The organism is Mycobacterium sp. URHB0021, assembly GCF_054057895.1.
In genome coordinates this window covers 2,965,281-3,195,966 of sequence record NZ_JBSRZT010000002.1, presented here as the reverse complement: position 1 = coordinate 3,195,966, position 230,686 = coordinate 2,965,281, and the positions used below count along the sequence as shown (strand labels likewise).

At 64.9% G+C, this 230,686-nt stretch carries 184 protein-coding genes, 3 tRNA genes, 31 pseudogenes and 1 other annotated feature (1 of these 219 running past the window's edge); of the genes and pseudogenes, 103 read left to right on the top strand and 115 right to left on the bottom strand.

Annotation, left to right across the window (positions count from 1 at the left end; all coding sequences use genetic code 11):
* The 8 genes and pseudogenes from ACVWWN_RS17900 to ACVWWN_RS17865 all read right to left on the bottom strand — a co-directional run.
* A protein-coding gene (locus ACVWWN_RS17900; RefSeq protein ID WP_457145055.1) for a hypothetical protein crosses the window boundary here: on the bottom strand, positions 1-128 show its start. 145 nt of this gene lie to the left of the window's left edge; 128 of the gene's 273 nt are visible here — the first part of the coding sequence; it begins with the start codon at positions 126-128; its stop codon lies off the left edge, out of view.
* A 519-nt stretch (positions 129-647) separates the two neighbouring features.
* Positions 648-944 (bottom strand): hypothetical protein, encoded by a 297-nt coding sequence (locus tag ACVWWN_RS17895; RefSeq protein ID WP_457145054.1) that lies wholly within the window; start codon positions 942-944, stop codon positions 648-650.
* A 30-nt stretch (positions 945-974) separates the two neighbouring features.
* Positions 975-1,823, bottom strand: coding sequence for a DegV family protein (locus ACVWWN_RS17890; protein WP_457145053.1), 849 nt, complete (start codon positions 1,821-1,823; stop codon positions 975-977).
* 92 nt (positions 1,824-1,915) lie between these two features.
* Positions 1,916-2,656 (bottom strand): annotated as a pseudogene (gene octT, locus ACVWWN_RS17885) (diglucosylglycerate octanoyltransferase); the annotation flags it as partial.
* Complete coding sequence (gene gpgP / locus ACVWWN_RS17880; protein ID WP_457145052.1) at positions 2,646-3,314, bottom strand: glucosyl-3-phosphoglycerate phosphatase; 669 nt, start codon at positions 3,312-3,314, stop codon at positions 2,646-2,648. The pseudogene octT and the gene gpgP, both read right to left, overlap by 11 nt.
* Entirely contained in the window at positions 3,311-3,688 is a 378-nt protein-coding gene (rsfS, locus tag ACVWWN_RS17875; protein WP_457145051.1) for a ribosome silencing factor, read from the bottom strand. Before rsfS ends, gpgP begins: the two co-directional genes overlap by 4 nt.
* Positions 3,685-4,326: a nicotinate-nucleotide adenylyltransferase gene (gene nadD / locus ACVWWN_RS17870; RefSeq protein WP_457145050.1), complete on the bottom strand. Its 642-nt coding sequence runs from the start codon at positions 4,324-4,326 to the stop codon at positions 3,685-3,687. Before nadD ends, rsfS begins: the two co-directional genes overlap by 4 nt.
* 33 nt (positions 4,327-4,359) lie before the next feature.
* The gene (locus ACVWWN_RS17865) at positions 4,360-5,091 is read right to left on the bottom strand and encodes a GntR family transcriptional regulator (RefSeq protein WP_457145049.1); all 732 of its coding nucleotides are present in this window, start codon (positions 5,089-5,091) and stop codon (positions 4,360-4,362) included.
* 113 nt (positions 5,092-5,204) lie between these two features.
* On the opposite strand from ACVWWN_RS17865, the gene ACVWWN_RS17860 reads away from it, so the two are divergent.
* Genes ACVWWN_RS17860 through ACVWWN_RS17845 form a run of 4 tightly spaced genes read left to right on the top strand, consistent with a single transcriptional unit; the run spans position 5,205 to position 10,827 of the window.
* Positions 5,205-6,740, top strand: a complete 1,536-nt coding sequence (locus ACVWWN_RS17860) for an amino acid permease (RefSeq protein WP_457145048.1) — start codon at positions 5,205-5,207, stop codon at positions 6,738-6,740.
* A gap of 12 nt (positions 6,741-6,752) precedes the next feature.
* Positions 6,753-8,192 carry an FGGY family carbohydrate kinase gene (locus ACVWWN_RS17855; RefSeq protein WP_457145047.1) on the top strand — a complete coding sequence of 480 codons (1,440 nt, stop codon included), beginning with the start codon at positions 6,753-6,755 and terminating at the stop codon, positions 8,190-8,192.
* On the top strand, positions 8,189-9,577 hold the full coding sequence (locus ACVWWN_RS17850) for an FAD-dependent oxidoreductase (RefSeq protein WP_457145046.1): 1,389 nt from the start codon (positions 8,189-8,191) through the stop codon (positions 9,575-9,577). The genes ACVWWN_RS17855 and ACVWWN_RS17850 overlap by 4 nt, the downstream gene beginning before the upstream one ends.
* Positions 9,574-10,827, top strand: coding sequence for an NAD(P)/FAD-dependent oxidoreductase (locus ACVWWN_RS17845; RefSeq protein WP_457145045.1), 1,254 nt, complete (start codon positions 9,574-9,576; stop codon positions 10,825-10,827). Before ACVWWN_RS17850 ends, ACVWWN_RS17845 begins: the two co-directional genes overlap by 4 nt.
* Before the next feature lie 73 nt (positions 10,828-10,900).
* Here the strand turns inward: ACVWWN_RS17845 and ACVWWN_RS17840 are convergent, their stop codons facing one another.
* From ACVWWN_RS17840 to ACVWWN_RS17830, 3 genes are read right to left on the bottom strand one after another with little or no spacing between them, the layout of a single operon-like run.
* Positions 10,901-12,343 carry a vWA domain-containing protein gene (locus tag ACVWWN_RS17840; RefSeq protein ID WP_457145044.1) on the bottom strand — a complete coding sequence of 481 codons (1,443 nt, stop codon included), beginning with the start codon at positions 12,341-12,343 and terminating at the stop codon, positions 10,901-10,903.
* Positions 12,343-13,218, bottom strand: a complete 876-nt coding sequence (locus tag ACVWWN_RS17835) for an AAA family ATPase (protein ID WP_457145043.1) — start codon at positions 13,216-13,218, stop codon at positions 12,343-12,345. Before ACVWWN_RS17835 ends, ACVWWN_RS17840 begins: the two co-directional genes overlap by 1 nt.
* A gap of 15 nt (positions 13,219-13,233) precedes the next feature.
* Positions 13,234-14,481, bottom strand: a complete 1,248-nt coding sequence (locus tag ACVWWN_RS17830; RefSeq protein ID WP_457145042.1) for a glutamate-5-semialdehyde dehydrogenase — start codon at positions 14,479-14,481, stop codon at positions 13,234-13,236.
* Between the two features lie 126 nt (positions 14,482-14,607).
* Between ACVWWN_RS17830 and ACVWWN_RS17825 the strand changes: the two genes are divergently transcribed.
* Both ACVWWN_RS17825 and ACVWWN_RS17820 read left to right on the top strand, forming a co-directional pair.
* Positions 14,608-15,501 carry a ribokinase gene (locus tag ACVWWN_RS17825; RefSeq protein WP_457145041.1) on the top strand — a complete coding sequence of 298 codons (894 nt, stop codon included), beginning with the start codon at positions 14,608-14,610 and terminating at the stop codon, positions 15,499-15,501.
* A gap of 31 nt (positions 15,502-15,532) precedes the next feature.
* A pseudogene (locus tag ACVWWN_RS17820) lies at positions 15,533-16,169 on the top strand (enoyl-CoA hydratase/isomerase family protein); the annotation flags it as partial.
* Positions 16,170-16,205: 36 nt separating this feature from the next.
* On the opposite strand, the gene ACVWWN_RS17815 reads toward ACVWWN_RS17820, so the two are convergent.
* Positions 16,206-17,009, bottom strand: a complete 804-nt coding sequence (locus ACVWWN_RS17815; protein WP_457145040.1) for a GntR family transcriptional regulator — start codon at positions 17,007-17,009, stop codon at positions 16,206-16,208.
* A 183-nt stretch (positions 17,010-17,192) separates the two neighbouring features.
* On the opposite strand from ACVWWN_RS17815, the gene ACVWWN_RS17810 reads away from it, so the two are divergent.
* Both ACVWWN_RS17810 and ACVWWN_RS17805 read left to right on the top strand, forming a co-directional pair.
* Positions 17,193-17,741, top strand: coding sequence for a YbhB/YbcL family Raf kinase inhibitor-like protein (locus tag ACVWWN_RS17810; protein WP_457145039.1), 549 nt, complete (start codon positions 17,193-17,195; stop codon positions 17,739-17,741).
* A gap of 37 nt (positions 17,742-17,778) precedes the next feature.
* Positions 17,779-17,982 (top strand): hypothetical protein, encoded by a 204-nt coding sequence (locus ACVWWN_RS17805; protein WP_457145038.1) that lies wholly within the window; start codon positions 17,779-17,781, stop codon positions 17,980-17,982.
* Between the two features lie 3 nt (positions 17,983-17,985).
* On the opposite strand, the gene ACVWWN_RS17800 is transcribed toward ACVWWN_RS17805, so the two are convergent.
* On the bottom strand, positions 17,986-20,028 hold the full coding sequence (locus ACVWWN_RS17800) for an NAD(+) synthase (RefSeq protein ID WP_457145037.1): 2,043 nt from the start codon (positions 20,026-20,028) through the stop codon (positions 17,986-17,988).
* A 42-nt stretch (positions 20,029-20,070) separates the two neighbouring features.
* Between ACVWWN_RS17800 and ACVWWN_RS17795 the strand changes: the two genes are divergently transcribed.
* The 3 genes and pseudogenes from ACVWWN_RS17795 to ACVWWN_RS17785 all read left to right on the top strand — a co-directional run bounded on the left by ACVWWN_RS17795 (position 20,071) and on the right by ACVWWN_RS17785 (position 22,159).
* Positions 20,071-20,610 carry a cysteine hydrolase family protein gene (locus ACVWWN_RS17795; RefSeq protein ID WP_457145036.1) on the top strand — a complete coding sequence of 180 codons (540 nt, stop codon included), beginning with the start codon at positions 20,071-20,073 and terminating at the stop codon, positions 20,608-20,610.
* A 130-nt stretch (positions 20,611-20,740) separates the two neighbouring features.
* Positions 20,741-21,199, top strand: a pseudogene (locus ACVWWN_RS17790) (Hsp20/alpha crystallin family protein); the annotation flags it as partial.
* 123 nt (positions 21,200-21,322) lie between these two features.
* A complete protein-coding gene (locus tag ACVWWN_RS17785) occupies positions 21,323-22,159 on the top strand; it encodes an NAD-dependent protein deacetylase (RefSeq protein ID WP_457145035.1) in 837 nt (278 codons plus the stop codon).
* A 10-nt stretch (positions 22,160-22,169) separates the two neighbouring features.
* Here ACVWWN_RS17785 and proB read toward each other — a convergent pair whose 3' ends face one another.
* From proB to ACVWWN_RS17725, 12 genes and pseudogenes are all read right to left on the bottom strand, one after another.
* On the bottom strand, positions 22,170-23,270 hold the full coding sequence (gene proB, locus ACVWWN_RS17780; protein WP_457145034.1) for a glutamate 5-kinase: 1,101 nt from the start codon (positions 23,268-23,270) through the stop codon (positions 22,170-22,172).
* The gene (gene obgE, locus ACVWWN_RS17775) at positions 23,267-24,712 is read right to left on the bottom strand and encodes a GTPase ObgE (protein WP_457145033.1); all 1,446 of its coding nucleotides are present in this window, start codon (positions 24,710-24,712) and stop codon (positions 23,267-23,269) included. Before obgE ends, proB begins: the two co-directional genes overlap by 4 nt.
* Positions 24,713-24,786: 74 nt before the next feature.
* The gene (gene rpmA, locus ACVWWN_RS17770; RefSeq protein ID WP_457145032.1) at positions 24,787-25,053 is read right to left on the bottom strand and encodes a 50S ribosomal protein L27; all 267 of its coding nucleotides are present in this window, start codon (positions 25,051-25,053) and stop codon (positions 24,787-24,789) included.
* An 11-nt stretch (positions 25,054-25,064) separates the two neighbouring features.
* Positions 25,065-25,388 (bottom strand): 50S ribosomal protein L21, encoded by a 324-nt coding sequence (gene rplU / locus ACVWWN_RS17765; RefSeq protein ID WP_457145031.1) that lies wholly within the window; start codon positions 25,386-25,388, stop codon positions 25,065-25,067.
* Between the two features lie 174 nt (positions 25,389-25,562).
* Positions 25,563-28,562, bottom strand: a complete 3,000-nt coding sequence (locus ACVWWN_RS17760) for an Rne/Rng family ribonuclease (protein ID WP_457145030.1) — start codon at positions 28,560-28,562, stop codon at positions 25,563-25,565.
* A 308-nt stretch (positions 28,563-28,870) separates the two neighbouring features.
* Positions 28,871-29,281 (bottom strand): nucleoside-diphosphate kinase, encoded by a 411-nt coding sequence (gene ndk / locus ACVWWN_RS17755; protein WP_457145029.1) that lies wholly within the window; start codon positions 29,279-29,281, stop codon positions 28,871-28,873.
* Between the two features lie 10 nt (positions 29,282-29,291).
* On the bottom strand, positions 29,292-29,630 hold the full coding sequence (locus ACVWWN_RS17750) for a DUF4233 domain-containing protein (protein WP_457149172.1): 339 nt from the start codon (positions 29,628-29,630) through the stop codon (positions 29,292-29,294).
* Positions 29,631-29,713: 83 nt separating this feature from the next.
* Entirely contained in the window at positions 29,714-31,144 is a 1,431-nt protein-coding gene (gene folC, locus ACVWWN_RS17745) for a bifunctional tetrahydrofolate synthase/dihydrofolate synthase (protein WP_457145028.1), read from the bottom strand.
* Positions 31,145-31,172: 28 nt separating this feature from the next.
* Complete coding sequence (locus ACVWWN_RS17740) at positions 31,173-33,824, bottom strand: valine--tRNA ligase (protein WP_457145027.1); 2,652 nt, start codon at positions 33,822-33,824, stop codon at positions 31,173-31,175.
* 42 nt (positions 33,825-33,866) lie between these two features.
* Positions 33,867-34,484 (bottom strand): DUF937 domain-containing protein, encoded by a 618-nt coding sequence (locus ACVWWN_RS17735; RefSeq protein ID WP_457145026.1) that lies wholly within the window; start codon positions 34,482-34,484, stop codon positions 33,867-33,869.
* Positions 34,485-34,586: 102 nt separating this feature from the next.
* Positions 34,587-35,629 (bottom strand): annotated as a pseudogene (locus ACVWWN_RS17730) (enoyl-ACP reductase).
* 12 nt (positions 35,630-35,641) lie between these two features.
* Positions 35,642-37,645, bottom strand: a pseudogene (locus ACVWWN_RS17725) (prolyl oligopeptidase family serine peptidase); the annotation flags it as partial.
* A gap of 94 nt (positions 37,646-37,739) precedes the next feature.
* Here ACVWWN_RS17725 and ACVWWN_RS17720 point away from each other — a divergent pair.
* The 4 genes from ACVWWN_RS17720 to ACVWWN_RS17705 all read left to right on the top strand — a co-directional run bounded on the left by ACVWWN_RS17720 (position 37,740) and on the right by ACVWWN_RS17705 (position 40,691).
* Positions 37,740-38,129 carry a winged helix-turn-helix transcriptional regulator gene (locus ACVWWN_RS17720; RefSeq protein WP_457145025.1) on the top strand — a complete coding sequence of 130 codons (390 nt, stop codon included), beginning with the start codon at positions 37,740-37,742 and terminating at the stop codon, positions 38,127-38,129.
* Positions 38,126-38,656 (top strand): PaaI family thioesterase, encoded by a 531-nt coding sequence (locus tag ACVWWN_RS17715; protein WP_457145024.1) that lies wholly within the window; start codon positions 38,126-38,128, stop codon positions 38,654-38,656. Before ACVWWN_RS17720 ends, ACVWWN_RS17715 begins: the two co-directional genes overlap by 4 nt.
* A gap of 31 nt (positions 38,657-38,687) precedes the next feature.
* Positions 38,688-39,821 carry an FAD-dependent oxidoreductase gene (locus ACVWWN_RS17710; protein WP_457145023.1) on the top strand — a complete coding sequence of 378 codons (1,134 nt, stop codon included), beginning with the start codon at positions 38,688-38,690 and terminating at the stop codon, positions 39,819-39,821.
* A gap of 135 nt (positions 39,822-39,956) precedes the next feature.
* Positions 39,957-40,691: a plasmid pRiA4b ORF-3 family protein gene (locus ACVWWN_RS17705; RefSeq protein WP_457145022.1), complete on the top strand. Its 735-nt coding sequence runs from the start codon at positions 39,957-39,959 to the stop codon at positions 40,689-40,691.
* Here ACVWWN_RS17705 and ACVWWN_RS17700 read toward each other — a convergent pair.
* The 3 genes and pseudogenes from ACVWWN_RS17700 to ACVWWN_RS17690 form a co-directional block, all read right to left on the bottom strand.
* Positions 40,681-42,017: pseudogene (locus tag ACVWWN_RS17700) on the bottom strand (ISL3 family transposase). The gene ACVWWN_RS17705 and the pseudogene ACVWWN_RS17700 overlap by 11 nt on opposite strands.
* Before the next feature lie 86 nt (positions 42,018-42,103).
* Positions 42,104-42,676: a hypothetical protein gene (locus ACVWWN_RS17695; protein WP_457145021.1), complete on the bottom strand. Its 573-nt coding sequence runs from the start codon at positions 42,674-42,676 to the stop codon at positions 42,104-42,106.
* A gap of 26 nt (positions 42,677-42,702) precedes the next feature.
* Positions 42,703-43,593, bottom strand: coding sequence for a LysR family transcriptional regulator (locus tag ACVWWN_RS17690; RefSeq protein ID WP_457145020.1), 891 nt, complete (start codon positions 43,591-43,593; stop codon positions 42,703-42,705).
* A 431-nt stretch (positions 43,594-44,024) separates the two neighbouring features.
* On the opposite strand from ACVWWN_RS17690, the gene ACVWWN_RS17685 reads away from it, so the two are divergent.
* Complete coding sequence (locus tag ACVWWN_RS17685; protein ID WP_457145019.1) at positions 44,025-44,480, top strand: cupin domain-containing protein; 456 nt, start codon at positions 44,025-44,027, stop codon at positions 44,478-44,480.
* A 222-nt stretch (positions 44,481-44,702) separates the two neighbouring features.
* Here the strand turns inward: ACVWWN_RS17685 and ACVWWN_RS17680 are convergent.
* The 6 genes and pseudogenes from ACVWWN_RS17680 to ACVWWN_RS17655 all read right to left on the bottom strand — a co-directional run.
* Positions 44,703-44,957 (bottom strand): annotated as a pseudogene (locus tag ACVWWN_RS17680) (transglycosylase family protein); the annotation flags it as partial.
* Between the two features lie 294 nt (positions 44,958-45,251).
* Positions 45,252-45,485 (bottom strand): annotated as a pseudogene (locus ACVWWN_RS17675) (transglycosylase family protein); the annotation flags it as partial.
* Between the two features lie 1,134 nt (positions 45,486-46,619).
* Positions 46,620-47,213: a molybdenum cofactor guanylyltransferase gene (gene mobA / locus ACVWWN_RS17670; protein WP_457145018.1), complete on the bottom strand. Its 594-nt coding sequence runs from the start codon at positions 47,211-47,213 to the stop codon at positions 46,620-46,622.
* Between the two features lie 10 nt (positions 47,214-47,223).
* Positions 47,224-48,309 (bottom strand): 2-oxoacid:ferredoxin oxidoreductase subunit beta, encoded by a 1,086-nt coding sequence (locus tag ACVWWN_RS17665; RefSeq protein WP_457145017.1) that lies wholly within the window; start codon positions 48,307-48,309, stop codon positions 47,224-47,226.
* The gene (locus ACVWWN_RS17660) at positions 48,306-50,306 is read right to left on the bottom strand and encodes a 2-oxoacid:acceptor oxidoreductase subunit alpha (RefSeq protein ID WP_457145016.1); all 2,001 of its coding nucleotides are present in this window, start codon (positions 50,304-50,306) and stop codon (positions 48,306-48,308) included. Before ACVWWN_RS17660 ends, ACVWWN_RS17665 begins: the two co-directional genes overlap by 4 nt.
* Positions 50,307-50,603: 297 nt before the next feature.
* Positions 50,604-51,608, bottom strand: a complete 1,005-nt coding sequence (locus ACVWWN_RS17655; RefSeq protein WP_457145015.1) for a LacI family DNA-binding transcriptional regulator — start codon at positions 51,606-51,608, stop codon at positions 50,604-50,606.
* An 82-nt stretch (positions 51,609-51,690) separates the two neighbouring features.
* On the opposite strand from ACVWWN_RS17655, the gene ACVWWN_RS17650 reads away from it, so the two are divergent.
* The 5 genes from ACVWWN_RS17650 to ACVWWN_RS17630 are packed head-to-tail and all read left to right on the top strand — an operon-like array spanning position 51,691 to position 55,996.
* Positions 51,691-52,854 carry a phytanoyl-CoA dioxygenase family protein gene (locus ACVWWN_RS17650; protein WP_457145014.1) on the top strand — a complete coding sequence of 388 codons (1,164 nt, stop codon included), beginning with the start codon at positions 51,691-51,693 and terminating at the stop codon, positions 52,852-52,854.
* Positions 52,851-53,858, top strand: coding sequence for a Gfo/Idh/MocA family protein (locus tag ACVWWN_RS17645; protein WP_457145013.1), 1,008 nt, complete (start codon positions 52,851-52,853; stop codon positions 53,856-53,858). Before ACVWWN_RS17650 ends, ACVWWN_RS17645 begins: the two co-directional genes overlap by 4 nt.
* Positions 53,855-54,727 carry a sugar phosphate isomerase/epimerase family protein gene (locus tag ACVWWN_RS17640; protein WP_457145012.1) on the top strand — a complete coding sequence of 291 codons (873 nt, stop codon included), beginning with the start codon at positions 53,855-53,857 and terminating at the stop codon, positions 54,725-54,727. The genes ACVWWN_RS17645 and ACVWWN_RS17640 overlap by 4 nt, the downstream gene beginning before the upstream one ends.
* Positions 54,724-55,686: a Gfo/Idh/MocA family protein gene (locus ACVWWN_RS17635; protein ID WP_457145011.1), complete on the top strand. Its 963-nt coding sequence runs from the start codon at positions 54,724-54,726 to the stop codon at positions 55,684-55,686. Before ACVWWN_RS17640 ends, ACVWWN_RS17635 begins: the two co-directional genes overlap by 4 nt.
* A 55-nt stretch (positions 55,687-55,741) precedes the next feature.
* On the top strand, positions 55,742-55,996 hold the full coding sequence (locus tag ACVWWN_RS17630) for a hypothetical protein (RefSeq protein ID WP_457145010.1): 255 nt from the start codon (positions 55,742-55,744) through the stop codon (positions 55,994-55,996).
* Positions 55,997-56,288: 292 nt separating this feature from the next.
* Here ACVWWN_RS17630 and ACVWWN_RS17625 read toward each other — a convergent pair whose 3' ends face one another.
* The 4 genes from ACVWWN_RS17625 to ACVWWN_RS17610 form a co-directional block, all read right to left on the bottom strand.
* Positions 56,289-56,453 (bottom strand): hypothetical protein, encoded by a 165-nt coding sequence (locus ACVWWN_RS17625; RefSeq protein WP_457145009.1) that lies wholly within the window; start codon positions 56,451-56,453, stop codon positions 56,289-56,291.
* 100 nt (positions 56,454-56,553) lie between these two features.
* The gene (locus tag ACVWWN_RS17620; protein ID WP_457145008.1) at positions 56,554-57,381 is read right to left on the bottom strand and encodes an ATP-binding cassette domain-containing protein; all 828 of its coding nucleotides are present in this window, start codon (positions 57,379-57,381) and stop codon (positions 56,554-56,556) included.
* Between the two features lie 3 nt (positions 57,382-57,384).
* Positions 57,385-58,443, bottom strand: coding sequence for an ABC transporter permease (locus tag ACVWWN_RS17615; protein WP_457145007.1), 1,059 nt, complete (start codon positions 58,441-58,443; stop codon positions 57,385-57,387).
* 20 nt (positions 58,444-58,463) lie between these two features.
* Positions 58,464-59,453 carry a substrate-binding domain-containing protein gene (locus ACVWWN_RS17610; protein WP_457145006.1) on the bottom strand — a complete coding sequence of 330 codons (990 nt, stop codon included), beginning with the start codon at positions 59,451-59,453 and terminating at the stop codon, positions 58,464-58,466.
* 187 nt (positions 59,454-59,640) lie between these two features.
* Here ACVWWN_RS17610 and ACVWWN_RS17605 point away from each other — a divergent pair, with 187 nt between their 5' ends.
* Positions 59,641-60,384, top strand: coding sequence for a TIM barrel protein (locus ACVWWN_RS17605; protein WP_457149171.1), 744 nt, complete (start codon positions 59,641-59,643; stop codon positions 60,382-60,384).
* Positions 60,385-60,551: 167 nt separating this feature from the next.
* Here ACVWWN_RS17605 and ACVWWN_RS17600 read toward each other — a convergent pair whose 3' ends face one another.
* Complete coding sequence (locus ACVWWN_RS17600; RefSeq protein WP_457145005.1) at positions 60,552-61,283, bottom strand: GntR family transcriptional regulator; 732 nt, start codon at positions 61,281-61,283, stop codon at positions 60,552-60,554.
* A 155-nt stretch (positions 61,284-61,438) separates the two neighbouring features.
* Here ACVWWN_RS17600 and iolC point away from each other — a divergent pair, with 155 nt between their 5' ends.
* From iolC to ACVWWN_RS17555, 9 genes are read left to right on the top strand one after another with little or no spacing between them, the layout of a single operon-like run.
* Positions 61,439-62,410, top strand: coding sequence for a 5-dehydro-2-deoxygluconokinase (iolC, locus tag ACVWWN_RS17595; protein WP_457145004.1), 972 nt, complete (start codon positions 61,439-61,441; stop codon positions 62,408-62,410).
* Positions 62,403-63,284, top strand: coding sequence for a Cgl0159 family (beta/alpha)8-fold protein (locus tag ACVWWN_RS17590; RefSeq protein ID WP_457145003.1), 882 nt, complete (start codon positions 62,403-62,405; stop codon positions 63,282-63,284). The genes iolC and ACVWWN_RS17590 overlap by 8 nt, the downstream gene beginning before the upstream one ends.
* Before the next feature lie 2 nt (positions 63,285-63,286).
* The gene (gene iolB / locus ACVWWN_RS17585) at positions 63,287-64,183 is read left to right on the top strand and encodes a 5-deoxy-glucuronate isomerase (RefSeq protein ID WP_457145002.1); all 897 of its coding nucleotides are present in this window, start codon (positions 63,287-63,289) and stop codon (positions 64,181-64,183) included.
* A gap of 2 nt (positions 64,184-64,185) precedes the next feature.
* Positions 64,186-66,135, top strand: a complete 1,950-nt coding sequence (gene iolD / locus ACVWWN_RS17580; RefSeq protein ID WP_457145001.1) for a 3D-(3,5/4)-trihydroxycyclohexane-1,2-dione acylhydrolase (decyclizing) — start codon at positions 64,186-64,188, stop codon at positions 66,133-66,135.
* A gap of 16 nt (positions 66,136-66,151) precedes the next feature.
* The gene (locus tag ACVWWN_RS17575; RefSeq protein WP_457145000.1) at positions 66,152-67,072 is read left to right on the top strand and encodes a sugar phosphate isomerase/epimerase family protein; all 921 of its coding nucleotides are present in this window, start codon (positions 66,152-66,154) and stop codon (positions 67,070-67,072) included.
* Positions 67,073-67,079: 7 nt separating this feature from the next.
* Positions 67,080-68,099: a Gfo/Idh/MocA family protein gene (locus ACVWWN_RS17570; protein WP_457144999.1), complete on the top strand. Its 1,020-nt coding sequence runs from the start codon at positions 67,080-67,082 to the stop codon at positions 68,097-68,099.
* A 2-nt stretch (positions 68,100-68,101) separates the two neighbouring features.
* Complete coding sequence (locus tag ACVWWN_RS17565; protein ID WP_457144998.1) at positions 68,102-68,977, top strand: sugar phosphate isomerase/epimerase family protein; 876 nt, start codon at positions 68,102-68,104, stop codon at positions 68,975-68,977.
* 7 nt (positions 68,978-68,984) lie between these two features.
* On the top strand, positions 68,985-70,484 hold the full coding sequence (locus ACVWWN_RS17560) for a CoA-acylating methylmalonate-semialdehyde dehydrogenase (protein ID WP_457144997.1): 1,500 nt from the start codon (positions 68,985-68,987) through the stop codon (positions 70,482-70,484).
* A gap of 20 nt (positions 70,485-70,504) precedes the next feature.
* A complete protein-coding gene (locus tag ACVWWN_RS17555; protein WP_457144996.1) occupies positions 70,505-71,437 on the top strand; it encodes a sugar phosphate isomerase/epimerase family protein in 933 nt (310 codons plus the stop codon).
* Here ACVWWN_RS17555 and ACVWWN_RS17550 read toward each other — a convergent pair.
* The gene (locus ACVWWN_RS17550; RefSeq protein WP_457144995.1) at positions 71,434-72,453 is read right to left on the bottom strand and encodes a LacI family DNA-binding transcriptional regulator; all 1,020 of its coding nucleotides are present in this window, start codon (positions 72,451-72,453) and stop codon (positions 71,434-71,436) included. The genes ACVWWN_RS17555 and ACVWWN_RS17550 overlap by 4 nt on opposite strands.
* Before the next feature lie 114 nt (positions 72,454-72,567).
* On the opposite strand from ACVWWN_RS17550, the gene ACVWWN_RS17545 reads away from it, so the two are divergent.
* From ACVWWN_RS17545 to ACVWWN_RS17530, 4 genes are read left to right on the top strand one after another with little or no spacing between them, the layout of a single operon-like run.
* Entirely contained in the window at positions 72,568-73,746 is a 1,179-nt protein-coding gene (locus ACVWWN_RS17545) for a Gfo/Idh/MocA family protein (protein WP_457144994.1), read from the top strand.
* Complete coding sequence (locus ACVWWN_RS17540) at positions 73,739-74,758, top strand: Gfo/Idh/MocA family protein (RefSeq protein ID WP_457144993.1); 1,020 nt, start codon at positions 73,739-73,741, stop codon at positions 74,756-74,758. The genes ACVWWN_RS17545 and ACVWWN_RS17540 overlap by 8 nt, the downstream gene beginning before the upstream one ends.
* A 53-nt stretch (positions 74,759-74,811) precedes the next feature.
* The gene (locus tag ACVWWN_RS17535; protein WP_457144992.1) at positions 74,812-75,951 is read left to right on the top strand and encodes a Gfo/Idh/MocA family protein; all 1,140 of its coding nucleotides are present in this window, start codon (positions 74,812-74,814) and stop codon (positions 75,949-75,951) included.
* A 17-nt stretch (positions 75,952-75,968) separates the two neighbouring features.
* Positions 75,969-77,042, top strand: a complete 1,074-nt coding sequence (locus ACVWWN_RS17530) for a YncE family protein (RefSeq protein ID WP_457144991.1) — start codon at positions 75,969-75,971, stop codon at positions 77,040-77,042.
* 95 nt (positions 77,043-77,137) lie between these two features.
* On the opposite strand, the pseudogene ACVWWN_RS17525 reads toward ACVWWN_RS17530, so the two are convergent.
* A pseudogene (locus tag ACVWWN_RS17525) lies at positions 77,138-79,313 on the bottom strand (glutamine synthetase III family protein).
* 237 nt (positions 79,314-79,550) lie between these two features.
* Between ACVWWN_RS17525 and fdhD the strand changes: the two are divergent.
* The 4 genes from fdhD (at position 79,551) to ACVWWN_RS17505 (ending at position 83,859) form a co-directional block, all read left to right on the top strand.
* Positions 79,551-80,390 (top strand): formate dehydrogenase accessory sulfurtransferase FdhD, encoded by an 840-nt coding sequence (gene fdhD, locus ACVWWN_RS17520; protein ID WP_457144990.1) that lies wholly within the window; start codon positions 79,551-79,553, stop codon positions 80,388-80,390.
* Positions 80,391-80,471: 81 nt separating this feature from the next.
* Complete coding sequence (locus ACVWWN_RS17515; RefSeq protein WP_457144989.1) at positions 80,472-81,779, top strand: nucleotide disphospho-sugar-binding domain-containing protein; 1,308 nt, start codon at positions 80,472-80,474, stop codon at positions 81,777-81,779.
* A gap of 139 nt (positions 81,780-81,918) precedes the next feature.
* Entirely contained in the window at positions 81,919-82,347 is a 429-nt protein-coding gene (locus ACVWWN_RS17510) for a hypothetical protein (protein ID WP_457144988.1), read from the top strand.
* A gap of 246 nt (positions 82,348-82,593) precedes the next feature.
* A complete protein-coding gene (locus ACVWWN_RS17505) occupies positions 82,594-83,859 on the top strand; it encodes a fatty acid desaturase family protein (RefSeq protein ID WP_457144987.1) in 1,266 nt (421 codons plus the stop codon).
* Between the two features lie 26 nt (positions 83,860-83,885).
* Here the strand turns inward: ACVWWN_RS17505 and clpX are convergent, their stop codons facing one another.
* On the bottom strand, positions 83,886-85,166 hold the full coding sequence (gene clpX, locus ACVWWN_RS17500) for an ATP-dependent Clp protease ATP-binding subunit ClpX (protein WP_457144986.1): 1,281 nt from the start codon (positions 85,164-85,166) through the stop codon (positions 83,886-83,888).
* 301 nt (positions 85,167-85,467) lie between these two features.
* Here clpX and ACVWWN_RS17495 point away from each other — a divergent pair.
* Positions 85,468-85,732: pseudogene (locus tag ACVWWN_RS17495) on the top strand (homocysteine S-methyltransferase family protein); the annotation flags it as partial.
* A gap of 121 nt (positions 85,733-85,853) precedes the next feature.
* Here the strand turns inward: ACVWWN_RS17495 and ACVWWN_RS17490 are convergent.
* From ACVWWN_RS17490 to ACVWWN_RS17475, 4 genes are all read right to left on the bottom strand, one after another.
* Positions 85,854-86,501 (bottom strand): ATP-dependent Clp protease proteolytic subunit, encoded by a 648-nt coding sequence (locus ACVWWN_RS17490; RefSeq protein WP_457144985.1) that lies wholly within the window; start codon positions 86,499-86,501, stop codon positions 85,854-85,856.
* Positions 86,498-87,082 (bottom strand): ATP-dependent Clp protease proteolytic subunit, encoded by a 585-nt coding sequence (locus tag ACVWWN_RS17485; RefSeq protein ID WP_457149170.1) that lies wholly within the window; start codon positions 87,080-87,082, stop codon positions 86,498-86,500. The genes ACVWWN_RS17490 and ACVWWN_RS17485 overlap by 4 nt, the downstream gene beginning before the upstream one ends.
* Positions 87,083-87,188: 106 nt before the next feature.
* Positions 87,189-88,682, bottom strand: a complete 1,494-nt coding sequence (gene tig, locus ACVWWN_RS17480) for a trigger factor (RefSeq protein WP_457144984.1) — start codon at positions 88,680-88,682, stop codon at positions 87,189-87,191.
* A 42-nt stretch (positions 88,683-88,724) separates the two neighbouring features.
* Positions 88,725-88,798 (bottom strand) — tRNA-Pro (locus tag ACVWWN_RS17475).
* A 149-nt stretch (positions 88,799-88,947) separates the two neighbouring features.
* On the opposite strand from ACVWWN_RS17475, the gene ACVWWN_RS17470 reads away from it, so the two are divergent.
* The 4 genes from ACVWWN_RS17470 to ACVWWN_RS17455 all read left to right on the top strand — a co-directional run bounded on the left by ACVWWN_RS17470 (position 88,948) and on the right by ACVWWN_RS17455 (position 91,970).
* A tRNA-Gly gene (locus ACVWWN_RS17470) sits at positions 88,948-89,021 on the top strand.
* Positions 89,022-89,257: 236 nt separating this feature from the next.
* A complete protein-coding gene (locus ACVWWN_RS17465) occupies positions 89,258-89,566 on the top strand; it encodes a hypothetical protein (RefSeq protein WP_457144983.1) in 309 nt (102 codons plus the stop codon).
* A gap of 355 nt (positions 89,567-89,921) precedes the next feature.
* Entirely contained in the window at positions 89,922-91,097 is a 1,176-nt protein-coding gene (locus tag ACVWWN_RS17460) for a serine hydrolase domain-containing protein (RefSeq protein WP_457144982.1), read from the top strand.
* 45 nt (positions 91,098-91,142) lie between these two features.
* Complete coding sequence (locus ACVWWN_RS17455) at positions 91,143-91,970, top strand: DUF1542 domain-containing protein (protein WP_457144981.1); 828 nt, start codon at positions 91,143-91,145, stop codon at positions 91,968-91,970.
* Here the strand turns inward: ACVWWN_RS17455 and ACVWWN_RS17450 are convergent.
* The 4 genes and pseudogenes from ACVWWN_RS17450 to ACVWWN_RS17435 form a co-directional block, all read right to left on the bottom strand.
* Positions 91,967-92,947: pseudogene (locus ACVWWN_RS17450) on the bottom strand (cation:proton antiporter domain-containing protein). The gene ACVWWN_RS17455 and the pseudogene ACVWWN_RS17450 overlap by 4 nt on opposite strands.
* A 22-nt stretch (positions 92,948-92,969) precedes the next feature.
* A complete protein-coding gene (locus ACVWWN_RS17445) occupies positions 92,970-93,764 on the bottom strand; it encodes an Fpg/Nei family DNA glycosylase (protein ID WP_457144980.1) in 795 nt (264 codons plus the stop codon).
* Between the two features lie 4 nt (positions 93,765-93,768).
* Positions 93,769-94,248 carry a ribose-5-phosphate isomerase gene (locus tag ACVWWN_RS17440; protein ID WP_457144979.1) on the bottom strand — a complete coding sequence of 160 codons (480 nt, stop codon included), beginning with the start codon at positions 94,246-94,248 and terminating at the stop codon, positions 93,769-93,771.
* Between the two features lie 140 nt (positions 94,249-94,388).
* The gene (locus tag ACVWWN_RS17435; RefSeq protein ID WP_457144978.1) at positions 94,389-95,009 is read right to left on the bottom strand and encodes a mycothiol-dependent nitroreductase Rv2466c family protein; all 621 of its coding nucleotides are present in this window, start codon (positions 95,007-95,009) and stop codon (positions 94,389-94,391) included.
* A gap of 199 nt (positions 95,010-95,208) precedes the next feature.
* Here ACVWWN_RS17435 and ACVWWN_RS17430 point away from each other — a divergent pair, with 199 nt between their 5' ends.
* The 3 genes and pseudogenes from ACVWWN_RS17430 to ACVWWN_RS17420 all read left to right on the top strand — a co-directional run.
* Complete coding sequence (locus tag ACVWWN_RS17430; RefSeq protein ID WP_457149169.1) at positions 95,209-95,565, top strand: DUF732 domain-containing protein; 357 nt, start codon at positions 95,209-95,211, stop codon at positions 95,563-95,565.
* Positions 95,566-95,611: 46 nt separating this feature from the next.
* A complete protein-coding gene (pepN, locus tag ACVWWN_RS17425) occupies positions 95,612-98,194 on the top strand; it encodes an aminopeptidase N (RefSeq protein WP_457144977.1) in 2,583 nt (860 codons plus the stop codon).
* An 89-nt stretch (positions 98,195-98,283) separates the two neighbouring features.
* Positions 98,284-98,625 (top strand): annotated as a pseudogene (locus ACVWWN_RS17420) (HNH endonuclease); the annotation flags it as partial.
* On the opposite strand, the gene ACVWWN_RS17415 reads toward ACVWWN_RS17420, so the two are convergent.
* Genes ACVWWN_RS17415 through ACVWWN_RS17405 form a run of 3 tightly spaced genes read right to left on the bottom strand, consistent with a single transcriptional unit; the run spans position 98,626 to position 100,027 of the window.
* Complete coding sequence (locus ACVWWN_RS17415; RefSeq protein ID WP_457144976.1) at positions 98,626-99,102, bottom strand: DUF5130 domain-containing protein; 477 nt, start codon at positions 99,100-99,102, stop codon at positions 98,626-98,628.
* Entirely contained in the window at positions 99,089-99,319 is a 231-nt protein-coding gene (ctaJ, locus tag ACVWWN_RS17410) for an aa3-type cytochrome oxidase subunit CtaJ (RefSeq protein WP_457144975.1), read from the bottom strand. Before ctaJ ends, ACVWWN_RS17415 begins: the two co-directional genes overlap by 14 nt.
* Positions 99,320-99,370: 51 nt before the next feature.
* Positions 99,371-100,027, bottom strand: a complete 657-nt coding sequence (locus ACVWWN_RS17405; RefSeq protein ID WP_457144974.1) for an HNH endonuclease — start codon at positions 100,025-100,027, stop codon at positions 99,371-99,373.
* A 279-nt stretch (positions 100,028-100,306) separates the two neighbouring features.
* Here ACVWWN_RS17405 and ACVWWN_RS17400 point away from each other — a divergent pair, with 279 nt between their 5' ends.
* The 4 genes from ACVWWN_RS17400 to ACVWWN_RS17385 all read left to right on the top strand — a co-directional run bounded on the left by ACVWWN_RS17400 (position 100,307) and on the right by ACVWWN_RS17385 (position 106,117).
* A complete protein-coding gene (locus tag ACVWWN_RS17400; protein WP_457144973.1) occupies positions 100,307-101,425 on the top strand; it encodes a catalase family protein in 1,119 nt (372 codons plus the stop codon).
* Between the two features lie 76 nt (positions 101,426-101,501).
* Positions 101,502-104,105: a LuxR C-terminal-related transcriptional regulator gene (locus ACVWWN_RS17395; protein ID WP_457144972.1), complete on the top strand. Its 2,604-nt coding sequence runs from the start codon at positions 101,502-101,504 to the stop codon at positions 104,103-104,105.
* Between the two features lie 33 nt (positions 104,106-104,138).
* Complete coding sequence (locus ACVWWN_RS17390) at positions 104,139-104,540, top strand: globin (protein WP_457144971.1); 402 nt, start codon at positions 104,139-104,141, stop codon at positions 104,538-104,540.
* A complete protein-coding gene (locus ACVWWN_RS17385) occupies positions 104,540-106,117 on the top strand; it encodes a glycoside hydrolase family 13 protein (protein ID WP_457144970.1) in 1,578 nt (525 codons plus the stop codon). Before ACVWWN_RS17390 ends, ACVWWN_RS17385 begins: the two co-directional genes overlap by 1 nt.
* A gap of 88 nt (positions 106,118-106,205) precedes the next feature.
* Here the strand turns inward: ACVWWN_RS17385 and ACVWWN_RS17380 are convergent, their stop codons facing one another.
* The 5 genes from ACVWWN_RS17380 to ACVWWN_RS17360 all read right to left on the bottom strand — a co-directional run bounded on the left by ACVWWN_RS17380 (position 106,206) and on the right by ACVWWN_RS17360 (position 114,517).
* Positions 106,206-106,895: a hypothetical protein gene (locus tag ACVWWN_RS17380; RefSeq protein ID WP_457144969.1), complete on the bottom strand. Its 690-nt coding sequence runs from the start codon at positions 106,893-106,895 to the stop codon at positions 106,206-106,208.
* Positions 106,892-107,254, bottom strand: coding sequence for an acyl-CoA thioesterase (locus ACVWWN_RS17375; protein ID WP_457149168.1), 363 nt, complete (start codon positions 107,252-107,254; stop codon positions 106,892-106,894). The genes ACVWWN_RS17380 and ACVWWN_RS17375 overlap by 4 nt, the downstream gene beginning before the upstream one ends.
* Before the next feature lie 44 nt (positions 107,255-107,298).
* Positions 107,299-112,188: an NAD-glutamate dehydrogenase gene (locus ACVWWN_RS17370; RefSeq protein ID WP_457144968.1), complete on the bottom strand. Its 4,890-nt coding sequence runs from the start codon at positions 112,186-112,188 to the stop codon at positions 107,299-107,301.
* Positions 112,189-112,241: 53 nt separating this feature from the next.
* Positions 112,242-113,915, bottom strand: a complete 1,674-nt coding sequence (gene ettA / locus ACVWWN_RS17365; RefSeq protein WP_457144967.1) for an energy-dependent translational throttle protein EttA — start codon at positions 113,913-113,915, stop codon at positions 112,242-112,244.
* 104 nt (positions 113,916-114,019) lie between these two features.
* Complete coding sequence (locus tag ACVWWN_RS17360; RefSeq protein WP_457144966.1) at positions 114,020-114,517, bottom strand: single-stranded DNA-binding protein; 498 nt, start codon at positions 114,515-114,517, stop codon at positions 114,020-114,022.
* 172 nt (positions 114,518-114,689) lie between these two features.
* Between ACVWWN_RS17360 and atzF the strand changes: the two genes are divergently transcribed.
* Positions 114,690-116,312: an allophanate hydrolase gene (atzF, locus tag ACVWWN_RS17355; RefSeq protein ID WP_457144965.1), complete on the top strand. Its 1,623-nt coding sequence runs from the start codon at positions 114,690-114,692 to the stop codon at positions 116,310-116,312.
* A 45-nt stretch (positions 116,313-116,357) separates the two neighbouring features.
* Here atzF and ACVWWN_RS17350 read toward each other — a convergent pair whose 3' ends face one another.
* From ACVWWN_RS17350 to ACVWWN_RS17330, 5 genes and pseudogenes are all read right to left on the bottom strand, one after another.
* A complete protein-coding gene (locus ACVWWN_RS17350; protein ID WP_457144964.1) occupies positions 116,358-118,364 on the bottom strand; it encodes a cytochrome c oxidase assembly protein in 2,007 nt (668 codons plus the stop codon).
* Positions 118,365-118,500: 136 nt separating this feature from the next.
* Positions 118,501-120,846 carry a glycerol-3-phosphate 1-O-acyltransferase gene (locus ACVWWN_RS17345; RefSeq protein ID WP_457144963.1) on the bottom strand — a complete coding sequence of 782 codons (2,346 nt, stop codon included), beginning with the start codon at positions 120,844-120,846 and terminating at the stop codon, positions 118,501-118,503.
* A 109-nt stretch (positions 120,847-120,955) separates the two neighbouring features.
* Positions 120,956-121,109 (bottom strand): annotated as a pseudogene (locus tag ACVWWN_RS17340) (hypothetical protein); the annotation flags it as partial.
* A 237-nt stretch (positions 121,110-121,346) separates the two neighbouring features.
* A pseudogene (locus tag ACVWWN_RS17335) lies at positions 121,347-122,432 on the bottom strand (HAD-IB family hydrolase); the annotation flags it as partial.
* Positions 122,433-122,575: 143 nt separating this feature from the next.
* Positions 122,576-124,061: pseudogene (locus tag ACVWWN_RS17330) on the bottom strand (wax ester/triacylglycerol synthase family O-acyltransferase).
* A gap of 132 nt (positions 124,062-124,193) precedes the next feature.
* Here ACVWWN_RS17330 and ACVWWN_RS17325 point away from each other — a divergent pair.
* A tRNA-Arg gene (locus ACVWWN_RS17325) sits at positions 124,194-124,267 on the top strand.
* A 1,189-nt stretch (positions 124,268-125,456) separates the two neighbouring features.
* On the opposite strand, the gene ACVWWN_RS17320 is transcribed toward ACVWWN_RS17325, so the two are convergent.
* From ACVWWN_RS17320 to ACVWWN_RS17305, 4 genes are all read right to left on the bottom strand, one after another.
* The gene (locus tag ACVWWN_RS17320) at positions 125,457-125,621 is read right to left on the bottom strand and encodes a helix-turn-helix transcriptional regulator (RefSeq protein WP_457144962.1); all 165 of its coding nucleotides are present in this window, start codon (positions 125,619-125,621) and stop codon (positions 125,457-125,459) included.
* A gap of 998 nt (positions 125,622-126,619) precedes the next feature.
* On the bottom strand, positions 126,620-127,480 hold the full coding sequence (locus ACVWWN_RS17315) for an alpha/beta fold hydrolase (RefSeq protein ID WP_457144961.1): 861 nt from the start codon (positions 127,478-127,480) through the stop codon (positions 126,620-126,622).
* Between the two features lie 242 nt (positions 127,481-127,722).
* Positions 127,723-128,076, bottom strand: coding sequence for a hypothetical protein (locus tag ACVWWN_RS17310; protein ID WP_457144960.1), 354 nt, complete (start codon positions 128,074-128,076; stop codon positions 127,723-127,725).
* Positions 128,077-128,220: 144 nt separating this feature from the next.
* Positions 128,221-128,493 carry a hypothetical protein gene (locus ACVWWN_RS17305; RefSeq protein WP_457144959.1) on the bottom strand — a complete coding sequence of 91 codons (273 nt, stop codon included), beginning with the start codon at positions 128,491-128,493 and terminating at the stop codon, positions 128,221-128,223.
* 725 nt (positions 128,494-129,218) lie between these two features.
* Here ACVWWN_RS17305 and acs point away from each other — a divergent pair.
* Positions 129,219-131,174 (top strand): acetate--CoA ligase, encoded by a 1,956-nt coding sequence (acs, locus tag ACVWWN_RS17300; RefSeq protein WP_457144958.1) that lies wholly within the window; start codon positions 129,219-129,221, stop codon positions 131,172-131,174.
* Between the two features lie 520 nt (positions 131,175-131,694).
* On the opposite strand, the gene ACVWWN_RS17295 is transcribed toward acs, so the two are convergent.
* From ACVWWN_RS17295 to ACVWWN_RS17270, 6 genes and pseudogenes are all read right to left on the bottom strand, one after another.
* Positions 131,695-131,853 (bottom strand): hypothetical protein, encoded by a 159-nt coding sequence (locus ACVWWN_RS17295; RefSeq protein WP_457144957.1) that lies wholly within the window; start codon positions 131,851-131,853, stop codon positions 131,695-131,697.
* Entirely contained in the window at positions 131,853-131,975 is a 123-nt protein-coding gene (locus ACVWWN_RS17290; protein ID WP_457144956.1) for a hypothetical protein, read from the bottom strand. Before ACVWWN_RS17290 ends, ACVWWN_RS17295 begins: the two co-directional genes overlap by 1 nt.
* Before the next feature lie 440 nt (positions 131,976-132,415).
* Complete coding sequence (locus ACVWWN_RS17285) at positions 132,416-132,652, bottom strand: GPR1/FUN34/YaaH family transporter (RefSeq protein ID WP_457144955.1); 237 nt, start codon at positions 132,650-132,652, stop codon at positions 132,416-132,418.
* A gap of 160 nt (positions 132,653-132,812) precedes the next feature.
* Positions 132,813-132,920 (bottom strand): annotated as a pseudogene (locus ACVWWN_RS17280) (GPR1/FUN34/YaaH family transporter); the annotation flags it as partial.
* A complete protein-coding gene (locus tag ACVWWN_RS17275; protein ID WP_457144954.1) occupies positions 132,917-133,042 on the bottom strand; it encodes a hypothetical protein in 126 nt (41 codons plus the stop codon). The gene ACVWWN_RS17275 and the pseudogene ACVWWN_RS17280, both read right to left, overlap by 4 nt.
* Before the next feature lie 46 nt (positions 133,043-133,088).
* Positions 133,089-133,199: an acetyl-coenzyme A synthetase N-terminal domain-containing protein gene (locus tag ACVWWN_RS17270; RefSeq protein WP_457144953.1), complete on the bottom strand. Its 111-nt coding sequence runs from the start codon at positions 133,197-133,199 to the stop codon at positions 133,089-133,091.
* A 543-nt stretch (positions 133,200-133,742) separates the two neighbouring features.
* Here ACVWWN_RS17270 and adh point away from each other — a divergent pair.
* From adh to ACVWWN_RS17240, 6 genes are all read left to right on the top strand, one after another.
* A complete protein-coding gene (gene adh / locus ACVWWN_RS17265; protein WP_457144952.1) occupies positions 133,743-135,266 on the top strand; it encodes an aldehyde dehydrogenase in 1,524 nt (507 codons plus the stop codon).
* A gap of 50 nt (positions 135,267-135,316) precedes the next feature.
* On the top strand, positions 135,317-136,387 hold the full coding sequence (gene adhP / locus ACVWWN_RS17260) for an alcohol dehydrogenase AdhP (protein WP_457144951.1): 1,071 nt from the start codon (positions 135,317-135,319) through the stop codon (positions 136,385-136,387).
* A 314-nt stretch (positions 136,388-136,701) separates the two neighbouring features.
* On the top strand, positions 136,702-138,357 hold the full coding sequence (locus ACVWWN_RS17255) for a long-chain-fatty-acid--CoA ligase (RefSeq protein ID WP_457144950.1): 1,656 nt from the start codon (positions 136,702-136,704) through the stop codon (positions 138,355-138,357).
* Positions 138,358-138,553: 196 nt separating this feature from the next.
* Positions 138,554-139,828 carry an acyl-CoA dehydrogenase family protein gene (locus ACVWWN_RS17250; protein ID WP_457144949.1) on the top strand — a complete coding sequence of 425 codons (1,275 nt, stop codon included), beginning with the start codon at positions 138,554-138,556 and terminating at the stop codon, positions 139,826-139,828.
* Positions 139,829-139,906: 78 nt separating this feature from the next.
* A complete protein-coding gene (locus ACVWWN_RS17245; protein WP_457144948.1) occupies positions 139,907-140,326 on the top strand; it encodes a hypothetical protein in 420 nt (139 codons plus the stop codon).
* Positions 140,327-140,621: 295 nt separating this feature from the next.
* Positions 140,622-141,614: an Acg family FMN-binding oxidoreductase gene (locus tag ACVWWN_RS17240; protein ID WP_457144947.1), complete on the top strand. Its 993-nt coding sequence runs from the start codon at positions 140,622-140,624 to the stop codon at positions 141,612-141,614.
* Between the two features lie 10 nt (positions 141,615-141,624).
* On the opposite strand, the gene ACVWWN_RS17235 is transcribed toward ACVWWN_RS17240, so the two are convergent.
* From ACVWWN_RS17235 to ACVWWN_RS17225, 3 genes are all read right to left on the bottom strand, one after another.
* Complete coding sequence (locus ACVWWN_RS17235; RefSeq protein WP_457144946.1) at positions 141,625-141,798, bottom strand: hypothetical protein; 174 nt, start codon at positions 141,796-141,798, stop codon at positions 141,625-141,627.
* Between the two features lie 30 nt (positions 141,799-141,828).
* Positions 141,829-142,146 (bottom strand): hypothetical protein, encoded by a 318-nt coding sequence (locus ACVWWN_RS17230; RefSeq protein WP_457144945.1) that lies wholly within the window; start codon positions 142,144-142,146, stop codon positions 141,829-141,831.
* A 343-nt stretch (positions 142,147-142,489) separates the two neighbouring features.
* Complete coding sequence (locus ACVWWN_RS17225; protein WP_457149167.1) at positions 142,490-143,302, bottom strand: universal stress protein; 813 nt, start codon at positions 143,300-143,302, stop codon at positions 142,490-142,492.
* A 310-nt stretch (positions 143,303-143,612) separates the two neighbouring features.
* On the opposite strand from ACVWWN_RS17225, the pseudogene ACVWWN_RS17220 reads away from it, so the two are divergent.
* Positions 143,613-143,806 (top strand): annotated as a pseudogene (locus ACVWWN_RS17220) (universal stress protein); the annotation flags it as partial.
* A 25-nt stretch (positions 143,807-143,831) separates the two neighbouring features.
* Here the strand turns inward: ACVWWN_RS17220 and ACVWWN_RS17215 are convergent.
* The 3 genes from ACVWWN_RS17215 to ACVWWN_RS17205 all read right to left on the bottom strand — a co-directional run bounded on the left by ACVWWN_RS17215 (position 143,832) and on the right by ACVWWN_RS17205 (position 147,464).
* On the bottom strand, positions 143,832-145,556 hold the full coding sequence (locus tag ACVWWN_RS17215) for a GAF domain-containing sensor histidine kinase (protein ID WP_457144944.1): 1,725 nt from the start codon (positions 145,554-145,556) through the stop codon (positions 143,832-143,834).
* A gap of 54 nt (positions 145,557-145,610) precedes the next feature.
* On the bottom strand, positions 145,611-146,258 hold the full coding sequence (gene dosR / locus ACVWWN_RS17210; RefSeq protein ID WP_457144943.1) for a hypoxia response regulator transcription factor DosR/DevR: 648 nt from the start codon (positions 146,256-146,258) through the stop codon (positions 145,611-145,613).
* A 1,050-nt stretch (positions 146,259-147,308) separates the two neighbouring features.
* A complete protein-coding gene (locus tag ACVWWN_RS17205; protein WP_457144942.1) occupies positions 147,309-147,464 on the bottom strand; it encodes a helix-turn-helix transcriptional regulator in 156 nt (51 codons plus the stop codon).
* Between the two features lie 831 nt (positions 147,465-148,295).
* On the opposite strand from ACVWWN_RS17205, the gene ACVWWN_RS17200 reads away from it, so the two are divergent.
* On the top strand, positions 148,296-149,450 hold the full coding sequence (locus ACVWWN_RS17200) for a DUF3500 domain-containing protein (RefSeq protein ID WP_457144941.1): 1,155 nt from the start codon (positions 148,296-148,298) through the stop codon (positions 149,448-149,450).
* A 279-nt stretch (positions 149,451-149,729) separates the two neighbouring features.
* A complete protein-coding gene (locus tag ACVWWN_RS17195) occupies positions 149,730-149,912 on the top strand; it encodes an AMP-binding enzyme (protein ID WP_457149166.1) in 183 nt (60 codons plus the stop codon).
* 232 nt (positions 149,913-150,144) lie between these two features.
* Here the strand turns inward: ACVWWN_RS17195 and ACVWWN_RS17190 are convergent, their stop codons facing one another.
* Complete coding sequence (locus ACVWWN_RS17190) at positions 150,145-150,978, bottom strand: hypothetical protein (RefSeq protein WP_457144940.1); 834 nt, start codon at positions 150,976-150,978, stop codon at positions 150,145-150,147.
* A gap of 1,046 nt (positions 150,979-152,024) precedes the next feature.
* Here ACVWWN_RS17190 and ACVWWN_RS17185 point away from each other — a divergent pair.
* A pseudogene (locus ACVWWN_RS17185) lies at positions 152,025-152,234 on the top strand (ISNCY family transposase); the annotation flags it as partial.
* A 99-nt stretch (positions 152,235-152,333) separates the two neighbouring features.
* Here the strand turns inward: ACVWWN_RS17185 and ACVWWN_RS17180 are convergent.
* The 5 genes from ACVWWN_RS17180 to ACVWWN_RS17160 all read right to left on the bottom strand — a co-directional run bounded on the left by ACVWWN_RS17180 (position 152,334) and on the right by ACVWWN_RS17160 (position 157,935).
* On the bottom strand, positions 152,334-155,129 hold the full coding sequence (locus tag ACVWWN_RS17180; protein ID WP_457144939.1) for a helix-turn-helix transcriptional regulator: 2,796 nt from the start codon (positions 155,127-155,129) through the stop codon (positions 152,334-152,336).
* A 510-nt stretch (positions 155,130-155,639) separates the two neighbouring features.
* Positions 155,640-155,810, bottom strand: coding sequence for a hypothetical protein (locus ACVWWN_RS17175; protein ID WP_457144938.1), 171 nt, complete (start codon positions 155,808-155,810; stop codon positions 155,640-155,642).
* Positions 155,807-157,078: an MFS transporter gene (locus ACVWWN_RS17170; protein ID WP_457144937.1), complete on the bottom strand. Its 1,272-nt coding sequence runs from the start codon at positions 157,076-157,078 to the stop codon at positions 155,807-155,809. The genes ACVWWN_RS17175 and ACVWWN_RS17170 overlap by 4 nt, the downstream gene beginning before the upstream one ends.
* 216 nt (positions 157,079-157,294) lie before the next feature.
* A complete protein-coding gene (locus tag ACVWWN_RS17165; protein ID WP_457144936.1) occupies positions 157,295-157,528 on the bottom strand; it encodes an integrase core domain-containing protein in 234 nt (77 codons plus the stop codon).
* Positions 157,453-157,935 carry a DDE-type integrase/transposase/recombinase gene (locus tag ACVWWN_RS17160; protein WP_457144935.1) on the bottom strand — a complete coding sequence of 161 codons (483 nt, stop codon included), beginning with the start codon at positions 157,933-157,935 and terminating at the stop codon, positions 157,453-157,455. The genes ACVWWN_RS17165 and ACVWWN_RS17160 overlap by 76 nt, the downstream gene beginning before the upstream one ends.
* On the opposite strand from ACVWWN_RS17160, the gene ACVWWN_RS17155 reads away from it, so the two are divergent.
* Positions 157,874-158,056 carry a hypothetical protein gene (locus ACVWWN_RS17155; RefSeq protein ID WP_457149483.1) on the top strand — a complete coding sequence of 61 codons (183 nt, stop codon included), beginning with the start codon at positions 157,874-157,876 and terminating at the stop codon, positions 158,054-158,056. The two genes, ACVWWN_RS17160 and ACVWWN_RS17155, sit on opposite strands and share 62 nt — an antisense overlap.
* A gap of 41 nt (positions 158,057-158,097) precedes the next feature.
* On the opposite strand, the gene ACVWWN_RS17150 is transcribed toward ACVWWN_RS17155, so the two are convergent.
* From ACVWWN_RS17150 to ACVWWN_RS17140, 3 genes are all read right to left on the bottom strand, one after another.
* Positions 158,098-158,454 (bottom strand): transposase, encoded by a 357-nt coding sequence (locus ACVWWN_RS17150; RefSeq protein ID WP_457144934.1) that lies wholly within the window; start codon positions 158,452-158,454, stop codon positions 158,098-158,100.
* A gap of 576 nt (positions 158,455-159,030) precedes the next feature.
* Positions 159,031-160,635 carry an MFS transporter gene (locus ACVWWN_RS17145; RefSeq protein WP_457144933.1) on the bottom strand — a complete coding sequence of 535 codons (1,605 nt, stop codon included), beginning with the start codon at positions 160,633-160,635 and terminating at the stop codon, positions 159,031-159,033.
* Between the two features lie 84 nt (positions 160,636-160,719).
* On the bottom strand, positions 160,720-160,998 hold the full coding sequence (locus tag ACVWWN_RS17140; protein ID WP_457144932.1) for a DUF3500 domain-containing protein: 279 nt from the start codon (positions 160,996-160,998) through the stop codon (positions 160,720-160,722).
* A 352-nt stretch (positions 160,999-161,350) separates the two neighbouring features.
* On the opposite strand from ACVWWN_RS17140, the pseudogene ACVWWN_RS17135 reads away from it, so the two are divergent.
* The 3 genes and pseudogenes from ACVWWN_RS17135 to ACVWWN_RS17125 all read left to right on the top strand — a co-directional run.
* A pseudogene (locus ACVWWN_RS17135) lies at positions 161,351-161,476 on the top strand (IS21 family transposase); the annotation flags it as partial.
* A 950-nt stretch (positions 161,477-162,426) separates the two neighbouring features.
* Positions 162,427-162,975, top strand: a complete 549-nt coding sequence (locus ACVWWN_RS17130; RefSeq protein ID WP_457144931.1) for a carboxymuconolactone decarboxylase family protein — start codon at positions 162,427-162,429, stop codon at positions 162,973-162,975.
* A 180-nt stretch (positions 162,976-163,155) separates the two neighbouring features.
* Positions 163,156-163,803 (top strand): nitroreductase family protein, encoded by a 648-nt coding sequence (locus ACVWWN_RS17125; protein ID WP_457144930.1) that lies wholly within the window; start codon positions 163,156-163,158, stop codon positions 163,801-163,803.
* A 466-nt stretch (positions 163,804-164,269) separates the two neighbouring features.
* Here the strand turns inward: ACVWWN_RS17125 and ACVWWN_RS17120 are convergent, their stop codons facing one another.
* The gene (locus ACVWWN_RS17120) at positions 164,270-164,863 is read right to left on the bottom strand and encodes a peptide deformylase (RefSeq protein WP_457144929.1); all 594 of its coding nucleotides are present in this window, start codon (positions 164,861-164,863) and stop codon (positions 164,270-164,272) included.
* Between the two features lie 818 nt (positions 164,864-165,681).
* Between ACVWWN_RS17120 and ACVWWN_RS17115 the strand changes: the two are divergent.
* The 6 genes and pseudogenes from ACVWWN_RS17115 to ACVWWN_RS17090 all read left to right on the top strand — a co-directional run.
* Positions 165,682-166,470, top strand: a pseudogene (locus tag ACVWWN_RS17115) (DUF4118 domain-containing protein); the annotation flags it as partial.
* Positions 166,471-166,491: 21 nt separating this feature from the next.
* A pseudogene (locus ACVWWN_RS17110) lies at positions 166,492-167,121 on the top strand (sensor histidine kinase); the annotation flags it as partial.
* A 742-nt stretch (positions 167,122-167,863) separates the two neighbouring features.
* Positions 167,864-168,721, top strand: coding sequence for an arylamine N-acetyltransferase family protein (locus ACVWWN_RS17105; protein WP_457144928.1), 858 nt, complete (start codon positions 167,864-167,866; stop codon positions 168,719-168,721).
* 270 nt (positions 168,722-168,991) lie between these two features.
* On the top strand, positions 168,992-169,168 hold the full coding sequence (locus tag ACVWWN_RS17100; protein WP_457149165.1) for a CDGP domain-containing protein: 177 nt from the start codon (positions 168,992-168,994) through the stop codon (positions 169,166-169,168).
* A gap of 512 nt (positions 169,169-169,680) precedes the next feature.
* Entirely contained in the window at positions 169,681-169,908 is a 228-nt protein-coding gene (locus ACVWWN_RS17095) for a hypothetical protein (RefSeq protein ID WP_457144927.1), read from the top strand.
* Positions 169,905-170,417, top strand: coding sequence for a cupin domain-containing protein (locus ACVWWN_RS17090; RefSeq protein ID WP_457144926.1), 513 nt, complete (start codon positions 169,905-169,907; stop codon positions 170,415-170,417). The genes ACVWWN_RS17095 and ACVWWN_RS17090 overlap by 4 nt, the downstream gene beginning before the upstream one ends.
* Positions 170,418-170,832: 415 nt before the next feature.
* Here ACVWWN_RS17090 and ACVWWN_RS17085 read toward each other — a convergent pair whose 3' ends face one another.
* Positions 170,833-171,444 carry a mycothiol-dependent nitroreductase Rv2466c family protein gene (locus ACVWWN_RS17085; RefSeq protein ID WP_457144925.1) on the bottom strand — a complete coding sequence of 204 codons (612 nt, stop codon included), beginning with the start codon at positions 171,442-171,444 and terminating at the stop codon, positions 170,833-170,835.
* A gap of 530 nt (positions 171,445-171,974) precedes the next feature.
* Positions 171,975-172,370, bottom strand: coding sequence for an MmcQ/YjbR family DNA-binding protein (locus ACVWWN_RS17080; protein ID WP_457144924.1), 396 nt, complete (start codon positions 172,368-172,370; stop codon positions 171,975-171,977).
* A gap of 283 nt (positions 172,371-172,653) precedes the next feature.
* Between ACVWWN_RS17080 and ACVWWN_RS17075 the strand changes: the two are divergent.
* The 4 genes and pseudogenes from ACVWWN_RS17075 to ACVWWN_RS17060 form a co-directional block, all read left to right on the top strand.
* A pseudogene (locus tag ACVWWN_RS17075) lies at positions 172,654-173,058 on the top strand (class II aldolase/adducin family protein); the annotation flags it as partial.
* A gap of 455 nt (positions 173,059-173,513) precedes the next feature.
* Positions 173,514-173,621, top strand: coding sequence for a hypothetical protein (locus ACVWWN_RS17070; RefSeq protein ID WP_457144923.1), 108 nt, complete (start codon positions 173,514-173,516; stop codon positions 173,619-173,621).
* Positions 173,599-173,841, top strand: a complete 243-nt coding sequence (locus tag ACVWWN_RS17065; RefSeq protein ID WP_457144922.1) for a hypothetical protein — start codon at positions 173,599-173,601, stop codon at positions 173,839-173,841. Before ACVWWN_RS17070 ends, ACVWWN_RS17065 begins: the two co-directional genes overlap by 23 nt.
* 426 nt (positions 173,842-174,267) lie before the next feature.
* Entirely contained in the window at positions 174,268-175,161 is an 894-nt protein-coding gene (locus tag ACVWWN_RS17060; RefSeq protein ID WP_457144921.1) for a pyridoxamine 5'-phosphate oxidase family protein, read from the top strand.
* 1,644 nt (positions 175,162-176,805) lie between these two features.
* On the opposite strand, the gene ACVWWN_RS17055 is transcribed toward ACVWWN_RS17060, so the two are convergent.
* Complete coding sequence (locus tag ACVWWN_RS17055) at positions 176,806-177,885, bottom strand: DUF4331 family protein (protein ID WP_457144920.1); 1,080 nt, start codon at positions 177,883-177,885, stop codon at positions 176,806-176,808.
* 74 nt (positions 177,886-177,959) lie between these two features.
* Positions 177,960-178,610 carry a GNAT family N-acetyltransferase gene (locus ACVWWN_RS17050; RefSeq protein ID WP_457144919.1) on the bottom strand — a complete coding sequence of 217 codons (651 nt, stop codon included), beginning with the start codon at positions 178,608-178,610 and terminating at the stop codon, positions 177,960-177,962.
* A gap of 1,347 nt (positions 178,611-179,957) precedes the next feature.
* Between ACVWWN_RS17050 and ACVWWN_RS17045 the strand changes: the two genes are divergently transcribed.
* The 3 genes and pseudogenes from ACVWWN_RS17045 to ACVWWN_RS17035 all read left to right on the top strand — a co-directional run bounded on the left by ACVWWN_RS17045 (position 179,958) and on the right by ACVWWN_RS17035 (position 183,052).
* Positions 179,958-180,767 (top strand): 5'-methylthioadenosine/adenosylhomocysteine nucleosidase, encoded by an 810-nt coding sequence (locus tag ACVWWN_RS17045; RefSeq protein ID WP_457144918.1) that lies wholly within the window; start codon positions 179,958-179,960, stop codon positions 180,765-180,767.
* Positions 180,768-180,873: 106 nt separating this feature from the next.
* Positions 180,874-181,314, top strand: a pseudogene (locus tag ACVWWN_RS17040) (helix-turn-helix domain-containing protein); the annotation flags it as partial.
* Positions 181,315-181,816: 502 nt separating this feature from the next.
* Positions 181,817-183,052, top strand: coding sequence for a hypothetical protein (locus tag ACVWWN_RS17035; RefSeq protein WP_457144917.1), 1,236 nt, complete (start codon positions 181,817-181,819; stop codon positions 183,050-183,052).
* 376 nt (positions 183,053-183,428) lie between these two features.
* On the opposite strand, the gene ACVWWN_RS17030 is transcribed toward ACVWWN_RS17035, so the two are convergent.
* The 3 genes from ACVWWN_RS17030 to ACVWWN_RS17020 form a co-directional block, all read right to left on the bottom strand.
* Positions 183,429-184,412 (bottom strand): LysR family transcriptional regulator, encoded by a 984-nt coding sequence (locus tag ACVWWN_RS17030; RefSeq protein WP_457144916.1) that lies wholly within the window; start codon positions 184,410-184,412, stop codon positions 183,429-183,431.
* A gap of 693 nt (positions 184,413-185,105) precedes the next feature.
* Entirely contained in the window at positions 185,106-185,546 is a 441-nt protein-coding gene (locus ACVWWN_RS17025; RefSeq protein ID WP_457144915.1) for a hypothetical protein, read from the bottom strand.
* 83 nt (positions 185,547-185,629) lie between these two features.
* A complete protein-coding gene (locus tag ACVWWN_RS17020; protein ID WP_457144914.1) occupies positions 185,630-186,076 on the bottom strand; it encodes a cupin domain-containing protein in 447 nt (148 codons plus the stop codon).
* A 254-nt stretch (positions 186,077-186,330) separates the two neighbouring features.
* Here ACVWWN_RS17020 and ACVWWN_RS17015 point away from each other — a divergent pair.
* From ACVWWN_RS17015 to ACVWWN_RS17005, 3 genes and pseudogenes are all read left to right on the top strand, one after another.
* A pseudogene (locus ACVWWN_RS17015) lies at positions 186,331-186,908 on the top strand (LLM class flavin-dependent oxidoreductase); the annotation flags it as partial.
* A gap of 621 nt (positions 186,909-187,529) precedes the next feature.
* On the top strand, positions 187,530-187,862 hold the full coding sequence (locus ACVWWN_RS17010; RefSeq protein WP_457144913.1) for a hypothetical protein: 333 nt from the start codon (positions 187,530-187,532) through the stop codon (positions 187,860-187,862).
* A 366-nt stretch (positions 187,863-188,228) separates the two neighbouring features.
* Positions 188,229-189,497: pseudogene (locus ACVWWN_RS17005) on the top strand (IS3 family transposase).
* Positions 188,500-188,628 (top strand) — a sequence feature (AL1L pseudoknot). It overlaps the preceding pseudogene by 129 nt.
* A gap of 27 nt (positions 189,498-189,524) precedes the next feature.
* Here the strand turns inward: ACVWWN_RS17005 and ACVWWN_RS17000 are convergent.
* The 3 genes from ACVWWN_RS17000 to ACVWWN_RS16990 form a co-directional block, all read right to left on the bottom strand.
* The gene (locus tag ACVWWN_RS17000) at positions 189,525-189,935 is read right to left on the bottom strand and encodes a pyridoxamine 5'-phosphate oxidase family protein (protein WP_457144912.1); all 411 of its coding nucleotides are present in this window, start codon (positions 189,933-189,935) and stop codon (positions 189,525-189,527) included.
* A gap of 185 nt (positions 189,936-190,120) precedes the next feature.
* Positions 190,121-192,526, bottom strand: a complete 2,406-nt coding sequence (locus ACVWWN_RS16995; RefSeq protein ID WP_457149164.1) for a LuxR C-terminal-related transcriptional regulator — start codon at positions 192,524-192,526, stop codon at positions 190,121-190,123.
* Between the two features lie 274 nt (positions 192,527-192,800).
* Complete coding sequence (locus tag ACVWWN_RS16990) at positions 192,801-192,965, bottom strand: hypothetical protein (protein ID WP_457144911.1); 165 nt, start codon at positions 192,963-192,965, stop codon at positions 192,801-192,803.
* Positions 192,966-194,733: 1,768 nt separating this feature from the next.
* Between ACVWWN_RS16990 and ACVWWN_RS16985 the strand changes: the two genes are divergently transcribed.
* From ACVWWN_RS16985 to ACVWWN_RS16975, 3 genes are all read left to right on the top strand, one after another.
* Positions 194,734-195,144, top strand: coding sequence for a cupin domain-containing protein (locus ACVWWN_RS16985; protein WP_457144910.1), 411 nt, complete (start codon positions 194,734-194,736; stop codon positions 195,142-195,144).
* 474 nt (positions 195,145-195,618) lie between these two features.
* Positions 195,619-195,882, top strand: a complete 264-nt coding sequence (locus tag ACVWWN_RS16980; RefSeq protein ID WP_457144909.1) for a CDGP domain-containing protein — start codon at positions 195,619-195,621, stop codon at positions 195,880-195,882.
* 882 nt (positions 195,883-196,764) lie between these two features.
* Positions 196,765-197,175 carry a hypothetical protein gene (locus ACVWWN_RS16975; protein ID WP_457149163.1) on the top strand — a complete coding sequence of 137 codons (411 nt, stop codon included), beginning with the start codon at positions 196,765-196,767 and terminating at the stop codon, positions 197,173-197,175.
* A 252-nt stretch (positions 197,176-197,427) separates the two neighbouring features.
* Here the strand turns inward: ACVWWN_RS16975 and ACVWWN_RS16970 are convergent, their stop codons facing one another.
* Both ACVWWN_RS16970 and ACVWWN_RS16965 read right to left on the bottom strand, forming a co-directional pair.
* Complete coding sequence (locus ACVWWN_RS16970; RefSeq protein ID WP_457149162.1) at positions 197,428-198,723, bottom strand: rhodanese-like domain-containing protein; 1,296 nt, start codon at positions 198,721-198,723, stop codon at positions 197,428-197,430.
* Between the two features lie 360 nt (positions 198,724-199,083).
* A pseudogene (locus tag ACVWWN_RS16965) lies at positions 199,084-199,635 on the bottom strand (hypothetical protein); the annotation flags it as partial.
* 56 nt (positions 199,636-199,691) lie between these two features.
* Between ACVWWN_RS16965 and ACVWWN_RS16960 the strand changes: the two are divergent.
* Positions 199,692-199,907: a hypothetical protein gene (locus ACVWWN_RS16960; protein WP_457144908.1), complete on the top strand. Its 216-nt coding sequence runs from the start codon at positions 199,692-199,694 to the stop codon at positions 199,905-199,907.
* 59 nt (positions 199,908-199,966) lie between these two features.
* Here ACVWWN_RS16960 and ACVWWN_RS16955 read toward each other — a convergent pair whose 3' ends face one another.
* Positions 199,967-200,203 (bottom strand): FAD-dependent oxidoreductase, encoded by a 237-nt coding sequence (locus ACVWWN_RS16955; RefSeq protein WP_457144907.1) that lies wholly within the window; start codon positions 200,201-200,203, stop codon positions 199,967-199,969.
* Between the two features lie 397 nt (positions 200,204-200,600).
* Between ACVWWN_RS16955 and ACVWWN_RS16950 the strand changes: the two genes are divergently transcribed.
* Positions 200,601-201,245, top strand: coding sequence for a TetR/AcrR family transcriptional regulator (locus tag ACVWWN_RS16950; protein ID WP_457144906.1), 645 nt, complete (start codon positions 200,601-200,603; stop codon positions 201,243-201,245).
* A gap of 172 nt (positions 201,246-201,417) precedes the next feature.
* Here the strand turns inward: ACVWWN_RS16950 and ACVWWN_RS16945 are convergent, their stop codons facing one another.
* On the bottom strand, positions 201,418-201,729 hold the full coding sequence (locus tag ACVWWN_RS16945; RefSeq protein WP_457144905.1) for a hypothetical protein: 312 nt from the start codon (positions 201,727-201,729) through the stop codon (positions 201,418-201,420).
* Between the two features lie 468 nt (positions 201,730-202,197).
* Between ACVWWN_RS16945 and ACVWWN_RS16940 the strand changes: the two genes are divergently transcribed.
* Both ACVWWN_RS16940 and ACVWWN_RS16935 read left to right on the top strand, forming a co-directional pair.
* On the top strand, positions 202,198-203,181 hold the full coding sequence (locus ACVWWN_RS16940; RefSeq protein ID WP_457144904.1) for a methyltransferase: 984 nt from the start codon (positions 202,198-202,200) through the stop codon (positions 203,179-203,181).
* A 376-nt stretch (positions 203,182-203,557) separates the two neighbouring features.
* Positions 203,558-204,952 (top strand): MFS transporter, encoded by a 1,395-nt coding sequence (locus tag ACVWWN_RS16935; RefSeq protein ID WP_457144903.1) that lies wholly within the window; start codon positions 203,558-203,560, stop codon positions 204,950-204,952.
* A 197-nt stretch (positions 204,953-205,149) separates the two neighbouring features.
* On the opposite strand, the gene ACVWWN_RS16930 is transcribed toward ACVWWN_RS16935, so the two are convergent.
* From ACVWWN_RS16930 to ACVWWN_RS16910, 5 genes and pseudogenes are all read right to left on the bottom strand, one after another.
* Positions 205,150-206,580 carry a dihydrolipoyl dehydrogenase family protein gene (locus ACVWWN_RS16930; RefSeq protein WP_457144902.1) on the bottom strand — a complete coding sequence of 477 codons (1,431 nt, stop codon included), beginning with the start codon at positions 206,578-206,580 and terminating at the stop codon, positions 205,150-205,152.
* Positions 206,581-207,642: 1,062 nt separating this feature from the next.
* On the bottom strand, positions 207,643-208,410 hold the full coding sequence (locus tag ACVWWN_RS16925) for an SDR family NAD(P)-dependent oxidoreductase (RefSeq protein ID WP_457149161.1): 768 nt from the start codon (positions 208,408-208,410) through the stop codon (positions 207,643-207,645).
* A gap of 878 nt (positions 208,411-209,288) precedes the next feature.
* A pseudogene (locus tag ACVWWN_RS16920) lies at positions 209,289-209,672 on the bottom strand (transposase); the annotation flags it as partial.
* A 58-nt stretch (positions 209,673-209,730) separates the two neighbouring features.
* On the bottom strand, positions 209,731-210,081 hold the full coding sequence (locus tag ACVWWN_RS16915) for a GNAT family N-acetyltransferase (RefSeq protein WP_457144901.1): 351 nt from the start codon (positions 210,079-210,081) through the stop codon (positions 209,731-209,733).
* A 542-nt stretch (positions 210,082-210,623) separates the two neighbouring features.
* Positions 210,624-211,193 (bottom strand): annotated as a pseudogene (locus ACVWWN_RS16910) (metallopeptidase TldD-related protein); the annotation flags it as partial.
* A gap of 1 nt (position 211,194) precedes the next feature.
* Between ACVWWN_RS16910 and ACVWWN_RS16905 the strand changes: the two are divergent.
* The 6 genes and pseudogenes from ACVWWN_RS16905 to usfY form a co-directional block, all read left to right on the top strand.
* Positions 211,195-211,431: pseudogene (locus ACVWWN_RS16905) on the top strand (GMC oxidoreductase); the annotation flags it as partial.
* A 336-nt stretch (positions 211,432-211,767) separates the two neighbouring features.
* Complete coding sequence (locus tag ACVWWN_RS16900) at positions 211,768-212,589, top strand: isocitrate lyase/PEP mutase family protein (RefSeq protein ID WP_457144900.1); 822 nt, start codon at positions 211,768-211,770, stop codon at positions 212,587-212,589.
* Positions 212,590-213,303: 714 nt separating this feature from the next.
* Complete coding sequence (locus ACVWWN_RS16895; protein ID WP_457144899.1) at positions 213,304-213,486, top strand: hypothetical protein; 183 nt, start codon at positions 213,304-213,306, stop codon at positions 213,484-213,486.
* Positions 213,487-214,401: 915 nt separating this feature from the next.
* Complete coding sequence (locus ACVWWN_RS16890; RefSeq protein ID WP_457144898.1) at positions 214,402-214,899, top strand: sigma factor; 498 nt, start codon at positions 214,402-214,404, stop codon at positions 214,897-214,899.
* A gap of 5 nt (positions 214,900-214,904) precedes the next feature.
* Positions 214,905-215,306 carry a hypothetical protein gene (locus tag ACVWWN_RS16885; RefSeq protein ID WP_457144897.1) on the top strand — a complete coding sequence of 134 codons (402 nt, stop codon included), beginning with the start codon at positions 214,905-214,907 and terminating at the stop codon, positions 215,304-215,306.
* Positions 215,307-215,410: 104 nt separating this feature from the next.
* Entirely contained in the window at positions 215,411-215,716 is a 306-nt protein-coding gene (gene usfY / locus ACVWWN_RS16880; RefSeq protein ID WP_457144896.1) for a protein UsfY, read from the top strand.
* A gap of 193 nt (positions 215,717-215,909) precedes the next feature.
* Here usfY and ACVWWN_RS16875 read toward each other — a convergent pair.
* The 6 genes and pseudogenes from ACVWWN_RS16875 to ACVWWN_RS16850 form a co-directional block, all read right to left on the bottom strand.
* A pseudogene (locus ACVWWN_RS16875) lies at positions 215,910-216,268 on the bottom strand (SDR family NAD(P)-dependent oxidoreductase); the annotation flags it as partial.
* 599 nt (positions 216,269-216,867) lie between these two features.
* Positions 216,868-217,410 (bottom strand): carboxymuconolactone decarboxylase family protein, encoded by a 543-nt coding sequence (locus ACVWWN_RS16870; RefSeq protein ID WP_457144895.1) that lies wholly within the window; start codon positions 217,408-217,410, stop codon positions 216,868-216,870.
* A 281-nt stretch (positions 217,411-217,691) separates the two neighbouring features.
* Positions 217,692-219,014 (bottom strand): ATP-binding protein, encoded by a 1,323-nt coding sequence (locus ACVWWN_RS16865; RefSeq protein WP_457144894.1) that lies wholly within the window; start codon positions 219,012-219,014, stop codon positions 217,692-217,694.
* Between the two features lie 947 nt (positions 219,015-219,961).
* Positions 219,962-220,156: pseudogene (locus ACVWWN_RS16860) on the bottom strand (Rid family hydrolase); the annotation flags it as partial.
* Between the two features lie 601 nt (positions 220,157-220,757).
* Positions 220,758-221,027 (bottom strand): hypothetical protein, encoded by a 270-nt coding sequence (locus ACVWWN_RS16855; RefSeq protein ID WP_457144893.1) that lies wholly within the window; start codon positions 221,025-221,027, stop codon positions 220,758-220,760.
* A gap of 369 nt (positions 221,028-221,396) precedes the next feature.
* Positions 221,397-222,836 (bottom strand): dihydrolipoyl dehydrogenase family protein, encoded by a 1,440-nt coding sequence (locus ACVWWN_RS16850; RefSeq protein WP_457144892.1) that lies wholly within the window; start codon positions 222,834-222,836, stop codon positions 221,397-221,399.
* Between the two features lie 399 nt (positions 222,837-223,235).
* Between ACVWWN_RS16850 and ACVWWN_RS16845 the strand changes: the two genes are divergently transcribed.
* The 5 genes from ACVWWN_RS16845 (at position 223,236) to ACVWWN_RS16825 (ending at position 226,800) form a co-directional block, all read left to right on the top strand.
* Positions 223,236-223,811: a nuclear transport factor 2 family protein gene (locus ACVWWN_RS16845; RefSeq protein WP_457144891.1), complete on the top strand. Its 576-nt coding sequence runs from the start codon at positions 223,236-223,238 to the stop codon at positions 223,809-223,811.
* A gap of 96 nt (positions 223,812-223,907) precedes the next feature.
* On the top strand, positions 223,908-224,678 hold the full coding sequence (locus tag ACVWWN_RS16840) for an SDR family NAD(P)-dependent oxidoreductase (RefSeq protein WP_457144890.1): 771 nt from the start codon (positions 223,908-223,910) through the stop codon (positions 224,676-224,678).
* Positions 224,679-224,741: 63 nt separating this feature from the next.
* A complete protein-coding gene (locus ACVWWN_RS16835; protein ID WP_457144889.1) occupies positions 224,742-225,059 on the top strand; it encodes a hypothetical protein in 318 nt (105 codons plus the stop codon).
* A 3-nt stretch (positions 225,060-225,062) separates the two neighbouring features.
* The gene (locus ACVWWN_RS16830; RefSeq protein ID WP_457144888.1) at positions 225,063-225,659 is read left to right on the top strand and encodes a GNAT family N-acetyltransferase; all 597 of its coding nucleotides are present in this window, start codon (positions 225,063-225,065) and stop codon (positions 225,657-225,659) included.
* Between the two features lie 223 nt (positions 225,660-225,882).
* A complete protein-coding gene (locus ACVWWN_RS16825; protein WP_457144887.1) occupies positions 225,883-226,800 on the top strand; it encodes a TIGR03564 family F420-dependent LLM class oxidoreductase in 918 nt (305 codons plus the stop codon).
* Between the two features lie 264 nt (positions 226,801-227,064).
* Here the strand turns inward: ACVWWN_RS16825 and ACVWWN_RS16820 are convergent, their stop codons facing one another.
* Complete coding sequence (locus ACVWWN_RS16820) at positions 227,065-227,253, bottom strand: hypothetical protein (RefSeq protein WP_457144886.1); 189 nt, start codon at positions 227,251-227,253, stop codon at positions 227,065-227,067.
* A 1,829-nt stretch (positions 227,254-229,082) separates the two neighbouring features.
* Here ACVWWN_RS16820 and nadE point away from each other — a divergent pair.
* Complete coding sequence (gene nadE, locus ACVWWN_RS16815) at positions 229,083-229,928, top strand: ammonia-dependent NAD(+) synthetase (RefSeq protein WP_457144885.1); 846 nt, start codon at positions 229,083-229,085, stop codon at positions 229,926-229,928.
* Positions 229,929-230,686 lie beyond the last annotated feature (758 nt).

Below are 230,686 nucleotides of genomic sequence, written 5' to 3'. Positions count from 1 at the left end.
TGACACGCGGCGCACCGGACGACGTATGCGCCACCCATCCAGTTGAGAAGGCCGACGTAGATCGCCGCCGTGGTGGCCAATCCCAGCACCACGATGAGGGCGATTGTGAGCTCTTCATAGATCGTCATGATCAGTACCTCCAAACCAATGACGGCGGTGCCGCACGGTACTACCCCGAGATGAATACCTCCCAGAGAACATGTTTACCCGTTGTCGATGCATTCCTCACTGTGACTGTCCCACAGTTGATTACAAGGAACCTTTCATTATCGGATCGTGCTCGATCTTGGATCCTACGCCTCGGAGGGCCTGCGCGGCCCCGGCTGAGATTCTTTTGTGATCGGGGTTTGCTCCGGCGCCCGCTGCCAGAGGCGCCGGCCCAGTGCGTCCTTGCCCGGACCGTCCACAATCGGCCAACGTCGCCCCGCGGCCGGCCATCACCAGTAACAACGCCTCGCCGCGGCCGCGCGCCTCCGGCCCCCTGCCGTGGGACCGGTCGAGGTCGGTGGCCACCAGGCGCACCACGCGCGCCGGCCACGCGCCCCGGATGGTCGGCGCAATCCGGGCGAAATCCAAGGCGGTGCACAGGCGCTGCGGGTCGATTGTGCGCGGCCGCCCCAGTGGCCGTGGGATGCCCTGCTGACGGATCATGCCGTCGGTGAGCGCGACCCGGCCGCCGAAACCTTTGTCAGGTCATGTGGTTCGGTACCCGCCCGCATCATCGCCACGATCTCCTCGGGCGATCGGTGGGCGTAGTCGGCGACGCCGATCGCGTTCATGCGCTTTGCGGACAGCCGTCCCCGGAGCATGCGCCCCACCAGACCCGCCGTATTCGGTTCGGCGTAGCTGACCGTATGGATAGCGACATCACGGACCCCGCCACTTCTCGCACACGTCGCGAACTCATGGCGTTCGTCGAGTGCCATCTGCGCCGTGGACGTCACAATCGCACGGCTGGCCCAGGCTCGCCGCGGCTAGCGCCCATCACCATCGGCGATGTGCACGACGACTCCGACAGCACCAGACCCGACATGGATCGACAACACCGGGCCCATGTCGGTCACGGTCAGTGACTCGATCTGGGGCAACCGCGCGGTCAACGCCGCGCCGAGTTCATCTGCGCCGTCGTGGTTGTCGACGTGATGCACCACGATATTGGCTCGTCGCTCACCCATCACTTCGGCGACGCGATCCACCATCGCCGCCCTCGCCTTGGTGACCGTTCGAATCCGCTGATCCAGCACCAGTCGGCCGTCGATGTCGAGACAGAGCAGCGGCTTGAGCGACAGCGCGGTACCCAACCAGGACGCTCCCCTGCCGATCCGGCCACTGCGCCGCAGGTTGTCCAGCCGGTGCACGACGATGAACGCATAGTTGCGCGTGACGGCAGAACGCGCCTCGGCCTCAACGGCGTCCAGGTCGGCACCCGATACCGCGGACCGTGCCGCGGCCAGTGCGGTGAACCCGACACCCATGGCCGCCGCCCTGGTGTTCACGACCCGAACCGACGGCCCGAACTCTCTGGCCGCCTGAACCGCCGAGCTGTACGTGCTCGACAGCGCAGCCGAAATGTGGACTGCGACAACTCCGTCGCCGTCGCTGTCCTGCATGGCCTGCTGATATGTCTCCATCAGCTCGACCGGCGTCGCGCCTGCCGTGGTGACCCGCGGCAGTTCATGAATGTCGTAGGGCAATTCGTCGACCCCGTCGCGCAGGTCGGCATCATCGACGAGCACGTGCAACGGCACCTGCCGGATATCCCACTGTTTCAGCTCGTCGACACCCAACCGGGAGGACGAGTCGGTCACCACCTTGACGACCACCGCTAGGCGTCCGAATCTCCGACAGCTCCGGGGTCCGATGTCGCCGCCGTGGCGGCTCCGGGGTCCGATGTCGCCGCCGTGGCGGCTCCGGGGTCCGATGTCGCCGCCGTGGCGGCTCCGGCTTCGGCGAGTCCCTTGAGCATCAACTCGGCGACGGCCTGGTGCCCTTCGAAGTTCCAGTGGATCCCGTCGGGGTTGCCCCGACCGCTCATCACGTACTCGCCGACCGCGGCCTTGAGATCCACCAGCGGGATCCGATGTTGCTCCGCCCAGTCGGTGATGGCCTTGACCGTTCCGGCGCGACCCCGGTGTGACCTTCCGTAGGCCTCGGCAATGTGCACTGACGGCAGCGAGGCGACGATGGGGATGCCCGGACGATTGAAATCAATTGCTCCCCTGGTCATTTCGAGATACTCGGCGCTGAGGTGCGGCGGTAACGCGGCAGGTGAGACGGGCGAGAGTCGCGGCTGCAGCCAGCCGTAGGCGTCACGTACCCAGCGCCGCAGCAACGGTGGACGCACGTAGCGGATCAGTTCGCGCAGGGCGGTGGGCAGCGGGGACGGCAGTGAGTCCATCCCACCGGTCGCGAAGATCACCGCTCCCGCCCGCGGCAGAGCGGCCCAGGCCCGCGGATCCTGGGTCGCTGCCCACCACACGTCGCGGCAGGTCCACCCGATCCGTCCGATCAATTCGACGTCCCAACCCAGTTCGTCCCCAACGATATTCGGCCATATTCGCGGATCATCGGACGGCAGGCCACCGGTCGGTCCGTAATACGACAGGGAGTCGCAGAAGATCAGCAGGGTGTGACGGGTCCCCGATTCACAGGACATCGTTGGCGACCTGTGCCGAGGCGTTCCACACATCGAGGCGCCACCGAACGGACTCGAGTGGGGCCTCGGCGCTCGAATACCCGGACAGTTGAACCCAGCTCGCGTTGCCCATGCCACCGAAGACGGGCCAGTTCTCGACCGGCAGCCCCAGCACCGCGGCGGTCAGGGCGGCGATCAGGCCACCGTGGGCCACCAGAACCACCGGCCGTTCCGGATCGTCTCGCCCCCACTCGCTCTGCTCGGTGAACAGCTCCTGCAGTAGCGGACGGCTGCGTGCTGCGACGTCGACGCGGCTCTCCCCGCCGTGCGGTGCCCACCGCGCGTTGTCCCGCCACGCCAGCCGCGCACCGGGAGCGGCCGCGTCGACCTCGAGATGTGTCAGCCCCTGCCAGACGCCCAGGTGGGTCTCGCGCAGCCGGGTGTCGACCAGCACCGGCTGCCCCGACCGCTCGCCGAGCGCGACGGCGGTGTCCAGCGCCCGGCGCAGATCCGATGACACGATGACCAACGGCTGCCGCTTCGCCAGCACCTCCGCCGCGGCCACCGCCTGTTCGCGGCCCAGTTCCGAGAGGTCGGTGTCCAGCTGACCCTGCATTCTGCTGTTGGCGTTGTACTCGGTCTGCCCATGCCGCAGCATGACCAGCCGGCGGACCGTCATTCGGCCGGCTCCTGCGCGTCCAGGTCGACCGGCAGCACCGGGCAGTCCCGCCACAGGCGGTCCAAGGCGTAGAAGTTCCGTTCGTCCTGATGCTGGATGTGCACCACGATGTCGACGAAGTCCAGCAGCACCCAGCGGCCCTCGCGGGTGCCCTCCCGGCGCGCCGGCTTGTATCCGGCGCCGCGCATCCTCTCCTCGACCTCGTCGACGATGGCGCTGACCTGCCGCTCATTGGAGGCCGAGGCGATGACGAAACAGTCGGTGATGACGAGCTGCCCGGACACATCGATGACGACGACGTCGTCGGCGAGCTTCGCCGACGCGGCCTGCGCGGCAACCGCCGCCATGGCGATCGCTTCATCGGACGCGCTCATGACTGTCCCTCCGGGTTCGCCAGGCTGGGCGTTCGGTACAGCTGTCGCTTGGCCACGTATTGCACCACGCCATCGGGCACCAGATACCAGATGGGGCGATCCACTTCGGCGCGCTTGCGGCAGTCGGTCGACGAGATCGCCAGCGCCGGCACCTCGACCAGCTGCAGTGCGTCGGCGGGCAGCTCCTTCATCGCCGCGGAGATGTGCTTGCCGTCCAGCTCGTAACCGGGCCTGCTGACTCCGACGAACCTCGCGATCGAGAACATCTCCTCCCAGTTCTGCCACGACAGGATCGATGCCAAAGCGTCCGCGCCGGTGATGAAGTAGAGATCGGCGTCCGGATTGAGCGCCCGCAGGTCGCGCAGCGTGTCCTTGGTGTAGGTCGGCCCGCCGCGATCGATGTCGACCCGGCTGACCGAGAACCGGGGATTGGAGGCCGTGGCGATCACGGTCATCAGATAGCGGTCCTCGCCCGCCGTGACGAAGCGGTGGTGCTTCTGCCACGGCTGGCCGGTCGGCACGAACACCACCTCGTCGAGCTCGAAGCGATCGGCAACCTCGCTCGCCGCGACCAGGTGACCGTTGTGGATGGGATCGAACGTTCCACCCATCACGCCGAGCCTGCGTCGAGATTGCACGAATAGCCAGCTTACGGCAGTTGGGCGGTCCGCTCAGACCGACGACAGCCGATGCGCTCCGAGGAGTTCGGAAACCTCGAATGCCGCCCGATCCGCCCGGTACACATCGCGCGCGTATTCCACACACCGGCCCGCCGCGTCCTCGGTACAACGCGTGAGCAGGGTGCCCGCCGAACCGGCGCGCACACCCAACTGCCCGCTGGACGCGTCGTCGAGGACGATCGATTCCAGCACCGCCGTCGACCGGGCCAGGTCGATCCCGTACCGGCTGCGCAGGACGGCCCACAGCGACCCGTCCTCGGGTGTGTCCAGGATGCCCGGGGTCAGGTCCGCGGGAAGGAACGTGGTCTCCAGCGCGAACGGGACGTCGTCGACGGAACGCAGTCGGTGGAAGACGTTGACCATCGCGTCGTCATCGAGGCCGAGCGCGAGCTGCACGGCCGGGGTCGGGCGCTGATGTTCGGCCCAGAGCAGACGAGCGGCGGGACGACGCCCGAGCCGCGACACCTCCTCGGAGAAGCTGCCGATGTGGAAGCGCACCCGAGGCTCGGCCACAAAGGTGCCGCGCGGCGGTTTGCGGTAGACCACTCCTTCGCTCTCCAGCAGCGACAGCGCCTGGCGTGCAGTCATTCTGCTGACGCCGTGCTGCTGGGCCAGCTCCCGTTCGGACGGCAGCAATGTGTGGGGTCCGAGCTGCTCGGTGACGATGCGGTCGCGGACGATGGCGGCGATCGCGATGTAACGGGGGATCGCCGCGGCAGACATCTCTGCAGAGTAGCCGCGGCCGCCGACCAGTTGGTCTATGCCATCGCTTTGTGAACACTTCGTAACTCAGCTTGACGATGACGTGGGTCACACCCATACTACGGTCAAACCATATGGTCTATACCACTGGAGGAACGATGCCGGGTCCGGATCCCACAGCCCGCAGCGACGCCGCGGACCTCGCCAAGTTCGGCTACAAGCAGTCACTGGAGCGGCGCACCGGAGGATTCGCGTCCTTCGCGGTGGCGTTCGCGTTCGTCTCCATCGCCACCGGCATCTTCACCACGTACGGCGCGGTGCTGAACTCGTCCGGCCCGGTCGGCATCTGGACCTGGCCCATCGCTGTCCTCGGCCAGCTCGCGGTGGCATTCGTGCTGGGCGCGTTGGCCGCCCGCATCCCCGTGACCGGTTACCACTACCAGTGGATGTCGCGGCTGGCCAACCCCGTGCTGGGCTGGATACTGGGGTGGATCTCGTTCACGTTCCTGGCCATCGTCGTCGTCGCGGTCGATTACACGATCGCCTCGACCATCTTCCCGGTGCTCCTCAATTACGACGGCACCGCGACGATCGCCTGGGTGGTCACCGCCGTCGTGCTGTTGATTCAAGCTCTTCTGGTGGCACTCTCGACACTGTGGGCGGAGCGGGTGAACAACGCCTTCGTCTCCCTCGAACTCATCGGCATGGTGACGCTGACCGTACTGCTGCTCGTGGTGGCCGCGGTCCGCGGCGACATGGACTTCTCGAATCTGTTCAGCAAAGGCGCGGTTCCGTCCGACGGGCCAGTAGGCTTCTGGAGCTTCGGTGACTGGACTTCCGCCGGCCCGTGGATGCTGGGATTCCTGCTGGGCGCGTTCACCATCGTGGGGTTCGAGTCGGCGGCCAACCTGGCCGAGGAGACCAACGACCCCGAGCGGGTCGTCCCCCGGGCGATGTGGCAGGCCGTGCTCGCGTCCGGCGTCCTCGGCTTCTTCTTCATCCTTGCCGTGACGCTGGCCGCGGGAGACCCGGTGGCGCTGGCCGAATCCGGGACACCCATCGCCGACGTCATCGACAACACCCTGGGATCGGCCGTCGCCACTTTCCTGCTGCTGATGGTGGTCCTTGCGATCTTCGCCTGCGGCCTGGTGATCATGATCACCGGTGTCCGGCTGACGTGGGCGATGTCGCGCGACGAACGGTTCCCCGGCTGGCAGCAGTGGAACCAGATCTCGCCGCGGTTCCATACCCCGTTGAAGGCCACCGTGCTGTATGTCGTTCTCGCAGAACTGATCCTGGCAATCTTCTCGCACTCGGAGACGGCGTTGTTCACGCTGTTCGGCGCCGCCACGCTGCTACCCGCCGTGATGTACGCCTCGACGGTGGTTCTGTATCTCATCAAGCGCAAGCACCTGCCGGTGAGCGACAAGTTCAACCTCGGCGCGTGGGAGATACCCACTCTGGCGATTGCGGTGGTGTGGCTGGTGTTCGAACTCGCCCTGTTCCGGGACTCGAGTTTCAAGCAGGCGTGGATGTACGTCATCGCGATGGTGATCATCGGTGCGTGCTATCTCGGTTACCTGCTGGTCACGCGCGGCCGGCATGGCCTGACGATGCCCGACATGCATTCGATCGACGCCGAACTCGAGCGCGAAGCGACCCAGGACTGACAGGGTTTGACCATGCAACACGTCCTGGCCATCGACCAGGGCACGTCGGGAACCAAGGCCATCGTGGTCGACGAGACCGGACGGGTCGTGTCGATCGCCGAAATAGGCCTGAGACCGGTGTATTCGGCGGGTGGCGGGGTCGAGCAGGATCCCGACGCGCTGTTCGACTCCGTCGTCGCGGCAGGCCGTCAGGCCCTGTCGCAGGCCGGTGTCCCGGTTGACGCAGTCGCCGTGGCCAACCAAGGCGAAACCGTGCTGGCGTGGAATCGCGACACCGGTGAGCCGCTGAGCCCGGCCATCGTCTGGCAGGACCGGCGGGCCGAGTCGATCTGCGCCTCGCTGTCGGCGTCGGCCGATGCCATCGCCCAGCGCACCGGACTGGTGCTCGACCCGTATTTCTCGGCCCCCAAGATGGCCTGGATCCGGGCGAATCTGACCACAGCGGGGGTGGTGACCACCACCGACACCTGGCTGGCGCATCGGCTGTGTGGCGCATTCGTCACCGACGCCTCGACGGCAAGCCGGTCGCTGTTGACGTCGCTGGACACCACCCGGTGGGACGCGGACCTGATCGGCCTGTTCGGCCTGACCGGCGAGGCATTTCCGGAGATCGTCGACAGCGACCAGATCGTGGGTCGCACAGATCTTTTCGGGTCGATCATCCCGGTGACCGGACTGATCGTCGATCAACAGGCCGCGCTGCTGGCCGAAAGCTGCCTGGAACCCGGTGCCGCCAAGTGCACCTTCGGCACCGGCGCATTCCTGCTTGCTCAACTGGGCGACAACCCGGGGCGGTCGACGTCCGGGCTGACCACGTCCGTCGCATGGCGGCTGCGTGAGCGCGCCTCGTACTGCGTGGACGGCCAGGTATACACGGCCGCCTCCGCGGTGCGATGGGCGGTCGACCTCGGACTGCTGGCCGCACCAGACCAAATCGACTCCACCGCCGCTGATTCCAGTGACGGTGTATTCTGCGTGCCCGCACTGGCAGGGTTGGCGGCACCGTGGTGGGATTCGACCGCCACCGCGTCGTTCACCGGAATGACGCTGTCCAGCGGTCGCGGGCAGTTGGTCCGCGCCCTCATGGAGGGCATCGCCGCACAGGTGGCCGCGTTGGCCGACCTTGTCACCGCCGATCTGGGCCAACCCCTCACGCGGCTGCGGGTGGACGGTGGACTGACCCGATCCGCGGTTCTCATGCAGGCACAGGCCGATCTGTCCCGTATCCCTGTCGATGTCTACCCGTCGCTGCACGCAACGGCGCTCGGTGCCGCGGCATGCGCGCGGCTGGCCCTGGATCCGGATATCGGCCTTCCGGACGCGGTCGGCCCGTGGACACCACAGCACACCTATGAGCCTCGGTGGCCGGCCGACCGCGCCGTGGAGTACCTGGCACGGTGGCGGCGTGCCGCGGAATCAGCACTGGCAGAACGGGAGACAACGAGTACATGAGTGGGATCCGCGCCGTCAGCGACATCGTGGTGGTCGGTGGCGGGATCGTTGGCTGCGCGATCGCGCGGGCGCTGGCCGGCACAGCGATGTCGGTGACCCTGCTCGAGGGTCGCATCGACGTAGGCGACGGCACCAGCAAGGCCAATACCGCCCTGCTGCACACCGGCTTCGATGCCACCCCGGGCACGCTCGAGTCTCGGCTGGTGGCTCGGGGCTACCACCTGCTGGGTGAGTATGCCCGGCAGACCGGGGTTCCCGTCGAGCGCACCGGCGCGCTGCTGGTCGCGTGGACCGACGAAGAGCGCCATGCCCTGCCCGGCCTGAAGGACAAAGCCGAACGCAACGGATACCACCACTGCGAAATCGTCACGGCCGCCGAGGTGTATCGGAGGGTGCCCGACCTCGGGCCGGGAGTGCTGGCCGGATTGACCGTGCCTGACGAGTCGATCATCTGCACCTGGACCACCAACCTGGCGTTGGCCACCGACGCGGTCCGGCGCGGCGCGGCCCTGGTGCGTGGTACGCGGGTCACCGGCGTTGTCGTCGGCAGCGAATACACGACGCTGACGACCACCCGCGGTGACATGCGGGGCCGCTGGATCATCAACGCGGCGGGCCTTGGCGCGGACCATCTGGACGCGGAATTCGGCCACCACCGCTTCACCGTCACACCCAGGCGGGGCGAGCTGTTGGTGTTCGACAAGCTGGCCCGTCCGATGGTCCCGTGCATCGTGCTGGCCGTGCCGTCGTCGCGGGGCAAGGGCGTGTTGGTCAGCCCGACCATCTACGGCAATGTGATGGTGGGGCCGACATCGGAGAACCTCGAGGACCGCACCGCCACCGGCACATCGGAGGACGGCTTCGAGTTCCTGCTCGCCAAGGGCCGCGCCCTGATGCCCATGCTGTTCGACGAGGAGATCACGGCCACCTACGCCGGACTGCGCGCGGCGATCGACCGCGACGACTACCTGATCGACGTCGATCCGCAGGCTCGCTACGTGCTGGTCGGCGGAATCCGCTCCACCGGACTGACATCCGGGATGGCGATCGCCGAGCACCTGATGGGCTTGCTCACCGATGCGGGTGTCGACGTTGCGGAGCGCAGTGACCTCCCCGCACCGCCGCGGATGCCGAACATCGGCGACGTCGGCGTGCGCCCGTATCACGATGCCGAACGCATTGCCGGCGATCCGGAGTACGGCCGGATCGTGTGCTTCTGCGAGCGGGTCACCGCAGGCGAGATCCGCGATGCCTTCGAATCCCCCATTCCGCCCGCCGACCTCGACGGGCTGCGACGCCGCACCCGAGTGATGAACGGCCGATGCCAGGGCTTCTACTGCGGCGCGCGCACCCGGGCGCTGCTGGACGCGCGGGTGGTGGGATGACCGAACAGCAGGTGAGCGTGGCGATCGTGGGAGGCGGGCCGGCCGGGTTGACCGCCGCAGCCGCCGTGGCGCCCATGGTCGGCGGTGATGTCCTCGTCATCGAACGCGAAGCCGAGACCGGTGGAATCCCTCGCCACAGCGATCATCCCGGCTACGGCATGCGTGATCTCAACCGCTTTATGTCGGGCCCTGCCTACGCCCGTCGGCTGACCGCCACGGCGCAGGGCGCGGGCGCGGTGTTGGAGACCGAGGCGATGGTCACCGGCTGGGCCGGCGAGCGGCGACTTCAGGTCACGTCACCGCGCGGGGTGAAGACCGTCACGGCCGACGCGGTCGTGCTCGCCACCGGCGCGCGGGAACGGCCGCGCCCGGCCCGGCTCGTGCCGGGCGATCGACCCGACGGGGTGTACACCACCGGGCAGTTGCAGAACCTGGTTCATCTGCATCAGGCCGGCGTTGGTAGTCGCGCACTCATCGTGGGAGCCGAACTGGTCAGCTGGTCGGCGGTGCTGACACTGCGCGAAGCGCGTTGCGCCACAGTCGCAATGGTGAGCGCCTATCCGCGAGCCGAAGCATACGCGGCGTTCAGGATGCCCGGCCGGGTGCTCATGAAGGGGCCGGTGCTCACCCGAAGCCGGTTGGTCGGCATCCACGGCAAGGACCGGGTCCGCAGCGCGGTGGTCGAAAACCTGGACAGCGGGGTGCGCACCACGATCGAGTGCGACACGGTGGTGTTCACCGGTGACTGGATTCCCGACCACGAACTCGCCCGGACCGGCGGACTGGCGATGGACGCCGCGACCAGGGGCCCGCTGGTGGACGGTGCCCTGCGGACCAGTGCCCCGGGAGTGTTCGCGGTCGGCAACCTGCTGCACCCCGTCGACACCGCCGACGGCGCCGCGCTCGACGGCCGTCACGTCGCGTCTGCGCTGACTCGCTGGCTGCAGGGCCGCGACGCTGACCCTGAAGACGATGGCCGCCGAACAGTCCGCATCCGTACCGAGAAGCCGCTCAGGTGGGTGGCACCGCAACTTGTCTCGCCCGGCGTCGGCGCCCCACGAGGCGATCTGCTGTTCTGGGTCGATGAGTACCGCCGGCTGCCCAGACTGCGCGCCGTGCAGGACGGCCGAACGCTCGCGACGAAGCGCACGCCGTGGCCCGCCGCGCCGGGCCGGGTCTACCGCGCGCCATGGACGCTGGTGGCCGGCGTCGACCCGACGGGCGGCGACATCACCGTCTCGATTTGCTAGCTTCCCGCGAAACTGTGTTCCAGCAGGTCTGCACTCGCAGTTTCCCTGCTGGAATACAATTTCGCGCCAGAAACTAGACCGGCAACAGGGCGTCGATCACCGAGGCCAGCTGTTTGGCCGACCGGCATTCGTGCATGGTGATCACGTCCTGGTAGCGCGGGACCGCCGAATCGCCGCTGCCCCACAGGTGCTTCGGCTCGGGGTTGAGCCAGTGCGCGTGCCTGCTGGCGTTGACCATGTGGGCAAGCAGGTCGGTCTCGGGGTTGCGGTAGTTGTTGCGCCCGTCGCCGAGCACCAGCAGCGAACTGCGCGGTGACAACACGTTCGGCCAGTGATCCAGAAACGACACGAACGCGTTGCCGTAGTCGGAGTGCCCGTCGCGGGTGTACACCCCCGCCTCGCGGGTGATCCGCTGGACGGCGACCGCGAGGTCGCTGTCGGGGCCGAACATTTCGGTCACCTCGTCGGTGGTGTCGATGAAGGCGAAGACGCGGACCCGGGAGAACTGCTGACGCAGAGCATGAACCAGCAGCAGCGTGAAGTGGCTGAACCCGGCGACCGAACCGGACACGTCGCACAGCACCACCAGTTCGGGCCGTGCGGGATGCGGCTTCTTCAGCACCACATCAATCGGCACGCCACCGGTGGACATCGACTTGCGGAGCGTCTTGCGCAGGTCGATCTCGCCGGCCCGGGAACGTCGCCGCCGAGCGGCCAATCGGGTGGCGAGGGTGCGGGCAAGCGGCGCCACCACCCGACGCATCTGTCGCAACTGCTCGCCGGACGCGCGGAGGAACTCGACATTCTCGGCGAGCTGCGGAACGCCGTACATCTGCACGTGCTCACGCCCCAACTGCTCGGCGGTGCGCCGCTTCGTCTCTGCCTCGACCATCTTGCGTAACTGCGTGATTCGTTGAGCGGCAAGGGCTTTGGCGATCTCCGCTTGCGTCGGCGTCGGCTCGTCACCATAAGGCGCCAACAGGCTCGCCAACAGCCGGCCCTCGAGGTCGTCCAGGCTCATCGCCTTGAGCGCCTGATATGACGAATACGACGGCCCGCGGCTGGAGTTGTAGCGACCGTAGGCCTCGACGATCTGGGCGATCATCGCGGCCAGCCGTTCCTCCATGTTGGCCAGATCGGCGTTGTCGCTCAGCATCTCGATCAGAGCGGCCCGCAGCGCCTCGATGTCCTCGGGGGGCAGGCCCCGGTCGTCGCCGGCACCGTCGTCGTCGAGCAGCACCGTCTTGGCGCCCAGTGCCACGGGGAAGAACAGGTCGAACATCGCGTCGTAGGTGTCGCGATGGTCGGATCGGCGCAACACCGCGCACGCGATACCTTCGCGCAGCACCTCACGGTCGCCCAACCCCAGGGTAGCCATCACCCGACCCGCGTCGACGGTCTCTGACGGCCCCACCGAAATGCCTTGCCCACGTAGCGCTTCGACGAACTCCACCAGGTGGCCGGGAAGGCCGTGTGGGGCGAGCGGCTGCGGCGGACGGGTTCGGCGGACGGCCATCAGTTGAGCCTCAGCTCCCCCGACGCCTTGATCTGGTCGGACTGGTGCTTGAGCACCACGCCGAGCGTCGCGGCGATCAATTCGTCGTCGATGGTGTCGAGGCCGAGCGCCAGCACGGTGCGGCCCCAGTCGATGGTCTCGGCCACCGACGGCACTTTCTTCAGCGCCATGGCGCGCAGCACGCCGACGATGCGCACCAACTCCTCGGCCAGATGCTCGGGCAACTCGGGAACGCGGGACAACAGGATGCGCCGCTCGAGGTCGGCATCGGGGAAGTCGATGTGCAGGAACAGGCATCGGCGCTTGAGCGCCTCGGACAACTCCCGGGTCGCGTTCGAGGTGAGCAGGACGAACGGGGTGCGTTCGGCGGTGATGGTGCCGAGTTCGGGCACCGTCACGGCGAAGTCGGACAGCACCTCCAGCAGCAGGCCCTCGATCTCGATGTCAGCCTTGTCGGTCTCGTCGATCAACAGCACCGTCGGCTCGGTGCGCCGGATCGCGGTCAGCAGCGGACGCGTGAGCAGGAATTCCTCGGAGAACACATCGGTTTTCGTCTGCTCCCAGTCGCCGTGCCCGGCCTGGATCCGCAGGATCTGCTTGGCGTGATTCCATTCGTAGAGCGCCCGGGCCTCGTCGACGCCCTCGTAGCACTGCAGCCGAACCAGACCCGAGCCGGTCGCCTGCGCAACCGCGCGGGCCAGTTCGGTCTTTCCGACGCCCGCGGGGCCTTCCACCAGCAGGGGCTTACCGAGCCGGTCGGCCAAAAAGACCGCGGTGGCCGTGGCGGTGTCGGGCAGGTAGCCGGTTTCGGTGAGGCGCCGCGCGACATCATCGATGTCGGTGAACAGCGGCGCTGGGCGTGCGGGGACGCTCATCGGCGGTTCTCCTGTCTAAGCCGGACGGGTGTGGCCGTCTCCCCACACAATCCACTTGGTTGACGTCAACTCCGGAAGACCCATCGGTCCGCGGGCATGCAGTTTCTGGGTGGAGATGCCGATCTCCGCGCCGAAGCCGAACTGCTCACCGTCGGTGAATGCGGTCGACGCGTTGACCATGACCGCGGCCGCGTCGACTTGTCCCGCGAACTGCTGTGCAGCAGCGACATTCGTCGTCACAATGGCCTCGGTGTGTCCCGTGCCGTATTCGTTGATGTGCGCTATCGCCGCATCGAGACCGTCCACCACCGCCAATGCGATGTCCATTGACAAGAACTCCGCCCGAAGCTCCTCTTCGGAGGGATCGGTGTGCACCGTCACCCCGGCGTCTTGTAGGGCCCTGGTCAGCCGCGGCACCGCCTCGGCGGCGATCGCAGCGTCGACGAGCACGGATTCGGCTGCATTGCAGACGCTCGGCCTGCGTGTCTTGGCGTTGAGCAGAATACGTTCGGCCACCTCGAGGTCTGCCGACTCATGGACATACACATGGCAATTGCCGACGCCGGTCTCGATGGTCGGCACCTGAGCGTCGCGCACCACCGCGTCGATCAGGCCCGCTCCCCCGCGCGGGATGACCAGATCGACCAACCCGCGGGCCTGGATCAGATGGGTGACGCTGGCCCGGTCATGGCTGGGCAGCAGTTGGACGGCGTCGACGTTGCGGTTCTCGATCGCCAACGCGTCGCGCAGCGCGCCCACCAGCGCCTGGTTCGAGTGGGCGGCCGATGAGCTGCCGCGCAGCAGCGCCGCGCTGCCCGCCTTCAGCGTCAGGCCGAATGCGTCCACGGTCACATTGGGCCTGCCCTCGTAGACCATCCCGATCACACCGATCGGTACGCGTTGCTGGCGCAGCACAAGCCCGTTGGGCAGCGTCTGGCCGCGGAGGACCTCACCTATGGGATCGGGAAGCCCGGCCACCTGTCGAAGACCCGCAGCGATGCCCTCGAGGCGCTGCGGATTCAGCGCGAGCCGGTCCAGCATCGCCTCAGGTGTGCCGGCCGCCTTGGCCGCGGCCAGATCCTCCCTGTTGGCCTCGAGGATGGCTGCGGCCTCGCGCAGCAGGTTGTCGGCGGCGGCGTGCAGCGCGGAGTTCTTGGCGGCGGTGCTCAACATGGCCAGTTCACGGGCGGCGACGCGTGCCCTGCGGGCGGCGTCGTGGACCTGCTGGCGCAAATCGGGAGCCGCGGGCGCTTGCAGACTCATTGATCCAGCGTATCGGACCTCTCGGCGGCGCTCGACGCGTGTCAGGTCGCTGACACCGCAGACCCGCGCGAGCCGTCGACCCATCACGGCATCCTTTTCAGGTCCGCTGAGCTAGCGTTGACGGGTATGGTGGCGCGAGTCTGCGTAGTGGGCAGTGTCAACGTCGATCTGACTTTCACGGTTGATGTGCTGCCGCGGCCGGGGCAAACCGTTCTCGCATCATCGCTTGCGTCGTCCCCGGGCGGTAAGGGTGGCAATCAGGCGGTCGCCGCCGCCCGCGCTGGCGCCGCGACCCGGCTCGTGGCCGCGCTGGGCTCGGACTCGGCCGCCGAGCAGCTACGTGCGCACCTGCGTGAAAACGAGGTCGGACTGGACGGCGTCGTCAGCCTGCCCGGCTCGAGCGGCTCGGCGGTGATCGTGGTCGATGCCGCCGCCGAGAACACCATCGTGGTGGCACCCGGCGCGAATGCGCATCTCAGTGTCCACTCTGCCGACATCCGCGGGGTGATCGCCGGCAGCGACGTGGTGCTGCTGCAGTTGGAGATCCCGATCTCCACGGCCATCGACGCCGGCCGGGTCGCGCAGGCCGCGAACGCGGTCCTGATCGTCAACGCGTCGCCGGCCGGTGCGAAACCGCACGACCTCTTGGCGCTGTCGGAGCTTGCCGACGTCGTCGTCGTCAATGAGACCGAAGCCCGCGAATGGCATTGGCCCGTACCTCATCTGGTGATCACCCGGGGCTCGCGCGGAGCGAGTTATCTGGGCGAGGACGAGCGGTTCGACGTGCCGTCGCCTCCGGTCGAGGCGGTCGACACCACCGGCGCGGGCGACGTGTTCGCCGGAGTGCTCGCCGCCGGCTGGACATCGGGTCACGAACAGGCGCTGCGGCGGGCGTGTGCGGCCGGCGCCCTGGCGACCCTGGTGCCCGGCGCCGGAGACTGCGCGCCGTACGCGGAAGCCATCGACGACGCCATCGACGAGGCCGTAGCCAATCGAGCGGCGGAGGAAAGGTATCGATGACGAGCACGCCACGACCACCCGACGGCGCGCCATCGACGCCGATCCCGACCTGGCAGGTCTGCTGATCACCGGATCCGGCGGCGACATGGGCGGCGGCGACGGCTCGGACAACTGGCTGACTTTCGGGTCCGCGCTGGGGATGGACGTGACGCCGTTCGAGACGCTGCGCCAGTCGGTGAAGCCGGTGGTGTCGGCGGTCAACGGGCTGTGTCAGGGTGGCGGACTGCAGATCGCGCTCTGCAGCGATATGACTGTGGTCAGCGATCGGGCGACATTCCGGGTACCCGGACTGCATACGGCATCGCCGACACCTACTACAGCCAGATGCTGGCGCGGCTGATCGGGCCGGTGCGCACCCGAGACCTGATGTTCACCGGCCGGTCCCTGACGGCGCACGAGGCGCGCGAGTGGGGCATGGTCGCCCGGGTGGTGCCGCACGACGAGTTGCTCGACGCCGCGCGCGACGTGCTCGCCGCGTGTTGCCGGACCGCGTCTGCGGCTCGCAGCCTGGTCAAATCGAGCCTCGACAACTACCTCGGCCTCTTCGACCGCATCGGCATGCAGGCAAGCTATTCGTCGCGCGAGGCCCTCGAAGGGGTCCGTGCGTTCAAGAAGCGCGGTCACCGGCCTGGGCGCATCCCGACCTCCAACTCGATGGACGGCTCTGACCCAAACATAGTTCAGCATTGTCCCCGGAGTGGGACTCAGTCGGTGGGCCGGGATACGTCGTGGGCGACCGACAGCCCGTCGTCCGCGTCGCCCACCGCCGCCTGGCTGAACACGATGCGACTTCTGTTGGGAGATAACAGGGTCGACAGATAATGGTGCGGTTCGCCGCCGACGAACGCCACCCTGTTGATTCGCATAAGCGCGGCTCCGATGGCGGTGTCGAGCAGTCGCGCCGCGGTGGGTCCGGCGATCTCGGCGGTGATCTCGTTCTGAACAAGCTCCAGCTCCACCCCGGCATTCGAGAGCAGACGGTACAACGGCACCCGGGACAGCTCATCCTCGGTGATCATGTCCGCCAGCCCGATCGGTAACCACGCCTCGGTGATCATCAACGGTTCACCGGTCCTGCGCGCGCGCCGCAGCCGGTGTACGTGCAGCGCACGATCGCAACCCAATTGGTCGGCGACCACCGGGGGCACACTCCTGATGTCGCGCTCGAGGACTTCGGCTTCGGTTTCGAATTCGATCTTGCGCAACTCGTCGATGAACGACCGTCCGCCGGTCTGCCGACGCATCGGCGCGTTGTCACGCACGAAGGATCCAACGCCCTGCTTACGTTGGATCAGTCCGGCGTCGGACAGGTCGGTCAGTGCGCGCCGGACCGTGATTCTCGACACGCCGAACTGCTCGCACAGAGACTGTTCGGTGGGCAGCGGATCGCCGGGCGACAGCGCTCCGCGGGCGATCTCGTCGTGCAGCACCAGGAACAATTGCCGGTGAAGCGGTACTCCTGCGCCGGCCGACAGCTCGGTCGCGATGCGGACGTCATGGACTCTCATCAGATTCACAGCATAAGGCGCGGTCGTCGAATCCTTGCTCGTCACGGGCAGTCGTTATATATGTATAACAACAATACTTTCTGCGACAGGAGGTCAGGCCTTGGCCGCGACCTGCACCGCGATGTCCACATTCCGTGTGCGCTGCCCGGGTGCGGTTGCGACGCCCAACGCTGGAAGCGGCGCGTGATCCGACTGCTCGGCAGGCTACTCCGCCCGGTCCGGGCAGGTACGCGGCGCAGCGCGTTGACCGCACCGGCGTTCGCGGCGCCGGAACTGATCACCGTCAGCAGTCCGACCTTCAACCATGGTGGCGTCATCCCTGCGATGCACGCCGGACACGGTGTTGGCGACAACGTTTCACCGCGGCTGCACTGGCGCGGCGTGCCGGCCGACGCGAAACAGCTGGTGCTGATCATGGAAGACGTCGACGTTCCGCTGCCAAAACCATTGCTGCACAGCATTGCAGTGCTCGAACCGACCGCCGCCGGTCTTGCCCAGGGCGACTTCCGCACCGACACGCCGGATTTGCGTATCATCGCGACGCTGCTCGGAAACAACGGATACCGCGGGCCACGACCGGTACCCGGACATGGGCCGCATCACTACCGTTTTCACGTGTTCGCCCTCGATCGGCGGGTCCCCGGCGACGTGACATCGGCCAAGGGGCTACTGGCCGCCATGGCCGGCCATGTGACCGCTCGGGGCATCCTTACCGGCAGTTACGAACGCTGACCAGTGCCGATCCCGGACTGCGCTAGCGTGGTCGGTGATGGCACGCAAGCAGATGAACAGCAAGCAGGAGGCCGGCTGGCTCTGGATGCCGCTGATCATCGGTCTGATCATCGGTGTGACCGTAGCCGCGACGACCGGCCAATGGTGGTGGTCGACAGCCGGGGTATTTTCCGGAGCGCTTTCCGGCGCGATAGGCGCGGGCAAGCTCAGATGGCCCGGCTCTGGCGCAACCGACCGTTAGCGTTCAGTTTTCGGGGATTTCTCGCTCGATCTCGTCGAGCCAGGTGCGCGCGGACATATCCGAGGGTGCACGCCAGTCGCCCCGCGGCGACAGCGAACCACCGTGTGACACCTTCGGCCCGTTCGGCAACGCGGAGCGTTTGAACTGCGCGAACGAGTAATACCGCTGCGCAAAGACCTGAAGCCAATGCCGAATCTCTTTCAGCGAGTATGACGGCCGCTTCTCTTTGGGGAAGCCGGTGGGCCAGTCACCATGCTCCGGGTCATTCCAGGCATGCCACGCCAGGAACGCCACCTTGGACGGCCGGAAGCCGTACCGAAGCACCTGGAACAATGAAAAATCCTGCAGCACATATGGTCCGACCTTGGCTTCGCTGCTCTGGATCTCCTCGTCCTCGCCCGACGGAACCAGTTCGGGCGTGATCTCGGTATCCAGCACCGACTGCAACACCTCATTGACCGCATCGTCGAACTGATGTGACGAGATGACCCAGCGGATCAGGTGCTGAATGAGGGTTTTGGGCACGCCGCCGTTGACGTTGTAATGCGACATCTGGTCCCCCACACCGTAGGTGGACCATCCCAGTGCGAGCTCGGAGAGGTCTCCGGTGCCCAACACTATCCCGCCTCGATGGTTCGCCAACCGGAACAGGTAGTCGGTGCGCAGCCCCGCCTGCACGTTCTCGAAGGTCACGTCATATACCTTCTCGCCACGGCCGAACGGGTGGTCCAGCTCCTTGAGCATGAGGTCCGCGGTCGGCCGGATATCGATCTCTTCGAACGAGACGCCGAGGGCGGCCGCCAGTCGAATGGCATTGCCCTTGGTGCGCTCCCCCGTCGCGAAACCGGGCAGCGTGAACGCGAGAATGTCGCTGCGCGGCCTGCCTTCCCGGTCCATGGCGCGAGCGGCGACGATCAGGGCGTGAGTCGAGTCCAGCCCGCCCGACAGCCCCAGAACCACCTTGGGGTACTCCAACGCGCGCAGCCGCTGCTCCAGGCCGGCCACCTGGATGTTGTAAGCCTCGTAGCAATCCTGTTGCAGCCGTGCGGTATCGGACGGCACGAACGGAAATCTCTCCACTTCCCGGAGCAGGCCGATATCCCCCGCCGGTGGATCGAGCTGGAACTCCACCCGCCGGAAGGCCTCCGTGGCGAGCCGATGATGGACGCGGTTGTCGTCGAACGTGCCCATCCGCAGTCGCTCTGACCTGAGCAGCTCGAGATCCACATCGGCGATCGCGCGCTGCTCGCCCTTGGGGAATCGCTCGGACTGGGCGAGACAGACACCGTTCTCCCAGATCATGGTCTGGCCGTCCCAGGCCAGATCCGTGGTCGATTCACCCTCGCCCGCGGCCGCGTAGACATACGCCGCGAGGCAGCGGGCCGAGGCCGACCGGGCCAGCAGCGTACGGTCTTCCGCCCGCCCGATTGTGATGGGGCTGCCGGACAGGTTGGCGAGCACGGTCGCTCCTGCCAGTGCCGCCTGCGAACTCGGCGGAATCGGCACGAACATGTCCTCGCAGATCTCGACGTGCAGGACGAAGCCGGGCATATCGGCGGCGGTGAACAACAGATCCGGCCCGAACGGTACGTCGACATCGCCCATCCGGATTGCGCCGCGCACCTCGTCACCGGCCGCCATCTGCCGCCGTTCGTAGAACTCCCGATAGGTCGGCAGGTACGACTTCGGGGCGACGCCGAGCGCCCGGCCGCGGTGGATCACCACCGCGGTGTTGTAAATTCGATGCCGATAACGCAGTGGCGCGCCCACCACCAGCACCGGCAGCAGTTCGGCCGATGCCGCCACGATGTCGAGGAGAGCGTCCTCGACCGCATCCAGCAAAGCGTCCTGCAGGAGAATGTCCTCGATCGAATACCCGGACAGGGTCAGCTCGGGGAATACCGCCAGGGCGACGTTCTCGTCATGGCAGTCCCGGGCCATCCGAAGCACCGACTCGGCGTTGGCCGCGGGATCGGCCAGGGCGGTGTGATGCGTGCAAGCGGCAACGCGGACGAAGCCCTGCCGGTACGCCGAGTAAAAATCCATGGCTCATTGTTGCCTGAAAACGTAGCCGGGTATGCAACCCCCATGAGTGAGATTGCGGTGCTGGTCATCGACATGCTGAATACATATCGCCACAAGGACGCGGACGTGCTCGCGCCCAACGTCGCGCACATGGTCGAACCGTTGGCCGGGCTCATTTCGGACGCCCGGGAGCGCGACGACGTTGACCTGATCTATGTCAACGACAACTACGGGGACTTCAACGCGGACTTCGACGACCTCGTCACCGCCGCGTTGAACGGGGAGCGCCCCGATCTCGTGTCGGCGATCGCGCCGCGGAAAGACTTCCTCCGTGTGCTCAAGGTCCGGCACAGCGCCTTTTACTCCAGCCCATTGGACTATCTGCTCGGCCGGTTGAACACCCGGCGGCTGGTTCTCACCGGTCAGGTCACCGAGCAGTGCATCCTCTACAGTGCTCTCGATGCCTACGTGCGCCACTTCGAGGTGGTGGTGCCGCCGGATGCCGTCGCGCACATCGATGCGGAACTCGGCGACGCGGCGTTGACGATGATGGAGAAGAACATGCACGCCGACATCGTCGCGGCGGGGAAATGCCTGGGCTGAGGACCCGCTGTCTCGTGTTGGCCTGTAGTTCGCCCGCGCGCATCGTTGCCGATCCGGCGATTTTCCCTGCGCCGCGCATCGTGAACGCACGCCATTCGGACCATCACCACGGCGCGACAATCATGGAGGAATTGTGAATAAGCTTGCCGTTCAACGCCAGTCACGGCCATTGCTGCCGGAACTGTCTGAACTCTTCACCGGCTTCCCGACGTTCGCCAACTTCCCCACCCTCCCCACCCTGTCGAGTCTGCGTCCACTGTTTGACAACCGTGTGCTGCGGCTGGAGGACGAGATGAAGCAGGGCGTCTATGAGGTTCGTGCCGAACTGCCCGGCGTCGATCCCAGTGAGAGCATCCAGGTCACCGTCCATGACGGGCAGCTGACCATCAAGGCCGATCGCACGCAGACAAGCGAGTCCAACGGCCACTCCGAATTCTCATACGGCTCTTTCGCCCGGACGGTTGCACTGCCCGCAGGCGCCGATGAGGACGAGATCCACGCCACCTACGACCGGGGCATCCTCACCGTAGAGGTGCCGCTGTTGGAGGATCGCTCCATCGAGAAGCGGGTCGAGGTGGTCGAGACGGTCCTGGTCGAGCACGAGGATGAGGACGACGACGAGGACGGGACCCAGCCCGAGATGACCGAGCACGCCGAGGGCGATGATCAGGACCAATCCGACCAGGAAGCCTGATCACCTACCCTCGAACCCATGGAAGCACCGGAACTCGTCGCCCTATTGCGGGGCCGGCGGGTCGCGGTGCTCACCGGCGCGGGCATGTCGACGGACTCCGGGATTCCGGACTACCGTGGTCCGGAATCGCCGCCGAGCAACCCGATGACGATTCGCCAGTTCACGTCCGATCCGGTGTTTCGGCAGCGGTACTGGGCGCGCAACCACGTCGGTTGGCGCCGCATGGACGAGACGCGGCCCAACGCCGGACACCGCGCGCTCGCCGCGCTCGAACTGGCGGGTGTGGTGACCGGCTTGATCACCCAGAACGTCGACTTGCTGCACACCAAGGCGGGTAGCCGCGCGGTGGTGAACCTGCACGGAACGTACGCGCAGGTGGCCTGTCTGGATTGTGGGCACACGATGTCGCGCGCCGCGCTGGCCGACCTGCTGGAGAGCGCCAACCCGGGTTTCGCCGAGCGCGCCCAGGCGGTCGGTGGCATCGCGGTGGCACCGGACGCCGATGCCGTCATCGGTGACACCACGTCGTTTCGGATCATCGACTGCCTCGACTGCGGTGGCATGCTCAAACCCGACATCGTGTACTTCGGCGAGAATGTGCCGAAATACCGTGTGGGGCAGGCCTATTCGCTGGTCGACGGCGCCGACGCGCTACTCGTCGCCGGATCCTCGCTGACGGTGTACTCCGGATACCGGTTCGTCCGGCACGCCGCCGCGCGGAACATGCCGATCGCGATCATCAACCGTGGCCGGACCCGCGGCGACTACCTGGCGGCGGTGAAGGTCGACAACGGCTGCTCGCCGATGCTTGCCTTGCTGAGCGACGAGCTCCCGGCCGTGGCGAATTCGGCCTGAATAGCATGTCTTAGAAGGCGACCAGGTCGTCGGCGTGCACCGCGGGACGGCGCAGCTCGGCGGGCAGGTCCGATGTCGACCTGCCCAGCATGTTGGCCAGTTCGGCATGGTCGTAGGCGACCACGCCGCGGGCGACCATCGCCGCGTCCTGGGACCGCAATTCGACGACGTCGCCGCCGTAGAAGCGTCCCGACAGCGCCGTGATCCCCGCAGCCAGTAGCGAACGCCGTTGACGCACAACGGCACGCACGGCACCGTCGTCCAGTGTCAGCGCCCCCGACGACTCGGCGGCGTAGCGGACCCAGAATCGGCGGGCCGACATGCGCTCGGCGCGTGGTGCGAACACCGTGCCCACCGAAGCGTCGGCCAGCGCGGTCGACGCATCCGACGCCGCGGCCAGCAGCACCGGCACGCCGGCATCGGCGGCCAGCAGTGCCGATGACAGCTTCGACGCCATCCCCCCGGTACCGAGGTGGCTACCGCGGCCGGCGACCACTCCGTCGATATCGGCCGGACCGTCCACCTCGGAAATGAAGCGTGCGTTGCTCTTTCGTGGATCCGCGTCGTACAGGCCGTCGACGTCGGACAACAGCACCAGCGCGTCCGCGCCGACCAGATGCGCCACCAGCGCGGAGAGCCGGTCGTTGTCGCCGAACCGGATCTCGTTGGTGGCCACCGTGTCGTTCTCGTTGACGATCGCCACCGCGTGCAGGGCCCGCAACCGGTCGAGCGTGCGCTGGGCGTTGGTGTGCTGCACGCGCATCGAGATGTCATGTGCCGTCAGTAGCACCTGACCGACGGTTCGGTGGTAGCGGGCGAACGCCGCGCTCCACGAGTTCACCAGTGCCACCTGCCCGACGCTGGCCGCCGCCTGTTTGGTGGCCAGGTCGGCGGGACGCTTGGTCAGCTTGAGCGGTTCGATACCGGCGGCGATCGCCCCCGACGACACGATCACCACGTCGGATCCCGCCTTCATCCGACCCTCGATGGCGTCGGCGAGCGTGGCGAGCCTGGTGGCGTCGAACACTCCGGACGGTGTGGTCAGCGCGGTGGTGCCGACCTTGACGACGACGCTGCGCGCAGAACGGATGGCGTCACGGTGCACGCTCACGACTCGCCGCCCGGTCGCCGCCGTTCGCGACGGGCCGCCTTCCGTTCGTCTGCGCCGACGCGATCCGTCTGCTCGAGGCGTATGTCGGTGCCGCGACCGGTCATCGTCACGTCGACGCCCGCCGGGGTCTGCGGTTCCCAATCGAACGTCACGTCGCCGATGGTCACCGCACAGCCGGGCTTCGCGCCCAGCTTCAGTAGCTCGTCCTCGACCCCCAGGCGGGCCAACCGGTCCGCCAGGTAGCCGACCGCCTCGTCGTTGTCGAAGTTCGTTTGGCCGATCCAGCGTTCGGGCCGGATACCGCGCACCACGAAACCGCCCTGACCGTCCGGCTCGACGGTGAAGCCGCTTTCGTCGACGGGAATGGGTCGGATGACCGGGCGACGGGGTACCACCGGCGGCTGCGACTCCCGGTACGCCGACACCATGTCCCAGAGCGCGAACGTCAACGGCCTTAACCCCTCCCGGGCTACCGTCGACACTTCGAACACCGGCCAGCCGAAGTGGCGGACAAGCTCCTCGCGCACGAAATCGGCGAGTTCACGCGCCTCGGGCACGTCGATCTTGTTGAGCACCACCGCCCGCGGCCGCTCGGCTAGATCGCCCAGCGTCGAATCGCCCTGCAGAGTCGGGGTGTATGCGGCCAGTTCGGCTTCCAGGGCCTCGATATCGGAGACGGGGTCGCGCCCGGGCTCCAGAGTCGCGCAGTCGACGACATGCACGAGCACCGCGCACCGCTCGATGTGCCGGAGGAAGTCCAGACCGAGCCCGCGACCCTGCGAGGCCCCCGGGATCAGGCCGGGCACATCCGCGACGGTGAAGGTATGGTCCCCTGCGGACACCACGCCCAGATTGGGTGCCAACGTGGTGAACGGGTAGTCGGCGATCTTCGGCTTGGCCGCCGAGATTGCCGATACCAGAGACGACTTACCGGCCGAAGGAAACCCGACCAGGCCGATGTCGGCGACCGTCTTGAGCTCGAGCGTGAGGTCGGCGACCTGGCCCTTCTCCCCGAGTAGCGCGAAGCCCGGCGCCCGGCGGGCCCGGGAGGCCAGAGCGGCGTTTCCCAGGCCGCCGCGACCGCCGGCGGCCGCCTCGAAGCGGGTGCCCGCGCCGATCAGGTCGGCGACCAGCCTGCCCTTTTCGTCGAGGACGACGGTGCCGTCGGGAACCCTGACCTCGAGATCAGCGCCTGCGGAACCATCGCGGTTGTTGCCCGCACCCTGCTTGCCGGACGGCGCGACGACGTGCGGATGGAAGTGGAAGTCCAGCAGCGTGTGCACCTGGGGATCGACGACCAGCACGATGCTGCCGCCACGGCCACCATTACCGCCGTCGGGGCCGCCGAGCGGCTTGAACTTCTCGCGGTGCACCGAGGCGCAGCCATTACCGCCATTACCCGCCCGTGCGTGGATGACGACCCTGTCGACGAAGCGCGGCATAGCGATGTACCTCCGAAAGTAACGTCATGGCGGGAAAACCTCGCGATCCCGCCCTGTCGTTACAGTCGCGAAGCCTAGACCTGGGGCGCCGACGGTCGCACGACGCTGATCGTCCTGCGACCACGCCGCACGCCGAACTCGACGGCGCCGGGTGACTTGGCGAACAGGGTGTCGTCGCCGCCACGGCCGACGTTCACGCCGGGGTGGAAATGCGTGCCGCGCTGACGGACCAGGATCTCGCCGGCCTTGACGATCTGGCCGCCGAACCGCTTGACGCCGAGCCGCTGGGCGGCGGAGTCGCGACCGTTGCGTGAGCTGGAAGCGCCCTTCTTGTGTGCCATTCCGTCGCCTCCTACTTGATTCCGGTGACCTTGAGGACCGTCAGCTGCTGACGGTGACCCTGCCGCTTGTGATAGCCGGTCTTGTTCTTGAACTTGTGGATGCGGATCTTGGGGCCCTTGGTGTGTTCGAGCACCTCACCCGTCACCGCAACCTTCTCCAGGGCGCTGACATCGGTGGTGACCTGCGCACCGTCGACAACGAGCGCGACGGGGAGCGAGACGGACGCGCCGGCCTCGACCTCGAGCTTCTCGACCTTGACGATGTCTCCCACGGCGACTTTGTACTGCTTACCGCCGGTCTTGACGATCGCGTACGTGGCGTTCTCGGCTGCCATCGCTTCTTCTTCCTCTATGTCGCTGTGCGGGCGCGCGCTACCCGTGGTGCGCGCGCGGGTCTGGGGTGCGGAGCCACATCGGGCCCGCTGTCGTCGGCGTCAGCCGAAAGACAACTGGTCAAGATTACGTGAGCCGCGTGTTGCGGGTCAAATCACTGCAGGTCACGCCCGGGGTCAGTGGTCATGGGCGGGCGGGCCTGCGGGGCGGGCTGCGGCACGGCGACGATGCCGCCCGCCCGGCGCGATCACCGGCTGCAGCTCATCCGAGTCGTCCTCATCGTCATCAGCGTCCAGGGAGTCTTCGTCGGAATCGTCGTCTTCATCGGAGTCGTCGACGTCTGAGTCCTCCTCATCCGAGTCCATGTCGTCGTCCGACTCGTCCTCGGCGCCCTTGTTGATGACCTCGATGTCGTCGTCGATGTCGTCGTCGTCTTCGTCATCGGGATCCAGATCGATCTCGTCGGTGTCGGATTCGTCGGCGTCCGATTCGTCGTCATCGGAATCGTCGTCATCGAAATCATCGTCGAGATCCTCGTCAGCGGTCCCTGCCACGGCCACGCGGATGGCTTCGCGATCCAATTCGGCGACTTCCCCGACGCCCTCCTTCGCCTCGAAGTTCTCCTCGCCCTGCTCTTCGTCGCCCAGGCCTTCGTCGTCCTCGCCCTCGTGCTTGCCGTTGGCGGCGGCCATTGCCTTGAACATCGGGTGCTCGCCGGCGGGATGCGAGGGCACCGTGACGACGGGGACCTCATCGGCCTTGCCCCGCTTGGCGCGCTTACCCCGCCTACCGCCGCCGGCCTCGGATTTGCGCCCGATCGCCGATGCGGTGTCGACGGGATCGCCGTGCAGCAGGATGCCACGTCCCGCGCAATGCGGGCACTGGGTGGAGAACGCCTCGATCAGCCCGGTGCCCAGTCGCTTTCGCGTCAACTGCACCAGTCCCAGCGACGTCACCTCCGACACCTGATGACGGGTACGGTCGCGGGCCAGCGCCTCGGTGAGCCTGCGCAGCACCAGATCCCTGTTCGATTCCAGCACCATGTCGATGAAGTCGATGACCACGATGCCGCCGATGTCCCGCAGCCGCAGTTGGCGCACGATCTCCTCTGCGGCTTCGAGATTGTTCCGGGTGACGGTCTGTTCGAGGTTGCCGCCGGAGCCGGTGAACTTGCCGGTGTTCACGTCCACGACGGTCATGGCCTCGGTGCGGTCGATCACCAGCGTGCCGCCCGACGGCAGCCAGACCTTGCGGTCCATGGCCTTGGTCAACTGCTCGTCGATACGGTGCACGGCGAACACGTCAGGGCCCTCGTTCGACGCGGGCTCGTACTTCGTCAAACGCGGGAGAAGTTCGGGCGCAACGGAATTCACGTATTCGTTGATGGTGGCCCAGGCATCATCACCGGACACGGTCAGGCCGGCGAAGTCTTCATTGAACAGGTCGCGGATGACCTTGACCAGGACGTCGGGCTCTTCATAGAGCGCGATCGCGGCCCCCGCCGCCTTCTGCTTGGTTTCGGCGGCCTTGGCGTCGATCTGGTTCCAGCGTTCCTGCAGCCGGTTGACGTCGGTGCGGATGTCTTCTTCCTTGACGCCTTCGGATGCGGTGCGGATGATCACGCCCGCGTCCGAGGGAACCACCTCGCGCAGAATCTCCTTGAGCCGCTGACGTTCCGTGTCCGGCAACTTGCGGCTGATGCCCGTGGACGATGCGCCAGGCACGTACACCAGGTAGCGGCCGGCCAGCGAGACCTGAGTGGTCAGTCGTGCGCCCTTGTGGCCGACGGGATCCTTGCTGACCTGGACGACGACGTAGTCACCGGGCTTGAGGGCCTGTTCGATCTTGCGCTGTGCGCCGCCGAGGCCGGCCGCCTCCCAGTTCACCTCGCCCGCGTACAGCACGCCGTTGCGGCCACGGCCGATGTCGACGAACGCCGCCTCCATCGAGGGCAGCACGTTCTGCACAATGCCCAGATAGATGTTGCCGACCAATGACGCGGAGGCAGCCGAGGTGACGAAATGCTCAACCACCACGCCGTCTTCGAGCACCGCGATCTGGGTGTAGCGGGCGCCCTCGTGCGGTGGTTCGGTGCGAACCTTGTCGCGCACGACCATCATCCGCTCGACGGCTTCGCGCCGGGCCAGGAACTCGGCCTCACTCAGGATGGGAGGTCGGCGTCTGCCCGCATCCCGGCCGTCGCGGCGGCGCTGCCTCTTGGCTTCCAGCCGGGTCGACCCACTGATTCCCTGGATCTCGTTGTTGCCGCCATCGGAGTCGCCCTTGTCCCGTCGCGGGGGGCGCTCGTGCACGACGGTGTTCGGCGGATCGTCCGGCGAAGCCGGGTTGTCGCCGTCGCCACCGGAGCCGGACTTGCGGCGCCGACGGCGGCGGCGCCGGCGGGTGCCGTCCTCGTCGCCCTTGTCACCGCTGCCGTCCTCGTCGCCCTTGTCCTCATCCGACTCGTCGGAATCCTCGGAATCCTCGGAATCCTCGTCGGCATTCTTGGTGTCGGCCGAGTCGCCGTCGTCGGAGTCGTCGCCGTTCTGCTCTCCGCGGCCACGGCCTCGCCCGCGACGTCCACGGCGCCGGCGCCTGGCCGCAGGACGCTCGGCCTGCTCGTCGTCCGCGTCGGAATCGTCGTCGGAATCGTCCTCGTCGTCATCGTCGTCATCGGACTCATACTCGAACCGAACCGGCTGCGGCGCGACGAACAGTGGCAGGTAGTCGGCGGTCTCGACGGTGGTCTCGAGAATCAGCCGGGACTCGGGTTCGTCCCCATCCACCCCGGGGGCTTGGGTATCGGCGCCCGTACCGAAGCTGAAGGGATCATCGACGGCCGGCGCCGCTTCGGCAGCCGGCGGCTCTTCGAGCACCGGCGGCGCCTCAGCGGCGGGTGACGTTTCCACGGCCGGCGGCGCTTCAACGCTGCCGGGGTCGTCGGAATTGTCGGCCAGCGCTTCCCGCACCCGATCCGCCTCATCCCTGGCGACGGTCGAGTGCGCGCTGCGGGCCCGGCCGTCAAGCTCGGTCAGGGCATCGATGATCCGCTTGCTGGTGGTGCCGAGCACCCGCGCCAGCGAATGGACCCTCAACCGCTCGGGCTGTTCCGCTTGTCGCTCAGTCTGGCCTGATCGGTCTTCGGTAGGTGCTTGAAAGTTTTCACTGTCGGCCACAAATTCTCCTCAAGCCCCCGGGCGCGTCGTGTCTGACGCGGCCACGCGAGGGCTTCCGCTATGAGCCCGGGACTTGCCCCGAGCTTGTATGGTCTCGCCCCGAGCCGCTCCTGGTGGAACCATCTCGGTGCCGGTCTGAATGATGGCTGGACGGTCGGCGCCACACCGCGATCGAGATAGCGATGGTCGCGCTCGTCTAAGTCTTCATTCGGGTGTCCGGCCCTGGTAAATGCCCGGCTACCCGCGCCCAGTATCCCACATCACGCGGTCTAGACCGATTAACCCGCGCAACCTGGCCCTTCGCCCCGTTACAGGCTGGGGAACCAGAGCCCGATCTCGCGGGCCGCCGACTCTGGCGAATCGGACCCGTGGACGAGGTTGTCCTGGGTGACAAGTGCCAGGTCACCGCGGATGGTGCCCGGCGCAGCCTTCTCGACCGGATCCGTCCCGCCGGCGAGCTGGCGGAACGCCGCGATGGCTCGCGGCCCTTCCAGCACGGCCGCCACCACGGGGCCCGAGGTGATGAACTCCAACAGTGAGCCGAAGAAGGGCTTCCCCTCGTGTTCGGCGTAATGCTTGCGGGCGAGATCGTCATCGACGTTCTTGAGTTCGAGGGCCGCGACGCTCAGGCCCTTGCCTTCGATCCGGCCGAGAATCTCTCCGATCAGGTGGCGCTTGACGCCGTCGGGCTTGATCAACGCAAGGGTCCGCTCAGTCACGGCCGACAGCCTAGTCGGGCGGCGGCTGTTGGCCCGGCAGCAGCCCACGCTTCTGCCGGCGAAGGACCTCGGCACGTAGGTAGGCGATGAGTAGCCACACCGCCAGGAAGATCAGGCCGATGAACCCCACCGCGCCGTGCACCAGCCAACCCGCGATCAGCACAACCTGCATCGCCAGGTTCAACCAGATCGCCCACGGCCGGCCCTGCGCACCCGTCAGCAGCACCAGCACCACCGCGAACCCGACCAGATAGCCACCGGTCAGTGGCGTCAATCCGCCGTCGGCGGAAGCGACCACCGGAAGCGCCAGCAGCACCACGATGGCTTCGAGGATCAGCGTGCCCGCCATCACGCCGCGGAAGCTGCGCCAAGGGTCGGGGCCGCCGGCGACATCATCAGGCGCACCAGGTGTTCGGGGCTCGGGCTGATCGGTCACTCGGGGTCCTTCCCGAACAGCGTTCGCGCTGCCCCGGCGGTAACGACCGATCCAGTGATCACCATGCCGGCCCCGCCGAAACCCCCGGCACTGTCTCCGGCGTTCCCCGAGTCCTCGACGAGGGCGGTGGCCGTCTCGATCGCGTCCGGCAGCGTGGCCGCGGTGAGGACGCGTTCCTGACCGAACCGCTCCTCGGCGCGCATCGCCAGCGACTCGACGTCGAGCGCGCGCGGTGAACCGTTGTGGGTGACGACGATCTGGTCGAATGCCGGCTCCAGCGCGGCCAGGATGCCGTCGACGTCCTTGTCCGCCATCACCGAGACGACTCCGATCAGCACCCTGAAGTCGAACTCTTCGGCGAGGGCCTGTGCCAGTGCCGCCGCACCCGCCGGATTATGCGCCGCGTCAATGAAAACCGTTGGCGCGCTGCGCAACCGCTCGAGCCGGCCCGGGCTGGTGACCGCCGCGAACCCGGCCCGCACCGCATCGATGTCGAGTTGACGTTGTGCGCCTGCGCCGAAGAACGCCTCGACCGCGGCCAGCGCCACCACCGCGTTGTGCGCCTGGTGTTCCCCGTGCAGCGGTAGGAAGATCTCCGAGTACACCCCGCCGAGGCCCTGTAACTCCAGAAGCTGGCCGCCGACGGCCACCTGCCGGCTCTGCACCGCGAACTCCGAGTCTTCGCGCGCCACGGCGGCATCGGCGCTGATCGTCTGGGCCAGCAGCACTTCCATCGCCTCGGCCGATTGCCTGCCGATCACCGCGACGGTATCGGTCGGAACCAGGTCGTCGTCCTGCTTCTTGATGATGCCGGCCTTCTCGCCGGCGATTTCGGTGATGGTGGCGCCGAGGTAGTCGGTGTGGTCCACAGCGATCGGGGTGATGACGGCGACGGGCGCGTCCACCACATTCGTCGCGTCCCATCGTCCGCCCAGGCCCACCTCGACGACGGCGACATCGATCGGGGCGTCGGCGAAGGCCGCGAACGCCATCGCGGTGACGACTTCGAACTTGCTCATGCGCGGGCCGGGCTCCCCCAGCGCTCCGGCCTCGGACTGCTGGTCGACCAGCATGACGAATGGTTCGACCTCACGATAGGTGGCCACGTACTGGGCCGGGCTGATCGGCTTGCCGTCGATCGAGATGCGCTCCACCGCGGACTGCAGATGCGGGCTGGTGTTGCGCCCGGTACGCCGGTGCAGCGCGGTCAGCAGCGCGTCGACCATCCGCGCAACCGAGGTCTTGCCATTCGTTCCGGTGATGTGGATGGACGGGTACCCGCGCTGGGGCGAGCCGAGCAGTTCCATCAACGCGGAGATGCGGGCCAGACTGGGCTCGATCTTGGTCTCCGGCCACCGCTGATCCAGCAGGTGCTCGACCTGGAGCAGCGCAGCGATCTCATCCGGCGTGGGCGCGGGTTCGGTCATTGCGGTCCGCTCTTCGAGCGAGCGCTCATCACTTCAGCCCCGCAAGACGCGCGGTGATCCGATCGACTTCCTCGCGGGCGACCTGCTGGCGGCCGCGAATCTTGTCAACGACATCGGTCGGCGCCTTCGCCAAGAAGGCGTCATTACCCAGCTTTCCTGTGGTACTTGCCAATTCCTTCTCCGCGGCCGCCAGGTCCTTTTCCAGCCTGCGCCGTTCGGCGGCGACATCGACAGTCCCCGAGGTGTCGAGTTCGACGACCACGGTCCCTCTGGACAGTCGCACCTCGATGGACGCTATCGGGTTGAAGCCGTCCTCGGCGGCGGTCAGCCATGCCAGCGAGCTGACCGCGGGAAGCTGGGCATCGAGATCGGCCTCCGGGATGTCGGACAACCGTGCCGGCACCCGCTGCCGGTCGTTGAGCCCCTGGTCGCTGCGGAACCGACGTACCTCGGTGACGAGCTTCTGCATATCTGTCACGCGTTGTGCCGCAATCGGATCGAGCGTGAACCCAGACGGCTCCGGCCAGTCCGCGATCACCAGCGACTCGCCGCCCGTCAGCGCCTTCCACAAGACTTCGGTGACGAAGGGCATCACTGGATGAAGGAGCTTGAGCAGCGTGTCCAGCACGGCGGCGAGCACCCCCGTGGTGTGCTGAACCCCCTCAGACAGCTGCACTTTCGCCAACTCGACGTACCAGTCGCAGAACTCGTCCCAGGCGAAGTGATAGAGCGCCTCGCAGGCCCGGTTGAACTCGTAGCTGTCGAACGTGACATCCACTTCGGCTCGGACCTCTTCCAAGCGGCCGAGGATCCACCGGTCGGCGTCGGTCAGGTCGGCCGCGTCGGGCAGGGGGGCCGGGGCCGCGCCGTTCATGAGCGCGAAGCGGGTGGCGTTGAACAGCTTGGTGGCGAAGTTCCGCGACGCGCGGGCGTGGTCCTCGCCGATGGACAGGTCGCCACCCGGACTGGCGCCCCGGGCCAGGGTGAACCGCAGGGCATCGGCACCGAACATCTCGACCCAGTCCAGCGGGTCGATTCCGTTGCCCCGCGACTTGCTCATCTTGCGGCCGAACTCATCACGGATCAGGCCGTGCAGGAAGACATTTCGGAACGGCACTTGGCGTCCGCGGTCGCCGCCGAGCGTGATTGCCGGATCGTCACCGACGAAGGTGCCGAACATCATCATCCGGGCCACCCAGAAGAACAGGATGTCGTAGCCGGTGACCAGAACCGAGGTCGGATAGAACTTCGCCAGCTCTGCGGTGTGCGCGGGCCAGCCCATGGTGGAGAAGGGCCACAGCGCCGACGAGAACCAGGTGTCCAGGACGTCGGGGTCCTGCTCCCAGCCCTCGGGTGGAGTCTCGTCTGGTCCGACGCACACCATGTCTCCGTCAGGCCCGTGCCAGATGGGGATGCGATGGCCCCACCACAACTGTCGGGAGATGCACCAGTCGTGCATGTTGTCGACCCAGGCGAACCAGCGCGGCTCCAGGCTGGGGGGATGAATCACGGTGTCGCCGTCGCGAACTGCATCGCCTGCGGCCTTCGCCAAGGATTCCACCTTGACCCACCACTGGAGCGACAGCCGCGGTTCGATCGGTTCACCGCTGCGCTCCGAGTGCCCGACGCTGTGCAGGTAGGGCCGTTTCTCGGCGACGACGCGTCCCTGCGCTGCCAGCGCCTCCCGCACCTTGACGCGTGCTTCGAATCGGTCGAGCCCGTCGAATCCGGTTCCGGTGTCGGCGATCCGCCCCTTGGTGTCCATGATCGTCGGCATGGGCAGCTGGTGCCGCATCCCGATCTCGAAGTCGTTCGGATCGTGTGCGGGAGTGACCTTGACTGCGCCGGTGCCGAATTCAGGGTCGACGTGCTCGTCGGCGACGACGATCATCTGCCGGTCCACGAACGGATGCGGAAGGGTTCTGCCAACCAGGTCCCGGTAGCGCTCGTCGTCGGGATGCACCGCGATCGCGGTGTCACCGAGCATGGTCTCCACCCGGGTTGTCGCTACCACGATGTGCGGTTCGTCGTCGTCGAGCGAGCCGTAACGGAACGAGACCAGCTCGCCTTCGACGTCGTCGTATTTCACCTCGAGGTCGGACACCGCCGTCTCCAGCACCGGCGACCAGTTCACCAGCCTCTCGGCCCGGTAGATCAGGCCGGCATCGAACAGCCGCTTGAATATCGTCCGCACCGCACGGGACAGGCCGTCGTCCATGGTGAACCGGTCGCGGCTCCAGTCGACGCCGTCACCGAGCCTGCGCATCTGCCCGGCGATGGTGCCACCCGAGTCGCGCTTCCAGTCCCAGACCTTGTCGATGAACAGCTCGCGGCCGAAATCCTCTTTGGTCTTGCCGTCGACAGCCAGCTGTTTCTCGACCACCGACTGGGTGGCGATGCCCGCGTGGTCCATGCCCGGCAGCCAGAGGACCTCGTAGCCCTGCATCCGTTTGCGGCGGGTCAGGGCGTCCATCAAGGTGTGATCGAGCGCGTGGCCCATGTGCAGGCTGCCGGTGACGTTCGGCGGCGGCAGCACGATGGAATACGGGGGCTTGCGGGTGGACGCATCGGCCTTGAAGTAGCCGGCGTTGACCCAGCCCTCGTACAGGTCACTCTCTACCGAGCCCGGATCCCACGACTTGGGCAGGGCGTCGGTATGGGGCTGGGAGCTGGCGGTCACCGCGCCATTCTATGAAGGGCCGCGGTCCGGCCGCCGGGACGGCTACTTCTTGCCGCCGAGCAGACCACCGAGAATGTCGCCGATCGCACCGCCCTGCTGGCCGCCGAGGACGCTACCCAGGATGCTGCCGAGCGGGTTGTTCCCCGCGCCGCCGCCACCGCCGGAACCGCCGAGGATGCCGCCCAGGATGTCCCCGAGACCGCCACCGCCTGCGGACTGTGCCTGCGCCTCGGCCGGAGCCGAACCCCCGGAGCCCTTTGTCAGCTGTTTGCCGATGTAGGCCAGCACAATCGGAGCGAGGATCGGCAGCAGCCTCTTGATCAGGTCCCCGTTTCCGGCGCCCCCACCGGCCAGCGCCGAGGCGACCTGGTTGCTGTCGTTACCGCCGAAGATCCGTGCGACGAACTGGTCACCCTGGTTTGCGTCGACCCGGTCGACGCTGACCCCGCCGTCGAGCAGGCCGCTCGTGCCCTGTGCCGCGACATCGGACTCGAGCTTGCTGGAGTCGATGTCGTCGGCCTGGACATTCTGTTGGATACCACCGACGAGGGCAGGTACGAGGGTCTTGATGGCGCTGTTCACCTCGCCTTCGTCGACGCCCAGCTTGCTGGCAATCTCTTGGGTGGGTATCTGACTGAAGAGTTCGTCGAGACCGGCCATCGCGCTCCACCTTCGTTGCTGGGTTACCGCAGAGTCGAGGTTGACACTAGTCCACTCGATCTTGGTGCACAGGTGTTCGCGACGGGCCGGGCGAAACAGAATTCAGTCCAGCCGCGAGGTCTCCAATGACGCACCCGCAGCGGGGAATCGGGCCATCAGCGCTTCGCCCATCGCCGCGGCCGGAGTCAGCACACCGCGCAGATCCGAGAGTCGATCGCGGTCCGCGCCAGCGCCAACCCGCTCTCCCCCAGCAGCACCGACGTCGCCTTGTAGCCGTAGTCGCCTCGCTGCGACAGGCGTGCCGCGTAACGTGCGCCGGCCGTGGTGGTGTACGTCTCGACGGTGCAGTGGCCGTTCTCCCGGGCCCGCTCGCTCGGGCCGTCCCGGGCCTGGGCGCAATGCGTTCGATCAGCCAGCCGGGGAGCCGGTGGAAGAACCGGCTGCCCAGCGCCATCGTCGCGGCATTGCCACCGGTCGCCAACGCCGCGGCCACCGGCGCTACTACGGAGCGGCCCAGGCTCATCTGCTCGGCGTACGCCGGCCTGCGACCGTACGCGTAGTCGAGTAATGCGATGCTGCGGCGGACGATTCGGGAGTTCACGGCGGCCATGACGAACGCGCCGAGCCAATATCCGTCCAGCTCCGGTGCGATCTCACGCCCTTGGCGCCATCGGATGTCGGCCTGGGGACCCAGTTCGGGCTCGGCCGCGCGATCGGGGGTCAGTGTGTAGGGATCGTTCGACCCGACGGTGCCGCCGGACACCCCTCCTGACAGCACCCGAACCACCAGATTGGTGTCGGTGAGCTCACCCGTGTGACCCGCGTGCGCACGACGATGCAGCGCGAAGACGTGAGACCGGAAGGAATGGAATCCAATCCACAGGAATCGGTGGTCACCACCACCTGGGTGCGAGCGGCCATATCGTTCAACGTCGCCGGCTGCGAGGCATCGGCGGTGATGAGTTGCCATGACCGCGGGGTGTCCGGCAATCCGTCCCGCGCCCGCAGCGGCTTGTCCGGCGAACGGCCGGCCGGCGCGATGCGGGCGTCCACCCCTGCACTGGCCAGATACTCGGCGGTCAGCTTGCGACGAAGCTGGTTGCGCCGTACACGATGATGTCGAATGCACACTGCGCCGCGCTCATGACCGCGACGCTACCCGAGGCCTCGGGTAGCTCGACGTCCTCACCCAGCACGTGACGGGCCAGGAAGGCGATAACCACCTGGTACCAGATCTTGGCGTGCTGCGGGTTGAGGATCCAGTGATTCTCCGACGGAAAATAAAGGAAACGGTGCGAGCTGGTGCCGTCGGCGGCCGCCGGAAGTCCCGACGCGCTCAGCAGTTCGTACCAGAGCCGGAGCGCCTCGCCGATCGGGACGCGGTAGTCCTTGTCGCCGTGAATCACCAGCATCGGGGTGCGGATCTGGTCGACGAAGCGGTGTGGCGAGTTCGTTGCCGCCATCTCCTGAGTCATCTCGCGTGCCCACCAGTACGCGCCGTCGGTGGTCGGTCCGAACTGGTCGAGTGCCCACAGGCCGGCGTGGGTGACGATCGCGTTGAAGCGGTCGGTGTGTCCGGCGATCCAGTTGGCCATGTAGCCACCGAACGAGCCGCCCATCGCCGCGGTACGGGTGTCGTCGACGCGGGGATGTGCGCACGCTGCATCCGTGGCTGCGAGCAGGTCGGTGTACGGCGCGAAACCCCATGCCCCCCAACCGCGCTGGATGAAGTCCCGGCCGTATCCGGTAGACAGGGCGGGATCAGGAAGCAACACCGCGTAGCCCCGCGCGACGAGTAGCCACGGATTCCACCGCCAGTGCCACGCATTCCAACTCCCCAGCGGACCGCCGTGCACCCACAGCACCAGCGGCGCCCGATCGTCCCCGCCGGGTAGCGCCAGCCACGAGCGGATCGCTCGACCATCGGGGGCGGTGGCGGTCAGCTCGGCCAGCGTGCCCGGCAGCGCGGGCATGTCGACACACGGCAGCGCGGTGACAGTGCCGTCCGCGTCGATGCGCACCGGATGCGGCGCGCTGCGGTAGGAACTGCGCAGCGCGAAGATCGCACCGCCGGAAGCGGTGTGCACGTCGGAGTACGTGTAGTCGTCGTCGGTCAGCCGCCTGACCGCACCGCTGGCCGGGTTGACCAGGAATACCGGACCGCGTCCGTTCTCGTCGGCCGTGACGACCAGCGACGACCCGTCGGCCGACCATGTCACCGACGTCGGCCAGCGGTCCCACTCCGGTGCCAACTCGACGAGCGGCTCGCCCAAGCGCATGTGGCACAGGGTGATCCTCGGCGCCTCGTCCGGTGTGGAGTACGTCTCACGGGTGAACGCGACCGCCGCGCCGTCCGGTGAGATGGCCGGGAGCTCCAGGTCAGTGCCCGGATTGTCGGCGATGGTGGTGCGCTTCGCGGTGGCCAGGTCGACCCGGACCAGGGTGCTGTGGACCGATGCGCCCGGCGCAGGGTCGTGCCACGACGTCACAACGAAGGCGCCGTCCGCGCTGACGTCGAAGTTCGCTTCCCGCAACGCATCTCCGGGGTGTGGAGTCAGATCGCGGGGCCCGGCGGCGTCGATCAGGTGCGGATGGTCGGGGCCGACGTCGTGGTCCCAGTGTCGAACCGGGTAGGCGCTGTGTAGCACCGCCGAGACCTTGCTGTCCTTGCGCAGTTTTCGCAGTCGCTTGTCGTCGTCGATGTCGTCGGCGGATCTCAGCAGCTTCGCGGCCACCACGGTTACCTCAGTTGCCCGCGCGGTCCGGACGCCGGACACACCGCCGGGCAGCGCCAATTCCTCGACGGCCTCACCGCCCGCGGCGGGCAGTCGCCACAGCGAGGTAGGCGGATCCTCATCGTCGTCGGTGGGCCTGGCGGCGAGGAACATCAGATCGCCCGCTGCCGTGAAGGCCGGTGAGGTCTCTCCTTTGGCTCCGCGGGTGAGGCGGCGAGCGGGCTGCCGACCGGTCGGGTCGAGTTCCCAGAGTGCGCTGACGAATTCGGTGCGCTTCTCGTTGAGCTCGCTGATCGAGGTCACCACCCGCGTGCCGTCGGGTGACACGGCCAGCCCGGACACGCGCGGGAGCGCGAGGAACTCATCGAGGTCCTGGAAGGGCTGGAAGGGCCGGGAAAGAACAGTCGGCTCAGACGGGGTGGTCATGCCCCTTTGTTAGCACACCGGCGCAATCGGGTTTTACCGGAAGTTTGACTTTCAAACTCACGGCTGGCACGCTGACTTCGCAGGAGGTGCGCCCATGACGACCGTGCCGCTCGCACAACTGGCCGGACGCCCCTGCCCGGTCGCCGCATCGCTGGAGTTGGTCGGCGAGCGGTGGTCGCTGCTGATCGTCCGCGAATTGGCTTTGGGCAACGGCAGGTTCGCCGGCATCGTCACGGGCACCGGGGCGCCGCGAGACCGAGTCGCGGCGAGGCTCAAGGCGCTGGAGGAAGCGGGAGTCATCCAGCGGACCGCCTACCAGCACGCCCCGCCCCGCTTCGACTACACGCTGACCGACGCCGGCTGGGACCTGCTGCCGGTGATCAACGCCCTCCTCGAATGGGGTGCGAAACACGCTGTCAGCGAGGATGATCCGGATCGCGACCGCCGCCGCCGCGCCTATCCACCCATCGAGAGGACAGCATGACAGCCGACGCGGTCAACACCGACGCCCTGGCCGACTGGGGAGTCGAGCGTTCCAAGACGGTCACCTGGCACGATCCGGGCCCCAGCACCGCCAGGGGGCTCTCCATGGCGGGAGTCGACTATCTGCGGGCCATGGCCGATGGTGTGCTGCCGCAGCCTCCGATCGGCGGACTGATGCAGTTCGCGATCGTCGACGTCGAAGAGGGCCGGGTCGTATTCACCTGCCGGCCCGACGAATCCGCGTTCAACCCGATCGGCGCGATTCATGGTGGCCTCGTCTGCACACTGCTGGACTCGGTCACCGGATGCGCTGTGCACAGCACCCTGCCGCACGGCAAGGGATACACCTCGGTCGAGATCAAGGTCAACTACCTGAAGGCGGTGCGACCGAGCAGTGGCCCGCTCACCGCGACGGGCACGGTGGTGAAATCGGGCTCGCGCGTCGGTTTCGCCGAAGGAGTGGTCACCGATGCGAGCGGCGCGATGGTGGCGACCGCATCCAGTACGTTGCTGATCTTCGACGTGTGAACTTCATCCGTCGACACGCTACGTTCGACGGATGGCGCAGCAAATCCTGGTGATCGGGGCGGGCATCGCCGGCCTGGCGACTGCTGTCGCGCTACAGCGGCGGGGACGCGACGTGACCGTAATCGACGAGCGCACCGACACCTCGGCGGGCGCCGGCATCAGCATCTGGCCCAACGCGCTCGCGGCGCTCGACGAGATCGGGCTGGGAGAGCATGTCCGCGCCGTCGGCGGCGGAGTGTCAGCCGGAGCGGTGCGATGGCGTGATGGCACGTGGCTGCGCCATCCATCGCCGCAGCGCCTGGTCAAAGCCCTCGGCGAACCTCTGGTGGTGCTGCGTCGGTCCGCGCTCACGACAATCCTTTCGGGCGCCCTTGCGGAGGGAACGGTGCACCGCGACCTGGCCGCGCGCGAACTCAAGCTGACGGGCGACGGCGTGCGCGTGACGTTGTCCGATGCCAGCTCCCGCGAGGTGGCGGGTGTCGTCGGCGCTGATGGCATCCGCTCGGTCGTGGCGCAGCACCTCAACGGCGCGCTGAAACACCGGTATGCGGGTTACACGGCCTGGCGTGGCGTAGCCGCCCACTCGCTCGACCCCGATCTCGCCGGTGAAACCATGGGCGCAGGCGTCGAGGTCGGACATGTCCCGCTCGGGCCTGATTCCACCTACTGGTTCGCAACCGAACGGGCGCCCGAGGGGCGCACCGCCGAACAAGGCGAGCTGGCCTATCTGCGATCCAAGCTGGTTTCGTGGACCGACCCCGTCCCGGCCCTGCTCGCCGCAACCGACCCAGCGGACGTACTGCACAACGACCTGTACGACCGCGAGCAGGCGCGGCAGTGGTCACGCGGCCCGGTGGTCGTGGTCGGCGACGCCGCGCATCCGATGCGCCCGCACCTCGGCCAGGGCGGATGCCAGGGAATCGAGGACGCGGCGATACTGGCCCGCTTCACCGAGAGGACAACCGACCTTGCCACGGTGTTCGCGCAATTCGCGACGTTCCGCCGGCGCCGGGTCGGCAGCCTCGTGCGCCAGTCCAAGGCGATCGGCCAGGCGGTCAACCTCCGTCCGCCCCTGCTGAGCGCAGCCGCCACACTGGTGCCCGAGGCGGTGCTGACCAGTCGGATGGCGGCGATCGCCTCCAGATCGGCTTTCATCCTGCCCTAGTCCATCCCGCGACACCGGGCTCACCGATGCGTTTTGACCGCAGATGCGATGGCCGCCAGCGTTTTCCGGCTCTTCGCAGTTGAGGGTGTAGGACCGGTTGGCCAGCTGGTCTCGACTAGTGATCGAGGGGTCTGGTTGGCTGGGGGTGTGCCGGAGAAGAAGCGGAAGAGGAAGAGCGGGGTGCCCGGGGCGGGGGCGGACTTGGCGTTGCTTCAGAAGTTGATGGCCAATGCCGCTGGCGATATGTTCGATGAGCCGACGCCCAAGGTCCGGGCTGTGCCGGAGCGAGCGCAGGGTTTCCGGGTGCGGGTGGACCTGATGTACGCCAAGCCGCCGATCTGGCGTCGTCTCGACCTGCCGGGCGACCTCAGGCTCGATGAGCTGCATGTCGTGCTGCAGGTCGCGATGGGTTGGCAGGACGGTCACCTGCATAAGTTCGGTGTCGGAGCGGACCGGCGTACCCGTGCCTACTTCGTCACCGGGTTCGATCTCAGCGAGGGTGACGAAGGCGTCGCCGAGGACAGCGTGCGGCTCGATCAGGTGTTGTCCGACAAGGGCGAGCGGTTGTTCTATGACTACGACTTCGGCGACGGATGGGAGCACGTGCTGGTGGTTGAAGACGTTTTCGACGATCGACCTCCGGCTCTGGTCTGCCTAACGGGCAAGATGGCTTGCCCGCCGGAGGACTGTGGCGGCCTTGGCGGCTATGAGGAGTTAGCTGCTTGGGTTCGTGGCGGGTACGAACGGCAGGCAACGCCCATGGGGCTCAGTGCTGAGGAGATGAGGGACTGGCTGCCCCAGGGCTGGCACCCCGACCGTTTCTCGGTGGCCGAGACCAACGACGCTCTGGCCGCGCTGACTACGAGTTGAGGGCTTTCCCTGTCGGTTGAAAGAGCTGGGCTCTGAAGCCTCCGGTCTCGAGCAGAGATCTGGCGATGTAGTTGGTGAGGTTGCGGAAGCCCAGTGCGGATCCGCGGAGGTGTTCGAGGCGGCCGTTGATCGCTTCGGTCGGGCCGTTGCTGGTGCCTGGCCGGTCGAAGTAGGCCAGCACGTCGGCGGCCCGCTTCTTGAGGGTCCGCCCGAGGGTGATCAGTTCCTTCAGCGGCTTGGGGACGCCGGTGCTCAGCGTGGTGATCAGTGCAGCCATCATGGTGTGGCCCTGTCGGCGATCTGGTTCGCGGTAGGCGGCCACGGTGCGTTGATACATCTGCCAGCTGGCCTCGACCTCGGCGTGAGCGTCGACTGCAAACAGGGCGGCCAGCCGAGCTTTCTGCTTGTCGGTGAGCAGATCAGCTCAGTGTGCAGGGTGCGCCGGCACGCGTAGAGCGGATCGGTCTTGCGACCCCGGTGCCCGCAGGTGGCCAGCTGCACGCGGCGCCGGCATTCGTCGAGGGCGTTGCCGGCCAACCTGACCACGTGGAAGGGGTCCATCACCGTCGCCGCCTCGGGCATCTCCTCAGCGGTGGCGGTCTTGAACCCGGAAAATCCGTCCATGGCAACAACTTCCACTCCATCACGCCAGTCCTTGGGCCGCTCAGCCAGCCAGTCGGCGAATGCCTTCTTGGAGCGGCCCTGCACCATGTCGAGCAACCGGGCCGAACCAGTCCCGTCACGGACAGGGGTGAGATCGATGATCACGGTGACGTACTTGTCGCCGCGGCGGGTGTGCCGCCAGACGTGCTCATCGACCCCGATCACCGCCACCCCGTCGAAACGGGCCGGATCGGCGATCAGTACACGTCGACCTTCGGTGAGCACCGCATTGTTGGCGGTGTTCCACGACACCGCCAGGGCCTCCGCGACCCGCGCCACTGACAAGTGCTGGCACACAATGGCTTCCAGTGCCCACCGCAATCCGCGCCGAGACAGCTTGGCGCGTGGCTCGGCTGCCTTGCCGGCGTCTTGTCGCCACACATGACGGCATCCGGCGCACCGGTATCGGCGGATCGTGACCAGCAGCGTGGTAGGCCGCCACCCAAACGGTTCATGGGCCAGCGTGCGTGTGACGCTGTCACGCGGACTGCCTTCTTCACCACAACGACGGCACCATCGGTCGTCCTCGACGATCCTGCACGCCAGCACCGCGCGGTCGGCGGCGAGCCGTTGACCGGTCACCTCCAACCCGAGTTCGTCGAGGTGGCAGAAAGTAGTCAAGTCAGCGCAGGCGAAGCCCGCGCGACCGGTAGCGTCGTGCACGTCGCGGTCTTTCGGATGGGTGGCGTAGGAACCTCCATCATCGGAAGACCTCGACCCCTATCCCAGCAACGACGCGCCGACTACCTCTACACCCTCATCTGCGAAGGCCCCGTTTTCCACTCCGTGGCGTGCGACATGTGGAACGTCAGGAAACTGATGCCCAGTTCCTCGTAGAAGTGTCGGATTCGATCGACGGCAGAAGCTGTGGATCCGTCCAGCACGGTCGCGAGGCGCCGCAACTCCGCCTCTGGCGTATCGGGCAGCAGTTGACGAACCACGGACAAGTCGTTCGGATCGTCGATCGAGACCTGCAGGAAGTTGAACGCGATCTCGACCGGTTCGGCCGACGTCTCGGCCTTACACCGGACAACCGCCACCTGCTCGGCCATCTCCCCGCCCGTACTTCGAAGCGGACCGATCCCCACCATGACGCGATCCATCTGACCCAATTTGAGCAGCTCGTAAGACCCGTTGAGCACCAGGTCCGCCGGCACGCCCGACCGCGCTGCCGCGGCGCCGCCCGAGCGTGGCACCTCGATCAGGTGAACCACATCGAAGCCGATCTGACCGGCATGCCGCAGGAGTGCACGTTGCGCTGCCGGCGAGCCCGACCCGACCATGCTGAGCCCGAGCCGGAGCGGAGGCGGCTGGGTTTTCAATGTGTCATCTCTTCTGCCGCAGCGAATTATGTGAGGGCCGACCACGTCGGCAAGCCGCGGCGATGAATATCGCCGACAAACTTCTGCACCAGGGTGTCCGACGGCGCGGCAACGACGGCGACCACGTCGCGCTTGATCATCGGGCGCAGCCTGCGCACCACGCCTGTGGGGCGCGGCGCCAATGCCGACACCGGCACGATCGTGACCCCCATACCGGCCGCGGCCAGCTGCGCCGCGGTGCGGGGACTTCGGGTGCGTAGCGCGGGATTGAGAACCACTTCGTGGCGCGACGCCAGCTGATCGACCCAGACCGCCATCCCGTTGTCGGGGTCGTAGTGCACGAACGGCTCGGCCGACAGGGCCTGCATGGACACCGCGGACACCTGCGCAAAGGTATGCGCCGCGCTGGCGACGACCACGACTTCCTCTTGCCCGAAGACCTCGAGATGCGCGTCGGTCTTGGTGGGACGCGGCCCGATCGCGATGTCGGCGCGGTCCTCCGCGATCGAGGCGACCATCGCATCGGAACTGGTGTACTCGGCCAGATCGAGATGGACGTCTGGATGCCGAGAACGCCAGTGACGCAGCACGGGAACCAACAACCATGCGGTCATGGTCTCGACGCAGGCGATCCGCAATCGCCCGGCGCCACCGGCACCGACCCGTCTTCCGATCTGTATCGCTTGGTCGGCCGCCCGCAATGCCAATCGGGCTTCCTCGGCGCTGGCACGACCCGCGGCGGTGACTCGCACGCCCCGCCACAACCGCTCGACAACCGGAGCACCGAGCTCCTTCTCGAGTGCGGCGATCTGATGCGACAGCGCAGGCTGCGACATGTGAAGCGACGCGGCGGCCGCACTGACGGAACCGTGATCCACCAGAGCGACGAGGCACTCCAATGTGCGCAACGTTGTCATTCGGCAAAGATAGCCAAATACTTTGAGAATTCGATACCGCGGGCCACCGCCTCACGATTCCACCGTCTACGATCCGCAGACGCCTCGAATCGACGCAGATCAGCAAGGTATCGCATTCGTGAATTCTCAGCTCGACGCTCAAAAGTTTCATATTTCGGAAGCCGCGGATCCGTCCTGGCGCGTTCGATCAGGACGTCTGAGTCACCCTCAAGTCGACGATCTACCCTGCGGCACACGGTTATTCACATACCGGTGCCGTTTCTGCGTTTTGCTGCCTCACACGCGACTTCACGCATATTTGCGGGCATCCGGTGAGCGCTGTGCGCCCGGTTACATATCAGAGTCGGACATTGTTAGGCTGAATGCCCAAGCGCACCCAATATCAGTGCACTACTGACGTTCTCGATGCACGCGGCGGAGGAAGAAGGTTAGTGACAACACCAACGAGTCGTGTCCAGCGCGCGGCGCGAGCCCTGGTCCCGATGGCCGCTGCCGCAGCACTCTCGGCAGTTGCGCTTGGACCGGCGAGGGCCACGCCCACGATCGGTGCCACCGCCGTCACGCTGTCAAAGCAGACAGTCGCGGGCAAGGACTACATCGTCAGCGACATCACCATCGCGCCGGGTGGCAGCACCGGCTGGCACACCCACCAGGGCGAGATCTACGGAATAGTCAAAGCTGGCACGCTGACCCACTATGAATCCGACTGCTATGAAGACGGTGTGTACAACGTCGGAGATCCCATCACCGATCCGACCGGTCCCGACCACGTACACATGGCGCGCAACCTCGGTCCGGTCCCGGTGATACTCGAGGTCACCTATGTCGACCCCGCCGGCGCACCCACCTCCGACAGCGCCCCCAACCCGGGCTGCAGTTTCGAGTAGATGGACCGGACAGCACCCCTCGTCGGCTGTCCGCGTTTGCCGGTGTCAGCGTGCCGCTCCCAAGGCGCCCAGCGGATTGAGCAGGGCGGTGCACATCTGCCGCGGGTTGACGAATCCGAACAAGCCGCTGGAGGGCATCGCGGCGCAACCTGAGGCCACAGCCGGCCTGGCGGGCGCGGCTGGCACGGTGTTGCTCCACACGGCCGGGCTGGCCGCCTGCGCCCCGCACTTCGGCCACGCCTTGAGGCCCTGGCTACGGAGAACGTTCTCTGCCACGCGGATCTGCTCGGTGCGCGAAGCCGTCGCCGGGCTGCCGACGCCGCCGTTCGACGACCATGTGGCCGGTTTGAACTGCAGGCCGCCGAAGTGGCCGTTACCGGTGTTGGTCGACCAGTTGCCGCCCGACTCGCATTGCGCGATGGCGTCCCAGTTGACGGTGTCGGCGTTGGCGGTGCCCGTCGAGAGGGCCACGGGGACGGTCGTGAGCGCCCCGGTGATTGCGGCCGCCATCAGACCTTTGGTAACTGCCTTACGAAGGTTCATCTCTGCGGTCCTTCCCCGACCGTTTGACACAAGGCCCGCGGTGAAGAGCGAGCTCTCCGATGCGGTCAACCGGTACTTCGGGTGATAAACATCACGTGTTACAGACGTGTCGCGAGTTTTATTAGTTACTTATCTGGTGTAAGAGGCTTGTGAGGAAATAGAGACGATGCCGGGCATATCGCCCGGCACCGCCCTCATTCAACGAGAATTATTCGTTCTTTTTTCGGCCTAGCCGCGTCGGCCGCATACCGGCCATGCATGGATGCCCTGCGTGCGCAGGACGTTCTCGGCGACCCGGATCTGCTCTTCGCGGCTGGCATGCTGGGGCGCACCGGAGCCCCCGTTGGCACGCCAGGTGCCCATGGTGAACTGCAGGCCACCGTAGTAGCCATTGCCCGTAGCGGTCGACCAATTACCGCCTGACTCGCACGCCGCGACGGCGTCCCAATTGACGCCGCTGGCCGCATTCGCGGTGCCGGTGCCCAACGCCATCGGCGCGACTGCGAGCGCGCCGGCGATGGTGGCCAGCCCGAACGTCTTGCGGATGTTCTTCACTTCGATCCTTTCGCCAAGCGCGCGCCATCGACGCCCGCGGGGGCGGGCGTTTGGGGGCCTGTACAGGCCGGAGGGTTGGGCCGCACCGTCTCGGTCAGGTGCGGCAGGGGAGGCGGGATGTGCCTCGCCGGACGTCATGCCCGACGGCCGTTGAAGACGCACTCGCCTTCCACAGCCCCACTCACGCGCAGGTTCGTGGTTTTGAAATTATTTGCTCGTTTCGGAGCTGTTCGGACGGTACAAAGCGGATCGGCCAAAGTCATATCCGGAACGAACGTGTAGCGGTTTGATAACAGACAGATCACGATCACCATTGATAATTTGAATGTGCAGGTCAGATGTGGGTTTGACGCCACGACTGAACTCGCAGCGTCGAGGCGGCACCGTGAGCCAAATCACGACGATTTTGTGAGCTGGACCACCGCATATCGCCGTCATATCCGTTCACGCCACGGCGGTTCGGGCTGTGTCACCCTCAAAATGCTTCCGCCGAGCACTGATCGGCGAGCGGTTCGCTGGCCATCGCGGCAGGTCTCGGACCCTTTTCGACGGCTAATCCCTTGCCACTTCACTTTGACGAAACTTCATCCGCGTCCAAGAGTGAACCAATCGGCGTTTGTGCGGCGGCAGCGGATTCGGGGTAGTTCGACGGCAAAAATCAGTACGTTTCAGCGTGTTTCGCCGAGCCGGCGTCCGGTGTTCGCGACGTCAGCAGTCCCAACCGTGGAGGGTTTGGTGCTCCACGGGCTGTCTCCACGTGCCGAACGGACCAGCGCAACCCTGCCCGCCATGCGCGGCGTCCCGTGAGGGCGTAATCGCGGCCCGAAAAGTGCTCGAATAGCTGCGTTTATCGGCTCGAGGCTGCCCAAATCGCAGGCCCCGGACGAGATCTGGGCAGATCTCGAGTGAGCACCGGGCGCGAAATTCGGCGTCGTTCGCACGCGCCAACTGTCATTTATCGCGGAATATAACGCTCAAATTAGATACTAAAGATTGAAACGTTAGCGACGACAAATCCACCGCGCGAAATAGGAGAGTTTGCTAGCTAATTTTTGGCAGGCTGTCAGCGGCAGACAGATCGGCCGCGGTGTTGACGTTGGTCAACGAGGGCTGCTCGGCCATGACGATCCGTTGAGTGTCGACGCTGTCGACCAACGCGCGCATGCTGCGTTGCCCCGCCGCTACGAGCTCGGTGATCCGGTCGAACAGTGCGGTTCGGTAAATGCCGGCCAGATAGTGGTCACGGCCGTCCCACGGAAGCACCACATCGGCACCCAGACGTACTGCCGGACCTGCGAGTTCGTCGATCAGATCAGCAGACAGGTAAGGCATGTCCACGGCGCTCACGAAGGCTAGCTCGTGGCCGGCATCGGCGGCCGCTCGTAGCCCGCGGCCCGTCGCAAGGAGAGGCCCGACGCCGCGCACCTCGTCCCGGAGGATCTCCGCCGGCAAGGCAGGCAGGGCCTGGCCCGGGGCCGCGATGACGAAGACCGGCGAACACCGCGCACTGACCGCCGAGACCACCCGTTCGACAAGTGTTGAGCCGTCGTAGGTAAGCGTGGCTTTGTCGCGACCCATCCGTCGCGACGCCCCGCCGGCCAGTACCACCGCCGCCAGCGGCACAGAGGTCGTCACCAGGGTGACGTTAGTCGACGGTCCAGGTGTCCTTGCCGCGAAGCAGCGATTGCAGCGCGGCCGTGTCGTGCGGCCTGGCCTCGCGCGCCGCCGCGACCTGCTGACGGGCGGCGTCGTCGTAGGTCGGCTTGCTGACCTGCCGGAAGATGCCCATCACCATGTGCTCGAGGCTCTGCTCGGAGAGACGTGACAGCGCGAACGCGTAGGCCGGATCGTTGATCTGCGCGTTGTGCACGACGATTTCGTCCGCGGAAACGTCGGCGGTCTTGGCCACTTCGAGGCCGAAGCCCGACTTGACCACGCAGTACTCGCCGTCGGCGCCGAACGTGATCGGCTCGCCGTGGCGAATGTTGATCAGGCGCTCTTCGGCGCCTTCTTTGCGCAAGGCGTCGAACGAGCCGTCGTTGAAGATCGGGCAGTCCTGCATGATCTCGACCAGTGCGGCGCCGCGGTGTTGGGCGGCGCCGCGCAGGACCTCCGACAGACCCTTGCGGTCGGAGTCCAGCGCGCGGCCGACGAACGTCGCCTCGGCGCCGAGCGCCAGCGACACCGGGTTGAAGGGGTAGTCCAACGAGCCCATCGGCGTCGACTTGGTGACCTTGCCGACCTCCGACGTGGGCGAGTACTGCCCCTTGGTCAGGCCGTAGATCCGGTTGTTGAACAGGAGGATCGTGATGTTGATGTTGCGCCTCAGCGCGTGGATCAGGTGATTGCCCCCGATCGACAGCGCGTCGCCGTCACCGGTCACCACCCACACCGACAGGTCGTTGCGGGCCAGCGCCAGCCCGGTGGCGATGGTCGGGGCGCGGCCGTGAATCGAGTGGAAGCCGTAGGTCTCGAGGTAGTAAGGGAAGCGGCTCGAGCAGCCGATGCCGCTGACGAACGCGATGTTCTCGCGGCGCAACCCCAGCTCCGGCAGGAAGTTGCGAATCGTGTTGAGGATGACGTAATCACCGCATCCGGGGCACCAGCGCACCTCCTGGTCGCTGGTGAAGTCTTTGGACTTCTGCGGCTCGTCGGTGGTCGGCACACCGCTGGTCTTCGCGAGCGGAGTCAGCCCCAGATCAGGGTGTTCCGTTCCGATCACATCAGTCATGCGTTCGCTCCCACGCCAGTCACGCTCGCCTCATTCGCGTCGCTCGTCTCAACCGTCGCCGCCGCCAACCGGGCGAACTTGGCCTTGTCCGTTTCCTTGTCGTTCAATGTCCCGTTCAGTGCGGCGTCGATGATGCCCTCGATCTCATCGGCGAGGAACGCCATGCCCTCCACCTTGGTCACCGACTGGATGTCGACCAGATACTTACCCCGCAGCAGCAGCGCGAGCTGGCCGAGATTCATCTCGGGCAGGACCACGTTCGGGTAGCTTCGCAGCACCTCGCCGAGGTTGGCCGGTAGCGGGCTGAGGTTGCGGATCTGCGCGTGGGCGACCTTGATGCCCTTGCGGCGCGCGCGGCGGCACGCCTCACCGATGGGGCCGTAGCTGCTGCCCCAACCGAGGAGCAGGAGTTCCGCGTCTCCGGTGGGGTCGTCGACCTCGACGTCCGGGACGGCGATGCCGTCGATCTTGGCCTGCCGAAGCCGCACCATCAGGTCGTGGTTCTTCGGCTCGTAGGAGATGTTGCCAGAACCGTTGGCCGCCTCGAGCCCGCCGATGCGGTGTTCGAGACCCGGGGTGCCCGGAATTGCGAACTGGCGCGCGAGCGTCTCCGGGTCGCGCGCATACGGCTGGAAAGGTTCGCCGGATTTCACGAACATGTGCTTGATGGGCGCGTACGTGCTGACGTCGGGAATGCGCCACGGCTCAGAGCCATTGGCAATCGCGCCGTCGGACAGAATGACCACCGGCGTGTGGTAGGTCACCGCGATGCGCACGGCCTCCACCGCTACGTTGAAGCAGTCCGATGGCGAGCGGGGCGCGATGACCGCGACCGGCGACTCGCCGTTGCGCCCGTAGAGCACCTGAAGCAGATCGGCTTGCTCGGTCTTCGTCGGCAGCCCGGTGGAGGGCCCGCCGCGCTGCACGTCGATGACGATCAGCGGAAGTTCGGTCATCACGGCGAGGCCGATGGCTTCGGACTTCAGCGAGATGCCGGGGCCCGACGTGCTGGTGACGCCGAGTGCGCCGCCGTAGGACGCGCCGATCGCCGCGCCGATACCGGCGATCTCGTCCTCGGCCTGGAAGGTCAGGACATTGAAGTTCTTGTGCCTGGACAGTTCGTGCAGGATGTCCGACGCCGGAGTGATCGGGTAGGTGCCGAGGACGATCTGCAACTCGCCGAGGTGGCCCGCGGCCACCAGGCCGTATGCCAGCGCGGTGTTGCCGGAGATCTGGCGGTATTCGCCGGTCTTCAGTTTCGCCGGCGACACCTCATAGGTGGTGCCGAACGCCTCCGTGGTCTCGCCGTAATTCCAGCCGGCCTTGAGCGCCAGCACATTGGCCTCGGCGATGTCTGGCTTGCGGGCGAACTTCTCGCGGATGAACGCCTCGCTGTGCTCCAGTTCGCGTCCGTACATCCACGACAACAGGCCGAGCGCGAACATGTTCTTCGCACGTTGGCCGTCCTTCTTGGACGCCCCGATGGCCTCGACCGCGCCCAGCGTCAGCGTGGTCATCGGCACAGCCTGGACGACGTAGTCGGAGAGCTCGCCGGTATCCAGGGGGTTGCCCTCGTAGCCGACCTTGGCGAGGTTGCGCTTGGTGAACTCGTCTGAGTTGGCGATGATCAGGCCGCCGCGCGGCAGATCGGACACGTTCGCCTTCAGCGCTGCCGGGTTCATCGCGACCAGGACGTCCGGACGGTCACCCGCGGTCAGGATGTCGTAATCGGCGATCTGGATCTGGAACGAAGAGACGCCCGGCAGCGTGCCCTGGGGGGCCCGGATCTCGGCGGGGTAATTCGGTTGCGTGGCAAGGTCATTGCCGAACAGAGCGGCCTCTGAGGTGAACCGGTCACCGGTGAGCTGCATCCCGTCACCGGAGTCGCCGGCAAATCGGATGACAACTTTTTCCAGCTTCTGCCGTCCAACCGCGGAGCCTGCGGAGCCGCCGCCCACATCATTGCCCGGAGTGGCTCCGTTGCCGTTCGCCCCCACTCGCCTGCCTCCGTCTTGTCGGACTGCCTCCTGCGCATGTCCTCCGAGTCGCAGTCGGGTCGACGCGCCGTCGATGAAATCCGCAGGAGTTTTATGTCACTGTCAGTACCGATTATTGCACTTCTCTTAGTCAACCCTTCACCCGACGCGCGCGGCTCCAGCAATCGGAATCCGCTCGAACCTACTGCTCAGGGGGCGTGGTGGCACACCTCATAAGACGCAATTGTGTTTTCTGTCACTGTCAACCAGGCGTCATTTCTAAGGAAACGGTTACCGGCCGGTAGCCCCTGGCTAGCACTACGCCGGCAGGTTGAAGGGGGTGATCACCTGGATCGGCACCGGCCGGGCCGGCTCGACAGGCAGCGCGCCACGCTCCTGCAGGATCAGCCGCATCGCCAGCCGCGCGTCCGCACGCAGATCGTTGTGCAGCACCACCGAGAGGCGCCCCTCCCGCAGCAACCGCCGGTTGTCCGCGTCGAGGTCGTGTGCGACGAACACCCGGCACTGCCGGCCCGACTTCTCGAACGCAGCCACCGTCGCGGTGTTGCCGCCGCCGACCGAATAAACGGCTTCCACCTTCGGGTGCAGCTCCAGCGCCTGCAGAACCAGGCGTTCGTTGGGTTCGTCGATGCCGTCGCTGTCGCTGACCTCGACGATCGTCCGGCCCGAACCGCGAAGAGCCGTGCGGAAACCCATTTCCCGCTCGCCCTCACCGCGGAACACCGTGTTACTGACGGTGATCAGCACGTCCGACGGCGCGGAACCCAGCCACTGGTCCATCAGGTAGGCCGCGGTGACCCCCGCGCCGTGGTTGTCGATGCCGACGTAGGCGCAGCGCGAACTGCCCGGCACATCGGTCGCGTACGTCACCACCGGGGTGCCGGAGGCGACGAGGAGGTCGACAGCCTCGGCGACCTCCGGTTCGTCCTGAGCCTTGAGGATCACGCCGTGGCTGCCGCGCAGCCGGCCGAGAGTGTCCACCATCTGGTCGGTGGCGCCCGTCTCCCAGAGGTGAAATCGCGCCCGCAGCATGGCCGGCGCAAATGCCGGCAGTTCGGCCTCGACGGCGGTGCGGAATTCGTCGGAGAATCGCTGCGGAGTCTGCATGACCACGTCGATGAGGTAGCGGCGTCCGTTGAGCCGCAATTGGGCGCGCTGTTTGTCCAGGTCGGCGATCGCCTGCATGACCTCGGCCCTGGTGTTCTGGCGGACGCCGGGCCGTTCGTTCAGCACCCGGTCGACCGTGGCCTCGCTCAGCCCGGACTGCTGAGCGATCTCCCGAACCTTGTACCGGTGCGGCATCGGCGGGGCCCCGCTATCCTGAGGGTTTTTTGATGGCTTTCTGGTGTTGAATGCGGTCGATCTCACAGCAAGACTAACTGCTATGGCCGCACCGGTGGGCACCACGCACACGTCGTGGATCGACGAGTCCGACTGCCGACTCGAGGAGTTCCGCGCGCAAGTCATCCGAGCGACCGAACTCGCCGACTACCCGCACGCCCGCGATGTGCGGTCCAACGTGCTTGTCTACTCGGCGACCACTGTCGCCACCGCGGACTGCCGGGAGCTTGCGACTGAGCTGATTCGCGCGCTGGCCGACGGACCCGGCGTCGTGGTCTTCGAGGGTGCCTACTCCCCCGACGTCGTCGATCGCGCCAGCGAAGCCTTTTTCACAATCATCGAGGCGCAGCGGGCGGCGGGCGCGGCGGCAGGCGATCACTTCGGTAAGCCCGGCGCCAACGACCGCATCTGGAACGCGGCGCAGAAGCTCGCGCTGCAATCACCGCAGGTCTTCGCCGAGTACTACGCCAATGACGCGCTGGCTACCGTCTGCCAGGCCTGGCTGGGTCCGCGCTATCAAGTCACCTCACAGGTCAATGTCGTCAATCCCGGTGGCCAACAGCAGGTTCCGCACCGCGACTACCACCTCGGATTCGTCCCGGTCGACCATCTGGCGGAGTATCCGGCCCACGTGCACACCACTTCACCGGTGCTGACCCTGCAGGGCGCGGTGGCCCATTGCGACATGCCGGTGGAGAGCGGCCCCACGATGCTGCTGCCCCACTCGCAGCGGTTCAGGGGCGGCTACATCGCGTTCAACCGCCCGGAGTTCATCGAGTTCTTCGCCGAGCAGCACGTCCAGCTGCCCCTGCGCAAGGGTGATGCGATGTTCTTCAACCCCGCGCTGTATCACGGTGCCGGTTCGAACATCTCGGCCGATATCCGCCGAATCGCCAACCTGCTGCAGATCTCGTCGCCGTTCGGGCGCGCGATGGAGGCGCTGGACCGCGGTGCGATGGTGCGCGCCATCTATCCGGCATTGTGTGCGATGAAAGCCGCGGGCCGACCGCACCGCGAACTGGTCAACACCGTGGTGGCGACGGCAGAGGGTTACGCCTTCCCCACCAACCTGGACCGGGACCAGCCGATCGGCAGCCTGGCGCCGCCGAGCCAGGTCGATACGGTGCTGAGCGCGTTGGCCGACGACCTCACCCCTGAACAACTCGACGCCGCACTTCGCGGCCAGGACGAACGGAGAATTCCATGACGACACTCGGCGTGATCGGCTTGGGCCGCATCGGCGCGTTCCACGTCGACACCCTGTCCGGGTTGGACAGCGTAGGCGGGTTGGTCGTCACTGATGAACGGCCCGACGTGATCGCGGCCGTTGCCGCGAAACATGGTGCCAAACCTGTTGATTCGGTCGATGCGTTACTGGCGTCCGGCGTGGACGGGGTTGTCGTCTCCGCCGCGACGCCGGCCCATGCCGAGCTGACCCTGGCCGCCATCGAGCGCGGACTCCCGACGTTCTGCGAGAAGCCGATCGCCGCCACCGCCGCCGAGAGCGCGCGGGTGGCCGCGGTGATCGCCCGCTCCGGGGTACCGGTGCAGGTTGGTTACCAGCGCCGGTTCGACGCTGCGTTCGCCGCGGTCAAGCGCGCCGTCGACGACGGCTCACTGGGCCTGCTGCACACCGTGCGCAGCACGACGATGGACCCCGCACCGCCGCCCATGGACTACATCGCCGGCTCGGGTGGCATCTTCCGCGACTGCGCCGTCCACGATTTCGACGTGATCCGATGGGTCACCGGCCAGCAGGCGGTCGAGGTGTACGCCACCGGCAGCGTGCAGGGCGATCCGCTGTTCAGCGAGTACGGCGATGTCGACACGGCCGCGGTAGTCGTGACCTTCGACCAGGGCGCACTCGGCGTGGTGTCCGCGGCCCGCTACAACGGGCACGGATACGACTGCCGGCTGGAGGTGCACGGTTTCGCGGATACGGTGGTCGCCGGGTGGGATCAGGGTGTCCCTGTGCGAAATGCCGATCCCGGCAACGAGTTTCCGTCGGGGCCGCCGCACAATTTCTTCATGGATCGCTTCACCGACGCCTTCCGTGCCGAACTGGCAGCGTTCGTCGACGTCGTCAACGGCGCCGCCGCGCCCGCTGTTACCGTGGCCGATGCGGTCGAGGTCGCCTGGCTGGCCGAAGCGGCCACCGAGTCATTGCAGCGCCGTACCCCGGTGCGCGTAGAGGAAGTGAAGTCACGATGAAGATTGCTGCCGCGCCGATCTCCTGGGGGGTGTGTGAGGTGCCCGGATGGGGACACCAGCTCTCGTCGGACCGGGTGCTGACCGAGATGGCGGCCGTCGGCGTGTCCGCGACCGAACTGGGTCCCGAGGGCTTCCTGCCGTCGGATCCGGCCGAATTGACGACGCTGCTGGACTCGTACGGGTTGAGCTGCGTCGGGGCGTTCGTGCCAGTACTTCTGCACGATGTCGAGCACGATCCGGTGCCGGACATCGCGGCGCCACTCGACGCCCTGGTGGCCTCTGGCGCCGCGGTTCTCGTCCTCGCCGCAGCGACCGGTACCGACGGATACGACTCCCGTCCCACACTCGACGATGCCCAGTGGAACACGTTGCTGGCCAACCTGGACCGGCTCGCGGATGTCGCCGCCGATCGTGGAGTATCGGCGGTATTGCACCCCCACGTCGGCACGATGGTCGAGACCCGCACGGATGTCGAACGCGTGCTGGACGGTTCGGCGATCAAGCTGTGCCTGGACACCGGTCATCTGCTGATCGGCGGAACCGATCCCCTGCAGCTGGCCCGCGAGGTGCCCGGCCGGATCGCGCACGCCCACCTGAAGGATGTCGACGCGGCGCTGGCCGCTCGCGTGCAAAACGGCGAGCTCACCTATACCGACGCCGTGCGGAACGGGATGTACACGCGGCTCGGCGCCGGTGACATCGACATTGCCGGGATCGTTATCGCGTTGCGGACCAACGGGTTTGACGGTTGGTTCGTGATGGAACAGGACACCATACTCGAGGATGAGCCCTCGGATGAAGGGCCGATGCGTGACGTGCGGGCCAGCGTGGGCTACCTGCAGGACCTCTGCAACCGCGTCCCGGCGTGACGCTGCGAATCGGCGTGCTCGGCGCGTCCCGGATCGCCGAGCTCGCGATCGTCGGGCCCGCGCACGAACTGGGTCACCGGTTGGTGGCCGTCGCGGCGCGCGACCCGCTGCGGGCCAGGGGGTTCGCCGAGAAGCACGGCGTGGAACGTGTTCTGGCCTCCTACGACGAGGTGATCAACGATGCCGAGGTCGACGCCGTCTACAACCCGCTCGCCAATTCGCTGCACGCACCGTGGAATCTGGCCGCGATCGCGGCCGGGAAACCGGTGCTCACCGAGAAACCATATGCCCGGGACCGCGCCGAGGCCGAGCGGGTTGCGCATGCGGCCGATGCCGCCGGGATCACGGTGATGGAGGGATTCCACTATCTGTTCCATCCGGCGACCCGGCGCGCACTCGAGCTCGCGGCCGACGGCACGCTCGGCGAGCTCGTCCACGTCGAGGTGCGAATGGCGATGCCCGCGCCTGCCGATTCCGACCCACGGTGGTCATTCGAGCTGGCCGGTGGCGCCCTGATGGATCTCGGGTGCTACGGCCTGCATGTGATGCGACGGCTGGGCCATCCGTCGGTCGTCCGCGCACACGCCGAACAGCGCAGTCCGGGGATCGACGCCTGGTGCGATGTCGAACTCGCATTTCCCGGCGGCGAGACGGGCCTGAGCGCCAACTCCATGGTCGCCGACGATCGCATGTTCACCCTCCGGATCGTCGGGACCCGAGGAGATGTATTGGTGCACAACTTCGTCAAGCCGCACGATGATGACCGGCTGACCATCCGCACACCGACCGGCACGACGGTCGAACGACTCGGCACCCGGCCGTCGTACACCTACCAGCTCGAGGCGTTCGCCGCACACGTTCTGCATGGTGCGCCGCTGCCGATCGACTCGGCCGACGCCGTGGAGAACATGGCCTATATCGACGCCGCATATCGGGCCGCGGGCATGTCCCCTCGCTGACCGGTGCTACTGGCCCTGGCGGCGTGGGAAGAACGGCTCGCGGGTCGGCGGGACGGTGACCGTCTGGGTCACCGTGCTGGTGTCCGTCGTCGGCGGCGCGGTGGTGGTCGGTGTCGGGGTATCCGTGGCGGTGACGGTGGTGGTGTCCGTCGCGGGCGCCGTGACGGTGTCGGTCGCCACCGGCGGCGCCTCCGTCACGACGGTGGTGCCCCCGCTGCGCGAACGGTGGGTGGCCGGCGCAGCGGTGGTGGTGCTGGGGGCCGGCGCAGCCGATGAACTCGTGGTGTTGACCGACGACGGAGCCGAATGAGACATCAGTGTCATCGCGCCAATCGCCAACCCCGCCAGGACGACAACCGCCAGCGCGCCCGCGGCGACGAGTGCCGGCGGACGGCGGAACCACGGTGTCTGCGGTGGCGCAGCGGCAGCGTACGGGTCCCCATACCCGCCCTGCGATCGGTAGTTCGTGGCACGAGTCGGCTCGAAATAGAAATCGGGGTTTTCCGGCGGCTCTTGTCGTGGCATGGCCGCACACGGTAACCGCGCAAGCTGTCAGTCGGCCGTCAAGTACCGCAAGGCTTTCTGCGCCAAGAGGCGGGACATCACCGGGGTCCGCGTGACCCCCGGACCTTCACCAGCGGACGTGTCTGCGCCCGCTCGTGCCACCGCAGCCGCAGCATCAGCAGATTGCGATGTGCACGCCATCCGACCGACAGCGGGTCACGCCAAACCGGCGTACGCACCGATGATTCGCGATCACTGTCCATGACTACATTGTGCCGTGTCGGCGCAAAACCGGCAGAGCGGGCACGCCGCGTATCGATGTCGCATAGGTGAATTGCCGTCGAACTGTGACGTCTTCCTACCTTATTCGGCGGACTTGCCACGCAATTCGTGCGACAGCGCCTCGAGTTCGTCGCCGCCCGCCATTTCCTGCGTGAGGTGCTCCAAGCTGATCTCGTCGTACGTGCAGTCAAGTTTCTGCCGACCTCGGTTCAGCAGCACGAAATGGTCACCCACCATGTGCGCATGGTGCGGGTTGTGCGTGATGAACACCACACCGAAGCCGGCCTCTTTGGCGGCGGTGATGTACTTCAGCACAACGCCCGACTGCTTGACGCCGAGTGCCGCGGTCGGCTCATCGAGGATCAGCACACGCGCGCCGAAGAACACCGCACGGGCGATCGCGACGCACTGCCGCTGGCCGCCCGACAGCGAGCCGATCGGCACGTCGACGTCGGGCAGGTCGATACCCATCTTCGACAACTCCGTCAGCGTGGTCGCCCGCATCGCGTTGGAGTCCAGCATCCACGGGAAGCTCTTCTGACGAATCTCCTGACCGAGAAAAAAGTTGCGCCATACCGGCATCAACGGCACCACCGCCAGGTTCTGGTAGACCGTCGCGATGCCCTTGCTCAGCGCCTCTTTGGGCGAATTGAACTTCGTCGACTCACCGTCGACCAGTAGATCGCCGTCGGTCTGCTGATGCAGTCCGGCGATGATCTTGATCAGGGTCGACTTGCCTGCGCCGTTGTCACCGAGGATCCCGGTGACTTCTCCCGCGTGGACGCGAAGCGAGATCTCTTTGAGCGCAGTGATGTTCCCGTAGGACTTGCCGACATTCTTGAGCTCGACCAACGGCACCTTGCCGCCGGACGGGGCGTCGTGCTCGGGACGTTCCACTGTTGCGGTCACGCGTCACCTCTTCGCTGCGTAGTTGCGGAAAGCATTGTTGGCGACGACCGCGAACAGCAGCATCGCGCCCATGAAGAACTTGAACCAGTCCGGGTTCCAGCCGGCATACACGATGCCCTGTTGCACCATGCCGAAGATGAAGGCGCCGATCGCGGCGCCGATCGCGGTGCCGTACCCGCCGGTCAGCAGGCAGCCACCGATCACCGCGGCGATGATGTAGATGAACTCGTTGCCCACGCCCTGGCCGGATTGCACGGTGTTGAACGCGAACAGCAGATGCATGCCGACGAACCAGGCGGAGAACCCGACGAACATGAAGAGACCGACCTTGACCGCAGTGACCGGCACACCCACGGCGCGGGCGCTCTCCTGGTCACCACCGACCGCGAATATCCAGTTGCCGATGCGGGTCTTGAACAGTACGTACGTCGCGACGGCGGTGAACAACAGCCACCACAGAACCGTGATGCGGATGTTGACACCACCGATCGGAATGTCGGCCGAGAACACCCACTTGGCCGATTCCCAGCCCTGCATGTCGTTCACGCTCGGTGTTGCCACCTGCCCCGAGATCAGCTTGGTCACCGCGAGGTTGATGCCGGTGAGCATCAACAGCGTGCCCAGGGTGATCAGGAAGCTGGGAATCTTCGTCCGCATCACCAGGTAGCCGTTGAGGAAGCCGACCGCGAGCGCCAGGATCAACCCGAGACCCGCGCCCGCCCACAAGTTCAGGTGCAGGTTGTACGCCAGCATCGACGCCGCCAGAGAGCTGAATGTCACGGCGACGCCCGCTGACAAGTCGAACTCTCCGCCGATCATCAACAGCGCCACGGCGCAGGCCATGATCCCGATCGTCGAGCTGGCGTAGAGCACAGTTGCCAGCGCCTCGGGGCTACGGAAGGGCGGCGCCACGACCAAGAAGAAGATGAAGATCACGACAGCGCCGATCGCCGCACCCATCTCCGGCCGAATCAACAACCGCTGTATGCGGTTTCGTTCCTTGACTCGTTCGTCGTGTACGACCTTGCGATTGCCGAGATCCACTTCAGCTTGGGTAGACATCTTTTCTCTTTCCGTGATGGCTAGCGGGTACCGGACTTGGCCAGATCGGCAACGGCGTCGATGTTCGACTTGTCGATGAACGACGGACCGGTCAACGTAGCCTGACCGCCACCGATCAGGTTCTTGTTGTTCAGGTACAACCACAGCGCGTCGATGGCGAGGTATCCCTGCAGGAACGGCTGCTGATCCACCGCCCACTGCACGTCGCCCTTCTGAATGGAACCGACCAGTGCCGCGTTGGTGTCGAAGGTGACGACCTTCGCCTGACTGCCTGCGTTGCCGACCGACTGCACCGCGGCGAGCGCGATCGGCGCACCGAGGGCGACGACATGGTCGACCGACGGATCCTGCTGCAGTTTGGCCGTGATGGTCGACTCCACTGAAGGCATGTCCTTGCTGTTGACGTTCAGCAGCTCGGTCTGGCCCTTGAACCCCTGCGTCACGCCCGCGCAGCGGGATTCCAGCGCGACCTGGCCCTGCTCCTGGATGACGCAGAGCACCTTCTTCGCCCCGTCGGTGGTGAGTCGCTCGCCCGCCGCGACCCCGGCAAGTTTCTCGTCCTGGCCGAAGTACTCCTGCACGCCCATCGCCTTGAAGTTGTCGAAGCCCGAGTTGAACGCCACTACCGGGATGTTGGCCGCCTCGGCGGCTTTGACGGCCGGCGCCATCGCATCGGGCTTGGCCAGCGTCAGCGCGATGCCGTTGACCTTGCTGTCGACCGCGCTCTGCACCAGGTTGGCCTGGTTGGGCGCCTCGGGGTCGTTGGAGTAGCGCAGTTCGATGTTGTCCTTGTCCGCCGCGGCCTGGGCACCCTTACGGATGAGGTCCCAGAACGAGTCGCCGGGCACCTCGTGGGTGATCATCGCAACCGTCATGCGGGGCGTATTCGCCTGGCCGGCACCCATGCCGCCGCCGTTCTCCTGGGGCTTGCCCCCGGTCGACGAACATGACGCGATCCCGAATACGAGCACGCTCGCCCCTGCGACGGCCGCGAGCCGACTGAACCTCATTGTTTCTCCTTGCTATCGAGTGCGACGTGACACGCTCTAAGCGTCGATGTAATACGTCTCACAGCGGAAAGTCAATACTTTGTCCTGACATTAGGACTGCATATCAAATGCTAGGGTGCGTCGGTCGCATTGATACGAGAGAGGTGGCAAACACGTGACCGATTTGCAACTGGCCGTGTGCTCCGAGATGGTCTTCTCCGATATGCCCATCGTCGACCGGGTGCGGCGCATCGACGACCTCGGCTTCGCCGTCGAGATCTGGAGTTGGGATGACAAGGACCTGCACGCTCTCGCCGATACGGGTGCCCGGTTCTCCTCGATGACGGGCTACCTGCACGGTGACCTGATCGACCCGGACACCGCGGACGAAGTCGTGCGGACTGCGGAACTGAGCATCAAGGCCGCTCAAACGCTCGGCGTGCCAAGACTCAACCTCCATACCGCCGAACTCGTCGACGGGCAGGCCGCCCGGCCACGGCATCGGGCCACGGGCCAGATGTGGACGACGGCGGTGCGCACACTGGAGCGCATCGGCAAACTCGGCGCCGCCGCCGGGGTGACTTTCTGCGTGGAGAATCTCAACACCATCGTCGACCACCCCGGGATCCCGCTGGCCCGCGCCAAGGACACCCTTGCGCTCGTCGAAGCGGTTGATCATCCGAATGTCAAGATGATGCTCGATCTCTATCACGCGCAGATCGGCGAGGGAAACCTCATCGAACTGGTCCGCCGCTGTGGCGACGCCATCGGCGAGATTCAGGTTGCCGACGTACCGGGGCGCTGCGAACCGGGGACCGGGGAGATCAACTACCCGGCTATTGCCAAGGCTCTGCGCGACATCGGCTATTCGGGCACGGTTGGCCTCGAGGCATGGGCGGCTTCGGACAGCACAGCGGCGCTCGAAGCCTTCCGAGCGGTGTTCGCCGCGTAACCCCCGACGGACACACCACGGCGGGACTTCGTGTGAAATCCCCGCCGCGGCGCTGGCACGTCACGCCGTTCGGTTGGCCGTGCTGACACCAGAGCGCGAAAGCACTGGTGAAGTCGGTGTTGTGCTGGAGCCAGAGCTGGTCGTTCGTGGCACCACGCCGCTCCGCGCTAGCGGTCGACCAGCGTGGTGTCGAAGTAGTAGCGCGAGGCGCGGTAGCAGTGCGTACCGAACTCGACGGCGGTGCCCGAATCGTCGAAGGCGGTCCGGGCCATGGTGAGTAACGGCGCATTGAGCTTCTCGTCGAGCAGCCGGGCTTCGGCGCGGGTCGCGCCCTTTGCCCCGATCCGTTGCCGAGCCAATCGAATGTGCACCCCGCGGGCCCGCAATGCCTGATACAGGCCGTTGCTCTCCAGCTCCTCGGGTGCCGGCGCGATGTCGGCGGGCAGATGGTTGGTCATCACCGCCAGCGGTTCGCCGTTGGCGCAGCGAAGTCGCTGGATGGACACCACTTCACGGTCGGATGCGATGGACAGCTCGCGCGCTACCTCTTCCTCTGGATGCCCCACCTGATAGTCCAGCAGCTGGGTCGACGGCTCCTGGCCGGCCCGGACAAGATCGTCGAAGAGACTGGTCAGTTCGACCCGGCGGTGTACCGGATTCTGCACCACCTGGGTGCCGACCCCACGCTTTCGTACCAGCAGACCCTTGTCGACGAGTTCCTGGATCGCGCGCCGCGTGGTGGGCCGCGACAACGTCAACCGCTTTGCCAACGCGAGTTCGTTCTCGAACCGATCACCGGGTGACAGTTCGCCGTCACGGATCGCCGCCTCGATTGCCTGCGCGAGCTGATAGTAGAGGGGAACAGGGCTTGACCTGTCGAGCTCCACCGCCAAGGGCACGTTGACTCCGATCTCGCGCTGGGCCAGACAAAGCGTAGCTGCATACTAACACCGCATGATCGAAAGATAGAATGTCAGGACAAACTATTGACAGGGACGAGTGGCGGCGGGCACAGTCTTAGACAGCCGTTCCCTTACTCGTGGAGAGCTGACTCTTGACCAATACTGCGCACTTCGACGTACTCGCCATCGGGCGTTGCGGCGTCGACGTCTACCCACTCCAGATCGGCCGCGGTCTGCAAGATGTCGAGACATTCGGCAAGTTCCTGGGCGGCAGCGCCGCCAACGTGACTGTCGCCGCTGCCCGGTTGGGCGAGCGCGCCGGTCTCATCTCCGGCGTCGGCGCCGATCCGTTCGGAACCTTCGTCCGCGAGGAACTCGCCCGACTCGGTGTCGACAACCGGTACGTGAGTACGCACGACGAATATCCGACTCCGGTGACCTTTTGCGAAATCTTCCCACCGGACAATTTCCCGCTGTACTTCTACCGGCGGCCAAGCGCCCCTGACCTGCAGATCCAGCCGGAGCAGATCGATGCCGACGCCGTGCGCAATGCGCGGCTGTACTGGTCCACGGTCACCGGCCTGTCCGAGGAGCCAAGCCGCAGCGCGCATTTCGCGGCTTGGTCGGCGCGAGAGCGGGCACCGTTGACCGTGCTGGACCTCGACTACCGGCCGATGTTCTGGGAGTCCACCGCCGCCGCGACCGAACAGGTCCAGCGGGCGCTCGCCCACGTCACCGTTGCCGTCGGCAACCGCGAGGAATGCGAAATCGCCGTCGGTCAAACCAATCCGCACAAAGCCGCCGACGCCTTACTCGATCTCGGAGTGGAACTCGCGATCGTCAAGCAGGGCCCGCGCGGAGTGCTCGGTAAGACGAAGCACTCGTCGGTGACCGTAGCGCCCAACGATGTCGACGTCGTCAACGGCCTCGGTGCCGGAGATGCCTTCGGCGGCAGCCTTTGTCACGGCCTGCTCGCGGGCTGGCCGCTCGAGAAGACGTTGCGGTACGCCAACGCGGCCGGCGCGATCGTCGCGTCACGGCTGGAGTGCTCGACGGCGATGCCGACCGCGCAAGAGGTGGCCGCGCTCGCCGAGCAGACCGCAACGGAGGCCGTCAATGTCTGAAGCGCTGTGCACGGACTACGCCGCGATCACCGACCTACGTGCCTCCGATCCGGGTGCGGTGGCCCGGGCCTGGGACAGCCGCACCACCCGGCCCACAATCCGCGGCAACGGCCGGCTGATGATCGTGGCGGCCGACCATCCCGCACGCGGCGCGCTCGCCGTCGGCTCCCGGGCCACGGCGATGAACAGCCGCACCGACCTGCTCGACCGCTTGCGTGCCGCACTGGCCGACCCCGGAGTCGACGGCGTGCTGGCCACCTCCGACATCCTCGACGACTTGGTTCTGCTGGGCGCGCTGGAGGACAAGGTCGTGTTCTCCTCCTTCAATCGCGGAGGCCTGGCCGGCGCCAGCTTCGAGCTGGACGACCGGATGACCGGCGCGACGGCGACCTCGACCGCGGTGGCCAAGATGAACGGCGGAAAGATGCTGTGCCGCATCGCCCTCGACGATCCCGGAACCGTCGCCACCATGGCCGCCTGCGCGCAGGCGGTCGATGCACTGGCCGCGTACGGGCTGATCGCGATGCTCGAACCGTTCATGTCCTCCCGGGTGAACGGCAAGGTACGCAACGATCTGAGCCCGGATGCCGTGATCAAGTCCGTGCACATCGGCCAGGGACTCGGCGCGACCTCGGCGTATACCTGGATGAAGCTGCCGGTGGTCGACGAGATGGACCGCGTGATGGAGGCCACGACGATGCCCACCCTGCTTCTCGGCGGTGACCCGGCCGACCCGGACGAGGCGTTCGCCAGTTGGGAGAAGGCGTTGGGATTGCCGTCGGTGCGCGGCCTGATCGTCGGGCGCACACTGCTCTATCCCACCGATGACGATGTCAGCTCCGCGGTCGCGACCGCGGTCTCGATGGTGAGGTGACAATGCACAGCAAGCTGTATATCCCCGCCCGGTCGGCCACGCCACCGCTCACCGTCGACATCAGCCCGGAGTCGGCCGGTTGGACCGAATCCTCCTTGCAGGTCCTCGAACTCGACAACTCGCAGACCGCAGAGCTGAGCACGGCTGAAACCGAGGTGATGATCCTGCCGCTCGCCGGCAGCGGAATCATCGACTGCGCCGGCCAGACATTCGAACTCGCGCCGCGCGCATCGGTCTTCGACGGCCCGTCGGACATGGTTTACCTCGGCATCGACCAGACGTACGTGCTCTCCGGAGAGGGCAGGTTCGCGATCTGCGGCGCCAGGGCCACGCGGTCATTTCCCAACCGGCGGGTCGCGGCGGCCGATGTGGCTGTCGAGCTACGGGGCGCGGGCAACTGCAGCCGCCAGGTGCACAACTTCGGCACCGCAGGCGTTTTCGAGGCCGATTCGCTGATCGCCTGCGAGGTCATCACGCCGGGCGGCAACTGGTCGAGCTACCCCGCGCACAAGCATGACGAGAACACACCGACCGAGTCGGAACTAGAAGAGATCTACTACTTCGAGATCGCCGCGGGGCCGGACGGCTCGCGCGGCTTCGGCTATCACCGGGTGTACGGCACTCCCGACCGTCCGATCGAGGTGCTCGAGGAGGTGCGCACCGGCGACGTGGTGCTGGTGCCCCACGGCTACCACGGCCCCTCGGTCGCCGCACCGGGCTACCACATGTACTACCTCAACGTGATGGCCGGACCGGGCGCCGAGCGCGCCTGGAAGATCGTCGACGACCCGGTACACGCCTGGCTCCGCGGCACCTGGGACGACCAGGCCGTCGACCCCCGCCTGCCCCTTCGCATCCGCCCAATTGCCGGCTCCGCCAGCGACCCGAAAGGAGTTTGACCGTGGTCTCCACCGCTCCGAAGCGAGCCCAGAAGACAGCCGACACCGAAGCGACCGTTCGACTCACGGTGGCGCAGGCGACTATTCGGTTCCTGGGCAACCAGTACGTCGAACGCGACGGCCAACGCGCCAAGTTCTTCGCCGGCGCCTTCGGCATCTTCGGGCATGGCAACGTCGCGGGTCTCGGTCAGGCGCTGCTCCAGGATGAGGTCGAGGCGCTCGAGGCCGGCTGCCAGCCGTCTCTGCGCTATGTTCTCGGCCGCAACGAACAGGCCATGGTGCACAGCGCGGTGGCGTATGCCCGCCAGAAGGACCGGCTGCAGACGTGGGTTGTGACCGCCAGCGTCGGGCCCGGATCCACCAACATGCTGACCGGCGCCGCACTGGCGACCATCAACCGCCTGCCCGTGCTGTTGCTGCCGGCCGACACCTTCGCCACCCGGGTGAGCAGTCCCGTGCTGCAGGAACTCGAGTTGCCGTCGTCGGGCGACATCACCGTCAACGACGCATTCAAACCGCTGTCGCGCTACTTCGACCGGGTGTGGCGTCCCGAACAATTGCCCGCCGCCCTGCTCGGCGCGATGCGGGTGCTGACCGATTCCGTGGAGACCGGTGCAGCCACCGTCGCGATCCCACAGGACGTCCAGGCCGAAGCGCATGACTGGCCGGAATCGCTGTTCGCCCAACGCACCTGGCACGTGAGCCGCCCGCTGCCGGAGCGGTCCGTGATCGAGCGTGCCGCCGACGTGATCCGGTCGGCCACCAAGCCGCTGATCGTCGCGGGCGGCGGCGTCATCTACTCCGGCGCCACCGACGCACTCGCGGCGTTGTGCGAGAAGACCGGTATCCCCGTCGGCCAGAGCCAGGCGGGCAAGGGGTCACTCCCCTACGACCATCCGCAGTCGGTCGGCGCCATCGGTTCCACCGGAACCACGGCAGCCAACGCGCTGGCCACCGAGGCCGACGTCGTCATCGGGATCGGCACCCGCTACAGCGATTTCACCAGCGCGTCGCGAACGGCCTTCAACAACCCCGACGTTCGCTTCGTCAACATCAACGTGGCATCGATCGACTCGGTCAAGCAGGGCGGCGTCAGCGTCGTGTCCGATGCCCGCGAAGCGATCGAGGCGCTGGCCGTGGCACTGGGCGACTATTCCGTCCGTACCGAATATCGCAGCCGCACCGCCGAACTCGCACATGAGTGGGAAGACACGGTGTCGACCGTTTACCGGATCGACGAGGGCAAAGCGCTGAATCAGAATCAGGTGATCGGCCTGGTCAACACGCTGTCCGACCCGCGCGACGTGGTGGTGTGCGCCGCCGGTTCGATGCCCGGGGACCTGCACAAGCTGTGGCGGACCCGTGACCCGAAGGGCTACCACGTCGAGTACGGGTACTCCTGCATGGGCTACGAGATCGCCGGTGGCATCGGCGCGAAGATGGCCGAACCGGACCGCGACGTCTTCGTCATGGTCGGCGACGGCTCCTACCTGATGATGGCCACCGAACTGGTGACCGCCGTTCAGGAGAACGTGAAGGTGATCGTCGTGCTGGTGCAGAACCATGGCTTCGCCTCGATCGGCTCGCTGTCAGAAGCCCTGGGCTCCCAACGGTTCGGCACCTCCTACCGGTTCCGGACCGATGATGGGCGACTCGACGGCGCCAAGTTGCCCGTCGACCTGGCGGCCAACGCGGGCAGCCTCGGTGCGGACGTCATCCGCGTTGTCACCGCAGCCGAGTTCACCGATGCGGTCAAGGTCGCCAAGGCCAGCGACCACACCACCGTCATCCACGTCGAGACCGATCCACTGATCGTCGCACCCGACAGCGAGTCGTGGTGGGACGTACCGGTAGCGGAGGTCTCGTCGCTGGAGTCCACCCGGTCGGCGTATCAAACTTACGCGGACTGGAAGAAGATCCAGCGCCCCCTCATCCGCCCTTCCGAATCGTGAGAGGAATGACGACCCGATGAGCTCAATCCTGGTCGGCTCGGCCCCCGACTCCTGGGGAGTCTGGTTCCCCGACGATCCCAACCAGACCCCCTACACCCGCTTCCTCGACGAGGTCGCCGCATCCGGATACGAATGGATCGAGCTGGGCCCGTTCGGCTACCTGCCGACCGACCCCCAGCAGCTGTCCGACGAACTGGCCGCGCGCAATCTCAAGCTGTCCGCCGGCACGGTATTCGAGCATCTGCACCAGTCCACCTCTCGTGGCGATGACGCTTGGAACTCCGTGTGGAAGCAGATCGAGGATGTCGCGAAGCTGACGGCGGCCGTCGGCGGCAGGCACGTGGTCGTGATCCCCGAGATGTGGCGAGACCCGGCGACCGGTGTGGTGTTGGAGGACCGCAACCTCAGCTCCGAGCAATGGGCCAAGAAAACCAACGGCATGAACGAGCTCGGCAAGGCGATGTTCGAGAAATACGGCGTGCGAGCGCAGTACCACCCGCACGCCGACAGCCACGTCGACACCGAGGACAATGTCTACCGTTTCCTCGATGGCACGGACGGCGAGTTCGTCAACCTGTGCCTGGATACCGGCCACATCAGCTACTGCGGCGGGGACAACATCGCGATCATCGAGCGCGCTCCCGAACGGATCGGCTACCTGCACCTCAAGCAGGTCGATCCCGAGGTGCGGGCCAAGGTCGAGGCCGAGGATCTGCCGTTCGGCGAGGCCGTGAAGCTCGGCGCTATGACCGAACCGCCACGCGGAATCCCGGACATGCCACCGCTGCTGGCCGCCATCGAGAAGCTCGGCATCGACGTGTTCGCGATCGTCGAGCAGGACATGTATCCCTGCGAGGTCGACGCTCCCCTGCCCATCGCCCAGCGCACGCGCCAGTATCTCGGCTCATGCGGTGTCCCGTCCGTGAAATTCGCTTAGGACCAACATGTCTGATCTACGTATCGCGGTGCTTGGTGTCGGCCTCATGGGCGCCGACCACGTCGCACGCATTTCGTCCCGCATCTCCGGTGCGCAGGTGACCGTCGTCAATGACTACCTGGCGGAAAAGGCCCAACAGATCGCCGCGTCGGTCCCCGGATGCCGGGCCGTCGGCGACCCGCTCGACGCCATCGCCGATCCGGACGTTGACGCCGTCGTGCTCGCCACCCCGGGCCCCACCCACGAGAAGCAGCTGCTGGCGTGCCTCGAGCACGGCAAGCCGGTGCTTTGCGAGAAGCCGTTGACCACCGATGTCGACACCGCGCTCGCGGTGGTCAGGCGCGAGGCCGAATTGGGCAAGCGGCTGATCCAGGTCGGCTTCATGCGCCGCTTCGACCACGAGTACGCCCGGCTCAAGGCATTGCTCGACGGCGGCGAACTCGGCCGCGCACTGGTCCTGCACTGCGCTCATCGCAACCCCGCCGTGCCCGCGAACTTCGACAGCGCGATGGTGGTACGCGATTCCCTTGTCCACGAGGTCGACGTGACGCGCTTCCTGTTCGACGAGGAGATCACGTCGATCCAGATCATCAAGCCGACGGCGAACCCCGGCGCCCCGCAGAGCCTCGCTGATCCACAGATCGCCATCATGCGAACGGCTTCCGGCAGACACGTGGACGTCGAACTGTTCGTCACCACCGGAGTGGCCTACGAGGTTCGCACCGAGGTGGTAGCCGAAAAGGGCAGCGCCATCATCGGACTCGACGTCGGGCTGGTCCGCAAGAGCGCGCCGGGCACGTGGGGCGGGCAGATCACTCCCGGTTTCCGCGAGCGGTTCGGCCAGGCCTACGACACCGAGTTCCAGCAATGGGTCGACGCCGTGCGCAACGGCACCAACGTGAACGGGCCGGGGGCATGGGACGGCTACGCCGCCGCAGCCGTGTGCGAGGCCGGTGTGGAGTCGCTGAACAGTGGACTGCCGGTGGACGTGAAGATGGTCGACCGCGCCTCGATCGACGGGGCTTGACCATGAAGATCGCGCTCGACCCGACACCGTTCCACCATGACCACGAACTTCTGGAATTCCCCGCGCTGGTTGCCGAATTGGGTTACGAACACCTGCAACTCACCCCGCACCGGGACTTCATCCCGTTCTTCAACCACCCGCGTGCCGACGACGACCTGGTCGCGAAGTTCCGCAAAGCATGCGCAGACGCCGGCGTGGGCATCGCGTCGGTACTTCCGGTGCTGCGGTGGTCGGGTCCCGACGAGGACGCCCGCGAGGCTGCGGTGCGCAACTGGAAGCGGGTCGTTCAGATCACCGTCGACCTCGGAGTGAACGTCATCAACACCGAATTCTCCGGCAGGCCCGAGCGCGCCGAGGAATCCGAGCGGGCGTTCTTCCGGTCGATGGAGGAACTGGTGCCGATCTTCGAACGCGAAGGCATCGATGTCCGGATTGATCCGCACCCAGACGATTTCGTCGAGGATGGGCTCGAGGCCGTGCGTATCATCCGCGGTGTCAACTCACCCAACATCGGAATGGTCTACGTGGCCTGCCACACCTTCCATATGGGGGGCGACATGCCCGGGATCATGCGGGCCGCGGGCGACAAGCTTCGACTGGTGCACGTTGCCGACACCATGGACCACCACCGCAGTCACGGGTTGCGCTACATCACCAATCCGCCGGGCAACGCCGCCCGGGTGCACCAGCACCTCAAGATCGGCGACGGCGATGTCGACTGGGACCAGTTCTTCTCCGGCCTTGCGGAAATCGGGTTCTATGACCGTCCCGATACCGTGATGGTGTCGTCGGTCTTCGCCGAGGACGAGAACGCCCACGAGGTGTCGCGTTACCAACTCAACACCATGACCGATTACATCTCGAAGTACGGAAAGTGACCACGACATGAGCCAGGCCAAGACAATTCAGCATTGGAAGAACAACGAGGCATTCACAGGCGACAGCGCCGACACCGCCGCGGTGACGAATCCGGCGTCGGGTGAGGTGACCGGTGAGGTGGTGTTGGGCAGTGTGGCCGATGCGCGGGCAGTGATCGATGCCGCGGCGGCGGCGTTCCCGGCGTGGCGGGACACCTCGCTGGCCAAACGCACCGCGATCCTGTTCAAATTCCGGGAACTGCTCAACGAACGCAAGGGCGAGTTGGCCGAGATCATCACCAGCGAGCACGGCAAGGTCGTCTCCGACGCGCTCGGCGAGGTCAGCCGCGGCCAGGAGGTCGTCGAGTTCGCCTGCGGCATCCCGCATCTGCTCAAGGGCGGGTTCACCGAGAACGCCTCGACCAAGGTCGACGTCTACTCGATCCGCCAACCCCTCGGGCCGGTCGCGGTCATCTCCCCGTTCAACTTCCCCGCCATGGTGCCGATGTGGTTCTTCCCCATCGCCATCGCCGCGGGTAACGCCGTGGTGCTCAAGCCCTCGGAGAAGGATCCCTCGGCCTCGCTGTGGCTGGCCGCGCTGTGGGCCGAAGCCGGCCTGCCCGCCGGGGTGTTCAACGTCCTGCAGGGCGACAAGACCGTGGTCGACGAACTGCTGACCAACCCGGCGATCAAATCGGTGTCCTTCGTCGGATCCACCCCGATCGCCCAATACGTCTACACCACCGCCACCGCCGCCGGCAAACGCGTCCAGGCCCTGGGCGGGGCCAAGAACCACGCGGTGATCCTGCCCGACGCCGACCTGGACCTGGCCGCCGACGCCATGGTCAACGCCGGCTTCGGCTCCGCCGGCGAGCGCTGCATGGCGATCTCGGCGTGTGTGGCCGTCGGCCCCATCGCCGACGACCTGATCGCCAAAATCACCGAACGCACCACCGGCCTCAAAATCGGTGACGGCACCAAAGACTCCGACATGGGCCCGCTGGTCACCAAGGCCCACCGCGACAAAGTCGCCTCCTACATCGACGCCGGGGAAGCCGACGGCGCCAAAATCGTCGTCGACGGCCGCGGGGTGCAGGCCGACGGCAGCGCCGAGGGATTCTGGCTCGGGCCCACGCTCATCGATCACGTCACCCCCGAGATGAGCGTCTACACCGACGAGATCTTCGGCCCCGTGCTGTCGGTCGTGCGGGTGCAAACCTACGACCAGGCCCTGGAGTTGATCAACAACAACCCCTACGGCAACGGCACCGCCATCTTCACCAACGACGGCGGCGCGGCCCGGCGCTTCCAGAACGAGGTCGAGGTCGGCATGATCGGCATCAACGTGCCCATTCCCGTCCCGATGGCCTACTACAGCTTCGGCGGCTGGAAAGCCTCCCTCTTCGGCGACACCCACGCCCACGGCACCGAAGGCGTCCACTTCTTCACCCGCGCCAAGGCCATCACCAGCCGCTGGCTCGACCCCAGCCACGGCGGCATCGAACTCGGCTTCCCGCAGAACCAGTAGCCACTACTCCGCGAGCGTGCGTGTCTGCGGGCGACACGCCGATGTTTTCCGTACAACACGCACGCTCGTGTGCCCCTGAGGAGGCTTCGACGCTGACGAAACCACGACTCGTCGCCACCGCTTGGAGCAGTGCCGGTGACATCTCGCCGTTGTGTAGCCCGGCCACCAGTCCGGTGCCCATCGCCGAGCGGGTGGAAGCCATCGCCGACGCCGGCTTCGATGGGCTCGGCTTGATCGCCGACGATCTCATCGCGATCCGCGACAGCATCGGGTTCCAAGGGCTGCGAGGACTGATCTCGAACGCCGGCCTCTCCCACGTCGAGATCGAACTCCTAGAGCGGTGGTGGATTCCCCGTGGCGATCCTGGACACTCCTACGAAGTCCGCGACCTGCTGTTCGAGGCGGCCGACCTACTTACGCCTGCCCAGATCAAGATCGGCTCGGAGAACGGGCCGGCGACGTCAGAACCGTTGGCTCTCGCCGCGCCGCTGCGTGAACTCGCCGAACAGGCGGCAGCACACGGGACCCGGGTAGCCATCGAGACGATGCCGTTCTCGGCCATCGCCACGGTTTCGATGGGTGCGGAGATCGTTGCTGCGGCAGCTCATCCGGCCGCCGGCCTGTTCATCGACGCCTGGCACGTCTTCCGCGCCGGCACCACGCTTCCCGAGCTGCGGGCCGCTTTGCGGCCGGAGATGATCTTCGGCGTCGAACTCGATGATGCCGACGCAACGGTTGTCGGCACACTGGTCGAGGACACGGTCCACCACCGAATGCTCTGCGGCGAAGGATCTTTCGACCTCGCCGGCTTCGTCACACTGCTGAACGATCTCGGCTTCGGCGGGCCGTGGGGCGTGGAGATACTGTCCACGTCCTACCGCGCACTGCCGGTCAGTGATGCCCTCAAGCTTGCCGCGGATTCGGCGTCGACAATTCTCGAAGCGTTCGTCTAGCCCGGCGCCGACGTCGAGCGGCGGATACTCAATGTCGGCTGGTGCAGATAGATCCGCTGCGGCGCAGTGCCGCCCTCCAAGCGCTGCAGCAGGAACTTGGCGGCTTGTGCTCCGACGGCGAAGTTTCCGTTGTCCACCGACGTCAGCGAAAGATGCCGAATGCGCGCCAGATACGTGTCGTCGTAGCCGACCAGCGAAAGATCTTGCGGGACCAGAAGGTCACGGTCATCTGCCGCCGACAGTGCACCGACACATGCCACATCGTTGAACGCCAGGAGCGCGCTCGGCCGATCGGCCCGGTCGAGAAACCGGCCGGTCGCGGCATACCCGCCCTCCTCGGTCATGCCCGATATCTCGGTCATCGCGAAGCCGGCCAATCCCGCCGCGGTCATCTCCGCTTCGAACCCCCTGCGCCGCAATGACCCGACGATGCCGGGACCCACCAGATGACCTATCCGCCGGTGTCCGAGCTCGATCAGGTGCCGTGTCGCCAACCGGGCACCGGCGATGTCGTCGTCGGCAGCGATGTCGACGCGCGGTAGGTTCGGTTCGTGCGTGCCCGCCAGCACCACCGGCATTTCGCGTGCTGCGCGCTCGATCGCCGCACCTGACTCGGTGGTGCCCACCACCACCAGACCGTCGACACGTTGACCGAGCAGGCGCTCCACGGTGTCCCTGCCAACGCGCTGATCCAGGTGACTGTCGGCCAGCAGTGGCGCGATTCCGACGGCGTCGAGCGTGGTGGTCAACCCCTCCAGCAGCGACACGAACCACGGGTTGCGGAGATCGTTGAGCAGCACGCCGACCGTCCCGGTGCGGGCCTCGGACAACCCTCTGGCGATCTGGTTGGTTCGGTAACCGAGATCCGCCATCGCCGCCTGCACCGCGTCGCGCCGTTCCGCGCTGACATTGGCCTCGCCCCGGATCACTCTGGACACCAACGATTTGGACACACCCGCATGCGCCGCGACGTCGCGAATGGTCGCGGGTCGGCGGGTCTCACCTCCGGCAGACATCGCAGACAGCATATTGATCCTTCACCCGTTTCCCCGTACTGTAGCCGAGACGGCTGGGACCGGTCCACGTTTGTCCCATGCATCGACGGCTCGGTGGACTACGAGGAATGACAGATGACCCAGCGACGAGACCCGCGCCTATTGGCGGGAATGGTCGGCGGCGGCGACGGCGCCGACATCGGCAAGACGCACCGCCACGCCATGCGACTCGACGATCACTTCACCCTGACCGCCGGCGTCTTCGGCCAAGACACCACGTCCTCGGCCCGGATGGCGGAGCGCCTCGGGATCGTCCCCGAGCGGACCTACGCGGACTATCGCCGGATGGCCGCCGCCGAGGCGGCGCGATCGGACGGGGTCGACGTGGTGGTGGTTGCCACGCCGAACGACTCCCACTTCGAAATCGCGAGCACCTTTCTGCGGGCCGGCATCTCGGTCGTGTGCGAGAAGCCACTGACCGGTGATTCGCGCTCTGCCGCCGAACTCGTCTCGATAGCCGAATCCGGCGGCGTGATCCTCGCTGTCCCACATTGCTATTCGGCCTATGCGATGGTGCGCCACGCGGCCAGATTGGTCCGCGACGGCGAATTGGGCCAGATCCGGTTCGTCGCGGTCGAACACGCGTCGGGTTGGGCCTCGACGCCACTGGAACTCGGCGGCCACAAGCAGGCACTGTGGCGAACCGACCCGAACATCACCGGGATGGCCGGCGTCGTGGCCGATCTCGGTACCCACGCCTTCCATCTGCTGCGCTACATCACCGGCCTGGAGGCCGACGCGGTCTCCGCCGAGATGTCCACCCTGGTGCCCGGCCGTCGCACCTACGACAACGCGACCGTTCGACTGCGACTGGCGAACGGCGCACCGGCCACCGTGTGGGCCAGCATGGCGGCCACCGGTAACGAGCATGGTCTTCGCATCCGGGTGTTCGGTGAGACAGCATCGCTGGAGTGGCGTCACGAGAATCCACAGCACTTGGTGGTGCGAGACCTCAACGGCGCCAAGTCCATTCTGGCGCAAGGCATGCCGACGCTGTCCGACGACGCGGCCCGGCTGACCCGGCCCGGTCTGGGGCATCCGGAGGGCTTCCTGGAGGCATTCGCCAACTTCTACCTCGACCTCGCCGATCAACTGCGGGCGCGACGCGACGGCGGCGTCCACGTCGAGCGTGAATTGTCCATCCCGACCGGAATCGACGGTCTGGTCGGCGTGCAGTTCGTCGAGGCTGTCGAGCAGTCCCACAACCGTGACGGCGCATGGGTGGTTCCCGGATTCGCCGTGCTCGGTGTCTGAGAAGTACCGAATCGCCCTCGTGGGGGCCGGTTTCATCGGCGGCGTGCACGCCGCCAATCTGGCCGCCCATCCTGAGGTCGACTTCGCTCTGGTCTACGACGTGGACGCCGACAGGGCTACGGCGTTGGCGGAGCGCTACGGCGCCCGGGCCGCCGTCGCTGAGAATGACGTGTTCGACCGCGACCGGATCGACGCGGTATTGATCGCCTCGTCCACCGATACCCACGCGGGTCACCTACACAGCGCCGCAGCGGCCGGCATCGCGACGCTCTGCGAGAAGCCGATCGACCTCGACCTCGACTGCGCCGCCGCGGTGGTCGCCGCGGTACAGCGGGCAGGCATCCTGGCCATGGTCGACTTCAACCGCCGCTTCGACCGCGACTACGCCGAACTGCACCGCGTGGTCAGCTCGGGCGAGGTGGGCGACGTCCACCTGATTCAGATGACGACCCGCGGACCGACGTTGCCGCCGCTCAGCTACCTCGCGGTGTCGGGCGGACAGATGCGCGACCAAACTGTCCACTTCTTCGACTTGGCCCGCTGGATCGCCGCCGCCGACCCGGAGGCGGTGTTCGCCACGGGCTCAACGGTCATCGACCCGAGCCTGGCCGATCTCGGCGACGTCGACCTGTCCGCGGTGACGTTGCGGCTGCCCGGCGGCGCGCTGGTCCAGATCGACAGTGCGCGCCAGATCGGCTACGGCTACGACGAACGCATCGAGGTGCTGGGTTCGACCGGGTTGGTGGAGGCCCGCAGGCACCGAACCGGCTCGGTCTCGCGTTACGGCCGCGGTCAGGTCGCCGACGACGGAATGCACGCCGGGTGGTTCGAGCGGGTATCGGCCAGCTACCGCTCGTCGCTCGACCACTTCGTTTCGGCCCTGCAGAATCGGAGTCCGGTCGGGCCGACGTTATCGGAGGCGCTGAAGGCCCAGGCGATCGCGGAGGCCGCCACACGGTCCTTGGGCAGCGCGAAACTGGAGCCCGTCAGGTATCCCGCCGGCAGCGCCTGACTCGAAAATCCAGATCTCGCGCGCGCTCGCGTTCGATTGACGAGGATCGAAGAGTGAGTGAGCCAGGAGGACTGCGACTCGTCGCGGGAATGGTGGGCGGCGGACCCGGCGCGATGATCGGCGCGGCACACCGTCACGCCATGTGGCTGGACAATCAATATGTCCTGGCCGCAGGTGTTTTCGCACGCGATCGCGATCGGTCGCTCGACTTCGCCCGAAGCCTCGGCATTGCAGGTGAGCGCGCCTACCGTGATTACCGGCAGATGGCCGAGTCGGAAGCCGACCGGGCCGACGGTGTCGACGTGGTCGCGGTGACCACCCCGAACGACAGCCACTTCGAGATCGCGCGGGCATTCCTGCACTCAGGCATCTCAGTGGTATGTGAAAAGCCGCTGACGAACGACTCCGTGACCGCCGCGGAACTGGTGTCGATCGCCGAGTCGACGGGCGCCATTCTCGCGGTTCCCCACATCTATTCGGCGTACCCCATGGTTCGCCATGCCGCGCGCATGATCCGTGACGGCGAAATCGGCAGAGTTCGCTTCGTCGCCGCCGAGCATGCATCGGGTTGGGCATCGCGCCCAGTCGATCAATGGCGGATGAAACCCGAGATCGGTGGTGTGGCAACCGCGGTCGCCGACGTCGGCACGCACGCCTTCCATCTGCTGCGCTACCTCACCGGGCTGGAGGCGACACGGGTCTCGGCCCAGCTGGACACGCTCGTGCCGGACCGGCGGGTCTTCGACAACGCCACCGTGCGGCTGACGCTGACCAACGGCGCGCCGGCAACCGTGTGGGCGACGATGGCGGCCACCGGCCACGAGCACGGCCTGAACATCCGTGTGTTCGGCGACGAAGCGAGCCTGGAGTGGCGCCACGAGGATCCGCAACATCTCATCGCGCGCGATTCCCACGGTGGCGCAACGGTTCTCGCGCTCGGCATGGCCACCTTGTCCGAGGACGCCGCGCGGCTGACCCGCGTCGGGATCGGGCACCCCGAGGGTTTTCTCGAGGCGTTCGCCAACTTCTACTCCGACCTCGCCGACATGGTGCGGGCCCGGCGCGACGGCACCCCGGCCCCGGCCCGCGACCTGTCCATCCCGACCGGCGCCGACGGGCTCATCGGCGTCCGGTTCGTCGAGGCGACTATCGCCTCGCACGCCGACGATGCGGGCTGGGTGGCGCTGGCGTAGACGGGTAAGCAGAACGTATGAACCGTGTGCTGTGGGTGTTCGTGCTGCTGTGTGTGGTCGCGGCCTGCGGCGCCGAAACTCCCGACCGGCATGCATCGCCGACACCCACCACCACCGGCCTGCTGCCGCCGGGAGTGCCGACCGAGGGCGATCGTCCGCCATCCGATCAGCTGCCCCCGCCCGCCGAACCGCAGTCGGGTCCGCCGCCATCCGCGCCGGCGCCGGGCCGGACCCTCAGCGTCGGCGCGGCGCCGGAAGGTGTCGTCGTCGACGCCGCGACGCGCACGGTCGCCGTCGCGAAACGTCGCCCCGACGAACTCGTCCTCATCAACGCCGACACCGGGACGATCACCAACCGAACTCCGCTGCCCGGCACCGTGCGCCACCTCCAACTCGCCGCGCCCGGTGGCCCGGTGCTCGTGCCGGTGGAAAGCGCCAACGCGCTCGTCCGGGTCGACCTGCCGGGTGGAGCCGCCGAGCCGCAGATCATCACTGGCACGGTGCCACACGACGCGGCCCAGGCGCAGAACGGCGACGTATTCGTCGCGAACGAACACGGCGGCACCGTCACCGTGCTGCGCGGCGATCGAATCCTCAAGGTGTTCACCGACAGCGTCCAGCCGGCCGGGCTGGCTTCGGTCGGCCTGTCCATGGGCCTGCTCGACGTCCGCAAGAACGATCTGACCGTCTACGACGCGGCCGGCCTGACGATTATCGGTGCCACACCCGCCGGCCAGGGGCCGACGCATCTGGTGGCCGACAAGCACGGCCGAATGATCGCCGCCGACACCCGCGGCGACGCGGTGCGGGTTTTCACACCGCTGCCGGCTCCGCATCAGGTCGGCATGGTCGGGCAGTCCGGCGGCCCGTACGGAATCGCCTACGACCCCGTGCGCGACCGGCTCTGGGTGGCCTCGTCCGGAACCAACCAGATCGTGGGCTACGACATGGCAGATGCGACGCCGGTGGCGATCCAACGAATCGCCACCGTTCAGAACCCCTACACCGTCGGTGTCGACCCGACGACCGGGCGGCTGTTCATCGCCGGCGTCACCGCAGGGGTGGTACAGATGGTCGACCCACGGCCGTAGGGCGCCGTAGCCGCCGAGTGTTGGGGGTTGCGGGTTAACGCGTTCGCATCGGGCGAACGGATCCCCCACACTCGACGACGTCGCCGGAGGGCAACTCAGAGGATGTACAGCATCTCCTGGTACGTCGGCAGCGGCCAGAGATCATCGGCCACAATGCTTTCCAGCGTGTCGGCGGCACGCACCGCGCGTTCATCGCAGGTAGCAACACCTCCTGGGCGTGTTTGGCCTCGCCGAACGGGGACTCGGTGCCGTGGCCGACAAGGGCCGCCCTGAGCGTTGCGCGCGCACCCGACAGCTCGGAGATCGGCGCCGAGACCTCCTCCAACAGCGTCGTGCTCGCCTCGACTCCCGCCGCCTTCATGGTCGCGACGTTCTGCGCCAACTCGGTCTATAGCGCAGTGCCGCAGGCAGTATCACCGTCGACCCGAGCTCCAGCGTCAGCTTGGCCTCGACCGCGATGGTGAGGGTGTACTGCTCGAGCCTGACCTCGTAGCGGCTGTGCAGCTCGCGGTCGTTGAAGACCCGGTACTTGGCGAACAGGTCAATGCTCTCGGACTTGATCAGCTCGGGCAGCGCATCGAGGGTGGTCTTGAAGTTTGGCAGGCCGCGCTCGGCCGCCTCGACCTGCCAGTTCTCCGAGTAGCCGTCGCCGTTGAATACCACAGCGCCGTGTTCGGTGATGATGTCGGTCAGCAGGTGCTGCACCGCGCTGTCGAAGTCCTCACCGTCCTCCACCGCCTTCTCCAGGACCGTGGCGATGTGGTCTAGCGAATCGGCCATGATCGTGTTGATGATGGTCATCGGCACCGCGACGGTCTGACCCGAGCCCGGCGCCCGGAACTCGAATCGGTTGCCGGTGAACGCAAAAGGGCTGGTGCGGTTGCGGTCGCCCGGGTCGGTCGGCAGCGGCGGCAGGGTGTCGACACCGATGATCATGGTGCCCTTGCCTTTTGACGACGTCGCCGCGCCCTTGGCGATCTGCTCGAACACGTCGGCGAGCTGATCTCCGAGGAAGATCGAGATGATGGCCGGTGGCGCCTCGTTCGCGCCGAGCCGGTGGTCGTTGGTGGCCGAGGCCACCGACACCCGCAGCAGACCCGCGTGCTTGTGCACGGCCTTGATCACCGCGGCGCAGACCACCAGGAAGTGAGCATTCTCGTGTGGGGTGTCGCCTGGCACCAGCAGGCTGCCGAGTTCGGCATTGCCCATCGAGAAGTTCACGTGCTTGCCCGATCCGTTGACGCCGGCGAACGGCTTCTCGTGAAACAGGATCTCCATGCCGTGCTTCTTGGCAATCGTCTTGAACGTGGTCATCAGCAGTTGTTGATGATCGGAGGCGAGGCTGGCCCGCTCGAACATCGGGGCGATCTCGAACTGACCGGGGGCGACCTCGTTGTGCCGCGTCTTGGCCGGAATGCCGAGCTTGAACAGCACGCGCTCGGTGTCCATCATGAAGCCCAGCACGCGCTCGGGCACCGCGCCGAAGTAGTGGTCGTCGAACTCCTGGCCCTTGGGCGGCTTGGCACCGAACAAGGTGCGGCCGGCGTTGATCAGGTCCGGCCTGGCCAGGAAGAAGTGGCGGTCGACCAGGAAGTACTCCTGCTCAGGTCCGCAGAACGACACCACCTTCTCCAGGTTGGTGTCTCCGAAGAGCGTCAGAATCCGGTCGGCGTGCGTGCCCATCGCCTGCTGGCTGCGCAGCAGCGGGGTCTTGTAGTCCAGGGCCTCACCGGTCATCGACACGAAGACCGTGGGGATGCACAGGGTGTTGCCGTTCGGGTTCTCCAGGATGTACGCCAGACTGGTTACGTCCCAGCCGGTGTAGCCGCGGGCCTCGAAGGTGCTGCGCAGACCGCCCGACGGGAAGCCGGACGCGTCCAGTTCGCCCTGGATCAGGGTCTTACCCACGAATTCGGCCAGTGTCTGCCCATCGGAGACGGGCTCGAGGAAGCTGTCGTGCTTCTCGGCAGTCAGCCCCGTCATCGGGTAGAAGACGTGCGCATAGTGCGTCGCCCCCTTTTCCAGCGCCCAGTCCTTCATCGCTGCGGCGACCGCGTCCGCGACGACCGGGTCGAGCTTGGCGCCCTTTTCGATGGTGGCGACGACGGATTTGAACACCGCTTTGGGCAGCCGTGACTGCATCTCGGCCTTGGTGAAGACGTTCGATCCGAAGATCGAGCCGGGTTCCTCGCCGGGGTCGAAGCTGATGGCCGGGGGCACGTACGCCTCGACATCGTTGATTGCCTGCAGACGGACTGCGTTTCCGCTCAATGGAGTTCCTATCGTCGCGAGCGCCCGCAACCGTTGCGGACGCTGACCGGCCGACAGTAGGAACCTTCGATGGGCAAACTTGTTACGCGCGCGTCAAGGACAGAATGCGGGGTCAGTTCTCGACGCGCGCCGAGCGGCCTACGCTGGTTTCATGGCCCTGCGCAGACGAACCGAACGCGACGCCGCACCGGCCCGGCCGACGTCCACCGCGATTGCCGTCCGGTGGGGGGCTGAGTAATGGGCCGGGTCACCGCGCGCCGCCGCGTGCGCCATGTGTCCGCAGGCGAAGCGGTGACGCGGCCGGACACGCTGGTGGTCGAGGAGCCGCTGGAGATCCGCGTCAACGGTGAGCCGGTGACCGTGACCATGCGAACGCCGGGCTCCGATATCGAGCTGGCACAAGGATTTCTCCTCACCGAGGGGCTCATCGCACGCCGCGACGACATCCTCGCCGTGCGGTACTGCCGGGGCGCGAGCGAGGACAGCTCGGGTTTCTCGCAAAACACCTACAACGTGCTCGACGTGACACTGGCCCCCGGCGTCGAGATGCCCGACATCGACGTCACGCGCAACTTCTACACCACCTCGTCGTGCGGCATCTGCGGCAAGGCGTCCCTCGAAGCGGTCAGGCTGATCAGCAAATACTGCCCGGGAGACGACCCGTCGATGGTCTCCGCGGACACTCTGTCGGACATGCCCGATCGGCTGCGCGACGCCCAGAAGGTCTTCGCGGCCACCGGTGGTCTGCACGGCGCGGCGCTGTTCGACGTCAACGGCGCCACCCTCGTCGTCCGTGAAGACATCGGCCGCCACAACGCTGTCGACAAGGTCATCGGCTGGGCCCTGGAGCAGAACCGCATACCGCTGGGCGGCACGGTGTTGCTCGTCAGCGGCCGGGCGTCGTTCGAACTCACCCAGAAGGCCGTGATGGCCGGCATCCCGATGCTGGCCGCGGTGTCGGCGCCGTCGTCACTGGCCGTCGACCTGGCCGCACAGTCGGGCCTCACGTTGGTGGCCTTCCTCCGCGGCGACTCGATGAACGTCTACACCCGCCCGGACCGCATCAAACACGGCTGATAACGCCCCTGCCTGCAATCTCCATCCGTTCTCCAGACAACCTCCAAGCTTCTTCACCGGTGGTGTCCGAGCATCGGACGCATGCCAGAAATTCTCATTGCCTCGCTGTCGCCGGTTGGCCACATCGGTCCGTTGCTCACTGTCGCCCAAGGACTGGTCGACCGCGGCGACCGCGTAACCGTGCTGACGTCGGCGGCGCACGCCGCCCGCATCCGCGCCATCGGGGCCATCGCCGAGGCGATACCCGCCGAAGCGGACTTCGACACGACTCGCCTCGACATCGACCTGCCGGGCCGGACCGAGACGACAGGGATCAAGCGGGTCAACTTCGACATCGTCAGGCTGTTCGTGCAGCCGATGCCCCACCAGGCCCGCACGCTGGCCGGACTGATCTCGCAAGTCAAGTTCGATGCGATCATCGCCGACGCCGGGTTCTTCGGCATCCTGCCGTTCCTGCTGGGCGATCGCGCCGACGTGCCGCCGGTGCTGGCGTATTCCACCACGCCCTTGATGATCAGCAGTCGCGACACCGCGCCGAGCGGCATGGGATTGCCCCCGTCGTCGACCTCACTCGGACGGGTGCGCAACCGCGCACTCAACATGTGGTGCCAGCAGGTGTTGCTGCGCCAGTCGCACCGTGCCGCCAACCATTTGCTGAATCGCCTGAATGGCCGCCCGTTGCCGATGTTCCTGCTCGACTCCGGCCTGCTCGCCGATCGGTACATCTCGCCTACCGTCGAAGAGTTCGACTATCCGCGCAGCGATCTGCCGGCCAATGTGCGCTACGTCGGCGCCGTCCACCCGGCACCGTCGCAGGGCTTCCACCCGCCGCCGTGGTGGTCTGAACTCGACGGTGATCGCCCGGTCGTGCACGTCACCCAGGGCACCATCGACAACGCCGATCTGGGCCGCCTCCTCGAGCCGACCATCAACGCGCTCGGCGCCGAGGACGTCATCGTGGTGGCCACCACCGGTGGGCGTGACATATCCGGGGTCAAGGTACCGCGGCCCTCGAATACTCATGTCGCCGAACACATCCCACACGAACTCCTGCTGCCCAAGGTGGACGTCATGGTCACCAACGGCGGCTACGGCGCCGTGCAGCGCGCGCTGGCGACGGGCGTGCCTCTGGTGGTGGCGGGTAACACCGAGGACAAGCCGGAAGTGGCCGCCCGCGTCGCGTGGACCGGGGCCGGTGTCAACCTGCGGACCGGCACCCCGACACCGCGTGCCATCCGTTCGGCGGTGCGTGAGGTGCTCGGCGACCGCAGCTATCTGCACCGCGCCCGCGAACTCGAGGCGGCGTTCGCCCGTCGCGACGGGGTCGCCGAAATCGAGGCGCTCGTCGACGAAGTGATCGCCGAACGAAGTGCGGTGGTGGACCGGTGAACCCGTGCGCCGACCCGTTCGGCCGCCCTCCTCCCTCACCGAGATGTGAACCTCCCGCGGACGCAGTTCGTCGTGGTCACAAAAAGACGCGTAGTCCACTACGCATGTGTGCCGCCGCAGTGAGAGGAAGTCTTGGATCATGGTTACCGAGCTGCAATTCGTCGCGATCGCGGCCTTTTTGATTTGGTGTCTCGTGTGCTCCCTGTCCGGGCTGTTCAATCCGGATCTCGGCGGAGCGCACCTGGTCTGGCGCGAGCACGGTCCGGCCGGTTGGGGCAAGTGGCGCGAGGTGCATTTCGGGTTGACGGCGTCGGACCGCCGAGTTCTCGGGCATCCGGAGCCGGATCTCGACCGGGCCGCGCGTGACTCCCTCCTCGACTGCGTGCACCAGCAGACGCGGAACCCCGACACCGATTTGGTTCAGTACGCGGTCGTGCGGATACCCGCCGATCACAGCCAGGCCACCCCGATCTTCGTCTCCGACCATGTGGTCGTTGCCTCACCGCGACGCTCAATCGGCCCGCCGAGACGCTCGGTCGGCCCGGCGATGCACTTGGAGGCCGCCTAGTCATCGGGATGGCCATCGAGTGGCTTTGCACGCCGCCTGTTCCGTAGTCTGTTCGAAGGAACCGACATTCCTACCTGGGCCCCGGTCCGGGTGCTTCCGGCGGCTGCAAACCGGCGGAGCTACCGCTGTCGAGATCGTCGACGCCCCGGCACAGCGTGGGTGTTCACGGATAGGACGGATTTCAGTACGCGCTTCAGGATGTCGCGCGCTCCATTCCGTCGATCCAAGGACTCCGAGGACTCTCAAGTGGCCATCCGCCAGGTCGCCGCCTACGCACATCTCGACGATGCCGATGTCGAGGCACTGGGCCGTGAACTCGACGCAGTTCGCAGTGAGATCGAAGCTGCGCTCGGCTCGTCAGACGCGGCCTACATTCGCAGGACGATTCTCCTGCAGAGAACGCTGGACGTTGCGGCGCGGATCGCGATCCACCGCAGTCGCACGAAGGCCGGATGGGTGCTCGGCACTGTGGCGCTCGCGGTCGCCAAGAGCATCGAGAACATGGAGATCGGCCACAATGTCGGCCACGGGCAATGGGATTGGATGAACGACCCGGAGATCCACTCGAGCACCTGGGAGTGGGACATGGCCGGGCTGTCATCCCAGTGGCGCTACTCGCACAACTACACCCATCACGCCTTCAACAACATCGTCGGTGTGGACGATGACATCGGATTCGGAGTCCTGCGGGTCACCCGCGACCAGCCTTGGAAACCCGAACTGCTGCTGTCTCCCTTACGAAACCTCTTGCTGGCCGCCACCTTCGAGTGGGGCATCGCCCTGCACGGGTTGTACTCGAGTCAGGACCGTGCGACCACCGAGGCGGGGCGAGAATCTCAGCGCAAGGCGCTGGTCGCCAAGATCCTGCGTCAGGTGACCAAGGATTACGTGATCGTGCCTGCCCTCAGCGGACGGCGATTCGGGCGTGCGCTGGCGGCCAACGCCGTCGCCAACCTGATCAGAAACGTTTGGGCCTACCTGGTCATCTTCTGCGGCCACTTCCCCGACGGTGCCGAGAAGTTCGATCCGGTCGTACTGGAAAGCGAGACGAGGGGCGACTGGTACCTGCGACAGATGCTGGGCAGCGCGAACTTCGACGCGGGTCGTGTTCTGAGCTTCTTGAGCGGACACCTGTGCTACCAGATCGAGCACCACCTCTTCCCCGACCTCCCCAGCAATCGGCTGCCCCAGATAGCGCGTCGCGTCAGGGAATTGAGCGATGAATACGACCTCCCGTACACCACGGGGCCGCTGGCCCGGCAGTACCTACTGGCGTTCCGCACGATCCACAAGCTGGCGCTGCCGGATCGCTGTCTGACGGCGTCATCCGACGATGCTCCCGAAACCGCATCGGAACGACGGTTCGGCGATACCACGACGGCAAGTGCCGACGTGCACCCGGCCGCCAAACGGCGCGGGTTACGCACCGCGCTGGAAACGCGTCGCCGGCCCCGTCTGATGACGGCCAGCCTCGCGTTCATGCTGGCGGGGAACCGCTCGACGAAAGACTGACCCGTCCGTCAGGCGCTTTCAGGCGGTCAGGCGCTCTTGTCGCGGCGCTCGGTCCGTGACGGCTTGCGCGGCACGATCGTCGGAAGCACGTTGTCCTGCACGGTCTCCTTGGTGACGACAACCTTTGCGACGTCGTCGCGGCTGGGGATGTCGTACATGACCGGCAGCAGCACTTCCTCCATGATGGCGCGCAGCCCACGGGCTCCCGTGCCCCGATGGATCGCCTGATCGGCAATGGCGTCCAGCGCGTCTTCGGTGAACTCCAGCTCGACGCCGTCCATCTCGAACAGGCGGGTGTACTGCTTGACCAAGGCGTTCTTCGGCGCAGACAAGATCTGCACCAACGACTCCTTGTCCAGGTTCGTCACCGATGCCACGACCGGCAGACGGCCGATGAACTCGGGGATGAGACCGAACTTGATCAGGTCTTCGGGCATCACTTCCGCGAAGTGGTCCTGGGTGTCGATCTCGGCCTTGGAGTGCACCTCCGCACCGAAGCCGAGACCGCGCTTGCCGACCCGGTCGGAGACGATCTTCTCCAGCCCGGCGAACGCACCGGCGACGATGAACAGCACATTGGTGGTGTCGATCTGGATGAACTCCTGATGCGGATGCTTGCGCCCACCCTGCGGCGGCACGGAGGCCTGAGTGCCCTCCAGGATCTTCAGCAGTGCCTGCTGGACACCCTCGCCGGAGACGTCGCGGGTGATCGACGGGTTCTCGCTCTTGCGGGCGATCTTGTCGACCTCGTCGATGTAGATGATGCCCGTCTCGGCGCGCTTGACGTCGTAGTCGGCGGCCTGGATCAGCTTGAGCAGAATGTTCTCGACGTCCTCGCCGACGTAGCCGGCTTCGGTCAGCGCGGTGGCGTCGGCGATCGCGAATGGAACGTTGAGCATCTTGGCCAGCGTCTGCGCGAGATAGGTCTTGCCGCAGCCGGTGGGGCCGAGCATCAGGATGTTGGACTTGGCGAGCTCGACCGGCTCGGCGCGGGAGTCGCGCATCTTCTCCTGGGCCTGGATGCGCTTGTAGTGGTTGTAGACGGCCACGGCCAGCGTGCGCTTGGCGGTGTCCTGGCCGATGACATAGCCCTCGAGGAATTCCCGGATCTCCACCGGCTTCGGCAGCTCGTCGAGCTTGACGTCGTCGGCGTCGGCGAGTTCCTCTTCGATGATCTCATTGCACAGATCGATGCATTCGTCGCAGATATAAACGCCAGGGCCGGCGATGAGCTTTTTAACCTGCTTTTGACTCTTCCCGCAGAACGAGCACTTCAGCAGGTCACCGCCGTCTCCAATACGCGCCATGGTGGTGGGGTCCTACTTCCTGTTCACAGTCGATATTAAGAGTTCGGTCAGCCGCTCGGGCCCGTTCTGGGTGTTGGCCCCGACGCTACCCGTTTGTTCCGGCGCGGTGCGACCGATAAAGCCGAATCGCGTCGGTGGTATTTATCTGTGTTCGCAGAACATATCGCCTGACTCGCCAACTGGCGCCCCGGAACGCGCCACTGTGTCCCTGGCGTGTCGCCGCCGTTACCGGACCGAGAAGCCGAGACCGAAACCGCCGTAGACCTGCAACGTGGTGTTCGCCGTCCCCCACAATACCGTGCTGATCAGCGGCGGCGGGCTCGCTGCCGAGCTCGAGGCACGCCGGAGTCAACCTGTCCGGCGACCTGTGGTCGGCGCCGGTTGCTGCTCGATGCGACCGACGAAATCGTCGCCCTCCACGCCGCTTTCTTCCGCGCCGATGCGGCATTCGCTACAGCCGCGAGCCGCCAGGACTCGTTCGACGGTTTCGCGGCCAGCGGAATCGACCGCGACACCGCGTGCCACTGCTGGGTCGCAGCGTCGAGTTGGCCTCGACCGCGCGCGACATCGACGAGACATAGCCTGCCAGACGCGTTCGCCGTCGCCGCGATGTGCCGAAATGATTGCGGTGGGCGTGAATTGCTGCGTGCCGGCCGATGTCCGCGCCACGCTGTCGCGAGGCGTGGGTCAGGCGGTCTGAGCCGAGAGCTTGCGGTACTCCAGGACCGTGTCGATCACGCCGTACTCCTTGGCCTCCTCGGCCGTCAGGATCTTGTCGCGGTCGGTGTCCTTGCGGATGGTCTCCGCGTCCTTGCCGGTGTGGTGGGCCAGCGTCGTCTCCATCAGCGTGCGCATGCGCTCGATCTCCTTCGCCTGGATTTCCAGGTCGGAGAACTGGCCCTGGATGACACCGGAGAGCGCGGGCTGGTGGATGAGGATGCGAGCGTTGGGCAGGGCGAGCCGCTTGCCGGGGGTGCCCGCCGCGAGCAGAACCGCCGCCGCCGACGCCGCCTGGCCGAGGCACACGGTCTGGATGTCGGCACGGACGTACTGCATGGTGTCGTAGATCGCCATCAGCGAGGTGAAGGAGCCACCCGGCGAATTGATGTACATGGTGATGTCGCGGTCGGGATCAAGCGACTCCAGCACCAGCAGCTGGGCCATGATGTCGTTTGCCGACGCGTCGTCCACCTGCACCCCGAGGAAGATGATGCGCTCCTCGAACAGCTTGTTGTACGGGTTGGACTCCTTGACGCCGAAGCTCGAGTGCTCGATGAACGACGGCAGGATGTAGCGGGCCTGCGGCTGCAGTCGCGAGTCGGTGTGATCGGTCATGGTGCCACTCCGTTGGTGTTGGCGCTGGTGATGATGTGATCGACGAAGCCGTATTCGAGCGCTTCCTGCGCGGTGAACCAGCGGTCGCGGTCGGAGTCGGCCTCGATGCGTTCCAGCGTCTGGCCGGTGAACTCGGCATTGAGGCGGAACATTTCCTTCTTGATGACGGCGAACTGCTCGGCTTGGATCGCGATGTCGGCCGCGCCGCCGGTGATCCCGCCGAGCGGCTGGTGCATCAGGATCCGGGCGTGCGGCAGGGCGTAGCGCTTGCCCTTGGTGCCCGCGGCGAGCAGGAACTCACCCATCGATGCGGCCATGCCCATCGCGTACGTGGCGACGTCGCACGGCGCGAGCACCATGGTGTCGTAGATCGCCATGCCGGCGCTTATCGAGCCGCCGGGCGAGTTGATGTAGAGGTGGATGTCCTTGGTCGGGTCCTCGGCCGAGAGCAGCAGAATCTGCGCGCAGAGCCGGTTGGCGATGTCGTCGTCGACCTGGGACCCCAGGAAGATGATGCGCTCGGAAAGCAACCGCTCGTACACCGAGTCGACAAGGTTGAGCCCAGGCGATGAGCCACGCATGTCAGTCACGTCTGGATACCTGCTTTCTCTAAGGCTTGCTATTAAAAGACACTAACCAACCTGCGCCGTCAGGCACTCCCCAGACAGCGCTCGTTCGCTCACAGCGTCACTTGGCGTCGTCGACGGTCTCGTCGGAGGCCACCTCATCGGCGGCCACCTCGTCCGCGGGGGTGGTATCGGCAACGTCAACGGAGGCCGCCTCATCAGCGTCATCGGAGGCCGTTTCGTCGGCCTCGACGGCAGCCTCCGCCTCAGAGGACGCATCAGCGGCCTGCTCACCCGAGGGGCCGAAGAACTCGGCGGTGTCGATCACGTTGCCGTCGGTGTCGGTGACGGTTGCCCCGTGCACCACCGCTGCCACGGTCAGCCCACGGCGCACGTCGGCGAACATCGCCGGCAGCTGGTTGTTCTCCTGCAGGTAGGACAGCAGCTGCTGAGGCTCGAGTCCGTATTGCCGCGACATCAAAACCAGCCGCTCGGTGAGGTCGTTCTGGCCGACCTGGATATCGAGCTTGTCCGCAATCGCATCCATCAGGAGTTGGGTCTTGACGGCCTTCTCGGAATTGGTCTTGTTGTCGGCGTCGAACTTGTCGCGGCTGCTGCCCTGCTCGGCCAGCGCCTCGGCGAAGCGTTCCTCGCTGTGTTCCAGGCCGTGGATCGCGTTGTGCAGCGTGTCGTCGATCTGCGCCTGCACGATTTTCTCCGGCAGCGGCACCTCGACCTGATCCAGCAGTGCCTCAAGCGCCTTGTCGCGGATCTGCTCGGCCTGCTGGACGCGCTTGACTCGCTGCACCTGATCGGTGAGGCTGGCCTTCAGCTCGTCCATGGTGTCGAATTCGCTTGCTAGCTGCGCGAATTCGTCATCCGGCTCGGGCAGCTCGCGCTCCTTCACCGATTTGACGGTGACGGTAACCTGCGCCTCCTCGCCGGCGTGATCGCCGGCGGCCAGTGTGGTGGTGAAGACGCGGCTCTCCCCCTCTTTCAGACCGACGATCGCATCGTCGAGCCCCTCGATCAGCTGGCCGGAGCCGACCTCGTGGGACAGTCCCTCGGTGGTGGCCTCCGGCACATCGTCGCCGTCGATGGTGGCCGACAGATCGATCGAGACGAAGTCGCCGGTCTCTGCGGCACGCTCGACACCCGTCAGAGTGCCGAACCGGGCGCGCAACGACTGCAGCTCGGTGTCGACTTCGTCGTCGGAGACCTCGATCGGGTCGACGGTGATCTTCAGACCCTCGAGGTCGGGCAGGTCGATCTCCGGACGGATGTCAACCTCGGCGGTGAAAACCAGCTCCTCGTTGTCCTCGAGCTTGGTGATCTCGATGTCGGGCTGACCCAGCGGCTGCAGTTCCGACGACGTGACGGCCTCGCTGTAGCGGCCGGGCAGCGCATCGTTGACCACCTGCTCGAGCACCGCGCCGCGGCCGATGCGTGCCTCGAGCAGCTTGCGCGGAGCCTTGCCCGGGCGGAAGCCGGGCAGCCGCACCTGCTTGGCCAGCTGTGCGAACGCGCGGTCGAAGTCCGGCTCCAGCTCAGTGAAGGGCACCTCCACGTTGATGCGAACCCGGGTCGGGCTCAACTTCTCGACGGTGCTCTTCACGTTCATGCTCCTTGTGTCCTTTGTGGTGAAACGGTATTCCGGTCGGGGTGACAGGATTTGAACCTGCGGCCTTCCGCTCCCAAAGCGGATGCGCTACCAAGCTGCGCTACACCCCGCGTCCTCTGCGGCCGGTCCTGAAGACGCTTCTGCTTCACACGCATGCGCGCGTGACCGACCACGCGAGATACTACGGCGTGATCACGCAACACTTTCAATTGGATTTGCTTCGGGTGGCGCCGGTACAGTCTGCTGGTGCTGCACACATGCGGGCGTAGCTCAATGGTAGAGCCCTAGTCTTCCAAACTAGCTACGCGGGTTCGATTCCCGTCGCCCGCTCCATCAGGACCAGCGCAGACGACGAACACCTGGTCGAACATCGGTTCGACCGGGTGCTCTCGCTATCCGAATGCTAGCTTTCGGCTCCGGATTTTCCGCTTTCGCCGCTTGAGCCACCGATTCCGCCCGCGCCGTTCTTGCTCCGCTCATCGGCCGCTCGATGGACGCGACGGTCTATGTGAACATCGATTCGTTCGCCTGTGCGGACAAGGCGCCGATCGATCGCCTATACCGCCACGATGATTCCTCTGACGGGACGCCGATCAGCGGCAATGGTTCCCAAGATCGGACTCACCTCGGACCCGACCGACATCGCGCCGACGATTCTCAACGGTCCGAGTCTGGCCACCGCGGGCTACACCGCCCCGAACCAGTTGACAACTGTCTTCGGCCTCGTTCCCGGGCTCGAACTCCTTCGTCCCGACGACAACGTCGTCACCTGGGATCCGCGCGGCGAGTACGCGTCGGGCGTCATCCTGCACCTGGACTCCGAGGACTTCGAGGCCCGCGACGTCTCGGCGATCATCGACTGGGTCGCCAATCAATAACAAACGCAGTTCGACGCGGTGCCGCCCGGCGCGCCCGCCAGCACCGACCCCGGATCGGCATGGTCAGTGGCTCAGACGGCGGCATCCAATGGACTTCGGCAGGAATCGCTTCCAGGATCGACGCGGTCGCGCCGGGCATCGCCTGGACAGCCTGAACACCGCGTCCGCAAATCCTGCAGGACCTGCTGCTGAGCCCGCTGCCGAAGTAACTTCGCCGACGAGGCTCGACCGCCGCGACCGAACCGCAGTCGAACTGTGACTTTCACGCTGTGGCGGGCAAATGCACCCGCAGTTACATTTCCCGAATGGGCTAGTGCCCAGCTGACGGGAGAATCGGTTGAGGGACCACCCAGGAGTGCCGATCAGCGGATCGTGCGCCCAGGGGTTCGAGCGGGCGCGCGCCGCCTTCGAAGGCAACTTCACCCATGGCGTCGAGATCGGCGCCGCCGTCGCGGTATGGGTCGAGGGCGACCTGGTCGTCAACCTCTGGGGCGGATACGCGGATGCGGTCGCCAGACGCCCATGGCGCGAGAACACCCTGGCGAGCGTCTTCTCGGGTTCGAAGGGCCTGACGAGCACCTGTGTCCACCTGCTTGCCGACCGGGGGGAGCTCGACCTGCAGGCGCCGGTGGCGCGGTACTGGCCGGAATTCGGGCAGGCTGGCAAAGAGGACATCACCGTCGCGATGGTGATGAGCCACCGCTCCGGCGTGATCGGCCCCCGCACCCGCATGCACTGGGCCGATGCGGCGGACTGGGACACCGTCTGCGGACAGATCGCCGCCGCCGAACCCTGGTGGGAACCGGACACCGCGCAGGGCTACCACATGGTGACGTTCGGCTTCATCCTCGGCGAATTGGTACGCCGGGTCGCCGACCGCACCCTCGGGCAATACCTGCGCACCGAGATCGCCGAACCGCTCGGTATCGACGTGCACATCGGCCTGCCGCGCGCCGAACACCGCCGCTGCGCCGAGATGGTGAACAAACCGCACATCCGCGATGTGCTGGCCGCAGGAGACGCACCCGGCTACCCGGCGTCGCTGGCCGAGCACCCGATGGCGGGGCTGTCGGTGGCGATGGGCTTCGTGCCCGACGACGAACTCGGCTCCAACGCGATCACGCGGTGGCGCGAGGCCGAGTTCCCCGCCACCAACGCGCATGTGACCGCACTCGGCATGGCGACGTTCTACAACGCACTCGCCCAGGAAAAGCTGCTGTCCCGAGACCACATGGACCTTGTCCGGGTCTCGCAGGGCGGATTCGACACCGACGTGGTGCTCGGCCCGCGGGTCGCCGACCACGGGTGGGGGTTGGGCTACATGCTCAACCAGCGCGGGGTGGCGGGACCCAATCGCCGGACATTCGGCCATGGCGGGTCGGGCGGCTCGTACGCGTTCGTCGATCTCGAACACCGCATCGGATACGCATACGTGATGAATAACTTCGACGCCAGCAAGTGCCACGCCGACCCGCGCAGCGTGACGATTTCCGACGAGGTCTACTCCGCTCTGGGCGTAATCCACGGCTGAATCGCGACGCCGTTTGCGCCGTTACCTGTATGTACGCTGGACGCCATGAACGGCGCCTTGCTCGTGCTCATCATCCTGGTCATCGCGGCTATCGGGGTGGCGGTGTATGCCACCTCGCGAGCCTCGGGCAAGCGGAGTGCGGCCTCGCTGGCCGACGCCAAGGCCGACGCCCGACGCGTCATCGAGCGCCTCGGCGGTCAGGTTCTCAACCTGATGGGCTCCGACGACGCCTCCAAGCAGGCGCTCGCGGACGCTTCCGAGCGGTACACCGCCGCGTCCTCCCAGATCGACCAGGCCACCACGGCGCGGCAGGCCGCGCTGGCCAAGGAAAGCGCCATCGAGGGCTTGTACTACGCCCGCGCCGCCCGCGTTGCGATGGGGATGGATCCCGGTCCCGAGTTGGAGACGCTGTCCGGCCAGCGGACGGCGGGCGCGGTGACCGAGGACCGGCGAGTCGAGTTCGAGGGGCGCGAGATCGAGGCATCCCCGACGCCGTCGCAACGCACCCCGAACTATTACCCGGGTGGGCGGGTCGCCGGCCGGCCGGTCCCCGCCGGCTGGTACTCCGAACCATGGTGGAAACCCGCGCTGGTGGCCGGCGCCTGGGGTCTGGGGTCGGTGCTGTTGTTCGATGCCATGTTCAGCGGGATGCACGGAGTCGATTACGGCGCACAGGGTTTCGAGCAGGGCTACGGCGACGGATACGCCGACGGCATGGCCGCGGGTGACGGTGGCGGGGACGCCGGCGGTTGGGACGGCGGTGACGGCGGGGGGTCTGACGGCGGCGGCTGGGACGGCGGCGGCTGGGATTCCGGCGGCGGCGACTGGGGCGGCGGCGGCGATTTTGGCGGCGGTGACTTCGGCGGCTTCTAGAAACGGCTCTCCAGCCGCGAGGACACCCCGGCCTCCTGCAGGTCGAGTCGTTCGAGCATGGCGCGCACCGCTTCATCCTCGATGCGGCCGGCGTCACGTTCGGCGATCAGGGCGCTGCGCTGGGCGGCCAGCACATCGGGGTACAACGACGAGAACACCAGCGCCCGCATCGTGTGCGCTTCGGGGTCGGGCATCTCGTCGGCGTCCTGGGAGTGCCGGGCGATGATGTTGCGGATCTCGGCGAGCGCCCGCGGATCCATGCCGTCCGGGGGATTCGCCCGGAACTTCGCGAGCACCTCGTCGGCCGCGTCATGAACCACACGCTCGGCCTTGAGTTCCTCCTCGCGGTCGGTGGCGTGGTCATCGGAGAACCGGGACAGATGCAGGCGTCCGATCAACGGGGGCAGCGTGGCGCCCTGAATCAGCAGCGTCCCGACGCTGACCACGAACGCAATCGCCTAGATGGTCGCCCGTTCGGGGAACGGTGTGCGACGGCGATGGAGAAGAGCGTCAGCGCAGCGGGCGTCGTTGATGAGGCTCTCCCCCGTCAGGATCGCCATCACCCGCTTGGGCAGTCCGAGTTTGCGGCCCACCGCCACGGCGGTGACAGCATCGGGCGGCGCCACGATGGCGCCCAGCACCAGCGCCGTCGCGAACGTCAACGGCACCACCACCAGCCACGACGATACCGCGGCGACGGTGAATGCGCTCACCACGACCAGTCCGACGCCCAGGCCCAGAATCGGCCGAATATTGCGCATGAACGTCGGGAACGAGAAGTCGAGCGCCGCCGAGTACAGCAGTGGCGGCAGCACGAGGGTCAGCAGGATGTGCGAATCCAACTCCGGCGGCTCGAAATCCGGGAGGAAGGAGACGACGGCGCCGATGACGACGATGATCAACGCGGGTTCGAGTCCACGCCGATGCGCGATGGCAGTCACTACGATGGCGCCGACGACGACCAGGATCAGTTCCACCCCGCGATTGTCGCCTCCCGACTCACGTCTGGCAGGTCGGGCACCAAAAGAGATTGCGGCCTTCGAGTTCTGCGGTGCGGATCTCGGTGCCGCACACCCGGCACGGCTCGCCGGCGCGGCGGTAGACGTAGGTGCGCGGCCGCCCAGGGCCATAGGACGGCATGCCGTGGTCGTCTTCGGGCCGGACCACGATGATCTTGCCGCGCCGAAGGCCGACCTTCATCAGCTCGACCAGATCCAGCCACATCGTGGCGAATTCGGCTTCGGTGATGTGTGTCCCCGGCCGGTACGGGTCGATGCGGTGGCGGTACAGCAGCTCGTTGCGGTACACGTTGCCGACCCCGGCCAGCACCGACTGATCCATCAGCAGCGCGCCAATCGGTCTGCGGGACTTGTTGATTCGCACCCACGCGGGAGCGGGATCGGCGTCGCGGCGTAACGGGTCCGGGCCGAGTCGGGCCACCACCTCGGCAATCTCGGGTTCCGCGATCACCTCGCAAACCGTCGGCCCACGCAGGTCGGTGCCGTACTCGGCGCCGACCATCCGCATCCGTACCTGGCCCACCGGCAGCGGCATCGGCACGGGCACCTCGGTGAAGGTGCCGTACAGGCCGAGGTGGACATGCACGACCCGGCCACCGTCGTAATGGTGAAACAGGTGCTTGCCCCAGGCGGTCGCCTTTCTCAGCACCCGGCCGTCGACCGCGGCGGCGCCGTCGGTGAACCTGCCCTGCGGGCTCGACACGGTCACCGGCGTTCGGCCGAAGCGACGCTGATGCAACCGGGCCAGGCGGTGCAGCGTGTGGCCTTCCGGCATCCGATCAGGCCGGCGCGCCGGGCACGGGCGGCGCGACGTGGGTGCGTTCGTATTCCGCCAGGATGTCGATGCGACGTTGGTGCCGTTCGGCTTTCGACCATTCGGCGCCCAGGAAGGCATCGATGATCTTCAACGCCTGCTCGACGGTGTGCATCCGGCCGCCGATGCCCATCACCTGCGCGTCGTTGTGCTGGCGGGCAAGCGTGGCGGTTTCGACGCTCCATGCCAACGCACAGCGCACACCCGGCACCTTGTTCGCGGCGATCTGCTCACCGTTGCCGGAACCGCCGATCACGATGCCGAGGCTTTCCGGGTCCGCGACGGTCTTCTCCGCGGCGGCGATACAGAACGCCGGATAGTCGTCTTCGGCGTCGTAGACGTACGCCCCACAGTCGATGGGCTCGTGCCCCGCCGTGCGGAGGTGCTCGATGACGGCCTGTTTGAGTTCGAAGCCCGCGTGGTCAGAGCCCAGATAGACGCGCATGGCGGTCATTGTGGCAGAGCGGCCCTACCGAGAGATGACGTAGCTCCCATCCGTCCGCCGAGATCTGCGTCAGCTTCGCGATTCGCGCGGCGCCATCGCAGCCCTCACGCAGAAGTCGCGACGGGTTTGAGAGCAGACGATCAGTCGAACGTCGGTGGCTCCGTGCGGGTGCGCTTGAGTTCCCAGAAGTGCGGGTAGGACGCGAACGTCACAGAGGCGTCCCACAGCTTGCCGGCTTCCTCACCGCGCGGGATCTTCGAGAGCACCGGGCCGAAGAACGCGACGCCGTTCACGTGGATGGTGGGCGTGCCGACATCGTCGCCGACCGGGTCCATACCCTCGTGGTGGCTCTTACGCAGCGCCTCGTCGTACTTGTCGCTGGAAGCCGCCTCGGCCAACTCGGCCGGCAGCCCCAACTCCTCGAGGGACTCCTTGATGACAGTTGAGAAATCGGGGTCGAATTCTCGATAGCCCTTGTTGTGGATTCGGGTGCCCATCGCGGTGTACAGCGGCGCCAGGATCTCGGGTCCCTTGGCCTGTTCGGCGGCGATCGCCACCCGGACCGGTCTCCAGGCCTGCACCATGCCTTTCCGGTAATCCTCGGGGAGGTCGCGGCCCTCGTTGAGCACCGCCAGGCTCATCACGTGAAACTTGACCTCGATGTCGCGGACCTTCTCCACCTCCAGAATCCAGCGCGATGTGATCCAGCACCACGGGCACAGCGGGTCAAACCAGAAATCGGCCACAGACTTCTCGGGCATCAGGCAGTCCTCTCACGGGTAGCTCACGAATAAAAGGTCAACGCACCGTTGAGCACAACTATGCGACACTGAGCTGTGTTCCCGGCCGCAGCCCACGCCATGCACGGCACACCGAATCTGCACCTGACACGCGATGCCTGCAAACGGTTACCCAACCGTGCTGTCGATGTGACCGCTGTCAATCAGTGTTGCTTCTGTGATTAATCTGAAACGCACAGCAACCGTCGCCCTGGTTGGCGCCACGGCGGCGGTGACGCTGGCGTTGCCCGCACACGCCGACCCGATGAGCGATGCTTTCCTCGCGGCGCTGAACAACGCCGGCGTCGGTTACGGCGATCCGAACGCGGCCATCTCCATGGGCCAGTCCGTCTGCCCGATGCTGGTCGAACCGGGCAAGTCGTTCGCCTCGGTCGCGTCGCAGGTCGGCAACAACGGCATCCCGCCCGATATGGCGGCTCTCTTCACCGGAATCGCGATTCAGATGTACTGCCCGTCGATGATGACCTCGATCGGCAACGGCACGTTCCTTGACTGGATTCAGGCTCCGCACATGTAACGGGGCGCGTCGGGCCACGCGGCGTGCCAGCCGATAGGTTGGACGCGTGGCACTCCCCAATCTCACCCGCGATCAGGCCGCCGAACGCGCTGCGCTCATCACGGTCGACTCCTACCGCATCAAGCTCGACGTGACCGACGGCGACGGTAAACCCGGCGAACGGACCTTCCGGTCGGCGACCACCGTCGAGTTCGACGCTCTAGCCGGCGCCGAGACCTACGTCGACCTCGCCGCGGACCGCGTGTACAGCGCCACTCTCAACGGACGCGCCATCGACGTCTCCGGTTACGACGAATCCACCGGAATCCCGCTGACCGGCCTCTCCGAACGCAATGTGCTGGTGGTAGAGGCCGACTGCCGATACTCCAACACCGGCGAAGGCCTGCATCGCTTCGTCGACCCCGTCGACGGCGAGGTCTATCTGTACTCGCAGTTCGAAACCGCCGACGCCAAGCGGATGTTCGCGTGTTTCGACCAGCCCGACTTGAAGGCGACGTTCGACATCATGGTGACCGCGCCGCTGAACTGGCGAGTCATCTCGAACGGGGCCACCGGGCACGTGCACGGCGCGGGCAATGCACATGAGCACACCTTCGTCACCACACCGCGGATGAGCACCTACCTCGTCGCGCTCATCGCCGGACCGTATGCGCACTGGGGTGACACCTATTCCGACGAACACGGTGAGATCCCGCTGGGCCTGTACTGCCGCTCGTCGCTGGCCGAGTTCATGGACCATGAGCGCTTGTTCACCGAGACCAAACAGGGATTCGGTTTCTACCACAACAACTTCGGCGCGCCATATGCGTTCGGCAAGTACGACCAGTTGTTCGTGCCCGAGTTCAACGCGGGCGCCATGGAGAACGCCGGTGCGGTGACCTTCCTGGAGGATTACGTCTTCCGCAGCAAGGTCACCCGCTACTCGTATGAACGGCGTGCCGAGACCGTGCTGCACGAGATGGCGCACATGTGGTTCGGCGACCTGGTGACCATGCAGTGGTGGGACGACCTGTGGCTCAACGAGTCGTTCGCGACCTTCGCCTCGGTGCTGTGCCAGGCGGAGGCCACCGAGTACAAGCAGGCCTGGACGACGTTCGCCAACGTCGAGAAGTCGTGGGCCTACCGTCAGGACCAGTTGCCGTCAACACATCCGGTGGCCGCCGACATTCCCGACCTGGCCGCTGTCGAGGTGAACTTCGACGGCATCACCTACGCCAAGGGCGCCAGCGTGCTCAAGCAGTTGGTCGCCTACGTCGGCCTGGAGGAATTCCTGTCCGGGCTGCGGGACTACTTCCGCGACCACGCCTTCGGCAACGCCACTTTCGGCGATCTGCTCGGCGCGCTGGAGAAGGCCTCCGGCCGGGACCTGTCAGGATGGGGCCGCCAGTGGCTCAAGACCACCGGGTTGAACACGCTGCGTGCCGATTTCGACGTCGACGGCGACGGCAGGTTCTCCCGCTTCGCCGTCAACCAGAGCGGCGCAAAGCCCGGTGCCGGCGAGACACGGGTGCACCGACTCGCCGTGGGCATCTACGACGACGAGAGCGGCAAGCTGGTGCGGGTGCACCGCGAGGAGCTCGACATCGACGGCGATGTCACCGATGTGCCTGCACTGCACGGTGTTCCGCGCGGCAAGCTGATCCTGGTCAACGACGACGATCTGACATATTGCTCGCTGCGGCTCGACCCCGAGTCTCTGCAGACGGTGCTCACCCGCATCGCCGACATCGCCGAGCCGCTCCCCCGCACGCTGGCGTGGTCGGCCGCATGGGAGATGACCCGCGACGCAGAGTTGAAGGCCCGCGACTTCGTCGTGCTGGTGATGAGCGGTGTGCACGCCGAATCCGAGGTCGGGGTGGCGCAGCGGCTACTGCTGCAGGCGCAGACGGCGCTCAGCGCCTACGCCGATCCGGAGTGGGCGATCTCCAACGGGTGGCCGGCATTCGGCGATCGGCTGCTGGACCTGGCCCGTGAGTCGGCCCCAGGTTCGGATCACCAGCTGGCGTTCGTGAACGCGCTGTGCACATCGGTGCTTTCGCGGAACCATGTGGCCGTACTGGCGACATTGCTGGACAACGAGCCCGCGGCGGTGAACCTGCCGGGTCTGGTGATCGACACCGACTTGCGCTGGCGAATCGTCACCGCACTGGCCGCCAGCGGCGATATCGACGGCGACGGCACCGACACGCCGTTCATCGACGCCGAGGCGCAGCGCGATCCGACGGCGGCAGGCAGGCGTAACGCCGCGGCGGCCTCGGCCGCCAGACCGCAAGCGGTGGTGAAGGATTCCGCGTGGCAGCAGGTCATCGAGGACGACACGCTGGCCAACATCACCGCCCGCTCGATCATCGGTGGCTTTGTTCAGCCCGGTCAGGCCGAGCTGCTCGCACCGTTTCGAGCGAAGTATTTCGGCGCCATCTCCGGTGTGTGGGAGCGGCGTTCGAGTGAAGTCGCGCAGACCGTCGTCATCGGTCTCTACCCTTCGTGGGACATCAGCCAGGCCGGCCTGGACGCCGCGGACGAGTTCCTCGCCGACCCCGAGGTGCCGTCGCCGCTGCGACGGCTGGTGGTGGAGGGGCGCGCGGGTGTCGAGCGTGCGCTGCGCGCCCGCGCCTTCGACCGCACCTAGCGTCCCTCCCCGCGAGCGGGCGTGTCAGCGGCCGACACGCCGACGTGAGGCGCGAGTTCACGCACCCTCGCAGCGCTTACGCTTCGACCGTGGCGGTCAGTCGAAGTCGCAGGGCACGCGCCGCGCGCAAGCGCAAGCGCCGCATGGGGCACGTCGACAACGACCTGACCGCGGAGCAATGGGACGCGATAAAAGAGGCCTGGAACGGGTGCGCCTACTGCGGCGCCACCGATGGACCGTTGCAGCGCGACTGCGTCATGGCCATCTCGCGTGGTGGCCGATACACCGTCGACAACGTCGTGCCCGCCTGCGCCGCGTGCAATGCCAGCAAGTGCAACGACGAGGTCACCGCGTGGCTACGGCGGAAGCGACTCGACGAGCGCGCCTTTCTGACCCGCTACATCGAGATCCGCACGGCATTGGCGGCAGGATCAGGGCGGCGAGACACCGGCGCTGAGCACGCGGACGGCACTGATCAGGCCGTCCATCAGGTTGCCGTCCTTGAATGATGCGGCGGCCGCCGAGACGCCGAGCGGCGCGGCTTCTTCGATGCCCCTGCCCTTGACCTCAGCGCCGTAGACGACCTCGATCGCGCGCTGGTTGGGCGAAACCGCCAGCAGCACTGCGTTGTCGGGGGTCGCCACCTTGGCCAGGATCTCGCGTGCCGATGCTGCCGTGTCCGCACCGAGATCACCCAGGTAGACCGCGAAGCGGGCCTTCGCCGCGCGCGAGCCGTACTTCAGGGCGTCGTCGAGGATCACCAGTTCTTTGACCGGGAAGGGATAGGTGACCGACACCTCGCCCGGCTCGGTGACGCCCGAAATCCGGCCGCTACTGGTGACGACGAATCCGCGCGGCAGTTCCGCGGGCAGTGACGAACCGACGGTCGCGACTTCACCACTTGCCACTTGCGCCGCCTCCTACCGTCAGATGCGAGCCGTGGCCACCGTGGCCGTGGTCGGCGGGTTCCTCGGACGCCCACAGGATCGGCGCGTGCGTCCACTCGTCGGACATCTTGTAGGTGGCCGGGTGCGGGTTCTTGCCACGCCAGATCAGCGCGACGAGAATCAGCGTCAGTCCCAGCGGCACCAGAACGAATAGCGCATGTGTCAATGCGGTGCTCACGACGCAAACCGTATCAGCCGGGGCCCGACGAGCGCTCGCGCGAAGAGCGAATCACGCCGCGCCCTCGCCCAGGTACCTCACCCAGGCCGGGTCGAGCTCCTTCACGCTGGACAGCAGGCGCCAGTGCTGCCCCTTCGGCGGCGTCGGCACGGTACGCAGCGTCCAGCCCAGTTCGGCGAGCAGCCGGTCCGCCTTGCGGTGGTTACACGTCGAACAGGCCGCGACGCAGTTTTCCCAGGAGTGGTCCCCACCCCGGCTGCGCGGCACCACATGGTCGACGGTGTCGGCCTTGCCTCCGCAGTAGGCACACCGAAACCGGTCGCGATGCATCAGCGCGGCCCTGGTCATCGGGACGCGTGCCCGGTACGGCACCCGCACGAAGGACCGCAGCCGGATGACCGACGGCACCACGATGGTGCGGGTCGCGGAATGGATCACGGGGCCGGCCGGATCGTCGTGCACGACGTCGGCCTTGCCGCACATCAACATGATGACCGCCCGCCGCATGGGCAGAGCGGTCAACGGTTCGTAGGTGGAGTTCAGCAGCAACACCCGCCGGCGACCCCACAGTGAGCCCTCGTGCGTACTGGGCGGATGGGTTTCGACGCTGTGCAGGGCGCGCGATTGGGCGTGAGTCACTGCGGGCCCGGATAAGCCCGCCGCAGCCCCGTGGTGCCGGTGGCCGCGACTTTTCTTGCGCTGCGCCATACGTCCTCCGACCGACAGTCCACCATGGATTCATCGCGATCGCACGACAATTCTGCCGTGTTCGCAGGTCAGTCCTGTGAACATCCGGTGACGGCACCGATCAGAAGACTTATCCAGGAGAAGAAAACACTGCGTAAGGGGATTGGTTTCCGGATTCTGCCGCGTTTCACAAGGGTGGTCTTCTTAATCACCTACTTGAATTAATGGGGACGATGGCGTGTTCGAAACAAGTAGTCGGTTACTCATGCCGACAACCCACCTCACCATGACAATTACGATATGACGGACGCTAGGACGCCGATCGACAAACTCACCTACGTGCCCTACCAGAAGGACGTGGAACAGGTTCGACCGGACGAGCCGGAGTCGATAAAGAAGATGATCGACTCGCTACTCAAGAATAATGAGCGCGCTTTCAACAAATACCAGCACGCGATCCGCGATGCCCATGCCAAGAGCCACGGCATTCTGTTCGGTGAACTCAGGGTTCATCCGGATCTTCCCGCGCACCTGCGACAGGGCATCTTCGCCGAACCCGGACGGACGTATCCGATCGTCGCGCGTCTTTCCACCACGTCCGGGGCGATTCGCAGCGACCAGGTGCGCGGCGTGCGCGGAATGGGACTCAAGGTCATCGGCGTGACGGGCGACCGGGTGGAGCCGAAGTTTCCGGAGCCGAACCAGGACTTCGTGCTCGTCACCGAGCCGGAGTTTCCGTTCAAGGACGCGCTGGACTATTCGAACGCCGGAATGTTGACCGCGACCGCGCTCTCCTACGCGCCCGATCCGGCGCTGAGAGTGCTCAATACCGTTCTGCACGGGGCGAACCGCCTCCTGAAACTGCTCGGCACTGAGCTTCCGCTGAAACTGCGGGTGTTCGCCGGTGAGAACACCCAGACCCTCGGCATCCCCTTCTACACCGCTGCCCCGATCCGGTTCGGCAAGTACATCGCGAAGCTCAGCGTCACGCCGTCGTCGCCATCGGTCACGGCACTGAAGGGCAAGACGGTGGCCGGCGGCACGGAGGCGCACACGGAGGCGGTCGTCGACTTCTTCAAGAACGACAGTGCGGAATACCTGGTGTCCGCTCAGCTGTGCACCAGTTTGACGGAGATGCCCATCGAGGACGCCAGCAAGCGCTGGCCGGAGGACCTGTCGCCGTATCAGCCGGTCGCCACCATCAGCTATCCCCGCCAGGACCCCTACTCCCCGGAGCGCAGGATTTTCGGCGACGATCGGCTGACGTTCAACTCGTGGCGTGCGATCGTCGAACACCAGCCGCTGGGATCCATCAACCGGCTGAAGAAAGAGGTCTACGAAGCGTCCAGCACCTTCCGGCATCGGATGAACAGCGTGGAAAGACGCGAACCCGGTAGTACCGCCGACCTGCCGGCCTAATACGGTGACTTCAAGATCAGCTACGTCAGGACAGTTAACCGGAAATGAGGACGATGGCGAATTATACTTCAGGGCCATGGCGCACGGCTGGCAGATAGTCGATCGGCCGTCCGAATTCGGGGCGGTGCGGTCGGCGCTGACCGGAAGTGATTGCTGCGGTGTGGTGTTGGTCGGCGCGGCGGGCGTCGGCAAGACCACCCTGGCGCGCGCCGTCACCGGGTCGTTGCGCTCGCAGGTGCACTGGGTGGCGTCGACGGAATCGTCCCGAAGCATTCCGCTGGGCGTTTTCGCGCATCTGGTGCAACCGTCGTCATCGCGCGATCCAACCGCGCTCTTGGCATCAGCACGTGAATCCCTTGTCTCACAAGAGAACACCATCGTCGGAGTGGACGACGCACATCTGCTCGACCTGCTGTCGGCGACGCTTCTCCATCAGATCGCCGTGGACAACGCGGGTCGCATTCTCGCCACGGTGCGGACCGGCGAACCTGTACCTGATGCTGTCACGTCCCTGTGGAAAGACGGCTACCTGAAGCGCTTTGAGCTCCACCCGTTCAGCAAGGCGCAGAGTGTCGCCCTCGTCGAGTCGGTCATCGGCGGAACGCTGGAAGGCTTGTCGGCCGATCTGATGTGGGAGTCCTCGGGCGGAAACCCGTTGTTCTTGCGGCATCTGGTGGAAGGCTCGATCGACGCGGGCACCCTGACCAAGGTCCACGACGTCTGGCAGTTGCGTGGGCCGACGGCGGTTCCGTCGGGTCTGGCCGCGTTGTTGGACAGCAGGCTCGACCAGGCCGGCGAGGACGTCGTCAACGCGCTCAAGCTGCTGGCGCTGTGCGAACCGCTCGACATCGACGCCCTGACCGAACTCGCCGGCGAGGACACCGTCGACAAGGCCGAGATGCGTGGCCTGATCCGGTTCTCCCAAGACGGCCAGGTGCTCAATGCGCGGTTCAGCCACCCCTTGGTCGGCGATGTGGTGCGCAGTCGCGTGGGCAAGGCGGCCGAACGCCGGTTGAAGGGGCGGGTCGTGCAGGTGCTCCAGAGCCGTGAGCTGGATTCCGCGGCCAGCCGAATTCGAATGGCACAGCTTTCGGTCGACAGCGACCGGACCGTCGATACGAATCTCCTCATCGCCGCGGCGAAAGACGCCATGTTCCTGTCGAATCTGCCGCTGGGCGAACGCATCGCCCGCGCCGCGTTCGACCGCGACGGTGGCGTGCAGGCCGGCGAACTGCTGTCGCGGGCGCTGCTGTGGCAAGGCCATCCGGTCGAGGCCGATCAGGTGCTCGCCCGATTCGACCCCGACGGCCTCGACGAGCTGCAACTCGTGCTGTGGGGCATTCCCCGCGTGGGCATCCTGTTCTGGTCGGTGGGCGACATCGCGCGCGCTCATGAGGTCATGGCGTTGCTGCAGGAACGGGTGCAGCATCCGGCGCTGAAGCTCGTGGTCGACGCGTCCAGGGCGATGATGGCCGTGCACGAGAATCAGCTCGAGGAAGGCATCGCACTTGCCGAGGCCGTGCTCGCCGACCCTCGCGCCCCGAAGCAGGCGGTCGAGTCGGCGGCTTTCGCCGCCGGGCTGGCGATGCCGGTCGCGGGCCGCGGCCACGACTTCGAGCCGTATGCCTCCAGGGTCCGCGCCGAGCAGAAATCCACCGACGGCATGATCCGCGTGATGGTGCGCTACTGCGATGGATTGGCACTGACCTACACCGGCGAATTGGATCTGGCCGACCAGCGGGCCGCCGCCTACGCAAGCTTCTCGTCCGCCGGTCAGTTCCTGGCATGGGCGATCGCCAAGATCACCTCAGGACTCGTCGCGACCCATCGCGGCAACTTCCGCGAGGCCATCTCGTCGATCGAGCAGGCGCTCGCGGCGCTGTCCGCGGAAGAACCGCTGCCGTGGCGACTTCCCGCACGACTGTTGCTCGCGAGAGCCTATGCGGCACTGGGAAAGCCGGATGAAGCCGAGCGGGTGCTCGTCGACGCCGCGGAGCACACCGGGCCGCATGTCGCGTTGCACGAACCGCAACGGACACTTGCGAAGGCGTGGGTCGCGGCGGCCCAGGGCATGGAACGGCGCGCCATCGAATTGGCCCTTGCCGCGGCCGACCGCGCGCATGAGACGGCCCAGTACGCCGTCGAGGCGGAGGCGCTGCACCACGCGGCGCGGTTCGGCGACCGCACGGTCGCGGAGCGGCTCGCCGTCGTCAGCGGCAAGGTCCAGGGTCGGGTGGCGGTGATCTTCGCCCAGCACGCCGCGGCGGTCGCCACCGCCGACCCCGCCGCGCTCGATGCCGTCAGCACCGAACTCGAGGCGGCCGGCCTGCTGCTCTCGGCCGCCGATGCCGCCGCACAGGCGGCCCCGCTGCACGACAGTGCGGGCAACCGGCGGGCGAGCATGGAGTCCGCGGCGCGGGCGCTGCGCATCGCCGACGAGTGTGGCGGCGCGTCGACGCCCGCCATCAAGGCCGCCGCACGGCCGCTACCGGTGACCAGCCGGGAACGGGAGATCGCCGAACTCATCGCCGCGGGATTGACGAACAAAGAGATCGCCGAACAGCTGACCCTGTCCATCCGCACCGTCGAGGGCCACGTGTACCGGGCCTGCTTCAAGCTCGGCGTCGCCGACCGCGACGAGCTCGCGAAGCTGATCAGGCGCGAACCACCGCCCCACTGACCCGCCGATCGGCATGGACCACAATGGAGGGCGATGGACCAAGTCGAGAAGCAACAGTCGTTCTACGACGCGGTGGGTGGACATGAGACGTTCCACGCCATCGTGTCGCGGTTTTACCAGCTGGTCCGCGAGGACGAGATCCTGCGCCCCATATACCCCGAGGACGACCTGGACGGCGCCGAGGAGCGCCTGCGGATGTTCCTCGAGCAGTATTGGGGCGGCCCTCGGGTCTACTCCGAACAGCGTGGCCATCCGCGGCTGCGGATGCGGCACGCCCCGTTCCGGATCGGCTACATCGAACGTGACGCCTGGCTGCGCTGCATGCACACCGCCGTCGCCGAGATCGACACTCAGACGCTCGACGCCGAGCACCGACAAGAGCTCCTCGCCTACCTGGAGATGGCCGCACACTCGATGGTGAACTCGCCTTTCTGATGACCGCACACACTTCCGCGCCCTGGTGGTCGCATGCGGTCTTCTACCAGGTCTATCCCCGCTCGTTCCGCGACAGCAACGGCGACGGCGTCGGCGACCTCGACGGGGTGACCGCGAAGCTCGACTATCTGCGGCTGCTCGGCGTCGACGCGATCTGGCTGAACCCCGTGATGGTGTCCCCGATGGCCGACCACGGTTACGACGTGGCCGATCCGCGCGACGTCGATCCGCTGTTCGGCGGGATGGCGGCCCTCGATCGGCTGATCGAGGCGGCCCACGACGTCGACATCAAGGTCACGATGGACCTGGTACCCAACCACACCAGCTCGCGACATCCCTGGTTTCAGGCGGCCCTGGCCTCGAGCCCCGGCAGCGAGCAGCGCGAACGGTACATCTTCCGCGACGGCACCGGTCGCGGCGGCATCAATCCGCCCAATAACTGGGTCTCCATCTTCGGCGGACCGGCGTGGACGCGGATCGTGGAGGCGGACGGCAATCCGGGGCAGTGGTATCTGCACCTGTTCGACGCCGAACAGCCCGACCTCAACTGGGAGAGCCGCGAGGTCTACGACGATCTCGAGAAAACCCTCCGGTTCTGGATCGAGCGCGGCGTCGACGGCTTCCGCATCGACGTCGCACACGGGATGGCGAAGCCGCCGGGGCTTCCCGACATGGAAGTCATCACCGCCGAGGTGCTGCTCGCCGACATGGACAACGATCCGCGGTTCAACCACGAGGGTGTGCACGACATCCACCGGCACATCCGCACCGTTCTCAACGACTACCCGCATGCCGTCGCGATCGGCGAGGTGTGGGTGTATGACAATGAGCAGTTCTCCCGGTACCTGCGGCCCGACGAACTGCACCTCGGTTTCAACTTCCGGCTGCTGCGCGCCCCGTTCGACGCGGAGGACATCCGTGGTGCGATCGAGAACTCGATGGCGGCCGCCGCGCTCGAGAACGCCACGCCGACATGGACGATCGCCAACCACGACGTGGACCGTGAGGCCACCCGCTACGGTGACGGACCCGTCGGTCTCTCGCGCGCGTGGGCGATGGCGCTGGTCATGCTGGCCCTGCCCGGTGCGGTATTCCTCTACAACGGTGAGGAACTCGGCCTGCCGAACGTCGGGCTGCCCGACAAGGCCCTGCGTGACCCGGTGTGGGAACGCTCCGGCCACACCAGAAGAGGACGAGACGCCTGTCGGGTGCCGATACCGTGGTCCGGTGACGAACCGCCGTTCGACTTCTCCGCCAACCCCGACACCTGGCTGCCGATCCCACCGGAATGGGCGAAGCTGACCGTCGAGCAACAACTCGAGGACGACGCATCCACCCTGTCGTTCTATCGCCGCGCGCTCGACTTGCGGTGCAGCCGAGTGGAATTCAGCGGCAGAGCGATCGAGTGGCTTGATGCGCCGGAGGGCGGCCTGGTGTTCAGGCTGAGCAGCGGACTCGTGTGCGCGCTCAATGCGGGGGCTCGCGCGATGCCTCTGCCCGCCGGGGAGTTGCTACTGGCCAGTGCCGAGTTGGCCGGCGGCCAACTCCCATCGGACAGCGCAGCCTGGCTCGTCTGACCGCTTGTCCCTCTGCAGCGAGCGTGCGTGTCTGAGGTCGACACACCGGCCACAAGCACGACCTTGCGCACGCTCGCGGGAGGAATCGTCAGCGGAGCACAAGTGCGGGGTCACCGCGCCTGCGGTAGACCGAGCCGAAGCGGGCGTCGATGCGCAGCCAGGCCGGCATCGCGCGGACGCGGACGATCTCGTCGGCGGCGACGGTCCCGGGATCCAACCCCATGCTCTCCCCGCCATTGACCGACTGCGGCAGGAAACCCATTGCCGTCAAGGCGAATACACAGCGCATCGGGATCCCGACACTGACGTCCGCCGAATGCACTTCCACCACCTCCTGATCAAGCAGCGAGGCGGGCGGACCGTGGGCACTCGAATGCTCTCTCGCCAACGCGACGCCGCGCTGCGCCAGGTCGAGCATGACCCGGGCGGGGACGTCGTCGACGTGGACGAAGCCGGTCTCCGGCGGAAGCGCTCCGCGCCAGGCGGAGTCCATTGCGAACCCGGGCTCGACGAACCCGCCGGTGTCCATCGCGCTGAGGCCCGCCGCGAGGGCGTCGGCGCCTGCCGACAGATCCGTGGGCCGGACCCGCCCAGCGACCACCCGGCTGGCCAACACGTCGAAGCCGGTGGCCACCCAGGCGGCGACCAGGCCACCCTCCCGCTCGCGCAGCCGGATCACCGCGGCGTCGTCGAGCCTCAGCGCTCGCTCGGTGAACGTCGCGAGATCCTCGCGGTGGGTGGCGTTGACGAGCCAGATGCCGCGCTCTGAGTTGGTCATCGCATCCAGCGCCGCAGATACTCTCGTTGTTCCGGTGAGAGCCGCTCCAGGCGTTGTTCGTTGATGTGCACGGCGGCCAGCTGTGTGTCGGCGATCACCGACGGCTTGGCGTCGGTTGCGGCATGCACCGGCCGAACCTCGTAGCCGATGGTGAAGTCGACTGCCCGGACCCGTTTGGACCACATCGTCACCTGCAGTGGCGAATCCATCAGTCGCAGCTGGCCCTTGTAGGAGATGTTCACCTCGGCGATCAGAAGGCCGATCGTGGTGATGGTGGCGCCGAACGGCTCTTTCAGAAACGGAATCCGCGCCTCTTCGAGGATGGTGACCATGGTGGCGTGGTTGACGTGCTGGTACATGTCGATGTCCGACCAGCGCACATGCACGGGCGCCACGAAGCCCGTCACGCAGACGAACCCGTTGCGCTCGTTCGCACCATGCTCCGGATCTGGCGGGCCGCGACCGACAGCGTCGCGAGGTCCTGCAGTTCGTCCTGGTAGATCTCGGTCAGGGTGCGTCGGGCCCGCGCCACCCGGGAGCTGTTCGTCATCTCCCACTCGGCGATCTTCTCCTCGCCGTTCTCCTCCGGCTCGCCGACCCCGAGCACGTCGAAGCACAGCGAGCGCAGCGATCCGTAGATGTCATCGCGAATGGCCAACCGTGCCAACGAATGCCAGCGATCATCCCGGCCGAGCCGCGACACCGCGGTCAGCAGGCCGTCGGTGCCGAGATGGTCCATCAAGGCGAAGTACGTGTCGGCGACCTCGGCCGGTTCCCTTTCCAGGATGTCGGAGATGTCGATGATGTCCAAAAGGCTGTACTGATAGAGACCGTTTGCCACGGTGTATGCGAGGTCTTCGGGCACGCCCTGCGCGCTGAACTCGCCGGCTTCCTTCTCGACGATCGCCTTGTCGTCGCCGCGCAGCCACTCCGACATCCGGGGCGTCAGCGCAGCCAGTTTCTCGGCGAACCGGTTGATCTCGGCGCCGACCGCCAGTGGTTGCGGCCGGTGGTTGAGCAGCCATCGTCCGGCCCGGTCGATCAGGCGCCTCAGGTCCAGCGTCATCCGGTCGGTGACCGCCACCGACACGCCGTTGTCACCGGCCGCGCGGATCTGCCGCCATACCTCCCCGGCCCGGAAGATCGCGTTGACGGCGACGAAGCTGCGCACCGCGTCCACGGGTCCCACGCCGACGTCTTCCGTGATCCGGTAGGCGTAGCTGATTCCCGCGGTGTCGACGAGATCGTTGACCAGCATGGTGGTGACGATCTCCCGGCGCAGCTCGTGTGCGCGGATGTCGGGGGAGAACTGCTCGCGCAGGTTGGCCGGGAAGTAGGACGGTAGCCGCGAGGCGAAGACTTCCTGGTCGGGCAGGTCGCCCGCGAGTAGGTCGTCCTTGAGCGCCAGCTTCACATGCGCCATCAGCGTGGCGAGTTCCGGTGAGGTCAAACCGATCCCGGCGTCGGCGCGCCGCCGGATCTCCTTCTCCGACGGCCACGCTTCCAGTTCGCGGTTGAGCCCGCGGTCGCTGACGAAGTCCTTGATCATCCGGGCGTGTACCGACAGCAGGCTGGCCGCGTTGGCGCGGCTGGTCCCCATCAGATCGTTCTGGTGTTCGTTGTCGATCAGCACCATCCGGCTGACCTCGTCGGTCATCGACAGCAGGAGGTTGGTCCGGTCGCCTGCGCTCACCTTGCCCGCCGTGACGAGCGAGTCGATCAGAATCTTGATGTTCACTTCGTGGTCGGAGCAGTCGACACCTGCGGAGTTGTCCAGGGCGTCGGTATTGATACGGCCTCCGGCCAGGTCGAACTCCACCCGCCCGAGCGACGTCACACCGAGGTTGCCGCCCTCGCCGATCACCTTGACCCGCAACTGATTTCCGTTGACCCGCAGCGGGTCATTGGCCCGGTCCCCCACGTCGGCGTCGGATTCGATCTCCGCCTTGACATAGGTGCCGATGCCGCCGTTGAACAACAGGTCGGCCGGCGCCTTCAGGATCGCCTTCATCAGGCTCGGCGGCGTCATCTCTTCGCAGTCTTCCTCGATCCCCAGCGCCGCGCGCGCCTGCGGGCTGATCGGGATCGACTTCTGCTCCCGGCTGTACACACCGCCGCCCTCGCTGATCAGCGAGCGGTCGTAGTCCTCCCAACTGGACCGCGGCAGATCGAAGAGTCGCTTGCGTTCGTCCCACGATGAGGCGGCGACCGGATCGGGGTCGATGAAGATGTGCCGGTGGTCGAAGGCGGCGAGCAATCGGATGTGCGGCGACAGCAGCATCCCGTTGCCGAACACGTCACCGCTCATGTCGCCGACGCCGACGACCGTGAAGTCCTGTGACTGGGTATCGACACCCATCTCGCGGAAGTGGCGCTTGACCGCCTCCCACGCACCCTTCGCCGTGATGGCCATGGCCTTGTGGTCGTAGCCCACAGAACCACCCGAGGCGAACGCATCGCCCAGCCAGAATCCGTAGGACTGTGCGACGTCGTTGGCGATGTCGGAGAAGGTCGCGGTGCCCTTGTCGGCGGCCACCACGAGATAGGCGTCATCGCCGTCGCGGCGGACCACGCCCGTCGGAGGCAGGACGTCACCGGTCGCCTTGTCGACGTTGTCGGTGACGTCGAGCAGGCCGGCGATGAAGAGGCGATAGCAGGCGACGCCCTCGGTGCGGGTGGCGTCGCGGTCGGTCGCCGGGTCGCCGGTTGCCAACGGGGGATTCTTGACGACAAACCCCCCCTTGGCGCCCACCGGGACGATGACGGCGTTCTTCACCGCCTGCGCCTTGACCAGGCCGAGAATCTCGGTGCGGAAGTCCTCCTTGCGGTCCGACCAGCGCAGGCCACCGCGGGCCACGTACCCGAATCGCAGGTGGACGCCTTCGACGCGCGGCGAGTAGACGAAGATCTCGAACTTCGGCCGCGGCAGCGGAAGTTCGTTGATCAGCCCCGGGTTGAGTTTGAACGACAGCACATTCTGCTGCCGGGCCGAATCCGACCGCGTGACGAAGTAGTTCGTGCGCAGCGTGGCCTCGATCATCGAGGCGAACGCCCGCAGCACCCGGTCAGTGTCCAGGCTCACCAGCGCGTCGATGTCGGCGGAGACAGCGGCCGCAGCGGTCTGGGCGTCGGGGCGACTCGGTTCGTCCGACAGCGCGAAGATCGCCTCGAAGAGCTGGATCAGCGACCGCGCGGTTTTCGCATTGTCGTTGATCACGGTCTCGATGTGGGACTGGCTGTACGGAAAACCCGCCTGCCGAAGATACTTCGCATAACTGCGGAGTACCGCGACCTGCTGCCAGGTGAGCCCGGCGCGCAGCACCAACTCGTTGAACCGGTCGATCTCGGCACGGCCGTGCCAGATGGCGGTCACCGCGTCGGCGAATCGCTGCGCGGTGGCATCGCGTTCGGGCCCTGGCGGTGCTTCGGGGATGGAGCGGTGCGGTGAGATCTTGAACTGGTAGATCCACACCGGCAGGCCGTCGGGCCGCGACACCGTGAACGGTCGCTCCTCGAGCACCACCACGCCCATGGACTGCAACATCGGTAGGAGGTGGCTCAGCGACGCCGATTGCCCACCGAGGTACCAGGTGAGCTGGGCCTCGTTGCGTTCATCGCTGTCACCGAGGACCAGTTTGACCGAATTGTCCTGCAGCTCTTCGATGATCGCGATGTCGTGGATCGCGGCCTCCGGCGGGACAGCCTGTTTGTACACCTCGGGGAATGCGGTGGCGTAGTGCTCGGCCTTGGCCTGCTCGATCGAACCCGTCTTGACGGCTCCCAGCAGCCGATCACCCCACGTCCGGGCCGCCTCGGTGAGCAGGTTCTGAATGCGGGACTCGTTCTCGAGCGAGACGTTCACATCCTGCGGGCGCGAGCCCTCCGGCAGCCGAACCGTGAAATGCACCACTGCCCAAGGCGACTCGCTGACCCGCGCGGCGTAGTCGATGCTGACCCCGCCCAGCTCACGGACCAGGATCTCCTGCATCTCCAGCCGAACCGCCGTGGTGTAGCGGTCGCGCGGCAGGTACACCAGGCACGACACGAAGTGCGCGAGTTGATCGGCGCGCAGGAACAACAGCGTGCGGCGCCGCGAGCCGAGATCGACGACGGCCATGGCCATGTCGAGCAGTGCCCTGGCGCTGAGTGCGAACAACTCGGACCGCGGGATGGTCTGGATGATGTCGAGCACCAGCTGACCGGGGTGGCTGGGATCGCGTGCGGCCATCGCGATCGCGTCGTTGACACGACCGCAGATCAACGGGATCTCGAGCACGTTGGCGTTCATCGCGGCGACGGTGAACAACCCGACGAACCGGTGCTCGATCGCGGTATCGCCGGCCTGCTCCCGGACCACCACGATGTAGGGATAGGCGCCGTAGCGCAGGAAGCTCGGAATGGTGGCCTGCGCCAACACCAGGAGATCATCCTTGGACGTTAGCTGCGGCAGCACGTCCTGGCGCAGTCGCAGCACACCGAGGCGACTCGCCGGATCCACCGACGACTGGCCGTCGTGCACCGGGCAGCGTTGGTAGCCCAGCAGCACGAAATGCCCGTCGGCCAGCCACCGCAACAGCGCGGCGACATCCTTGCGTTCGGGACCCGGGAAGCGTCCGGGCTCACTGTCGAGTTCGGCGGCCAGACCGCGCAGCATGGCGGCCATCGCCGTGGAGTCGAGCGCCACCTGGCGCGCGTCGGCAAGGACGCTCGGCAACAATCGCGTCGTGTTCGCGATCGCCTCGTTGTCGACGGAGCCACCGAGCTGGACGTGGATCCACGTCTCGTCGATGCCGTCCCGGAACGCGGCGTCGGAGGCGGGCTCGATCTCCAGCAACTCTCCGGTCGGTCCCCGGCGCACCCGGAACGTCGGGTTCATGATCGCGAGGTACGCGACGCCGAGACGGTGGAGCAGCACTGTGACCGAGTCCATCAGCATCGACCCGCTCTCGGTCACGATCTGCAGGGCTGGACCGAAACCGCCCGGATCGTCTTCTGCGTAGACCGCCACCAGGGTCTCGCCCGGTGCCCGTCGAACGCCCAGCCGATGGTGGGCCTCGAGCAGGGCCGGCGATACCAGCCGACCCAGATCGGTGCGCTGGACCGGACCGGTGACCGCGGCATCCGCGCCGGGCGCATCGCCGTGCGGTCCGCGATAGGTCGCCATGTAGGCGCGTGCGAGCCGTTGGAGGACATCGGACGAGAGCCCACCCCGGGCGCCGTTACCGGTCCGCACGGTATGGATTCCCGAGCCCCGTCGCTCCAGCCCTCCGGATGCCCCGGGATTCATCGACATGCGACTCTCCTGACCTCATGCCCGCATACCGCCGCTGGTACGCAGGAGCGACATTAGTCGCGTGTCAGCCGGCGGTGGGTCACCCTGTGCGGACGGGCTGCATCGGCGCCGAGCCGCTCCAGCTTGTTCTCCTCGTAGCCGCCGAAGTTACCCTCGAACCAGAACCACTTGGCCTCATTGTCGTCGTCGCCCTCCCACGCCAGGATGTGCGTGCACGTCCGGTCGAGGAACCACCGGTCGTGGGAGATGACCACGGCGCAGCCGGGGAACTGCTGGAGCGCATTCTCGAGCGAGCTGAGGGTCTCGACGTCCAGATCGTTGGTGGGCTCGTCGAGCAATATCAGGTTGCCGCCCTCTTTCAGGGTCAGAGCGAGATTCAGCCGGTTGCGTTCGCCGCCGGACAGCACGCCCGCGGGCTTCTGCTGGTCGGGACCCTTGAAGCCGAACGCCGAGACGTAGGCGCGCGACGGTACCTCGTTCTGGCCGACCTCGATGTAGTCGAGTCCGTCGGAGACGACCTCCCACACGTTCTTCTTCGGGTCGATGCCGCCGCGGTTCTGGTCGACATAGCTCAGCTTGACGGTGTCGCCGACCTTCACCGTGCCGCTGTCGGGCTCCTCGAGGCCGACGATCGTCTTGAACAACGTGGTCTTGCCGACGCCGTTCGGTCCGATGACGCCGACGATGCCGTTGCGCGGCAGCGTGAAGGACAGATCCTTGATCAGGATGCGCCCGTCGAAGCCCTTGTCGAGGTGTTCGACCTCGACCACGACGTTGCCCAGTCGCGGACCAGTCGGGATCTGGATCTCCTCGAAGTCGAGCTTGCGGGTCTTCTCCGCCTCGGCGACCATCTCGTCGTACCGACCGAGCCGGGCCTTGTTCTTGGCCTGCCTCGCCTTGGCGCCGGAGCGGACCCAGGCCAATTCCTCGGTCAACCGCTTGTGCAGCTTGGCGTCCTTACGGCCCTGAACCGCGATACGCTCGGCCTTCTTCTCCAGGTACGTCGAGTAGTTCCCCTCGTAGGGGTAGGCCCGGCCGCGGTCGAGCTCGAGTATCCACTCGGCGACGTTGTCGAGGAAGTACCGGTCGTGAGTGACGGCCAGGATCGCGCCCTTGTAGTCGGCCAGGTGCTTCTCCAGCCACAGCACGCTCTCGGCGTCGAGGTGGTTGGTCGGCTCGTCGAGCAGCAGCAGATCGGGTTCGGAGAGCAGCAGCTTGCACAGCGCCACGCGGCGCTTCTCGCCACCAGAGAGGTGGGTGACGGGCTCGTCGGCCGGCGGGCAGCGCAGCGCATCCATCGCCTGCTCGAGTTTCGAGTCGAGGTCCCAGGCGTCCGCCGCGTCCAACTCCTCCTGCAGCTGACCCATTTCCTCCATCAGCTCGTCGGTGTAGTCGGTGGCCATCAATTCGGCGACCTCGTTGTACCGATTGAGCTTCGCCTTGATCGGAACACCGTCCTCGACATTCTCGCGGACGGTCTTCTCCTCGTCGAGCTGCGGCTCCTGCATCAGGATGCCGACCGTGGCGCCGGGGGAAATGAACGCGTCGCCGTTGTTGGGAATGTCCAGACCGGCCATGATCCGCAAGACGCTCGACTTGCCCGCCCCGTTGGGGCCGACGACGCCGATCTTCGCGCCCGGAAGGAAGTTCAGCGTGACGTCGTCAAGGATGACCTTGTCGCCGTGCGCCTTGCGGACCTTCCGCATCGTGTAGATGAATTCGGCCATGCCGTGTGGTTGCCTTTCCGATGAATTGCGAGTCTGCGGTATCGCTCGCGGACCATCCTAGGCGTGGCCGGCGCTGGCGCAGCCGACGGAGTGTCTACCGCCAGCTATGCCGACAGCGGCAGCGCAGCGTCTCCGCTCACGGAGTCCGCCTCACCGGCATCATCCCCGTCCTCGACATTCTCGATGTCCCCGGAAGCGGACTGGTCACCGCCGGTATCGGCAGCATCGTCGCTGCTCGAGTCGGGGTGCCGCCGCTTCTCGATGCGAGCGATGCATCTGGCCAAATCCGGCCCCACCGAGGTGGCCCGCAGTTCCACCGACGAACGACGAACGCCCTCGCGGTCCTCGTACTCGCTGGTGTACACGTATCCAACAACGATGACCGCGTCGCCCTTCCCGAGCGCGGCCCCCACCCCGGTGACCAGCCGGCCCCAGCAGTTCACCGTGAGGAACAGCGAGTTGCCGGGCTCCCAGCTTCCCTCGGCGGTGCGCCGCCGCGAGTTGCTCGCGACCCGGAATTTGATGAGCTCCTGGTCGCCGACGCGCTTGCGGTCGGGTTTGGTGACGATGGTGCCGACCACGGTGACGGGTGTCTCGAACATGGTGATTCCTTCCGTTTCCTTCGCTGCGACGGGCCGGGCAGTCGACCCGCCCGTCGTGACACCCCCATTGACTCCGCCCGCGCCGACACGGAACCCGGACCGCAGGGCCTGCGTACCGCTTCCCTGTGAATGAATCGAGCACTGTGGATCGCGGGCCCTTAGGTTGATCGGCATGACGGTATGGATCAGCGGCAGGCCCCAACCGGAGGTGGCGGCCGAACTGGCGCGGAGCCGAGAGGCAGCGGGCGCCCTGGCGGGCGTTCGGCTGGCGGTCAAGGACAACGTCGACGTCGCCGGGCTGCCGACGACGGCCGCCTGCCCGGAGTTCGCCTACCGTCCCGGGCGCGATGCCGCCGTGGTCGCGGCGCTGCGGGCCGCGGGCGCAGTCGTGGTCGGCAAGACCAACCTCGACCAGTTCGCGACGGGTCTGGTGGGCACCCGATCGCCGTACGGCGCGGTGCTCGACAGCCGCAGGCCCGAATTCATCAGCGGTGGGTCCAGCTCGGGGTCGGCCGTCGCGGTGGCCACCGGCGAGGCCGACATCGCGATCGGCACGGACACCGCCGGATCGGGGCGCATCCCGGCGGGATTGCAGGGCATTGTCGGCGTCAAGGCCACCGTCGGCGTCGTCGCGACCGACGGGGTGGTTCCGGCGTGTGAATCTTATGACTGCGTAACGATTTTCGCTCCGGACATCGACCTCGCGAACCGCGCGATGCGCGTGATGGCCGGCGCAGGGGATCGTGCGTGGCCATCCGACGTCCGATTGGCCGCGCCGCCCAACCCGGTGGTCGCGGTGCCCGCGGACCTTCCCGGCCTCGACGACGATTGGCGCGCCGGGTTCGATCGCGCCGTATCCACGCTGACCGATGCCGGTGCCCGCGTCATCACGGTCGACTTCGAGCCGTTCCTGGCCGCGGCGACGCTCCTGTACGACGGCGCGCTGGTCAGCGAAAGATATGCAGCGGTGGGTGAATTCATCGATGCACATCCGGACGCGTCACTCGACCCGACGGTGGCACGCATCATCGCTGCGGCCCGCGACATTCCGGCGCATCGACTCGTCCGCGATCGGCGGGAGGTGGACCGTCTCCGTCGCGTCGCCATGGCCGCACTCGACGGCGTCGACGCCGTGATGGTGCCGACGGCGCCGATGCACCCGCGCATCGCGGACGTCGCCGCCGACCCCGTCGGAGTCAACTCCCGCATGGGGACGTACACCAACTTCTGCAACCTGTTCGACATGTGCGCGATCGCGGTTCCGGCGGGCACCGCAGGCGCGTCGCAGTTCGGAATCACCGTGCTGGCACGCGCTTTCCAGGATGCGGTTGCCGTCGACATCGCCGCCCTGGCTTCGGGTCTCCAAGCGCCGGCCGATGTGTGGCCAATCGCCGCGGCGGGCGCGGTCGAGCTGATCGTTTTCGGCGCCCACCTGCGCGGCGGTGTGCTCGCCCATCAACTCACCGATCTGGGCGCCCGGTGGGCGGGCGAGATGAAGACGGCCCCCCGCTATCAGATGTCGGTACTGCCGACCACGCCCGCCAAACCCGCGGTGACCCGGACGGCGGACGGCGCCGCGGGTACGGCCCTGTCGGGGCACCGGTGGCTGTTGTCGCCCGCCGCGCTCGGCCGTTTCCTGGCCGCTCTACCTGCACCGATGCAGCTCGGGAAGGTCGAATTCGACGACGGCACATGGCGAACCGCGTTCGGCTGCGATGCCGCGGCCGCCACCGGACCGGATATCAGCTCGTACGGCAGCTGGCCGGCGGCCATCGCCGCGGGCGCCGTCAGTTAGCCCCGCGGGCGGGGGCGGCGGGCGGCGAACGACGACTTCGGCCACTCAGCCCGACTGGCGATCGCGGCGGGCCATTTCGGCGAGCATCGCGTTGTATGCGGTCAGATCCGCGTTGTCGTCACGGTCGGCGGCCCTGTCGAGTCGCTTCGCGGTGCGCTGATCGCTGCGCCGCCATTGGATCAGCAGCGCGATCATCACCACCACGAGCGGAATTTCGCCTGCCGCCCAGGCAATTCCACCACCCAACCGTTGATCGCCGAGCAGATCGGTGTGCCAGTAGAGGTTCAGCGATTTGTAGAAGCTCTCCCCCATCACGCTCTCGGTGCCCATCAGCACGACACCGAAGAATGCGTGCAGCGGCAGAGACGCGAACACCATGGCCACCTTGCCCAGCGGCGGCAGCGGGCGCGGCGTCGGATCGATCCCGATGACCACCCAGTAGAACAGGTAGCCCGTCACCAAAAAGTGCACGTTCATCGCGAGATGTCCGGCGTGGCTGTCCACCGCCGCGTCGAAGATGCCGCCGAAGTACAGGCCGTAGAAGCCGGCGATGAACAGAACCGTCGCGATGATCGGATTGGTCAGGAACCGCGAGACGCGTGAGTGCAGTGCGGCGAGCAGCCACTCCCGCGCCCCGGGCGGGTCGTTGCGGCCGGCGGCGGGCAACGCGCGCAACGCCAGCGTGACCGGGGCGCCGAGCACGAGAAGAATCGGGGTCAGCATCGACAGCAGCATGTGCGCCGCCATGTGCATGCTGAACATCGCCGGCATGTAACGGCCGATACCCGACGACGTCGTGAACAACAGCACGAGACAGCCTGATATCCACGCCACGATCCGACCCGTCGGCCACGCATCACCGCGCTGCCGTAGTCGCCGCACGGCGAACAGATAGACGGCCGCGAACACGATGGCGGCGGTCCCGAAGACCAGATCGAAGCGCCAGTCGAAAAGCACGCGGGCCAGCGTGGGCGGCCCTGCGAAGTCGTAGCCGATCTCGACCGCGGGGATGGACGGATTGAACACGGGCGGCGGAGGTGGCGGGGTCCTGCCCAGCGCGACCGCGATGCCGAACGTCAGCCCGAAGACCGCCGCCTCCACGAGCGCCAGCCTGATCAGCGGACCGCGCGCCTCCGGGTCCGACCGCAACGCCGCGACGCCGCGGCGTCGTTGACGCCAGCCGATGACGCCCAACACACACAGCGCCGTCGCTTTGGCGACGATCAGCCAGCCGTAGCCGGTGCTGAACAGGTCTGCGGGCCGGATGCGCACCAGGGCATTGATCACACCGCTGAGCGCCATCGCCACGAAGCACCAGAGCGCCACACCGGAGAACCGTCGGGCGGCGAGGTCGGCGTGCTCGCCGCCCCGAAGGGCGTGGACGAGCAGCGCCAGCAGTCCGCCGGCCCACAGCGCGGCGCCGCCGAGGTGGATGAGGAGGCTGTTGGTGGCCATGTCGTGGGAGCCGCCGGTGGACGAGTGCCCGGTCAGCGCGAGCGGGACCAGCGTGATGAGCGACCCTGCGAAGATCGGCGGCGTCCACGACCACCGCAACACCGGGATGCTCGCGATGGTGACGAACGCGGCCAGCAGCGCCGTCCACCGCCACGCGCCCGCGGTTTCGACCAGGCTCGCCACCGACCAGATGGCCTCGGGGCTCAGCCGCGCCGCGACCGGTTGGCCCGTGACGTCGGACACGGTCAGCGGCACCAGGAGGACGGCGCAGACCGTCCAGACTCCGGAGGCCGTGGTCCCGCACCGCAGCGCACGGTAGCCCGCCGCGTCGAGTACACCGTTGGTCTGCGGCGGGACCAGGAAGGCGGCGAACATGAAGCAGCCGACAGCCAGCACCGCGGCGACCTCGCCGGCCGCGCGGACGAACGGCAGCCCATAGGTGGTCACCGGTCCGGGATCCGGGAGCCCGGTCGCGGTCAGTGCGTCGGCCAGCGACAGCCCGCCCAGGCTTGCCGCGGTCGCCCCCGCCAGGACGCCGATGCCGAGCAGCACCGGCCACACGGGGACGCTGCGCACGCGGGACGCTACGGTGGTCATCTGTCCAGCGTATGGCGCGACCCTGGGTCGGCTTGCAGGTGTCAGGCGGAACGCGGCGCCATCCCGTTGGGGTGACACCCGGTGGGGTGCGGAAGTGGGTGCCGCAGCCAGTCCAGCGCCCCGACCTCACTATGGGCTATAACGACGATTCGCGGCGCATGATTCGCCGGCCGACCTCGCGTTCGTTGAACTGTGCCTGGGAGAACTGCTCGACCTTGTCCATGTCGCGCAGGATTGCACTGAGTTCGTCGCGGAACTGCGTGCGGCGTTCCTGCAGATCCGCCCCGGGCTCGAGCAGGTGCTGATCGGCGACGACCTGGCGTGCCGTCGCAAAGAGCAACGCCGATACGGACTCGTTGCTGTGCATCCGATCCTGAGCGACGTACTGCCTGCCGAGGCCCATCGCCTTATTGGTCAGGTCCTTCTCATTGATCTCGACGGGCGCATCGCGCAACACATCGGCCACGATCTCGTAGGCCTCAAAGAACGGCCGGAGCATGGCGCCGGCGATCAGCGGCCGCTTGGCACGGAGGAGCATGTCGATCTCACCCGCGGAGACGTGAGCTTCCCAATCATCTTGCCAGGACATCTCTTCGGCGACGTGCTCGCGGAATGCCGCCGAATCGGCGAAGTAGAAGTCGAACTTGAGCAGGTCCCGCAGCCGCATCACTTGCGACCAAAACGCTTCCAGGCGTTCGGATTCCGCCCGCTCGGCATATGCGAGCGCCAACTCGACAAGCGACGTCTCCAGGAAGGCGTCGATGAGCGTATTGCGGTAGAAGGCTGCCTCGTGTTCGTCCTCGGGCGCGATGAACCACACCGTCTCCCGCCCGCCGTCGACCCGGGTGACCGGATGGCGATTGGACATCGCGTCGACCGCGGCCTTGACGCCGTCGGAAGTACGGAGCCGTAACGCGCTGTTGGTGACCGGGGTCTGCTTGCGCTCCAGGTAGTCCAGCGAGTCCTGCAGTGTGTGATGCAACTGGTCCAGCGTCAACGCCCTGCCGCGGGTCGCGAGCAGCAGGGCGGACACCAGCGCCGTCGCGTTCACCGGGGTGACCCGCAGAATGCGGAAGGCCACCTCGAAGGCCATCTTCTGCATCGCCAGACGCTTGGCGGCCGCGTCGTTGGCGATCGGTCCGTGCGGTTCACCGAGATATTCGCGCATCGATACGGCTTCGGGGAAGCGCACGTAGATCTTGCCGTAGTTGCGCTCGCCCTGCGCCTTGATGAAGTTGTACATCCAGGACAGGCCCTCGGGGGTCTTCTCGCCGCCGCGCGCGTAAGCCGCATACTCGGCCGTCTCATGGAGTTGGTCGAAGCTGATCGACACCGGCTGCAGGAGAATGTCGTCGCTGCGGCCGTCGAGGTAGGCGTCGGCGACATAGGAGAGCAGCCCGAGCTTGGGCGGCAACATCTTTCCGGTTCGAGACCGGGTGCCCTCGATCGACCAGCTGAGGTTGAAGCGCTTTTCGACGATGTAGCCGACGAACTGCCGCAGCACATATTTGTACAGCGGGTCGTCGAGCGTGCGGCGGATGAAGATGACACCGGAGTGGCGCATCAGCGGGCCCATGAACCCGAACGAGAGGTTGATGCCGGCGAAGGTGTGCACGGGTGGCAGGCGGTTCTCCCGCATGGCCACCGGCACGATCACACCGTCGAGGTACGACCGGTGCGAGAACAACAGCACCGCCGGATGCGTTTCCAGGGCGCGCCGCATCGCCTCGACTTCGGTGCGGTCGTAGTCGATGTTCGGGTCGAATCCCCTGCTGAAGATGGCCCGGCCCAACGACGGGATGAGGTCGACCGAGAAGCGGCTCCACCCCGTGGCCAGTTCGTCGAGCATGCCGCCGGCTTTGTCGATGGTGGCGCCGGGAATTTCCTCCAAGCCCTCGCGGAACCGTGCCGACGCCAACATCTCGGGTTTGATCAATCGGGGCGACTTGTATTCGGGTCCGAGCAGGCGCAGTTCGACGCGTTCGATCGCCAGGATGGCGCGCCGGATCACGAAACGCGCGAACTCCCTCGGATTTTCGGCGACGGTAGTGTCGCTCCACTGCTGGCGCAGTTCGGATACCTTTGCGGGCTCTCCGGCCACCACACGAGCGCGCGAGGGGTCTTTGCGCAGGATGCGGCGCTGCAGCGTGTGCGGCGGCCGGTAGGTGTCCCGCCCCGAGAGCAGCGCCACCACCTTGGACCGCGTCGGCAGCCCGCCGGGCACCCAGAACACCCGAACGGGTACGACGGATCTGTCCTCATCGGCTTCGAGAAGTTCGACGAGCCGGGCCAGCACGGCGGGTTGCGGGTCGTCGTCGACGGGCAGTTGCAGCACCTCGACATGCGTGTCGGGATGCTCCCGGCGCTGATGGTCCAGCCAGTCGTTGAGCAATTCCTGCTCCGCCGGAGCCGAGAACGACGCCAGCACCAGGGTGTCGTCATCGGTGGTGAAGGTGGCGAAGTAGTCGGCGGGGACTTTCACGGACGGCCCTTCGCGCCGGTCCCTTGGCTCGCACCGGCGGAGCTGTCAGCGCTGTTCGCTGAATTGTCAACCGCCTTCGGAGTCGATGTGATAGCAGCACTTTCGGCGGAGGCCTTTTTGGCCGTGGCCTTCTTGGCCGGAGCCTTCTTGGCCGGAGTCTTCTGGGCCGGAGCCTTCTTGGCCGTGGCCTTCTTGGCCGGAGCCTTCTTAGCCGGAGCCTTCTTGGCCGGGGGCGTGCGCTTGTACACGTCGGGCGTCGGCAACTCGTCGAGCGGCCATTTCTTCAGTGTGTCGAGATAGAGCTGACGTACCTCGGCGATGCGCTCGGACAGGTTTGCCTGGGTCCAGTCATCGATCGGAATCGGCGGATAGACCGCTACATCCACGGTGCCGGGGTTGAAGGTGCTCGAGTCGCGAGACGCGATGACTTCCGCGTTGCGTATCACGATGGGAACGATCGGGATACCGGCCGACATCGCGATGCGGAACGGCCCCTTCTTGAAGGGGCCGACCTCGGTGGTGTCGATCCGCGTGCCCTCCGGGGCGATCAGGATGGACAGTCCCTTACGCGCGAGCTCCTCCACCTTTTTCAAACCCTCGATGGCCTTCTTCGGATCGTCCCGGTCGATGAAGGCGGCATCCATCACCCTGCCCAGGGTTCCGACGATCGGGTCGTTCTCGAGCTCCTTCTTGCCCACCGACGTGAAGTTGTCACTGACCAGCCGGCCGGCGATCATGGGATCAACCTGGTTGCGATGGTTGAAGATAAAGACGGCGGGCCGCTGCGCCGTGAGGTTCTCCTCGCCGAGCACGTTCAGGTTGACACCGGTGGCCAACAGCAGCGCGCGGCCGAAGGCAGACGTGAAGAAGTTGACGCCCGTTCGCCTGTTGCGGGTCAGCAGGCCCAGGCCGATGGCGCCCGCGCCGATCGGCAACATCGACGCCACCCCGGCAACCGTCCGCAGTTGCGAAATCGGACTGCTGCCACTGCGGCTGCTGAAGCGCAGCACCGGCCAGCCGCGCTTGGCGGCGACCGCGGCGAGCTTGCCCGCCGGATTCGTGGGCCGGGGGTTGCCGACCAAGTACATCAACGCGACGTCCTCGTCGCCGTCCGCGTAGAAGTAACTCTTTGCCAGGTCGACACCATTCTTCGCGGCGAATGCCTGCACCGCCCTAGCCTTGCCAGGCCCCCAGATGATGGGCGTCTGCACCTCGCCGGTGATCAGGCCGTCCTCGTCGGTTTCGAACTTGTTGCTCAACACGTTCTTGATGCCGAGAAACCGGGCGACCGGCTCGACCTGCACGGTCAACGCCGACGAGCTCAGCACCACCGTGTGGCCGCGCTCCATGTGCGCCCGGACCAGCTCGCGCATCTCCGGATAAATGCGCCCCATGATCTTCTGCACGAACAACCGCTCGGCGAGCTCGTCGATGTCGCCGACCGAATTGCCGCGCAGCATGCGGGCGCCCTTGCCGATGAGGTCCTCGAACTCCGAGCGGCCCAGCTGGTGGTTGAGGCCGGCTTGCACCATGCCGATGAACTCGCCTACCGACATCTGACGGCGGCGCAACCGGTCCTGCGTCATGATCACGCCGGTGAACCCGGCGACCAGGGTGCCGTCGAGGTCGAAGAAGGCGCCGACCTCGGGACCGGCGGGACTGGCCTCGATCTCGGCGACGGATCCGGGCAGCCGCATGGTCCGCTTGTTGGATTGACCGTTTGCCGAAGTCATTGCGCCGCATTTCCGTTCGGTGAGACTGGACTGGACTCCACGGCCGCTGCGGTGAACGACGCCGGTGCGGCCCGACCGTCACCGCCGAGGGCCAGCACCTCATCGAAGCCGGCGAGGAGGCACCGCGCGAACAAGTCCGGATCGGTGATCGCGGCCCGATCGTAGCGCGTGGAGATCGTGCAGTACCCCGCGCGTGAGATCAAGACGACCATCATCGCCACTCCGGGCAGCGGCCCAAGGCCGTACTGCCGCAGGATCTTTGCCCCGGCGATGAAGGTGTCACCGGCGTACACCGGCACGTTGCTGGCCTGTACATCGGAGTTCACGATCGATCCGGCTATCGATTCGAGCACGGAGTCGGGCATCAGGCTGAGCACCGGGGCGATCACGCCGACCATGTCGATGGCGCGCTCCTCGCGCTTGCGGGTCATCTGCGAACGGATGTTCTTGATCCGGGTCTCCGCGTCGGTGATCCCGATCGGCGCTGCGAGGTTGACGCCGGCGAACCGGTTCCCGCCCGCCGGGTCCGCCTCCGAGCGCAGGTTGACCGGCACGGCCATGGGCAGCGAGTCGATGGGCACGCCCTTGGCCTGGTGGTACAGCCGTAGGGCTCCGCACAGCCCCGCCAGATAGGCGTCGTTGATCGATCCGGCCGCCGCCTTCGCGGCCTTGTGCAGGGCACCGAACTCAATGTCGATGGCCTCGCTTCGCGACGACAGGCTGCGCCGGCGCAGCACTGGCGACGGATCGGCTACGGGTCCCATCACGCGGGCGCCCGAGCGGGCATAATCGACGACGTCGCCCATCCTGGAGATGGGGTCCGCGGATCACCCCGCCGACCACCTGCGCGGCCCCGACCAGGATGCCGCGGACGTTACCGACGATCGAGCCGGGGAGCCGGTTGAGCCCCTGGCGCATCAGGTCGTTGGGTGATAGGTCCTGCGGGATGGGCAGCGGTGGGACGGCCTGTGGCGGCGGTTCACGCTCCAGGTCGTAGATGTTGGCGAACATCTCCACGGCGCCGACGCCGTCGGTCACGGCGTGGCTGAGATGCATCAAGACCGCGGCTCTGCCGCCCTCCAGGCCTTCGACCAGTGTCGTGTTCCACAGCGGCCGGGAGATGTCGAGTGGGGACTGGGCGGCCACCTCGGCCATGTCGAACAGCTGGCGCAGGGTGCCGGGCTCGGGGACGCGCAACCGGCGCACGTGGAAGTCGAGGTTGAAGTCGGGATCGATCACCCAGCGCGGGGCGGCCGTCGGCAGCGTTGGCATCACGACCTTCTGTCGCAGCCGCAGCACCTTGCGTGACGCGTTCTCGAACCTCGTCCGGAAGCGGCTCCAGTCGGGAGTGGAGTCGAGCAACTCGATGGTCATGATCCCCGACCGGGTCCGCGGGTTGGCCTCACCGCGATGCAGTATCTGGTCGAACGCACTGAGTTCTTCCGGAAGTCCGGCCGCGTCGAGTTCCGGCACGTCACCCATTGCTCGCCAGCTCCCTCCCCTGTTCCAGCTCTGCAATGAACACGCTAGTCCGCCCGGCCGACCACCGGGATGCCTTTACGAGCGCTGACAGGAGCGGCGGTAGCGTCATCGCGAGATACACTCACCGGCGCCGCCTCCGTAGCTCAGTTGGATAGAGCAAGGGCCTTCTAATCCCTAGGTCGCAGGTTCGATTCCTGCCGGGGGCACAGGTCAGGGATCGTATCCGGTGTCCGTCTGTATCGTCGGTTCACGCTGATTGACGTTTACGAGCGACCTTCTGGTTGGTCTCGTCGGGCACCACGCGACCACTGGGTCCACGACCTGGATGTGCACACGGCGCCGGCTCACGTAGCGATCCTGGATCATCGATACTTTCGCGTGGCCCAGGTGGTCGGCACCGATCCGTGCCGACAGGCCGCTGTCGTCAAAGGGCTGCCACAGTCTGACGCAAGCTGTGGGACGTCACATCGGGCACCCCGAGTTCGTGGCGGAGCGCGCGCCACTGACTCGCGAAGGTATCGGGGTCGCGCAGCGTGCCTGACGAGCGGGAAGATTATTGGCTCCCCAGGAACGGCCACTTGCGGCGCTCCGTCGGCATCGCCAGGGGACATGACGGCAGGGCAATCGTTCGGCGACCGGCAACCGTTGTGCTCTCTTTGATGCCCTGGGGCCCCTTGCCGCACTGGCGTACCACTTTGCCGGTGGCGGCGATGGTGCCCGCCGCCGCGTCGAAGTTCGACCACCGCAGCGCCGGCCGGCAACTCCGACCGCCGTAGCCCAGTCGCGATCAACAAAGTGATCGGGTCCACTAGGCACGCTTGGCGCACGTTTTCGACGCCCGCAGTTTGATCAGTAGCTCACGCAGCTGGTCGGCGGTCAGCGCCTCAGCGCCCGTCGGCGCCGACTTCGAGCGGATCGACTGAACGTCTCGAACCGTATTCGTCGAGAGGATGTCGTTCAGTACCGCAACTGCAGCGCCCCACGTGGGAGCGTCCGACCACGGCGCGCCATCGTGGTCCCGTGCGTCGAACGCGTAGACCGTAATGCGCCGTCATCGGCAAGGCGGTCAATATGTTGATCAACCAGGGTATCGGGGCCGCTCACAGCCGGACCGATCGGTGGGCGACGCTCCGCCAGTGCCATGAGGAGAGCATCCTCGGCCAGCTTTCCGTACTTATCGGACTTATCTGCCGGGGCTACGCGCCGAACCCTGCGCGTCACGCCGTCGGCGTCACGAAAGCGAGTGCGGGCAAGCCATACCTCGCTGCCGAGGTGATCACGAACAATCTTGCTGTGCTCCCCAATACGCAGCGGCGGACCGCCAGCCATCTCGCTAAGGCAATTAGCGGCGAGCTGGGCGGACGTGCGTCTCGCAGCAGCGAATTGCTTTGCTTCTCAATCAACTACGTCACTCAAGCGGTATCTGACGTGTCGACCGAACCTCGCATAGCGAGGGCCCGTTCCCTTGGATGCCCACTCAGCAGGCGTCTTCACAGGCAAGCCGTATCGCTGCGCGAGCTCCTGGCGAGTTATCCACTGATCGCCGGTGTTGCTGTCCATGACATCGTCCTTCGTTGAGTTCCCGTGAATCGCCGGAAGGAATGGAGTGTTCTCATCTGGTCCGAAAGTAAGTCCGCTAACCAATACTCGTCAACCACTGCAACGGCATTCAGTGGTGACTTCTCAAATTCAGCTAAGTCCAATCATTTTCGACGCACCATATTGAAATACGTTGACATCTATTGGTGTTCGGATCGAGCCGCCCTTGTCAGTCAACGACACAAGTGGCCAGTGCTGACGACACCGCCTTCACGCGCGGTATGCGAGCCTTCCGAACGTGGCCGGGACCGGGCAAGCGACGCGGGGCGTCAGCCTGCGGCCACTTGACCCCCAGGGAACCGGACAGCGTGAACCAGTGTGCTACTGCGTCCCATACGTCCAGGTCAGCGACGTGTGCATGTCCCGTCTGTGTCGCTCTGTCCACCCTGTTCGTGCCTGTCTTGGCAAGTTCTTGGCACGCTGCCGAACGGGGTGCGCGATCCCCCACAACCGCACACGCCCAAAATGTCCACCCCTGGGCTTCGATGTAGTCCATCAGAGTCAGGCAGTGCACGGCGAGCCCGCCGGTATTGGGATGGCGGCGCCCTTGACTGATCGCCGGCACGACCAACCAGGTGCTGTCGACGTCCGTGCGCCCCCGAATGCGAGCTTTTCCGAACGCGGCCGGTATCAAGGCAGGAGTCACTGTCCATGCGCAAAGCACGTCCACGCGCCAGCACGCCGTGCTTCTCGTTACCTGGACTGCTTGAGTCCATAAACAGGCATACTCCTGCTCGCGATCTCTAGGTTATGAACTAACCAGTCGCCGTCTCACGCCGCCTTTCGCGTCTCAAGCCTGCAGGTCACGACCAATTGCGCGTCCAAGCCGTCACGCCACGGTCCACGCCATCTCGGCAGGTGCGCCACGTTTTGTTCCCAACTCCGTTCCCATGGCGATCACACTCGACTGGCGGCTCACGGGTAGAGACCCGCGGGTCGACGAACTCATCGGTGCCCGGTCAGTCGAGGACCTCGCGCAGCTTGCGTGCGAAGGCCTCGGGTTGGCCGGCGTACCCGAATTCACCGCTGCTGAAGCCGCCGTGGTGGCTCGGAAACACCGTCGGCTGCTGCCCGAGCAGCTCCGCGGTGGCCACCGCGGTCCGGCCGGTGAACGTCCCGACAGATTCCTCGCCGACGGCGACCACCACCCGGGTCGGCGCGGCGGCCAGCGCATCGACGTCGGGACGGTAGTAGAGGATCTTGACGGACCGGTCGGAGAGCAGCGGGTCGTCCCGGGAGCCGTCGTCCTCGGCGGGCATGCCGAACGCGGCTGGATCGGGTGCAGGCTGGGCGAAGTACGCGTCGGTGAACTCGCCCTGCCATGATGTCATCGCGATGAAGGCCGCCATGCCGGCGCCCCAGCCCTTGGCCAGGTAGCTGTCCCTGAAGCCGTTACTGGCGCGCCGTGCGGCCTCGGCGTCGGGGAGCACGTCGATGAGCGGCGGCTCGTGCGCCACCAGGGTGACCAGGTCGCCGGGGTATCCCGCCACGAGCGCGAGCGCGGTCACCGCGCCGCCGCTGCTTGCGAACATCTCGACTGGACCCGCGCCGAGTACCTCGATCAGGGCGTGCAGGTCGGATGCCTGGACCTCGGGCTCGTTCTCGACCCGGCCGTCCTTGCGAGTGCTGCGCCCGAGACCGCGCGGGTCGTAGGTCACCACGGTGCGGTCGGAGAAGAACGGCGCCAGCGCGGCGAAGCCGCTGGCGTCCATGGGCTGGGCGATCATGAACAGCGGCGGGCGCCCGCCGGCGGTCGGCAGCGGTCCGTGGACGTCGTAGGCGAGGTCCACGTCGGCAAGCTCGAGAATGTGCGTCGTCATGGTGGTACGACCGCCTCCGTGTCGAGAACTCATCGGACCTACGTAAGCCAGACGCCGTCGAGGTCACAAGTGATGCAACTTGCAGTACACCTTCTTGAACTCCTTGACATGCGCAGCACTCTAATCACCGATTGCGGACATCATCGAGGCCCGACCCAGAAGGCAGATCGTATTGATCATTGAAGTCGTCACCGGCCGCGGGCTCCGGTCCTACCCGCTTAGGTCACGTGGTCATTGGTGATTCAGTCGAGTCGAGTGGCGACGTACCGCGCATATGTCGATGCGGATGCCCGGGCGCGAGCTTCTAGCGTCTGCGGGCTGTAGCCGAGGGTTTCGGCGAATATGGCGATCGGAGTTGTCTGTGTCAGCTCGTTGCGGGTGCCCAAGCGCGCTTCGAGAGTGGCGAGAACGGGCCGTAGGTAGTCGCGGAGATGCGTTGGTGTGATGTGCCCGCCGGGTCTATAGCCGTGAAATACCCAGGGCAAGTTGCGATGTGCTGCGATCTGGCTGTTGTAGTTGCTTGCGGCCAATGCCCGGACGGGTTCGTCGAGCGGTGGTGGTAGATGAATCGGCAGGCCTGCCAAATCGATGGTCACCGTGTCGGCGGTGATCGATATTTAATCCCAGGTGAGGGCGGCGACGTCTTCGGCGCGTTGGGCGAACACGATCACAAGGATCGCCGCGAGGTAGTCGCGGGGATGAAGCGTCTGCTGGTGCGCGACCTGTTCGATGACGGCGTTCTATTGCGCGATCGGCATCCTTGGTGCGGTTCCCCGGCGGTGAGGTATCACCGCGAGATCCGAAGCTTCTGGCTTGGCCTTGATGGCCCATCGGATGAAACGCAGGATGTGCTCGCGCGTGGTGGGCCCGGTTGATTGCCACCGATCGATGTGGCCTTGGGTCACCTGTTCGACGGTGGTGTCGTGCTCGGCGGCTAGCCAGTTGCAGAACTCGATCGTGACCGTGACGGTCTGTTTGGCTCGTAGGAACGCCGAGTCGGTGACTGGGCTCATCGATCGGAGCCGCCTCTGCAGGCTCCATCGATGAACCGAGCGACCAGTTTTCGGTGCTCTTCGGTGGTTATCCGCTGTTGAGCCGTGACCGCCCAGGACTGGAACCTGGCTAGTCTCTCGTCACGTGGCGGAAGGGTGCCGAGCTCCACGAGCAGATTGCGCATGTAGCCGGTCGTGCGGCCCGTCTGGCAACTGGTCAAACACCTCGCGGGTGAGGGTGGGGTGGCGTGCCAGCTCACGAAGGACAGACTGCACGTGGTTGGCGGATCCATGTCAGTCCACTGTTGGGCCGGTGCATCGCGATGAGGGCATCGACGATGACTTGCAACTGCGGTGCGATTAGGCCGGTGTCGCGGGGTCCCAGCGACGACGGTTCAGGCCCCAGATCGCGTTGCCAAATGGTCGAATTACCCAATGGCGCATTATGTTTCGCGCACTCGATCGATGCTGATTTGCCACACCCGGTGGGTCAGCGGGACCATGTCGGTTCGGTTGCGGCCATTGCGCATCGGACCGCGATGACCCGCCTCAACTACGACAGCACGGGCGAGCCTGGCGCCAACATGAAGCAAGAACGCGGGGATCACCTGGGAAGTCGGACGGTGCTTGCGCGCGTCATTGGGCGGGATTATCGACCGCCGGCTCGTAGCCGGTAGGGCATAAAGGCACGCATATCGACCCCATTTGCCAATGGCGATATAACATTACGTGCCTAAGCTCACAGTATGTCCGTAACGCACGCCGAAGCCCCGTCATCGTATCCGCCGCCGCCGGAGTTCGCCGAGAACGCCAACGCCACCGCGAAGCTGTACCGCGAGGCGGAGGAAGACCGGCTGGCGTTCTGGGCGAAGCAGGCCGACAGGCTGTCGTGGGAGACGGCGTTTACTGAGGTGCTCGACTGGTCGCAGGCGCCGTTCGCGAAGTGGTTTGTCGGCGGCAAGCTCAATGTCGCGTACAACTGTGTGGACCGCCACGTCGAGGCCGGAAACGGCGACCGGGTGGCCATCCACTGGGAGGGTGAGCCGGTCGGCGACAGCCGCAGCCTGACGTACTCCGACCTGCTGGCCGAAGTGTCGCGAGCCGCCAATGCGCTCACCGACCTCGGTGTGGTCGCCGGTGACCGGGTCGCCATCTACATGCCGATGGTCCCCGAGGCGATCGTGGCGATGCTGGCGTGTGCGCGGCTCGGTGTCATGCATTCCGTGGTGTTCGCCGGCTATTCCGCCCCGGCGCTGCGAGCCCGGATCGACGACGCGCAGGCCAAGCTGGTCATCACCACCGACGGCCAGTACCGCCGCGGCATCGCGGTGTCGCTCAAAGAATCGGTGGACGAAGCGGTGCGCGGGCAAGATTCCATCGAGCACGTCCTGGTGGTGCGCCGCACCGGCATCGAAGTGTCGTGGACCGCGGGCCGCGATCTGTGGTGGCACGACACCGTCGAGAACGCCTCACCCGAGCACACCCCTGAAGCCTTCGATAGCGAGCATCCTCTGTTCTTGCTCTACACCTCGGGCACCACCGGTGCGCCGAAGGGCGTAATACACACCACCGGTGGCTACCTCACCCAGGCGTCGTACACGCACCACAATATCTTTGACGTCAAGCCGGAAACCGATGTGTACTGGTGCACCGCCGACATCGGTTGGATCACTGGGCACACCTACATCGTCTACGCGCCGCTGTCCAACGGGGTGACCCAGGTGCTCTTTGAGGGCACCCCCGCTTCCCCCAACGAGCACCGCCACTTCGAGGTGATCGACAAGTACGGTGTCACTATCTATTACACCGCGCCGACGCTGATCCGCACGTTCATGAGGTGGGGACGCGAGATCCCCGACGCTCACGACCTGTCCAGCCTCCGACTGCTGGGCACCGTCGGCGAAAATATCAACCCCGAGGCGTGGCGGTGGTACCGCGACGCGATCGGGGGCAACCGAACCCCGATCGTCGACACCTGGTGGCAGACCGAGACCGGAGCGGCCATGATCTCTCCACTGCCGGGTGTCACGGCGGCGAAGCCGGGCTCGGCGATGGCACCGCTACCCGGAATCTCCGCCCGCGTTGTCGACGACCACGGCAACCTGATCGAGCCCAGCCCTGAGTTCGGCGAGCACGCGTCCGGTTATCTGGTGCTGGATCGGCCGTGGCCGTCGATGTTGCGCGGCATCTGGGGGGATCCGGAACGGTTCAAGCAGACCTACTGGTCCCGGTTCGCCGAGCAAGGTTGGTACTTCGCTGGTGACGGCGCGCGCTACGACCTGGACGGCGCTATCTGGTTGCTGGGCCGCGTTGACGACGTGATGAACGTGTCCGGGCACCGGATCTCCACCGCGGAGGTGGAGTCGGCACTGGTCGGCCACTCGGGGGTCGCGGAGGCGGCAGTCGTCGGCGCCACTGACGACACCACCGGGCAGGCGATCGTCGCGTTTGTCATCCTGATGGCCGACCACGCCGACACCTCGCGCGAACAGATGATCGACGAGCTGCGGGCCGAGGTGGCCCGCGAGATCTCACCGATCGCGCGGCCGCGGGAGATTCATGTTGTGCCGGAGTTGCCGAAAACTCGCAGCGGCAAGATCATGCGGCGGCTGCTGCGGGACGTCGCCGAAGGCCGTCAACTCGGCGATACGTCGACGCTGCTGGATCCAAGCGTGTTCGAGGCCATCAGGGCCAGCAAGTAGCGGGCGCAGTTAGCCCTCAGGCCCCGATCGGCACGAAGCCGGGGCCGGGCTGGTTTCGGTCGGTGACGTCGCCGATTTCGGCGTTCATCGACTTCGTCATCGCCGGGGCGAACCTTCTTGGACGCGCTCGGCGGCACCCAGGCATCGCGCAACGGACCCGGATCAGCCCACGCTTACAGGCGCACCGACCGCTCCGGTCTACATCAGATCCACGCCCCGACGCGAATTACCGTTCATCGAGATTGCGGTTCATCGCAATCGGACATTCTAGACAGAATCCACGAACACTGGCGTGCAGCCTATTTCGACACGCTCAGTCGTTGAGTGGACGTATTCTGAACGGCCGCTAGCTTACCGAAATGTTCACGCATGACGGCTCGGCCGGTGTTGACTAAACACATCGGGGAACTCCTGCGCCCCGGCGGGTCATGAGGCATAGCCCAATCCGCAGCATGAACGGCACCAGGCAAGCGAAGACGCCACCATAGGCGGTGCTCCCGCGCCATATTGCCGCGTCAACTCATCGCGGTGGCGATCTGGTGGTGTACCTGGTGACGGTGACGTAGTACTGATCGGCCAGCCGGCGAACTAGGGTGACGTAGGCGTCCGCGAGATCCGGTGCGAGATGGAAGTTGTCGTAGTTGACCACCATCTGCACCTTTTCCCGATGGCGGCCCATCACTTCTCGGTCTCGGTGCCAATCGACTCGACCTCGTCTAGCGTGGCCAGCGACATGCCTTCCATGTTGAGGAAGAACGTGTTCCGCTCGGTGTCGTAGGCGAATCGGGCCTCAAGAGGCACGGTCAGCAGGTCGTCCTTTGGAGGCTCATGAGTCCGTCGGCGAAGATCCGGGCGTCAATCAAACGTGGTTCACCCATGATCATGGGCTCGGAACCAATGTGCGCGAGGATGTCCTTTTCCAGGTCTACCCACGGGGCGATCTCAATGAGTTCGAGCTCGCCCGCTATGAACTGGAACACGCACCGTTCAGTCACATAGAGCAACGGCTGACCCGCGCCGGCGGCGTAATCGCCGCTGAAGGTCCGTTGCCGCCTCGGTGGCGGTCACCACCTTGTCCCTGACTTCGGTTCCGCCGGAGAGGGATCCAGCGGGCAAGCACTACCCTGGCGGTGGTCAGCACGTTATCCGTGACCGACGTGCTGGATGGCGATTCAACGGGGACCGGCATACTTTCGCCGAGCGCAGGGAAGGGTCGCTGTTCAGATATGACCGGGCCGAGCTCACTGTCGGAACAACGGTGGGTCGGGCAGGATCGGCTTGCCGAATGTCGCTGCGGTGACGCCGGCAACGCATAGGTACCAGGCCAGTGCGGCGGCGACGAGGCCGAGTACTCCGCCTGCCGTGGTCAGGCCGGCGCTGGCGTTGATCGCGCCGAAACCAAGCAACACGAACGCGGCGTCCAGGACAGCGAACAGAATTGCGAGCACGGCGGTCGTTCGCAGTGCGGCGATCAGCATGAGACTTGTGAAGATGGCCCAGCCGATCAGGTACCAGCCGGCCGCGATTCCGTGGTGTTCGACGGGAATGTCTTTGGCGTAGAAGGTCGCGTAACTTGCGGAATTCCCACATCCCCGCGAGGATCTGGGCGATCCCGCCGAAAGCTAGAGCAACACCCAGCATGACCGGTTCGGTGTCTTTGGGCATGACGCCGGTGTTGACCAAGCTCACCAGGAAGGTGGTAAGGGCGAAGGCTGCAAGGCCAAGCGGTGCCGGATCGGCGATCATTCGGACTGCTCGGACGCCAGCTCCCTGGAGATCGCCACCGATCCCGCTGTTGGGTCATTGATGTCGGAGAGTAACTCCAGTGCGGGGCCGGCTCTACTGACCGGATCTTTGGTGAATGTCATTTCGATCTCCTTCGTGCTGGCGGTGCTGTGAATGAATTCCTGACTGTCAGGCTGGTGGCGTGGACTCATCGAGCACCTGCCCCGGCTCACGGATCCAAGACACTGCCTCCGCGGCATGCGCCCGGAACGTCGCCGGATCTTCGATGCTTGCACGCAAACACCCCCGATATTCGCCCAATTTCAGCGTTGTTCGAGGCCACGAGTTTCCCAAAATTACGTTGTAATGTTCGATATTTCGTCGCCCACGTCTTGATGGCGCCGGTCACGAACGTCGGGGTCCATGGGAATGTATCCGTATTCATGGGACATCGATGGAGCCTTTAGGCCCTCCCCGTCGGCCATAGGTCGTCAAAGCTGCTTCGAGCTACTCGCGCAGATGCAACCAGTCGACGACCACGACGGGTCGATTCAGTCAGTTAACAGGGAAATGCTGAGCCCGCGGTACCACCGCCGCCCCTGTCAATGAACGCGGCGATCGACCGGTACCGAAGCAGTCTCTTTATACCGCAGTGGAACTCGAGGCTTGGGCGGGAACGGTGGGGCCCGCAACCAATGACACCGTCACGGGGCCATCCGTTTGAGGACCTCTGTCGGCGATGAAGGGTCTTTGGACTCCATTGGCGTTGCTCGCCCTCCCATAGCGTTGTGCACCAGACGACCGACACATTCTTGTCGTGCGAAACAGTAGGAGACATAGACGATGACCATTTACGCGCGACCGGGTTCTGAGGGTTCGTTGATGTCCTTCCAGCCCCGCTACGACAACTACATCGGCGGCGAGTGGGTCGCGCCCGTGCAGGGCCGCTACTTCGAGGACCCGACTCCGGTTACCGGCGAGGTGTTCTGTGAGGTCGCTCGGTCCGATGAGGCCGATGTCGAGCGTGCCCTGGATGCGGCCCACGCGGCGGCGCCCGCCTGGGGCAAGAGCTCAGCGGCCGATCGTGCAGTACTCCTGAACAAGATCGCCGACCGGATCGAGGAGAATCTCGAATCCATCGCCGTCGCCGAATCGTGGGACAACGGCAAGCCCGTGCGGGAAACGCTCAATGCGGATATCCCGTTGGCGGTGGATCACTTCCGGTACTTCGCCGGGGCGATCCGCGCGCAGGAAGGTTCGCTGTCGCAGATCGATGAGGACACTGTCGCGTATCACTTCCACGAGCCACTCGGCGTCGTCGGCCTGATCATCCCATGGAACTTCCCGATCCTGATGGCCGTCTGGAAACTCGCCCCGGCCCTGGCGGCTGGTAACGCCGTCGTCCTCAAGCCAGCCGAGCAGACCCCGGTGTCGATCCTGTACCTGATGTCGTTGATCGGTGACCTGCTGCCTGCGGGTGTGCTCAACGTGGTCAGCGGATTTGGTGTGGAAGCAGGTAAGCCGCTGGCATCGAGCAACCGGATCGGCAAGATCGCTTTCACCGGGGAGACCACCACCGGCCGGCTGATCATGCAGTACGCGTCGCAGAACTTGATTCCCGTCACCCTGGAACTCGGCGGCAAGAGCCCAAACATCTTCTTCTCCGATGTGATGGCCGCCCATGACGACTATCAGGACAAGGCGCTGGAGGGCTTCACCATGTTCGCCCTCAACCAGGGCGAGGTGTGCACGTGCCCGTCGCGGTCGCTGATCCAGGCCGACATCTACGACGAGTTCCTGGAGTTGGCCGCCATCCGCACCAAGGCCGTGCGCCAGGGCGACCCGCTGGACACCGAGACCATGATCGGCAGCCAGGCGTCCAACGATCAACTGGAAAAGGTGTTGTCATACATCGAGATCGGCAAGGACGAGGGCGCCCGCGTCGTCACCGGCGGGGAGCGCGCCGACCTGGGCGGGCATCTCAATGGCGGCTTCTACATACAGCCGACCATCTTCGAGGGCAACAACAAGATGCGAGTCTTCCAGGAGGAGATCTTCGGGCCCGTCGTCGCGGTGACATCGTTCACCGACTACGACGACGCCATCTCGATCGCCAACGACACCCTCTACGGGCTGGGCGCCGGGGTGTGGAGCCGGGACGGCAACACCGCCTACCGTGCGGGCCGCGACATCAAGGCGGGTCGGGTCTGGACGAACTGCTATCACGCCTACCCCGCGCACGCCGCGTTCGGCGGCTACAAGCAGTCCGGCATCGGCCGGGAGAACCACAAGATGATGCTCGACCACTACCAGCAGACCAAGAACCTGCTCGTCTCCTACAGCAACAAGGCGCAAGGGTTCTTCTGAGCACGGCCCAGTAACCCAACCCCTCACCCACATCACGATTGGAAACAGCCATGACATCCACCCTTGATTCACCCACCACACCGGACGCCACGACCGACACCATGTGCGCCGCTGTGGTCACCGAATTCGGCGCTCCGCTCGAGATTTCCGATCTCGAAGTGCCCACACCCGGCTTCGGTGAGGCCCTGGTGAAAGTGGAGACCTCCGGGGTCTGCCACACCGATCTGCATGCGGCGCACGGTGATTGGCCAGTGAAGCCGCAGCCACCGTTCGTCCCGGGCCACGAGGGTTACGGCACCGTCGTCGCACTCGGTGCCGGGGTGGACGATCTCAAGGTCGGCGACAAGGTCGGCAACGCCTGGCTGTGGTCGGCCTGCGGCAGCTGCGAATACTGCCGCACCGGCTGGGAGACGTTGTGCGAGAGCCAAAAGAACGGCGGCTACAGCGTCAACGGCAGCTTCGGCACCTACATGCTCATCAACGCCGCGTACGCCCCACGAATCCCGGACAACGTCGACCCACTGGAAATTGCACCGATCCTGTGCGCCGGCGTCACCGTCTACAAGGGCCTCAAGGTGACCGATACCCAGCCCGGCCAGTGGGTGGCGATCTCCGGTATCGGCGGACTGGGCCACATCGCCGTCCAGTACGCCCGGGCGATGGGTCTGCGCGTGGTCGCCATCGACGTCGACGACTCCAAGCTCGCCCTGGCCACCCGCCTGGGCGCCGAGGTCGTCGTCAACGCCAGCACGTCCGACGTGGTCGCCGAGGTGCAGAAGGCCACCGGCGGTGTGCATGGTGTGCTGGTGACCGCCGTGCACCCGCAAGCCTTCGGACAGGCGATCGGTCTGGCCCGCCGCGGCGGCACCATCGTCTTCAACGGCCTACCGCCCGGCGACTTCCCGGCACCGATCTTCGACATCGTGCTCAAGGGCTTGACGATCCGCGGCTCGATCGTCGGCACCCGGCAGGACATGGCCGAGGCCCTGGACTTCTACGCCCGCGGGCTCATCCACCCCACCGTGGCAAGCGCCGGACTCGACGACATCAATGGCGTCTTCGCCAAGATGGAACGCGGCCAGATCGACGGCCGCATCGTCATCGACTATCGAAATGGCTAACGGCACGGTAACGACGCTCGTCGAATCCGAGGTGAGCTTGCGGCAGTTCCAGTTACTCGGGGTTTGCTCTCGAGGAGTTCCGCCAAATCAGCAAACAGGCGGGCGCCAAGGCCAACGATGCGTTCAAACACTGTCCCGCCAGCCCGGCTGGCAGCACAGACCGCGGCGACCGGTTTGAGAGGCCCGAGGTCGACGAGGCTAGCTCGGTCGATCCGGGATTCCTCGCTCCCCCGAAGCTGTGGGCCCCTTTGTGCCCCAACGGTCTACGTCGCCCACACGTCCGTGTGGGTCAATTTCAACGATCCGGAGACTTCATGGCCCCCACATTTGACGTACCCGTCGGTCAGGACGTGAAGTCATCGGACTCGTACACTGCCCTGACTCCGTTGGCGTTTCTCGAGCGTTCGCTCGACGTGTTCGCCGACAAGACCGCCATCGCGTATGGCGACCGCCGGCTGAGCTATAGCGAGTTCGGTGCGGCGGCGACCCATCTGGCGAATGCACTTCGCGCTTCTGGCATTCAGCGTGGTGATCGGGTGGCGTACATGTGCCCGAACATCCCGGAGATGCTGGTGGCCAACTTCGGTGTGCCGCTGGCCGGTGCGGTGATGGTCCCGATCAACGTCAGGCTCTCCGCAGAGGAAGTCCGCTACATCTGCGATCACTCCGGCGCGACGCTGCTGGTGGCCGATACGGAGTACCTGCCGGCGCTGGCTCCGGTGCTAGGCAATCTGCAAACCGTTCAGGAGGTGGTGGCGCTCAGCGACCCGCTGGGTCCCGCGTCGCCCGCGGCCGCCGAGCACGCACATATTTCCTATGACGAGCTGAAGGCGCGCGGCTCGGCGGACCCGCTGCCGTGGACGGTCGACGACGAGTTGGGGCTGATAGCGATCAACTACAGCTCTGGCACGACCGGCCAGCCCAAGGGCGCGATGTACACCCATCGCGGTGCGTACCTGAACGCGTTGGGCGAGATCATCCACCAACGGTTCGACCCGGAAAGCGTCTATCTGTGGACCCTGCCGATGTTCCACTGCAGCGGCTGGTGCACGCCGTGGGCGGTGACAGGGATCGGTGCGACGCACGTATGCCTGCGGGCGGTACGTGCAGACGTGATTTGGCGGCTGCTGGATGAAGAGCGGGTCACCCATCTCGACGGTGCGCCAACGGTGCTGGTGACGATCGCCGAGGCCCCGCAGGCGCACCGGCTCGACCACGAGCTGGTGGCGACAGTGGCCGGCGCCGCGCCGGCGCCGTCGGTGATCGCACGGATGCGCGAGCTGGGCACCCGGATCGTGCACGTGTACGGGATGACCGAGGTGTACGGCCCGTACACCCTCAACGAGTGGCAGCCCGGCTGGTCGGCCATGTCGCCGGCGGATCAGGCGCGCCGGCAGGCGCGACAGGGCGTCGCGATGATCCAATCCGATCCGGTGCGGGTGGTCGACGAGCAGATGAACGATGTTCCGCGCGACGGTCAGACGATGGGCGAGATCGTGATGCGTGGCAACAACGTGATGGCCGGGTATTACCGCGACGAGGGGGCCACCAAGAACGCCTTCGAGGGCGGATGGCTGCACACAGGGGATCTCGGCGTCCAGCACTCGGATGGGTATGTCGAGCTGCGTGATCGGGCCAAGGACATCGTCATCTCCGGTGGCGAGAACATCTCCACGATCGAGATCGAGCACGCGATCGAATCGCATCAGGCGGTGTTCGAGGTCGCCGTGATCGGCGTGCCGGACCCAAAGTGGGGAGAGCGGCCGAAGGCCTTCGTCGTACGCAGGCCCGACGCTGATGTGACCGAGGAAGAGCTGATCGCCTACCTGCAGTCGCACATCGCCCGCTTCAAGGTGCCCAAGGCGATCGAGTTCGTCGAGTCCCTACCGCGTACGTCGACTGGAAAGCTGCAGAAGTTTGCGCTGCGCGAAAAGGAATGGGCCGGACACAGCAGCCGCATCCAAGGCTGAGCATGGCGCCACCCGATTGCGAACAAGAGCTAGGTGTGTCCGGCAATCCCATTGAACGAGGAGAACCAACAATGAGTCTGCTCGGGCAGGATTCGGCGGATCACGCCGACCGCGCCCCCGGGATCGTTCCGCACATCAACGACCCCACCGCAGGTCACCCCACGCACCTATTCGAACATGAAAGCAGGACCCAAGTATGAACGCGCCGAGTATTCCTGTTACCGACAACGCTGCCGATCTCGATTGTGAAACCACCGAGAATGAGTTCCCAAATGGTGATGATCTTGCGATTTCCCGGGCTACCGATTTCTACAGTCTGGATGAACTGCTGACGAATCGCGAACGCGAGATGCGTGACCGGGTCAGGCTGTGGTGCGACACGGAGGTGGCGCCGGCCGCTGCCGGCTATTGGGAGCGGGCAGAGTTCCCAGTCGAGCTGGCCAGAGGTTATGGGCGGCTCGGCATTGCCGGCGCCTCGATCGTCGGCTACGGGTGCCCCGGAATGTCGTTTCTCGCCGAAGGTGTCATCGCCGCCGAACTGGCCCGCGGCGATGGCAGCATCGCCACCCTCAACGCCGTACATTCCGGGCTCGCGATGACGACCATCGCGATGCTCGGCTCCGAAGAGCAGCAGGCCCAATATCTGCCCCGGATGGCGACCTGTGAAATTCTCGGCGCCTTCGCGCTGACCGAACCCAAGCACGGCTCCGACGTGGTTGCGTTGGAAACGCGGGCGCGCCGCCACGGTGACGAGTGGGTGCTGGACGGGCAGAAGCGGTGGATCGGCAACGGGACGATCGCCGACGTGGTGGTCGTCTGGGCCCGCGACGATGACGGTCAGGTCGGTGCTTTCGTCGTGGAACACCCAGACGGCGCGCAGCACCCAGTCCCCGGCTATCACGCCAGGAAGATCGTGGGTAAAGCCGCGAACCGCGGCGTGTGGCAGGCCCAGATCCGCCTGGACGGGGTACGGGTGCCCGCCGGTGCCCGTCTGGCGAAATCCCGGACCTGGGACGACACCAACTATGTGCTGGCCAAGTCCCGGCAGACCGTGGCCTGGGAGGCTCTGGGCCACGCGGTCGCCGCCTATGAGGCCGCACTCACCTATTCGCTGCGACGCGAGCAGTTCGGCCGTCCACTGGCCCGGTTCCAGCTGATCCAGGACAAGCTCGCGCACATGCTCAGCGACATCACCGGCATGCAATTGATGTGCACCCGGATGTCGCAGTTGCAGGCCCAAGGGCGGGTGTCGATCGAGCACGCCGCGCTGGCCAAGCTGAACACCGGTGACGGAGCGCGCCGGGTCTGCGCGATGGCTCGGGATACCCTGGGCGGCAACGGGATCCTGCTCGATCACCACGTTGCCCGGCACCACGCCGACATCGAAGCCGTCTACACCTACGAGGGCACCGACTCCATTCAGTCCCTGATCGTCGGACGCGCGATCACCGGCCTCAACGCCTTCCGATGAGCACCACATAGAGGAAGGTCTCCCTGGCGAACCCGGACTGGACCCATTCACAACAAGAAATCACAGAGAGGACTGGCGATGTCAGAGAACTGGCGAATATCCAGGGTCGGCAAGCTGGAGCTTGAAGTAGGCGAAACACTGCAGGAAGCCATTATTCGGCTTCAAATATTGCCGCTACCGCCTCTAGCCTGGACCGATTGCTTCCTGCATACGGTTCGAGGGCATGGGGTCACCATAACCGGAACAGAAACCCACCCGGACAAGATCGAGGCCGTCGCAGGTCCTGCCGAAGTTGAGGACGTGCTGGGAAGAATCGACTCCGCGATCGAGAACGCCAACACCTACGTTGAAAAGGTGGTGCTTCCCAGGCGGCCGCAAGCCGACCGTGATGTTACGAGTGCAGAAGCCGACGAGAGGGAAGAATTACAGGCTGCACTTGACCAGCTCGCGGACAAGCTCTCCAAACCAGAATACGTCGACGATGCGAGTCCCGCGTGAGTCGCACTCAATCAAAAGTAAAGCAGCGAAGGCGTACCACCTTATGGCTCGCCTGCCCGACTACGAGCGCATCGTCAAGAGCTGACGTGATGTGATTGTTAGCTACTTCGACCTGAAAACTCGGTGCCGTCCCTGAGATGGGGTTATCCGGACGAAAAGATGGCCTCTACCCCGGTGGATGGGTCACGGGACATCAAGTCCTCATTTCAGAGGTTGAGCCTCTAGTGGTAGCGCTGTCTCGGCGTGGCAACTGTGGACAGACTGAGCAGTTGTTGAGCAGAAGGATGTGGTTCACATGAGCGCACATTTCCCGAACAACGAGACGATTCGCACGGCGCTGTTGTTGGCGACCCGCGCGCCGTCGATCCACAATTCCCAACCCTGGCGCTGGCGGGTGGGCCCACGCAGTGTGCACCTCTTTGCCGACTACGATCGACGCCTGCCCAACACTGACCCAGACAACCGGGACCTCCTGCTCAGTTGCGGTGCGTCGCTGAATCATTGCGTCGTCGGCTTGGCTGCTCTAGGTTGGCAGACGAAGATCCACCGATTCCCCGATCCCGGTGACGATGAGCACCTGGCCGCCATCGAACTTCACCGGTGCACTGCCGCCCAGGTCGACGTTGCGTTGGCGGCGGCGATTCCACGGAGGCGCACCGATCGCCGGTACTACAGCTCATGGCCGGTGCCACTCGGCGACATAGCTCTGATGGGCGCTCGGGCTGCGCGCGCGGGTGTCACGCTGCGCCGGGTGGAGGCGCTCACCGAGATCTCGAGCCTGGTGGCTCAGGCTGCACGGCGGCACGCGACCGATTACGAGTACTTGAGCGAGCTGACCAGATGGAGCGGACGGTACCGCTCAAAAGCCGGTATCCCCGCGCGGAACACACCAGAACCTGATCCAACCGCTGCGTTGCCCGGCCGCGTGTTCGCCGGGCCGGCCCTGGCTCAGCCACCCGATGCGGCCTCGGCTGACGACAACGCCATTGTGGTGGCGCTCGGGACGAGCGACGATGATCAAATGGCGCGTCTGCGCGCCGGTGAGGCTGCCAGTCTGGTGTTGCTTACCGCGACAGCATTGGGCCTCGCGAGTTGCCCGATCACCGAGCCATTGGAAGTCTCCCACACCCGGGAGGCGGCGCGAGCAACCATTTTCGGCGCCGACGATTATCCGCAGATTCTGTTCCGTATCGGGTGGGCCCCAGTGAATGCTGATCCGCTGCCGTCGACCCCGCGGCGCACCATGTCGGAGGTCGTCACGCGCCTTGATGGCTCTGTATTTAACTAAGCAGCGTGATTTATTGCCCGAGTTCCGCGAGGTTGACGTCGACCCGTAGCTCGGAACCATCAGCATGTACGGTGCACGGCCACCCGGCATCTGACACCACTTTGCGCACCAAGTAGTTCTCCGTGAGGACGTCTGCCACCAGATGATCCAGTCCGTTGTCGGGCAATTTGTCCAAGTCGGCCAAGCAACACGGTGCCACGCCTCGCATATGTTCCTAGTGGGCAACGACGATTGCCACCTCGGCGCATCCAGGGTCGTCGCACATGAAGTAGCTGGCAAAGCCGATCAATCTGCCGCTTTCGAAGGCTCCCAGTGCGAACCGTCTGTTGGAGCGATCGGCGAGTGACCTGGCCCAGCCTTTCAAATAGCCCGGATGAGCAGTGAAGAAACGAAGGTATCGCTCACTCTCGGTGAGCGCTTCGGATAACGCGATGATGCCGTCGAGATCATCCAAGTCGAGCCGCCGTAGTGAGACCAAACCCCCATCAAGAAGAGTTCCTTCTGAAATTCGGTCCAAGTATTCGTTGGTCATGTCAACCTTCCAGCGACGCTATGGCAGCCGGACGATGAGGACCGGTCCCAAGCGGTATCGGCCGGCCATGGCTGTCGACGACGTGGTGCGCGTGCCCCTGTTGCCATCACCCGACACGGAATGCACCGACTCACTCCTCATGGTCGTGAGTGCCGGAGCAATGACATGGGCTAGCGTGATCGGCGCGTTGCCACATGACCGCTTCGCGCGCGGCCGATCGCACAGCGGCGTCCGAGGCCCGCGATCCGTCGGCACAGAAATTCTTTCGGAAACATCTGCAGATGGAAACATTTCAATCTCCTTCAGCCGTGCCGACCCGTCAAGTTCTGCAAAGTCGTCGGAACTACTTACGGACGACGAGAATGGAACACTCGCCATGAGCGAGAATCGGTTGACTGCGCGTACCGATGGGATTTGGCACGCGGTCAACGTCTCCGGCGCCGATAACAGCGAGTGAAATCGCGTCGTCAGTGGTTTCCAGGAACGAGGCCATGCCAGTGCGTGTTGCGATGGGGCGAATGTCGACATCGGGGTATCGGTTCATCCAGTCGCCGGCGCGGCGGCGACGTTCGTCGTAGGGAATCTGAGCCATTTCCGGCTGCCGCGCTCCCAGCACCAAGACCGCCTCGCCGCGCACGCGCGCTTCATCCATGGCTGTCTGCAGTACCGTATCATTACCGGGCTCGTCGTTGACAACAACGGCGATCCGGCCCCGAATGGGCGCTGGCGCATCGTTGTTGGTGCGAATGATCGCAACCGGGCAGTGCGCACGCGCGGCCAACGAGACCGCGGTAGAGCCGAACAACACTCGGGAAATTCGGCCGACCCCTACGGATCCGACGCAGATCATCGAAGCGTCGCGAGACTCCTCGGCCAAGGCCTCGTCGACGTCGCCGCGGAGGACTACAGTCTCGACCTTCACGGGTCTTCCGGTGGCCTCGATCGCGGTACGTGCCTGTCGCAGCGCTGTCTCGGCATACTCCCTTTCGAGGCTGAATTGCACCTTCGGTGCGATGGACGCTTGCCTGATGTGAGTGACGTGGACGATGCGCAGCGGCACATCACGGCTGATGGCTTCGTCGATTGCCCAAACCGCGGCGTTGATCGCAGCTCTTGAACCGTCAACACCCACGATGATCGGCCCGAGTGCTTCCATGTGCTTCATCGCGGACTCCTGATGCCTGGGCGGGCACACCTCGGTGGCCGTTGCCGTATGTCCTTAACGCTACGGGCCGATTCGAGTGACGGATGGAGTCATTAGGCCCCTAGTCGGCCGGCGTTAGTCCTTGCATCGGGTGTGGCTGGCCTGATTCTCATTTCGGGCGATGATCACGGTGCTACCTCTTTGCTTTGCAGGCGTGGAGCGACTGGACTGCGCACGGTTCCTCGACGATCGAGTGGTCCATGTTGCAATCGGTGGGAGGAAAGCTTCTCGCTCAGCGGTAGGCCGAGTGGCAGGTGCGTTACCCGATGCCTGGGTGCGCCGAGTCGTCGCCCCGGATCGGGCGGCTAGTCACCTTGTAATGCAGTCCGAGTCAGCACAACTCGTCGTCGTCGGCAGTCACGGTTGAGGCGGGTTCGCGGTATGCTAATGGGCTCGGTAAGCTCCGCCGTGGTGCGGTCGGCTCGGATGCCCGTGATCGTCGCCCGTCAGTCCTAGCGGTACCGTACGAATCACCGAGATGTCACGGCAGAGGGGCCGACCAACGCAGCACAGTGCCTCCGCCGGCCGCGGTTTCGATTGCGAAAGCGCCGCCGACCGCCTCGGCACGCTCCCGCAAATTGCTCAGACCGCTTTCAGTAATTGGCCCCGTGATGCCGTGGCCGGTGTCGCTGACTTCAATGCACAAGTCGTCTTCGACCTTGACGGTGATGCTCAAAGCTGTGGCGCCGGCGTGGCGAATCACATTGCTGACCGCCTCGCGCACAACCGCTTCGGCGTGATCGGCGAGGACGGCATCGACAACGGATAGTGGTCCGATGAACTGCACCGTGGTACGGACTTCGGAGCTGGCGAATTGCCCGATGGCGTCATCGAGGCGCTGTCGCAATCGGGTTGTCTCGGTGGGTGCTCCATGTAAATCGAAGATCGCGGTGCGGATCTCCTGGATGACATCCTGCAAATCATCGACATTGTCAGCCAGCCGCCGTTGGACCTCATTGGGACGGGCGCGGGGGATGGTCCCCTGCAGGGCAAGCCCGACAGCGAAGAGGCGCTGAATGACATGATCATGGAGGTCTCGCGCGATACGATCCCGATCGGTCAAGACATCGAGTTCGCGCATCCGACGCTGTGTGCTCGCCAGCTGCCACGCCACGGCGGCTTGATCGGCGAAGGCAGCCATCATGTCGAGTTGTTCCTCAGTGAACGGCTGAGCGCCCTTCTGCCGCAAGGTGATCACCACGCCGGCAACGGTGTCGGCAGCACGCAACGGAAGTACCAGCGCCGGGCCGGCATGGTCGAGGACGCCGAGTTCGACGTCGATCAGGTCCAATCGTCCGGGGGTTCGTTGCAAAAAGGCTTCACCGATCGACGTACCTCCAATTGGTATCGGTTGAGCTGCAGGGGAAGTCGCATGTGCCGGTGCGATTTCAACCACGACGAGTTCCCTGATGTCGGCCGGTGGGACGTCATCGTCAGAGGGAACCGCGACCACCGCAACCTCTGCGCCCGTCAGCTTGAGCGCCTCGTCGGCCACGAGCCGGAACACGCGGGCGGGATCGGTACCCGCCAGCAGTTGGGTGGCAATGTCTCGGGTCGCCTCGATCCACTGCTGGCGCGTTTGGGACTGCTCGTAGAGCCGCGCATTGTCGATGGCGATACCGGCGGCGGCGGCCAGTGCCTGTGCGAGCACCTCGTCGTCCTCGCTGAAGGGGAGCCCTGACGCCTTCTCCGTCAAGTACAGATTTCCGTAGACCTCGTCGCGGATGCGGACCGGAACGCCGAGGAAGGTTCGCATCGGCGGATGATTGGGCGGAAACCCGACTGAAGCGGGATGGTCATCGATGTGATCCAGCCGGATAGGTGTCGGCTCATCGATCAACACCCCCAACACGCCAAGACCCTGGGGCAACGGCCCAACCTTCTCTCGGGTGGGTTCGTCGATACCTTCGTAGATGAACTCAATGAGCTCGTGGTCGGCTCCGCGGACACCGAGCGCCCCGTAGTGGGCGCCGATCAGCTCGATTGCGGTATGCACAATCGTGCGCAGCGTGGAGTCCAGGTCAAGCCCCGAGGTTACGACCAGCATGGCATCGACGAGGCCGTCGAGCCGATCACGGCCTTGGACGATCTGTTCGAGCCGATCCTGAACCTCAGTCAGGAGTTCACGCAGTCGCAGCTGCGACAACGAATTGCGCAGTGGACGGACGCTGCCGTGTTCCTCGTCCGGCTCGACTCCGCCGGTCACACCTCCATTGTGGCACCCTCGGCCGCGAACCGAGCGATGTTTCGCCTGCGCAATTCACTCTTTGGAATTGTGAGGACGGTCGAGCTTGGACACAAACACCGCGGCTTGCGTTCTGCGTTCCATCCCCAGCTTCGCCAGTAACCGGGAAACGTAGTTCTTCACGGTCTTCTCTGCCAGAAACATCCTCGCCGCGATCTGCTTGTTCGTCAGCCCCTCGCCGAGCAGGTCCAGCAAGACCCGCTCCTGGTCAGTCAGACCCGACAACGGGTCCGAGTGCTCGGCTGCGCCGCGAAGCTTCGCCATCAAGGCGGCCGCGGCCCGATTGTCGAGCAGTGAACGACCCGCCCCTACGTCTTTGATGGCCTTGGCGAGCTCCATACCCTTGATGTCCTTGACGACGTATCCGCTGGCGCCCGCGAGGATCGCGTCGAGCATCGCTTCGTCGGAGGTAAACGATGTGAGCATCAAACACCGCAGATTGGGCATCTTCGACAGCAGGCCGCGACATAGCTCGATCCCGTTGCCGTCGGGTAGACGGACATCGAGCACCGCGACGTCCGGTTCAAGCGCGGGTATCTGTGCCAGCGCGTGCGACACCGAGCCGGCTTCGCCGATGACCTCGAGTTCGGGATCGGCGCTGAGCAGATCGATCAACCCACGCCGAACAACTTCGTGGTCATCGACTAAGAAGACCTTGACCATTGAGATCCCTCCGAGGAGCCGTGGTGAGTGTGGTCGGTCCCCGAGAGAACGATTATGGACCTCTCGTCGTGGACACTCACAACAATTCACGCCGATCGCGGATGAGGAGGAGCAATCAGTGTCATGCCGGGCCGCTGAACCGATCGGTCCGAGAAGATCACCCACATCTCCGACCGTCACGGCCCACCACGACCAGCTGAATATCCGCAGCATGCTTGGTTAGACAGTTGACGGCGCTGCCGCCAACAGCCACCACGCGCAGGTCAAGATCGGGACAGCGTTGCCTCCAGCAAGCCAGGCTGCGATCAAGGTGCGCCCATACCTGGCGATTGCCCTCGGATGCATACCTAGCCGCTGGATCCGTGATCATGGAGCGCACAGCGCAGCCGAACTCAGCGTGCCAACATTTCTCGCAGTCGCATGGTGACCGGATCTGCGTCGTCATGAACCTCGCTAAACTCCACTAGGCACGCTTGGCGCACGTTTTCGACGCCCGCAGTTTGATCAGTAGCTCACGCAGCTGGTCGGCGGTCAGCGCCTCAGCGCCCGTCGGCGCCGACTTCGAGCGGATCGACTGAACGTCTCGAACCGTATTCGTCGAGAGGATGTCGTTCAGTACCGCAACTGCAGCGCCCCACGTGGGAGCGTCCGACCACGGCGCGCCATCGTGGTCCCGTGCGTCGAACGCGTAGACCGTAATGCGCCGTCATCGGCAAGGCGGTCAATATGTTGATCAACCAGGGTATCGGGGCCGCTCACAGCCGGACCGATCGGTGGGCGACGCTCCGCCAGTGCCATGAGGAGAGCATCCTCGGCCAGCTTTCCGTACTTATCGGACTTATCTGCCGGGGCCACGCGCCGGACCCTGCGCGTCACGCCGTCGGCGTCACGAAAGCGAGTGCGGGCAAGCCATACCTCGCTGCCGAGGTGATCACGAACAATCTTGCTGTGCTCCCCAATACGCAGCGGCGGACCGCCAGCCATCTCGCTAAGGCGACTAGCGGCGAGCTGGGCGGACGTGCGTCTCGCAGCAGCGAATTGCTTTGCTTCTCAATCAACTACGTCACTCAAGCGGTATCTGACGTGTCGACCGAACCTCGCATAGCGAGGGCCCGTTCCCTTGGATGCCCACTCAGCAGGCGTCTTCACAGGCAAGCCGTATCGCTGCGCGAGCTCCTGGCGAGTTATCCATCTAACTTCCGCCATTTTCGACGGACCATGTCGAACGCGTTGTCATTTATCGGCGCTCGGATCGAGTCGCCTCAGTTGGTCAAGGACACAAGTGGCCACGCTGACGACACCGCCTTCGCGTCCGGTATGCGAGCCTTCCCGAACGTGGCCGTCAAGCAAGTGGCGCCGGCGACCGTTCGACCCCCAGGCTCAAATCTGAAATCTCCTGCTTATAGCGACGCCAGTCTTTCCAGCGACTTGGAGGTGGGCCTGCGGCGCACCTGGTATGACGCGGCGGCTGAACAGAAAAGGTCGCATCCCGGATCTCCACCTCAGCGCGACGCGCCCTTAGCCTCGATCTTTCGTGAGTGGTGGGCGACTCGAGCTCTGTAATGCACGGAAGTGCCTGTCCTGCTTGAGAAACTTGGCTTGTCGAAGGTCAAGATTCTGCAAGCGGAAAGGCACTCCGTAGGTGAAGGGGGTAACCGTTGTGGTGGTGTTCGTGTCGAAGCGGGTCGCGAGTCGCTGACTTCGTCGGCGGGAGCGGCGTTGTTACTGCAGACGCGCACGCCAGCGGATTGGCGTCGGGGTGTCGGGGGACTGAGTCCATGGCGGTCGGGGCGGTCGCTGCACGAGCCGGGTAAGACAGTGTTGGATCTGGCGGGCGCCATCCCGTTGGGTGGGGACTGCCTGGCTGATGCCGCGGTTGTGAGCACGTCGCTCAATCTTCGCGCCGACGTTGCTATTTCGCTATCGTGAGTACCACAATATCGAGTATTACTGGTGGCCCCTTTAGCGTTCGCCGTGATATGACGCTAATCAGAGTTAACAAGTGCTGACATGGGGAACCGAAGCGAGAGGACTTCTATGGGTGTGACGACCAATTGGTCACCGGCACAGTGCATGGTCCATGCGGCTCGGGCATGGCTCGACAGCCTGTCGGATGAGCAGCGCAGCGTCGCCGTCGACCCGTGGCCTTCCGACGACGAGCGGCACCGGTGGTACTACACCCCTACCGACCATGGCGGGTTACCTCTTGCACACATGCAGCCCAACCAGCAGCGCTGTGCCATGCAGTTGGTTTCTGCCGGGTTCTCGAAACCAGGATATGTCACGGCGACCACGATCATGGGGCTGGAGAATGTCCTAGATCAGGTTGAGGGATGGCAAGCCGACTTCGGCCGCCCGCGTGGACGCGACCCGCAAATGTATTGGCTCAAAGTATTTGGCCAGGCTGACCTAAAGGGGCCCTGGTCTTGGCGCTTTGGAGGCCATCATGTTTCGCTGCAACACACGATCTTGCAGGGCGACGTGCTATCCAGCTCGCCGTTCTTCCTCGGTGCCGACCCGGCTGAATCGCCATTGCTTGGTGGCCACCTCCTGCGTCCGTTGGGCGCGGCAGAGGATCTCGCTCGCGAACTCGTCCGTTCCCTCGACGAGGAGCAGACCGCGCTAGCTTTGTTAAGCGCGGCCGCACCGATTGACATCGTTGGCGGTAACCGACCTCGAATCAGCGATGGCGACAAACCAATGCCGCTATTCGACGTGTGGCGTGGGAGCCTGACTGAACCACGCTTTCGCGACAAGATTCGGGCCATGCACGAGGACGCCGAAGTTAAGGCGGGATTTCAGCCTGCAGATCATGAAGCAGTCAAGCTGACTTCAACTCCCAAGGGGGTCGCCGCAACCAGAATGACCTCCGACCAGCGTGAGCTGTTGAGGGCTGTTCTCGACGTCTTTGTCGCAAGAATCCCTGAGGCGCTTGCCGAAAGGGAGTTGAAAAAATTCGCCGGTGACCGCCTGAACGAGGTTCACTTCGCCTGGGCTGGAGGGACGGAACGCGGGCAACCCCACTACTACCGGTTGCAAGCTCCGCAGCTGCTTGCTGAGTATGACAACACCCAACACGAGGTAAACCACATCCACACAGTGTGGCGCGATCCATCCAGTGACTTCGCCGACGACATACTGGCCCGACATCACGCGCAGTACCACTCCACGTCGCGGCCGGCGTCGATGTAGCCGCGGCCAGACGGAGGCCGACTGGAACACACAGGCCGTCGCCGTTCCCGTTTCCTGAGTTTCAGTATGTGTTCGCCGCCGGACCGCCTGACGATGCTTGGCTACTTCGACATGCCGGAACAGTCCCCCGAACCCTGCGTGTCGACGGATGTTTGCACACAGGCGATCTAGCGACCCTTGGTCGCTAGCGATGATGGACGAGCGCGGTTAGTGCCGGATCGTCGGGCGGCTCAAGAGACATGATCGTCCGCGGCGGCGAAGAATGCCTGTCCCGCCGAGATCGAAGAGGTCCTCCACCGCCATCCGGCTGTCGGCGAGGTGGCGTTCGTCGGCCTATCCGACGAGCACTGGGGCGAGGTGGTTGGGGCGTTCATCCGACCGCGCGATACAGCGCCGCCGACGGTCACCGAGCTGCGCTCCCACGTGCGGGTCCACTTGTCTCCGCAAAAGACACTCACTTAGCCTCGATATTTCGCGCGACCAAACGACCAAAGATCACCTACACAAGGTCATCTTTCTTTCGGTCCGCGAGAAGACCCAGTAGTCGCAGTGCAGCTCCGCGTCATAGCGGACGGCCAGCATCCCGATAGGTATGTTGTGCCCACTACTCAACTATGGACCGCATTCTGGCGCCGTGCCGACGCGCTAGGTTCGCAGACCGGGTGTCTACACGATACGAAAAACGTCGTCGTCCTCACAGGAAATTATTGGGCCATATCATGGTTCGCCACATATGGGCAACGGGTGACCCGTCAAATCCGAGCCCTTCGGGCGGCTGGGAGAAGTTGCGCCCGACGATGTCTTCGAACTCATCGAAGTCCGCCCTGGCCTCGGCATCGAACGAGTACATGTCGTTGATAGTGACCAGGCGCGCGGTCATATACCAGCGGTGTTGGCGTGCCTGCTCATACTCGAACCGAACGAAGTCTGGTGGGGAGTAGTCGGCACCGAAATAATTAATATATGCCTGGGGATAAGAATAGCCGACCGCCTCATCAGCGAAGTACCGCAAGGGTTCGTGTTTCTCGACCGCCCACGCTATTTCTTCATCGACATAGGGCCGTATCAGTTGCGCACCCCAGTATCCGTGACAGCTCGAGAGGAGTCCTGCGACTGAGATGTCGTGCAACAAGCAGGCCATGATCGTCCGTTCAGACAGTCCGTGATCTTTAGCGAGCTTTGCGCTTTGCAGCATGTGCGAGACGGAGAAGTCGTCGAACCGCAGCTTGAAGAAGTCTCTCAGCGTCGGCTGAGCTGGCATTTTGGGGAGTTCGGGGTTGTCACCCATCATGAAGACGGTGTTGGAGTCCAGCTCGCCGGCCAACGAGCGCTTGGCACCGTGAGCGGGAGTTCCGATTGTCGCAGCCGCTGGCGGGCTAATCACCAAACGGCGTGCCGTCAGTGCGTCGTCGAGCGGTTCACGTACCCATCCCATCGGTCCGATCGCGCGCATTGTGCTGGGCAGCTCATTGTCGGCAACTTGCGTCGTCGGCGGTTCCGTTCCGACGCAGTGGCGTTCAGCCGGCATCTCGCTCCTCTTTCCTCGGTTGTGCTGAAGTACGCAGCCAACACGGCGGCGATTCGCGCGCTGACTACGACAGTTGAACGGGTTTGATGCATGCCGCGGTTAAAGTGACCGTGGCGGCGGCAACGATGACCGCAAACCGTGGTCAGCAGATGCCGCCTGACATGTACTAACCGTACTGCCGATGTGCGGCGCAAGACCACCGCATAATGCAAACAATACAGCCACGGCCAGCCGACGCACCTGCGCTCGATCAGACGTAAGGGAGTCAACTTGTTCAGCGCGCTGAGACTTGCGCGATCAGCGGGGGCGCATAGCTCTCGAACGCGCGCACCGCATGCGGTGCCACGCCTCGAGTGTTCGTGTATGGACAGCGCTTGGCTCAACTTCGGCGAACTTGCGGTTCATTTGTGTCCGTGTGGATTTCGGACAGTGATGCATGGGTATGACCAAGTGGAAGTCTCCACTGGTGACCTGCTCTAGGTCCCTTCGGACAGAAGTAGTCCGGCACGGTTCTGACTTTAGATACGTACATACCGAGCTTCTTCACATAGCGTCTTTCGGCTTTTTGGCTAGCCGCCAAATCGAGATTCAGTGGATCCAGCCCCGTGACAGCAGACAGTGGGAAGCGAGACGCCACCACAGATTAACCCCTGAAAGCGCCGCAATTGGGGCACCAAGCCTCAGATCACCTACGTTGCGCCGCGCGGGAGCTCTGGACAGTGCCCCACCAAAGTCACCTTCGCACTGCTGATCCCGTTCATCGACCCCTGCAAGTCCGACACGGTCTACGCCCGCGAGGGAGTCAGTGAGCATCCCAATGACCTTGGCCGTCGGCTGGGCCCCTACGTACCAGGAGATGTTGTTTCGGCCGAACTGCGCCGCCGCGGGCGATGACGGCTAGTGGTGATCGGCCAAACCGAAGTGCGCCAGGTTCTAGCGATGGCATTTGGGACCCACGCCGGCCTGAGCCAGCTTCCCTGGTGCTCAACGACGTCAGCATCAAAGCCCAGTCGGTGCCGGAACTTCAAGAACATCATCCGCAGATGGTCGTTGACAACGCTGACGGGGTCATCCTCGACCACAGCGTCGAGGTCGGAAACCCCGCCGATGCGCCGCAGTTGGCGCCGGCGATCGCACGCATCCCAGGACGGACCGATCGTGCGCCAACAACGGTGGCCGCTGATCGCGGCCACGGCTACGCCTCGTTGGAAGCCGACCTGCATGCGCCCTGGCCCCGTGAAACCGCCCCAACCGCCGCCACCGGCCCGCACCGCCAACCACACAGGAAAGTCCCTCACGCCATCAACTCTTTTTCAGGTCGAAGTAGCTAGTGACCTTGATAGTTGACGGACTGGTCAATCCGAGCGGCGCATGAGTTGCGTCAGTTGAGCCCGGGACGTGACGCCGAGCTTGGCGAAGGCGTTGTGTAGATGCGTTTTCACCGTGTGAGGGGACAGGTGCAGTTGCTGCGCGACGGAGCGGTTGGTCGCGCCCTGCGCGATGAGGTTGATGACGGTGAGTTGGGAGTCGGTGAGGCTGTCCCAGCCCGTTTTTGCCCGCGGGCGCGTGACGATGCGCCGTTCCACGCCTAACCGGCGCAGTGCGCGGCCGACCCGGCGGGCATCGGCAATCGCTTCCCACTCGATGTAGGTGTCGAATGCCGCGTTCAGCTGGTCGAGCGCCTCAGCGTTGCGTTGTGCGCGACTGAGCTCGCCGCCGGCGTCCTCGGCGGCGCTTGCGTAAAGAAGCGGCCGCGACGACGAACGAAGCAACTCCGCAGCAGTCACCAGCGCCTGGGCATCGTGTTCGAGGATCCCGCGCGCATATCCGGCCACCGCCGCCAACAGCGGCACCGCAGGCCGCTCACGCTCCAGCACCTCGGCGGCCTGCAGAACCCGCGCGCGCAAGCCGGCATCACCGGCGCCCGAGGCCACCCGCGCACCCAAGATCAGCCGAACTAATGCATGGGGGAAAAGTGGTGTCCCCAGTAGGCTGACGTCGCCAAGCCAGCGCGCTGCGTCATGAACGTCGTCGCGATACCACGCCGCCCGCGCCAGCACAAATGCCGATGCTCGACTTTGGCCGGGTGAACCGATCGGGTGGGCATCGCGTGCATCATTGGCCGTCTGCTGCAGCACGTTCCGGTCATCGGTGTGCGCCGCCACCTCGGCGAGGATCAGCATACGATGTACGTCATGCTCGGTCGCGCCTGTCGGCTGTGGGGGCGGCAGGGAATCAGCCGCGTCGCGAGCGGCCGACAGCCGACCCGCAGCGAGGTGGACCATCCCGCTATAGACGGCCCAGGTAGCGAGGGCCATTGCGTTGCCTTCCCGGCTGGCTTGCCCTATGCCGTTGGCGACCCGGGCCGTCGCGTCGTCCAACCGGCCGACCACTGCCAGCAGGTTTGCGTGGTGCATCCCGGCATAGGCATGCGCCAACGCCGTTTCATTCGTGTAGGCCAGCGGGCGAAGCTGTTCGAGGCGGCCTAGTGCGCGGGCCGTGTACCCCTCGCCGGCATCGAGCAACGCGTGGGTGACCTCGGCCATGATGGTGGCCTCGAGATCACCGGTGGCTGCCGCGGCCGCGACAGCCTCGTCGGCGGCCGCACGATGTTGGTCGCTTTTGTCCTGCAACACCATGTTGTAGGCCAGCCAGGCCAGATGCCGTGTCCGGGTGACCTCGCTGATGTCGCTCAACTGCAGCGCTCGGCGGTTCTCCTCTACCCGCCGCCGGGTGCTGTGCTTGGTGTGCGTCGGGAGCCGGAGGCGGATCTCGGCTTCGACTTCCGACGAGGCCGCCGCCGCGAGCGCCACGACGGCCAACTCTTCGGCCTCGCCATAGCGGCTGGCCCGGTTGAGCCACGCCACCGTTTCGGCGACCAGTGACCCGCGCTCAGCGTCGTCGGCTGGCAACAGCTCCAACGCGCGCATGCTCAAGTCCGCGGCCGCGCTCGCATCGCCGCGGCCCACCGATTGCGCGGCTTGGCGCAGCGCGTCGATCGCCTCTCGGTCCCCGGGCTCGGCGCTGCGCGCCAACTGGGTGGCGACCTCGGCCGGGGCCGCACCCATTCCCAGCATGACCGACGCCGACTGGCGCTCCATCGCCCGCCGCAACGACTGCGGCAACGACTGCCGGGTCGCCTCACGCAGCAAGTCATGCCGAAACCGCAGCCGCTCACCATCATCGACGAAAAGATCCGCACGCACCGCCTCCTCGAGCGCCGACATCAGCGATGCCGGCTGGCGGTCCAGCATCGCGGCCAACAGTCCGGCCGAAAACCGGTCCGGCAGTACCGCGGCCACCCGCACCACCTCCGAAGCACTATCGGAGAGCAGGTCCAGTCGCTGCCCCATACCGACGCCCAGCCGCCGCGGCAGCGCATATCCGGTGGCCGCGGCACGCCCACCGGAGAACTCGAGCCGACCCTCCTCGCCAAGACCACCGACCAGCTCGCTGACTAAAAACGGATTCCCGTGCGCCTTGGCCGCCAGACTCAGCAGCGACGCATCCGCCCTCGCCCGCACCGCGTCGCAGACCATGTCGGCGACCGCGTCCGGCGTCATCGCTGCCAATCGCAACAATGTGGCATTCGTGCGTTGCAGCACCGACAAGGTCTCCTGAACCCCCGCCCCGCCCGCCCCGGTGCGCGCGGTCACCACCCACAACACCGGGACATCAGGGCGCCTCGCGGCCAGTGACCGCAGCGCCAGCAGGGTTCCGCTATCGGCCCAGTGGATGTCCTCCAACACAACCACCAGGGGGGTCTGCGCGGCCGCCGCATAAATCGCGTCCGCCAGATCGTGCACCACCCAGTAGCGCAGATCCGCCGAACCGCCCAGCCTGCGCAGCGCCTCAACATCACCGACCGGGGGATCAGCGCGCAGCGTGGCCATGAACAACGAGAAAAACGGCACCGTCTGCTGATACTCGAACGCCTCCCCGAGCAAGGTGCGCACCCCACACTTGTCGGCCAGCGTCAACACCTCGGTCAACAAACGACTCTTCCCGATGCCCGGCGGCCCCTCGATGACCAGCACGCCCCCGCGCCCCTGAACGACCGCCCCGATCAGCGCGCCGATCACCTGCAGCTCGCCCGCCCGGCCGCGAATCGGCGGTATCCGCACCCGCCCCGACGCCCTAGCGGCGCTCACGCAGACCACCGCCCACTGACGTGAAGTAGGCAGGCGCAAGACCTCGAAGTTGTGTCATCCAAGTTGTGTCGCCCACAGTTCTCGCCGCCGCTAAAGCCGGCAATCAGTCTAAGCACGTGGGTTCTACGCCCGCACCTGCTGTGGATCGTGTTCGACTCGGCGATTGGCCATAACTTTGCTGCCAGTCGGTTGCGGTCGAAGCGTGAGCAGGCAGTTGCCGCGCCGGGGTCAGATTTCACGTGCCGCCGACAAAACCACCTTGCCGCGCTCCGGTCAGACACCCGATGGCAGTAATGGCAACCTCAGGCGTCACCACGCTGATGACGTCTTAAGCAGCGGCTGAGGTCTTCGGGACAGCGAGAAAACCGATAGGGAACGGCAGGTGGCGCGTGAAGCCACGAACCCGTCCTTGAAGCTGCTCGCTGAGGGACTGACGCACCTCGCCGAGGGCGTCCGGGAGCTAGACGACGCAATGTCTCACCTTGAGAAGCAGATCAAGTCGGTTCGTCCCTAACTCTCGGGCGCCTGTTCAGCGGCGGTCTTGAACGTCGTCGTTCTGGACTTGCAGCCGGCAACAACACGCACCGCGACGCGCCGAGAACTGTCTAACCCCACCGCATACTCATGGAACGCTCCTGTTGCCAACTGCCCCGATTCGACGCCGACCACAGTCTCGATCATGCAGTTTGCTCCTCCCGCGGTGACCGCTTCACCGCATTGCGTGTTTCGGGAACCTTGGTCAGGAGGATAAGCACGACGACGATCACCGCGATCGCGCTGACGTAATAGCCTGGCGCAATCGAGTTACCGGTGGTCTCGACCAGAGCCGTACCGATGAGCGGCGCCGTTCCACCAAAAGCGGCGGATCCGACGTTGTAACTTATTGCCGCAGTGGTGAATCTGTTGCTGGTATGGAACAGCTCGACAAAGAACACATAAGCGCCGCCACCATAGATGCACGCCAGCACAACGTAAAGCGTCTGGCCCAGTATCGCCAACGCCAGATGTCCGCTGGTCACTAGCGCGAAACTCGGAATCACGCCCACCGCCGTCGCCAAACCTCCGACCACGAGCAAGGGCCGCCGCCCCACCTTGTCGCTGAGACGACCGAAAGTCGGCAGCAACAGCGCGAAGATGCCCATCGCGATGCCGTTTGCGATGAGGGAAGCATTCCGCGACAAGTCTCCCGCAACCTGCACATACGAAACCAGGTACCCGGATAGGAAGTAGAAGTTCAGCGCAGCGAGCCCCATGACGAAGACAACTTGGAGCATCCGCAGTTTGTCCTTGCGGAAGGCGCTACGAATCGGGGACCTCGCCACGTCGGCATGCTTCGCCCGCGCCTGGATGAACTCCTCGCTCTCCTCGGTCTTGAGCCGGATCCACAAACCGAACAACGACAGCGGCAATGCCAGCCAGAACGGAATCCGCCATCCCCAGGTTTCGAATGCCTCAACGCTCAACACCTGGCTCAACGCTAGGATCAACCCGGCACCGACAATCGTCGGAAGAGCGGTGACACCCAGACACACACCCATCCAAAAGCCCCGGGAATTCGCGGGTGCATGTTCGTACACGAAGGTCGCCGCGCCCACAGACTCGCCGCCAGCCGAAAAACCCTGACCTATCCGACAGAGCAGCAGAAGCAGCGGACCGGCGACACCAATCGTTTCATAGGAAGGGATGGAACCCATTGCCGCCGTGCTGATTCCCATCAACATGATGGTCACGAACAAGACGGTACGGCGCCCGACGCAGTCCCCGAGGGCGCCGAAGAACACGCCTCCCAAGGGCCGAGCCGCGAACGCGACACCGTATGTCGCGAATGTCGAAATCAGCCCCAGCGTGGTTTTGTCACCAGGAAAGTAGACAGTGGCGATCGTTAACGCAAGAAGGCCGTAGAGCGCGAAATCGTAGAACTCCACGAACTGGCCCACCGCACCGCCCACCAGAACACGCCGCGAGGCCTTACGACTGGCACCGTTTCCGAACGATGCGGTGGCTTCGAATGCGCCGCGGGCGTCACTTGTCATGCGACGCTGCCCTGGACTGTCGGGACACATCGGCCGCGCAACTGAGAACAGCGTTCGGCGACACATGTGAGCGCAGTGTCCTCGAGCTTGTGCATTCGGAGCTCCTGCTGCACGAACGGGTGACAGTTCGGGTTACGCGGCCTGATGGGCCGGTGTGGTCATGATTGCTTCGTATTGGATGGGGGTCAACCGGCCCAGACCGAGCTGACGGCGTCGACGGTGGTAGGTCCGTTCGATCCAGGTCACGATGGCGATGCGCGGCTGTTCACGGGTGTCCCAGCGGCGGAGGTTCAGGACGTTGTTCTGCAGCAGGCTGAAGAACGATTCCATGGCCGCGTTGTCCCCGGCTGCACCGACGCGGTCCATGGAGCCGACCATGTCGTTGCGGCGCAGGGCGCGCAAGAATTACGGCTGCGAAATTGGCTGCCGCGGTCGCTGTGAAGCACGCAGCCGGCGACCTCGCCGCGTCGAGCGACTGCACTGGCCAACGCCGTGGTGGCCAGCCGGGATTTTATCCGCGAGTCGATGCGGTAGCCGACGATGCGGTTGGAGAACACGTCTTTGATATCACAGGTAGAGCTTGCCTTGGCCGGTGCGGTGTTCGGTGATTCGGGCAGCCACAATCGATTTGGCGCATCGGCGGTGAGGTCACGGCCCACCAGATCGTCGTGCACAGGTGGGCCAACCTTGCCGTTCTTGGCGTGCTTGCGCTTGCCGAAAACACTCCACCAGCCGTTGGTCGAGCAGATCCGCCAGGCGGTGCGCTCGGCCATCGCCTGCACCCGCATCGCCGGCCTCGGCGACCAGGAATCGGTAGCCGAACTCCGGTTCATCGCGGTGGGCGTCACACAGGGCGTTGGCGCGGTAGGCCTCAGCCAGTTTCGGCATCGGTGACGGGGTTGGCCAGCCAGCGGTAGTAGGGCTGGTGGGCGAGCTTACGGACCCGGCACGTCACCGCGACGGGGATGCCGTCGGCGGGCTCTTTCACGAGCCGGTAAAGCCTTTCCCGGCAGGTTGGGCTGCGACAGATACGCCGCCGCCCGACGCAGCACCTCATTCTCCTGCTCCAGCAAACGGTTCCGGCGACGCAGCTCCCGCAGCTCGGCCGACTCTCCGGTCGTCTTGCCCGATGCGGCCCCCTCGTCGAATTCTGCCTGACGCAGCCATTTCGACAGCGTCATCGGGTGCACCCCGAAATCGGCGGCGATCTGCTCGATCGTCACGCCGTCCTCATGGTTGCCAGCGACGCGCACAACGTCGTCGCGGAACTCCTTCGGATAGGGCCTTGCCATGGTGACATCTTTCAGCCCACCCCATGGGGCGAGCGATCTCGGTTGTCACCTTTCCGTGCAGCAGACCCAAATGACGATTATCCATCAAGAATGATGGAATGCTTTGGCAATCAACGCTACCGGGCGCTTGAACCGGTCTCACTAGCGGTGGCAGGTTTCGCAATGAATCTGGCTTTTGACGGATTGGCTGCCGATTCTCGGTGAAGTTGGGATCTCCAGATGTTCCGGCCGGGCGACGAGATCGTGCCGACCCCTGGGGGCCCTTCGCGCCCTTCACCCTGCGTTCGTCGCGTACACGCACGCAGCTCTCGACAGTGTCCATCAGAGCAGTGCGACCGCTGCCCTGGCGGGGGGTTAGCGCGGGTTTCGAGAGCGCGCCTTCCTGCATATTCCGGACCTGCATGGCAGTCACGAGGTCCCGGCCGTCGGATCATCAGGATGACCGTGCCGGCCGAATCATGGGCGTGACGGGAGGCGGTCGACATGCCAGTCGAGCTTTTCGTCAAAGCCGTGTGGCAGCTCGCCCGGCAACGTCGCGCGTCGCACAGGCGAAAATGCCGGTCCCTGAGCACGGCTTCACAGGTTCGGGTCGACGGCGATCAGATGCTGCACACTCGATTCGCCTTGTGCGAACTGCTGGACGTGCTGCTCGATGACCTGGTCGACGCCGGTCTGGCGGGTGCGGTGCTGATGCAGATGCTCTTGCCACGACCGCACGACGAACGCCTCGACGAAGACCGATTGCTGTTCGCCGGACCGGTATAGCCGCCACTGCATGGCGCCGGTGCGCTGCCGCGATCGCGCCAGCCGGGTCATCGCGGTGAGAAACCCCGGCTCGGCCTGCTGCTCGACGCGGTAGGAATTCAGCACCAAAACCGGTCCATCCAACGGCGCGGGCTCGAAGACCAGCGCAGGCTCAGGCCAGTGCGCCGACGGAGTGATGTCGACGTCTCCGGTCCTGGGATGCAACGGCCACCAGAGCGCCGAGACCGCGCACGCCACCAGCAGCCCTGCACCGATGAGCAGGGCGACCGCGGTGGTGGTGGCACCGGCGACCACGCCCCATAGCAGCGAACCCACTGCCTGCCCGCCCATGAAGATCAGCTGATAAACCGAAAGACCCCGGGCGCGCACCCAGGCAGGCAGACTCAGCTGCATCGAGGCGTTGAGTGTCGCCAGCGACAACAGCCACGACGTGCCACCGATCAGCAGCGCGGCCAGCACTGCCGCCAGGTTGGGCACCGTCGCCGAAACGGCGGTCGCGACGGCGAATCCCAACGCGGCGATGACCAGCAAGGCGTTTTGCTGCAGTGCCCGCTGAAACACCGGCAAGGTCAGGGCGCCGAGGACCGCACCGACGCCCAGCGCGCCGAGCAGCAGTCCGTACCCGGAGGACGACAGGCCGAGCTGGCCGTGCGCGATCACCGGCAGCAGTCCCCACAGGGCGCTGCCGGGCAGGATGAACAGCACCGCCCGCAAGAGAATCCGCCGCACGATCAGCGAGTTGCGGATGAAGCGTCCGCCCGCGCTCAGTGCGGCCAGGGGCCGCTCGGCGGACAACTCCGGCTGGTCGAAAGGACGGCGCCACGTCAGCAACACCATCACGATTCCGACGAAGGACACCGCGTTCAGGGCGAACACCAGCGTCGGCCCGACCAGCGCGACCAGCACCCCCGCGATGGCCGGGCCGATGGCCCTGGCGGAGTTCATGCTCATGCTGGTCAGAGCCGCCGCCGCGGGGATCTGCTCGCGCGGCACGAGATCAGGCTGGATCGCTTGCCACGCCGGCGATGTGAGTGCCTGCCCGCACCCGATGAGGAACAACAACACCAGCAAGACTGTGGGGGTGGTCAGTCCGACCCCGGTCAACGCGGCCAGTGTAGCTACCCCGGCCGCCATCGCCGACTGCGTGGCGATCAGCAGCCGGCGTCGATCGACCAGATCTGCCAGCGCGCCCGACGGCAAAGCCAGCAGCATGAAAGGCAACGTCGTGGCGGTCTGCACCATTGGCACGAGAACTTCCGCGCCCGGATAGCTGACGAGCATCCACTGCGCGCCGACTGTCTGCATCCAGGTACCGAGGTTGGACACGAACTGCGCAATCCACAGCGCCCGGTAGAGGCGTGACGCCATGGGCGCCCACGTCGAGACCCGTGCTGGTGCCGCAGTCTCCGAGGTCATGAAACCAAAGCGTATCGGTGCCTACCGATCCACCCATCGGGATCGCCGAACGCCTTGACATCGGCGGAGTGTCGCACCTGAACATCACCAGCTCGAGACCGCGGATTTGGGCGTCACGCTCGCGCACAAGCACCTGATGCCGTATTCAAGAACAACAAGCCCAACGATGTCAATCGGTGCGGCCGCGCTTAACAAAGCTAGCGCGGTCTGCTCCTCGTCGAGGGAAGGGACGAGTTCGCGAGCGAGATCCTCTGCCGCGCCCAACGGACGCAGGAGGTGGCCACCAAGCAATGGCGATTCAGCTGGGTCGGCACCGAGGAAGAACGGCGAGCTGGATAGCACGTCACAAGTGGGCCCGCACATGGAAGCGCAGCTCGGTGACCGTCGGCGACGCTCAGCATCGCGCGGTCGGATGAACGCTGCGACCACCTCGCCCCAGTACTCGTATGGCTTGGGCAAGCTCGGGTATCGACGACCGGAGCGGCGGCTGGAAGCGATGCTCGGCGTGGGGTACCTCGAACCCACCGTTCACCAGCTCGCGTTCCAAACAAGCGCCGATTACCGCACTTTGGTCTTCAAGGAGTTGCAGGCGACGGAATGGAGCCAAGACGTCGTCGATGTCGCCGACGCGACCACTGCGCTAGCACTTACAGCGCCGCTTCTCGGGTTTCGACTCACCAACGATGAATCGTGGCGGCTCTGGGTCCGCGCCCACACCGGCGAGTGCCAAGCCTTCCGCGGGACGCTGGGTGCGAAGGTGGTGGTCTGCAAACCCGCCGATCCCGAAGCGAAGGGGCTCATCGAACGCTGTCACGATCACTTGGAGCGTTCGTTTCTGCCGGAAAGCATCCGGTGAGGTTGGTGGCGTGCCGGCTGAACAGCTCGGCGGTGCCGTCCACCCGCAGCATCGTCGCCGTTGCCAGCCACGAATGTGTGGCTCGACCCCGTGCAGGATCGACCCCACCGGCGCGCGTTCATACCGACAAGCCGCAGCGCTTGCACAGCCGCAGCCATGCGATGTGTGCCCAGAGTCCCCAGCGCAGGAGCCGGGCGGGTGTTGCGAACCGTTCTGTCCGGTCTCAGTGCATTTGGCGGTTGTCGCATCCAACCTGGCGGTCGGCGAATACGCATCTGAATCTAGGTCAATCTGGCGGTCGCTGCACGCTCGAGTGGACCCTGGGCCGCGCACACTGCCGGACGTCCGCCGACTCGGGCCGCCGCTGGGAACCGTGCACTAGACGCACGGCGTGGACCTCATAGTCCCTGTCGTAGCGGCATCGATCTGCGGCTCGCGAACCGGTTACTGCTGATAGCCACGAAAGATCCGTAGCAACCAGCTATCCAGCGGCGACGTGTCGGCGCAAGGCAACTGTGTCGCTATGTTGCTGAGTGTCTGGCACTTTCAATTGGTTGGCGGCGACACGTTGCCGTCGCCGTGTGTCCGCAGCTGAGAATGGAGCCGCAACCCCGGGAGATCGCGTACCAGGAGGTGGCCCTATGGACTAGTTAGTCCTTTGTCTGATAGGCTCGCTCTAACGGCCGTTAGACGCCACGTTCTGTTGCCCCGACGGTCGTGATCGCGCCGTCCATGAACAAGGAGTGCCGACAGATGTCGTGAATGACTGCGCCGGCTGAGGCCGACATCCCCGCCGCCTCGCGCCCGCATCTCGACGCCGCTGTTCGCGAAGTCGGAGTCGTGCCGAACGTCCACTCTCAGGTGGGCTAAAGCCCAGAAATTGATTTCCTCTCGCCGAACGACGGGAGGGTCCGATGCGAAACGGAGTATGAAACATGTCTCGACTGAAAGCCCCCGCCACCGAAGACATCGCGACGGAGACACGAGCGGTCCTAGACGGCATCGGCGCGCAGTTCGGTTTCGTCCCGAGCATGTTTCAGACCCTCGCCGCGAACCCGACCGTTCTCGAGGTCGTGACCTCGCTGCAAAGCACGCTCGCACGCGTGCTCGACGCGAAGACGCGGCACACGATCGCGCTGGCCGTGTCCGAGGCGAACGGCTGCGAGTACTGCCTGGCCATCCACTCTTATGTCTCGTCGAAGATGGGCGGCATGTCGTACGAGGATATCGACCTCGCTCGCTCCGGAAGGTCGACCGATCCGCGCCGCGCCGCGGTCGCGCGCTTCGTGCAGCAAGTCGTCGACACGCGCGGAAAGGTGAGCGACGCCGAACTCGCGGCCGTGAGCGGCGCGGGCTACACCGACGCGCAGATCCTGGCGATCGTCACGGTCACGGTGCAGTTCCTCCTCACCAACTTCCTCAACAACGTCAACAGGACTGAGGTGGATATCCCCGCGATCGACTCTTCCGCCGCGGCCACATAACCCCCGGGACAACGGGACTCACGAAAACTCCACAGAGGTCAGGGGCGTAGGTGCTCGACGCCCCGCCCAGCCGGACCTCGAAGCCCTTGGCACCGTCGTCGCGAGCTCCTCGCGCATGTGAAGAACTGATGATCCGCCCCCTTCGATCCCTCACCCGTTTGATGAAGAAAGAAGAAGACCTTGGACCTTGGCAAGCTGATGGACAAGCACCTCACGAGGTACTTCGACCCGACCAAGACCATCCCGGACGAGACCTTGCAGCAACTGTTGCGGTTTCTGCGTTCCGCCCCATCGTCGGTGAACGTGCAGCCCAACCACTTCTACGTTCTTTCAACGCCCGAGGCTAAGGGGAAGCTCGCGAACAACTTGGGCGAGCGCTTCATGGACAACTGCGAGAAAGTCCAGAACGCTTCGCACGTCATCATCCTCACCACGCGGACGGACGTGCCCGACGAGCACCTCGAAGCGGTTTTCGCCAAGGAGCGGATGGACGGCCGGTTCCCCGACCCGGCGAAGCAGGAGCTGTGGGAGTCGATGACCCGCGACTTCCTCAACATTCGCAACTCGACCTTTAAGGATCTGGACCACTGGATGGAGAAGCAGACGTACATGGCGCTCGGCATGACGATGATGGCCGCCGCCGAGCTCGGTGTCGAGGCCACACCGTTTGAGGGCTTCGATCGGTCCAGCGTCGACAAGGCGTTCGCGATCGCCGAGACGGGCTACACTACGACGGTTCTTCTCGGGCTGGGCTACCCCGATCCCGAGAAGGTCTACAAGACCCCGATCTCGCGGTTCGACTCCGACCGCCTGTTCACCTTCGCCTGAACCGCGACAGCTCTCGTCATCGACCTGGCTACCGCGTAGCGCTACCTCGCCAAAGCGCGCATCGAAGACAACGAACCCAAGACGGTCCCCTACGACACCCTTACAGGGCGCTTGCGGTATCAGTCGTTGGTTTCGGGGAACTGTGGTCGACGGCATTCGGGCACTCCACGTACATCGAAGATGTGAGCACACTGAAGACAACAAATGGCGACGTATTCGCAACGAACTCATGCGGTGGAGACCCTTTCGCGTGCTTGTCTCGCATTCAAATCTTCGGGAGTGATCACAACCCGTCTGACGTCAGGCGAGGTGGCGGGTGCTGGCGAGGGTGACCGCATGCCTGTTCAAATCCCAGAGAACGCGGCCGCCGGGATGTACCGCCAGGCGGTCGGCATTTCACTAATCCAACCTGCCCCCAGCCGCCACCGCATCGGCGCATCGGTGCCGCCAGGCGTAGGTATTGGGGCTATACGCCGAATGGGTTCGGATCGACACCTGGCGTCCAGGTGAGGCCCGGGACACCCCAGCCATGTGCGGCAACAGCGTCGGCGGCGCGGGCAGCGTACGGAGCCACCAGGCGATCGATGTATAACTGGCCGTCGAGGTGCCCGATTTCGTGTTGCAGCATTCGCGCGAGAAGTCCCGTGCCCTCCACCGTGACGGGCTCGCCGTCCGTGTCCAGTCCGGTTACACGCGCCCAGTTTGCACGGCCGATAGGGAATTTCTCCCCCGGCACCGACAGGCAGCCTTCCTCGTCGCTGTCTGGATCAGGTGGGCCCGCAGGCCGATCGGCGGTCTCCAGCATCGGGTTGACAACACAACCACGGTGGCGTCTGGAGTCACCGCGGACTTCGGGGCAGTCATAGACGAAGACCCTTTGGTCGGCTCCGATCTGGTTGGCCGACAGGCCGACCCCCTTCGATGCGGCCAGCGTTTCATAAAGATCGTCAATGAGGCGCGCGAGACCGAGTGGTAGCGAGCCGTCGGCGCCGACCGGCACCCGTCGGGTGGGGGTGTGCAAAATGGGATCCCCCGTGATGCGGATCGGTACGACGACCATAACGGACGACAATACCCGGTCGGCTACGAATCGGCCTGTGCACCTTGGTTATATAGTCGGTGAACAACCACAACCTGTCTGATCTGGCCCGAAAGTGAGCCGCTCTTTACGCCTCGCGTACCGCGGCCCACCTTGAGGTATAAGTTTCATCGAGCGATTGCGATACGCGGCTTGTAGCGGTCGAACGGCAGATGGTTCCCCGCCAGAGCCTCTGGCCGTACTACACCGGCCCTGCTTCACGTGCGTTAGGCCCACGGCGCGGACCTGGTAGTCCGGTAGTCGCGTCGTTCGGCGGCTCGTGAACCGATTCTTACTGCTGATCGCCACGACATGTCGGTGCAAGACAGCAGTGTCGCCATATCCTTGGGTGTTTTGCCCTTCCATTGGGCGGGGTGACATCGTGTCCGCAGCTGAGAAGGGAGCCGAAGCCGAGCAGGATCCACCAGGATCGCGTACCCGCAGTGACGCTACGGACTAGTTAGTCCCTTATTTTGTTAGGCTCGCTTTGCCGCCCGTCAGACGGCCACGATCTGTTGCCGCGGCGGTTGTGACAGCGGCCCGTTGATGAACAAGGAGTGCCAACAGATGTCGCGAATGACCTCGCCGGCTGAGGCCGAGATCCCCGCCGTCGCGCGCCCTGCCCTCGGCGCCGCCGCTCGCCAACTCGGATTCGTGGTGAACGTCGCACTGACACAACGCTTGTGGTCTGCACCCGCTGGAGCTAGGCGGCTGCGCCTGGCTCCGAGGCACGAGAGCCCACCCTATCGGTCGCACGCAGTGCGCGACCCACGCGTCGTGCTAGTCGAGCTCGACCGGGGATGTGGAAGTTTCTCGTGACGCATAACCTGTCGTGGCACCCTGGCTGGGCGGGTATGCCAAGTCGCGTCCTCACCGACCGCGGTTCGGCTGTCAGACGAGTTCCCCGGCTACTTCGGTTTCGGATGTTTGCCCGCCTGAGCGCACCGTCACTTGCGCTAGGCATCGCCGTCGCGGCGTCTTTCCTAGTAGTCGAAACTCTTGTCGTGGGTTCACTCAACGTGGTCACTGGCACCGCAGGCTGTTTTGCCACGCTTTACCTAATCGGAGTCATCGCGATATCAACGCTGTGGGGACTCGGCTTGTCGGCCGCAATGTCGATCGCCAGTGCGGTCGGCTTCTCCTACTTCCGTGACTGGCCAACCGATCATTTCGCCCCCTACGAACTCCAGGACTGGATCTCAATCGGTGTCTTCCTCGTCGTCGCACTTGTAGCGAATGCGCTTGCTAGGCGAGCCCGGGAGGGCCAAAGGTTCTTTGACCTCTCACCTGACCTGATGTGTATCATGGACTCGCACCGGATCCTGCGAGCGAACCCCGCGTTCATACAAACCCTCGGCTACTCACTCGACGACTTGGCCTCACGGCCGTATCTGGATCTCATCGTTCCCGAGGATCGAGATAACGCGCGCGCACTCCTTGAGCAGCTGTCCCGCAGTGCCCAACCGCTACGTACCCAGAACCAGCTCACCTGCAGCGACGCTTCGCAGCGGTGGGTCGAATGGCGCGTCGTCTGGGACCGTGGCCTGTTTTACACCGTCGGCCGCGACATCACTAGGCGTCGACACGCCCAGAATCAACTGCTGCGAGCACAAGCCGAACTGATCGCCTCTCGTGCTCGCATCGTTTGCGCCGAAGCCGCCGCCCGGCGGCGACTGGAGCGAAACCTGCATGACGGGGCCCAACAACGGCTGGTCTCGTTGGGCCTCCAGCTGCGCATGGCAGAAGCGTCGGTACCCACTGAACACCGGGACATCAAAGAGCGGCTGTCCCACATCACGTCGGGGTTGTCCGGCGTCTTAGAAGATCTCCGAGAGATCGCCCGCGGACTTCACCCTGCGGCGCTGTCGAACGGAGGACTCGGCCCCGCGCTCAAGACCCTGGCCCGCCGCTCGAGTGTCCCAGTAAACCTCGACGTGACGATTGACCGACGGTTACCCGACTCCATCGAAGTCGCTGCCTATTACATGGTGGCGGAAGCGCTGACCAATGCCGCCAAGCACGCTCGAGCCTCGGAGGTGACCGTCGGTGTACAGGTCCAGGACGCCCATCTCCGCCTGTCGATTCGCGACGACGGAATCGGGGGTGCCAACGCCGCAAAAGGGTCCGGACTCATTGGGCTAAAGGACCGCGTTGAGGCCCTCGGCGGCCACATCCAACTCAGCAGTCCCCCGGGAGTCGGAACGTCGCTGCAGATCACCATCCCGCTCGACACCAGATAATTCGGAAGAGAACAACCTCCGCCCAAAGACCTCCTCTTCCTCTTCTTCGCTCCGGCCCGGACGGTCGGCGAAGGGACCTGAGTACATCCGCAACCTGCCCGCCGGCGATGAACACCGCGACGCGGCGGTGGGCCAAATCGCTCAATCATCCAGAGGTGCAGGCGTTTCACCTGGCGCATGTCGCAATAAAATTGCGCAGCCGATACCTGATAACATCTACAGTTAGGCCGTATTCCATTCCTGTGCAACGTGTTGCGAGGCTTACTTACTCAGTTGTCCGGTCTGGCGGATATGGCGGTTTCAGTCCATCTCCGCGACTGCGACGGGTCCCGATCGTTTGTTCCACGACGCTGGAGTGGTGGTGGACCGATAATGATATTGGCCGCTTCCCCGCTTGGGGGCTAGCGCGGGTTTCAACGAGTGCCTCTTCCTACACTCGCTCTCCGCGGGGCTGCCGGGTTCCACTTCCTGGGGGCCCTTTCGGATGGTGCTAACCGGTTGACGGTTGGTCAGCCGCGTTGAAGAGGGCAGAACGCGCTCCCGGAACAGACATTACTGAGTATGGTTCGTCGTCGCTTGGCAACGTGATTCATAATTCATTCGCGGCCTTCGCTTCCTTGGCCGTTTGCAACCACCGGACGCTCGCAACCGGCCTTCGTGCGCTGGACCGCCGGAACAAAGATCTGGAAAGCGCCATACTTCCGCAGATTTCCTCGCCCATTTTGACGGGTAGGATTGCGAAATGCCAACCGTCAAAAAGGAATCCGCTGTGTGCGGCGTGGCCGCCGAGTACTTCGGCCGGGTGAACTACACTGGCTCGGCCGATGCGACACTAGAAACCCTGCACGCCCTCGTATCCGCGCACACTCGTCGCATCGCGTTTGAGAACGTCGACTCGCTGCTCGGACGACCCGTTGCCGACCTCGGCGCGGAGGCGTTGGTTGACAAGCTAGTGCGCCGCGGCCGGGGCGGCTTTTGCTACGAACAGAACGGCCTGATGGGGTATGTGCTTGAGGAACTGGGCTTTCGGGTAGATCACATCAGCGCTCGGGTGCTGTTGTCGAACGGGGCAGATGCTCCGCTGCCTGCAGAAAACCACGACGCCCTCCTAGTAACGGTACCCAGCGTTGAGGGGCGGTTTCTTGTCGACGTTGGCTTTGGCGGGCCGACACCGACTGCCCCGTTGCGGTTTGCGACGGGCATGGTGCAACAGACGCCTCACGGGGCACATAAGCTGCTCGACCACCACGCGGGATACCTCTTGCACGCCCAGGTCCGGGACGAGTGGATGCCGCTATACACCTTCACCACTCATCGGCGGCCGCGTATCGACCTCGAAGTCGGAAGTTGGTATATGTCAACATATCCTACGTCGCTGTTTGTTACCGCCTTGACGGCAGCGATCGTCACCGATGACGAACGGTATAACTTGCGTGGCCGCAACCTCACCGTGCATCGGCGTGAGGTGACCGAACGCACAAGGCTCGACGGCGCGGCTGAGGTCCTCGAGCTGTTGATTAGCCGGTTCGGCCTTGCTCTAACCGATTCCGGTGGCCGCGGCACACTCCAGGCGCGACTTAGCGAGGTTCTCGACGCCTGAGTGTCTCGCCGGGTGATCGATTCCGGGCGTGGGATCGACGAAGTCGCCCGTGAATTTAGCCTCCTACGACACTCACAGGCGCCAGTGCGCGATCGGAATGCTCAGCCCCATCGCCTACCAACAATCACTGGACGCGCCGCATAACCCGAATCATCTTCGGGAGGAACTTTTCAGGACGACGCGTGAAGAAACAACGGCCATGAGCACTTACGTCGTCGCGGCACTGGCCGCCGAGTTGATGACGACCGTGGCGCTGATCGCCGCGGCGCCATCGACAAGCGCTGGATATGTGCCCTACGATCGAAACTTCTGTGCGACGGACCCATCCAGCCTGACGGCAGCTGGCAACGATGCCTGCCGCTCAAACGAGGCCAGCCGTATTGCTGGCTGCTGCGCCCCCGGCCACGCGCAACCCTGGCATATTTTTCACCGCACCTCTGCCGCTGAACCACATCGACCTGTAGGTAGGACTCCGGCGATCGCCACAAAAGACGGGCGAGTCCCCGCGCTGGCTGGCTCGCCATCGTTGTCGAAGCCCATCGCACAAGACTCCCTGTGGGCTTGGCGCCGTTTGGTGGACACAGGGTCAGGCGGCTTGTGCCGGCTGAGTAAGTCGGCCCTCGTACGCGACCTGGCTGATCCCGCCGATCACTGAGTGGCGTCTGCGCCGGTGGTAAACCCGCTCGATCCAATCGCCGACGGCGAGCGTTGCCGCCGCATTCGTCAGTCACGAGTACCCCTCGTAGACACCGACCTTCGTCGTTGCCCAGAAGGATTCCGCTGCAGCGTTATCGCAACACACCCGGTGCGCCCGAAGGAGATCCCGCGCCGGAAAGCATTCCGAAGGACTATTTAGTCCTCCATTTGTTAAGCTCACTCTGACGGTCATCAGACTCCCACATTCTGTTGCCCCGGCCGTCGTGACCGCGCCCGTCGATCGAAAGAAGGAGTGCCAACAGATGTCGCGAATGACTGCGCCGGCTGAGGCCGACATCCCCGCCGCCTCACGCCCGGCCCTCGACGCCACCGATCGCCAACTCGGATGCATGCCTGATATGCATCACGCACGAACATCCGGATTCCACGCTCTTAATGCCTGGCTGGATGTGAGGAAGGCGATGAGCACGTCACCGGATGCCGCGACCCGCCAGGGCATCGCACACGCTGGCGAGGAAGTCAACGCATGAGTGAAACCGGAACCCCCCCACCACTGACCATTGTCCGCCCAGGCGAGGGCAGAACGGGCAACCTGGGCTCGATCGAGGTGGTGTTCAAGCTGTGGGACGAGGACACCGGCGGCGCGGTGGCCATCGTTGAGCACCCGTTCCCTGTGGGCGCCCTCGTACCGCCGCATCTGCACACCAGAGAAGATGAGTACTCGATCGTCATCGAGGGCGAAATCGGCTTCCGTTCAGGCGACCGCGAGGCCGTGCTCGGCGCGGGCGGCTACATCACAAAGCCCAGAGGCGAATTACACACGATGTGGAACGCGGGGTCCACCCCTGCCCGCATGATCGAGGTGATCAGCCCAGCCGGCTTCGAAAAATACTTTCGCGAACTGGCCGACCTGACAACCGGCGGTGCCCCACCCGTCGAGGCAATCGCGACACTCGCAAAGGCCTACGGACTGCAATTCGGCCAACCTCCATGGCTACCCGACCTCATCGCCCGTTACAACCTCACCCCGCCCGGCTGAACGCGAAGCGCGTCCGCACAACAGGAGAGAATCCCGTACCGCTGACAACACCTGACAGTTCTCGGCCTTCGGGACGTTGCTTCAGCCCTGGGCATGATCCCCCAGTTGGTTCTGAGTCGTTGCGACGGTCGATGTTTCGATGTGACCGTCTGATGCATCAGCTCACCTCAGCCGAACAAGCGGTGTCCCGACAGCCTCAGCTGCGCAGTGCGACCACGCCCTCTCCCCGGCGGGACTACGCCAGCCCGCGGTCGCACCGCTGATTGCTGCTGAATACGCGACAATTCAATATGCAGCTTTGCCGGTGCCCGTAAGATCCGCTGCACTTTCTTGGATACCCCAGGCCGAGGAAATCTCGCGGTGTTGCCATGCTCAAGCCGTGTACTCAGTCACAGCCGCACGCAACTGTAGATGCTCAGTTGAACTCTGGGCTCTCGGTGCGCGTGCGCTTGAGCTCCCAGATGTGGGGGTAGGAGGCGAAGGTCACTGACGCGTCCCACAGCTTGCCGGCCTCTTCGCCGCGCGGGATCCTCGACAGCACCGGGCCGAAGAACGCCACACCGTTGATTTGGATAGTCGGGGTTCCGACGTCCTCGCCGACGGCGTCCATACCGGCGTGATGGCTCGCGCGCAGTGCGTCGTCGTACTTGTCGGTGTTTGCGGCGTCGGCCAACTCGGCGGGTAGGCCCAACTCTTCCAGAGATTGCGCGATCACCTGTGCGAAGTCCTTGTTGCCCTGGTTGTGAATGCGGACGCCCATTGCGGTGTAGAGCGGCGACAGAATTTCCTGGCCCTTGAGTTGCTCGGCGGCGATTGCGACGCGCACCGGCCCCCAGCCCGTCTTCATCAGTTCCCGGTAGGTCTCGTTCAGGTTGTCCCGGCCTTCGTTGAGCACAGCCAGGCTCATGACGTGGAATTGGACGTCAATATCCCGGACCTTCTCGACCTCCAAGATCCAGCGCGAGCTAATCCAGCACCACGGGCACACCGGATCGAACCAGAAACCGACGACGTCTTTTTGGGCCATCTACGCGTCCTCTCGATGTGGTTGAGTGCCGACCTCTGTTCACCACAACTTCCGGGGCGGCTCAGCTGTTCCCGGTCCCGCCGACCCGCACCGATCCACGCCGAAATGGAAGCAACTGCCGACTGAGGAAAGATCACGCCGGCATCGCACCGCTGGCCGAGCTCCAGCAAGAGGCCCAGACGAGAAAACTTTTCACCTTCAGTTGAAATCGCCTACGGCCAGGGAGACGAGGGCATCTCGGTTTTCCGGGACGCGGTCGCTGAACATGAGCGCCGCGAATACACCGACTGCTATTGGTGGCGCATCGTTCCGTTCCAGAATTAGTTGCAGCTTTTCCAGATGATCAAGACCAACGACGCACTGTCTTATGGTATCCGGAGTTGAATAGCAGACCTCTCTATTGCTCGAGGCTGCGACGCGTCGGCCTAACGTGGTGGCCCGCGCGGGCGGCATCGAGCATTGCGAGCGGGGCGATCACCTGGCGGCCCAGGGCTTTCGGTCAGGTGCGGCTGCTGCGACTGCGGGACCGTTCAGCTTCGCGGCCGAGCACGTCGGAATTTCTCGGGGTCTACCGGACGCTGCCTGTTGGGAAGCCCTTCGACGACGAGTAGGTACGACTCGGTCACCAGGTCGTCGATGAGCCCCGAATCGAGGCCGCCTCCAGGATGCAGCGTGATCCAGTGCTTCTTGTTCATGTGATAGCCCGGGGTAATCTGCGCATGAGCTTCGCGCAGCGATTCCGCATCGGCGGGATCTGCCTTGAGGATCACGACCGGTTCCCCGGGCATCGCGGTGTGCAGCATGAACACCTTGCCGCCGACCTTCCACAATTCCCAGTCACCGGTTGACTGATGGGTCCGCTCAATGCCGGGGAGCTCGTCAGCACGCGTGGCCGACCGCGCTTGCAGCTTCGTGTCATGTTGCATTTCAACAGTCTCCTGGATGGTCGTGTTGGTGGACGCGCGGCCTGTGGGCGGGCAGTGCCGGTGCATGCAGTCTCACGCCGATTCGGACGGTCCCGGCACCCTCGAGAGGCCGGTGCCACGCGGACGGCATCGTCTCATGACGAACCTTTGTGTGTGCCCTGCCCCGGCAGGGATCGGGGACATCTTCAGCCTTGAGGCCATTCTTCCCCGAATTGAGCTGCAGCACAGCGCCGTTAGCATATCACGTCAACAAATCAATACCGCGTAAGCGCTGTTTATCAACGCAGGTATCGCCATTCGCCCTATTGTGGGTGCCTTCGACATCCCCGGCACCCGCCTGGCCGCCGCTGGAGTCCCCGTCTATCCGCGCAGTGTTCTGGTCTGCACCCGGGCGCTGGCCGCCGAAATGGTCGCCGCGATGACAGACAGGCCGGTCGTACTCCTTCGCGGACACGGACTTACCAGCGCAACGACCACGGTCGAACAAGCAGTCCTCCAAGCCATCAGCGTCGACCAGCTCGCCCGGCTAGCACTGCGTGTCGTCACCGCAGGCGGAACACTCGAAGATCTCCCCGCAGCGGACATGGCCAAACTCCCCGATCTCGGCGCTCAATTCAACACCGACACCGCATGGCGCCACGAACTGGCCAGACTTGACGGCATCACCGCGGCAGAACTACGCACGTGACCATAAGGGGGATCCACGGCACCTATAAACGTCGGTGACGCCCAAAGCGATGCAGAGGTTTTCCTCGCGGCGTACAGCCATCGGCACCTCAGCACCTCTCTGTTCGCCTATGTGATGTATAGCAATTGGCCGCGGCCGCTCGTGCTCGCCGCCGCGCGGGGTCCGTGGATGTGGCGCGCAGCGTAGGCCGCGATGTTGCGCATGGGTTGCTGCGCGTCGACGTCAACCACGGTCCCCTCTCTTAACGACATCGCCGGACGGGCCGGGCCGTTGATACGAAATATCGCCCTGAGGAGGGACGGCCTGGGCATCAAAATATTGTCATGCAGTACAAATGGGCGTCTTCTCACGCGGGGTTACCTAGGCCCACGACTCGAGAAACTATGAGATTGTGACGATAACAGACCAGCTTCCCGAGCCCGAGTCCACTGACGCCCAAAGGGTTCGGCCTTCGAATGCTCGGCGTTGTGTACGACCGGGCCATCGCACTGCTGCTCAGTATTGGTCACCAGACCGGCCTGTTCGACCGCATGGCCGCCCTTGCGCCCCACCACCAGTGCTGAAATCGCCTCGGTTGCAGGCCTCGACGAGCGATATGTCAGAGTGACTGGGCGGAATGGTGCGTGCAGCGACTATGACCCGACGACGCACACCCATCACCTGCCGGTCCTCGTAGAAGCCGGCGGCAGCCGTGACGCGGAGGAGCCGAGCATGTGGCGTCCCTGTGGGCCGTTGTCGCAGGAGGTATCGGGCACACTCCGCCGAACACCCCCGAGGGAATAACGCGGACTGTATAGTCCGTTACGGATACCGTGACGCTCGGTGAGGAACTGACGCCAAAGAAGCTCGAGGTTCTTGGGCTGCCGGCCACCCGGTTATCGCGCCGAGAGATCGGTCAGTGCCTCTGCCTCTCTCTGACCACCGATAGAACCCACCAGCTGCGCTCTGTACCGCAAACTCGGCGTGGAGGACCGCAACACGACGGTCAAGCCAGGCACGGGAGCTCGGCCTGCTCACCCCCAGCCATACTCGCCCGGTCCAGGCCGATCCTCCATCGTCGCGGGGCGACACAACCCCAACGACACGAGAAGGGTGACCGATATGGGGACAACGCATAACGGGCTGAACCGGCTGGCCGCCAATGGCCAAGTATGTTCGGCTTCAACAGCTTCCGCCCGATTAGCACTGAGGGCTGGGTTTCTGTCCGCAGTGGCCGATCGCTTCGGCCTGTGGGGTGCCGCCGACACCAACAACGTGGCATGCGGAAACTTCGACGCGTACACCCAATACCTGCCTGCTCTTGCACCGTATTTCCCAGCAGGGTTGCTTGACGTAGCAGCCTGGGTCGCCACTTCTGGTCGAAGTTGCTCTCGGTGTTGCCCTGTTGCTGGACGCGACACGGCGCTGAAGACCGCCCTGGCCAGCGCCGCCACGCTGGTCGTGTTCGCCTCCTCGATGCTCTTCTTCTGCGGCTTCGAAGCCACGCTGAGCGCATCAGTTTTCAGTGCCGCCGCGGCGGCGCTGCTTCTTGCTCTCTGCCCACCGGGCAGCGACGTCGTCAGCATCGACCACCTGCGCCGGTCACGGCGCCCAAAAACAGAAAGCAGTGAAATGACTCTCATCGACAACGACATGCGTGACATCGTCGACAGCGCCAAACTTGCGTTCGTCGCGACGGTCAACCCCGACGGATCGCCGAACCTCTCTCCTAAAGGATCTGTCCGCGTCTACGACGACAACCATGTCGCATTCATGGACATCGCCTCACCTGCCACCATCGCGAACCTGTCGATGAACCCACGCATCGAGATCGCCGTTGTCGACTTCCTGCGCCGACGGGGCTACCGATTCAGCGGTACCGCCGAACTGCACCCGCCCGGCAGCGCCGTGCACACCTGGTTACACGAATGGCTACTCGGGCTCAACGGGCCAGGCTATCCCGCCAAACAGGCGGTCTTACTGAACGTCAACCGGGTACGACCGATCCTGTCCCCGGCCTACACCTACGGCAATGCTGACGAACAAACCCTCGTCACACAGTTCACGGCCACCTACCTCCACGACACCCACACCGCCGATCAGCCCGCAGACGGCCGGAAGTGACGTCGACCTCGGATCCAGTCGCCCTGCGCAGTGCGGACAGCGCTGGTCTCGCCGGCACCGGACCGGTGGGCTCGTCCCCACGGGGCTCAGAATCCAACCGCGGGTGTCCAACGGTCTGCAACGATACGGCGCGTGACGGATATACGCCGGTCGTACGGCCGTCGTCAGATGCGTGACCGGGATTGCGTAAAAGCCCCGGCGAAGGCGTAGGCCGGGCAGTAGTTATCAATACGTCAGTGAGAAGCGAGGAGCACTCCCACTCTTTTACAGATTCGGATAAATCATGTCCGGTCCAGATATAGTTGGCACTTTTTCCAGATGAACATGACCAGCGACGGTCTGTCGCCTGGTATCCGGAATTAAATGGCATGCGTGCACTGCTGGAGGCTCCGACGCATCGGCGCATCCCTGGTGGCCGCCCATCATCAGCTTGCGTACAGCTGGCCGCTGCAAAGTTGAATTCGTCGCCGTGACGGATTCGAGCGTGTCCGATGATGTTGTCCGCCCGCGCCTTCGGCCATATTGATGGATAATTGCACTTACCCTGGGTCGGGACGATTTCGGAAGACGCGCGATAGCCAACACTTCCGGACGACGACGGTGCATTCCCCCAAATCCAGGCTCTCGCTCGCCGGTCAACTTAATGTTGGGGCGATGCCGTCGCCGTAGTTGGTCAGCCGTACGAAGCACAGCGCTAGCCAGTGCGGATAGTCGGCCATGTTGGTGTCACCATTGTTGGCCCCCGAGTAGCCGGTCGGCGTTCGTTAAGGACTGTGATCCCACGATCGCGTGGAGGTCTGCGTGGGATCGCTGTAGCCACCAGGTGGTGGGTCGCATCGCGACAGGCAACGTCGCGGCCCACGCCGGAAATGATCCGGGCCAGTCAATGCATCGCTACCGGTAACGACGACGCGTCCTGGAACCGCTGTCGATGACGTGTATGACCGGCTGTACCGCAGGGGATTCAAGCCGGAGAAGTCAGCAACGAGTGGATCGTTGTATCTCGCGCGGTAAGACTGTTGTCGCGGCTACCGGACCGTGTTTGACATGGCGTGTCGACTTGTCTGCATGCGAATCAGCGACCCGACACGCGGCGCTTTGAATACCGGAGACAAAGCCTCAGCGGCCAATGTTTGGTGTCCCGTCTCCAGTGCCGACGTCGCGGCACTGACACCGGACTCGGTTGCGATCGCGGTGCGTATCAGGTCCTCCGTGTCGCGGTGGAGCCCGTCCGCATCACGCTTGAACTCCGCCGGATGATTCTTCCGCGCATGGAGTTGGATCATCTCATTCCCCAGGTCGGTGGCAGCCCACAAGACAGCCCGTAGTTCCACGCGGTGGCGCGCCGAAGAGTTTGACCACGATGGTGAGCACGACGGCTGGCCGGCACCCCAGATCATGGTCCATGTGGCGACATCGGAGTCGACCCGCCCGGGTGGCATGCCGCCGGCGGCCTCTCCGATTGGAGCCTTCGTAGCCCACAACCACACATCCTCGAACAGTGCCGACTCACGGACAGGTCAGTGCCCAGCGAGGGCGCCGTCTCCTCAAGTGAGCACCACGACTCGTACCGTTCGAAAAAGACAGCGTTCGATCACGTCGAGCATTTCGGGTACCGCGGTCGAGCCGTGTCACAGGTGGCGTTCACAACGCGACCCCGCACCAGGGCATCGGCAACAGGCCCCGCTGCTCGGCCGCCGTGTAGGGCGGGCCGCAATACGGGAACACGTCGAGCAGTCGTGAAAAATCGGGGGCGACGCCGTCTCCCACCTTCCGGCCTGCGGCCAGGCTGACCATGACGTCGAACGCGTCGGCACCCAACGGGCGGCCGTTGATGGTCTCGGTGGTAAACATCGCCGACGATCCCAGCATGTAGGGCAGCACCGTCGGGATCAAGTGCGCGGCAACCCCACCGGCGTAGAGTTCACTGATGCGTCCCAATCCCGCGAGCGCGGACAACTCGGCGACGAAGCGGCGAACGGGTTCAGTGAACAGTTCGATGTCGCGCCCGGGACCAACCCGGTTGTAGCGCTCGATGAGGGGCTGGCGCCACGCCGACAAGAACAAGTGGGTGAAAAGTGGTATTCCGAAACGAGATACCTGTGCTTTGGCGGCGTGTCCGTAAAGGCTGATCGACGACCACATCGCAACTTGGCCCTCGCCGAGTAAGGCGTTCGGCACCTCCAATACGATCGCCATCGCGTTGCGCCGGGCGAAAGCGTTGCGCCGATCGGTGTATGCGGTTTCTTCGAAGCGCCGGTCGACGTAGAAATCGTTGAGCATCGTCGACACGGCGAGCGGATCCGCCGCCCACATGTCGCCGACCAGGCCGGCAAAGCCCTCGACCGCTCCGACCCGGGTGGGGGTGTTCAGCTCTGCGGAGAACACCGGTTTTCCGGCGACGTATTGGGCGGGATCGACGTCAAGGTCGGCGCCCGTCACGTAGTGCACCGTGAACTCTTGACGTAGACCTTGGTCGGCTCGCTCGATCGGGTCGGTGAAGCGCACCTGAAAACCGGTGTCGTCGCAGCCATTCCCGGTGGTGTCGAATCGGAATTCGTAGAGTGCGCCGGGATGAAACGTTGCCGGAGCCGACAACGCGGCGTCGGCGCAACAGGTCATCACCATCACTGTGCGGTCAGGTGCGGCGTCGAATAGATACGCGTCGGCGACGTTGAGCCGTGGGTCGCCGGTGGCGAGATAGGTATCGAAGTGATGAGACATTGGACGGGCTGCGCCCCTCCCGCGGGTGATGGGCTGCGCAGAGCGCGCGGTGCACTAACGTAGCCATTGAAGGACTACATCGTCCGTTTTGTCAAGGAGCGGACTTCATCTGTAGTGCGCGCGGCGGTCAGTATCGGCGCATACCCACACTGGTTTTCGGGATAGTCCAGATCAGGTGCGGCGAGGCGGTAGACCTGCATAGTCAGGCCGTAGTAATTGTCCGTCTCTCCGACCCACTGCATTCCCACGCGCCGTGCGGTCGCGACACCGCGGGTGTTACCCAGGCGCACGACGGCGAATACCTCCGAAACTCCTTTGGCGAAAGCGTGATGCGCCACCGCGTGGCCGGCCTCAGCACCGTAACCGTGACCCCAGGCCGCGGGGGTGAGTTGCCAGCCGATTTCGAGGTCGGTGCAACGGGGAGGCAACGGCAGCAGGGCGACCGCTCCGATGACGAGGCCGCTGTCCCGGATCTCGATCGCCCAGTGGCCTAGTGGCCGCCCGGAGCCATCATGTTCGGTGATCCACCGGGCCAGCAGTAGCTGCATTCCGTCGCGGTCGGCCACGCGCGCCACCGCCGGGGTGAGCCAGCGCGCGACTTCCCGCCGGCCGAAGATCGCCAGTGCGGCGTCGGCGTCGTCACTCGTCCACGGCCGCAACCGTAGCCGATTGGTGATCAGTTCGTCGGTATCCGCCACCACGTGGACGTCGGCGCCCTCGCTCATCGTCTTCTCCTTGTCACCAGCCTGGCCGCCGTTATCGACACCGGCCTTACCAAATCACACCGCGGAAGGGACTGTATAGTCCACTTATGCTGCTATGATCCCCTCTCAGGTGCCCTAACACCCAAGGTCCGGACAGGGGTGTTAACGCCTGGTCTTAGGCCTGTAGCAACCGGAGGTACGAGAATGTCGCGCATAACAGACAGCGACGCGGTGGAGACGGCCACCGCTGCCGACTCAGGGGCGAATCCACACCGGTGCGGCGATCAGAGGCCGCGACTCCAAAAGCGTGCGGGCACAACGATGGCGCGACGCCACGCATCAGCCGGTGCTCGCCGCGGCCATCGCGATGGCCGCGGCAGACCAGTTGCTCAAATCTCGATCACCTTGACCGGGAGGACACAGTCGATCGACGTGTTGCTCGCCGACACCGGTAACATCGCATTGACATCCCTCGGTGGCCACGGTGACGCCCGAAGCTACCCGATGAGGGTGGTACCAATTCGACTGGACACGCTCAGCGACCCGCCTGCTATTCGTGTTGTGGGACGTGGGGTAACAGAGCCGACGCAGCTGAGGTTGGTGGTCGAATTGATCACGTGGAACCCGCATACCGACACCACGTCGGCGATGAGGTGTAGTCACGATTCCGTTCGTCCCGATGCGCAAAGCCGCTCAGGCTGCCAGATTCCGAGCTACACCAAGGCGGCCTACCCTACTAGCGGCCGCAACGACCCACGCAAAAACTACACACCGGGCGAGAAAAGTCCAGCCGGACAACTGGCCGAGATGGGAAGGATTGCGTGACCTCAAACATGCGATAAAGAAGGGTACGAAACCGCACCGGCGGCAACGCGATACTGACAACGTGTTCTCTAGCGCTGTCTGCTGGCTGCGACTGATACTGGATCGGAAGGGCGTGGCGTGAAAGACTGTTGGTGTAAGCGGCAGTTGCAGACTGAGCGTGCGAGGAGTCCAGGGAGACGCCGATCGGAACGGCTGGCTTTAGCTCATACGTTATGTGGTGTACCACCGCGCGAGGTGCTAGCGCCTCTAGGCGGTGGCTCTCCCCAAATGTTGCCGTGCCCCGAGATTGAGGTCTGTCCGGGGTGATCCTCGAGCCGGCCTTGACTTCGACTCCCGCTGCTCTCCAACATAATAGCGGCTCGGTCGGCATAGATCTGACGACGGCGGTCGCCCCGGAACCGCCGTCTGTCGCGTCCGTTAGTCCGGCCGTCCCAGCCCAGGTCTCGCTATTCCTGATACAACCGCTATCAGGGCCAGCCGGCGAGCCCTTTGAGCCAAGCCAGACCGCTCAACCCTCCGCAGCCTCGTAATCCACCGTATTCCATGGCAGTTGTCGGGGTGGACTGGACTTGCGGCGGCCCGTTACCCGTGAAGGATATTGTGTCAATTGGCTTGATCGCAGCCCTCCCGCAGGAGCTGACTCATCTTCGTAGTGCAATGAATGTAGGTCGCAGCAGGAACGTCGCCAACGCCCGTTTCGACGCAGGTTCGCTCGACGGACGCGATGTCGTGCTCGCCGAGGCCGGTATGGGCAAAGTCAACGCGGCACTCGTCACAACCGTGCTGGCGCATCATTTCGGTTGTCGGGCGGTTGTCTTCTCCGGTGTTGCCGGTGGTCTGGATCCGCGTCTGGGCGTCGGTGATGTGGTGGTCGCGGACCGACTGATTCAGCACGACGCTGGGTTGCTTGAGAACGAGCACCTGCAGACGTATCAAGCCGGTCACGTGCCGTTCATCAATCCGACCGAACGTCTTGGCTACCAGATCGACGCCGCGGTGCTCGGCAGCGTCAAGGGTGCGTTGTGCGGCCTGAGGCTCAGTCCGCTTTCTCGGCCGGCCGGTGGGCAAGGCACTCCGGCTGAGATCGTCTACGGCACGGTCCTGTCGGGCGACCAGTATCTGCACTGTGAGCCGACACGGGCGCGGCTACACACTGAATTCAATGCTCTCGCCATTGAGATGGAGGGCGGCGCGGTAGCTCAGGTCTGCGAGGCGTTCGGCATTGATTGGGTGGTGATCCGAACGCTATCGGATCTGGCCGGGCGCGATTCCCGGTTCGAGTTCAATCAGTTTGCCAGCGAGGTGGGAGCGACCTCGGCCGCGGTGCTACGCGCCCTGTTACCGGTGCTCTAGCTGTAACTCTTCGACAGGTTGTGAACGGCGTGGCTAGCGAAATATAGGTGACGACCTCCGGTCTCGGTGTGGTTACCACACGCACCCCGATCACCAAGAGGTCCTCATGTCCCACGCTAATGCCTTGTTCACTCCCAGAGGCCGGTTGCGGCTTGCCAGCTGTGTCGTTGAGGACGGATGGACCTACGCCCGGGCAGCTGAGCGCTTCCAGTGCTCGACGGCCACCGCCAAGAAGTGGGCCGACCGTTACCGTGCCGGCGGCCCAGCGGCGATGGCTGATCTGTCCAGCCGGCCCCACCACAGCCCGCGGCGGCTGTCCCAGCGCCGAGAGCGACGGATCATCAAGGTGCGCTTCACCCGCCGCTGGGTCCGCACCGCATCGCTACCCACTTGCGGATGGCCCGCTCCACCGTCAAGGCCGTCCTGCGGCGCTACCGGATGCCGCTGCTTCTCGAGCTGGATCAGGCCAGCGGCCTGCCGGTGCGCCGGGCACGGCCACACCGCTACGAGCATCCCCCAACCCGGCGATTTGGTCCACCTCGACGTCACCCTCTTCGTCTTCTTAGTAGCGCAGTCCAGGCTTGCCGGGCATCTTGATGTACGGAACGCTCTGCGCTGTCGGATATCTCAGTGCCGGACGATCACCGCTTCAAACGGGGCAGTCAGGGTGAATTGGATCGTCGCGGCCCTTTCCATCTATGGCGGCGTATTTCCGATAGACGCGCCGCGTGGCGGTGTCGCGTCAGCGTCGCCGAATCATCGCCCGTGCTACTCAGTTGGCCTACTCGACATCGGCCGCTGGGTCTTATGGCATCCGCCAGTCACTATGAGGCATCGGACATCTGCGTCCACCGGGCGGTGTGCCCAGACTCATCGTGCAGGAATTGGCGGGAACACCCGAACTGGTTTAGCATCAACCCGGGTGCATTGAATTCTGTTGTCCGCGTTAGCTTCTGACGCTGCGCCTTTCTGATGTTATCGAAGCCTCTCTCTGAAGGAGAAACATGCAAGTTTCGACTCGCTCGTACCTGACGGCCGGTTTGTCGTTCATGGCCGCCAGTGCGATCATCGCGACGCCGATGAGCCCGCCAGCGCCGAAGCAGGAACCGAGTCATCGGTTGGTGGACGACCAGCAGGTCCAGCTCGCGGCGATGACGACGCCTATCCGCATCCATGGCACCGCGAGTAACCCACAGGCAGTGCATGTTCTTGCCGACGTTTCGCGGGCGTTCCAATTGTTCAAGGTCGCGAACGCAACCCCCGCGGTCGGGACGTCTGCTGCGTCGTCTTCGCCCGCGCGGACGAAGGTCGCCCCGCGCGCCGCGGCGGCGGCGATTCCGTCGCAGGCCAACGCCACGCAGACCGGCGCAGTGACTCAACAGCATCCCGAAACCGACAACTCGCCAAGCGCTGCGGGCGGTCAGTCCCTGATTCCCCGCAGCGCTGCCGTCAATGCCTTCGATCCATCCGGGGTCCCCAATGTCCTCGCCTCGGCCGCCCAATTGGTAATTGATGTCAACATCGCCCTGCCCGCGCGTGTCATCGAAGCCACAGCGTCCAATCTCGACGATTTCGTCCATGATGCGGCGGGCAATCCCTTTGACCTCGTCGGCGCGTTATCGAGGTTCTTAACGACTGAAGGCGACACTATTAGCAACGTAGGTGATGTTTTCAGCCATGTTGTCAGTGACGACACTGAACAATTGCAGAACGCGATCAACGGGGTGTTCGGCGTCAATCAACCCGACGAGAGGGTCGCGTCTGCGAAGACGGCCACCGAACCCGGCGCCACAGCGGCAAGTCCGGTGTCCGGAGTCGTCGACAAAACGACAGCGGCGGGCATGCACAGCGTTGACGCCCACCCCAAAGCGGCAGCGACGGGCAAGCATTCCCAGGAGGGGACCGCGAAACCGGTAACGGGTGACACGCCGGGACAGAAGGGCGACACAGGGCCGGCCAACCAGTCGGGCACCGAGATCAAGGATCAGTCACCGTCGACTTCAACCGACGCCACTAAGAATGAGGCCGCCAAGGACGACGCCTCCAAGGGCGACACCGCGACGCCGCGTAGCCAGTCAACGTCGACCTCGCAGAGCGAGGTACACAACGGCGTGTCCTCGTCGGCTAACAATGCGACGAAAAAGGAGGGCGCCACGAAAGCACAGGTTTCGACCCACACTCCGTCACGGACGTCTTCACATGCAGCCAATTCCGGTTCGAAGCATTCAGGCGCGTCAGGCGCTGCGGGTGGTCACAGTGGCAAGGGTAGCCACGGCGGCAAGTAATTAACAGACAGGACGCAACAGGCTCTGCGAAACCCCCATGCAGACCCTGTTGCGTCTCTCTGGGCGGCCGGCTGATCGCTTTGCGACTGTCGGGTTAGATCCCGTTGCTCGCCGGATGCTTCACGGCGGGACGGCCATCGCCCTATTTCCAGTGACCAAACCGTATGCTTTAGACCGTGTTTCGATCCAATCGCGGGAAGCGAGTGGCGTTGAAACCATTGACGGGGCCATGGATGAGTCGATTGCTGAGCTGAGACTCGTAGGATGGGGACAGACAAGCCGTCACCCTCAAAGGGGATGCGAGACTGCCGGTACACACAACCACTACAGCCAATCCTATAGGTCCGTAGCCCCTTAAGGTGTTCGTCGAGGGTTCTCACGATTCGGCTGGAGTCGACAGTGCTTCATCAGAAACGTTGCGCCACGATCGGGGCACCGGCCGCTTCCCCGCGGATTGGGCCTCCATCGCAGCGACCAGTAGCGCCAAATCTCGACGCCGTGACGAGGCTGGCCACACAGTCCATGTTCGTCGCACCAGCGGTTCGCCGACTAGTGGTAGCCAGAGCAATGTTTCAGGGAACTCTGGCATATACCCGCGCGGGGCGAGCGCAAACCGTCCGCCCATGCTCAGCTGGGCGAGTTTGACTTCTGGCGCAAGTTCCGACGCCACCGACGTCTCTGCACCGACCTTTATGCCGTGATTTCGGAGGACCGCTACCACATGGTCGTACCATGCTGGACTATCTGATCTGGGGAAGCCCATCCATTCTAAACTTGCCAAGTCATCCAGCCGTAAGTCTGCGATGCCCAGATTCAGACTGTGTGCTTGCTCGGCAGCCACTAGAACGCCCAGGGGTTCCTCCGCTACGAGCGCCACATCGAGTCTCTCGTCGACGGGCCGTTCTCTTATCAGCGCCACATCCAACGCGCCTTTCTTCACCGCTGCCAGTTGCGCAGGACACGGCAGCTGTGAGATTTGAATGGCCGTGTTGCGAAAGGGTGATGCGGCCAGCTTGGACAGCGCGTCAGCCAGCGGCTGAACCGTCATCTCGGGGGGAACAGCAATCCGTAAGACGGCGTTAGCTTCCGGTGAGAATCTCGCAATCACGGATAGAGCATGCTCGAAACGTCTGATCAGGCTTCGTGCTTCATTGAACAGCGCGGTTCCCGCCGGTGTTGGTGAAACTCCACCTGCGTTGCGTTCAAGTAGGCGCCGATCAAGCGATTGCTCCAGCGTCGCGACGTTCTGTGACAATGCCGGCTGGCTGACATTGAGAATGCGGGCTCCAGCTGAAAAGCTCCCGGCCTCGACCACTGCCACGAATGCCCGAAGGTGGCGTATTTCTACACGCGACTGCATAAACAGGACCCTTTTCCGCCCGCGGTGAACGCGGTGGGGCTCGCGAACGGCGACGCTTGGGGGATCCGTCTTCCCTCTGCAGCAATCGATTTCGGGCGAATGCGGCGGTCCAGGCCCAAGCCATGTCGCGCCGGCGCTATCTCGCGATACCGGCGCGACCCATCTATCAGCGGCATCCGAGAGACTCTGTTGGAACACCTATCTCGCCACGATGATCCAGGACGTCCAAAAGGAGCCGAGCGGCGTCGGTGCTCACTGCCGCTGGCGGTGACCGCTACATGAGGACCATTCCTACTCGGCCGACATCGCCGCGTGTCGCGTACCGTGTTTACCGACGCCGCACCAATTGCGCTCTGGAAAAATCTACTCGGGAGACACAAACTCTTGCACGGTCGAACGAATGCATCGCTCACCCAGGTTGCACTGGCGCGTTCTGCGCGCAGACTTGCATCGATATCTTGTTGACGCCAGAGCACTCGTAGTGCAGTCCACGACTCCCCGCGTGCCGCTAAATCCACGGCCGTCCACATCGATACCACGCACTCTGTATCCGATGTGGACCCTATGATCGCAGCCCGCACCGCCGCATAGCGGTGCGGACCCATTCCTGTAGTGGAACCGACCGCAACGATCGAAATCACGCATTCCTCGCTCTACACGACCGTGACCGAACCAACGCGCTATCGCAAACTCTCAACTGCTTGTGATGGCCGTGTTGTGCGGCGGCGATGTTGTGCCAAGTATCGCGTAGGCCGCGGCCCCGCTCGCTGCGGAGAAAACACTGTAGCTAAGCGGTGATTCCATACCGAGGGATACCGCCATCGCGGTTCCAAATATTACGAGCACCAAGCAAGTCGCTGCGCCGACGAGTTTTGGCCGCCAGCCGGTCAGGAGCAAAACTCCCACGGTCGCTTCGGTGGCGGTAGCAGTCCACACAATCACGGTCAGTAACCGTCCAGAAGCAAACGGAACAAGCTGGTGGGTATAGGCGGCGAAGGCAATCATACTCCCCCAGCTCCCCTGCCCAAGCGGTTCCCACCAGCCGAATCGGTCGGCGACAGCGGACAGAAAGGCCGCCGCGAGCGACACGCGTAGTGCTACCCGGACTACCCGGGTCCGGTCGGGCGGATGCATGGATTCCTCCTGCCGTGTCGCGTTCTGGGAAGGGATGACGCCGTCAAATCGGTGATGTCGCACGCCCGGACTGATTTGCATCGTTAACGGGGCGGTGCATTATTTGCGGCGTCGTCGGTGGTGAGCGGTCCGTCTCCGGTATCGACCAGGAACACTGCAAGTAATTCCGCGGGTTCGGTGGCGCTCGCATTTTCACTGACTACGTGGTGCGCTCCGGGGGCTTCACTCCACGTCTCACCGGCGTGGTAGACACGCGCGGGCTCACCCTCGACTTGGCTGCGGATTGCTCCGGAGATCACGTAAGCCATGATGAACGCTGACTGCGCGTGGTGGTGAGCAGCGCTTTTTCCTCTGGGCGGATAGCTGACGGTGACTGCTTGCAGTGATTTGCCCGCGACATTAGTGGGTTGATCGAAGACGGGACGGACAACCGGGTCTTGTCCCCCATTCGCCGGTGCCGGCTCGGCGTAGGCCGCGGGCGCGAGCATCACCGCAGCCATCAGTGTGACGAAGAGTATTTTTGGGGCCATTTTGGCAGCCTTCCCATCGGACGGTGTGGCGCGCTGCGCTCCACACGGTTACTCTAACGGACTATATAGTCCTTTCTATGCCCTAGTCGGGCGAGTGACGCAGCACCGGTGTCGGCGCGCTACTTCATCACGAGGGAGGCACGGCGGTATCGAGACGGCGAATGAGATCCAGTGGCAGCGAATACTGAAGAGTGGCGTCTCGATCACGCCAAATAGATCGGGATAGTCCGGTTAGGTATGTGAGAAGATGAACTATGTCTAGCGGAGTCGTGTTGTTTCCCAACCCGCAAGCGATCAACGCCATCGACGACGTGGTGGCGCAGGCCTACCGCGCATACGACCTCGGCGTCCGCCAAGTGTGGCTGGGCCAGCAACATGATCACGACGCGATCACTCTCGCTGCACTGGTCGGCGCGGCCGCACCGGGGCTCGGCGTCGGCACGTCGGTGTGCCGATCAACCCGCGTCACCCGCTGCTCGTCGCGTCGCTAGCGCAGACGGCGCAGGCCGCGTCGCACGGCAACTTCAGTCTCGGCCTCGGATCGGGCGCGCACAAACCGGAGCGGCAGGCCTTTGGAATGTCGTGGCTCAACAAGATCACCCGCCTACGTGAGCACCTGACGGTTCTGATGTCGGAGCGGTGGACTTCAGCGGGAACGAGATCAGCGCACAGCCCGGATGGCCCGTGTGAGTCGCCGGGGGCACGCCCGTGCCGACGTACGTGGCGGCATTGGGCCCAAAGGCGGTTGAGCTTCTACGAGACCATTCCGTCGTACCAACAGGTGATCGCGCGAGAGCGAGTCGCTGGCGCGGCAGATCTTGCCGCGGTGGGTTCAACATCTGACGGTCGTCACTCATCGTTTTGAAGTCCGAGTCGACGATGGTCTGCGGCGGTGGAGCCGAAGAAGGCATTGCCGTGGATCGGTGAAGGTCTTTGTCCAAGTGCACATTGGTTCGTTGGAGGCGATCGCGATGGCCGAGTGCCCCTTGTGTTCGGCGCGAACTCGAAACAACAGCCTGACAGCGGGCCAGGCCCAGTCGGCGGTAGCCCGGCTCGTTGACCAGGATCGGCTACGTCGTATCGGTTGATCAGTTGTTTGCTCGAAGTGGACGGTGGAAACTTGGGAACCTGCCTGGTGTGTAAGCAAGAGCAGTGCCGGTACTCATTCAAGCTATAGAGGATGAATTAGTCCCTAGATGCAGGTCTGTCGGATCTTCGCTGTGCGAGGATTTCATTTGAAAGCCAACGTCCGGACTGGGTCCAGCGCGCGCCGAGTGCTCTAGGTGCAGATACCTCGACTCGCCGACGTCGGCACAGGTGGGTTCGCCTACTCGAACCCAAAAAAATAGACCATATGGTCCGTGATCGTTTAGGCTGGGTCTCTGCGTCCCGATATCGACATCGTGCGGCGTTGATCACTGGGTGTAGCGCGGCCATGCAAGGCGATCCGCGCGTGGACGTCAGGAGCATCATCATCGACGGCGACTACGACGACACGAGGCCGGACGGCACGCTGGGACCTAGCGAATCTTTGGACTCTGACCAGGTGCGCAACGACGATGGTGACATCGTGGTCGATGCGCCCTTGCGCTGGATATCCCCTGAGGACCATGTGACGTTGGATGAGCGTCTAGCCGCCGAGGAGCCCGAGCTCGGCTTTACCGAGGGGCCGCCGCCGCGGCGCGGGCGCCACCGTCGTCAGATCAGTGGCAGCCCACACGATGGTCCGTCATTCTTCACGGTGGCGCGCGAAGAGTTCGACCACGACGGCGATGACGGCGACTGACCGGCGCCGCGGATCACAGTCCATGTAGCGGGAACTCGGGCCAGAGTCGATTCGGGATGTACACGCCGGTCACCGGCACCAGGCGGGCACGGTCTGAAAACGGTTGGTACATGCGGCCCGAGCCATTCAGGGTCCCGAGGTAGACGCCTTGGTGTGATGCTCGCATGTGTGATGTCGCTATGCCGCTAGCGATGTCCTTGACCCGACGGAACCGGCGGTACAGCAATTACAACATCAATCAGTCTGCCGCTACGGCGCACAAGCTTGACGTCATCACTCTTGTCGGGTGCTTATCGCGGTGGTTTGTGCGGGTTGTGAACCGTCCCGGGTTTCGTGCACACCCTTTTCTGAGGGAAGGATGGCACGATGCCGAGCAAGTACGACGAGAACACCAAGGCCAAGGCGGTCCGGCTGGTCCGCGAGCATCGCGACGACTACGACACGGAGTGGGCGGCGATGCGCGAGATTTCGGCGCGGTTGGGGATGAGCGCGGAGACGCTGCGCAAGTGGGTGCGTCAGGCAGAGGTGGACGACGGTGAGGCGGCGGGCGTGCCGACCGAGACCGCGCGCGAGTTGCGCGAGCTGCGCCGCAAGAACCGCGAGCTCGAGGCAACCATCGAATCCTCAAGGCCGCAACAACTTTCTTCGCGCGGGAGTGCGACCCGCTACACCGTTGATCTGCGCGTTCATCGACGAACACCGCGAGGAGTTCGGGGTCGTACCGATCTGTCGGGCACTGGCCGTGCACGGCGTGCAGATCGCCCCGCGCACCTACTGGGCGTACCGGTCGGCGGCGCCGTCGAAACGGGCCCTGTGGGACACCACGATCACCGAGATCCTCACCAGCGTCTACGAGCCTGACGAGCACGGCAAACGCCCGCCGGAGTGCCTGTACGGCAGCCTGAAGATGTGGGCGCAGCTGCAGCGACAGGGCATCCCGGTGGCGCGCTGCACGGTGGAACGGATCATGCGCGAGCGCGGCTGGCGTGGGGCGGTGCGTGCCCGGACGGTGCGCACCACTGAGCGGGACCCCTCGGCGAACCGGGCGCCGGACCTGGTGCGGCGGCGCTTCCACGCATCGCGGCCCAACGAGCTGGACGTGGCCGACTTCACCTACGTGCCGCTCGATGGCGGCGTGTTCGGCTACACCGCGTTCGTGATCGACGCCTTCGCCGGGTTGATCGCCGGTTGGGAGTGCTCGCTGACGAAGAATACCGCCTTCGTCGAGCGGGCGATCCGCCAAGCCGCGGCATACCGGGCGCGGCAGGGACATCCGCTCACAGGTGACACTATTCATCACTCGGACGCCGGATCACAGTACCTGCAATACATTTCACCGAGACGCTGATGCTAGAAGGACTAGTCCCGTCGGTCGGGACTGTCGGGGATGCCCTCGATAACGCGTTGGCCGAAACGACGATCGGGCTGTACAAGACCGAGTGCGTGCGCGAGGGCTCCCCATTCCGCACCGGGCCGATCCGCACCCTCGCCGATCTGGAGAACATCACCTCAGCGTGGGTGCACTGGTACAACACTGCCAGGCTGATGCACCGTCTTGGCCGACGCCCACCGGCAGAAGCCGAAGCCGGATACTACGCTCACCAACGGGCCGGGCAGCACACCGATCACACGTAACCCAGGTGTGCATAAACCCGGTGAAAGTTACGACGGCAGGATCGCGGTGAGGTCCCAGGACTTTGCCGCATCCGCCGGCAGTCGTAGCAACATACCGGCGGTCGCGCGTTCGACCGCAAACCGCTTCCCCCTCTCGCCACCGAGGTACCGCGTCGCGATCTGTTCTCGCGCCTGCTGTGCGCCATCGCGGGTCAGCACCGGCTGGTCCGTACCCACCCGGATACCGCGGAACGGCGGCACCGCTTCGAAGACCACCAGCTCGCATCGCGGACGGGCCACCAGGTGTCGCAGCTTCACGTCGTCCTCGCCGATGACGACCTCAAACGCGTTGTCCCGGAATTGGAACCAGACCGGGGAGACCGCCGCCGTGCCGTCTTTGCGATAGGTGGTGAGCACGGCCGGAGACGGCGCCTGTAGCAGCGATGCAACGTCACCCACGATCAGCAGCCTAGACCAGTTTGGGAATGGTCCCGGCGCCAGCACCGAAGCGTTCAGAATCCCCTGTGATCGCAGGGCTGCATTGGTGCAACATTGCCAGGCTGATGCACCGTCTTGGCCGACGCCCGCCGGCCCGAAGCCCAGGGCGAGTACTACGCTCAACAACCGGTCGGGCAGCACACCGATCACACGTAACCAGGTGTGCATGAAACCCTGGATGCCTCACTTGTCGGGTGCTTATCGCGGTGGTTTGTGCGGGTTGTTGGTTTTGGTGGTGTTGTGGGGAGTGTCTGGTTCGGGTGGGTGGGCGGGTGAGAGAGTAGGCCGAGTTGCCGGGCGCGGGTGATCGCTGCTGCGCGGTTTTTGACGGCGAGTTTGCGGTAGAGGGCGCGTTGGTGGGTTTTGACGGTGTTGAGTGAGATGTAGAGTCGTTGGCCGATTTCGCGGCGGGATAGCCGGGTGGCCAGCAGGGCAAGGACTTCGAGTTCTTTGGGGGTGAGTGCTTCGCTGATTGTGGCCCCGGGGTGGGTGGCGGTGAACGCGACGGCTGGGTTGGGTTGGGCGGTGGCGAGCAGTCGGTGGGTTGTGGGGGTATCGGCGCGACCCAACAGCAGCGCGGCGGCCTCCCTGCGGCTTGCCGCGGCTGTGTGGTGATCACCGAGGTGTGCCAGGATCTGGGCTTTGAGGGCCAGCGCCTTGGCGATTGGGAGGATCCCGGCGCCGTTGCGGGCCAGGCGGAGGGCCGTGTCGGCGGCTTGCACGGCTGCGGCCAAATCGCCACGGCTATCGAGGATGATGGCCGCGGCCACAGACACCATCACGTCCACGAAGTGTTTGCCGTCGGCCAGGTCGCCGCTGCTGCCGGTCGCGCGGCGAATCTGGTGCTCGGCGTCGGCGAGCTGACCAGCTTCGGCCGCGATCAGCGCCTGATAGCCCAAGGCGTAGCGGCGGGCGAGGTGATTGCGGTGTTTGTGGGCCAGTTGCGCGGCCCGCGCGAAGGTGGCGTGGGACTGGTGGGTGCGGCCCGAGAAGTACAGCGCCGATCCGTACACGCAGAGGCGGCAGGCCACCGACCGGTCCAGGCGGGTGTCGTCGAGGTCGAGGGTGTCTGCACCGGGTGCCGTCTGCAGCGCCGCGGCCAGGTCACCGGTCTTGAACGCGTAGACCTCCCGCAACGCCACCAGGTCAACGGCGGGCCCGCCATCATCGACGGTGTCGGCGGCGGCTTGGACCGTCTCGATCCACAGGTGCGCGTCATCGAAACGACCCACATCCAACGCGATCCAGGCCCGGGCCGCACTGAGGCGCCGATCGCGGGAAACGGTCTCGTCGGGAAGCAGATCCAGCCAGCCCGAGACGGTCGACAGGCCGCCACCGTTGAACTCGTTGACCCAGTCCGCGGCGATCAGATCCGCACTGGCTGCGATATCACCGGCAGCGACCAGATGACGCACCGCCTCATCAACTAGACCCTCGGCCTCAAACCACCCCGCGGCATGCCGATGCAGACCCGCGACCAGATCAGGCTCGCTGCGTTGCAGCTCGGTGCGCAGCAACTCCCCGAACAGATGGTGATACCGATACCAGCGCCGCGACATGTCCAACGGCACCACAAACAGGTTTTCGCGTTCGATCTCCTCCAACACCGACGCCGAACCTGAGGTTTGCAGCACCGCATCACACAACGCCCCGCTGAGGCGTCCCAGCACTGAGGTACGCAACAAAAAGCTGCGCAGCTGCTCGGACTGACCCCCGAGCACCTCACACATGAGATAGTCGGTGATATGACGGTTATCGCCGGCGAACGTCTTGACGAACGCGGCGCCATCAGCACGCCCGGCAAGTGAAAGCGCCGCCAGGTAAAGACCCGCAGCCCACCCCTCGGTCCGCCGGTGCAACAACTCAACATCAGCCTGCGCCACACCCAACCCGAGCACACCGTTGAGCAGGCGGCCGGCCTCACCCACCCCGAACCGCAAATCATCGCTGCGCAACTCGGCCAAATCACCGCCAGCCCGCAGCCGAGCCAACGGCAACAACGGATCCGACCGGGTGGCCACCACCACCTGCAGACTCGCCGGCATCCGGCCGATCACGAACGCCAACTGCTCATGAACCGCCCGATTCACCACCAGATGGTAGTCATCCAAAATCAGCACCACCGGATCAGCGACCGCATCCAAATCATTGAGCAGAGTCGGCAAAACCACCCCCACCGGGTCAGCACCCATCCCCAACAACTCGACCGCGCGAATCCCCACCCCCGGACAAACCCGCTGCAGCGCCACAACCACATACATCCAAAACCACACCGGGTGATTGTCAGAACGATCAAGCGACAACCACCCAAACCGCCGATCCTCACCACCACCCGACGCCCACTGCGCCAACAACGTCGTCTTACCCCAGCCCACCGGCGCACTGACCAACGTCAACCGCCGCCGCCGTCCCGCCGACAACCCCTCCAACAAACCAACCCGCTCAACAACCTGACCCCCAACCGCCGGAACATGCATCTTCGTGGCCAACAAAACCGCACGCTCACCACCACCCACGACGCCGCTGCCGCCACCCTCAACCGAACCCACCACCTCCTCCGCACCCCGCCAATCGGCCACCTCCCCGACATTCCCATCACCCGCACCAGACGCGTGTTCGCACCGCACAGACGCCAATGACTCATACGCGTCCTCCAAACTCACCCCAGACACATGCCCGTTCGACCTGACCGATCCACGCCCCGCAAACGACCCAACAAACCCGTCGTGAGCCATGCTCACACTGTGCCCACCCACCCGCATATCTCCTTTTCCCATCAACACATCGAGCCCAGCGACCCAAAACACCACCCGGGGGCCAGGACGGTCATCGGCGTCGCAGCACCCTCGTCACCACATCGGCGACGCCTTTCGCGTTCAACAAGGTGCGCGCAGTCTGCGGCACCCCGACTTCGTGGTATTCGACGTCGGCGCGGGCACCGTAAGGACGGAAGCCACGGGCGTAGTGCTGGGTGCAAGTAGCGAACGACAACGGCGCAAAGACAGACGGCCAGTTCGACAATCATGTGGTCTGTGGTGCCACCTGCACCGTCCAGGAGCAGTATTGGAGACACTCCAGCGATGTCCCAGGTCATATCCGATGGCCTTGGAGGCAGTTGATTCAGCCGGTGCGTTACCCACGCCTGAACCGCTAACATCGGCACCTCCGGCTGACGCCATGCCACCAACCTCGACGCCGAACGCCATCGGCGGACTCATTCCGATTTCTCATCGTCCGGGTAACCCGATCTCGGTCCCAATTGCCCACAGTAGGCAGCGTGAACGCGAGGAGCCCTTCGGGCCACTCGTGGGCGTGGGTTACCCCTCTCCATAGTCTCCTCCACGCCCGCAAAACGGCGAATACCTTCTACTCGTACGATGTTTGACACCCTTCTTGCGATATATCGACACCGAGTGCCAGCGGACCTACCGATTCGAGTGGTGCAGCCCAGTTCGAAGAGCCTTCTGTTACTTTCCAAAATGCCATGCTCGGCACCGCTTCCATTCGAGTGCGAGCTCGTCGGTTCTGATGCCGCTTGCTCACTGACTAGCGCTCGCCCACCGCCTGGCCGATGGAACACACAGATCGCCGAATTCACAGTGGCCTAACACATTTAGTCGAAGCCCTTGATAAGTAACTCTTCACGCGCAGGTATGAGTCGCAGCCCACGGTTCCAACGCGACGCGCTTCCGTTGTTAAACCCGCTCTACCGCCGCGCCCCCTTGGATCAGGCACAACCACGAGGACGCAGAAGATGTACTCCAAGACACCATGGCTCGTGCGTCGCGAGCTTTCATTCGTTACGACCAGGCACCAACCTGAACGCGTGGCTGAACCGGATCATGACCAACACTCACATCAACGGCTATCGCAAGAAGCAGCGAAGTCTGACAAAGTATCTCACCGAGGAGATCACCGATGCGCAGCTGGCCCTCAACGCGAACCACTCACCGACTGGGCCGGCATCGGCTGAGGATGAAGCGCTGAGCTATTGCCCGACAGCGCTTCCCAGGCCGCGATGTGGGTGCTGACCGAAGACTTCAGCACTGCTGTGTACTACTCCGATGTCGTAGGAATGCGTTACAAGGAAATCGCTGAGGTTATGGACACCACCGGCGGGACACCTCATATGAGGGTATCGCGGTGGCGTGACTCTTGATGAGGTCGGGACAATCGGCGCATTGCGTTCAGCCCAGACCACCGATCCCACAGGACAACCCGTCCCCGACGCGATCCTGAACCAGCCAGCAGTTTGACCGACCTGTTGGAACAATGTTGCCCGCTGAGTGTATTTCGCGATCGTCAATGCGTGGATCGGAACTATCGTTTCCTACCCAGCACCGCAGAGGAACGTCACCTGAGCGGCCGACGCCGCTACCACGTAACGGCCAAGGTCATAAGCATCGGTTATAGCCGAATCATTACCGTATTTATAGCCTCTGTTAAGAAATATGCGCCTCGGAACTATAGTGAGCTGGGTGACGCGCCATGGCGCAAGAGGCTCACATCGCCGGCTTGGCCCGTACCGGCCTGACGAATGCCGGAGATCGTCGCTCAGTTACTCGTCATCTCACGCCACAGGTGCGCGGCACGTCAATCGGTGTTCAGGGAAGTGGCATCAGATCACGCCGACTGGATCAACGCATACGCCAGCTGCCGAACCTATGTGCCTCGCCCGACGGGCATCGCCTGACTAGGGCGTTCACCGTCAACGCGGTCCGCCGGTACGTCCGTTTCACAACCACAAGAGGGATAACAAATGCTGGACGAAACGACCGACTCCGAATCGAAGTCGACAATAACCGTGGTGCAGGAAGTACAGCCACCGTTGATTCCTGCCGATGCCCAGGTGATAACGGTTCTCATCAACCACCCGCCAGGCGCTCATGGTTACCCGCCGCATCGCCTCCCTGGCGGTCCGGCCTTCGGATACATGATTGACGGTGAGATGTTGTTCGAACGCGAGGGTGAAGCACCACGCGTCCTCCGTGCTGGAGACGCGTTCTGGGGACCCGGCGGCGACGTGATCCACTATCAGGATGCCAACAACCGCACTGACGTTCCTTGTAGCTTCGTCATCACGATGTTGAGTGTGCCCGGGCAACCGTTGCGCGAATGGGTTACCGAAGAAGAGCTTGAGCAGCGAAAGGGACTGCGCGTCAACAGTTGATCGGGTCCGGCAATCTACACAGTCGGATGAATTTTATTGCCGAATCGGCGGTCCCCCTTCGATCGGCGGATTGCCGCTGCGAGCCCAAGTACAGACGCGCTTGGAGGATCAGCTCGACACGGCAATGCTCATCAGGGTGAACTGCCGAATTCAGCGAGCTTGGGCGGCGTCGATGAGCCTGTACGCCAAGTCAATACTTGTCGCGCGTGATCCTCGACCCTTGGTTATGGGTTGATGCCCTCTGTGCAGTTCCTGCAACACGCGGCACGCGGAGCGGCGACCACCCGGCCAGTTTTTCAACTGAGTCTGATCCGTCTGCGGAAATCCATAGTGCGCCAGTAACCGTGTGCTGATGCTGCCTGTCGGCCAATCAGCCTATCCCCAACGTAGTTAGGCAAGGTGTGGTGCCGCTGGGTAGCGAACGCACAATCTGACGCGTGTCGATCCGGCGGGGCAAATGAAGGGACAACGACCATGAGAAATTACGTCGTCGCGGGGCTGGCCGCCGTGCTGATGATCATCGGGGCGCTGATCGCCACGGCGGTACCGGCCAGCGCTGGATGCGTGCCCTACGATCAAAACCTGCTGTGCGACGGACCCATTCAGCCTGATGGCACTTGGCAGCGATGCTTGCCGCTCCAACAGGACCAGCTGTATTGTTGGCTACTGGGCCCTGGTCACGCGCAACCCTGGCATATTTTTACCGCACCTCTGCCGCTGGACCACATCGACCCGTAATAGGACTCGGGCAATCGCCATCAAAGGCGGGCGAGTCCCCTCACTGGCATAAATTGCAGCACAGCGCTTATCGCCGGTACTTCGTCGTCGACGGCGAGGCCGCCTCTTGACCAAGAGCCCGCCGGTGCCGACGCCAAACCCGTTGCACCACGCCGGTGCCGCCCTTGACTGCCGATCTGGATATCCGCTTTCACTGGTTGAAGCTGTTGCCGTGCGGCGCAGTTCAACCGAAGTGCTGCTCTACTGCGGCCGGGCTGACAACACCGTCCGTGTCATCGGTCGAATTGAAGTATCGGCGCCAACGCTTCCTCGGATGCTCGTATCAGAACAGTTCACATACCAATGCGTATCCTTTGCACCACAGACGGGATTGCGAACGCGGACTGCTATGGACTATATAGTCCGAAGCAAGCGTCAGTCGAAAGTTCATTACCGGGATCTCTCAGACGGGGATGCCACATGGATCTGCGCAGTCGCGCTGCCGCTGTCGGCGCACTGATCAATCGAGCCGAGTATCGCTCGCCACCGCGTTCACGCTGCCACTCCCGACATCGCTACGGCTTGGTCGCTGTCGCGCGGATGAAGCGTGCCCACAGGAGCACCACCGCGCATAGGACGCGTTCCGTGAGCGACGGAGTATGCCAGGGCACGGCGCGGGCAAATCCCGGCACTACCACCGTTTCAGCCGTACGCATGCCTCTGGAGGACCGGCGGTCAGCGCCGACGGGTATCCGGTTGTCCACGAGGAGGGACGTACGAAGTCGTGAGCGATTTACCCCATCGTCGAGTTGTCCACCGACCCGCTGCTGACCACGACCCGCTCGGTGCGCAAACGGCTCGATTTGACCAAAGCTGTTCCCGTCCGCCTGATCCGGGGAATGCCTGGAGATCGCGCTACAGGCCCCGACATCGGCCAACGATCAGAACTGGAGCTTCATTGTCATCACCGACGCCCAACAGCGTCGCGCGATCGCCGAGGTGTACCCGAGAAGTTGCCAGCGGGACGGTGGTCACCACCGCGCAGCCGCCGAACACTCAGCCAGTAGAGGGGCAGGCGCTTTACTTCCTTGTCGAAGCCCGACTTCGTATGCGAGCGCGCTCCCCGCACGGGCACCACAACCCAACCACTCACCTGAGAGGGTGGGGCGGGCATCGAGGTCTCTACGCAATCAGGTAGAGCAAGGCCGGCATGATCCGGAACGTGTGCGCGCTCGACACGAACCACACGATCGCGAGGTCCGTGCTCCCGCTCCGCCTCTGGGACTGCTACGACCCGCGATAGATTATGTGTGATGACGGCCCGCCTGACTCCCACTGCCGGAGCCCGCGTCGAGGCCTCGCACTGGACCCCAAAGGGCCGCCAGGCGAATCGTCCCCGAGATCGTCCACCGCTCGTCGAGTTGCTGACACTCGCGTGTCAACACGCTGACTGACCGATCGCCATCGCCAGGTGGGCAGTGCTCCACACTTGGTAAGGTGGGACCACACGGTCCGTTTTACATCCCTGTTGTAAGGCTGGTCGCCCGAACGAGTGTCAGCGCGGGTCTACCGTTTGGCGGCTGTCTTGCGGCGCCGCTGGGCGGCACTCGCACGCCGTGAGGAGGTAGCCGTCACGCGCGACTTGGCGCCTTTCGTCGGCCGGGAACCACGATCCCCCTGGCCGAACCCGCCGGTCAAATCGGAGACGTCGATCAGGCCGTTGGCGCGCAGTAGCGACGCAGCGGTGCTGGAGCGGCCGCCGGCCGCGTAGTGCACCACGATGGGTTTGTCGGTGGGGATGGCGTGCATTCGGCGCCGCAGATCGGGCAGCGCGATTTCGATCGCTTTAGGGATGGTGCCGCGGGCCCTATCCCCCTTACCGCGCACGTCAATGAGCGTCACCGCGCCATCGGCGAGCAGCGCTTCGAGCTCGCGCGGGGAAGTCCGCTGGGTGCTTTGCACCAGATCGGCCAGCTTGGCCGGGAACGCGGCACCCGCGCGCAGCGCGAAGACGCCGGCCACGTCACTGAATCCCGACTCGAACAGGTGTGCTGTCGCGGCGTCTTCCTCGCCCGGGTAGACGATCACCGCGACCGTGTCATCGGGGTCACAGACCGCTGCGGCGGTGACCGCCATCGAACCGGTGAAGCTGACGTTCAACGCGCCGCGCAGATGCGCCGATGCGAAGTCGTCGGTGCTGCGCGCATCCAGGATCACCGCGCCGGCATCGATGGCGCTCCGCAGTTTCGCTGCGGTCAGCGGTTGTGCGGCCACTCGCACCGCTTTGGGACGTGCCGGGGTGGTGGTGGTGAGGCTTTCGATGTGGGCCAGCGCCATGTCAAGTGCGGTGGCCATCGGAGCGACATCATGATCGGCCTGCGCGAGCAGGTAGCCGCCCTGCAGTGCGGCCATCAGCCCGGTAGCCAACGAGTCGGGGTCAGCCGTGGCGGAAAGGATCCCATCGTCGTGCATCCGTCGAAATCCGGCAGCCAGCAGCCCTTCCCAGGTCGCGAAGTGCCCCGACAGCGAGGTGCGTGCCTGTTCGTCTTGCTCGGAAAGCTCCACCGTCATTTTGCCCAGCGCGCAACCGTAGGCGCCGCCTTGCAGGGCAGCCCCCTGAACCAGGGCGTCACGCCAGCGCCGCAGACCGCTCATGGACTTCAGCCGCGCCAGGCGCTGTTCTTCGCGCGCCAGGATCTGTTCGGCGCGCAACGCCAACACCGCGCGCACCAGTTCGGGCTTGCCGGCCGGGAAATGTTTGTAGAGCTGGGACTTGCTGGTGCCGGTTGCGGCCCGCACGTCGTCGAGAGTGACGGCGTTGACGCCGCGGACATACATCAGATCGGCGGCTGACGAAACCATCCGCGCCCGGGTCGCTTCCCCGCGTGCGGTTATTCGCCGCCGCGTCGGACGCTCGCCGCTAGTCACCGGCGCTACAGTACCGGCCGGGGCCGGGTTGGTAGTCGCTGCTCGAGTAGCCCTGCCGGCGTGTCGAGGATCCCCGCAGCGCGACGGGTACCCGACCGTGCCGGGTTGGACGCTTGATGCTCGTTGCGGTTGGTCACAGCCCCTGCCTAGCCCACGGTCAGCGTCGACACCCCTGAGGTGCGGGTGCACCCACGACGCGCCTGTGCAGCTAACGATACCCCGTGCGCGGACGATCAGGTCCTTAGTTGTGCAGCGCGTCCTGCGGTAGCCTTGAGGTCGGCCCCGAGCAGTCTCGAAGTTGATCATCCTTCGAGCCAGGCCATGGAACGTCTCCTGTAGCGCTTCAGACATGTCGGGTGGTGTGGACGTTGCGGACCAGTTCCTCGACGGTCAGATTCCAGCGTTGAGCCAGGATGAGCTCACCTAGTAGCTCGGCGACGTGGGCGCCCGCCAGGTGCCCGCCGAGCAGCTCCCCGTGCGCCCGATCGGCGATCACTTTCGCAAAACCGGTGGATCGCCATAGCTGTGGGCATTTCCATTAGGACGTGGTTGATGACGATGCCGCCGGTGCAGGGGACGGTCGCCACGCCCAAATCTCGAAGCCGTAGCCCGAGGTAGCAGGAGCGAAACCGACGGCCCGCAACACGACATCGATGGTGAGGGTGTCCGCGTCCTCGGCGCCGGCCCACGGTAGTGAGGGTGGCGGCATCGGCGGTTTCGGTCAGCCCCTCGATGCGCGCCGACCAGCATGGTGACGCCGAGGTTGCGATAGGACTTGGCGATCTCTTTGCAGATATCGAGGCCTTCGTTTGCCATCATCCGTTCCAGGCTTCCGATCCCTGTCACGGCTACGCCATAATTAGCCAGCACATCGGCGAATTCGATGCCGATCGGACCAGCCGATGATGGCGATCGATAACGGCAGCGTGCTGGACATGATTTGTTTCTTGCAAGTGCGCACGGTGGGCCTGCGGCTGGTGCCGGGCAGCAGCCGCGCGGTGGCGATGATCACCGCATCGAAGCTGATCTGGGTGTCGACGTCCTGGTTCTTGATGCGCATGGTGTGGCGGACGACAACTCCTGGGTTTCATAGCCGTCGATCTTGTTCTGGCGCATGAGGAACCGCAATCCGCGCACCCGTTCCTCGGCGACACGGCGCGAGCGTTCAAACGCCGCCTCATAGCGCATGGTGGTGGCACCTTCGATGCCAAAGGTGTCGGCGTCGACCCGCAGAAGGTGGGCGATCTCGGCGTTGCGCAGCAACGCGTTGGACGGGATGCATCCAACGTTCAGACACACCCCGCCCCATGTAGTTGGCTTCGACGATCGCCACCGACAGACCAAGTTGCGCGGCGCGGAGGGCGGCGACGTAGCCCCCCGAACCCGCACCGAGCACTACGACGTCATACCGCATCGATCGGCACTTTCCTTTGGCGCGTCCGCTGTTGCGAGATGCGGTCCTATCGTGGTCTATATGGACCTCTCCGTCCGGCATTGCGATGCGCTGGGGCCTACTCGCCCGCCTGGGTGCGGCGATGAACTCTCTGTACGGGTAATACGTTCGTGAACAATGCCGCGACGCTGGCGCATGGCGACGGCGCCAACGACGAATGACTGCTCAGTGCGACTGTATGGGCCCTCACAATTATGGCCGATATAGTCCCTTGAGGGCTAGCCTTGGGTCACACCTGGCGATGTCTGGAACGGGGATCTGACACATGAAGATCTGCGGTCGTATCGCTGCAGTCGCCGCCACTACGCCACTGAGGCGCTACTTTGTGGCGGCCCACCGGTGGCGCATCGCGTCCTGCATGTCAGCAACGCCTGGCCCTGTGGGGCCGGGCAACGCCGAGAGCGCGTTCACCGCGCGGGGTGTGGCGACGCGGGCCCGCATCCTGGCCAAGGCCGACGAGCTCATCGCGCGCTTCGGTGTCGAGGGGACCACTCTCCACGGGATATGCCGGGCCAGCGCAATCAGCAAATGGCAGTTCTACGAACATTTTTCCGACAAGGAAGACCTTGTGCGTTCCGTCCTTGACGTCCGGGTCCAAGCACTACTGTCTGATCAACGCCGACAACTTGCCGAGGTCACGAACATGGCCGGCCTCGACAAGTGGCGCGACAACCTGGTTGCAGCAAACCGGCAGCGCGGCGGAGCGTTCGGCTGCGCGTTGGGGACCATGGTCTCTGAGCTGGCCGACCGCGACGAAACCTGCCGAATCCAGCTAGCCGGCTACTTCGCCGAATGGCGTGGCCTGGCCGCCGCAGCACTGCGACGGATGCAGTGCGGCGGAGAGCTGCGCGGAGACGCCGATCCAGATGAGCTGGCCACAGGTCTGATCGCTGCCCTGCAGGGCGGCTACTTACTGGCCCAAGCCAGCCGCAACGTCAACCAGATGGCCTCCGCGATCGAGATGGCCCTAGCCCGCGTCCGATTCTTCGCCGACCAGAACTGAACACACACACCATGCGCTACTCCACGCCCCGACACGCCCCGACACGCCTCGGCCCGCAACGACCGGTTACACACTTTGCACCACCCAACCGCTGACCTGATGACCGCTGCCGCGTTGACCACCAACGGCGCATCGACTCGAGGGGCCGCGTGTGCCAAGTGACTTGGTGGCGTCAACTCTTCGTCGAGTCGATGTAGGGAGTGTTCGGGGTTTTCCCGGTGGCCGGGAAGCCCGGTGGAGTTGGTGTAACGCACCGGCAAGTTTGTCGCCCCGTAGGGTGTGCCAAAGTCGAATCGTGGGGTCGGAGAACCGTTTTGAATTGCCAGGGCGGTTCGCTCATGTGGGTGGGGCAGCCGAAGATGATGCCGTCGGCGACGGCCAGCATGTCCCAGCCAGCCTCGTCGACCAAACCCTCCTCGTCGATGCGGATCAGATGCACGTGCGCGAAAGTGATGTCGGCGCCGTTGCAGACCGCCTCGGCCATGGGCCAGACGTGTCCCGTTTGCGAATCTGCGACGATAGCTACAGTTGCCGCCTCAGGTTGCCCCTCCACTGGAGGCCGATCACCGCTACGTTCTCACGTCGTGCGTTCGGGGTCGGACCTGGACCACCGTTGTGGACTATTTAGTCCATGTCGGTGTGGCTGTTGAAGCTTGGCCCGTGGTCGGATCGAGCTACTGATCCATGCGAGGTGTGACCCGCAATATGACCAATCCTGCGGATGGACCGTATAGTCCCCGGCATCTAGGCTGTATCCGTGTATCGATAGCGACATCGTGCGGCGTTGAACACCGGGTGCAGCGCGGCGTCAGGAGCATCATCGTCGAGGGCGAGTGGGACGACACGGGGCCGGACACGTCGTCAACGGCGTTCGTCATGAAGACCGAAAACAATAACTTTTGGAGGATCGATGGGAATATTGGTACCAGCGGGTGCACAGGACTATTGGCGCATGACGACCATGGTGACCGGATATTGGATGACTCAAATCGTGCGTGCAGCAGCAACATTCAACTTGGCAGACCACCTCGCCACAGGTATTGACACCCCGGACGCGATCGCCGCCGCGGAGTGCACCGATTTGGATGCCACCCGGCGCCTCATCCGTGCCTGCGCTTCATTGGGCCTCGTGACGTCCGTCGATGGGAAGCATTTCACCGGGACGTCACTGCTGAGCACGCTACTCAAGGACGACCCGAACTCATTGCGGGGCATGGCACTTGCGCAGGCCGCGCCTGGCCACTGGTTGAGCTGGGGGCGATTCCCGGATGCCGTCCGCAATGGTGAACGGCAGATCAGAGCCGCACACGGGGAGTACGACACAATCTTTGATTACTACGCCAATCATCTCGACGAGGCCAGTCACTTCACGGAGGCGATGTCGAATCTGAGCGCCGCCGCAGCTATCGAAGTCGCGAAAGTGATCGATACCCAGAATGTCAACTTCGCGCTCGACATCGGAGGAGCGAACGGCGAAGTCGTTCGGGCGATGATGCGGGCGAATCCCGACCTGCGCGCCGGAGTCTTCGACCTGCCGCACGTTGTGCCAGACGCCGAGGCGGCCGCTCGCAAAGACGGCCTGAAGGACCGCTTCACCACGGTGGGCGGCGACTTCTTCGAGTCGGTCCCGCCCGCCGATTTGTACCTGCTCAAATACATCCTGCACGACTGGGACGACGACAAGTGCGTCCGCATATTGAAGAATTGCCGCGCTTCCCTGCACGAGGGCGGGCGCCTCGTCGCTATCGACTACCTTGTCGATGAACTGGGTACGCCGGGGTTGCCAACACTGATGGACATGAACATGCTCGTCATGACCAACGGCAAAGAACGCGGCATCGAAGAATTCGACCAGCTCTTCGATGCCGCCGGACTTCGTCGCACGTCAGTCGGCGAGGCTGGGCAGTTCGCCGTCATAGAGACGGTGGCGATCTGAAACGCGGAGCGGCGCGGGCATACGAAGATACCTCTTTTTGTGCACTGGTTCGATCAAACTGGTGCCTCGGCGTCCGCTCGAGGAGATCGAAACCCCAAGTCGTATGACAGTCTCGTTCGACGATAATTCGCCAGACGTGAAGTCGCTTGAGCTACGGCCGTACGCGCGACGCGAACTGCGATGCGCATCCAGCGAAGGATACGTCCGCTGCGCATTGAATGGCAGGGCTGAGCGGCCGACCAAACCATCTGCCATGCCACACCGGCCGGGCGACCATGCCCGTTGTGTGAAGTGATGCGGTCACGGCGTCGATACAAGGGTGGGCCCCGTGCGGGCCCCAAACCAACTTGCGTTAGCCGAGGAGTGAACTGGATATATGAGTACGACCGAGGGGAACAACGTCGTCGAGGTCCCGCGGGTCCGCATCGCGGTAGCGTCCATGGCAGGTACCACGATTGAGTTCTACGATTTCTATGTCTATGCGACCGCGGCTGTGTCGGTGTTCCCGCAACTGTTTTTCCCGCGAAGCAACGCGACCACAGCGCTGCTGGCATCGTTGGCCACCTTCGGGCTGGCGTTCGTCGCGCGACCCGTCGGATCAATTCTGTTCGGTCACTTCGGGGATCGGATTGGCCGTAAGGCCACGCTGATTGTGTCCCTACTCACCATGGGCATCGCCACCTTCCTGATTGGACTACTGCCCACCTATGACCAAGTCGGGCTGACCGCCCCGGCGCTGCTGGCCGTAATGCGGTTCTGCCAGGGCCTGGCCCTGGGTGGCGAATGGAGTGGGGCCGCCCTACTGGCCACTGAAACGGCCCGCCCCGGCCGGCGGGGCTGGGCCGCGATGTGGCCGCAGATGGGGGCGCCACTAGGGTTTCTGCTGGCCAACGCCGTGTTTCTGGTGCTGATCACCTTGCTCGGCAACGGCTCGCTGCAGCCTGCGCTGAACCACTCATTCTACAGCTGGGGTTGGCGCATTCCGTTTTTGCTGAGTTCGATAATGGTGGTGATCGGACTGTATGTGCGGTTGCGGCTGGCGGAAACTCCAGTGTTCACCCGAGCGCTCGAGCATGGCGAACGCGTTGAAGCGCCGTTAGCTCAACTGTTTCGCACGAGCTGGCGCCAGCTCATCATCGGTACCTTCGTGATCGTCGGCGCATACTCGCTGTTTTACATCGTGACGACTTGGGTGCTGAGCTACGGTACTAGCGCGCGGCCGCCGAAGGGTGCCGGACTCGGCATGGGGTACACAGGCTTCCTGCAAATGCAGCTGATCGCGGTGCTGTTCTTCGCGGCCATGCTGCCGGTCGCGGGCTGGCTGATAGACCGCTTCGGCCGGCGGCCTACCCTGCTGGTGATCAGCGTCGGCATCATCATCTACGGCGCGGTGTTCGGTCCCCTCCTAGGCGCCGATCACGCGACATCGGCGACGGTGCTGATATTCCTCATCACCGGGATGGCGCTGACCGGCTTTGCGTACGGGCCAATGGGCGCTGTGCTGCCGGAGTTGTTTCCAACGAACGTGCGCTACACAGGGTCGGGGATCTCCTTCAACATTGCGAGCATCCTCGGCGCTTCAGTGGCGCCGTTCATCGCGACGTGGCTGACCACCAACCATGGCGTCACCTCTGTGGGCATCTACCTCATGGTGATGGCCGCGATCAGCCTTATAGGCCAGCTGGCCATGCACGAGACCGGCTCCAGCCCACTCGACACCGCGGGACGCGGTGATGGCCCGTTGCGCCTAGCGGACAGCGGTGTTCAGTGACCTGGCGCAGGCGGCTGATCTCTGTCGATTCAGTGTGAGCAGTTGTCGGTAAGAGTCGTCTGGGGCTTGATGCTTGCTTGGCCGTTGAGACATCGCCGGACACGACGCCCTTGATCAGGGATCGACGTCGAATTCGTCTGACAGACAAAGCAGTTCGCTTGGCGTGCCCATCTGCACTTCCTGCCTCCCGGGGTTTATCAGTGAGCAAGTTCGGATTCTTGGGCGAGTAGCGGATCCCAGACTTGGTTGACCGTAGGGTGTGGCGCGACAGCATGGCGGATGAGACTGGTGGGGACCTTCGCGACGATCGCCAATGTGGCTGCTTGCGCCAGTTCGGAGAACTGCGGCCCCACGAATGTCGCTCCGAGCAGCGTGTTGGTTGCGACGTCAATGACCAATTTCGCCCATCCATCGAAGCCATCCCTGAAGAGGGCGAGGTGTGAGACCGCCTCGGGGTAACGAGCGGTCCGTGTTCTTACTTCGAACCCTTCTGCTCGGGCCTGACTTTCAGTGCGCCCCGCCTTGACCACTTGGGGATCAGTGTGGATCACCTGCGCCAGACTGCCGGCATCATGGACAACCAGCTCGTTCTCGCCAGGTTCTCGCCCTGCGACGCGGGCCGCGATGATGTCAGCCACGGCATGGCCGTGATATGTGGAGATATGAGACGACCGAGCACGCCCCGTGGTGTCGCCCAAGGCGTAGAGCCAGTCACCTTTGACGCCGACCGCTTGTAGATGGTCGTTCACAGAAATGAACTCGCCGGCCGGTAGGCCAACGGTTTCCAGTCCGATGTCGTGAGTGTTGGTGCGCCGTCCGGCGGCTACGACAACCTCGTCTACCTCGATAGTTTGGTGATTGAAAGTGGCTGTGACTGGGCCCCCCGACTCGACGCGGGATACTGCCGACAACTCTGTCTCAAAGTGGATCTTGACGCCTCTGCTCCACAATGACTGCTCGACCAGCTCGCGAGCTTCGGGTTCAAAATTGCGAAGCACTGTGTTCCCACGCACCAGCAGTGTTACCGCCGAGCCCAAACCGGCCAGGATTGTCGCGAACTCGACGGCGATAGGTCCGCCACCCACCACCAGCGCGCGAGGTGGCACGTGTGTCATAGTCGCCAAATCCCGATTGGTCCACGGCCGTGCTTGCGGCAACCCGGGGATCTCCGGCAGGCTGGGACGTGTGCCGGTGGCCACAACGACCGCGTGCCGTGCCGTCACGACAGCTTCGGAGTTATCGGCATGCGCCACGTGAACTGTTCGTTCGCCGCTCAACCGGCCTGACCCGTGAAACACCGCTACACCGGCCCGCCGCAAAGATGCGATTCGGTCTTGATCCGAGAGATGCTCGATGATCGCGTCGCGTTTCGCGAACACAGCCGCAAGATCGAGCTCTGCGCTCGAAATAGCCTCTCGCACACCAGGAACGGCCTTCGCGAGATTGAACACCTCGATCGGGCGAAGCAGCGTTTTGGTCGGGTTGCACCCCCAGTAGTGACATTCCCCACCGACCAGACGATCCTCGACGAGCGCTACCGAAAGCCCTGCCGAGGCAAGTTTTCGCGCCGCGGCCACACCGCCCACCCCGCCGCCTACCACAATCACGTCGAACTCGTTACTGGTCACCTTGACCCTCACATCCGATGATCGATTTTGGCTGCGGCTCGACCGTCTACAAGCCGCGCTGATGTCGCTCTACTAATGGCACGTGCGATCTACGACGAATTCAGCAGCCCGCTTTGCGAGGCCGGCTGCGACGTAGAGACAGAGGATGGGCGCCGTGCGCCTCATGGGAAAGAATTTGCAAATTTTGATCCAACCAATAGTCACGGCCAACCCAGTGCGCGCAACGATATATCCTGCCGGTCTCACGACCGGCTCACTGGCCAGCATTACGACAGTTAAGAAGTTACCCTTCACCGGCATAACAGGCGCCTCTCCACGAAACGGTCTTAGGCGGCAAGCCTTCATACACGGATCACCGGACAGGGCGATCGTTAGATCGAAGTACAAACGCCCGGCTGCTCCAGAGAAACGTACACTGCGGCGGTGGATTGTCTCGACCGCGCAAGAGCCAGGTCGAAGGAATTCTTTATATCAAGCCAATCGGTTTACTTTTATGCCCTCTTCAGGGATATGCATCTCTGGGACAGAAGACAAGACCGTGGGTGGCGGAAGGTCTCTGTTCGTCGATTCCCTTGACGTTGGCGACGACCAAAGGAGTCAACACCGCAGGCGCCGGAGAATCGCAAGCCCGATCTGGCGCTCTTCGCACTCTCCCAGGCGATAGGCTCGTCGCCCGCGCAAAGCCGCAGAGACTCTGCATCACGGCTCTAGCGTTCACCAAATAGTATGTGATGGATGAGTTCCTGAGACGCACACGGCCACACCAATACCTACAACGCTCACATTGCGGCCCCGAAGCCGTCGATACAAAGATGTCCCCACCAAGTGCTGGAAGCCAGGCCAGCCGTCGGCGGACGCGCCTTGAAAACGCTGCACTGTCAACGCGTAACGCGCGGTCACCACAAGCGTTACAGCCCTCACCATGCCGCTTTCCCGCCCGACCCGCGGCGCAGCGGTTTCATCGAAGTTGTCGGCCTTTTCGCACTGGCGCGGGCTGCGGACGCACACGGGCACGTCCGCAGCCCCGCCGGCGCGAAGGCAGTGGCTTTAGCGTTTCATGGCTCAGTTGCGACCGGCCATGATGCCACCGTCGATGTCGACGATTGCGCCGGTCATCCACCCAGACTTGTCAGATAGCAGGAATGACACCGCATTCGCGACATCCTCCGGCTGGCCGACCCGCCCCAGTGGGTGGAAGCTGGCGAAGCTGTCGACGGTTTCGTCGAGTTTATCCTGTTCGACAAAACGCAAGTACAGGGGTGACTTCACGACTGCGGGCGCGACCGCGTTGACCCGTATCCTGTGCGGCGCCAGCTCGATCGCGAGCGCCTTGGTCAACGAATGCAGGCCACCTTTCTGTACGGAGTAGCCGGAGTGCGGCGTCGGAGCGATGCCCTGGTGCGCCCACATCGAGCCGATATTGACGATGGAACCGCCCTGGCCCCCGCGGACCATACCTGCGACGACGGTCTGCGTGATGAAGAACAGCGCGCGGTTCAGCTCGTTGTACGAGTCGTAGAAGGCTTCGTCGTACTCGCTGAACGGTTTTGGGATGAAGAAGCCGGCCGCGTTGACGAGCAGGGTCGCGTCGGCGTGCTCAGCAGCGAGGAGCTCTCGGACTTCGGGCACCTGGTCGCGATCGGTCAACTCCGCGGTGATGCCCCACGCTTTTCCGTTCTTCGACAACGCGTCGACCGCGGCCTGGACCCTGTCCTCGTCCCGCCCCGTGATCACGGCGGTGCCACCTGCGAGAATCACCTGGTGGGCCGCGGCGAGGCCCATGCCGCTGCTACCGCCGACGACGACGACTTTGCGGCCCTCGAAACTCATATTCATGACACTCGTTCCTTCCTCATCGAATACCGATTTCTGTTGGCAGAGCCTGGTTCCCCGCGGAGGGGTACGACGTCGGTGAAACTGGGCACCGGCTTCTTCATGTCAGACGGTCGGCTAGCGGAGGCCCACAGTATTCGCGGTGGCGGCCTAGGCCCTACCCCACACAACTGGAAGTTGAACGGCTTCGCGAGAATCGAGGTCGTCCATCAGTTCCATTCTTTGGTGTTGGGAGATCTTTCTTGCCGTCGCCGAAACCTTGCGGCGACGCTGTGTGCCAATGCGCTTCTTGTCATATCGCATGCTGTGCGATCGGCGGCGGCACCTTGCCAAGCTACGCGGCGTCGCGCACCCCCAACTTCATCTAAGCCGAAGTCGCACATGGAGGTTAGTTGGGCTATTGGGATCACCGATGAGCTCTGATAAGTAAGCCCTATGCCTCGGGGGCGATCGATGTTTCGCCTTCATCATCCAAAGCGACACTGCGATGGGCGACACCGTCGCATGGTAAATGCACGGCGCCGCCCAAGTTCGGCACACCAACAGTGCTCGGCCAGGGGTAGCGAATGCACCCGAAGCCCGACCTAAGCCGTACCATCTCGGGGGCGGGAAACCCACCTGCTGCCCGCGCAGACCGCGCCCCGCACTCCCGATGTAGTGAGTCGGCCGGCGGTGGGTTTCCATCGCTGCTGGGTGAGTTTCTACTCAAAAGTGCTCCGCTGCTTAAACGGTCGACATGAACAATGCTCGAATCACACCAGCAGCAGTCTCGCCCATAGCGAGAGACTCAGTGAACCGGCTACAGTCGAGGCGGAATAAGGAGTGCGACGAACGCACCTGGAGTACACCCGCGGATGCTCTGGTGATGTTTGGTGTCACCGGGGGGTGTGCTGCACGATCAGGTGCCAGTTTCGGTCACGCGGCCTGACTGGCCGGTGTGGTCTGATTGCTTCGAATTCGATCGGGTTCAATCTTTCGAGAGTGGTCTGGCGGCGACGGTGGTAGGTGCGTTCGATCCAGGTGACGATGGCGATGCGTAGTTGTTCGCGGGTGTCCCAGCGACGGCGGTCCAAGACGTTGTTCTGCAGCAGGCTGAAGAAGCTCTCCATGGCCGCGTTGTCGCCGGCCGCCCCGATGCGGCCCATCGACCCGACCATGTCGTTGCGGCCCAGAGTGTGGACGAATTTTCGGCTGCGAAATTGGCTGCCGCGGTCGCTGTGAAGCACGCAGCCGGCGACCTCTCCGCGGCGTGCAACTGCGACAAGCTGATCCAGCACCACCGGTCCGCTTCTCCGGTTGATGTGGGGCGACGCACCGCTACATTGCGGGTACGACACCGTCGGTGCCGCGTCCGTCGCACGGCGCGGTTACGCTGGGCCGATCGCTGTCCACAACTCTCTGGTATTCGGGGTTATCGGCGATGAACTTGGCGCCAAAACCACAGTAGTTCGCCACTTTATCGCCGTGCTCGGCCAGATCGTCGAGGACTTTTCGGACGAGCTCGTTGCCCAGACCGCTGCCGCGATATTCAGGCTCGATCAGCGTGTGCCGAATGACGACGCGACCGCCGATACGCTTGTAAACCACCACTCCGACGACCTTGTCGCCGATGCGGCCCTCGTAGCAGCCTTTGCCCTTGTTATTGACGATTTGCATGATCGAAGTCACTACAGTTCCTTCGTCTTATCAGCGGTCCGAGGGCAAGGGTGCGGGCCGCGTGGCTGCGGCGATCGGCGGGGAGCGCTCCGGCGAGCTGCTGACCCACGCGCCGTGATATGCACTATATAGTCCTCACTATATCCTCGCGACGGCGACGCAGCGTCGATTAGCATCCGCCAGCACAGCCGAGAATGGCCCCGCGAGCCGTCGGCGGGCCGTAACGAAAGGGGCTGGATAGTCCGCATGGAGAAAAAATGGATCGGAGCCGGATCACCTATTCGCGGCCCCAAGTGCTCATACGCGACGCAGTGATCACCGTGCTCCACCCGCACCGCGACGATCACAGGCCGCGCAGCACGTTCGCGGCGCCACCGCCACGTTGTGCACTGACTCCACCGCAGCACAGGAGAATGTCATGACGGAGACTTCGTCGGCTGCTTCCGCGAGGGAGGAGGATCGTGCCGACCAGCGCCACTGGCGCAGAACTACCTCGCAACTGCGGACCTCGTGCCGAAAAGGGATTCGCGAGACGGGGCACATTCGTACTGCGCTTAGCACGGCCGCTTGTGGCGCCTCGATGGAACCGGTGCCCTCTTGAGAGACAGGCAGCGCAGCCCGGACGACATGTGAAAGTCAGGTATCCGCAGCGATGGCATCGCCGCCCGCGTCGCCTCGTAGCCCCACTCGCGCGGCAGTGTCACGCTGGCGCCCGCCTCGGTGGCGCGCCGCAGCAGGTCCAGTGGGCTTTCGTTGAACCGGAAGTTGTTGACCGCAGCGCTGACCTGGCCGTCCTCGATCAGATAGACGCCGTCGCGGGTCAGGCCGGTGAGCAGCAGCACTGCGGGATCGACCGTGCGTATGTACCACAACGTACTGAGCAGCAAACCCCGCTGGGTGCCCGCGATCATGTCGGCCATGCTCGCCGAGCCTCCCGTCATCAGCAGGTTGTCGGCAGGCACCGCCACCGGCACCATGAACTCCGCGGCGGCTGAGCGCGGGTAGACCAGCGCGTTAACTACGCCGTCGCGAATCCAGTCCACCCGTCCGATACCCATGCCGTTGTCGAACACCGACACCCGATCCGACGAATTCGGCACCGCGACGAATGGCGTGCACGTCAGCCTTGAAAACTACATCCGCGACGCGGCCGAGATCTACTGGCATCAGACGTGCACGGCAAAGATGGGCCGGGACGCGATGTCCGTCGTCGACAACAACCTGAAAGTCTTCGCCGTCGAAAATCTTCGGATTGCGGACGGATCCATCATGCCGCGCATCACCACCGGCAACACCATGGCACCGTGCATGGTCATCGGCGAACGGGCGAGTGACATCCTCAAGTCCGACCATCGCCTTTGAGCAGACTCTGTGCCACGGGCGCCATCAACGGTGGTCCTCGCGGCGGTGCACGAGGAACGGTTGGGCCCGGAGGTTGGGCCGCCCAGCCCACACCGACACTTGCCCCACAGGGCCCCGACATCCTAGGATGGACTAAAGCGTCCTTTTGACTGACAGGTCGACGGATCGTTCGAACTCATCGTGGTTGACCCCGGCCGCAACTCGAGGACGATACACGAGTGAGCCGCGGTGGCGGGCGTCGAGGCGCGAGTGGGATTGGGACGTTGTCAGTAAGGCAGCTCGATGGTCCCGCGCGTACGGAAAGATTTCGCCCACCTTAGAAGGAGCAGATTCGCCTTGAACGACAACGCGGCTCAGACACGTCACGAACGATTCGCCGAACTCCATCGTGGCCCCGACACGTTCATCATGCCTAACGCATGGGACGCCCCGTCAGCTCTCCTCTTCAAGGAGGCCGGATTCAAGTCCATCGCGACTTCTTCAGCGACTCTCGCCGCGACATTCGGCCGAATCGATGGCATCCACGCCATCAGCCGTGACGAGCACCTCGACCACGCCGCCCTACTCACGTCCGTGAGTGGACTGCCGATCAACGGCGACTTTGAGGACGGTTACGGCGAGACTCCCGAAGATGTCCGGGCCACTGTCGATGCCGCGATTGCCCGCGGGCTAGCTGGCATCGGCGTCGAGGACACCACTGGTGACCCCGCGCACCCGATTCGCGACTTCGATGACGCGGTGCGCCGCATCGAGGCCGCCGCAGCCGCCGCTCGCGGGCGGATCATCCTGACCGGCCGTACGGACAACTTCTTGTGGGGCATCTCCGACATCGATGACACTATCCGACGCCTTGGTGCATACGCGGAGGCAGGCGCTGACGTCCTCTACGCGCCGAACCTGCCGGACGTGGCGTCCATTAGGCAAGTCATCGGGGCCGTCAGCCCAAAACCAGTGAACGTCCTAGTCAGCCCGAAGGACACCGCTACCTTCGCGGAACTGCAAGCGATCGGTGTCCGGAGGATCAGCCTCGGGGTCGATCCCTACACGCACGCCGTTGGAGCCACGCAGGAGGCTGCTGCGAAGCTTGCAAAGGGAGACCTCAGGGCGCTCGCAACAAATCTCGACTTTGGTCACATCGTCGATCTCATCAAGGCTTGAGCTCTCTCGCCGCCTGCGGCACTACATCCAAAAGGGGCCAGGGACAGCTATCTTCAACGACTGCAAGACCGACGCCAAGATGCACCTCGCCAGGTGACGGACGACGTGACCGCGCCGATTGGCCCGATGGGCGGCGATCTCCGCAAATTCGTGCGGTGGCTGAAACCGCGCCGCCGAGTTGCTCTCCCAAGAGCTGTGCGGGCTGATCCCGGTGGCGCAGATCAGTGACGGGCGTTCGCTTCGTCGAGTCGGGTTGCAACGTCGCGCTCGGCATCGACATCGACGCAACACGGTGTCAACGCCGCCGGCCTCTGGTCGCATCCCTTCTCGTGCCTACCAGAGCCGCTCGGTCACGCGGCCTCGAATGCCGATCCGGTACATCGTCGGCTGCACTTACCCTGCGCTCGTCATCTGCTGAGATCGCCTCGAGCAACGCGGGCTGAGCGGTCATCACCCTGCGAGCGAATTCGCCCGGAGTGAGTGCCGGCTTCGCTGCCAGTCATCTCGCAACGTAGAGCCAGTCTCATCGCCGCGTACCGGGTCAACGAGTTCAACGGTGACGGCTTGTCTACGGTGCCGAGCTGGCTCGATCTGCTTCCGTACGAAACGATGTTCCGGGATCGGCGGCTAACTGCGGGCCAGGCCTGGATCGCGTCGAATGTCGGCACACTTCGATGACGCGGTAGACGAATTGAGGCGGCCGAGACAGCCGCTGTGGCCTACACCGCCGTTGAAGGCGGCACCGGCGCTGACCTCGCGGCCTTGCGTGAGGTCTACCCATTCAAGACCGATGATCTCGCCGCGTCACTACAGGCAGCACCCATCAAGCCCACGCGGGTCGAAATCATCCAGCCCGGCCGTGCACAAATCACCCGGGTGAACACGCGAGATGGATGATGACAACTCACCCCGCCCGGCGGAAGCCTAATCCAGGTAAACCTCCGGCCAGTGATGACCGGAGCGGCGCAACAAAGGCCCGGCCGCCGCACGTCGTGGCGACAGCACCGAGGACAGAACGATAAAGCAACGACGCCCTCGCCGCCACTGATGAAATCCGGGAAGGGAATCAGACAATGCGTACAGACCTGAAAGCCGCATACCCCGCGCCGAATCGAGTCTCGACCGCGACATCTCCCGGTTCATTATCGCGGGCGCCGTGTACGGGTGACTTGTCGATGACCTCCGACGCGAACATGGCGTGGTTGTTGGCCATTGCGGTAGATGTGTGTCTGACGGGTCATGTACGTACCATGACGTTCGTCGAATTGGGTTGCGGGGAACATCATCTCGCGATCAAGCGGATCCTCAACTCGGTCATGGCAAGCCGTATGACGTTGCCGGTGGCGGTACTCGACAGGTTGAGCCGCTGGCTAGACGGGTACGCCGGCTGCCCAGAGGAACCGCGACTGCGCACAATGCTCGCTAAGATTCAGGCGCGGCAGTCCCAGCCGGTTCCATCGTGCACCCAACGGGTGCGGCGCGTCGATGTAAGGAGCATCGCAGCGCCGGCGCGCAGGATCAGCGTCGCGTGACGGAGACACATGCTTGCCGGGATGCGCGGCCCGCCAACGCAGACATCCGCAGTTCCCCGACGCTCGCAATGTGCACAGCCCCCATATTCTGGGCGCCGCGCCCAAAAGCACTCCGGTACGTCCCAATGTATTTGTTGATGAGGATGCTGCGGCGGTGTCGGGCTGTGAGCGGAAGCAGGAATCTGCGCGGCCGAAGCCGAAGCGGTTGCAGCAGAATCACCCGGGTGAATCGGCGACCCGGACGATGACAATTCACCCGGACCAGAGCCAGGATGTGCCCATGGCAACAACGGTTGACCTCGGTGCACGCAGCGTTTCACCGCGCCCTCCGCGCGACCAAGCGCTGGCCGCGCGGTTCGTCAACAATGCCCTTCCATATTTGACCCAACTCGACAACCGCGCCCGCCGGATGACCCACACCGCCGTGGACGCCGAAGATCTCATACAGGAAACGATGCTGAAGGCTTACGCGGGCTTCAACACCTTGTCCGAGGACACCAACATTCGGGCGTGGCTATTCCGCATCATGTCCGACACGTACATCAACGGTCTGCGCCGCGCACAACACCGCCCAAGCGAGTACCTCGTCGGCCACATCACCGACCGGCAGCTAGCCGCCGTGGACCAACACTCCTCGCAAGGGCCACGATCCGCACCGGTGAGATGGTATCGCGGTGGCCCTGCCGTAGGGTTCCATCAATCGCGATTGTGGGCGCTGCGGACTCGGCCGCCGTCATCGTTGTTCTTCGCACAGCCAGACCTCGGCGACCTACGCTAATTGCGATGAAGCGAATCCTGCTGCGGACAGTTGTATTTCTGGCATCGTGGGCGCTCGGGCTACTGGCTGCGGCGTGGGTCATTCCCGGAGTGTCGTTGTCGGGACCAGGATTCATTGTCGCCGTGGTGGTGTTCGCGGTAACGCAGGCGATCTTGGCCTTGTCGATCTTGAAGTTGCCCCATCGGTACTCGTCGCTGCTCCTCGGGGGCACCGGTCTGGCATTGACGATCGTCGCGTTGGCTCTCGCGTCGGCATTGACGCACGGGCTCACTATTGACGGCATCGCACCCTGGCTGGCCACCACCGTTGTGATATGGCTCGTGACAACGATTGGGGCGGTTACGCTTCCCGAGCTGCTCATCCGCGACGGCGCCGGCTCGACCTCACCAAATAGACTCCGGCGCTGACAGAGTGTACGTCGATTGTCCCGGCATCGAGGCTCGGCACTTCGCTGGGGTCGCGCTGCGACCAAATTTATGGGTTAGCTCATCTGACGACGGAGGGACCGGCGATGGGAGACACACATGATGATCCGACGGATCACTCCCGGACGACGCAACCGCGCGCCGGTATTACGATGAAGGACAATTTCTTCTGGCCAGGGTTGATCTTGCTGGCCGTAGCGACGTTCGGGCTGATCACCACAGCAGCGTCCGCCGCATATCGACATTACGAATGGCTTTCCACGACCTTGCTCATCGCCGTTCTCGGCGCGGTCGCCGGAGCGCTATGGCTAGTCATGGAGAATCGCCGCGTGACCCGCATCGAAGCCCAATGGGATGCCGCGCATCCAGGTAGTCGGACGCGCACCCGCTAATCACAACAGCCGAACATCCCCGTTGACGGTGGCGTCCACACCGCAACATGTGCGCGGTGGGAATCATGTTGTGGGTCTTGGGTCGTCGAGCTGCGAGGTTGAACCGCCGTGATTCCATCGGACCCGACATGGCGCGCGCGGCCTTTTCGGTGAGAACCCAAACCTCGCCAGTCCCCCCGGCACCGGCGCAGTCGTCGATCTCATCCTTCGGGACCCGCCGCTCCAGGGCAGGGGTCTTGACGGCGGCCGGTGCCACCGCGTTGACGCGGATCCTGTGCCCGGCCAGCTCGATGGCCAGGTTACGGGTGAGCGCATGCAGCCCGGCTTTTTGCATCGAGTGCCCCGTCGATCGGTCACACCGAGGGCCTGATGTGCCCACATGCTGCCGATGTCGACGATGGCACCACGCTGCCCGCTGGTATTCATGCCCGCGACGATGGTCTGCGTCCGGAAGAACAGGGCATGGTTGAGGTCCATGTAGGAGTCGTAATCCTGGGGTTCGTACTCGACAAACGCCTTGGGGATGAAGAATCCGCCCGCGTTGACTAAAAGTGCTGTGGTTATAGCCGTTTTGCAGCGATATGCGTCATGTGGCGGCAAATCAAAGACATGGCGGCTACAGGCCGCACCGTCACCTGATATCGGGTTCTGCAAGAAACCAGGTTCCGAGGCACTACCCCTACTCGCATGACAGCGTCGACGCGAAATTGAGTGCGAAAGACTCAATGTGCTGTGAAGCAACGAGTTCTGGCTACGTCGAGGGCCTCCCAGTTCGCCAAGGCTCGTGAGAAAGCCTGCCGCCAAGGAGCCGATGCCTTTCGGTGGAAAGTCTTGGCGGATCCAGCGTCGTCGCGTGATACTGCGCCGGATGGAACACAATGGTCGACGAAACATTGAGGATGCGGCCCCGACCGCGTGCCAGCGTGACCGGCAGCGCCGCATGGGTGAGGCCCACCAGCATGTCGACATTGACGGCAACAAGCTGGAGCCGAGCCCGGTCCCGGCCCGCGAGGATCAGTGGCGCGCCCCGCTGGGCCAGACGCTCAGCGAAAAGCGCGCCAAGTCCGGAGCTTGCGCCGGTGATTACAGCCCGGCCGCGTTATCGTTGCCCGGCGCTTTTCGCTCTCTTTCTCCAGTCGAGTGCTGGTGCGTCAGGGCATAGGGCGTGCCGGCGGGAAGTCGATGTCAGTGTCGGCGACGTTGTTCATGAAGTTGGCGAGCAAGAATTGGGCGGTCAGGGCGATGAGTTCGACGACCTGCTTGTCGTTGTAGCCGGCGTTGCGCACCGCTTCGAGGTCGGCATCGGTCACGTTGCCGCGTTCCTCGACGACGCGTCGTGCGAATGTTCCCGCGGCCTGCCGCTTGGGGTCATCCGAGCGTCCTTGGCGTGCAAGCGCGATTTCCTCTGCGGTGGCGTGATTGAACTGAGCGGCGGTGTGGCTGTGGGCGGATAGGCAGTAGCGGCAGCCGTTGGCCTGCGACACCGCCAGCGCAACGGTGTCCCGTGTTCGGGCGTCGACTGTTCTGCCGAGTGCGCCCTGCAGTGCCACGACACCGCTCAGTGCTGACGGACTCAGCGACATCAACTTGAACGAATTGGGGGTGAACCCCAGCTGCTGGCTGACTGCTGTGAGAGCCGGCCGGCTCGCTTCGGGGGCGTCCTCAATCGACTGGGGATACTTCAAACGGGCCACGAATCGTCCTTTCGGTAGTGCGAGGGCGCCCAATGCCTCTTAGGCAGCCTTCGACGCGCGCCGCGAACCCGCGAGCTCTTGCGGTTGGGTGATCGGATTCCGGAGGTGCCAACGGGATTCGGCTCCCAGAGTCCAGCGAACGCGAGTCAGGTTGTGTGCCCCAGCGGCAGCCGTTGTCGGCTGGTCCAGGCGCAGGTCGCCGGCATGCGGTCCGAGTGCCGGCCGGGGCTGATACCACGATTGAGCTGCTGCCGCGGGTCCCGGCTGGGTTCTCGAGCACATCAGCAGGCCTCGACCCGGACTGGGCGCAGCGTGACGGTGAATCGGGTGTTCCCCGGCGCCGACCGCACCGTGAGTGTCCCACCGTGCCGGTTCACGACTATGCACCACGCGACGTTGAGGCCGAGTCCTGCTCCCTCACCGACGGGTTTGGTGGTGAAAAAGGGGTCGAAAATGCGGTCGCAGATACTGGGATCGATTCCGGGCCCGGTGTCGGTAATTTCGACAACGATGGCGTCGTCGGTCTTTTCAGTGCGCAGGGTCAGCGTCCTACCGTCGCTGTCGCCGCTGCGGATCGCGTCGATGCCGTTGGACACGATGTGAGTGAAGGCCTGAGTCAATTCACTCGGGTAGCAGGGCACGCCGGGCAGCAGCGGGTCGTAGTCACGCACCACCGCGATATCGGCGCCCAACGCAGGTGAGAGGACGTCGAGCGTGCTATCGAGTAACCGGTGCAGATCGACCACGTCGAACGCAGCGCCGTCCATATGCGAGTATTGCTTGCTGGCGTCGACCAGGTCGGAAATCCGCTCGCCGGCTTCTGCAACGTCGTTGATGAGGTACTGGGCATCGATGACATTGGCCAACCAGCTGAATACGAGGTCGGCCGAGTCGCGGCCGCGCACGCGGTCAAGTGTGTCGACCACTGCCTCTAAACGTGCGACGTCCAACCCGGCGGCCGTCAGGGTCGGGGCGATATTCCACGGCTTCAAGACGCCGTGATCATCGAGCCAGTCGCAGATCTCGTCGTCCATCTGTGAAACCTCCAGCGGCGAATGGTGTGCACGCAGCGAAGTCTGGGAATGTTGGGTCAGGCGGCACTGGATCTCATCGAGCACCCCCGCGAGCGCTGTGCGCGCGATATAGCTGGGCGCGCGGTCCCGAGCCAATTTATTGACGTGCGAACGCAAATCCGCCGCGGCGCGCACCGTCGCCGCCGCAGGGTTGTTCAAACCGTGAGCAAATCCCGCAGCTATGGTACTTGCGGCCCGGATACGGCTTTGGTAATCCACGCTGCGGCGGATGCCTTCGTGATCGCCCCACATGCCTTGCAGCAAGTGAACGACCATTGGGAAATGCTCACGCACGAAGTCACGGAAGGCGTACGCATCAACCACCAAGAACCGCGATCGCTTGGTCGCGCGCACCGAGAACGGATACGTCGGAGCCGGGTTTCCCAAAAACGACGCCGCCACACCGCAGAACGTTCCCCTATGGGACGTGCGCCCCGTCTCGATGTCTCGGTCCCCCAGCAGTTTCGAGACCACGATTTCACCGTCCATGAGCACCAGGAACCGCCTGGCGTCCTGGCCTTCCTCCACCACCGGGCCCGCCTCGAATACCTCGATTCGCGCGTCGATGCACAGCTGCGTGACCTGTTCGTCGGTGAGCCCGTCGAACAGTAACAGTGTGCGTAGATCGTCTTCGCTGCAAGGCTGTGCAGACCGGTGATGCGCCACCCCTTCAGGCCACCTTTCCTGCCGTCCTACGCGCGGCCACCGGCAGCCTCGGGTCTGGCCGGCGTCTGTTTATGCTGCCGGTCCAGACGCCGGAAGCTCGATCCGCGCTACCACCAGCATAGCGGACGATATGGTCCATAGTAAGTAAGGCTAAGTCTGCGTGGGACGCTGCCCAACTCCGAAGGACGAGCGGCCTGCAGCGCCGTATCAGTCGGATGGATCTCGTTCCTCAGAGGCCACGCGCTGTCAGAGCGAGATTCAACGGCCGTGGCGGTTGGGCGAGCGCACGCTGCATTTCGGGACTAATCCGAGTTGGCTTCCAGCGGCGTCGACTCGTGAGCATCGACGGCCGCACCGTCAGCCTAACCAGCATGGTCTGAATGGTCCCTTGTCAGCCGCCCCAACCAGTAACGAGGCCGCCCCCATGCGACTGCGGCCACGTTGCGGCGTGCCTGCATAGTCCAGCCGAGCAGCATCCTGCCGTGGGGACGGTTCGACAGCGACAGAACTCGTCGCCGATTTGGTCGGTAGTAGATGTTCTCGGCGAGGCGGTCGATGGCGCCGGATTATGGGCGCAGCATTGCATCGTGATCGGAGACGCCCACAGATCGACGATCGCGCGATGCTGTTCGGCATCGGTGACCGATGAAGCTCCAGTTCTGCACGTCGGCCGACGTCGGGGCCTGCACAGCGATCTCCAGGCATTCGCGGATCACGCCGATGGGAACGGGTTGGTCAAGTCAGACGCTTGCGCACCAAGCGGGTCATGGTCAGCAGCGCGTCGGTGGGCAAATCGACGATGGGGTAAACGCTCATGCCGGCAGGATGGCGGTGAATTCGACTTCCACGCGTAGGTTGGGCCACACGAGCCCGTCGACGATGCTGAGCATGGCGGCGGGTTGGTGCTCGATGATCTCCTTGCTCACCGCCAGGTAGGCAGACACATTGTCGCGGCTGGTGAGCCATTGGCGCATGTAGACAATGTCGGTCAGCTTGCCGCCGGCCTTGCCGAGCGCATTCTCGACGTTGGCCCAGCACTGCCGAGGTTCGTCGGTGAAGTCCGCAGGCGGGGTGCCGTCTCACGCAATCCGGGCGTTCCGGAGATGAAGATATGTGTGCCGTGCCCGGATAGGGCTACTGCATCGGCGTAGGTGCCGATGTGCGCAGCCACTCCGGTCAAGATCAGGGTGATGGTGGTAGTTCTTGAGACTCCTCAAACGTCAGTTCTTTTTCGGCGAGTGGTGGCGACTTCGTCAGATGTCGTTGGTGATGACCACCCCGCTGGGCTCGCAGCCGGCGACAACTTCTGCGAGGGCGGAGGCGGCCTGGTCCACGCTGCACGACGCGGGGTCAGCATGTTCGACGGGTGGGTGTCGAGCAGTGCGGTCAGGCGGGCCAGTTAGCACCGTCGGAACGGAGGTAAACCGTGGTTACGGTGATGCCGCGGGTCGGTACAGGCGGGTCGGGCGTGATGGTGGCGAGCCGGCCACAATCGGCAAGCGCGGTCATCGCCGCGGCGGCACCCCCGGGGACGGCGTTGGGGACGGCGTCGGCTGCCCTTCCCCAGCGCCTTTGCGTGTTGTGGCCACATCGCATCGTCGTAGTCCACTACTTCGCGGGCGCCATTCCCGCAGACTCGGTCAGCACGGAGCGGGCGGCGGTGGCGAGCACATCGACCCCGCGCAGGGCAACCAGTTGGACAATGACCCCGCCGGTGATTCCGCCCGCGCCGTGAACGAACAACGTTTCCCCGCCGAGCAGGGCCAACGCTTCGCGGACTACCTGCTCGGCGGTCAACGCCGGCACACGAAAGATTGCTGCGGTCTCCCACGAAATCCCGGTGGGCTTGCCGGCCAGCGATCCGACGGGTGCGACCACAAACGGTGCCCAAGTGCCTTGGTCGCGCAGCGGCGCAGGGTGGCAAAGCACCTCATCGTTAGTACTGAATTCGCTTTGTGTGGGCGGCGACATCCTTGACGACCCGGTAGCCTCGACGCCGAGCGCCATCGGCAGCGTCGCGCCAACGTCCCAATCGCCGGTGCGAATAATGCTGTCCCAATCCCAGTGCCGCAAACCTCGATGAGGACTTCGTCGGCCAACGATCGCCGAACGCGCGCACTCCCGCTACAAGCATGCTCATAGCGTCCTCTGCTCCTGCGGCTGCAGGTCGGCGGCTTGGCCGGAGGCCGCGTCGGGTTCGACCGGAACGAAGTAGATCACCGGGGATCCTTCCTCAGCGGTCGATGCCTAACGGCGTTGTTGGGCAAGTTCGGACTCGTCGGCGAGAAGCAGATCCCAAACCTGATTGACTGTCGGATGTGGCGCAACAGCATGTCGCAAAACAGTGACTGGGACCTTCGCGACGATAGCCAGGGTGGCTGCTTGAGCCAGCTCCGAGAACTCCGGGCCGACGAATGTCGCTCCGAGCAATGTGTTGGTCTCGGCATCGATGACCAACTTCGCCCATCCTTGGAAGCCATCTCTGAACAGTGCCAGGAACGACAGTGTGCCGGGGTAACAAGCAGTTCGCGTCCGTACCACGAACCCTTCCAATCGAGCCTGACTTTCCGTGCGCCCCACCCTGACTACTTGAGGCTCGGTGAAGATGACCTGCGCAAGGCTGCCCGCATCACGGGCAGCCAATTCGTTGTCGCTGAGTTCTCGTCCGCCGGCCCTGGCCGCGACGATGTCGGCCACGAGGCGGCCGTGGTAGGTGGAGATATGAGATAGGCGCGCACGCCCGGTAGTGTCGCCCAGAGCGTAGAGCCAGCCGCCTGTGACGCCGACCGCCTGGAGATGGTCGTTCACTGAAATGGATTCGCCGCTCGGCAGGCCAACAGATTCGAGTCCGATGTTGTCGGTGTTGACGCGCCGTCCGGCGGCTAGGACGATCTCGTCTACCTCGATGGTATGGCGCTGGAAAGTTGCGGTGACGGGCCCGCCCGCGACGGGGCGGGCTACCGAGGACAACTCTGTCTGAAAGTGAATCATGACACCTTTGCTTCGCAGCGACTGCGCGACTAGCTCGCGGGCTTCGGGTTCGCAGCCGCGTAGCACGGTGTTTTCACGTACGAGAAGCGTTACGGTCGAGCCCAAACCGTTCAGGATGGTCGCGAATTCGACGCTCACCGGACCACCGCCCACCACCAGCGCGCGAGGTGGCACTTGTTTCATGGTCGTCAAGTCCCGATTAGTCCACGGGTGCGCTTGCGCCAACCCAGGTATCACCGGGACGTTAGGACGAGTGCCGGTGGCCACAACGACCGCGTGGCGTGCCTCCAAGACGGCTTCGGTGTTATCGGCATGCGCCACGCGCACTGTTCGTTCGCCGCTCAACTGGCCGAACCCATGAAACACAGCTACACCGGCTTGCTGCAGCGATGCTGTTCGGTCTTGGTCCGAGAGATGCTCGATGATCGCGTCACGTTTCGCAAAGATAGCCGCAACGTCAAGCCCGTCGTCCAAAATAGCCTCTCGCACACCAGGAACTGCCTTCGCGAGATTGAACACCTCGATCGGGCGAAGCAGTGTCTTGCTCGGGTTGCAACCCCAGTAATGACACTCCCCACCGACCAGGCGATCCTCGACGAGCGCTACTGCAAGGCCTGTCGACGCAAGCTTCCGAACGGCGGCCACACCCCCCACCCCCCCACCCACGACGACCACGTCGAAGTTTTTGTCGATCACATCCGCCCTCACTTCCGGTGATCCTTGAGCTGTATTCAGGTGCGGCTCAACTATTTACACCCGGCGAAACTCGCTGCGTGGACGCAGTCTGCAAAAGATTCAGCAGCCCGACCTGACAGGTCAGTAACACATTTACGCCGGGTGGGGTGAGCGGTCATCACCCTTGCCGCCCGTTCACCCGGGTGATTCCTGCACATTCGTTCAGCCGCGGACGTTTGGGGGGTTACGCCGGTCAATTCGATCATTAGCCGCAGTTGCGTCGGTGCGGTTCAGTCTCCGGTGAAGGCCTGGCTGCCACGGCATTCGCAAGCACCACATGACCTACGCACGGCCAACCGCTCGTACGAGCGCTTCGGTTCACGGCGGCGCATTACTCACCCGGGTGAATTGGAGGTTGGGGTGACGACAGCTGACCCCGGCGGGCTGCAATATCAGTACGGCCAGAAACCAGGCGAGATTGTCACACCGTTGCCGGCGTCCCAGCCGAGGGCGTTACGCATCGTCGATACCGTCACCGAGCTCCCGCCCATACGGCACCGAAATGACAGCCAACCTGCAGCGAACGCCGAACGGCACAGAGAAGGAACAAGAAAAGTGAACGATACCAAGCAGTCCACCGAAGATCTGGCGATCCTCGATCAGCTCAACAATGACTACGTCCACTCCGACCAGTTCAACGATGTCAAGCGCTTCAGCGAGTTCCTCGCTGAGGACTTCATCGTCCAAACTCCGGGCGTCACCAGGAACCGTGAAGAGTTCCTGGAATACATCGCTAAGCCGCGTCCCTTCAAGGATCTCGCTGTGCACGACGTCAATATCCGCATCCTCAGCGACGTTGCTCTGATCCACGCCCGCGCCACATACACCATGCTCGCCGATGGAGTGGAGCAAGAGGCTCTGTACACGGACACATATCAAAAGCGTGAGGGCACCTGGGTCTGTGTCGCAGCCTGCGCGATCGCTCCAGGCGCTTAACCCGCCGCAGCGAGGCTGCTGGTCGCAAGGCACCCCGCCCTTGCCGAGACCATCCAGTCGGAGCCGTCAGAAGAACACTCAGAAAGGAACGTGGACATGCATTTTGAGGGCAAGAAGGTCATTGTGGTCGGCGGCAGTGCCGGTATGGGACGACAGGTCGCAGTCGACGTCGTCGCTCACGGCGGCAGCGCGGTGATCATCGGACAGTCCAAAACCCGTGTCGACGACACCGTCGCTGAGCTGACCGACCGGCGGGGCCAAGCTTGGGGCGTCGCCGCCGAGCTGACCGATCGCGAAGCCGTCGCCGTCGTGCGGCGCGCGCTTTACGAGCAACACCGCGACGCGACACTGCTGGTAAACGCGGCCGGATTCTTCATCCCGAAGCCCTTTCTCGAGTACGACGCGGACATCTACGACTCGTACATGGAACTCAACTATGCCCTTTTCTTCCTGACCCAGACCGTCGTCGAGGGCATGATCGCCCGCGGGATCGGTGGCTCCATCGTCAACATCGGCAGCATGTGGGCGCACCAGGCGATCGGAGTGACCCCATCAACTGGGCACTCGATGCAGAAAGCCGGGCTGCATGCGCTCACCCATAACCTGGCCATCGAGCTTGCCGGGCACCAGATCCGCGTCAACGCGGTGGCACCGGCGGCCGTCAAGACGCCCGCTGTAGAGCGGTGGATCCCGAAGGACGAGATCGACGCCACGCTTGACACGTTCGCACCGCTTCACCCCCTGGGACGAGTCGGCACCGCCGCCGATGTCGCCAACGCCATCACCTTTCTGCTCTCCGAACAAGCAAGCTGGATCACCGGCGCGATTGTCAACGTCGACGGCGGCGTCATGGCCGGCCGCAATTAGCAAGACTGCGACCAAAGCGCAACCGCCTTGCAAATGAACGAAAGCTGAGAAGGAGGGATTGCAGTGGCACGCGACATGCGCGCGGCAAGCGGCCCCAAAGGCAAGTATGTCGGCCGCATCCCGCTGGATTTGAGCAGTTCTTCGACGAACTTTCTGACCTCGGCGGTGTGGAAAGATACCGACAGGGACCGTGGACGAAGTCTGCGCGAGGCACGCACCCGAGATGGATGTCGACAGTGTCGCCGAACTATGCAACCGCTTCGACGTGAAATTTTCTCGGTGACGACATCCGACAATGAACCTTCGCGTTCGAATGCCAAAACCTCTTACGCGCAGAAAATGTCGTCGGGAATGCCGCAGTGGATAGATCTGAAGGAGTAATTGATGTGTGAAGGCGCCCACGTCCAGATGGTGGCAGGATCCGACGAGCTGATCACCAAGCGCCTGCGACTGCGCCCCTGGACGAGTGACGACGCCGACGGCGCATTGGCGATCTTCGGCCGGCGGGAAGTCGCGCGCTGGCTTACGCCGGCGGTGCCGCGCGTGGCCGATCGCGAGGAAATGCGCCAACTGCTGGCCCAGTGGATCACCGAACACGATGAAGCCGGGCGTTCACTGGGCCACTGGGCGATCGAGACTCGTGACAGTGGCCGCGTCATCGGAGCGGTCTCTTTACTGCCGTTGCCACCCGGCTGCACCGACCTCGAAATCGGCTGGCAGATCACGCCGGCGGCCTGGGGGCACGGTTACGGTGCTGAAGCAGGCCATGCGGTGGCGCATCAGGCTTTCGCCAACGGAGTGTCGGAGGTGTTCGCCGTCGTGCGGCTGGACAATATCCGCGGTGTCGCGACCGCACGGCGCGTCGGAATGGAGTGGGTCGGCGAGACCGACAAGTATTACGGCCTCACATTGCAGATCTACCGACTCACCGCGGCCGATCTGGACTATCCAGAGCCCAGTGCGGGCGTGCCCCGATACTGATCCCACTCCCCATCAAGACGAAACGGACGACTGTTCAATGTCTCATCACTTCGATACCCGCCTTGCCGCCCGCGACGCGCGGCTCAACATCGCGGACGTGTATCTGTTCGACGCCACACCTGACCGCACGGTGATGGTAATGACCTGCGGCGCCGACGTCCCACTGTCGGCCCCGGCGGCATTTCATCCAGCCGCACTCCCAACTTAAAGGAGATGGAGCACCATGCCGACTGGAATCGTACTGTTTCCCAATCCACAAGCACCCAATCGGGTCGATGAGGTGATAGCGCAGGCCACCCGTGCGTATGACCTCGGCGTCCGGCAGGTATGGCTGAGCCAGAACAACGACCACGACGCGATCGCTCTCGCCGCTGTGGTCGGCGCGGCCGTACCGGGGCTCGGCGTCGGCACGTCGGTGGTGCCGATCAACCCGCGTCACCCGCTGATCGTCGCGTCGCTAGCGCAGACGGCGCAGGCCGCGTCGCACGGCAACTTCAGTCTCGGCCTCGGATTGGGCGGCCACGAGCCGGAGCGGCAGGCCTTCGGGACGTCGTGGCCCAACGCGATCACACGTCTTCGCGAGCACTTGACAGTGCTGAGGTCAATCTTCGATACCGGAGCGGTAAACTTCAGCGGCAACGAGATCACCGCGCAGCCCGGATGGCCGGTGCGGGTCGCCGGGGGTACGCCCGTCCCGGTGTACGTGGCCGCGATGGGCCCAAATGCGTTGCAGGTCACCGGTGAGCTGGCCGACGGCACCATGCCGTACCTGGCCGGTCCGCGAACTATCGCGGAATTCATCGAACCGGCCATCGCGAAGTCGGCAGCCGACGCTGGACGGCAGAAACCCAGGATCATCGCACAGGTCCCCGCAATCGTGTCCGACGACGTTGATGCGGGAAAGAATTTCGCGGCCGAGCGGTTGAGCTTCTTCGAGACCATTCCGTCGTATCAGAAAGTGATTGCGCGAGAGCGAGTCGCGGGCGCGGCAGACCTTGCCGCGGTGGGTTCACCGGAATCGGTGAGGCATCAGCTTCAGAGCTATCTGGATGCGGGTGCGACGGATGTCGTGCTGAGCGGGCTGGCCTGGACGGACGCCACAGTGGCCGAAGAACTCTGGGCTCTCGCAGCCTCGCTCTGACCGAGTTGATGCAACAGGTTATCGAGAGGGCGGGATCGATGCGGTATGACGTCGTAGTGCTCGGCGCGGGTTCGGGGGCTACGTGCCCCTATCCGTGGCGCAGCTGGGGTTGTCGGTGGCATCGGGGAAGCCCTTTACTGGGGCTGGCTCTGTCTGAACGTTGGATGCATCCCCTCCAAAGTGCTGTTCCGCAACGCCGAGGTCGCCCACCTTCTGCGGGCTGACGCCGACACACGTTGGCATCGAAGCCGTCACCAAGATTTTCTACGACGCGGCGTTCGAATGCTCCCGTGAGTCGCAGTAGAAAGGGTGCACGGGCTGCGATTCCTCGTGCGCAAGAACACCATCGACGAATTCGAAGGCGAAGGAATCTTCGCTGACCACCACACCATGCGCATCAAGAGCCAGGACGTCGACACCCAAATCAGCATCGACCCGGGTGATCATCGCCACCGACGCCACCCCATGGCTGCTGACCGGGACCAGCCGTGGGTCTAGGGTGCGCACGTACGAGAAACAAATCGAGAATGATGCGGCTTCTCCTCACTGCAAAGCAGTACGGCATCCGCCATTAGTTCTCTCGGAACGGTTTCTCCGATGCGACGCGCATCGATCAGCTCGCAGAACTGTTATTTCGTATGCGGCCAACCAATGCGCTGCTTTCTGTAGGCATTGAGCATTGTCTGTGTCGGTGCAAGATCGACACGGTGGCTGTGGGTCATGGAGCATAGTTCCCGACGGAAAAATTGCAGTTCATCCCGTTTTGCGGTAGGTGAGGGTGACGGCGTCGGCGCTTTCGGTCAGCCCCTCGATGCGCGCACCGGCCAGGATGGTGACGCCCAGGTTACGGTAGGCCTTGGTGATGTCTTCGAGACGTCGACGTGTTCGTTGGGCAGCAGCCGTTGCAGGCTCTCCATCACGGTCACCGCGACGCCGTAACTAGGCAGCCTGATAGGCGAATTCGATGCCGATCCGGCCGCCTCCAATGGTGGCGATCGACGACGGCAGCCACCGATGGATCGTCGCGGAGTTCCTCGCGGATCGTTTGGAGCAACATCAACATCGATCATCTTGTGTGAGACGAAGCAGCGAGATTCTCGCAGCCGTCCAAAGCAGAGTTGCCGCTCGACTTACCAGACAATCGGCGTCTGACGCGACACATCACGGTAACCGCTGTTATCCGTGAGACTGCCCTGCGCGGCTCGACGTGCATACTCCTGCCGAGCAAGTTGCAAAGTAGGGCTTCGGTCTTGGTGGGCGCGGCCACGCTGTCGGATCGACCCAAGGCCACCAACGTACCGGCGCGGCGTCCCGCCCCAGGGAGCGACATCACAGCCGCGTTCTCGTCGAGGTTGGTGGCGGACCGATTACCCGGACGGTCGGCGCCCACTAGTAGGGAAGCAACTCGGCGATCGCAGGCTGACGGGGCGTCGACGATGCGCCGCCAGAGAGCCGCATGTCCGTGACCAACGCCCGGTAAGGTCTTGGCAAGCTCGCGGCGAATCACGACCCTGACCGAGAAACAACAAAACCCCCTTCGGCGCTGCTCAGAGCACGTTTTCCCGTGTCCGGCTGAAGGATTTGAAGCTGCGCCCACTTGCCCCCAGTCAGCGAGAAGCCATGCTTACCTGTCCCAGCTCGTCCCGCCCCTCCGACCTGCAGAAACCGTCTCAACATATCCCCCCGTCGCACCATGTTTCGCACCGCTTGTGACATCTCGAGGCCACGCACCTTATCGGCTCCCGGACCGGCCAACATCACCGACGTGCCCGCTGTCATGCGAGGGAGTATGCCGCAGCCACAGTACGAATGACCCCCACCCGGTCGGCGGCTGACCGCCAATCCCGCTGTGCCACACCTCGCCACGTCTAATACAGTGCCAACGCGCCGGCCTAGCATTGGTAGTTGACTGGGCGTCGTCGCGGCCGAACCGCACATGCCGCAGATACGCATCCGCTACCGGCACCGGCCGCAGGTCGTCGATCACTGTCCGGTCGCAACTCTCTGCCTCCTACGTCGATTGAACTGCCAGAACACGACAGCCACCTGACCGATACGGGTAGAGGACCCGTTACCCACCGAATAGGAGGTCACCTATCGCAACAGTGCGCAACACCGATCAGACGCGGAGGGAAGCCGGGATAGTCCCGCCCCGAAACGACCGGAACGACCGCACCGGACCGCCGATCTGGTCGACCACCCGCGGCAGCCGCCGCCACGGCACCCGCGCGCCTTAACGGAACGCGGTCACGAAACCGCAGCGCGGTTGCTAGCCTCGCCTCATGACCGACAGGGACACCCAGCGGCGGATCATCGAGGACCTGCAGGTCGTCGCCGACTTCGACGCCGCCTGCGAGGCCGAGCGCCGCATCCGGTTCCTCGCGGAGTACGTGCAGCACACTGGCACCCAGGGCCTGGTGCTCGGCATCTCCGGCGGCGTCGACTCCACGGTGGCCGGGCGCCTGTGCCAGCTGGCGTGCGAGCGGGTGCGGGCCGAGGGCGGCGATGCCGCGTTCGTGGCGATCCGGCTGCCGTACGGCGTCCAGAAGGATGAGGCGGACGCCAACCAGGCCGTGGCGGCGATCGCGGCCGACGAGGTGTACACGGTCAACATCAAGGGCGCGGTCGACGGCATGTGGGACGCCTGCCGGGTGGCCGGCATCTCGATCGCCGACGAGCGGGACGACTTCGTCAAGGGCAACGTCAAGGCGCGCGAGCGGATGATCGCCCAGTACACCGTCGCCGCCGCCCGCAACATGCTCGTCGTCGGCACGGACCAGGCGGCCGAGGCGGTCGTCGGCTTCTTCACCAAGTACGGCGACGGCGCCGCCGACCTCACCCCGCTCTACGGCCTCCCGAAGCGCCGGGTCCGCGACATCGGCCGACACCTTGGCATCCCGGAGAACGTCGTCGAGAAGGTGCCCACCGCCGACCTGGAGGAGGACAAGCCGCTCATCCCCGACGAGGTGGCCCTCGGCGTTGGCTACGGCGTCGTCGACGACTACCTCGAGGGCCGCGACGTCGACCCTGCCGACGAAGCGACGATCCTCGGCTGGTACCGCCGCACCGGACACAAGCGGGCGCTGCCCGTCACCCCGGCCGGCTGGGAGGCCTCGCGAGGCGCCTGATTCGACGTCGATGAGGAGGACGCATTCGTCGAATAATGCTGCTACTACACTACCGACGACCGATAACACCCGATTATGTTGCCGGCGAATCGCGACAAATGCAGTTGATCGGCCACGGTGATGGTGTTCGTCATCGAGGCTCCACCTGCCTTGAATGTAACTTGCGTCGTGTTTGGGCCCGTCGTATCGGCGTCGCCGGACCCGGTGGAGCTGCGCCACGCAACCGCTGATCTATTTGCCGTTTTCGTGCAGACAAGTTTGGCCTCGTCGATGCTGCCCTGGGCTCCATCGCTGTCGAGCGTCGCGACTCCCTCGGTTCTTATCTCGTCATTGCGACCCAAATCGCACTGCCTCCTCAGTCCCGATACATCACCAAATTCCTCTTGCGCAACGTCCGTTCAGCGGCGCCACAAACCACGGTTTCACAGTATTACACCCGGACGCAGTACGGCGATCGGTTGCCGGCGATAAAGCCACACAGTAGGGCGTTCATGCGGTCACCCTGCCGTTTGGTGGTGCCGCTCCAGTTGCCGTTTAATCGTCCACAATGGACGGGAATCGACCGGCCTTACCAAGCATAACGAAAGGCCGAGATCGCTTGCCGTTCAAACACGTTCAGCACGCAACGAGACCTGCCGAGACTTGTAAATGCTAATCCCTAGGTCGCAGGTTCGATTCCTGCCGGGGGCAGTGGTCAGATAGGGTTTTTAGCTGTGCTTTGTATCGTCCGGTTGACGGTTATTCGTCGTTTACGGGAA

Bases quoted from the DNA above. Each gene is read 5' to 3' on its own strand.
- adh (WP_457144952.1), top strand. From the start codon at position 133,743: ATGACCATTTACGCGCGACCGGGTTCTGAGGGTTCGTTGATGTCCTTC.
- rsfS (WP_457145051.1), bottom strand. From the start codon at position 3,688: ATGAGCGCGTCCGATGAAGCGATCGCCATGGCGGCGGTTGCCGCGCAG.
- ACVWWN_RS17250 (WP_457144949.1), top strand. From the start codon at position 138,554: ATGAACGCGCCGAGTATTCCTGTTACCGACAACGCTGCCGATCTCGAT.
- ACVWWN_RS17455 (WP_457144981.1), top strand. From the start codon at position 91,143: ATGAACGGCGCCTTGCTCGTGCTCATCATCCTGGTCATCGCGGCTATC.
- ACVWWN_RS16980 (WP_457144909.1), top strand. From the start codon at position 195,619: ATGAGAAATTACGTCGTCGCGGGGCTGGCCGCCGTGCTGATGATCATC.
- ACVWWN_RS17665 (WP_457145017.1), bottom strand. From the start codon at position 48,309: ATGACTGATGTGATCGGAACGGAACACCCTGATCTGGGGCTGACTCCG.
- ACVWWN_RS17390 (WP_457144971.1), top strand. From the start codon at position 104,139: ATGGACCAAGTCGAGAAGCAACAGTCGTTCTACGACGCGGTGGGTGGA.
- ACVWWN_RS17485 (WP_457149170.1), bottom strand. From the start codon at position 87,082: ATGCGTGGCTCATCGCCTGGGCTCAACCTTGTCGACTCGGTGTACGAG.
- ACVWWN_RS17550 (WP_457144995.1), bottom strand. From the start codon at position 72,453: ATGTCTGCCGGAGGTGAGACCCGCCGACCCGCGACCATTCGCGACGTC.
- ACVWWN_RS17395 (WP_457144972.1), top strand. From the start codon at position 101,502: ATGGCGCACGGCTGGCAGATAGTCGATCGGCCGTCCGAATTCGGGGCG.
- ACVWWN_RS17240 (WP_457144947.1), top strand. From the start codon at position 140,622: ATGAGCGCACATTTCCCGAACAACGAGACGATTCGCACGGCGCTGTTG.
- ACVWWN_RS17205 (WP_457144942.1), bottom strand. From the start codon at position 147,464: ATGGCGGAAGTTAGATGGATAACTCGCCAGGAGCTCGCGCAGCGATAC.
- ACVWWN_RS17070 (WP_457144923.1), top strand. From the start codon at position 173,514: ATGCTCGGCGTTGTGTACGACCGGGCCATCGCACTGCTGCTCAGTATT.
- ACVWWN_RS17795 (WP_457145036.1), top strand. From the start codon at position 20,071: ATGAGTGAGATTGCGGTGCTGGTCATCGACATGCTGAATACATATCGC.
- ACVWWN_RS17650 (WP_457145014.1), top strand. From the start codon at position 51,691: ATGGCCGCACCGGTGGGCACCACGCACACGTCGTGGATCGACGAGTCC.
- ACVWWN_RS17305 (WP_457144959.1), bottom strand. From the start codon at position 128,493: ATGAGCCCAGTCACCGACTCGGCGTTCCTACGAGCCAAACAGACCGTC.
- ACVWWN_RS17295 (WP_457144957.1), bottom strand. From the start codon at position 131,853: ATGGGCCGCCATCGGGAAAAGGTGCAGATGGTGGTCAACTACGACAAC.
- adhP (WP_457144951.1), top strand. From the start codon at position 135,317: ATGACATCCACCCTTGATTCACCCACCACACCGGACGCCACGACCGAC.
- ACVWWN_RS17750 (WP_457149172.1), bottom strand. From the start codon at position 29,630: ATGGCGGGCACGCTGATCCTCGAAGCCATCGTGGTGCTGCTGGCGCTT.
- ACVWWN_RS17825 (WP_457145041.1), top strand. From the start codon at position 14,608: ATGGTGGCGCGAGTCTGCGTAGTGGGCAGTGTCAACGTCGATCTGACT.
- ACVWWN_RS17850 (WP_457145046.1), top strand. From the start codon at position 8,189: ATGAGTGGGATCCGCGCCGTCAGCGACATCGTGGTGGTCGGTGGCGGG.
- iolB (WP_457145002.1), top strand. From the start codon at position 63,287: ATGCACAGCAAGCTGTATATCCCCGCCCGGTCGGCCACGCCACCGCTC.
- acs (WP_457144958.1), top strand. From the start codon at position 129,219: ATGTCCGTAACGCACGCCGAAGCCCCGTCATCGTATCCGCCGCCGCCG.
- ACVWWN_RS17530 (WP_457144991.1), top strand. From the start codon at position 75,969: ATGAACCGTGTGCTGTGGGTGTTCGTGCTGCTGTGTGTGGTCGCGGCC.
- ACVWWN_RS17570 (WP_457144999.1), top strand. From the start codon at position 67,080: ATGTCTGATCTACGTATCGCGGTGCTTGGTGTCGGCCTCATGGGCGCC.
- ACVWWN_RS17095 (WP_457144927.1), top strand. From the start codon at position 169,681: ATGTCGCGAATGACTGCGCCGGCTGAGGCCGACATCCCCGCCGCCTCA.
- ACVWWN_RS17160 (WP_457144935.1), bottom strand. From the start codon at position 157,935: ATGGCCGAGCGCACCGCCTGGCGGATCTGCTCGACCAACGGCTGGTGG.
- ACVWWN_RS17370 (WP_457144968.1), bottom strand. From the start codon at position 112,188: ATGTCGATGAATCCCGGGGCATCCGGAGGGCTGGAGCGACGGGGCTCG.
- ACVWWN_RS17785 (WP_457145035.1), top strand. From the start codon at position 21,323: ATGGAAGCACCGGAACTCGTCGCCCTATTGCGGGGCCGGCGGGTCGCG.
- ACVWWN_RS17830 (WP_457145042.1), bottom strand. From the start codon at position 14,481: ATGAGTCTGCAAGCGCCCGCGGCTCCCGATTTGCGCCAGCAGGTCCAC.
- ACVWWN_RS16940 (WP_457144904.1), top strand. From the start codon at position 202,198: ATGACGACCATGGTGACCGGATATTGGATGACTCAAATCGTGCGTGCA.
- ACVWWN_RS17255 (WP_457144950.1), top strand. From the start codon at position 136,702: ATGGCCCCCACATTTGACGTACCCGTCGGTCAGGACGTGAAGTCATCG.
- ACVWWN_RS17640 (WP_457145012.1), top strand. From the start codon at position 53,855: ATGAAGATTGCTGCCGCGCCGATCTCCTGGGGGGTGTGTGAGGTGCCC.
- ACVWWN_RS17735 (WP_457145026.1), bottom strand. From the start codon at position 34,484: ATGGCCGGTCTCGACGAACTCTTCAGTCAGATACCCACCCAAGAGATT.
- ACVWWN_RS17590 (WP_457145003.1), top strand. From the start codon at position 62,403: ATGTCTGAAGCGCTGTGCACGGACTACGCCGCGATCACCGACCTACGT.
- ACVWWN_RS16890 (WP_457144898.1), top strand. From the start codon at position 214,402: ATGGCAACAACGGTTGACCTCGGTGCACGCAGCGTTTCACCGCGCCCT.
- rpmA (WP_457145032.1), bottom strand. From the start codon at position 25,053: ATGGCACACAAGAAGGGCGCTTCCAGCTCACGCAACGGTCGCGACTCC.
- ACVWWN_RS17565 (WP_457144998.1), top strand. From the start codon at position 68,102: ATGAAGATCGCGCTCGACCCGACACCGTTCCACCATGACCACGAACTT.
- ACVWWN_RS17225 (WP_457149167.1), bottom strand. From the start codon at position 143,302: ATGGAAGCACTCGGGCCGATCATCGTGGGTGTTGACGGTTCAAGAGCT.
- ACVWWN_RS17605 (WP_457149171.1), top strand. From the start codon at position 59,641: ATGGTCTTCTCCGATATGCCCATCGTCGACCGGGTGCGGCGCATCGAC.
- ACVWWN_RS17350 (WP_457144964.1), bottom strand. From the start codon at position 118,364: ATGACCACCGTAGCGTCCCGCGTGCGCAGCGTCCCCGTGTGGCCGGTG.
- atzF (WP_457144965.1), top strand. From the start codon at position 114,690: ATGACGGTATGGATCAGCGGCAGGCCCCAACCGGAGGTGGCGGCCGAA.
- ACVWWN_RS16925 (WP_457149161.1), bottom strand. From the start codon at position 208,410: ATGAGTTTCGAGGGCCGCAAAGTCGTCGTCGTCGGCGGTAGCAGCGGC.
- ACVWWN_RS17860 (WP_457145048.1), top strand. From the start codon at position 5,205: ATGGTCTATACCACTGGAGGAACGATGCCGGGTCCGGATCCCACAGCC.
- ACVWWN_RS17320 (WP_457144962.1), bottom strand. From the start codon at position 125,621: ATGGACAGCAACACCGGCGATCAGTGGATAACTCGCCAGGAGCTCGCG.
- ACVWWN_RS16885 (WP_457144897.1), top strand. From the start codon at position 214,905: ATGAAGCGAATCCTGCTGCGGACAGTTGTATTTCTGGCATCGTGGGCG.
- ACVWWN_RS17625 (WP_457145009.1), bottom strand. From the start codon at position 56,453: ATGGACAGTGATCGCGAATCATCGGTGCGTACGCCGGTTTGGCGTGAC.
- ACVWWN_RS17190 (WP_457144940.1), bottom strand. From the start codon at position 150,978: ATGCCGGCTGAACGCCACTGCGTCGGAACGGAACCGCCGACGACGCAA.
- ACVWWN_RS17855 (WP_457145047.1), top strand. From the start codon at position 6,753: ATGCAACACGTCCTGGCCATCGACCAGGGCACGTCGGGAACCAAGGCC.
- ACVWWN_RS17055 (WP_457144920.1), bottom strand. From the start codon at position 177,885: ATGTCTCATCACTTCGATACCTATCTCGCCACCGGCGACCCACGGCTC.
- ACVWWN_RS17690 (WP_457145020.1), bottom strand. From the start codon at position 43,593: ATGACAACGTTGCGCACATTGGAGTGCCTCGTCGCTCTGGTGGATCAC.
- ACVWWN_RS17285 (WP_457144955.1), bottom strand. From the start codon at position 132,652: ATGCTGATCGCCGCACTGCGAACGACCGCCGTGCTCGCAATTCTGTTC.
- ACVWWN_RS17720 (WP_457145025.1), top strand. From the start codon at position 37,740: ATGACGACCGTGCCGCTCGCACAACTGGCCGGACGCCCCTGCCCGGTC.
- ACVWWN_RS17080 (WP_457144924.1), bottom strand. From the start codon at position 172,370: ATGCAACATGACACGAAGCTGCAAGCGCGGTCGGCCACGCGTGCTGAC.
- ACVWWN_RS17800 (WP_457145037.1), bottom strand. From the start codon at position 20,028: ATGGATTTTTACTCGGCGTACCGGCAGGGCTTCGTCCGCGTTGCCGCT.
- ACVWWN_RS16830 (WP_457144888.1), top strand. From the start codon at position 225,063: ATGTGTGAAGGCGCCCACGTCCAGATGGTGGCAGGATCCGACGAGCTG.
- ACVWWN_RS16955 (WP_457144907.1), bottom strand. From the start codon at position 200,203: ATGCGGTATGACGTCGTAGTGCTCGGTGCGGGTTCGGGGGGCTACGTC.
- ACVWWN_RS17375 (WP_457149168.1), bottom strand. From the start codon at position 107,254: ATGTACCAGCACGTCAACCACGCCACCATGGTCACCATCCTCGAAGAG.
- ACVWWN_RS17845 (WP_457145045.1), top strand. From the start codon at position 9,574: ATGACCGAACAGCAGGTGAGCGTGGCGATCGTGGGAGGCGGGCCGGCC.
- ACVWWN_RS17230 (WP_457144945.1), bottom strand. From the start codon at position 142,146: ATGACCAACGAATACTTGGACCGAATTTCAGAAGGAACTCTTCTTGAT.
- ACVWWN_RS17130 (WP_457144931.1), top strand. From the start codon at position 162,427: ATGTCTCGACTGAAAGCCCCCGCCACCGAAGACATCGCGACGGAGACA.
- gpgP (WP_457145052.1), bottom strand. From the start codon at position 3,314: ATGACGGTCCGCCGGCTGGTCATGCTGCGGCATGGGCAGACCGAGTAC.
- obgE (WP_457145033.1), bottom strand. From the start codon at position 24,712: ATGCCGCGCTTCGTCGACAGGGTCGTCATCCACGCACGGGCGGGTAAT.
- ACVWWN_RS17400 (WP_457144973.1), top strand. From the start codon at position 100,307: ATGACGGACGCTAGGACGCCGATCGACAAACTCACCTACGTGCCCTAC.
- ACVWWN_RS17805 (WP_457145038.1), top strand. From the start codon at position 17,779: ATGGCACGCAAGCAGATGAACAGCAAGCAGGAGGCCGGCTGGCTCTGG.
- ACVWWN_RS17510 (WP_457144988.1), top strand. From the start codon at position 81,919: ATGGTTACCGAGCTGCAATTCGTCGCGATCGCGGCCTTTTTGATTTGG.
- ACVWWN_RS17275 (WP_457144954.1), bottom strand. From the start codon at position 133,042: ATGACATTCACCAAAGATCCGGTCAGTAGAGCCGGCCCCGCACTGGAG.
- nadE (WP_457144885.1), top strand. From the start codon at position 229,083: ATGACCGACAGGGACACCCAGCGGCGGATCATCGAGGACCTGCAGGTC.
- ACVWWN_RS17050 (WP_457144919.1), bottom strand. From the start codon at position 178,610: ATGAGCGAGGGCGCCGACGTCCACGTGGTGGCGGATACCGACGAACTG.
- ACVWWN_RS17105 (WP_457144928.1), top strand. From the start codon at position 167,864: ATGCCAACCGTCAAAAAGGAATCCGCTGTGTGCGGCGTGGCCGCCGAG.
- ettA (WP_457144967.1), bottom strand. From the start codon at position 113,915: ATGGCCGAATTCATCTACACGATGCGGAAGGTCCGCAAGGCGCACGGC.
- ACVWWN_RS17360 (WP_457144966.1), bottom strand. From the start codon at position 114,517: ATGTTCGAGACACCCGTCACCGTGGTCGGCACCATCGTCACCAAACCC.
- ACVWWN_RS17405 (WP_457144974.1), bottom strand. From the start codon at position 100,027: ATGGCGCAGCGCAAGAAAAGTCGCGGCCACCGGCACCACGGGGCTGCG.
- ACVWWN_RS16840 (WP_457144890.1), top strand. From the start codon at position 223,908: ATGCATTTTGAGGGCAAGAAGGTCATTGTGGTCGGCGGCAGTGCCGGT.
- ACVWWN_RS17145 (WP_457144933.1), bottom strand. From the start codon at position 160,635: ATGACCTCGGAGACTGCGGCACCAGCACGGGTCTCGACGTGGGCGCCC.
- ACVWWN_RS17120 (WP_457144929.1), bottom strand. From the start codon at position 164,863: ATGGTCGTCGTACCGATCCGCATCACGGGGGATCCCATTTTGCACACC.
- ACVWWN_RS17020 (WP_457144914.1), bottom strand. From the start codon at position 186,076: ATGGCCCCAAAAATACTCTTCGTCACACTGATGGCTGCGGTGATGCTC.
- ACVWWN_RS17140 (WP_457144932.1), bottom strand. From the start codon at position 160,998: ATGTGCGGGCCCACTTGTGACGTGCTATCCAGCTCGCCGTTCTTCCTC.
- ACVWWN_RS17045 (WP_457144918.1), top strand. From the start codon at position 179,958: ATGGCAGTTGTCGGGGTGGACTGGACTTGCGGCGGCCCGTTACCCGTG.
- ACVWWN_RS17840 (WP_457145044.1), bottom strand. From the start codon at position 12,343: ATGGCCGTCCGCCGAACCCGTCCGCCGCAGCCGCTCGCCCCACACGGC.
- ACVWWN_RS16970 (WP_457149162.1), bottom strand. From the start codon at position 198,723: ATGGTTTCGTCAGCCGCCGATCTGATGTATGTCCGCGGCGTCAACGCC.
- ACVWWN_RS16825 (WP_457144887.1), top strand. From the start codon at position 225,883: ATGCCGACTGGAATCGTACTGTTTCCCAATCCACAAGCACCCAATCGG.
- ACVWWN_RS17645 (WP_457145013.1), top strand. From the start codon at position 52,851: ATGACGACACTCGGCGTGATCGGCTTGGGCCGCATCGGCGCGTTCCAC.
- ACVWWN_RS17815 (WP_457145040.1), bottom strand. From the start codon at position 17,009: ATGAGAGTCCATGACGTCCGCATCGCGACCGAGCTGTCGGCCGGCGCA.
- ACVWWN_RS17575 (WP_457145000.1), top strand. From the start codon at position 66,152: ATGAGCTCAATCCTGGTCGGCTCGGCCCCCGACTCCTGGGGAGTCTGG.
- ACVWWN_RS17490 (WP_457144985.1), bottom strand. From the start codon at position 86,501: ATGACCGATCACACCGACTCGCGACTGCAGCCGCAGGCCCGCTACATC.
- fdhD (WP_457144990.1), top strand. From the start codon at position 79,551: ATGGGCCGGGTCACCGCGCGCCGCCGCGTGCGCCATGTGTCCGCAGGC.
- rplU (WP_457145031.1), bottom strand. From the start codon at position 25,388: ATGGCAGCCGAGAACGCCACGTACGCGATCGTCAAGACCGGCGGTAAG.
- ACVWWN_RS16950 (WP_457144906.1), top strand. From the start codon at position 200,601: ATGTCAGCAACGCCTGGCCCTGTGGGGCCGGGCAACGCCGAGAGCGCG.
- ACVWWN_RS17200 (WP_457144941.1), top strand. From the start codon at position 148,296: ATGGGTGTGACGACCAATTGGTCACCGGCACAGTGCATGGTCCATGCG.
- ACVWWN_RS16960 (WP_457144908.1), top strand. From the start codon at position 199,692: ATGATGGCGATCGATAACGGCAGCGTGCTGGACATGATTTGTTTCTTG.
- ACVWWN_RS17245 (WP_457144948.1), top strand. From the start codon at position 139,907: ATGTCAGAGAACTGGCGAATATCCAGGGTCGGCAAGCTGGAGCTTGAA.
- ACVWWN_RS16935 (WP_457144903.1), top strand. From the start codon at position 203,558: ATGAGTACGACCGAGGGGAACAACGTCGTCGAGGTCCCGCGGGTCCGC.
- folC (WP_457145028.1), bottom strand. From the start codon at position 31,144: ATGACCGAACCCGCGCCCACGCCGGATGAGATCGCTGCGCTGCTCCAG.
- ACVWWN_RS17435 (WP_457144978.1), bottom strand. From the start codon at position 95,009: ATGCCCGAGAAGTCTGTGGCCGATTTCTGGTTTGACCCGCTGTGCCCG.
- usfY (WP_457144896.1), top strand. From the start codon at position 215,411: ATGGGAGACACACATGATGATCCGACGGATCACTCCCGGACGACGCAA.
- ACVWWN_RS17025 (WP_457144915.1), bottom strand. From the start codon at position 185,546: ATGCATCCGCCCGACCGGACCCGGGTAGTCCGGGTAGCACTACGCGTG.
- ACVWWN_RS17035 (WP_457144917.1), top strand. From the start codon at position 181,817: ATGGCCGCCAGTGCGATCATCGCGACGCCGATGAGCCCGCCAGCGCCG.
- ACVWWN_RS17615 (WP_457145007.1), bottom strand. From the start codon at position 58,443: ATGTCTACCCAAGCTGAAGTGGATCTCGGCAATCGCAAGGTCGTACAC.
- ACVWWN_RS17030 (WP_457144916.1), bottom strand. From the start codon at position 184,412: ATGCAGTCGCGTGTAGAAATACGCCACCTTCGGGCATTCGTGGCAGTG.
- ACVWWN_RS17865 (WP_457145049.1), bottom strand. From the start codon at position 5,091: ATGTCTGCCGCGGCGATCCCCCGTTACATCGCGATCGCCGCCATCGTC.
- ACVWWN_RS17380 (WP_457144969.1), bottom strand. From the start codon at position 106,895: ATGACCAACTCAGAGCGCGGCATCTGGCTCGTCAACGCCACCCACCGC.
- ACVWWN_RS17655 (WP_457145015.1), bottom strand. From the start codon at position 51,608: ATGCCGCACCGGTACAAGGTTCGGGAGATCGCTCAGCAGTCCGGGCTG.
- ACVWWN_RS17085 (WP_457144925.1), bottom strand. From the start codon at position 171,444: ATGGCCCAAAAAGACGTCGTCGGTTTCTGGTTCGATCCGGTGTGCCCG.
- ACVWWN_RS17165 (WP_457144936.1), bottom strand. From the start codon at position 157,528: ATGGACCGCGTCGGTGCAGCCGGGGACAACGCGGCCATGGAATCGTTC.
- ACVWWN_RS17560 (WP_457144997.1), top strand. From the start codon at position 68,985: ATGAGCCAGGCCAAGACAATTCAGCATTGGAAGAACAACGAGGCATTC.
- ACVWWN_RS17315 (WP_457144961.1), bottom strand. From the start codon at position 127,480: ATGACGACGCACATTCTCGAGCTTGCCGACGTGGACCTCGCCTACGAC.
- dosR (WP_457144943.1), bottom strand. From the start codon at position 146,258: ATGGTCAAGGTCTTCTTAGTCGATGACCACGAAGTTGTTCGGCGTGGG.
- ACVWWN_RS17835 (WP_457145043.1), bottom strand. From the start codon at position 13,218: ATGAGCGTCCCCGCACGCCCAGCGCCGCTGTTCACCGACATCGATGAT.
- ACVWWN_RS17150 (WP_457144934.1), bottom strand. From the start codon at position 158,454: ATGGCAAGGCCCTATCCGAAGGAGTTCCGCGACGACGTTGTGCGCGTC.
- ACVWWN_RS17465 (WP_457144983.1), top strand. From the start codon at position 89,258: ATGATTCCTCTGACGGGACGCCGATCAGCGGCAATGGTTCCCAAGATC.
- ACVWWN_RS17610 (WP_457145006.1), bottom strand. From the start codon at position 59,453: ATGAGGTTCAGTCGGCTCGCGGCCGTCGCAGGGGCGAGCGTGCTCGTA.
- ACVWWN_RS17445 (WP_457144980.1), bottom strand. From the start codon at position 93,764: ATGCCGGAAGGCCACACGCTGCACCGCCTGGCCCGGTTGCATCAGCGT.
- clpX (WP_457144986.1), bottom strand. From the start codon at position 85,166: ATGGCGCGTATTGGAGACGGCGGTGACCTGCTGAAGTGCTCGTTCTGC.
- ACVWWN_RS16985 (WP_457144910.1), top strand. From the start codon at position 194,734: ATGCTGGACGAAACGACCGACTCCGAATCGAAGTCGACAATAACCGTG.
- ACVWWN_RS17545 (WP_457144994.1), top strand. From the start codon at position 72,568: ATGACCCAGCGACGAGACCCGCGCCTATTGGCGGGAATGGTCGGCGGC.
- ACVWWN_RS17515 (WP_457144989.1), top strand. From the start codon at position 80,472: ATGCCAGAAATTCTCATTGCCTCGCTGTCGCCGGTTGGCCACATCGGT.
- ACVWWN_RS17090 (WP_457144926.1), top strand. From the start codon at position 169,905: ATGAGTGAAACCGGAACCCCCCCACCACTGACCATTGTCCGCCCAGGC.
- ACVWWN_RS17175 (WP_457144938.1), bottom strand. From the start codon at position 155,810: ATGATCGAGACTGTGGTCGGCGTCGAATCGGGGCAGTTGGCAACAGGA.
- ACVWWN_RS16945 (WP_457144905.1), bottom strand. From the start codon at position 201,729: ATGGCCGAGGCGGTCTGCAACGGCGCCGACATCACTTTCGCGCACGTG.
- ACVWWN_RS17440 (WP_457144979.1), bottom strand. From the start codon at position 94,248: ATGCGCGTCTATCTGGGCTCTGACCACGCGGGCTTCGAACTCAAACAG.
- ACVWWN_RS17385 (WP_457144970.1), top strand. From the start codon at position 104,540: ATGACCGCACACACTTCCGCGCCCTGGTGGTCGCATGCGGTCTTCTAC.
- ACVWWN_RS17710 (WP_457145023.1), top strand. From the start codon at position 38,688: ATGGCGCAGCAAATCCTGGTGATCGGGGCGGGCATCGCCGGCCTGGCG.
- ACVWWN_RS17715 (WP_457145024.1), top strand. From the start codon at position 38,126: ATGACAGCCGACGCGGTCAACACCGACGCCCTGGCCGACTGGGGAGTC.